Raw genomic sequence first — 187133 nt, 5'->3', positions numbered from 1 at the left:
CCGTCAAGCCGGCCGGGCAGGTCAAGGAGTGGATCGAGCAGGCCATGGCGATCCTGGAGCGGAACGGCGTGCCGCGCTCGAAGATGGATCCCGTCGCCATCGCCACGGTCATCCAGCAGGAGTCGGGCGGCAACCCGCACGCCATCAACACCTGGGACTCGAACGCGGCCCGCGGCACGCCGTCCAAGGGGCTGATGCAGACCATCGACCCCACGTTCAACGCCTACGCGCTGAACGGTCACAAGGACATCTGGAACCCGGTGGACAACATCATCGCCGGGGTGCGGTACGCGGTCTCGCGCTACGGCTCGGTGTCGAACGTGCCCGGCCTGCGCGGAAACGGCTACGTCGGCTACTGACCGGGCCCCGGCACCTGGTGCCGGGGCCCGCGTCCGCCGGGCGGATCAGCCGCAGTTGGCCCAGCCGGCGCTGGTGCTGCCCGAGCCGGCGCTGCCGGAGAACTTCACGCACTTGCCCTTGGCCGACACGTAGACCGGCCCGGCGTAGTACTCGTAGCTGCCGCTGTCGGAGTCGGTGCCGCCGCCCTGCGCCTCCAGCGTGACGCTGACGGGGCTGGACTTGCCCACGTTCGCGGTCTTCATGGTGACCGCGCAGTTCTGGCCGGTGCTGTTGTTCCACAGCTGGTACGTCACGCCGCCGGAGAACGAGCTGGACCGCTGGACGGAGTAGCCGGAGCCGCACACCTGCGTCGGCGTGTACGGGTTCTTGACCGGCGCGGCCGTGGTCTTGCTGGGGGTCGGCCTGGCCGTCGTCTTCGTCGGAGTGGGCTTGGCCGTCGTCTTGGTCGGCGTCGGCGTCGGTGTCGGCTCCGGCTCCTCGGTCGGCGTCGGGTCCGGCTTCTTCGTCGGCGTCTTCGTCGGCGTCTTGCTGGGCTGCACCGTCTTGGTGACGGTCGCCGTCGGCTTGCTCCTCTTCTTGGTGGGGGTCGGCTGCGCGGTGGTCGTCCGCGTCACCGGCGCCTGCGTGGGCACCGGCACCGGCTGCGACGGGAGCGGGGCCGGCGTGGTCGGCGCCGAGGTGAGCTCGGGCACCGAGGGCACGGTGGGCGCGCCCGAACCCCACTCGGTGGGCAGGACCAGCGGGCCGACCCCTTCGTCATCGGGGCTGGCGGTCGTCGCCCACGGGACCGCGGACTCCGGCTGCGACGGGCTGACGCCCACCGGGTAGGAGCCCTGCGGGGCCGGGGTTCCGGTGGCCTCGGCCATCGGGATCTCGTCGGCCTCGGCCTGGGCCGCGGCGGGGTTGACCTGCTGCAGCTTGACGTACCTGTTGGCGCCCCACAGGCCGAGCACGGCGACGAGCGTGACCACGGCCACCCCGGCGACCAGCGCCAGGGGGAAGCCTCTCCGGTGCGTCTGGGCCGGCCGGTTCTGCACGGCCTCCAGCCTGATGTGGTGCGGCGGCGGCACGTCGGCGTCCGGCGGCCCCCACATGGGGGCCTCGGGCTGCGGCGGCACGGGCATGCCGCGCATCGGCGGCGGCCCCTGCACGGGCGCTCCGTGCATCGGGGGCGGGCCCTGCATCGGCGGCGGGCCCGGCACGGGCGGGGGGCCCTGGATCGGCGGCCCCTGCACGGGCGGCGGCCCTTGCGCGGGCGGCGGGCCCTGGACGGGCGTGCCGGGGACGGGGACGCCCTCGATCGGGCCCGCGGCGATCGCGGTGGGCTGCTTGGGCACGCTCACGTCGCCGAGGACCTGCATGAGCGCGCTGTACGTGGTCGGCCGCCTGGTGACCTCCTTGGCCAGGGCCGACAGCAGCACCCGCCGCATCGGCTCGGCCTCCACGCGGACCTCGGGTTCGCCGTTCAGCACGGCGTCCCGGTCGGCGAACGGCGGCGCGCCGCTGCCGGCGAACACGATCGTCGCGGCCCAGGCGAACACGTCCGCGTACGGGCCGTACTGCAGACCTTCGAGCTGCTCCGGGGCCTGGTAGGCGGGCTCGCCCACGGGCTCGCCGACGGCCGCGTCGGTGACCCTGGGGCCCTCGGCGGCGAGGATGACGTTGTGCGGGGTGAGCGATCGGTGGGACAGCCCGGCGAGGTGCACGGCCGACAGCGCGGTCAGCACGCCGACGGCCACGCGTTCGAGCGCGTCGCCGGTCAGCGGCCCGTCGTCGGCGACGGTCTGGGCCAGGCTCTTGCCCTCGACGTACTCGCGGACGATGTACGGCCGGCCCTCGTGCAGCCCGCCGTCCAGGACCCTGGCCACGTACGAGCTGGAGACCCGCTTGGCCGCCAGGTGGTCGGCCGGCCGGTCGGGGCCTGACTCGGGCTGGGCGGGAAGGAGCTTGATCGCGACCATGGGCGCGTCGTCGGATGCGCGCGCGAGGAAGAGCTCCCCTCTCGGCCCCTCTCCCAGCAGCCCGACAACGCTGAAGGCGCCGATCCGCTCTGGATCACCAGGGCGCAAAGGGTGCATGCCTCACCTTTCACCTACCAAAGCATGATCGAGGGATATTCAACCAGATAGGTAACACCAGCATCAGGGGTTTCACGGCATACCCGACAATTCACAGTGCCGTTTCCTTGCAGCCACAGTGAAGCGGGCTACTCGGCACGGCCCGGCCGCCAGCCCCTGCGCCGCCCCATCGGCACCATGATCCGGGCCACCGTCACGAGGAGCGCCAGCCCCAAGGCGGAGCCGGCGATGATCAGAGCCAGCCGCACGGCGTCCCGATCGACGGGCGCGACCTTCGCCACGGTGCCCGGCGGCAGCGCGCTCGGCGGCGGGGGCGCGACCACGGGGGCGTTGTTCGGCTCGAACGGCAGCACCGCGCTCAGCGCCAGCATCGGGTTGATCATCCCGTCGCCCTTGCCCGCACCGCTGGCGCCGTCCGCGGTCGCGATGATGCGCTGCCGCACCTGGGCCTGGTCGAGATCGGGGAAACGGGCCCGCACCAGCGCTGCCAGCCCCGACACGAACGGGGTGCCGTAACTGGTGCCGTCCAGGTCCCGGTTGTAGGAGCGGCCCGGCCACGTGGAGGTGACGTCCTGGCCGGGAGCCAGTACGGAGACGGGCGTCTTGGAGTTCGAGAAGTCCGACAGGGCGCCGTTCGGCCCCGCCGCGCCCACCGCCAGCACGCCCTCGTAACTCGCCGGATAGGCCGGGACGGTGGTGCCGTCGTCCTTCTGCACGTTGCCCGCCGCGGCCACCACCAGGGCGTCCTTGGCCATGGCGTACTCCACGGCCGCCTTGAGCGCGGGCTGGTCGGTCGTCGAGATCGACACGTTGATCACCTTGGCGCCCTGGTCGGCCGCCGCCTTGATGGCGGCCACCAGGAGCTTCGGGTCACCGTCGCGTTCGGAGTTGGTCTGCTTGTACGACAGCAGCCGCGCCCCCGGCGCCATGCCGTAGAACATCACGCCCTGCGTGTACTGGGCGCCGATGATGCCGGCGACGGCCGTGCCGTGCCCGATGCAGTCCTGGTAACCGGTGCCCGTCAGGTCGGCCTTGCCGGCCAGCCGGATCTGGGGATGGTTCAGCTCCACCCCGCTGTCGATGATCGCCACCGGGACGCCCGCGCCCGTCGAGAGCGACCAGAGTCGTCTGGGGTCGAGCCGCTGCTGCGCCCACGACGCGCCGACCTGCATCGTCCCCCGCTCTGGGGAACAGTCAGCCTGAGCGGCGGCGGCGGGCACCAGCGGGACCTGCAGGGCGAGCACGCTCGCCACGAGGACGCGACCAATCACGGCGAGAAAGCGTAGCTTGCCCGATTCGACCCCGCAGGGTCAGCGGCCGGGTCTTCGTGGCCGGCCGGGTACGTGCGCCGGCCCTGGATGCCCGCGCCGGCCAGGTACGTGCGCCGGCCCTGGACGCTCGCCCCGGCCGCCAACGGGAAGAAGCCCCGGCAGCTCTACCCGCCAGGGCCCCCTCCCGTCGCTCACTGCGTGGCGGTGTCGATGTTCTGCCGGTACGTCGTGATGACCCGCGAAGCCTCTCCCAGCTCCTCGGCCATCCGCTGGAACGCCGTGCGATAGTTCTGCCACGACTGCTGGAAGCGCTGCGCCCCCTGCCCCGTCCACGCGGTGCCGACCTTCGCGGCCTCGCGGTCGAGAGCGGTCATCGTGGCGCGCACTGCCTCCGCCTGCTGCGTGAACTGGTTGGACATCTGCTGCATTTCCTGCAGATTTCCGCCGACCATGCTGTGGCTCATGCCTACCTCCTGGCGCCTGTGAAAGCGCCATCACCCTAAGGAAGCACTCCCGGACATCGCCGCCGTTATGCCGAGCGGCTATGGTCTACCCGAGGAATGTTCGGATCGGGTGAGGGGCGCATGCGGGAGATCGTGGTCACCGGTGGCGGCACCGGCATCGGCTACGCGATCGCCGCCGCCTTCGCCTCGCTCGGCGAGCGCGTCACCATCACCGGCCGCCGCGAGCACGTGCTCGCCAAGGCCGCCGAGAGCATCGGGGCGCGGTTCCTGCCGTTCGACGCCTCCAGCCCCACCGAGGTGCGAGCCGCACTCCCCCACCTGCCCGAATGCGTGGACGTGCTGGTCAACAACGCCGGCGGCAACACCAACCTGGGCCGCAGGCAGCCACGCGAGCCGGCCGAGGTCGCCGAATCCTGGTGGGCCAACCTCAACGCCAACCTCATGTCCGCCGTGCTCGTCACCACCGCGCTCGCGCCGCGCATGCGCGAGGGCGGCCGGATCGTCTCGATCGGCTCGATCGCCGCCAGGGGCACCGGCTCCGGCTCGTACGGCGCCGCCAAGGCCGCCCTCGAGTCGTGGACCGCCGACCTGGCCGCCGAGCTCGGCCCCCGAGGCATCACCGCGAACGTCGTCTCCCCCGGCCTCGTGCTCGACACCGAGTTCTTCCAGGGCCGCCTCACCGAGGAGGGCATCAAGGCCCGGGTGGAGAACACACGCAACGGCCGCCCCGGAGCCCCCTCCGACGTGGCCGACACCGTGCTCTTCTTGGCCTCCCCCGGTGCCGGGCACGTCACGGGGCAGGTGCTTCATGTGAACGGCGGCGCGTACCTGGGCCGCTGACTCTAGGAGGAAGGACAACGCAGGTGCGGAAGGTTCTGATCGCCAACCGCGGCGAGATCGCCGTACGTGTGGCCCGGGCTTGTGCGGACTCCGGGATCGGCAGCGTCGCGGTCTACGCCGACCAGGACCTCGACGCCCTGCACGTCAAGGTCGCCGACGAGGCGTACGCGCTGGGCGGGCAGACCCCGGCCGAGACCTACCTCGACATCGGCAAGCTCATCGACGTCGCGCGCCGCTCCGGCGCCGACGCCGTGCACCCCGGCTACGGCTTCCTGTCCGAGAACGCCGACTTCGCCCAGGCCGTCATCGACGCCGGGCTGACCTGGATCGGCCCGCCGCCCGCCGCCATCGCCGCCCTCGGCGACAAGGTGCGGGCCAGGCACATCGCGCAGAAGGTCGGCGCGCCGCTGGTCGCCGGCACCAAGGACCCCGTCGCCGACGTGTCCGAGGTGGTGGCGTTCGCCGAGGAGCACGGGCTGCCGATCGCGATCAAGGCCGCGTACGGCGGCGGCGGGCGCGGCATCAAGGTCGCCCGCCGCATCGAGGAGGTCCCCGAGCTGTACGAGTCGGCCGTCCGCGAGGCGGTCGCCGCCTTCGGGCGCGGCGAGTGCTTCGTCGAGCGCTACCTCGACCGGCCCCGCCACGTCGAGACCCAGTGCCTGGCCGACCGGGCCGGCAACGTCGTCGTCGTCAGCACCCGCGACTGCTCGCTCCAGCGCCGCCACCAGAAGCTGGTGGAGGAGGCGCCCGCGCCGTTCCTCACCGACGAGCAGGTCTCCGTCCTGTACGCCAGCTCCAAGGCCATCCTCAAGGAGGCCGGCTACGTCGGGGCCGGCACCTGCGAGTTCCTCGTCGGCCAGGACGGCACCATCTCCTTCCTCGAAGTCAACACCCGCCTCCAGGTCGAGCACCCCGTCAGCGAGGAGGTCGCCGGCATCGACCTCGTCCGCGAGATGTTCCGCGTCGCCGACGGCGAGCTGCTCGGCTACGACGACCCGGCCCTGCGCGGCCACTCCATCGAGTTCCGGATCAACGCCGAGGACGCCGGACGCAACTTCCTGCCCGCACCCGGCACCCTGACCACCATGCGCACCCCCTCCGGGCCCGGCGTGCGCCTCGACGCCGGCTACGAGGCCGGCATGACGGTTCCCGGGACGTTCGACTCGCTGGTGGCCAAGCTGATCGTCACCGGCCGGACCCGGCGGGAGACGCTGGAGCGGGCGCGGCGGGCGCTGGCCGAGTTCGAGATCACCGGCATGCCGACCGTGCTGCCCTTCCACCGGGCCGTCGTCGCCGACCCCGCCTTCACCTCCGAGCCGTTCACCGTCCACACCCGGTGGATCGAGACCGAGTGGGACAACCCCGTCCCGCCGTACGAAGGGGAGGTGGCCTCGCCCGACGCCACCGCCTCCGCGCGGGAGACCGTGACCGTCGAGGTCGGGGGCAAGCGGCTCGAAGTCGTCCTGCCCGCCGGCCTCGGCTCCACGGCGCCCGCCCCCTCCAAGACGCCCCGGCGTACGGCCGGCAGGACCAGGAAGGCGTCCGCGGCGGGCGGCGACGCGCTCGTCAGCCCCATGCAGGGGACGATCGTCAAGGTCGTGGCGTCGGACGGTGACGTGGTGGACGAGGGCGACACCGTCGTCGTCCTGGAGGCCATGAAGATGGAGCAGCCGCTGGCCGCCCACAAGGCGGGCACGATCACGGGGCTCACGGCGGCGATCGGCCAGACGGTCACGGCGGGCGCCACCATCTGCGAGATCAAGAACACGTAACGCGGGTAGTGCTCAGGTGCAACCGTTGGAGGCTGTTCGGCCACGGTGTGCGCCTGAGCGCTCCCGGACAGGTAGCGTGCCCATGAAGGAACTTCGCCGATCGCCCGTTCGTCCTTAAGGGCGAAGGAGGCTTGCTGCCAATGACCCATTCGCTGCGCCGAGCAGGGGCCGCGATCGCGGCTCTGATCGCCGGTCTTATCGTCGTTCTTGCGCTGTCCCCTGCCGCCCACGCGGCGGCTCCACCGGATGCCAACTCCGTGGTGTCCAACTGGAAGAAGGCTCCGCTGTACGCGGTGTCCGGCTCCTCCTTGTCGTCGGACCAGCAGAGCGAGATCAATGACGCGCTCAAGGGTGCCGACAGCAAGATCTACGCCGTCGCGCTGCCCGACGGCACGTTCGACAACTCCACCGTTGGGCCGTACCTGAAGCAGCTCGGCTCCGCCTTGAGTGCCGCGGGCCGCCCCAGCGCGACGGTCGTCGTGCTCGACGGCCAGACGATGTTCACCGCGTCGAGCGCCCTGCGGCCCGGCATGGCCGCCAAGCTCTCCGACCTGTCGGTCAACGCCAACTCGGGCGACATCGTGGCCGGCATGAAAGACTTCGCCAACCGCGTCGACATGGCCGCCAAGGGTGACCGTTCCGCGCTGAGCAGCGGCAGCCAGTCCAACCCGGGCGCCGGCGGCACCGCCGCCCTGATCGCCCTCGGCGCGCTCGTCGTGGTCGGCGGCGGCGGCTACTTCCTCTACTCCAGCAACAAGAAGAAGAAGCGCGCCCTCCAGGAGGCGAAAGACCTCGCCGCCGTCAAGCAGACCGTCGAGGAGGACGTCACCAAGCTCGGCGAGGAGATCACCGCCCTCGACACCGACGTCACCCTGGCCGGCCAGGGCGGCAAGCACATCGACGAGTGGCAGACGGCGCTCGACTCGTACGAGAAGGCCAAGACCCAGCTCAACGCGGTCCAGCGGCCCGACCAGGTCCGCGAGGTCACCCAGACCCTTGAGGACGGCCGCTACGCGCTGGCCGTCGTCAAGGCCAAGGTCAACAACGAGCCGGTGCCCGAGCGGCGCGCCCCCTGCTTCTTCAACCCGCAGCACGGCCCGTCCGTCCGCGACGTCCGCTGGGCCCCGCCCGGCGGCGCCGTCCGCGACGTCCCCGCCTGCCGCATGGACGCCGAGGCCGTGGAGCGCGGCTTCGACCCGCAGATGCGCGAGGTCATGGTCGACGGCCACCGCCGGCCCTACTACGACGCCGGCCCCGCCTACCAGCCCTACGCCTACGGCTACTACGGCGGCTTCGGCGACGTCATGACCGGCATGTTCATCGGCACCATGATGGGCAGCATGCTCAGCGGCGGCTGGGGCTACGGCGGCTACGGCGCCGGCTACGCGGAAGGCTACGCCGACGGCGGCGGCGGCGACATGGGCGGCGACTTCGGCGGTGGCGGCGACTTCGGTGGCGGCGGCGGCTGGGGCGACTTCGGCGGCGGAGGCGACTTCGGCGGCGGAGACTTCGGCGGCGGCGACTGGTAACCCAGGGCCGAACCCCCGAGTCTTGACCGGCTTCGCCCAGCGGCGATGAAGAGCCTCAGATCCAGCTCGTGATCTGAGGCTCTTTCGCTGTCCGTAGTGGGTGACAGGTTGAGGGCTGTAATGCGAAGCTCACCAGCACGGATGAGTCGCAGCACACGGACCGGTCTGCTGTATGACCCGCGAAGACTGGCGGTATCCCGTAACGAAGGCGGCGGATTCTCCCCATGGTGCGCCAGTCAACGCCTGACTAGCTTCGGCGGGTGTTCGAAGTCGCCCTTGCCGCCATCTGTCTCTCCGCCCTCCCCACCATCTCAGCACCCGCCCCGGCGTCCGTCCCCGCGCTGGTCGACGCCTACGTAGAGGAGTACCGGGCGGCCACGGGCCTGCCGGGCGTGGAGGTGGCGATCACCAAGGGAGGCGCGGTCGTGCACGCCGCCGGATACGGCCGGACCGCCGCGGGTGAGCCCGTCACGGCCGACACGCCCATGGCGATGGCCTCGGTGAGCAAGTCGTTCACCGCCCTGGCCGTCATGCAGCTCGCCGAGCGGGGGAAAGTCGGGCTGGATGAGCCGGTGCGGCGGTATCTGCCCGAGTTCACGATGGCCGACCCGAGGGCCGGGAGGATCACCGTGCGGGAGCTGCTGCACCAGACCTCAGGCATGGGGGATTCGGCGTTCCGGGAGAAGAGCCTGCCTCAGCCGCGGGATCTGCGGGGGGCCGTGGCCCGGCTCAGGACGGCGAGGCTGGCGGCGGAGCCCGGCAGCGCGTACAGCTATCACAACACCAACTACCAGGTCGCCGCGCGGCTGGTCGAGGTGGTGAGCGGGCGGCCGTTCGCGGCCTATCTGGAGGCGAACGTGTTCCGGCCGCTCGGCATGCGCCACAGCAGGACCGTCGACACCGACCGTGACCTGCCCGGCAGCGCCCGGGGCCACCTGTACGTCCTGGGCCGGGCCGTCGCCGTGCCGGAGCCGGCGGGGTTCGGGAACGGGTCGGGTGGGGTGCTCAGCACCGCCCGCGACATGGCCAGGTGGTTGATCGCGCAGAACGGCGACCTTCCGGGGCTGCTGTCGGCGCGGGGTGTGCGGGAGATGCGGACGGCGTCGAGGCAGAATCCCGAGTACGCCCTCGGCTGGGAGCTGGGTGAGACGGCGCTCGGCACCCCCGTGCTGGAGCACGGTGGGGACCTGTTCACCTCCACCGCCCACCAGCTGCTGATACCGGGCTCCGGCTACGGTGTCGCCGTGATGGCCAACACCGGGATGGCCTTCTCCGACGCGCACACCCTCATGGCCGGGATCGTCGCCGTCATCGAGGGCGGCCGCCCGCAGGCGCCGCCCTCCATGGGGTCCCTGATTCTCGTTGACGCGTTCTTCGTGCTGCTGAGCCTGGTGACCGTGGGGCTCGCGGTGCGGGGAGTGGTGCGGGCCCGGCTCTGGGCCCTTCAGGGTGCGGGCCTGCGGCCGGGGCTGTGGCAGATGGGGCGGCTTGTGCCGTACGTGCTGCCCGCGGTGCTGTGCGGGACGGTCACCTCGGTCCACCGCCTTCTGGCGCACGGGCGGGACGCCGCGTGGATCCAGCTCGCCTACCTCTACCCGACGTTCATGGTCTGGCTGGTGGTGGCAGCGGCGGCGGGCCTCGCGGTGGTCGGGGCCCGCCTGTGGGCGGCGGCGCGGCGGCGTCAGGCGACCTTCGGGGCGGCGCGCATGCCGATGTAGACGCACGCCACGCCGTTGGACAGGGTGGAGAAGACGACCGGCATGGAGTCCTCGCTGAAGGAGGGGCCCGCGCCGGAGGCGGCGAACACGGTCGAGGTGACCGGGGTGAGCTCCATGCCCAGGGGCGGCGACATGTCCTTCATCCCGTCCACGAACTCGTAGCGCAGGTGCGCGCCGCCGTCCGCCTTCTCGGTGACCGTGATGACGACGCCTTCGCGGCGGTACGTGCCGAGCAGCGGGGCGAGGTCCACGGCGGGCGGCTGCGCGGGCGGGGCGAAAGGGGCGGGCATCGTGACCCCGGCCAGCTCGGCGAGCAGCTCGCGGAACAGGTCGGCGTACAGGAGGCGGGCGCTGCCGCCGTTGGTCATCAGGGCGAGCGCGAGCCCGGCGTGCGGGACGACGCGCAGGTAGGCGTACTGGCCGACGGCGGCGCCGTCGTGGCCGTAGCCGGGGACGCCGTTCCAGTCGTACAGGGTCCAGCCGAGGCCCCAGCCGTCGGCGGAGACGGTCCACTTGTCGGGCACGTCGGTCTCGCGGCGCTGCATCGCGGCGACCGCCTCGGGCCAGGGCCCCGGTGGCGGCGGTGGCCGGGTGGGTCAGGCCGTGGGCGGGCAGCTCGATGATCGTCCAGACGAGCGCGGTCATGCCGGACGTCGAAAGGATCATGCCCACCGGGTTCGCCCTGCGCCACGGCCCCTTCGACTCGGGCATGAGCGTGAGGGCGGCGGCGAGCGGCGGGATGGCCACCGTCAGCACCATGTTGTCGATGACCAGCACGAGCGTGCTCAGGCATAGGACGATCAGGGTCAGGCGGCGACGCGAGCTGCCGAGATTCATGGAAACACCTTTTCCAGATACGTACATCGTTCGCGTCATGCGAACATTGCACTCCACAGGGCACGCCGTTGCGCAAGCCCGGGATTTCCACGCCCGGATCAGGCGGTCCGGGCGGGAGCGTCCGTCAGATGAGGTGCCCGTCCGCCGCGCGGACTCAGCTGAGGTGTCCGTCCCCCTCGCGGATCAGCGCTTCGAGGAGGGCTTCGAGCGCGGCCTCCGGCGTCCGGCCCGCCGTGTCGACGGTGATGTGGTCGCGTTCCCACGGCTCGTACTCCCGCCCCACCACCTCGCTCCACGCCGGCAGCCGCAGGTCGGGGATGTCGGTGGAGCGCGAGGTGACGCGGTGCCGGTGCTCGTCCCGATCGGAGCACGTCACCTCCACCTCCGCCACCCGCACCCCGGCCCGCACGCCCACCTCCCGCCAGGCGTCGCGGGTGACGGCCAGCGGGTTCACCGACTCGGCGATCACGGTGAACCCCTGGCGGAGGTGGTCCTCGGCGAGGGCGTAGCCGACGGCGTACCCGGCGGGGCCGAGGGGCTGGGAGGCCAGGCCCGAGCGGACGATCGCCTGCTCGATGGTGTCGATGCGCACGTGGACCGCGCCCAGGCGACCGGCCAGCAGGCGGGACAGGGTGGTCTTGCCGGTGGCCGGCAGGCCGCCGATGACGATGAGCATCCCCCCATGCTCGCCCACCCACCAGAACCGCGGGGGCCGGCCCGGCCACCAGAATGGCTGGTGTGATCTATCTTGCCGAAGGGCCGCGCGTGGCCCTGCGCTACATCAGCCTCCAGGACTTCGAGGAGCTCGCGGCCCTGCACGAGGAGAGCGCGGAGCTGCTGGCCCGGTGGATGCCCGGCCCGCCCATCCTCACGTACGAGGACTTCGAGCGGTACCTGGCCAGGTTCGACGGGCCACTCAACGAAGGGTTTCTGATCTGCCTGCGTGACACCGGCGCGATCGTGGGCCGCGTCAACGTCAACCACATCATCCGGGGCACCCACCAGAGCGCGACCATCGGCTACTCCGCCTACGCCACCACCACCGGGCGCGGCTACATGACCGAGGGCCTCGGGCTGCTGGTCGGGCACGCGTTCGAGGAGATGGAGCTGCACCGGCTGGAGGCCAACATCCAGCCCGCCAACACCGCCTCCCTCAGGCTGATCGAACGCGTCGGCTTCCAGCGCGAGGGCTACTCGCCGAACTTCCAGTTCATCGACGGCGCCTGGCGCGACCACGAGCGCTGGGCCATCACGGTCGAGATGACGCTCGGCTCATGAGCGCCGCGACCGCGCGGGCCACGGCCCGGGTGCTGCTCGTCGACCCGGCGAGCCGCATCCTCCTCTACCGGGGCCGGCTGCTCCAGGTCGAGCACCGCCCGTACGCGTGTTTCACGCCCGGCGGCGGCATCGACCCGGGCGAGAGCGCCAGCCTGGCCGCCGCGCGGGAGCTGCGGGAGGAGCTGGGGTACGCCGTCACCCCCGAAGCGCTCGGGCCCGTGGTGGCGATCAGCGAGGGCGGCTGGGCCGTCGGCGGGCGGCGCTTCTTCTCCCGCGACTCCTACTTCCTGCTGCGGGTGGACACGGGGCTGCGGGTGGACACGTCGGGGATGGACGAGGAGGAGCGGGAGGCGACCGACCGGTTCCAGTGGTGGGCGCCGCCCGAGCTGGACACCTGCCCGGAGCCGGTCGTGCCACGGGGGCTCGGGCCGCTGGTGGCGCGCCTGATGAGCGGGGACGTCCCCGCCGCGCCGGTCGTCCTGCCCTGGCACCTCCCGGACGGCGGGAAACCCCTCAGAGGATGACTCCGGGCGCGTGCGCCACGGCCGCACCCCGCGTTCTTGTCGTACCCGGATGGCAGGATCGCCGGTGTGAGCTTCGCATCCCTGCCTGAGACGGCCGCCTGGCGGCACCACACCGCGCGTGCGGGCTTCGAGGTCGCCCGCTTCCGCCCGCAGCGCGTCGAGGGCTGCACGACGGCGGTCGAGGGCGGCCACGCCTGGATCGTCGACTACGCGATCGACCTCGATCCCGGCTGGGTGACGCGGCGCGCGGTGGTCACGAGCCGTTCGGCGGCGGGCGTCCGCTCCACGCTGCTGGAGTGCGACGGGGCGGGCCGCTGGCGGGTGGACGGCAGTCCGGCTCCGCACCTCGACGGGTGCCTCGACGTGGATCTGGAGTCGTCGGCGATGACCAACACGTTTCCCGTGCACCGGTTCCACTTAGGCGCCGGGGGCGGGGCCTCAGCGCCGGCGGCTTTCGTCCGTGCTCTCGACCTGGGTGTCGAGCGGCTCGACCAGCGTTACGCGCGGGCCGGTGAGCGGTCCTACGACTATGCGGCGCCGGTGTTCGGGGTGGAGTGCCGGCTGGAGTTCGACGCGTCCGGGCTGGTGCTCGAATACCCGGGGCTGGCCACCCGGGAGGCTTGACCTCAACTATGGTCGAGGTAGCAGCCTGAGGGTATGTCGAAGAACAGAGTGATCATTTACGAGGAGGCCGGGGCCGACCCTGCGGCCGACATCCTGGACGTGGCGAACCGGCACGGGCGCACGCGCGTGCGGGCCATCGCCGAGCCGGGTCAGCTCGTGGGGCTGCTCACCGAGCTGGTCGACGAGGGGGTCGATCGCGTCGAGCTGTGCGGCGCGTTCGGCGCCGTGTGGCAGGCGGAGGCGCGGCGGGCCGTCGGCGGGCGGGCGCGGGTCGGGGCGATCTACTACGGGTTCGAGTCGCTGGCGGGGGTGGCGGCTTACAAGCAGCGGTTCGAGAGCGGGGAGGTGCTGTCGGAGGCGTTCCTCATCGTGCACGAGGACGCCGATCCCGACGCGGACCGGGTCGTGCGGGTGCGGGACGAAGGCGGCAGCACGACGTTCTTGGCGGTGCCCGACGAGGCGGCGGCGGCCGCCGTGGCCGGCAAGCTGGCCGACGGGCTGCAGCTCATCGAGATGTACGGCGGGCAGGGCCCGGAGTCGGCCGCACCCGTCATCACGGCCGTGAACGCGCGCGTGCCCGTCGGCGTCACCGCCTGGGCGGCTGCTCACGACGCGGGTCCGGGCGCGTGAAGGCCCGACCTCCCTGGCCGGCCGGCACCTGGATAGGCGCGGGTGTCACTGGGTGGGCAGGAGCGTGCCCAGGGGGCCGAGGTCGAGGTTGAGCTGGTCGGGGGTCAGGTCGAAGCGGTCGCAGAGGTCGCCCATCGCCTCCTCCAGCCGCATCAGCGTGACCCCCAGCACCTCGATCTGCTCGTCCGTCAGGTTGCCCTGCTCCATCCGCCGCACGCACTGGCGCTCGACGAGCTGGCGTACCAGCTCGACGAGGGTGAGCACGAGCCGGGTCAGGTCGCGCTCGACGGTGTCGGGGTCGGTGGACAGCCGCCAGCGCGGCGGCGGTGGCACCTCCACTTACGGGCTCCCTTCGAGCTCGTCCACCGACACGAGCAGCGTGCGCAGCGAGATGTGCACGAGGTCGATGTCGGCGATCGACAGCACCAGGTCGCCGGTCACGACGACGCCGCCGGCGAGGAGCCGGTCCAGGAGGTCCACGAGGGCGATGCGCTCGGGCGGCAGCTCCTCGCAGGCGACCACGTCGCGTCGTCTCATGCCGGCTCCATGACGGTGAACGAGTACGGCGCCCACGGGCCGGTCACGCGGATCTCCACGCCGTCGCCGCCGAGCTGCTCCGCGAGCGCGGTGAACTCCTCGGTCCGGGTCTCGTCCACGAGGTAGGCGCCGTTGAGCAGCATCATGTCGTCGCGGCCCGACAGGCGCGGGTCCTGGGCGCGGTGGCGGCGGCCGGCGGCGGCCAGGGCGGACAGCGCGCGGTGGATGTGGTCGGCGCGCTGCAGCGCCTGCCTGCGTGCCTGCTCCCGCCCGCGCAGGGTGGCCCGGCGCCGGTGCAGGTACGCCGTCCCCGGCCGGCCCCCCTGCCCTGCCCCGCCGCCGGAACCGGCACACGCCTGCGTGTCCCGGGTGTCCCGGGTGCCGGGCGGAGTGGCCGCCGAGGGTTCGGGCGGGGTCGTGTACGCCTTGACGCCCCACTCCCGCCGCCCCGTGACCTGCGTGAGCACGTCGGTGAAGGCGGTGGCGCGGCGTTCGAGGAGTTCCGCCACCTGGTCGTCGTCCTCGTACACGGTGACGAGCCGGACCGGCGCGGTGGTGGTGGCGCGGGCGACGGCGTCCACGACGCGGTGGTGCGCGCGGGCCGTCTCCGCCAGCCAGTCCAGGTCCTCCAGGGAGCGCCGCAGCGGCTCCTCGCCGAAGTGGCAGGCGGGCACGGAGCTGACGTACGCGACGAGCCCGGCCCGGGTGACGGTGCGGACGGGTGTGTCGCCCACGCCGGCCGGGCAGGGTAGCGGCTCGCGCGCCACCGCGTACAGGTAGGTGAGGTCGTCAGGCGCCGGCGGCCCCCAGGTGTGGTCGTCAGGCATCGGCGGCCTCCACCTCGTCGGCGCGGCCCTCGGCGGCGGCGAGGCGGCGGCGCAGGCGGCGGTTCTCCTCCACCAGCTCGCGGTCCCGCCCGGACAGGTACGGGTCGTGCTCCCACCAGTCGATGCCCAGTTCCCTGGCCGTGTCGACGGAGGCGATCAGCAGCCGCAGCTTGATCGTGAGCAGCTCGATGTCGAGCAGGTTGACCCGGATGTCGCCGGCGATGACGATGCCGCGGTCGAGCACGCGTTCCAGGATGTCACCGAGGTTGGCGGGCTCGCGGTTGGCGGGCCCCGCGCCGTACGTGGGGCGGATGGCGGGGCCGGACGGCGAGATTCTGTCCATCTCAGAACGCCTCACCCGTGTCGGCGTTCGAGCGCCGGTACCGCCGGATTCTCCGGTATGACAACAACCTGCCCTCCTGGTCGATCTGGGCCTGGTAGACGGCGAGGATGTCGCCGGAGGAGGGTATCCGGCGGTCCTCGATGACTTCGACGTTGACGAGCCAGCCGTCGTCGGCGGGCTCGACCGAGGTGATGCCCTCGGCCTCTTTGGTGGTCAGGTCCACGATGTGCCGCAGACCGACTCCGCCGGCCGTCACGGCGTTGAGCTCCTCCGCGACGGCGCTGTCCTTGGCGGCCATCCTCACCTCCCTGTCGCCAGCCGAAGGACGCGCTCGACGGCTTGCTGTTCTTCCTCTTCCGTTATCTGCCCGGCCGCTCTCGCCGCTTCGATCTCCTCCAGCCGCCTGCGTACCGCGGCGGGGTTGCGCAGCTCCCGGTCGGCCTGGTCCTGGATCATCTCGGCGAGCCGGATGAGCCCTTTGACCGGCAACATCGGCCAGGCGAAAATGCTGCTCACCAGGCCCACGAGCGTCCACCTCCTAGCCTTGGGCGAGGACGAAGTCGTAGGGGGCCATGGGCCCGAGCAGCCGCAGGTCCACGCGGCCCGCCCAGCGCTCCCCGAACTCCTTCATCGCCTTCTCCAGGCCCTTCTGGTCGTCCCGTTCGGACAGCAGGGCCACGTGCACGGCGTCCCACTCGTGGGTGGGGTCCCGCAGGGAGGCCTGCATGTAGTGGCCGGTCAGGCCGTCGAGGAGCATCTGGGTGTCCATGGCGCGCTTGGCCTCGACGGACGCCGTGATGATCTCGCCGAGGCGGATGCGCTCGTTGCGGGTGGCGTCCTCGGGCTTGCCGCGGATGGCCTCGCGCAGGCTCTGGGCCTCGGGGCTCTCGGCGAGGATCTCGGCCAGGACGGTCTGCTCGGCGTAGCGGCCCTTGACGACGAACTCGGCGTACCCCTGGAGCTGGTCCAGGGCGGACTTGAAGTCGTCGTGGTGCGGTGCGAGCAGCTCTTCGACGACGGCTTCGGTGCTGGCGAGCACGCCGCCGAAGCGGAACGGCAGCACGGGCCCCTTGTCGGCCATGGCGTCGAGCAGCCCTTCGTGGGCCAGGAAGTCTCCGGGCCGGCCCAAGGGCTGGTCCACGTTGACGTCGCTGACGAGGGCGGCGATGTCCTCGTGCTCGATGAGCTTGACCTTGCCGGCGGGGTCGCCGAGCCCCTGCACGTCGGCGGGCACCTTGGTGCCGGCGGGCACGATGCCGTAGACGTAGGAGCCGAGGTTCTGGCGTTGACGAGTGGCCTGCTTGGGCACGGAGGCGCCGGATACCTTGGTGGAGCGTCCCATGGTGCTTACTCTTCCTCTCGCTTCGGCCGGATCTTCCTGCGCGGCGGGCCGGACGTCCGTTCGACGGAGACCTCGGGTTCCTCCTCCATGGAGGCCTCGGCGGCGGGGTCGCTCTTCTTGCCGGTGAGCTCCTGCAGCGTGTCGCCCGCTGCTTCCACCACGCCCTGGATGACTTCCTTGGTCTTGTCCTGGCTGGGCACGCCCTTGGCCTCGCTGATGACCTCGGGCAGGCCCTTCTCGCTCTTGGCCATGTCGAGCCGGTTGGCGGCCTCGGCGAAGCGCAGGTAGGTGTCGACGCTGGCGATGACGACGCGCGTGTCGATCGTCAGGATCTCGATCCCGACGAGCGACACCCGGACGTAGGCGTCGATCACCAGGCCCCGGTCGAGGATGGTGTCGATGACGTCGGCCAAGCCCGTGGGGCCGTGCCCGCCCATCTGTCCGGCTGACGCCGGTTGCACAGACGTAGTCATGTGGTTTCCCCCTTGCTCCCCGCGAGCCTGCCCGCGAAAAAGGGACGAGGAACCACATACAGCGTAAAAACCGACACATTTGGTGTACGGTCGGCACACGACCGATTACCGGCCGCGAATTTGGCCTCTTCAGGAGTTTCAGGTGCTGGCCCGGACCGCCGGGAGCGGCGTCAGGAGTTTCAGGTGCTGGCGCGGACCGCCAGGAGCGGCGTCAGGAGGGTCGAGTCAGGGACCGTACGGCCCTCCAGCTTCTCCATCACCAGCCGCACCGCCTCCCTGCCCACCTCCTCGGCCGGGATCAGCACGGACGTCAGCGGCGGCCCGGCCCGCTCGGCCACGTCGTCGGGGCAGATCGCCACCACGGCCACGTCGTGCGGCACCCGGCGGCCGAGCTGGCGCAGCGCCGACAGCACGTGGCTCACCGCGGCCTCGTTGTGCACGACCAGCCCGGACAGGCCCGGATGGTCGAGGAACAGGTCGCGCACGGTTTCGTACACCTCGTCGAACGTCTCCTCGCACGGCAGCGCGACCCCCTTGAGCCCGTGCTCGCCCACCGCCTCCACGAACCCGTCCCGGGTGCGGGTGGCGAAGCCGGTGCCCCGGTCGTACACGACGGAAGGCGCCCCGAGCAGCGCGATCTCCTCGTGCCCGCGTTCGGCCAGGTGCTCCACGCAGCGCGCGCCGGCGGCGGCGAAGTCTAGGTCCACGCAGGTCAGCCCGGCCGGCTCGGCGGGGAAGCCGATGAGCACGCTCGGCTCGGCCAGCTCGCGCAGCAGCGGCACCCGGCGGTCGTCCAGCTCCACGTCCATCAGCACGAGCGCGTCCACCAGCGCGCTGGCGGCCACCCGGCGGATGCCCTCCGTGCCCTCGTCGGCGGTCAGCAGCAGCACGTCGTGGTCGAAGCGGCGGGCGGCCGTGACGACCGCGCTGGCGAAGCGCATCAGCACCGGCACGTGCATGCCGGCGCGCAGCGGCAGCACCAACGCGATCACGTTTGAGCGCTTGCTGGCCAGGGCGCGGGCGCCGGCGTTGGGGTGGTAGCCGAGCGCGCTGATGCTGTCGAGCACGCGCCGCCTGGTGTCGGCCGAGATCGTCCGCTTGCCGCTGAGCACGTACGAGACCGTGCTGACGGCCACGCCCGCGTGCTTGGCGACCTGCGCGATCGTGACCGTGCGCCCGCTCAAGCGCCCGCTCCGAAGTCCACCTCGGTCAGGGTCACGCCCTCGTCCTCGAACACCACGTACAGATCGTGCACCCCGTCCACGCCCTGGAGCGAGGCCGTGACGGCGTGATGGTCGTACCGCCCGGTCCTCGGCACCGGGAACGCGGCCACCGGCCGGCCGTAGAGCGGGTCGCCGAGCCGGATCGTGATCATGCCGCCCTCGGTGCTGCCCGCCCTGGCCACGCAGGTCGCCGCGCCCGTCAGGTTCACCTGGCGGAACAGGATCCAGGCGCCCTCGGCGTCGGAGCGCACCGCGTCGCCGTCCTGCCTGGTCTCGTCCACGAACGCGATCGCGTCGTACTCGTCGTGGTCGGCCGCGCGCAGCAGCCCCGACTGGGGCGGGATGACCTCGCCCTCGACCTCGAAGCGGGCGCTGAGCCGCAGGTCGGTGGCGCTGCGGCCGACCATGAGCCGGTGCGGGGCGCGCTCCACGACGAACCTGCCCCGGGTGACGTCCCAGAACGCCAGGTCCGCGACCGGCAGCCGGAGCTCCACGGTGCGGCTCTCGCCCGGCTCCAGGCGTACCTTCTCGAAGCCGCGCAGGCGGCGCAGCGGCTGCTTGACCCGCGAGCGCTGCTGGTGGGTGTAGAACTGCACGACCTCGACGCCGGGCCGCTCGCCCGTGTTCGTCACCGTGACCTCGGCCTCCAGCACGTCGCCGGCCAGGCGGACGCGCAGGTCGGCGTAGGCGAAGGTGGTGTAGCTGAGGCCGTGGCCGAAGGGGTGCAGGGGGACGCCGCGGAAGTACTGGTAGGTGGCGTCGGAGGCGATGATGTCGTAGTCGAGCAGGTCGGGCAGCTCCTGCTCGGAGCGGTACCACGTCTGCGTGAGGCGGCCCTCCGGGTCGGCGTCGCCGAAGAGCACCTCGGCCAGGGCGTGGCCGTACTCCTGGCCGCCGTGCGCCGACCAGAGCACCGCCGGCAGGTCGCCCTCGGTCCAGGTGAGCGGGTAGCCGCTGGTGATGACCATGACGGTACGCGGGTTCGCCTTGCGCACGGCGCGGACCACGGCGTCCTGGGCGGAGGCCAGCGCCAGCGTCATGCGGTCCTCGGTCTCGCGGCCGTTCACCAGCGGGTGGTCGCCGACCACCACGACCGCCACGTCCGCCTCCGCGGCCAGGCGGGCGGCCTCGTCGGTGCCGCTCCTGACCACGTCCATGGCCAGCCACGCGGCCTGGTCGGCATCGTCCACCAGGCGCAGCACGCCGTCCTCCGCGACGCCGACGTAGCAGCCTGAGGAGATGTGGCGCAGGGCGAGCGTGCCGCGCGGGCGCTCCTCCATGCGGAACGTCTGGCGCACCTCCCACCCGTTCGGCCCCGGCTGGTCGTTGACCAGCGTCGTGCCCTCCACCGACACGAACCGGCCGGTGGCCACGGCCCGCAGCGCGTACGCGCCGCCGCCCCAGTCGAACAGGTCGAACAGGCCCGGCTCCGCGGCTCCCGCGCTCAGCGGCCCGCCCGCCGGGTCGGCCGTGACGGGCCCCGCGTCGGCGGTCAGCGCCACCCGGTCCACGGCCTCGCAGAACGTGGTCGCGCACCGCTCGGCCAGCCCGGCGCGGGCGGTGACCGCGTACGGCAGGGTGCCGCTGTACCAGTCCTCCATGAGGGTGTTGCCGAGCTGCCCGATCACGGCGAGCTTCGTGACGTCCCGGAGCGGCAGCAGGCCGTCGTTGTCCAGCAGCACGAACGAGCGCCGCGCCGCCTCCCTGGCCAGCGCCTGGTGCTCGGGGCAGTTGACCACGTTGTCGTTGATGTCGTCGTACGGCGTCGAGGGGTCGAACTCGCCCAGCCGGAACCGGACGGACAGCGTGTGGCGGACGGCCGCGTCGATGTCCCGCTCGTCCAGCAGGCCGCGCGCGAGGGCGTCGCGGACGTGGCCGAGCGTGGCCTCGGAGCGGTCGTCGTCCTGGGTGAAGCTGTCGAGCCCGGCCTTGATCGCGTGCGCGTACGCCTCGGGCAGCGAGTCGTGGTAGTTCTGCGGGCTGGTGAGGTTGCCCGGCGCGTACGCGTCGCTGACCACGAGCAGGTCGTCCGGCGCCCAGGAGCGCAGCACCCGCCCGATGAGCGGGCTGAGGTGCGCGGGGCGGCCGTTGACCAGGTTGTACGACGGCATCACGGCGACCGCGGCGCCCGACTCGATGGGGCCGCGGAAGGCGGGCAGCTCGTACTCGTGCAGCACCCGGGGCGGCAGGTTGCTGGAGGTGGTGCAGCGGTCGGTCTCGTTGTTGTAGGCGAGGAAGTGCTTCAGGGTGGGGGCGGTCTTCAGCGTTCCGGGAGCGCTCCCACGAAGGCCGGAGGCGTACGCGGTGGCCATGACCGAGGTCAGCCACGGGTCCTCGGAGTACCCCTCCTCGTTGCGTCCCCACCGGGGGTCGCGCAGCGGGTTGACCACGGGCGCCCACACGTTCAGGCCCGCCCCGGCGGGATCCTTGTGGTGGAAGGCCAGCACCTCGTCGCTCGTCGCGGCGCCGACCCGGCGCACGAGGTCGCGGTCCCACGTCGAGGCCAGGCCGATGGCCTGCGGGAAGACGGTGGCGGGGCCGAGCCAGGCCAGCCCGTGCAGCGCCTCGGTGCCCGTGCGGAACGCGCCGAGCCCGAGCCGCTCGACCGGGGTCTGGTACTGGTGCAGCAGGCCCACCTTCTCCTCAAGGGTGAGCCGGCCCATCAGGTCGTCGATCCGGTCGCGAAGCGGGGCCGCTGGGTCACGGAAGGGGGGTTGTTGCATGATCATCCCTCTGAGAGTGTCGAAGCGCTTCGACGACCGGCCTGGGGAAGTTACGCGGACATTTCGGTGGGTTGACTGAAGGGTGCACGTCCCCGTGACCAAGGTCAAGGGATTCGCGACAATCCTCCCGGCAATCTTCCCGAATCGACGGAGTCGAGCACCCTGGCCGCGCCCCCCAGCGCGGCGGCGTCGTACCCGAGCGTCGAGGCCACGACCTGCACGCCTCCGGCCTCCGAGGCGATCACGCGGGCGGCGACCTCCTCGTGGACGGCGGGCAGCAGCCACGGCGCGAGCGGCACGTAGTAGCCGCCGAGGATCACCACCTCGGGGTTGAGCAGGTTCGCCAGGATCGACACGCCCACGCCGAGGCTGCGGCCCACCGCACCCAGGTTGCCGACCGTCTCGGCGTCGCCGGCCCGCGCCAGGCGTACGACCTCCTCCACCTCGACCTGGATCTCCGCCGGCGACGGATCCCGGCGCAGCACGGCGCCGATGCCCGCCATGGCCTCCAGGCAGCCGCGCCGCCCGCAGTAGCAGGCGGGGCCCTCGGGGTCGACCTGCACGTGGCCGATCTCGCCGCTGTAGCCGCGCCCGCCGCGCCGCAGCCGCCCGTCGAGGATGATGCCGGCGCCCACGCCCAGCTCGCCGGTGAGGTAGACCAGGTCGGAGGCGCCCGCGTGCGCGCCGAAGCGCTGCTCGGCCAGGGCCCCGAGGTTGGCGTCGTTGTCGACCTGGATGGGGAAGCCGGGGTCGCGCAGCGCCTTGGCGAGGTCGCCGCCGATGTCGGCGTCGTGCCAGCCGAGGTTGGGCGCGATGCGGACGGTGCCCTGCACGTCGATCAGCCCCGGCACGGCCACGGCCAGGCCGAGCACCTGGCGCTCCTCCTTGGCCATGCGGCTGACCACGCGCCTGATGATCGCGCCGACGCCGGCCACGCCCTGATTGACCGAGTCACCGCCGGAGAACGAGCGCCGCCAGGTCAGCAGCCGCTCCCCCGCCAGGTCGGTGGCCACGGCCGACACGGTGTCGACGTTGATCTCGACGCCGATGGCGGCGTACGGGGAGCCGTCGAGGACGAGCATCGTGGCCGGCCTGCCGACGCGGTTCTCCGTCAGGCCCGTCTCGCGGACCAGCCGGCGGTCGATGAGGTCGGCGACCAGGCTGGAGACCGTCGCCTTGTTCAGCCCGGTGGAGGCCGCGATGTCGGCGCGCGAGCACGGCGCGTGCTCGCGGACGAACCGCAGCACGACCGCGAGGTTGGTGGCCCGTACGTCGGCGAAGTCGGCCGGCTGAGGGCCGGTCGTAGAAGTGATCAATATCAGCCCCGTTCCCGCCAAGAGATGACCCCAGCATGCCGCATCGCCGGCTCCCTTCACCAACCTGTGACCACCGCGCTCACTTGTGGCCACGGTCACAGTCTACTAATTTGTTTGGCCGGAATACCAACTAAATGTATCGGGGCCATCCCCACTCCGAGAAGGGAGCGAGATGCCCACGTCCACGACTCGCCGCGGATTCCTCGGCCTGGTAGGCGCGAGCGTTCTGGTGGCCGGTTGCGCCGAGAAGAGACAGGTGTCGAAGGGCACGGCCGTGGCCGCCGACAAGCTCAAGAGCCTGGTGCCGACCAGGGTGCCGTTCGAGATCCCCGGGCTCAAGCCCGACCTGCCCGGCAGCGAGTTCGTCCAGCCCGGCTTCCTGACCAGGCCCGCCCAGATGGTGCAGGCCGTCACCACCCCGCCGCTCACCAGCGGCAAGGAGGTCACCGCGATGACCCCGCTGTGGGGCACGGTGCCGCCCGGCCTCGGCAGCAACTCCTACTACGACGAGGTCAACAAGCGGCTCGGCGGCGTCGTCCGCTTCAACATCTCCGACGGCAACACCTACGGGCAGAAGCTCAGCACCGTCCTGGCCAGCGGCGACGTGCCCGAGATGGTGATGGTCCCGCAGTGGGAGCTGATCAAGATCGGCCACTTCACCGAGGCCGCCAACAAGCTCTTCGCCGACCTGTCGCCCTACCTGACCGGGGACAAGGCCAGGGAGTTCCCCCTGCTGGCCAACTACGACACCGCAGCCTGGCAGTACGGCGTCTTCGGCGGCCTCCTCCAGGGCATCCCCTGGCAGAACGACCCGTACCCGTTCGCCACGTTCGTCCGCCAGGACATCATGGAAGAGCTCGGCCTGGAGCACCCCAAGAGCGCCGACGACCTCGCCGCCCTCGGCAAGGCGATCACCGACCCCAAGAAGAAGCGCTGGGCGTTCGGCGGCGGCATGGAGCAGGAGCTCCAGCGGGCGTTCGGCGCGCCGCGCGAGTGGCGCAAGAAGAGCGACGGCACGCTGATCTACAAGTACGAGACCGAGGAGTGGATGGCCTCCATCGAAGCCGTCACCAAGCTCTTCGAGGCCGGCTACGTGCACCCCGACATCGTGGCCAACAAGGACGCCGACAACAAGGCCATCTTCGGCAGCGGCGAAATGGTCGTCTACCGTGACGGGCTCGGCGCCTGGCACGAGGCCCTGGGCCGCTTCCAGGCCGACAACCCGAAGTTCGACATGCAGATCGTCGACCCGTACCCGGCGCACGCCGGCGGCACCCCCATCATGTGGCGCAACGAGCCCGCCAGCATGTTCGTCTTCATCAGGAAGGGCCTCGGCGACGCCCGCACCCGCGAGCTGCTCGCCCTGTCGAACTGGGCCTCAGGGCCGTTCGGCACCCAGGAGTACGAGCTGTGCTCCAACGGCATCGAGGGCAAGCACTACACGGTCGAGAAAGGCCAGGTCAAGCAGACCGCGCTCGGCCGCAAGGAGGTCGCGCCCACCTACCTGTTCCTGTCGGGCCGGCCCAACGCCAACGCGATGAGCCAGTACGAGGGCCTCGTCCAGTCGTTGTGGGACTGGCAGACCAAGGCGGCCAAGCTCCTGGAGAACGACCCCTTCGTGGGCATCCGGGTGGAGACGCCCTCCAAGATGGCCGGGCTGACCACCCCCACCGAGGACAAGATGCACGAGATCTTCCGCGGCAAGCGCCCCGTCTCCGAATGGCCCAAGATCGTCAAGGAGTGGCAGGAGCAGGGCGGGAACGAGGCGCGCGAGTTCTACATGAAGGTCGCGCGGGAGAACGGCAGGCTTTGAGGTCTTCTTCATGAACGTCGGAAAGGGCCTCCCATGGGCGCCGTGACCACCCGGCGGCGCTCCCCCGGCCGTACCACGCCCCCGGAAACCCGCACCAAGCCGCACGAGCCGACCTGGCGGGCCAAGCTGCGCAGGGACTGGCCGCTGCTGGTGATGAACCTGCCCATGCTGCTGATCGTCGTCGCCTTCTGGTGGGTGCCGGCGCTCGGCAACGTGATCGCCTTCCAGGACTACAACCCGTACACCGACGGGATCCTCGGCAGCCCCGTCATCGGCTTCACCAACTTCGCGCTGCTCTTCCAGGACCCGCAGTTCATCCGCGCCATCACCAACACCCTGTCCATCACCGCCTTCCAGCTCGTCTTCTACTTCCCCGTGCCGATCCTGCTGGCGCTGCTGCTCAACAGCATCGTCTCGGCCAAGCTGCGGGCGTTCGTGCAGGGCGTCGTCTACATGCCGTTCTTCTTCTCCTGGGTGCTGGTCATCGCCGTCTTCCAGCAGATGTTCGGCGGCGCCGGCCTGCTCGCGCAGACCCTGCGGCAGCACGGCCACGAGGGCGTCGACCTGATGACGAACTCCGACACCTTCATCCTGCTGCTCACCTCGCAGACCATCTGGAAGGACGCCGGCTGGGGCGCGATCATCTTCCTGGCCGCCCTCAGCACCATCGACCCCAACCTGTACGAGGCCGCCGCCGTGGACGGCGCTCGCCGGTGGCGGCGCATGTGGCACATCACGCTGCCCGGCCTGCGGCCCGTGATCGTCCTGCTGCTCATCCTGCGCCTCGGCGACGCCCTGAACGTCGGCTTCGAGCAGTTCATGCTGCAACGCAGCGCCGTCGGCAGCGAGGCGTCCGAGGTCTTCGACACGTTCGTGTACTGGTCGGGCATCCGCACCGGCGACCTCGGGTACGGCGCGGCGGCCGGGCTGTTCAAGGGCGTCGTGGGGCTGCTGCTCATCATCGCGGCCAACCGCGTGGCGCACGCGTTCGGCGAACGAGGGGTGTATTCACGATCATGACCGCTCTCACCCGCAGGAAACCCGCGCGGCTGGCGCCCTGGGAGGAGCGGCCCTCGCCGGCCGGCCAGCTCGGCAAGGGCACCCTGATCACCCTCATCCTCGTCGCCGTGCTCGGCCCCCTCTACACGATCGTCCTGACCAGCCTCAGCTCCTCCGCCACCGTCAACCGGGCGGGCGGTCTCGTGCTGGTGCCCGACGGGATCACGTTCGAGGCGTACCGGCAGATCTTCTCCGACACCGTCGTCAGCCGGGCCGTGCTCGTCAGCACCGGCGTCACCGTCGTCGGCACCCTGATCAGCGCCGGGGTGAGCGTGCTCGGGGCGTACTCGCTGTCGCGCCCCGGCTCCTTCCTGCACCGGCCGCTGCTGTTCACCGTGCTGCTGATGTTCGTGTTCTTCCCCGGCATCATCCCCGTGTACCTGATGGTGAGCGGGCTCGGGCTCAAGGACAGCTACTGGTCGCTGATCCTGCCCACGGCCGTGTCGGCGTTCAACGTGGTCGTGCTGCGCTCGTTCTTCATGAACATCCCCGGCGAGCTGCTGGACAGCGCCCGCATCGACGGGGCCGGCGAGTTCCGCATCCTGTTCCGCATCGTGCTGCCCATGTCGAAGGCGGTCACGGCCGTGGTGGCGATGTTCTACGCGGTCGGGTACTGGAACGCGTGGTTCAACGCGATGCTCTACATGGACGACACCCGCAAGTGGCCGCTGGCGCTGATCCTGCGCCAGTACGTCGTGGACTCCAACCCCTTACCGGCGGCCACGGCCGGCGTCACCGGCGACGCGCCCCCGACCCTGGCCATCAAGATGGCGATCGTGGTGATCGCCGTCATCCCCGCGCTCATCATGTACCCCCTGGTGCAGCGCCACTTCACGAAGGGTGTGATCGTCGGCGCCATCAAGGGGTGACCGACGAAAGTCGGGGGTGCGCGGCTACTTTCGCCGGGGACGGTCCGGCGCGGCCGGGTGGCACGGTGGGCGGCATGAGGAAGACCTTGGCCGCGACCGTGCTCGCGCTCTCCGCTTCGCTGACCGTCCTCGCGGCGCCCCCGGCTCAGGCCGCGCCGCCCGTTCTCCGGCTGCCGGCCCCCACCGGCGATCTCGCCGTCGGCAAGACCGACCTGCACCTCGTCGACACCAGCCGCCCCGACCCGTGGGTTCCCCAGCGGAAGGCGCGGGAGCTGATGGTGTCGATCTGGTACCCGGCGCGCGCCTCCACGGGCGCGCCGGCCCGCTACCTGACGCCGCGCGAGTCCGAGCTGATCATCAGGAGCGAGCCGCGCCTGAAGGACGTGCCCGCCGACACCCTCGCCAAGACCGTGACGCACGCCAGGTCCGGTGCCCCCGCGCTGCCGCGCAAGGGCGGCTGGCCGCTGGTGGTCCTGTCCCCCGGCATGACGCTGCCCCGGGCGACCATGACCTCCCTGGCGGAGGAGTTCGCCAGCCGCGGCTACCTGGTGGCGGGCATCGAGCACACGTACGAGTCGCTGGCCACCACCTTCCCCGACGGCCGCACCGTCACCTTCGAGGCCGGCAAGGCCGGGCAGACGGCCGAGACCGGGGAGAAGGTGGCGCGGGTGCGGGCGGCAGACACCGCGTTCGTCCTCGACCGGCTGGCCAAGAGCAAGCACTGGAAGCGGCTCGTCGACGAGCGCAGGGTCGCCATGGTCGGCCACTCGGTCGGCGGCCAGAGCGCGGCGCACCTGCTGCCCACCTCCAGGCGGGTGCAGGCGGTGGTCAACCTCGACGGCACCTACAACCCCCCGACCCCGGCCAAGCCCCTGGACAAGCCCTTCATGATGATCGGCAACCCCCGGCACCAGCCGCAGTCCGGCGGCAAGGACGGCTCGTGGGACCAGTTCTGGCCGCACGTGACCGGCGACTGGAAGCGCTGGCTGACCGTGACCGGCGCCGAGCACATGAGCTTCATGGACTACGCGGTGCTCCTGCCGCAGCTCGGGCTGGGCGAGTTCCCCCTGGACGGCGAGCGAGCCCTGCGCGTCACCCGCACGTACGTGACCGCCTTCCTCGACCTGCACCTGAAGGGAAAGCCGCAGCCGCTGCTGGACGGTCCGTCCGAGAGCTATCCCGAGGTGCGGTTCTGGTAGCCGGGTCAGCGGCGCTTCAGGTCTGGTAGCCGGGGCAGCGCGCTTCAGCACCCGGGTCCTCGCCGAGGTGGTCGATGCCGGTCAGCACCTCCAGCGCGGCCCGGCGCCCCTGGCCACCAGCTCGTCCGCCCGCGCGGCGGTGCGGTTCCACCCCGTCACCTCGTAGCCCCTGCCGAGGTAGGCGCCGGCCATGGCCCGTCCCATGGGCGTCCTCTCCTTCTCTAGAACGAACGCTCTATTCAGAAAGCGCCACACCACTAGAACGAACGCTCTAACCAGTAGGATGGACGGCATGCGGACCCAGCACGAGCTCGGCACCCGGGAGCGGATCGTCCGGACCACCTCCCGCCTGCTCCAGCAGCAGGGATACGAGGCGACGGGCCTCAAGCAGATCTCCCAGGAGGCCCAGGCCACGCTGGGCTCGGTCTACCACTTCTTCCCCGGCGGCAAGCGGGAGCTGGCCGTCGAGGCCGTCCGCCACGGCGACAAGGAGTTCGCCCAGTTCCTGCGCACGGCGTTCGACCAGGAGGACGACCCGGCCGCCGCCATCATCGCCTGCACCCGCGACCTGGCCACGGGCCTGCGCGAGTCCGGCTGGGTCGACGGCTGCCCCGTCACCACCACGGCACTGGAGAGCGTCGGCCGCGAGCCCGCCATCCGGCAGGCCGCGGAGGATGCCTACGAGAGCTGGCGCGCGCTGGTGCGCGACAAGCTCACCCGCTCCGGCTTCGCCGACGACGTCGCCCACGACCTCGCCCACACCGTGATCAACCTCTTGGAGGGGGCGGAGCTGTCGGCCCAGGTGTCCCAGAGCGAGGCGCCACTGGAGATCGCGGGCCGGCACCTCGCCCGGCTCATCGACTCCTACCGGTGAGGCGACCGGTGCCGGGCTCGTCGGGTCAGCAACGCAGCAGTTCGTAGGCCGCGTACGCGGTGATCCCGTACGCCAGGTGCGGGAGCGCGTCCGAGATCCAGGCGGAGGGCGGCCACTCGCGCGGGTCCGTGGCGCCGAGGGCCGTCAGCGGGACGTTCGAGCCGGCCATGGCCAGCGCCGTCAGCGCCGACACCCCCACCGGCCAGGACGGGCGGCGGCCGGCGGCGAGCAGGGCGTAGCAGAGGGCGGCGCCCGCGCCCGTGGCGTAGCCGAGGAGGGAGCCCAGGGCCTGCTTGCGGTTCTCGGCCTGCTCGCCGTCTCCCAGGCCGACGTCCGTGAGGTCGGACAGCTTCTCCACGGCCTGCTGCGGGGTGCTGCTGGCGGCGCGCGCCCGGATCACCATGTCGAGATATGTAGCGATATTGAGTGCGCTGGTGCCGGCCGCGCCCGCGATCAAGCCCTTGACGAGTGTGTGCATGCGGGCCAGCTACCCGGAGGGCTCACCCGCAGGCCCTACGTCCGCAGAGCCCACGTCCCGCAGAGCCCACGTCCCGCAGACTCCACGTCCGCAGGCCCCCACGTCCGTAGGAACCGCGGCCTCTGCGACCCGTCCACCAGCTCGACGCGCAGGCCGAGGGCGGGCATGCGGTGGTAGGTGAAGGGGCGTCCGTACGGGCGGGCGTCAGCACGTGAACGGCGCGCAACGGTAGAGCGGCCGGCGCTCGGCCTACAGGGCCGCGGGCTGGTGTGCGCATGTCCCTGGCCCGCTGGAGGAGGCGCTGCCCGTGGGGCTCCCAGCCGGGGCAGCGCCTCCCCGAGCCCTACACGGGGGTGCAGGTGAGGGTGGCGGGCGGGGTGTTGGTGCCGGTGTAGCCGCCGTTGAAGCCGAACGACGTCGAGGCGCCGGCGGCCACGTTGCCGGTGTAGCCGACGTTGACGGCGGTCACGTTGGCGCCCGACTGGGTCTGCGTGGCGCCCCAGATCTGGGTGATCTTCTGGTCACCCGGCCAGGTCCATGTCACCTTCCAGCCGGTGATGGCGGCGGTGCCGGTGTTCTTGACGGAGACCTCGGCCTGGAAGCCGCCGGGCCAGGAGTTGCCGGCTTTGTAGGTGGCGGTGCAACCGCTATCAGTGGTGGGGGTGACGGTCGGCGTCACGGTCGGGGTGACCGTGGGCGTCACGGTCGGGGTGACCGTGGGCGTCACGGTCGGGGTGACCGTGGGCGTCACGGTCGGGGTGACGGTGACGGGCGGGCCGGTGCGGTCGCCGTAGATGATGCCGCGCCCGTTGGTCCCCACGTAGACGCGGCCGTACACGCGGGGGTCGCCCGTCAGCGCCTCGCCCATGTTGCCCCACTGGTGCTTGTCGTCGTTGATGCGCATCCAGGACGAGCCGGCGTCGTCGGAGCGGTACAGGCCGGCGGTGCCGTCGACGGTGGCGACGGCGTAGATCGCCTGGTACGTGGCGCCGGGCGCGGCCTTGCCGAAGCCGACGTTCACAGAGCTGGTGACGCCGGAGACCTTGGTGAAGGAGGCGCCGCTGTTGGTGGAGTGCCAGAGGCCGCCCTCGCCGGCCAGCCACAGGTCACCCTCGATGCCGGGCACGGCCTTGAACTTGGTGGCGGTGGCGGGCAGGCCGGTCGCGGCGGTGGCGGTGAAGGTGGCGCCGCCGTTGGTGCTGAGGTAGAGGCGGCCGCCGCTGAGGCCGTAGAACTTCATGGGGTTGACCCGGTCGGACTCGACGGTTGCGCCGGTGGGCAGGCCGGTGGCGGTCTGCCAGGAGTTGCCGTACCCGACGGAGTAGACGGGGGTGACGCCCTTGGGTGCCCAGACGAAGCGGGAGCCGTCGGCGGCCGCCGCGACGGTGCCGCCCTCGTTGACGCCGCCGGGCTCGGTGCCCTGGAACCAGTTGGCGCCGCCGTCGGTGGAGAAGGCGACGTGGCTGTCGTTCGGGCGGTCTGCGTCGGTGAAGTTGCCGGCCCTGACCATGATCGAGGGGGACTTCTCGGCGTAGTCGAGGCTGGTGGTGGAGGTGAAGACCGGCTGGGTGAACATCATGGACGGCACGGCGTCCAGGCTGGTGTGGCGGAAGCCGGCGATGTCGCCGAGGCCGCTGACGAGGGGCGCGCCGCTGGGCGGGCTGATCAGGTCGAGGACGGCCGTCTCCTCCAGGCCCTTGGCCATGGGCTTGATGGTGAACTGCCCGCCGGAGTCCCACAGGCCGAGGTCCTCGGTGCCGTAGATGGTGGCGCCGGTGCCGTACATCATCCGGTTGGAGTCGAACGGGTCGATCTCCAGGGATTCGGTCATCCAGCCGAGCTTGGGCGTAACCTCGGGGGGTTGCGGGTTGGTGCCGAAGGTCAGCCACGGGTTCGCGGAGATGTCCATCTTGTAGCGGAACGAGCGGTTGGGGTAGGAGGTCCAGTCCCACACGCGGGTCCACGTGGCGCCGGAGTCCGTGGAGCGGAAGAAGATGACGTCCGGCCACCAGGAGACCTGGGTGGCGACCATGATCGTGGACGGGTGCTGCCGGTCGATGGTCAGGCCGCTGTAGCCGAAGTAGTCGTCGGAGCTGGACGACGGGATGGGGCTGATCTGCGTCCAGGTGCCGGTGGCGGTGGCGTAGCGCCACACGTCGCCCTTGGCCCCGTCGTACGGGCCGCCGGTGTCGCTGGTGGCGAGGTAGAGGTAGCCGTTGACGGTGTCGAGCACGCCCTTGTGGGCGATGTAGCCGGTGGGCTGCCCGGCGAGGCGGGACCAGGTGGCGCCGCCGTCGGTGGTGCGGTAGACCGTGTTGTCCTTGTCGGCGACGCCCACGTAGATGGTCTTGGTGGCGCTGCCGGCGCTGGAGGAGCGCTTGTCGTAGGTCACCCAGATCACGCCGGGCCGGTGGCTGAGGTAGCCGTTGGGGTCGCTGGGGTCCTGGGCGTAGTTGCCGGCGTTGGGGAAGCTGGTCACCTTCGACCAGGTGGCGCCGTAGTCGGTGCTGCGCCACAGGCCGTTGCCGTTGGGCGCGCCGAAGTAGAGGACGCGGTTGTCGTTGGGGTCCACGGACAGGGCCTCGCCCATGCCCCGGCCGGGCATGTTGCCGCCCAGCTTGAACGGCAGCGCCGTGACCTGCCAGGTGTCGCCCTTGTCGGTGGAGCGCAGGATGGCGCCGTTGTTCGGGTCCCAGGAGTTGGTGTACATGCCGACGGCGGCGTACACGCGGTTGGTCTGGACGGGGTCGGTGGCCATGCTGATCACACCGTTGTAGCCCCATTTGTCCCAGCCGACCCAGTCGAGCAGCGGGGTCCAGGACTTCGTGGACTGGTTCCACCGGTACGCGCCGCCGATGTCGGTGCGGGCGTAGATGAGGTTGCGCTCGGTCGGGTTGAAGATGATGCCCGGCACGAACCCGCCGCCGTCGATCCGCACGTTCTTGTACGCGTACGGGTCGGCGGCGACCGCCGAGACCGGCGACATCCGCACCACGGCCGCCACGAGCAGGACGGCGGCGGTCGTGAGCATGACGAATAATCTTCTTCGCATGCGCGGCTCTTCCTTTCCGGGCACGCCGGAGGGCGCGCCAGAGGCGTCAGAATGACCGCCATGCACGAGCAGAGTGCACCGACCCTGACCGTCGCCGCGCCTTCGCGCATGAGCTTCACCCAGAAGGCTCACACACGCGCGTAACGCAGGTCAATAGTTTGGACAAGCAACCAATTAAGGGGCGTCATGGCAGGCTTTCCCGAGTACCGGGTGGACGGAAGGATCGCGCTGGTCACGGGCGCGGCGAGGGGCCTCGGACGGGCCATCTCGCTGGCCCTGGCCCACGCCGGGGCCGACCTCGCCCTCGGCCTCCGGGACGTCACGGCGGACGAGGGCCTGGCCGCCGAGATCGAGCGCATGGGACGCGCGGCGCTGCCGCTGCAGATGGACATGACCGTCCCCGCCCAGATCTCCGCGGCGGTCCGGCACACGCTGGACCGGTTCGGCAGGATCGACATCCTGGTCAACAACGCGGGCATCGCTCCCGGCAACCCGGCCGAGCACGTGACGGAGGAGGACTTCGACCGTACCTTGCAGGTGAACCTGAAGGGCACCTTCCTGGCCAGCCAGGCGGCCGGCCGGGCGATGATCGAGCAGGGGCACGGCATGATCGTGAACGTGGGCTCGCAGGCCGGCGAGGTGGCGCTGCCCGGCGAGTCCGTCTACTGCATGACCAAGGCCGCCATCGCCCACCTCACCCGCTGCCTCGCCGTCGAGTGGGGCCCGCACGGCGTCAGGGTGAACAACGTCGCCCCGACCTTCATCCGCACCCCTGGCACCGAGCCCGCCCTGTCGGACCCGGCGTTCGAGGCCGACGTGATCGAGCGGATCGCGGCGCTGCACCGCATCGGCGAGCCGATGGACGTCGCCGGCGCGGTGCTCTTCCTGGCCTCACCGGCCGCTGCCCTGATCACTGGGCACACGCTGGTGATCGACGGCGGCTGGACGGTCCGCTGACGGCCGGCGCAGCCCCGCCGCCCAGAGGGCGACCCCGATGTAGAGCACCTGCTCGGGGACGCGCTGCCACAGCGGCGACCCGACGTCCTCCAGGCCGAGCTCGGCCGCGTTGACGTTGGCCGGCAGCAACGCGACGAACAGCAGCGCCAGGCAGATGCCGGCGGCCCTGCGCGTGGGCTCCAGCACCAGCCCGACGGCCCCGGCCAGCTCCAGCACCCCGCTCAGGTACACCATGAAGCCCGGGAACGGCACGAACGACGGCACCATGGCCACCATGTCGTCATAGTTCGGCATGAACGTCACGTCACCGGGGACGAAGTGGGCGCTCGCGGTCATCACGAGCATGACCGCGAGCCCGTGGGCGGCGCTCACCCGCCACGTGGCGAAGCGGCGCACGCCGAGCAATCCGAGCAGCCGGAACGCCACGGTGGCGATCAGCAGGACGGCAACAGTCACCGGAACCTCCATTGGATAGCAGTACTACCTAGCTCTATTAGATAACATCGCTATCCAATAAAGTCAACTACCGGCCCTCAGCCTGCCCCCTCGCTCTTCGGCGGCGCCCTTGACGGGTCTGCCGGCGCCGCCTGGGCGGGAGTGGCGGCCATGAGCGTGGCCATGGCCGCCACGACGGCACCCGCGATCGTCCGCTTCATGAGCTCCCTTTCAACGAACGGAGTGGATCGCAGGATGCTGCCGGACCTGGTTCACGACCTGGTGAACGCGAAGTCCCTGATCCGCAGGTCGCCCTTGAACACGAGGTACACGCTCCCGCTCCCCGCCTTCACGGTCGCGCTCACGTTCCCGTACTGGTAGATCCCGCCGGTGGCGGGCACCTGGACGGTGGCGAGCAGGGCGCCGGTCGGTGAGCCGCGCCGGACCTCGAACGAGCCGCCGCCCGCCGAGGCGACCGAGGCGGTCAGGCGGGAGCCCCAGGTGGCGCCGGTGAAGGAGACCCAGTCACCCGCCGACCCTTCGACGACCTCGCCGCGCACCTTGCTCTCGTCGGCGAAGGCGACGCCGGAGTAGTCGTCGAAGTCCATGGCGCGGGTGGTCCTGGTCAGGTCGCGCACGGGGACGGTCTCGCCAGACACGCGCAGCGTCGTGGACTGGCGGATCCGGTCGGAGGAGGAGCCGACGAGCACGTCGTGGGTGGCGTTCTCGACGGTCCACTTGCCGCGGGTGTGGTCCCAGACGGCGAGGTCGGACTTCTTCAGGGTGAAGGTGACCGTGCGGGTCTCGCCGGGGTTCAGGGTGACCCGCTGGAAGCCGCGCAGCTGCTTGACGGGCTGCTCGAAGCGGGAGGAGCGCTGGTGGGTGTAGAGCTGGACGACCTCGTCTCCCCTGACCTTGCCGGTGTTGGTGACCTTGACGCTGACCCGCTCGCCCTGCACACGCAGGCCCTGGTAGGCGAAGGAGGTGTAGCTGAGGCCGTGCCCGAAGGCGTAGAGCGGCCGGTCGTTCCCGTACAGGTACGTCATGCCGGTCTTGGTCAGGTCGTAGTCCAGGATGCTCGGCAGGTCGTCGGTGGCCGGCCAGGTCTGGGTGAGCCGGCCGCCGGGGTTGACGTCGCCGAAGAGCACGTCGGCGACGGCGTGGCCGGTCTCGGCGCCCGCGTGGGTGGTCCACAGCAGCGTCGGCGCGTCCACGATGACGGGGTAGCTGGTCTCCAGCACCACGACCGTGCGCGGGTTGGCCTTGCGGACGGCCTCGATCAGCCGCCGCTGGCCCTCGCCGAGCTTCAGGGTGTCGCGGTCGTGGAACTCGCGCCCGGCCACGAACGGGTGGCTGCCCACCACCACGACGGCGACCTCGGCCTTGGCGGCCTGCGCGGCGGCCTCGGCCACGCCGTCGGAGACGACCTCCTTGGCGAACTTCGCGGCCTGCGCCTTGGGCACCAGGCCGAGCGTGCCGTCGGCGGTGACGCCCACATAGGCGTCGGGGAGGCCGAACCAGCTCTCGACGGTCTCGAACCCCGCGTAGCGGATCAGGTGGCTGCCGTCGGGCTGCCGCTCCAGCGCGAACTGCTGGGAGACGTACCAGCCGTCGGGCTCGGCGTCGTCGGTGTCGAGCGAGCGCCAGTCGCCGCCGAGCAGCTTGCCGTTGCCGGCGTTGCGCAGCGTGGACACGCCGCCGGTCCAGTCGGTGAGGTCCCACTGCGAGGCGGCGGTGGGGGCGGTGTCGCTGAGCGTGGCGTTGTCGTCGGGGCCGGTGCCGCTGGCGGTGATGTACTTGCCGGAGTCGAGGTGCTTGAGCGCGATGCGCTCCAGCCCCTCGCCGGTGCGCACGTCGGGCACCCGCTCCTTGATCCCGTCGAGCGGCGTCACCTGGTACGGGAGCTGCCCCGCGTACCAGTCGCGGTAGAGCCGGTCCGACAGCGGCCCGACGACGGCCGCGGACTTCGGCTTGGCCAGCGGCAGCACGCCGGAGTTCTTCAGCAGCACCGCCGCCTTGCCGGCGGTCTCGCGGTTGAGCTTGCGGTGCGCCGCGCTGTCGATCACGTCGGCGGTGATCTTCTTGTACGGCCCGCCGTCCGGGTCGAAGTGCCCCAGCCGGGTCCGGATCGACAGCACGCTGCGCACGGACTTGTCGACGTCGGCCTCGGTGATGCGGCCCTGCTGGAGCGCGGCCTTGAGGTTCGTGACGAGCACGCTGACGTCGCTGTTGTCGATCGTGAAGCTGTCGAGCCCGGCCTTCAGCACGGCGGCGAACGCCTCGGGCTTGGTGTCGTAGTACTTCTCCAGGTCGGTGAGGGCGTGCGGCCCCCAGGCGTCGCTGGGGTTGTAGAGCGTCTTGTCCGTCCACGACCGCACCACGTCGTCGAGGTCGGGGTTGACGTGGTTGGGCCGCCCGTTGACCAGGTTGTACGACGCCATCACGCCGGTCGCGGCGTCGGCCGAGATCGCCGCCTTGAACGCCGGCTCGTAGTACTCGTGCTTCAGCTTGGGCGTCAGGTTGGAGGAGGTCAGGCTGCGGTTGTTCTCGTTGTTGTAGGCCAGGTAGTGCTTCAGGACGGGCGCGGTCTTGAGGTAGAAGGGGTCGTCGCCCGACAGGCCCTTGCCGTACGCGGTGGAGATGGCGCCGGTCAGCAGCGGGTCCTCGGAGTAGCCTTCCTCGTTGCGGCCGGCGCGGGGGTCGCGCAGCAGGTCCACCACCGGCGCCCACACCTGCAGCCCCCACAGGACGGGGTCGGTGGCGTTGTAGCCGCGGGCCTCGTCGCCCACGGCGGAGCCGACCTTCTTGATCAGGTCGGTGTCCCAGGTGCTGGCCAGCCCGATGGCCTGCGGGAACACGGTGCCGCTGGCGAACTTCTGGTTCCAGTTGTCGTTGAGGTGGTTGGACCAGGCGACGCCGTGCAGGGCCTCGGTGCCGTTCTTGTGGTAGGCGATGCCGAGGCGCGGGATCGCGGGCTGCGACTGGTGCAGCAGGCTCAGCTTCTCGTCCAGGGTGAGCCGGCCGAGCAGGTCGTTCACCCGCTGCTCCAGTGGCAGGCCGGGGTCCTGGAAGGGGAACGATTCGGCGGCCTGGGCGGGCGCGGTCAACAGCGAGGCAGCGAGGGTTAAAGCCGCAAATAACGGGATTTTTCGCATAGGAGTGGGTTCTCCATCACTTGATGGCGCCGACCGTCACACCTCGGGTCAGCGTGCGCTGGAAGATCAGGAAGAAGGCGATCGCCGGCACGACGCCGAGCAGGGCCGAGGCGCTGGACGTGGTGGCGTCCATGTACTTCTCGCCCTGCAGCACGCCGAGCGCGACGGGCACCGTCTGGGTGTCGTTCGAGATCAGGAAGATCAGCGGGAGGAAGAACTCGTTCCAGGTCCAGATGAAGAAGAAGATCAGCAGCACGTTGATCGTGGGCCGGCTGATCGGCACCACGATCCGCCAGAGTGAGCGCAGCCGCCCCGCCCCGTCGATCGCCGCCGCCTCCAGGATCTCCTTCGGGAACTGGCCCAGCACCGCGCTCAGCAGGTACGTGCCGAACGCCGCCTGGATCGCGGTCATCACGATGATCACCGCGAGCTGGGTGTCGTACAGATCGACGGCCTTGGCCAGGTAGTACAGCGGATAGGCCAGGGCCTCCTGCGGCAGCGTGTTCGCCACCAGGAACAGCACGAGGATCCACAGCCGCCCCTTCACCCTGCCGATGCCCAGCGCGTACGCGTTGAGCACCGACAGCACGACCGCCAGCACCGCGACGGACGCGCTGATGAGGAAGCTGTTCCAGAGCTTCGTCCCGAACTCCACCCGGTTCCAGAAGTCGATGATCCCTTGCAGGTAGAGCCCGTCGGGCAGGCTCAGCGGCCCCTGCGAGCCGTACTCGGCGGGCGACTTGACCGCGTTGACCGCCACGATCAGGAACGGGAAGATCATCACGACGGCCAGCACGACCAGCGCGAACAGCACCGCCCAGCGTCCCGGGCCCCTCATGACTCACGCTCCTGGACGCGCAGGAACAGGAACGTCACCACGATGATGATCAGCGCCAGCACCGTGGCGATCGCGGAGCCGTACCCGACGTTGCTCTTCTGGAAGAAGTTCAGGTACGAGAAGTACGACGGCACCATCGTCGCGTTGCCGGGCCCGCCGCGGGTCAGCACGAAGATCGGCCCGAACACCTTCAGCGCGGCGATCGTGCACGTCAGCAGCACCACGAAGATCTCCGGCCGGATCTGCGGGATCGTGATGTGCCAGAACTTGCGCCACCACGAGGCGCCGTCGATCTCGGCCGCCTCGTAGTAGGACGGGTCCACGCGCTGCAGCCCGGCCATGAAGATCACGACCGGGTAGCCGAGCTGGAACCACACCATGATCGCCATGACCGTGGCCAGCGCCAGGTCGGGGTCGCCGAGCCAGTTGACGTCCAGCCCGAAGATCTGGTTGACGGCGCCGTACGACGGGTGCAGCATCCACCCCCATACCACGCCGGCCACCGCCACCGGCAGCACCTGCGGCAGGTAGTACATCGCGCGCAGCGCCGAGGCGGTGCGCGCCCCGAAGCGCTTGCCGATGTAGTCGAACAGCGCCGCCGCCAGCACGAGGCCGATCATGGTCGGCACGACGGCCATGGCCACGATCAGCCCCACGTTGTGCTGGAACGACTCCCAGAACCGCACGTCCGCCAGCAGCCTGGTGTAGTTGTCGAGCCCGATCCACCGGGGTGTCCCCACACCCGACCAGCGGGTGAAGCTGGCGCCCACGTTCATCAGGAACGGCACGACGATGACGGCCAGGAACAGCAGCAGGCTGGGGATCAGGTAGAGCCAGTATCCCCTCGTTCGAGCTCTCATCTAGTTACCGATGTCGGCGAGGTTGTCCTCGTACGGCTTGGCGAGCTCGTCGAGCACCTGCGCGGAGGTCTTGCTGCCGTTGATCAGCTCCTGGACGCCCGCCACCAGCACGTCGTAGTAGCCGGGCGCCGGCCAGTCGGGGTAGAAGGCCAGGCCATCGGCGGTGGTCAGCTTGTTGAAGGTCTCGATGAGCTCCTTGCTCTTGGCGTCGGTGATCGCGGCCGGGTCGGCGGCCACGGGGACGCCGCCGGAGTTGCCGAGCAGGTTCTGGATGTCCTTGCTCATCGTGATGTCGATGAAGTCGTAGGCCAGGTCCTTGTTCTCCGACTTCTCGGGCACGACCCAGATGTTGCCGCTGGAGCCGGGTGACATCGTGGCGCCGGGGAACAGGAAGTGGCCCCACTCGAAGTCCTTGATCTCGGAGGCGAAGCGGCCGTACCACCAGCTTCCGCTGATCATGATGGGGAACTTGCCGTTCATGAACGCCACGCCCATGTCCTCGGCCTTGAGCCCGGCCGAGTTCTTGGCGAGGTAGCCCTTCTTCACCCAGTCGGCGAACGTGTCGGCGCCGTAGGTGAACTCGGGGCCGTGGAAGTCGACCTTGCCCTTGTAGGACTGGAGGGCCTCCAGCCACGGCTTCTGCGCCTTGGTGAGCGCGAGCTGGTAGAAGATCTGCTGCGCCGGGTACTCGGCGCCGGCGTTGGAGATGGGCGTCACGCCGGCCTTGACGAACGTGTCGAGGGCGGCCGTGAACTCCTCGAACGTGGTGGGCACCTCGACCTTGTGCTTCTTGAACAGGTCCTTGTTGTAGTAGACCATCACGAACTCGCCGTAGTTCGGCACGCCGTACCACTTGCCCGAGCCCATCACGCCCCGGTCGTCGTACTTGGCGGTGGTCTGCAGGCCGCCGGGCAGCAGTTTGTCCCAGCCCCGCTTCGTGACCTCCTCGCTCAGGTCGGTGAGCAGGCCCTGCTTGGACAGCAGCCCGGCCGTGGCGTTGCCCTTGTTGTACTCCATGATGTCGGGCGCCTCGTCCGAGTTCAGCACCATGCTGGCCGTCTTCTGGATCTGTTCGAAGCCCTTCTCCTCGAACTTGACGGTCACGTTCGGGTGCGACGCCTCGAACTTCTTGATCGCCTCGGCCCACGCCTTGCCCATGGCGCTGTCGGCGCTCTCGTAGTGCCACAACTTCAGCACGCGCGGCTCAGTACCGCTCGGGCTGGGGCTGCCCGATCCGCCGCCCGAGCCGCACGCCGACAGGGCGAGCGCGGCGGCGGCCAGCACCGCGGCGCCTCTCAATCTGACCATGATCCCTCCAGGGGGTGTTACGAGATGACGGCCCGCGCGGGAGCTCCGGCCACCGGGGCGATCTCGACCCCGGTGACGCGCTTCGGGCCGGTGACGGCGACACGCAGCTCCGCGCCGTCCCTGGTGGCGACGGCGATCGTCACGCCGTCCGCGTCGTGGATTTCGACGGTGCCGTCGCCGCCCCCGAAGGCGACGAGGGCGATCTCGGCCGGCACGTCCACGGTCTCCCGCTGCTCCTGGACGGGGATGAGCGCGCCATGCCGGACGAACAGCGGGATCTGGTCGAGCGGCTTGCTGACCGTGACGTACCGGGCGCCCTCCAGCACCTCGTGCGTCCAGTAGTCCACCCACAGGCCGCGCGGCAGGTACACGCTGCGGGTGCCCTCCGGCGCGGTCATGGGGGCGACGAGCAGGTCACGGCCGAGCAGGTACTGCAGGTCGGCCTGCCAGGCCACCGGGTCGCCCGGGAAGTCCACGCACAGGGCGCGCATCATCGGCGCGCCGGTGCGCGCGGCCTCGACGGCCGCCGAGTACAGGTAGGGCATCAGCCGGTAACGCAGCTTGAGCGCCGCCACGGCCTCCGCCTCGACCTCGGGGAACTCCCACGGCTCCCTCGTCGTGGTGCCGTGCAGGCGCAGCAGCGGCGACAGGGCGCCGAACTGGGTCCAGCGCACGTACAGGTCGTCGGTGGGCCGGCCGGTGAAGCCGCCCGCGTCGTGGCTCCAGAACGGCACGCCGGACAGGCCGTGCGCGAGCCCGCCCCTGATCGTGCTGCCCATGGCGGCGTAGCTGGTGTAGGTGTCGCCGCCCCACTGGGCGCTGTGGCGCTGCCCGCCCAGGTACGACGAGCGCGCCCAGACCAGCTCGTGCCCGTTGACCTCGCGGGTGACCCCGGCGACCACGTCGTTGAACAGCAGCGTGTACACGTTGTGCAGGTCGGCGCCGCTCATCCCGTTGTACGCCACGGCGTCGCTCGGCACGCCCTCGGCGAAGTCGGTCTTGAAGGCGGCCACGCCCTGGCGCAGCAGCGGGCGCAGCAGGCCCTTGAACCATTCGGTGGCGGCCGGGTTGGTGAAGTCGACGATGCCGCAGGCGGGGAACGAGCCGTGCCAGCAGTCGGCCACGTACACCTGGCCCGCCTGATTTTTCAGGAAATATCCGGCCTCAGCGGCCTCCCGGAACGTCGGGCTGAGATGGGAGATGTACGGGTTCATCCACAGGCACACCTTGAACCCCATCCCGTCCAGCTCGGCCAGCATGCCGTCCGGGTCCGGGAAGTTCGTGGCGTCCCACTTCAGCTCCGACCAGTGCCCGTCGGCCTGCCAGTAGGTGTCCAGGTGCAGCACGTCGCACGGGATGCCGCGCTCCCTGATCGTGCGCGCCCTGGCCAGCACCCTCTCCTGGCTGTCCACGCAGAACCCCGAGGAGATCCACGTCCCGAACGCCCACTTCGGCGGCAGCGACGGCCGGCAGGTCAGCAGGTCGTAACGGTCCAGGACCTCCGCGGGCGTCGGCCCGGCGATCACGTAGTAGTCGAGCACGTCGTCCGGCACCACGATCTGCACCGCGCTGTGCGTCGACTGGCACACGTCGAACTCGGTGGGCGCGCCGCTGTCCACCAGCACGCCGTACCCCCTGCTCGACAGGTACAGCGGCACGTTCTTGTACGCCCGCTGCGACTCCGCCCCGAAGGCGTCGAAGTTCCACATGACCGGGCGCTGGCCGCGCTTGTCCAGCCGGGTGAACGACTCCCCGAACCCGGAGAACGCCTCGTCCGGCGCGGCGGCGAAGCTCTCGTGATAGGCCACAGGCGTACCGGCGGAGCTGGAGCGCCCGAACGGCAGCGTGCGCAACCGGCCGCTGATGTCGATGTGCCCCCGGTCCTGCTCGACCAGCGTCGCGCCGGCCGCGTCGGTGAAGCGCAGGTGCCAGGGGCTCAGGCTGATCTCGGCGCGCAGCGGGCCGGCGTCGATCACGATCGGCGCGCCCGGCGCCACCTCGGCGCGCGCCCCCGCGTACGTGCCGGGCGAGACCAGCCCGACGGCCCGCTCGGAGCGCGGCCGGGCGGTCGCGTCCTCCGACAGCCGGACCCTGATCACCCCTTCGCCCGCCACGCCCACCTGCACGACCAGCGTCTCCTCCGCCGAGGTGACCGCCTTCAGCATCACCTCGGCGCCGTCGGCCGCGACCAGCTCGGCGGAGGTGAGCGCGGACAGGCCGCCCTCGCCCCGCTCACGGACCGGCAACTCGGGCGGGTCGGCGACGAAGTACTCGTGCGCGACCAGCGGCGGGCGATAGGGCATGGAGGCTCCTTCAAGAACGGCTGCGCCAACTCGTGAGTTAGTTTGCTGTCCATACCAACAAACGTCAACGCCCAGCCGCCCCCCACCCGGCTCCCGTTCCCTCTCCTCCCACCTCGGGCCCGCCCCGAACCCGCCCTCGAAGCCGCCCTCGAAGCCGCTCCGTTCCGGCCCCGCCCGCTCGCCGACCCCGCTCCGTTCTCGCGCGGCCCGCCCCGGAACGCGAAAAGGCGCGTGGTGCCATGCACCACGCGCCTCCAGCAGTCGGGGCTACCGGCTCAGATCGACACTCCCGGCTGCATGAGCCGCCGCGCCGCCTCCGTGATCGACCCCGACAACGATGGGTAGACCGCGAACGTGTGCGCCAGCTGATCCACCGTCAGCCGCTGCTGCACCGCCACCGACACGGCCAGGATGAGCTCGGACGCCCGTGGCGCCACGACCACGCCGCCCAGCACGATCCCGGTGTGCGGCCGGCAGAACAGCTTCACGAACCCGTCGTTGAACCCCTGCATCTTGGCCCGCGCGTTGGTGGCCAGCGGCAGCTTGACCACGTTCGCCTCGATCTCGCCCGCCTCGATGGCCCGCTGCGCCACGCCCACCGCCGCGATCTCGGGGTCGGTGAAGATGTTGGAGGCCACCGTGGCCAGCCGCAGCGGCTGCACCGCCTCCCCCAGCGCGTGCCACACCGCGATGCGGCCCTGCATGGCCGCGACCGAGGCCAGCATCAGCACGCCCGTGCAGTCGCCCGCCGCGTACACGCCGGGCGCCGACGTGCGCGAGACCTTGTCGACCTTGACGAACCCGCCCCGGTCGAGCTGCACCCCGGCCTCCTCCAGCCCGATGCCGGAGGTGTTGGGGATCATGCCGACCGTCATCAGCGCGTGCGACCCCTCGGCCGTGCGCCCGTCCTCCAGCGTCACCACGACCCCGTCGGCCGTGCGCTTGACGGAGGCGGCCCGCGAGCGCCCCATGACGTTCATCCCGCGCCGCCGGTAGACCTCTTCCAGCACCTCGGCGCCGTCGGCGTCCTCGTTGGGCATCATCCGGTCGCGGCTGGACACCAGCGTGACCTCCGCCCCCAGCGACCGGTACGCGCCCGCGAACTCCGCCCCGGTCACCCCGGACCCGACCACGATCAGGTGCTCGGGCAGCTCCTCCAGGTCGTAGAGCTGCCGCCAGGTGAGGATGCGCTCCCCGTCGGGCTCGGCCCCCGGCAGCACCCGCGGCGTCGCCCCGGTCGCCACCAGCACCACGTCGGCCCTGATCGTCCGGTCACCGGCCCTGACCACCTGCGGATCGACCAGCCGCCCGCGCGCCTTGATGATCTCCACGCCCTCGGCCTCGACCCGCGTCGCGATGTCGGCCGACTGCGCCTGCGCCAGCTCCTTGACCCGCTTGTTGACCAGCGGCAGATCGACCCCCACCACCCCGGCGTCGCCGTCGGGCCCGCCGGAGAACGACACGCCGAGCGACGGCGCGTCGAGCAGCGCCTGCTTGCGCACGGAGGTCGCGATCAGCGTCTTGGACGGCACGCAGTCGGTCAGCACGCAGGCGCCACCGGGGCCGTCCTGCTCGACCATCGTGACTTGCGCGCCTAGCTGAGCGGCCACCAGCGCCGCCTCGTAGCCGCCTGGTCCGCCACCGATGATCACGATCCTCGTCACGTGTCCCATTCTCCCGCATGCCGCGAGCTGCCGACGAACGGGGCGGGGCCTCAGGCGCTAGTCTTGTCTGCTGTGCCTGTATACGCCGCCTACGGCAGCAACATGGACCCTGAGCAGATGGCCATGCGTGCCCCGCACTCCCCCATCCGGGGTGTGGGATGGCTGCCCGGGTGGCGGCTGACGTTCGGGGGCATGGATCTCGCCTGGGAGGGCGCGGTCGCCACGATCGTCGAAGATCCCGACGAGCACGTGTTCGTGGTGCTCTACGACGTGCCCGACTGGGAGGAGACCTCGCTCGACCAGTGGGAGGGCGCCGTCCGGGGCGCCTACCACAAGGTGCGGCTGCGGGTGCAGACGCTCGACGGCGAGGTCGTGGCCTGGTTCTACGTGCTCGACGGTTACGAGGGCGGCCTGCCCTCGGCCCGCTACCTGGGCAGCCTGGCCGAGGCGGCCGAGCGGGCGGGCGCCCCCGACGACTACGTCAAGGAGTTGCGGGAGCGCCCCTGCACCTCGTTCGGGGGTTAGCGCAGCGGCTGGTCCTTGGTCTCCTTCAGCACGAAGAGGTAGATCAGGGTCGAGATGAGCGCGAGCGCCGACATGTACCACGGGAACAGCCCGGGGTTCTTGGCCTCCTGGAGCGCGGTGCCGATGAGCGGCGCGGTGCCGCCGAACAGGGCCACGGTCAGCGAGTACGGGAACCCGGCCCCCGCCGCCCGCACCCGGGTGGGGAAGAGCTCCGAGTTCACCGCGGCCGAGATCGAGGTGAAGCAGCCGAGGAAGACCATGCCGACGAGCTGCACGACCAGCAGGCTCGCGTACGACTGGGTGAGCAGGCCGAGCAGCGGCACGGGCAGCACGAGGAAGCCGAGGCCGAACGTGATCAGCATCGGCCGGCGCCCGACGCGGTCGGACAGCATGCCGAGCAGCGGCTGCAGGATCATGAAGAAGACCAGCGAGATCGTGCCGATCTGCAGCGAGTCGGCCTTGTCGAACTTGACGGTGATCTGCGCGTAGGTGGGCAGGAAGCTGGTCCACGTGTAGTACGCGACGGTGCCGGCGATCGTGATGCCGACGATGGTGGCGGCGGAGCGCGGGTGGTGCTTGAGGAACTCGAACAGCTTGGGCCGCTCGGCCTCGCCGCGCTGGATCTCCTCGGCCACGGCGGAGGTCTCGTCGGCGCCCTTGCGGATCCACAGGCCGACGAAGCTCAGCAGCGCGCCGACGAAGAACGGGATGCGCCAGCCCCACGAGTTCATGTCGGCCTCGATGAGGCTGGTGGCCAGCAGGGCGGCCAGGCCGGAGGCGAGGAGCTGGCCGATGGTGGTGCTGACGTACTGGAAGCTCGAGTAGAGGCCGCGGCGGCCGGGCGGGGCCGACTCCACGAGGAACGTGGTGGCGGCGGCGAACTCGCCGCCGACCGAGAGGCCCTGGATGAGGCGGGCCAGGGTGAGGATGACGGGTGCGAGCAGCCCGACGGCCGCGTACGTGGGGGTGAGGCCGACGAGCAGCGAGCCGGCGCCCATGAGCACGATGGTGAACGTCATGGCGGCCTTGCGGCCGTACCGGTCGGCGAAGGCGCCGACGAGCAGGCCGCCGAGCGGGCGCATGAAGAAGCCGACGGCGAAGACGGCGAAGGAGCTCAGCAACGGTACGAGGCTGTTGGCCGAGCCCTTCGGGAAGACCTGCTCGGAGAAGTAGACAGCGAGGAAGGTGTAGGCGTACCAGTCGTACCACTCGACGACGTTGCCGATGCTGGCCGCCATGAGCTGGCGGACGCGGCTCTTGGGGATGCCGAGTGGTGATTGCGCCACCGGGGAGGTCGCCACGTGGGCTCCTTTGCTGACAAGTGCGTGATGGCTTACTGTGCATTCGGGCGACCGAAACAGTCAAATGTTCCCCACAATATTTACAATTCCGACATGGAAACGGGTGCAGGTGGACGTTCTCGACCGGCGGCTCGTGGCCGCGCTGCAAGTCGCTCCACGTGCCTCGTGGGGTGAGATCGGCCGGGCGGTGGGCGAGCACGAGCGCACGGTCGCCCGGCGGCTGCAGCGCCTGATCGCCGAGGGCGTCGTGCGGGTCACGGCCATCTACGACGACCTGCGCACGGGGCACGGCCGGCCGGTGCACCTGCACGTCCAGGTGCGGCCGGGCACGGCCACGCAAGTGGCCAAGGCGCTGGCCGACCGGCCCGACACGCGCTCGGTCTACTCGCTGACCGGGGCCGCCGACATCGGCTGCGAGCTGGTGCCGCCCTCCAGGGAGGACCTGCACCGCATCCTGTCCTCGCAGGTCTCCGACATCGACGGCGTGCTGCAGACGCAGACGCAGGTGGTGCTGCACACGTTCCGGACGGTCGCCGAGTGGCACGCCCCCTACCTGACCGAGCGGGAGGTGGCCGAGCTGCGGCCCGGCCCGCCGGCCGAGTGCCTGCCCGACGAGGAGGGGCTGTCGCCGCTGGAGCAGGAGATCGCCGAGTTACTCACCGCCGACGGCCGGATCGCCTTCACCGCCGTCGCCGAGCGCCTCGACATCTCCGTGCCCACCGCCCGCCGGCGGGTCACCTCGCTCATCGAGCGGCGGCTGCTGCTGCCCAGGGCCGAGGTGGAGCCCGCGCTGCTCGGCCTGGAGGTCGAGGCCATGCTGTGGCTGAAGGTCCGCCCGCACGGCCTCGACCTCGTCGGCCAGGAGCTGGCCGCGCACCCCAGCGTCCGTTACTGCGCCGCCACAACGGGCACGCACTCCCTCATCGTGCAGGTCGTCGCGGCGCACGAGGCGGCGCTCTACCGTTTCATGACCGGCGTCGTCGGCCGGTACGACGAGATCACCGACGTCGACCTCACGCTGATCACCCGCGCTCACAAGCGCGGCCACCTCCACAAGTCCGGACTGCTCACACTGGAGAGGACCCCATGACCCCTGCCGAGCCCATGACCCCCGCGGAGAAGGAAGTCGCCGACCTGTGCGTGGAGCTGATCCGCGTCGACAGCAGCAACTACGGTGACGGCAGCGGCCCCGGTGAGCGGGCCGCCGCCGAGGTCGTGATGTCGCGGCTGGCCGAGGTCGGCATCGAGGCCACGTACGTCGAGAGCGAGCCGGGCCGCGGCAACGTGGTCACCCGGATCGAGGGCACCGACCCGTCGCTGCCCGCGCTGCTCGTGCACGGCCACCTCGACGTCGTGCCGGCCAACGCCGACGACTGGTCGGTGGACCCGTTCGCGGGCGAGGTGCGCGACGGCTACATCTGGGGCCGCGGCGCCGTCGACATGAAGGACATGGACGCGATGATGCTGGCCGTGCTGCGCCAGATCAAGCGCGAGGGCCGCCGGCCGCGCCGCGACCTCGTCTTCGCGTGGGTGGCCGACGAGGAGGCCGGCGGCGTGTACGGCGCCAAGTACCTCACCGCCCACCACCCGGAGCTGTTCGAGGGCGTCACCGAGGCCATCAGCGAGGTCGGCGGCTACTCGCTGGAGGTGGACCCGTCGCTGCGGCTCTACCTCATCGAGACGGCCCAGAAGGGCCTGGCCTGGATGAAGCTGATCGCCGACGGCACCGCCGGTCACGGCTCGATGCTGAACGACGACAACGCCGTCACCGAGGTCGCCAAGGCGGTGGCCAGGATCGGCGAGCACGACTGGCCGCTCACCTACACCCCGACGGTCCGCCGCTTCCTCACCGAGGTCGCCGACGCGTTCGGCATCCCGTTCGACGAGGAGAACCCGCAGCCGATCCTCGACAAGATCGGCCCGCTGGTGCGCTTCGTCGGCGCCACCCTGCGCCACACCACCAACCCGACCCAGCTCGGCGCCGGCTACAAGTCGAACGTCATCCCGGGCCAGGCCACGGCCGTGGTCGACGGGCGGTTCCTGCCCGGGTTCGAGGACGACTTCTTCAAGACCGTCGACGGGCTGCTCGGGCCGAAGGTGCGGCGCGAGTTCATCCACCACGACATCGCGCTGGAGACCTCCTTCGACGGGGCGCTGGTCGAGTCGATGATCGCGGCGCTGAAGGAGGAGGACCCGGCCGCGCGGGCGATCCCGTACTGCATGTCGGGCGGCACCGACAACAAGACGTTCTTCGCGGATCTGGGGGTGCGCGGGTTCGGGTTCGTGCCGCTGCGGCTGCCGGCCGACATGGACTTCGCGGCGATGTTCCACGGCGTGGACGAGCGGGTGCCGGTGGACGCGCTGCAGTTCGGGGTGCGAGTCCTGGACAGGCTGCTCCTAAACTACTGAAGGTGACCAAAGACGCGTACACCCTGGCCGGTGAGGCCGCCGCGGCGCTGAGGGGCGCCGCCGGCCTCGACACCTTCGACGTGGCCCTCGTCATGGGGTCGGGCTGGGTGCCCGCCGCCGACGCGATCGGTGAGACGGTGCGGGAGATCCCGTTCACCGATCTGCCCGGTTTCCGCGCGCCCGCCGTCGCGGGCCACGGCGGGAAGATCCGCGTCGTGCGCACCTCGTCCGGGCGGCACGCGCTGATCTTCCTCGGCCGCACCCACCTGTACGAGGGGCTCGGGGTGGACGCGGTGGTGCACGGCGTCCGCACGGCGGCCGCGGCGGGCGTCCGCACGCTGGTGCTGACCAACGCGGCCGGCGGCCTGCGGCCCGAGACGCAGAACGTCGGCGACCCCGTCCTGATCAGCGACCACATCAACCTGACGGGTTCCAACCCGATCACCGGCACCACGTTCATCGACCTCACCGAGGTCTACTCCGGGCGCCTGCGCGCGCTGGTGCGCGAGGTCGATCCGAGCCTGGCCGAGGGCGTCTACGTCGCCTTCCGCGGGCCCACCTACGAGACGCCGGCCGAGATCCGCATGCTGCGCACGCTGGGCGGCGACATGGTCGGCATGTCCACCGTCCTGGAGGCGATCGCGGCCCGCGAGGCGGGCCTGGAGGTGCTCGGCATCTCGCTGGTCACCAACCCGGGGGCGGGCCTGTCGGGCGAGCCGCTGAACCACGAGGAGGTCCTGGAGGTGGGCCGCGCCACGGCCGCCCGCATGGGCGTGCTGCTGGCCAAGGTGGTGGACCGCCTGTGACCGTCCTGGAAGCGGCGCGCGCCTGGCTGGCACAAGACCCCGACCCCGGCACGCGCGCCGAGCTGTCCGCCCTGATCGACGCCGGAGACCTGGCCGCTCTGGAGGAGCGGTTCGGGGCCAAGCTGGAGTTCGGTACGGCGGGCCTGCGCGGCGAGCTGGGCGCGGGCCCCAACCGGATGAACCGGGTCACCGTCATGCGGGCCGCCGCCGGCCTGGCCGCCGTGCTCGGGCCGGGCCGGCACGTGGTGATCGGCTACGACGCCCGGCACAAGTCCGACGTGTTCGCCCGCGACACCGCGGCCGTGCTGACGGGCGCGGGCCTGCACGCCTCGCTGCTGCCGCACCCGCTGCCCACGCCCGTGCTGGCCTTCGCCGTGCGCCACCTCGGCGCCGACGCCGGCGTGACCGTCACCGCCAGCCACAACCCGCCGCGCGACAACGGCTACAAGGTCTACTGGGGCGACGGCTCCCAGATCGTGCCGCCGGTCGACGCCGAGATCTCGGCCGCCATCGACGCCGTCGGCCGGGTGGACGAGCTGCCGCTGCACGGCCCGGGCACGCTGACCGAGCTGGGCGAGGGCATCGTCGACGACTACCTCGACGCCGTGACCGCCCTGCCGCTCGGCGACGCCCGCGACCTGCGCGTGGCCTACACGCCGCTGCACGGGGTCGGCGCGGCCACGCTCACCGACGCCTTCCTGCGCGCCGGCTTCGAGAGCCCGATGGCGGTCGAGGAGCAGCGCAACCCCGACCCCGACTTCCCCACGGTCGCCTTCCCCAACCCGGAGGAGCCGGGCGCGATGGACCTGGCGGTCGCGCTGGCCGCCAAGCTCGGCGCCGACCTGGTGCTCGCCAACGACCCCGACGCCGACCGGTGCGCGGTGGGCGTGCCGCTGGCCGGGGGCGGCGTGCGCATGCTGACCGGCGACGAGGTCGGCGGCCTGCTGGCCGAGCACGTGATCACGCACACGAGCGGCGACCGCATGGTGGCCACCACCATCGTCTCGTCCTCCCTCCTGAGCAAGATCGCCCGCGCGCACGGCGTCCGGTACGGCGAGACGCTGACCGGCTTCAAGTGGATCACCAAGGCCGGGCCCGGCCTGGTCTTCGGCTACGAGGAGGCCCTCGGCTACAGCCTCGGCACCGACGCGGGCCTGCCCGTCAACGACAAGGACGGCATCGGCGCCGCCCTCACCGTGGCGGCCATCGCCGCGGCGGCCAAGCGCGACGGCCGTACCCTTCTCGACCTGCTCGACGACCAGGCCCGCCGCTACGGCCTGCACGCCACCTCGCAGCTCTCGTTCCGTGTCGCCGACCTGTCCCTGATCACCGCCGCCATGACCCGCCTGCGCGCCGGCCGCACCCCTGCCCTCGGGGGCCGCGCGGTGGAGCGGGTGGACGACCTCTCGCGCGGCGACGGCGGCCTGCCGCCCACCGACGGCCTGCGCTACCGCCTGTCGGGCGACGCCCGCGTGGTGGTCCGCCCGTCCGGCACCGAGCCCAAGCTGAAGTGCTACCTGGAGGTCGTCGTCCCGGTGACCGGCACCCCCGCCCAGGCCAGAGCCGTGGCGGACGAGCACCTGGCCGCCCTGAGATCCGACCTGACCGCCCGGCTGGGCCTGTGACCTTCGAGACGTTCCTGGCCCGCGCCCTGGACGACCCGGACGTGCTCGGGGTGGTGCTCAGCGGCTCCCAGGCCCGCGAGGGCGCCGCCACCGCCCACTCCGATCACGACGTCTACGTCATCGTCGCCGACGGCTCGGCGTTCCCGCCCCGCCGGGACGCCGTCCTGGACGTGGCCGTGATGACGCTCGCGCAGTTCCGCGAGCACGCCCTGCCCGGCTCCGACACCGCATGGAACCGGTACTCCTTCGCCTACGCCAGGGTCCTGAAGGACACGGCGCCCCAGGAGCAGGGCGGCATCGCCGACCTGGTCACCGCCAAGGGCACCCTCTCCCCGGAGGAGTCGCGGTCGCTGGCCCCCGAGGCGCTGGGCGCCTTCCTCAACAGCGCCTACCGGTCACTGAAGAACGACCGCGCGGGCGACCTGCTGGCCGCCCGCCTCGACGCCGCCGACGCCGTCGCTTCTTACCTGACGTACGTGTTCGCCCTGCACGGGCGGGTGCGGCCGTACAACAAGTACCTGGCGTGGGAGCTGCGCCACCACCCGCTGAGCCTGCCGATGTGGTCGCACGAGGAGCTGCTGCCCCTGCTGGAGGCCGCGCTGTCACCGGAGACGGCGAGCGCCGTGCGCAGGCTGCTGAACGACCTCGAACCGCGGGCACGGGCGGCCGGGCACGGCGAGGAGCTCGACGGCTGGGGGGATGACCTGGCGTTCATGCGCGGCAGGTGAACGCCTCTGGCGCCGAGCCGTCGCCCAGCGCCAGAGGACGTGCGTCAGGACAGGCGGAACTGCAGGTCGGTGTCCCAGTGGTGCGGGTCGGGCTCCACTCTGGGGTCCGTCTGGAAGAGCTCCAGGCGGCAGCCCCAGTGCTCGGCCCCGTCCTTCTCCGTCATGTCCCACTTCAGGCCCTGCTCGGCGCCCCACTTCAGCAGTGACTCGATGACGCCCCGGAGCTCGTCGGGGTGGCCGTGGTGGGTGACGGTGGCGTAGCGGCCGGCGGGGAGCGTGGCGGCGAACAGGTCGCCCTCCGCCTCCACCGGCTCGGGCACCGGCACCCCCGCCTGCACCACCAGGCGGTCGGCCGCCAGGTCGATGCTCTCGTACCGCAGGAACGGCGCTCCCGCGATGGGCACGCCGCGTTCGGCGAGCCAGCCGATGATCTCCCCGATGCGGTCGGCGACCAGCCCGAAGGTGGTCATGGTGATGGTGCGGCGCACCCCGACGTACGGGCGCTCGGGCAGTTCGATGATCTGTGGCATGATGTCCTCCTTCACCCCTCAGTACGGAGCGCGGCGCCGAAACTCATCGGCAGCCCGAAGAGCGGGAACAGCCCGGGATCGAGGAACGTGGTCTCGCCGATGATCAGGCCGCCCGAGACCTCCAGCACGACCAGCGCGAACGGCTCGCCGTCGCGGTCGTAGTGGCCGAAGGCGGGGCAGCCGTTGGCGCGGGTCGGGAGCAGGCGGGAGCCCGCGCAGGGCGCCCCGGCGGCCAGCAGAACCGCGCGGACGGCCTCCCGCCCGCGCAGCCACCACGTGAACGGCGGCATGGACGAGGTCGCGTCCTCGTGCAGCAGCGAGACCAGGGTGTCCACGTCGTAGCTCTCGAACGCCGTCACGTAGCGGGCCAGCAGGCCCTCGTCCACCTCCTCGTCGAGCGGCGCCACGGCGGGGAGCCGGGTCCTGGCGCGCTGGAGGGCGGAGTTGACCGAGGTGACGGTGGTGGCCAGCAGGTCGGCGGTCTCGGCGGCGCTCCACCTGAGCACGTCACGCAGGATCAGCACGGCCCGCTGGCGGGGCGGCAGGTGTTGCAGGGCCGCCACGAACGCCAGCCGCACGCTCTCGCGCGTCACCGCCACGTCGGCGGGGTCGAGGACGCGGGCGTCGGGCACGGGCTGCACCCAGCGGCTCTCCGGCAGCGGCTCGCCCAGGGCGGCGCCGGGGACGGCGGCCGGGCCGAGGTCCATGGCGCGGGCGCGGCGCTGCGGGCTCCTGAGCAGGTCGAGGCAGACGTTCGTGGCCAGGTGGAACAGCCAGGGGCGCAGCGGGCCCCGCGCGGGGTCGTACGTGCGCCACGCCCGCACGAACGCCTCCTGCACGGCGTCCTCGGCCTCGAAGCCGGAGCCGAGCATGCGGTAGCAGTAGCCGGTCAGCTCGGCGCGGTGCCGCTCCAGATCCTCCTCCAGCTCGCGGGTCAGCACGGGATCACCTCGATCTGCAGCTCCGTCACCCAGGCGTCGGTGTCGCACGGCACGTGCAGGCTGATCTCCCTGGCCAGGGCGCGGGAGCGGTAGCCGTGCTCCTCGATCCAGTGGGCCAGCGCCTGGAGCGTCGACCACGAGGAGTCCATCGACCCCTGGTGGATGATCGTGGCGGCCGTCTCGATGGCCGGCAAATCCACGACGTCGAAGTCGTACGCGCCGGGCCGGACGTTCACGGGCAGGCAGGCGTGCGCCATGACGGAGCCGTCCTCCTCTTGCAGGTAGTGGGCGATGCCGGGCCCGGCGACGCGGACGCACGCGGCCTCCAGCCGCCGGCACAGCTCGTCGAACAGCGGCACGAGGACGGGCCCGATGTCCTCGGGCTCGTAGCTGGCGGCCCTGGCCGCGAGCTGGGCGACGCGCATCCGGGGCACCTTCTTCAGCACGACCTCCGCCGTGCGCATGTGCCCTTCGGTCTCGATGCTGCGCAGCCGCGCCTCCACGCTGCGCAGCCGGGCGAGGTCGGCGCTGATCCTGGCCTCCAGCTCGGCCCGGCGCAGGCGGACCATGCCCCGCAGCTCCTCCGTGCTGACCTGCTCGTCGAGGATCGTCCTGACCTGCTCCAGCGTGAAGCCGAGATCCTTGATCGCGACGATCCGGTGCAGCCGGGCGAGCTGTTCGGCCTGATAGGACCGGTAACCGGAGACCGGGTCCACGTGCGCGGGCCGCAGCAGGCCGATGGCGTCGTAGTGGCGGAGCATGCGTACGGACACCAGCCCCAGCCTGGCGAACTCTCCTATGCTGAACATGGCGGCTCAAGAGGTAGGGCCTGACACGGTGTCAGGGTCAATCTCAGGCCACGATCGCGGCGACCACCAGCGCCACCGCGACGACGAGCAGCCCGATCGCGTCGTACGACCAGCTCGTGCGCGCCTGCGCGGCCTCCTCGCCGCGGCGCCTGGCCGACTCGGCGCGCTCGCGGATCTGCTCGCCCACCCAGTCGGCGTGCGTCTTGCCGGCGAACGCCGCGGCCGCCGCCTGCTCGGCCCTGGGCAGCGTCGGCTCGGTCTTGAACCGGCCGCGCTGCTCGGTGGCGGCCCCGCGCCGCTGCGCCCTGGCCCGCTCGCGCGCGCTGCTCATCGGCGTCCACAGCCGCAGCACCCGGTCGTCGCCGTGCTGGACGGTGATGGCGTGCGACACCGTGACGTCCTCGATGGCGGCCCACGGGAGGAACGTGGTGCGCAGCGGGTTGCGCCCCACCAGCCCCGCCTCCGTGAACACGGTGGCGGGGCGCAGCGCGACGGCGTACACGAGCGCCGTCAGCGCCCCGAGCACGGCCAGCGCGACGAGCGACGCCTTGCCGTTGTAGCGGACGATCAGGTCCCAGACGTTGAAGGCGACGAACACCAGCCACACCCACGCCATCACGAACGCGAACCGGGACCGGTAGGTCTGCTTCACGGCTGCCACTTGATCTGCTGGAACCCCGGCTTGATCACGCCGTTGATCAGCGCCAGCCGCTCGTCGAACGGGATGAACGCCGACTTCATCGCGTTGACCGCGAACCACTGCAGGTCGTCCCAGTCGTAGCCGAACGCCTCGACCAGCTTGTGGAACTCCAGCGACACGCTCGTGGAGCTCATCAGCCGGTTGTCGGTGTTGACCGTGACGCGGAAATGCAGCCGCCGCAGCAGCCCGATCGGATGCTCGGCGATCGAGGCGGCGGCCCCGGTCTGCAGGTTGGACGTGGGGCACATCTCCAGCGGGATGCGCTTGTCGCGGACGTACGCGGCCAGCCGGCCCAGCTTGGCGCTGCCGTCGCCGGCGACGGAGATGTCGTCGATGATGCGCACGCCGTGGCCGAGCCGGTCGGCGCCGCACCACTGGATGGCCTGCCAGATCGACGGCAGCCCGAACGCCTCGCCGGCGTGGATCGTGAAGTGCGCGTTCTCCCGCTGGAGGTACTCGAACGCGTCAAGATGCCGGGTGGGCGGGTAGCCGGCCTCGGCGCCGGCGATGTCGAAGCCGACCACGCCGCCGTCGCGGTAGCGCACGGCCAGCTCGGCGATCTCCCTGGAGCGGGCCTGGTGCCGCATGGCCGTCAGCAGCGTGCCCACCTTGATGTTGCGGCCCCGCGAGCCCTGCTCGAACCCCTCCAGCACCGCCTCCACCACCTGGTCGAGGCTCAGCCCCCTGGTGGTGTGCTGCTCGGGCGCGAACCGCACCTCGGCGTAGACGACGCCGTCGTCGGCCAGGTCGATGGCGCACTCGGCGGCCACGCGGACGAGCGACTCGCGGGTCTGCATGACGGCGACCGTGTGGTCGAACGTCTCCAGGTAGCGTTCGAGCGACCCCGAGTCGGACGCCTCCTCGAACCACTGGCGCAGGTTGTCGGGGTCGGTGGTGGGCAGGCGGTCGTAGCCGCTCTCCCTGGCCAGCTCGACGATCGTCTCGGCGCGGAGCCCGCCGTCGAGATGATCGTGCAGCAAGACCTTGGGAGCCCGGCGGATCTGGTCAAGGGTGGGGCTCATCTGGCCATGATATGAGCACCGCCCGGCTCTCCCGCCGCATCCGGTGCGGGTCCTTCCGGAAGGGTGCGGGTCCTTCCAAAGGGTGCGGTTCCTTCCGGACGAGCAGGGACGGGCGGCGGTCAGTCGTCGCGGCCGGCCGTTTCCGGGCTGAACGCGGGCAGGCACACGGCGATGTACTCGGCGCCCTCGGGCCCGGCGCTGTAGCGGATCTTCTCCCCCGGCGACGTCACCACCGACTGCCCCGCCGCGACCCGGGTGCTGCCCCCGGCGTGCTCGACGATCACCTCTCCGCGCAGGACCACGGTGTACTCGGTGAACGACGGCGTCTGCGCCGGCTCCTCCCACCCCGGGGGCGCGGTCATGTGGGCGATGGAGATCGCCTCGTCGCCGCTGTTGACGCGGCCGATGTGCTCGTCGATGAGCTTGCCGCCGGGTACGGGGATGCGGGCCGGGCCCTCGATCTTTCTCACCACGGACGTCAGTGTGCCACGTCGAGGATGAGCCGGCTCGGCGAGCCCCGCTCGGTGAGCTGGAACCCGGCGCGCCTGCTCAGCACCAGCCCGATGCCGACGCGCCCCTCGAAGTCGCCGGTGCGGACGACGCCGGTGAGGTTGCCGAGCTTGGCGGGATAGACGGGGCCGCCGCTCCAGGTGGCCTTGCCGTCGCCGTCGTGCGCGTTCGCGGGGAAGAGCGTGAGCTGCAGGTACGCGCCGCCGCGCACGTCGATGGGCCGCCCCGACCCGTCCTGGACGAACTCGTCCACCCATTTCACGTTGTACCCGGGAACGTCGCCCTTGAGGTCCACGACCAGCCGGTCGTAGGTGTCGTGGGCGGCGTAGCGCACACCTGTCACGACGGCGGGGTCGATGCCGGGCCGGTCGACGTCCACCTCGGCGGTGCTGGTCGGCGCGCCGGCCGAGCCGGTGGCGGTGGCGGTCTGCCGGGGCAGGGTGGCGCTCTGGTGGGCGGTGCCGCACGCGGCGAGCAGGGCGGCGAGGCAGGCGAGCGAGACGCCCACGCGGACGTGCGACGGCCGGCCGCGGGGCGGGGATGACGTGCGCATGCCCGGTAGATGCCCAGCGTACGGGCCTGCAAGCGGTGTCGCGGCGGATCGGTGCGGGGTTTGGTGGGGCTTCCGGAGAACGGTGGGCGACGTCTACTCTGATCAACCCACAAGGAGTTATATACGTGAGCAAATCCAATGATTTATCGACTTTTCTGGTCGATTACGGGCCTTCGTTCGCCCGCACCGCGTACCTGCTGACCGGCGACCAGGACCGCGCCAGGACCCTGGCGACGGACGCCCTGGTGACGGTGTGCCGCCGCTGGCCCGCCATCCGCTCCACCGGGCCCGCCCTCCTCGTACTGCGCGAGCTCTACCGGCGCTTCCTGGCCGCCGACGTGCCGCCGCCGGCGACGTACCCGCTGGCCGTGCTCCCGCCCAGGACGCGGGCCGCCGTCGTCGCCCGCTACCACGACGCTTTGCACCCGCAGCAGGTGGCGATGCTCACCGGCACGTGGATCGGCGAGCTGGACAAGGAGCTCCAGCAGGCCCTGGCTCACCTGCGTGCCGCCCACCCCGGCCTCGTTCCCGCCGCCCCGCAACCCCGCGCCGAAGGGGAGCAGGGCCCCGACTGGGCGCACCCGTCCGAGACGGCGCAGGCGGCGGCGCCGCACGCCCCCGAGGACCAGGGGCCGCGCGGCGCCCTGGTCGCCCTCGCCGCCGAGCTGCCCGCCACGCACACCGACCTCGCCCAGCCGGTCCTGGCCCTCATCGGCAGGAAGCGCAGGATCCGCGTGGCCACGTGGACGACGGTGTCGGTGGGCGCGGTGGGCGCGTTCGTGGCCCTGATCGTGCTCGGCGTCAACGCCATGGTGGCGAACGTCGAGCGCACGATCGCCCAGTCCTCCCCCACGTCCTCGCAGCAGGCGGAGGAGGACGTCCCCGACCCGCTCCCGGCCAAGCTGGACGACCCCATCCAGTACGCGTACCTGGGCTACTGCCGCGGCCGGACCGACAATGACCCGAGCAACCCCCAGCCGTGCGCCCAGTGGCGGCTGCAGACCACGTCCGGCAACGAGTGGCGGCTCGGCGGCGCGCGGGCCGGCTACGAGGAGGACAGCCGCACCTCCATGCCCCTGGCCATCAGCCAGGACGGCCGCCGCATCGCCTACCGGCAGCTCGACGGCGCGTACGTGGTGCGCGACGTGCCCTCCGGTGCCGTCAAGACCATCGACGTCGAGGCCGGGAAGGAGAGCGCGCACCTCACCTCCTCCCCCAACGGCCGCTACTTCTCCGTCGACTTCGGCTCGGCCGACGGGGCCACGCTCGACTTCGACACGGGCGTCACCCACTACGAGTACGGCGACGAGGTGCGCATCCTGGCGGTGGCCGACGACGGGACGCGCGTGGTCGCCGAGAAGGAGAAGGCGCAAGACGTCCCCGGGCACGCGTCGATCACCAAGCTCTTCATGAACGGCCTGACCACCCTCGAAGGCGACTACCGCGTCGACCCCGGGCTCCTCGACTTCGGCGGCGCCCTGTCCCCCGACGGCCGCACGCTGGCCCTGATCACGGCGGACTCCGAGCTCGTCACCATGGACGGCCGCACCGGGCGCGTCGGCGGGCCGCGTACGGACCTCGCGGACTACGACCTGATCGGCGTCGAGCGGTAGACCGGCCCCGAGGAGGTGCTGGTCCGCTCTTGGGACGACGACTACGTGATGCTGACCAAGGTGAACGTGAAGTCGGGCGCCGTCACGGAGGTCACCGGTGACTGGGTCGAGTGGCTCGACTACGAGTCCCCGATAGGAGCCGTCCGCCCGTGAAAGGGAAGGGCCCCGCCGATGCCGGTCGGCGGGGCCCCGTCGGAGGCGGGCTCAGACCGTCTCGTACACCTTCGTGCTCTCGGCCACGGCGGGCGCGGCCTTGCGGGCCCGCAGCCCCGTCGCCGAGATCGCCAGCCCGACCAGGGCGAGCACCAGCGAGACCACGATGGCCGCGCGCAGCGAGCCGATGGACAGCGTCTCGCCGCCGCCCGAGGTGAGCACGGCGGTCACGACGGCCAGCACGATGGCGCCGCCGACCTGGCCCGAGGTGTTGAGCAGGCCGGAGGCCAGGCCCTGCTCGTCGTCGTCCACGCCGTTGGTGGCCTGGATGTTGAGCGAGGGGAACGACAGCGCGAACGCGATGCCGAGCAGGATCATGCCGGGGATCACCATGCCGCCCAGGCTGGGGGTGCGGTCGATGCCGAGGAAGATCGCGTACCCGCCGGCCAGCGCGGCGGCGCCGATGACGATCAGCTTGCCGGTGCCGAACCGGTCGGCGAAGTCGCCCATCTTCGTCGAGGTGACGGCGACGAGCAGGCCCGCGGGCAGGAACGCCATGGCGGTGCCGAGGGCCGACCAGCCGAGCAGGTTCTGGAAGTACTGCATGGCGACGAACTGGAAGGCCACGTACGAGCCCATGAGGATGAGCAGCCCCAGGTTGGCCCGCACGATGTGCCCGGAGCGCAGGATGCCCAGCCGCACCAGCGGGTGGCGCATCCGCAGCTCGGCGAAGACGAACAGGCCGAGCAGCAGGGCGACGCCCACCAGCGAGCCGATCGTCTGCAGCGAGGCCCAGCCGACCTCGGGCGCCTGCACGACCGTGAACACCAGCAGCAGCATCGACGCGGTGATGGTCACGGCGCCGACCAGGTCGTGGCCGCCCTCGGCGCGCTCCTCGCGGCCCTTCGGCAGCACCATCAACGCGGCCACGAGCGCGATCACCGCGACGGGCACCGGCATGAGCAGCGTCCACCGCCAGCCGATCTCGGTCAGCAAGCCGGACAGCACGAGGCCGAGCGAGTAGCCGCTGGCGCCGCAGGCGGTGAAGATGCTCAACGCCCTGTTGCGCTCCGGCCCCTCGGGAAAGGTCGTCGTGATGATCGACAAAGCGGCGGGCGCGGTGAACGCGGCGGCCACGCCCTTGATGAACCTGGCGGCGATCAGCAGCCCGCCGTCGTCCACCACACCACCGAGCAACGACGCCACGGCGAAGACGCCGAGCGCGGCCAGGAACACCCTGCGCCGCCCCAGCAGGTCGGCGGTCCTGCCCCCGAGCAACAGAAGACCGCCATAGCCGAGCACGTAGCCGCTGACCACCCATTGCAAGGACGACGTGGTCAGGCCCAGGTCGTGCTGGATGGCGGGCAGGGCGACCCCGACCATCGAGACGTCAAGGGCGTCAAGAAAGATCACTGCGCAGAGCACGGCGAGCGCGCCCCAACGGGTTGAGGAAGAGGACATGGGTCAGAACAATACATGCACACACATCTAATGCAAGTGCATTTAATGTCGTTGCATAAGTTTTCTCGAAGTGGTAACCTCCGCGACATGGACGAGCGGTTCGTGGTGGACACCTGGCACTACGTCCTGGCGAAACACGCCCAGGCCATGTGCCAGCTGGAGCGCGAGCTGGGCGACCGGCACGGGCTGGGGCCCAGCGAGTTCGAGGTGCTGGATCGCATCGTGCACCACGACAGGAAGCTCCGCATCCAGGAGCTGTGCGAAGAGGTCCACCTGAGCCAGAGCGCGCTCTCGCGCGTGGTGGCGCGGCTGGAGAAGGCCGCGCTCGTGACGCGCGGCGTCTGCGACTCCGACCGGCGCGGGGTGTTCGTGTGCATCACGGACGAGGGGCGCGCCCGCCACGCCGAAGCCCTGCCGACGCAGCGGGCGGTGCTCACCGAGGTCTTCGCCGACGCCCCGGTCCCGATCTCCTGATCTCCGGCTACGCGGTGATGCGGTCGATGACCAGCGGAAGCTGCTCCTCGGTCGCGTCCCCTACCGCGTAGCCACCCTCCAGAGCCTCCAGCGCCCGCTCGAAGCGGGACGTCTCGTCAGCGTGCAACGTCATCAGCGGCTGCCCCGCCCGCACCAGGTCCCCCGGCTTGGCGTGCAGCTCGATCCCGGCCCCGAACGAGACCGGATCCTCCTTGCGGGCCCGCCCGGCGCCGAGCCGCCACGCGGCCAGCCCCACGGCGTACGCGTCCAGCCGGGTCAGCACCCCGGACGCGGGCACCTCCACCGTCATCGTCTCCGCGGCCCGCGGAAGCAACGCGTCGGGGTCACCGCCCTGGGCGGAGATCATCCGCCGCCACGCGTCCATGGCGGACCCGTCCTCCAGCGCCTTCTCCGGGTCCTTGCCCGCGGCGATCCCGGCCGCCTCCAGCATCTCCCGCGCCAGCCGCACGGTCAGCTCCACCACGTCGGCGGGCCCGCCGCCGGCCAGCACCTCGACCGACTCGGCGACCTCCAGCGCGTTGCCCACGGCCCGCCCCAGCGGCCGGTCCATGGCGGTCAGCAGCGCGACGGTCCGCACCCCGGCGTCGGTGCCGAGCGCGACCATGGTCTCGGCCAGCTCGCGCGCCTCCGTGACGGTCTTCATGAACGCCCCGGAGCCCACCTTCACGTCCAGGACCAGCGACCCGGTCCCCTCGGCGATCTTCTTCGACATGATCGACGAGGCGATCAGCGGGATCGACTCGACCGTGCCGGTGACGTCGCGCAACGCGTACAGCTTCTTGTCGGCGGGCGCGAGGCCCGAGCCGGCCGCGCACACCACGGCCCCGGCCGAGCGCAGCACGTCCAGCATCTCGGCGTTCGACAGGGAGGCCCGCCAGCCGGGCACGGACTCCAGCTTGTCGAGGGTGCCGCCGGTGTGCCCGAGGCCGCGCCCCGACAGCTGCGGCACGTACGCGCCGCACGCCGCCACCAGGGGCGCCAGCGGCAGCGTGATCTTGTCGCCGACGCCGCCCGTCGAGTGCTTGTCCGCCGTCGGCCGGTCGAGGGCCGACCAGTCCATGCGCTCGCCCGAGCGGATCATGGCCTGCGTCCAGTCGGCGATCTCGCGCCGGTTCATGCCGTTCAGCAGGATCGCCATGGCCAGCGCCGACATCTGCTCGTCGGCCACCTCGCCCCGCGTGTACGCGTCGATCACCCAGTCGATCTGGGCCGTGCTCAGCTCGCCCCGGTCCCGCTTGGCGCGGATGACCTCGATGGCGTCCATCACGCGCTCCTGCTGAGGTCCTGCGGGCCGAACGCGTACGGCAGGATCTCGGCCATGCGCTTCGGCCCGTCCTCGGTCTCGACCAGCAGGTCCTCGCCGCCGAACTCGTACAGGAGCTGCCGGCAGCGCCCGCACGGCATCAGCAGCTCGCCGTGGCCGTCCACGCACGTGAAGGCCACCAGGCGGCCGCCGCCGGAGCGCTGCAGCGCCGAGACCAGCCCGCACTCGGCGCACAGGCCGAGGCCGTAGGAGGCGTTCTCGACGTTGCAGCCGGTGACGACGCGCCCGTCATCCACCAGCGCGGCCGCGCCGACGGGGAATTTCGAGTACGGCGCGTACGCGTGCCGCATGGCCTCGGCCGCCTCGTCCCGCAGGCCGTTCCAGTCGATGTTCAATGTTGTTCCCCCCGGCGGTAGACGACGCCGTCGGCCTTGGGCATCCGCAGGCGCTGGGAGGCGACCAGGAGCACGAGCAGCGTGAGCACGTGTGGTGTGATGAAGACGAACTCGTTCGGCAGCTGGTCGACGACCAGCCAGAGCCAGAACAGCACGATCGCGCCGGCGACGGCCGCGGCCATCAGCACGTACTGCTTGACGCCCCGTCCCGCCGGGTCGGCCGTCATGAGACGGCGGGCCTGGAGGATCAGGTAGGCCAGCAGCAGCACGGCCCCGAACAGGAAGAACGAGGTGACCGCGGTGGAGCTGCGCAGTTGCAGCCCGTCGGCGTAGCCGAACAGCGAGGCGCCGATCGCGAGCCCGCCCGGACGCCAGTTGCCGAAGATCATGGCGGCCAGGCCGATGAAGCCGCGCCCGGCCGTCTGGCCCTCGACGTACTTGGTGGAGACGAAGACCAGGAACACGCCGCCGAGCCCGGCGAACGCGCCGGAGATGACGACCGCGACGTACTTGATCAGGTAGACGTTCACGCCCAGCGACTCGGCCGCCCACGGGTTCTCGCCCGCCGAGCGCAGCCGCAGGCCGAAGGCGGTGTGCCAGAGCACGAAGAACGTCAGCGGCAGCAGCAGCACGGCCAGGACCACCAGCACGTTGACGTTGTGCGTGAGCCCGCGCAGGATGCCGGCCAGGTCGGCGAGCAGGAACCAGTGCGTGCTCTCCAGCTTGCCGAGCAGGTCGGGGCCGTCGGAGAGCACCGGCAGGCTGACCTGCCACGTGGAGCCGGAGATGGCGGGCGAGGTGGTGATGCCGGCGCCCGCCTCGGCGGCCTGGGTGCCCTCCTTGAACAGGACCTCGGACAGGAACCGGGTGATGCCGGGCCCGAGCAGGTTGATGGCGACGCCGCTGATGATGTGGTCGACGCCGAAGGTGACGGTCGCGATCGCGTGCAGCAGCCCGCCGAGCGCGCCGCCGAGCAGCCCGGCGACCAGCGCGACGACGGGGCCCCACTGGTAGCCGGCCCAGCCGGCGAACCAGGTGCCGAGCACCATCATGCCTTCGAGGCCGATGTTGACCACGCCCGCCCGCTCGGCCCACAGGCCGCCGAGCCCGGCCAGCCCGATCGGCACCGCGAGCAGCAGCGCGGCGGCGAACGTGCCGGAGGAGGTGATGTCGTTCTGGCCCGACAGGACCCGCACCAGCGACATCAGCAGGATGAGCGCGGCGACGCCGATCAGCGCCACGTGGTACTTGCCGACCCGGGTCATGCTGTCACCTCAACCGGTGTGTTCCTGCCGAGCTGCTGGGCGGCGCGCCGCTCTTCGAGCCTGAGCGCGAACCGGTTGGTCACCTCGTTGGCCACGACCACCAGCAGGACGATCGCGCCCTGGATGATCGTGATGACGGACGGGGGGATGTCGGCGAACTGCAGCGCGCCCTGCGCCCGGTCGAGGAACGCGAACAGCAGCGCGGCGATCGCGATGCCGACGGGCTTGTTGCGGCCGAGCAGCGCCACCGCGATGCCGAGGAAGCCCAGGCCAGCGGTGAAGTTGGAGTTGTAGGCGCCCCGGTCGCCGAGGATCTCGGGCAGGCCGATGAGCCCGGCGATCGCCCCGGACAGCACCATCGCCGAGATCACCATGGTCTTCGGGTTGACGCCCGAGGCGAGGGCCGCCGGGCCGTTGAGCCCGCTGGCCTTGACGTTGAAGCCGAACCGGGTGCGCTCCAGCACCACCCAGATCACCACGCCGAGCAGGATGGCCACGATCAGGAAGCCCCACAGGCCGCCGCCACGGGTGGGCGGCAGCATCCCGAACCCCTCGAACAGGAAGTTCAGGTCGGGGAACATGGCCGAGTCGGGCAGCTGCGGCGTCGTCACGGTCAGCTGGCCCTCCGCCCGCTGCCCGGCGAAGGGGCCGCGCACAAGGAAGGCGGCCAGGTTGATCGCGATGTAGTTCAGCATGATCGTGGCGATGACCTCGTTCACGCCCCTGGTCACCTTCATGACGGCGGGGATGAGCGCGTACAGGCCGCCGACCAGCGCCGCGACCACGATGATCACGGGGATCTGGATCCAGGCCGGCGCGGTGAACGTGGAGCCCACGTAGGCCGCGCAGATGGCGGCGATGCGGTACTGGCCCTCGACGCCGATGTTGAAGAGGTTCATGCGGAAGCCGACGGCCACCGCCAGGCCGGCGATGAACAGCGGCACCGCGCGGTTGAGGAAGGTGGCGATCGAGTTCGCCTGCGCGCGCGGGGTCTCGCCGAAGTCGAACAGGGCGGTCAGCGCCGTGAGCGGATCGCCGCCCGCGACGTTGATCGCCACGCTGCAGATCGCGATCGCCAGGACGATGGCGACGACGGCGCCGGCGACGGTGAGCAGCGCCCGGTTGAGCCCGGCGGGCATCACGTCTCCTCAGTGCCGGCGATGGCGCCGGTCATGTAACCGCCCAGCCGTTCGGGCGTGATGTCGGAAGGGTCGAGCGCGGCCACGAGCCGCCCCCGGTAGATGACCTGGATGGTGTCGGACAGCCCGATCAGCTCGTCGAGGTCGGCCGAGATGAGCAGCACCGCGAGCCCGGCGGCGCGGGCGTTGCGCAGGTGGTCCCAGATGGCGGCCTGGGCGCCGACGTCCACGCCGCGGGTGGGGTGGGCGGCGATGAGGAAGGCGGGCTCGCCGCTCATCTCGCGGCCCACGATGAGCTTCTGCTGGTTGCCGCCGGACAGGGCCAGGGCCAGGGTGTCGACGCTCGGGGTACGCACGTCGTAGTCGCGCACGATGCGCTCGGTGTCGGCCTTGGCGGCCCGCCGGTCGATCCAGATGCCGCTGCGCGCGGGTTTCCTGGTCTGGTGGCCGAGCACGCGATTCTCCCACAGGGACGCCTCCAGGAGCAGGCCCTGGCGGTGGCGGTCCTCGGGGATGTAGCCGATGCCGGATTCGCGGCGTTTCAGGGTGGACCAGGTGGTGATGTCCTGGCCGGTCAGCTCGATGCGGCCCTGCGCGGGCCTGATGCCCATGATGGCCTCGATCAGCTCGGACTGGCCGTTGCCCTCGACGCCGGCGATGCCGAGGATCTCGCCCTGGTGGATCTCGAACGACACGTCGTCGAGGAGCAGGCGCTCGCCCTCGCCGGGCATGGTCAGCTCGGAGACCTTCAGCGTGACGGTGTCGGTCACGGTGGACTCGCGGGTCTCGGGCGTGGGCAGCTCGCTGCCCACCATCAGCTCGGCGAGCTGCCGGGCGGTGACCTCCGACGGGTCCACGCTGGCGACGGTGGTGCCGCGCCGGATCACGGTGATCGCGTCGGCGATGTCGAGCACCTCGTCGAGCTTGTGCGAGATGAAGATGACGGTCAGGCCCTCGGCCTTCAGCTCGCGCAGGTTCTGGAAGAGCTCCTCGACCTCCTGCGGCACCAGCACGGCCGTGGGCTCGTCGAGGATGAGGATGCGGGCGCCCCGGTAGAGGACCTTGAGGATCTCCACGCGCTGGCGGTCGCCGACGCCGAGGTCCTCCACGAGCTTGTCGGGATCGACCCGCAGGCCGTGGGTCTCGGCCAGCTCGACGATGCGCCTGCGGGCCTTGACCGTGTCCAGCATGCCGGCCCGTTTCGGCTCGGCCCCGAGGACGATGTTCTCCAGGACCGTGAAGTTGTCGGCGAGCATGAAGTGCTGGTGCACCATGCCGATCCCGACCGCGATGGCGTCGCTCGGCGTGCGGAAGCTGACCTCCGCGCCGTTGACCCTGATCGTGCCCTCGTCCGGCTTCTGCATGCCGTAGAGGATCTTCATCAGGGTGGATTTGCCCGCGCCGTTCTCCCCGACGATGGCGTGCACCGTGCCGGGCTGGACGGTGATGCGGATGTCGTGGTTCGCGACGACACCGGGGAAACGCTTGGTGATGCCCTCCAGCTCTACGGCGGGTTTCACCGTGGCCAGGGTGTCAGCACTCATTTCGCCTCTCCTACGGGGGGCGGCATAGACAGAAGGCCCGAAGTTCGGACTCCGGGCCCTCAGCTGTCTCTCCTACCCCATTTACGGCTTGGCAGGAACCGTGATTTTGCCGTCGACGATGTCTTGCTTGGCAGCGTCGAGCTTGTCCTTGATGTCGTCGATCTCGCCACCGGTGGTGGACAGGCCCACGCCGTCGACCTTCAGGTCGTACGTGGTGTTCGAGCCGCCCTTGGCGCCGCCCTGGAAGGCCTTGATGAACTCGAACACGCCGACGTCGACGCGCTTGAGCATCGAGGTCATGATCACCGACTGCAGGTCGGTCTCCTTGACCGTCTGGCGCTGGTCGGAGTCGACGCCGATGGCCTTCTTCTTGGCCGCGGCGGCCGCCTGGAACACGCCGAGGCCGGAGTCACCGGAGGCGTGGTAGATGATGTCGGCGCCGTCCTGGTACATCTTCTCGGCCGCGACCTTGCCCTTGTCGGGGGCCTTGAAGCCGGAGAAGTCGCCGTCCGGGGTGAGATACTTGATGTCGATCTTGGCGTCCGCCTTGACCGACTTCACGCCCGCCACGAAGCCGGCCTCGAACTTCTTGATCAGGTCGCTCTCGACGCCGCCGACGAAGCCGACGTGGCCGGTCTTCGACTTGGTGGCCGCGGCGACGCCCGCCAGGTAGGAGCCCTGCTCCTCGGCGAACAGCAGGCCGGTCACGTTCGGCGCGTTGGAGGCGGAGTCCACGATCGCGAACTGGATGTCCGGGTACTCCTCGGCGGCCTTCTTGACGTCCTCGGCGTAAGCGAAACCGACGCCGATGATCGGGTTGTAGCCGGCGTCCGCGAGCTGGCGGAGCAGGTCACCGCGGTTGGAGCCGTCCGCGGACGGGCTCAGCTCCTTGATCTCGGCGCCGAGCTCCGTCTTGGCCTTCTCCAGGCCGGCGTAGGCCGAGTCGTTGAAGGACTTGTCACCGCGACCGCCGACGTCGAACGCGAGCCCCACCTTGAGGTCGCTGCTCTTCGGCGCCTCGCTGCTGGCCGCGCCGGTCGGCTCCTGGCTGGCCGTGGTCCCCCCACCGCCGCCACCACAGGCGGCCGCCGCCATGAGCATGACGCCGGCGACCGAGCCGAGCGCCACCTTGTTGAATCGCTTGCCGAGCAAGGCGACTCCCTTCCATTTCCCCGCCGCCGATTTGGTCGCAGGCGCGACAGAACGTACGGCACCTGCACGGAAGATAGTTGCTTGACCAGGGACAACCAAACTGGGACACAGGGTCGCAACCGCTCCGTTACCGACATCACTCGCGTCCGTGACCTGAATCGCGATTCAGGCACATCGGACGCCTTTGGAAAGATTTGCCCAACTTTGGTGGTCGATCACCCCTTGCCCTAGGGGCCGCTCGTGACGGAGATTCCGACCGACGGTGGAAATCTTCGTATCGGAGCCCCGCATGCACCCGAGGAGAGCCCTCTCCGTACCGCTGGCCGCCTTACTCGTGGCCACCCTGACCGGCACCGTACCCGCCGCGGCCGACACTCCGGCCGTCACGATCGAGAACGGCGCCACCCAGCCCGTCTTCTCCAGGGCGGACGCCATCCTGCAGACCGTGTTCGTCGAGGTCGAGGGGACCGACAGCGACCACGACGGCGCCAACGACCGCGTCGCCGTGGACATCCTGCGCCCCAAGGAGACCGACCAGGGCCTCAAGGTCCCCGTGATCATGGAGGCCAGCCCCTACTACGCCCCCGGCAACGACGTCCCCAACCACCCCGTGGACGTGGACGAGAACGGCGTCCCGCTGCCCGCCCTGACCGCCCTGTCGGCCAAGCTCGACGCCGGCCCCTTCGACGGCTACTACGACAACTACTTCCTGCCCCGCGGCTACGCCATCGCCCTCGTCGAGAACGTCGGCAGCGCCCGCGCCACCGGCTGCCCCACCTCCGGCGGCCGCAACGAGACCGCCGGCCCGAAAGCCGCCATCGACTGGCTCAACGGCCGCGCCAAGGGCTTCGACACCGCCGGCAACCCCGTCGAGGCCACCTGGTCCACCGGCAAGGTCGGCATGATCGGCGTCTCCTACAACGGCACCCTGCCCAACGCCGTCGCCGCCACCGGCGTCGAGGGCCTGGAGACGATCGTCCCGATCGCCTCGATCTCCAGCTGGTACGACTACTACCGCGCCAACGGCGGCGTCGTCGCGCCCGGCGGCTTCCAGGGTGAGGACCTCGACGTGCTCGCCAAATACGTCCTGACCAGGCAGAACGGCCAGGAGGCGTGCGGCGCGGTGATCGACGGGATCACCGCCGCGCAAGACCGGATCACCGGCGACTACAGCCGCTTCTGGGACGAGCGCAACTACCTCAACGACGTGCGCAAGGTGAAGGCCAGCGTCTTCCTCGTGCACGGACTCAACGACTGGAACGTCAAGACCAAGCAGTTCGCCCAATGGTGGTACGCGCTGTCCAAGCGGCACGTCCCGCGCAAGATCTGGCTGCACCAGGGCACCCACATGAGCCCGTTCAACCTGCGCACCGCCGAATGGCTGCGCCAGCTGCACGGCTGGTTCGACCAGTGGCTGTACGGGATCGACTCCGGCATCATGCGCGAACCGCAGGCGGACGTCGAGATCGGGCCCGGCCAGTGGGCCCAGCACGCCTCGTGGCCACTTCCGGGCGCCACCACCGTCCCCCTCTACCCGGGCGCCGGCTCCTCGCTCGGCCTCGTGCCGCGGCCCCGGTCCGCGCCCGAGACGTTCGTGGACCAGAAAGCCCGCACGGCCGAGCAGCTCGTCGAGGCGACCGGGGCCGACCCGAACCGGCTCGCGTACACGACCGGGCCGCTGCCCGCCGACGTGCGCATCTCCGGGACGCCGACGGTGTCCGTGCGGGCCTCGTTCAAGGACGGGTCCTCGCCGTACCTGACGGCGCTGCTGGTGGACTACGGCACGGACGTGCGCGCCAACGGGACGCTCGTCTCGACCGGACAGAGCTACTGCTACGGGCAGGGGGTGCCCGGTGACACCGGGTGCACCACGCTCCGGACGCTCGGCACCGCCACCACCCCGTACAAGATCGTCACGCGGGGGTGGCTCGACGTGCGCAACCGCCACCGCCTCGACCGGTCCGAGCCGGTGCGGGCGGGCAAGGACTACAGCCTCACCTGGGACTTCCAGCCCACCGACTACCTGTTCAAGAAGGGGCACCGGCTGGGGCTGGTGATCATCTCGACCGACTACGACTACACCCTGCGGTACCCGCCGGGCACGAAGATCACCGTCTCACCGGGCAAGTCGTCGCTGCGGCTCCCGGTGGTGCTCGGCCGGCTCCCGTAACTGACGGCCCTCGCCGCAGGCTCACGGCCTTCGTCGTAGCCAGCGGCCCTCGCCATAGCTCACGGCGCTCGCCTCAACCGGCGTCTTCGCCGTAGCTCACGGCGCTCGCCATAACTGGCGACCCTCGCCGTAGCTCACGGCGCTCGCCTTAACGGGCGACCCTCGCCGTAGCCCTTCTCACATCACACTCTCATCACAACCTGAGGCCCCCGCCGCAGTGCGGCGGGGGCCGGAAGGAGGGGGATCAGGCCAGCGCGGAGGTGATCGAGTCGAGCGGGCCGACCTCCCACAGCGCCGTCAGCGCCGTGGCGGCCATCACCCGCACGCCCATCGCGATCGCCTTCTCGTCGACGTCGAACGTGCCCTGGTGGATGTCGTACGTGAGCCCGTCGGGCGAGCGCGTGCCCAGCCGGGCGAAGGCACCCGGGATCGACTCCAGGTACCAGGCGAAGTCCTCCCCGCCGAGCGACTGCTGGGTGGGGACGACGGCCCCGGCGCCGAGGGCCCGCTCGGCCGCCTCGGCCAGCATCTCGACGCTGACCTCGTCGTTGACCACCGGCGGCACCCCGCGCGTGTAGTCCATCGTGGCCTCGATGCCGTAGGCGCTGGCCACCGACTCCAGGAGCGACTTGATCAGGTCGGGGGCGGCGTGCCAGGCGTTCTCGTCGAGGCAGCGCACGGTGCCGGCGGCGATGCCGTCGTCGGGGATGGCGTTGGCGGCGGAGCCGGCCTCGACGCGGCCCCAGACGAGGCTGAGCGACGAGCGCGGGTCGACCCGGCGCGACAGGGCGGCGGGCAGCTCGGTGAGGATCTTGGCCAGCGCGAAGACGAGGTCGGCGGTCAGGTGGGGGCGGGCGGTGTGGCCGCCGGGCCCCGAGACGCGGATGACGATCTTGTCGCAGGCGGAGGTGATCGGGCCGGTGCGCAGGCCGAGCTGGCCGACGTCCACGCGTGGGTCGCAGTGGAGGCCGAAGATGCGGTCGACGCCGCTGATGCCACCCTGGGCCATGACCTCCAGCGCGCCGCCGGGAAGCTCCTCGGCGGGCTGGAAGATCAGGCGCACCCGGCCGGGCAGGAGCCCCGCGGCGGCCTGCTGGGCCAGGAAGATCGAGGTGCCGAGCAGGATCGCGGTGTGCACGTCGTGCCCGCAGGCGTGGCAGGCACCGGCCACGGTCGAGCGGTACGGCACGTCCTTCTCGTCCTGCAGCGGCAGCGCGTCGATGTCGGCCCGCAACGCCACGGTCGGCCCGTCGCCGCTGCCCACGTCGCAGATGATGCCCGTGCCCCTGGGGAGCACCGACGGCGTCAGCCCGGCGGCGGTGAGCCGCTCGGCGATGCGCTGCGTCGTGCGGTATTCGGCGAAGGCCAGCTCGGGGTGCATGTGCAGGTCGCGGCGGAATTCCACCAGCTCCTGCTCGGTCTCCGCCAGGAACGCGTCGAGTTCCCCCCGAAGCTCACGTCCCCGCATATGTCACCGTCCCGTCCCGTGCCGCGCGCCCGTACCTGCTGGCCATCGCGGCTCCTGCGCTCTAAGAAAACTCTCCATCCCGCGGTGGCCACCAGGTTGAGCGGCCGCTCGGCGAATCAAAAGCCACACCCACTGGTTTCGGTGCGCGAGATCGTCAGCACGGGCTTCGCAGTCATCTGTCGCGAGTGCCGCTGCAGCCCGGGAGCACAGCGGTCGGCCGTGAGCCCGATGGCGATGCTTCGACTTTATCGCTCCCGTGCCGCTTCGCGGCGGCAGATATCCCAAAAGTTGCCTGACGGCAGGCCCGTAACCGCAGGTGGGTCACGTTCCGTACGCATACGGCTGATCCGGAAATAGTCACAAGGGATCAGTAGATCGTGACCCGATGCTGTCAGTTCAAACGTGGTCAGCGATTCCGAATCCTGTCACCTTCTGTCATGGTCATCACACTCCAACGCTGGCTGCATTTGAGAAGAATGCGTGTTTCACTCGCTATATGATCACTAATATCCCGTTCGGGGAGAAGAGTGCTGGGTTGAGCATCTTCGAGCCGAGTGAGGGGACCCTGGTGGTCGTACCCTCGCTCTCCCTCCCGCAGGATGAGCTCCGCCGCATCACGGCGGCCAGGTCGTACGAGGAACGCCTGCTGTTCCTCCTGCTCACGCTCCGGGAGCCCGGGGTCAAGGTGGTCTATCTCTCCTCCGCGCCCGTCGATCCCGACATCATCGAGTACTACTTCGCCTTCCTGCCCGACCCGGATGACGCCGCCAAGCGTCTGACGCTGATCAGCCTCGACGACCCCTGGTCCCAGCCGTTGACCAGGACCCTGCTCGACCGGCCCGACGCCGTCGAGCGCGTGCGCGCGGCGATCGACGGGGACGCTTGGCTGGTCCCGTTCGTGCTCAGCGAGCTCGAGGAGGAGCTCGCCTCGCTACTCAACGTTCCCCTCTACGGGCCCGCGACGTCCCTTTCCTATTACGGCTCCAAGAGCGGGGCGCGGGAAGTGGGACATGAGGCGGGCGTCCCGATGGCGCGCGGCTTCGGCGACGTACGTTCGGAGCTCCAGATCGAGGAGGCCCTGGAGGCACTGCCCGGCGAGCGGGTGATCGTCAAGCTGAACGACGCCTACTCCGGGCTCGGCAACGCCATCGTCACGAAGGCCGACAGGTCGCTGACCAACTTCTCCGCCGCCGGCGAGACCTGGGAGAACTACCTGCGCAAGATCCGGGACCGGGGGGCCGTGGTTGAGGAGTTCATCGAACATAGGCCGCTCTACTACCCCAGCGCGCTGGCTCAAATCACGCCCGGCGGGCAGGCCCGGGTGCTCGCCACCCACGACCAGGTGCTCGGCGGCCCCAACGGGCACGTCTACCAGGGCTGCACGTTCCCCGCCGCCCCCGAGTACCGCGCCGAGGTCGGCCAGTCGGCCGCGCGCATCGCCGACATCCTGGCCGAGCGCGGCGTGATCGGGCTGTTCGGCATGGACTTCTTCGCCCTCAAGGCCGACGCCGGGTACGCGGCGCTGCTGTGCGAGATCAACCTCCGGATCGGCGGCACCACCCACCCGTTCGGCGCCGCCCTCCTGACGACCGGCGCCACGTACGACCCGGCCACCGGCCACCTCATGTCCGGCGACCAGCCGAAGTTCTACACGGCGACCGACAACTGCGCCTCCGGCTGCCTGCGCGGGCGCACGCCCGGTGAGGTGATGCGGACCGCCGACCGGCTCGGCATCGGCTTCGACGCCGAACGCCGCACCGGCAACGTCTTCCACCTGCTCGGCGCCATCCCGGAGCACGGCAAGCTGGGCTTCACCTCGATCGGCAACTCCCGGGAGGAGGCCGACGAACTCCACGCCCTCACCCGCCGCCTCCTGTGCGGCCCCTGAGCACGCGGCCCTGAAGCCCGCCCCTGACGCGCACGCCCCTGATCCCCACGACCCTGAGGCCCGCGCCCCTGATCCCCACGACCCTGAGGCCCGCGCCCCTGAGAGCTACGTAAGCCGGCTGCCTTGCCTTAGACCTGGGAGCCGCGCAGTCCGTCACGATCCTTGGCCTGGGAGCCGCGCAGCCCACGCCAGCCGATCACCGCCAGCACCACGCCGAGAACGACGTTCACCGCGATCAACACCCCGTGCACCACGTAGAAGCTGGTGGGATGCCCATCGGCCAAGTTAAACCCCAGATTCACCCACTCGAAGATCATGAACGCGCCGAGGACGATGAGGAAACCGGCGATCTTTCGTGACACATGTACCTCTCTAGCATCGAAGGTGGATCTTCGGGGGATGTGTCGCCACATGCGCATTAACACGGAGCTACGCTGAGACCGCCATGTGGACGAAACTCGTGCCGGTCACGGCACTCATCGCCGCGGTCACGCTCACCGGCGCGACCGCCCACGCCGACCCGGCGGCCCACACCGAGCCGACGGCGCCGATCGGCGGTGAGGCGCTGGGCAGCCGCGGCCTGGTCGCCCCCACGGGCGTCAAGAAGCCGCCCAAGAGCAAGGCTACTTCGTACGTGGTCGCGGACGCCGACACGGGTGAGGTGCTCGCCGCCAAGGACGCCCACGGGCGCTACCTGCCGGCCAGCACGCTCAAGACACTGACCGCCGTCACCCTGATCCCCAAGCTGGACAAGAACCGCCGGATCAGGCCCAGCCACAACGCCTGCAACCAGGAGGGCAGCGCGGTCGGCCTGTCCCCGAAGACCACCTACAAGGTGGACGACCTGTTCAAGGCGCTGATGATGTCGTCCGGCAACGACGCCGCCATGGCGCTCGCCGAGACCAACGGCAGCCTCGCCCAGACCATGAACGACATGAACGCCGAGGCCAGGCGGCTGCAGGCGTACGACACCGTGGCCAAGACGCCCAGCGGCCTGGACAAGCCGGGGCAGAGCAGCTCGGCGTACGACCTGGCGCTGATCGCCCGCGCCGGCCTCGCCAACGCCGACTTCCGCCGCTACATCAGCACCAAGATCGCCAAGTTCCCGGCGCCCAAGGGCTACTACGAGATCAGCAACCACAACAAGCTGCTCTGGCGCTACAACGGGATGATCGGTGTCAAGAACGGCTGGACGTCCAAGGCCCAGGCCAGCTTCGTCGGCGCGGCCACGCGGGGCGGGCACACGATCGTGGTGAGCATCATGCGCCACGAAGGCGGCTTCTGGGACGAGGTCACCCAGCTCCTCGACTGGGGCTTCTCCGTACGCGGCAAGGTCACCCCGGTCGGCCGGCTCGTGGACCCCCTTCCCGCCTCAGCCCTCGCGGCCCCCGGCCAGCAGCAGCCATCCGCCGCACCGGCCACATCGGGCGCACCGGCCGCACCGAACGCGGCGGCGTCGCCGGGCATTTCGGTCACTCCGGCCGCCCAGCCACCGCTGCTGGACACGGCCGCCTCAAAGCAGACCGACTCGACCAAGACGGTCGGTTCACTGGTGATCGGCGGCGGCCTCCTGTTCGGACTCATCTGGGTCGGCTACGGCATCCGCCGCAAACGCAGCCGCTCCGGCTCCTGACACCTCGCCTCCCGGCCAGCCCCCCTGACGGCTCGCCCACCCGCCCGGCCCGCACCGGCATCGGGCGGGCCTACCCGGCGAGCTAGGGACGATCCGCGCCCGGGCCAGTCCCTGACGGCTCGCCCGCCTTGCCCGGCCCGCTCCGGCATCCGGCGGGCTCTCGGCAATCCGCGCCCCGGCCAGGCTCCGACGGCTCACCCACCCGCCCGGCGATCCGGCATCGGGTCAGGGCTGCCTGCGGTCGGCTCCTGACGACCTGCGCCCCCTCCGGCATCGGAGCGGGCCGCCCTGGGGTCCCTCTGAGCATCGGGCGGGGCTGCCCCTGGGCTCCTCAGGCATGGGCGCGCCGCCCGCCCAGGCCGGGCTCCTGGCGATTTGCCCCCTTCAAGCCTCTGACGGTTCGTCTGCCCTGCGTGCTCGTTCCGGCATCGGGGCCGGGCCGTCGCCGGGTGGGCTGGCGACCTCCGTGGAGGGGATCGGTGAAGGGGCGGGGGGTGGGCAGAGGCCGGAGGTGGCGGTCCAGGCGGCGACGAAGAGGATGAGCCGGGCCGAGAAGTTCATCCAGACCAGCAGGCCGGCGATGGCGGTGAACGCGCCGTACACGACGTTGCCCATCGTGCTCGCCAGCAGCAGCGTCGCGATCTGCTTGAGCACCCCGAAGGAGATGGCGCCGAGCAGCGCGCCCTTGGCGATGACGCGGAACGGCTGGGTGGGGCGGGCGACCCAGCCGAGCAGGATCACGAACAGCAGCCAGTCGGCCCCCACGCTGGCCACGACCCCGGCGATCCGCAGCGTCATCCGGCCGAGCGTGGTGTCGCCGCCGAACACGAGCTTCATGACGTGGTCGGTGGCGGTGGTGGCGAACCCGGCGATGAGGACGGAGGAGATGGCGGTGACGCCCAGCAGGAGGAGGGAGGCGAGGTCGCGGAGCTTGCCGAGGAAGAAGTCGAGTGGCGGCGTGGTGGTCATGGACATCTCGCGCAGCGCCCCGCGCAGCGCGTCGAGCGCGCCGAGCCCGGCGTAGAGCAGGCCGAGCAGGCCGATGATGCCGGCGGTCATCTTGGCCTCGGCGATGTGCTCGAGGTTGAAGTCGAGCTTGTCCATGATGCCGGGCAGCCGCTCGGCGATGGCCTGCTGCATCGCCTTCCTGGTGGTCTCGCTGGTGGCGACGACGAAGCCGAGCACGGAGTAGCCCAGCACCAGCAGCGGGAAGAAGGACAGGAACGCGAAGTAGGTGACCGCACCGGCCAGCCGGTCGCCGGACTGGAGCTGGTAGCGCTGCGCCGCCCGGATGAGGTGGTCGAGCGAGAGCCTGCGTACCCGCCAGTAGTCGAGCTTGCGGCGACCCCAGGCCTTCACCGACTCGACGCGTTCGGTCAGACTCGCCATCACACCCCTCTTCTTCCCACAGCGGCGCTCACATCGCGACCACCGCCTCGGCGCTCTCCGCCAGGACCGCGAGGACAGTCTCCAGGTCGTGATGGAGCAACTGCCCACCACTCTTGACGACACGCCCCGCGACCATGACCGTGTCCACGCAGGAGGTGTCGGCGTTGAGCACGATCGCGCCGATGGGGTCGTGCGCGCAGGCCATGCCGAGCCGGTCGGTACGCAGGAGCTGCAGGTCGGCCTGCTTGCCGGGCCGCAGGGAGCCGACGACGTCGCCGAGGCCGACCACCTGGGCGCCTTCGATGGTGGCCATGCGCAGCGCGTCGCGGGTGGTGAAGCCGAGCCCCGCGCCGCCGGGGCGGCCGCGTTCGAGCAGGTGGGCGGTGCGCATGAGGCTGAACATGTCGCCCGGCGAGCACACGACGGTGTCGGCGCTGAGCCCGGTGGGCAGGCCGGCCGCTCTGAGGGCGCCGGTGGTGGGGTAGCCGAGGCCGAGGTTCATCTCGTCGACCGGGGAGACCGACGCGGTGGCGCCGGCGGCGGCCAGGCGCCGCAGCTCCTCGTCGGTGTAGTGGAGGGCGTGCACGAACGTGGTGGGCGTGGCCAGCAGCCCGTGCCCCTCCAGGAACGCCAGCCCCTTGGCGGCGCTCTCCCTGCCGTGGCCACCCAGGTGGGCGGTGACGGGCAGGCCCAGCTCGGCGGCCACGCGCCACTCCTCCAGCGCGTGCTCCTCGCTCATGATCTCGGGCCCGAGGGCGGCGACCGCCATCGTGAGCAGGCCGGGCTCGGTGAAGTGCGTCTCGTGCACGCGGCGGGTCTCCTTGGTCAGCCCGCCGGGCGGGCCGCCGTAGCAGTAGCCGAAGACGGCTCTGATGCCGGACTCGCGCAGGGCCCGCACGGCGGCGTCGGTGTGCTCGGGGGTGAACTGAGCGTGCGACCAGTCGAGCAGCGTGGTGACGCCGCCGTCGAGGCATTCGAGCGCGCCGGCCAGGTTGCCCGCGTGCAGGTCGCGCGGGCGGTGGCGGGGGGCGAGCTCGGTGAGGACGCGGCGCAGGTATGACCCGAAGTCGATGTCGGGCGCGACCGCCCTGATGCCGGCCTGCCAGGTGTGCCGGTGCGTGTCGACGAAGCCGGGCAGGACGAGCCGCCCGGTCGCGTCGATCACCTCGGCGCCGGGCTCGGCGGGCAGGCCGGGGGCGACCGCGGTGATCGTCTCGCCGTCGACACGGACGTCCATCCGGCCCAGCACCACGGGCTCGGGCTCGGTGTCGATGACGATCCCGTTCTTGATCAGGATGGTGGATGCCATGGCGAAAAGCTTAGGAGATAGCTTTTAGAAAAGCAATGTGGCGGTGGGTATCCTCGATCGCGTGAAACCGGACGAGGTCGACGCACTGGTGCCCCGCTGGCAGGAGGCGGGCCTGTCGTCGTCGCTCATCGCCACGCTGGAGCTGGGCAAGCGCATCTCGCGCCTGCACCTGCTGTTCGAGCAGGCGATCAAGGCCGAGCTGGCGGAGCTGGGGCTGACGTACGCCGAGTTCGACGTGCTGGCGGCGCTGGCCCGGGCGCCGTCGGGCCGGATGCGGCCCAGCGAGCTGGCCAAGTCGCTCTTCCTCACCTCGGGCGGCATCAGCAACGTGCTGCAGCGGCTCGGCTCGGCCGGCTACGTGGATCGCGAGGCCGACGAGGGCGACGCGCGCAGCCGCTGGGTGCAGCTCACCGCCGAGGGCCGGTGCATGGCGGACGCGGCGCTGGAGAGCACCGCCGTCGCCTACCAGGACGTGAGCGCCGGCACCCCTGAGGAGAGCATCCGGCAGGCGGCCGACGCCCTGCGGGAGGTCCTGTCCCACATGGGACGCCGCCGCTACCGCTGAGACATCCCCTCGAGACTCACCAGCCCTGCTTGCCCGCCCAGGCCGCGACGGCGGCGGCGATGGCGTCGGGGCTGTCCTCCGGCGCGTGGTGGCCCGCCGGGCCGCAGTGCTCGATGTCGAGGGCGGCGATGTGCCCGGCGCACCAGGCGGCCATCGGCTCCGTGATCAGCAGCGTCGGCGAGGAGTCGAAGGTGAGCAGCAGCTTGGGCACCTCGCCGCTGCCCGCCAGCCACGCGCCGTAGGCCTCGATGCGCTCGACCACGTCGGCGGGCTCGCCGTCGATGGGCTGCGAGCGCGCCCATTCCAGCAGCGGTCGCCGGCTCTCCCTGGTCGGGTAGGGCTCCAGGTACGGCCGCCGCTCCTCCTCGCTCAGCGGGTGCAGCACGCCCCCGGTGAACGCGGTCTCCAGCAGGAGGTTGCGGTCGAGGACCAGCGACTTGCCCTCGGCGCTCCTGATCAGCTCGGCCCTGGCCCGCGGCGCCTCGCCCAGGTCGGCGCCGCTCAGGGGCCGGACGAAGGTCTCCAGGAACGCCACGCCGCGCGTACGCCCTGGATGGCGGGCCGCCCAGTCGAAGGCGAGCGCGCCGCCCCAGTCGTGGCCGACCAGCACCACCTCGTCGAGGCCCAGCGCGTCGAACCAGGCGTCGAGGTAACGGGCGTGGTCGGCGAACCGGTAGGCCAGGTCGGGCTTGCCCGAGCGGCCCATGCCGATCAGGTCGGGGGCGAGCAGCCGGCGGCCGGGCGCGGCGACGCCCGGCAGCACGTGGCGCCAGATGCGGGACGAGGCAGGGTTGCCGTGCAGGAAGACGAAGGGCACGCCCTCCCCGGACTCCTCGTAGTGGATGGCGGAATCGAGCACATCGATCGTCGGCATGATGGATCCCTCATTCGTTCGTACGACTAACGTTGGCGACACCAACGAAACTACATCGTTAGTCTCACTAACGCAACCGCTAGGATCGCGCCGTGACTCACGAGGACGCTCCCGAGCCGCTCCGCGCCCTGCCCAGCCGGATGTTGTCCCTGCTCGCGATGTACGCCGACCGGCTCGTCAGCGAAGGGCTGGCCGCCGAGGACGCCCGCAAGTGGCACTACGCGGCCCTCGTCGCCCTGCGCGAGCACGGCCCCATGAGCCAGGCCGAGCTGAGCAGGCGCACCGGCGTCTACCGCAGCGACATGGTCGCCGTCGTCAACGAGCTCGAAGAGCGCGGCCACGTCGAGCGCGCCCCCGACCCCGCCGACCGCCGCCGCAACGTCATCACCATGACCACCACCGGCCGCCGGCACCTGGAACGGCTCGACGAGCTGATCTCCGGCTTCCAGGACGACCTGCTCGCGCCCCTGACCGGACCGGAACGCGAGCAATTCTCCGCTCTGCTGGCCCGGCTGCTGGCCCACCATTCACCACGGAATACGGCCTGAGCAGGGCGGAAACCATGGCAGCGGGACATCGGGAGCCCTAGCCTGTGTGCAGTCGGGACCGAACCAGGAGAGGCCGAGCCCATGGCCGAAATCAGCACCGGGCAGATGGTCCGGCTCCAGCGCGAGCGCAGGGGCATGAGCACCACCGCACTGGCCACCCAGTCAGGCTGCACCGCCAGGCACATCGAGCTCATCGAGCACGGCAAGCGCACCCCCTCGCTCCCCCTGCTGCGGGAGATCGCCAAGGTGCTCGGCGTACGCACCGCCGTCCTGCTGGGTGAGACCCCGCGCGACTCCCACGAGCCGAGCCGGCCACAGATCAGCGACATCGAGCGGGCCCTGTTCACCAGCCGGTCGCTGGGGCCCGACATCGAGCCGCCCGACGCCGAGCAGCTCGCCGAGCGGGTGGCGGCGGCCCGCAACGCCTGGTTCACCTCGACGCGCCGCTACTCGATCCTCATGGCGGCGCTGCCGTCCCTGGTCACCGACGCCGAACGGCTCGCGCTCGATCACACCCAGCGCTCGTGCAACGTGGCCACCGACGCGTACCTGCTGGCCAGAGGGGTGCTCAAGCACCTGCGCCGGGTGGACCTCGCGCACCTGGCCGCCGACCGGGCCATGCGCTTCGCCGAGGAGTCGGCCGACCCGCTGATGATCGCGTGGGCGTACTGGAACCTGGGGCAGTCGATGTTGTCGGACGACATGCACCAGATCGCGTACGACGTGGCGCGGCGCGGCATCGAGCTGCTCGAACCGCACGTCGGCGACGGCGACGAGCGCCACATCAAGGCGCTCGGCGCGCTGCACCTGCTCGCCGCGATCGGCGAGGCCCGCATGGGCGCCGACGACGACGCGCGGGAACGGGTCCGCGGCCCCGCCGCCCGGCTGGCCGAACGCGTCGACGACTCCTCCGGCGCCTATGACCTGGCCTTCTTCGGCCCCACGAACGTCGCCATCCACATGGCCAGCATCGAGAACGACACCGGCCGCCCCGAGGCGGTGCTGCACCTGGCCGACGACATCGACCTGCGCCGCACGCCGTCCATCGAGCGTCGCACCACGCACCTCGGCCACGTCGCCCGCGCCTGCGAGGACCTGGGAGACGACGCCGCCAGCCTGCTCCACCTGCTGCGCATCGAGCGGGAGTGCCCGGAGGAGCTGGACCACAAGCTGCTGCTGCGCGAGATGGTGCGGTCGCTGGCGCGGCGGGCCAGGCCGTCGTGGGCGCCGGAGGTGCGTTACCTCGCCGAGCGTCACGACATCCCCATCTGAGTCCACGCGATCGCCCCGAACTCTGAGTTCGGTCAAGACGAACAGGAAGATCTTTCGCCTGAGTTCGTCACGCACCGGCGTGCCGGTGCGACTCTGCGTCCATGACCAGAGCGCCGAGTGCCGATTTCGTCATGGAGCGACTGCTCCAGGAGGCTACGCGAGAGTTCCCCGGGTGGTCGTTCGAGCGAGATCACTCCGGGTGGACCGCCGTCCACGACGAGACCCGCCTCACCAGGCACAGACTGGCCGCCCTGCGTGCCCTCCTGCGCGTGCACCGGGCGGCGCGGAGAGGATGACGGCGACGCCGTCCGAGGCTGAGGGGTCGCTGGCGGGGCGGCAGCTCGACGCCTTACGCACCACGTACCCGGCGTGGGACATCCACTTCCGCGTCGACGCGCCCGGCGCGGCCCGATGGACGGCCGTGCTGCTGCGGCCGGTGAGCGCGCGGCTGTCGGCTCAGGGGGTGCGGCAACGCATCGGCTGCTCCGACGCCATCACCCTCGCCTCCGCCCTCGCCCACCAGTCCGCGCTCCTGCACAACAACCGGGCGAACGGCTGACCCGCCCGGCCCCTCGAACGCCGACGAGGGCCGGGCCCCCTCCGTGCGACACCCGGCCGGCCCCCTCCGTGCGACACCCGGCCGGCCCCCTCCATGCGACACCCGGCCGGGCCCCTCCGTGGACTTCCCCGGCCGGGCCCCTCCCCCCGTACGACATCCCCCGCCGGGCTCACCTCCCGTGTGACACCTCGGCGGCGAGAGCCGCGACGACCTCCGCGACCCGGTCCGGGGCCTTGGCGTGGGCCGAGTGCCCCTGGCCGGTCAGCAGCACGCGCCGCGCGCCGGGCAGGACCCGCTCCAGCGCGTCCAGCCGCTCCCCCAGGTGCGCGGGGCTGCGGTCGCCGCCGAGCAGGACCACCGGCACGGAGATCCCCGCGTACGCGTCCAGCCGCACCCCCAGCGCGTCCATGGCCACACCGTCCTCGACCTGCCGCGGGGCCAGCGCCCGTAGGCGGGGCGTGCCGGCCACGAACCACCCCACCAGCAGCGCGGCCCAGCCGGGCAGCCCCACCGTGTCGCGTACGAAGACGCGCATGGCCCGGCCGGGCCGGTCGGCGGCGATGGCCGCGCGGGCCCGGCGGTGGATCTCACCGTCAGGCCCTCCCAGGGGCGGCCCGATGACGACGGGCGGCTCGTACAGGACGGCGCCGGAGAAGGCCGCCGGCGCCGCGACCATGGCCTCCAGCGCGATCACGGCGCCCGAGGAGTGCCCAGCGAGCACGACCGGCCCGCCGCCGAGCGCCCGCACCACCGCGAGCACGTGCTCGACCTCCTGCGCGGCCGTACAGGGGGTGTCCTGGTCGAGGTCGAGCCGGTAGCGGCGGCGGTGCAGGCGGACGACGCGGTGGCGCGCGGTCAGCCGCGCGGCCACCTTCGCCCAGGAGGCGCCGTCGTCCAGGCCGGGGTGCAGGACGAGGATGACGGGCCCCGCGCCGCCGTCGTCGATCGCGCGGGCTTCCGTCCCGTCGGCGGTCTTCGCTGTAATGATCATCGCCCCGCTCCTTAGCGTCGCTAAGTCGAATTTAGCGCCGCTAAGGAGACCCGGCAATGGGTTTGCGCGGTCAGCGGCGTTCATGGTGCATTGGGAAGGTGATCGTCGAGGCCTTACGGGGGCGCCGGCGCCCGCCCGCCTGGGCGGGCGACGCCGAGGCCGCCGCGCTGGTGCTGGCGGCGGAGCTGGGCGTGACGAATTACGGTCTCACCACCAAGACCGTGCTGCTCGCCGTGGCCGGCGCGAGCCTCATGCCGCTGCGCCGCCGCCACCCGGTGCCGATCGCCGTGCTGGCCGGGGCGCTCTACCTGGCCGGCGCCCGGCCGCCCGAGTACGACGCCCCCGTCAGCGCCATGGTGATCGCCCTGTACGCCGTGGGCCGGCACGCCTCCGGCCGCACGGCGGTCGCGGTGGGCGCACTGGCCGTGCTGGTCGGCGCGGTGTCCTCCCGGATGAGCTGGGAGGGCGTGTCGCCGGCCGCGTTCCTGACGGTCGGACTGACCCCCGCCGCCCCGGTGGCGGCCGGGCACATCGTCCGGCTGCGTGCCGAGCTGCTGCACCGCCGCCAGCAGCAGGCGGCCGAGCTCGCCGTACGCGAGGAGCGCCGCCGCATCGCCCGCGAGCTGCACGACGTGATCGCCCACCACGTGAGCGTGATCTCCCTCTACATGGGCGTGGCCAGGCGGACGATCCCGCTCGACCCCGAGCGGGCCCGGCAGACCCTGCTCACCGGCGAGGACACCGCCCGCCAGGCCATGGCGGAGATGCGCCACCTGCTCGACGTGCTGCGCACCGACGGCGAGCCCGTGGACGACCAGGCGGACGTCGGCGTGGCCCGGCTGCCCGCGCTGGTCGAGGAGTCGGGCAACGCCACGCTGGAGGTCGCGGGGCAGGCCGTGGAGCTGCCCACGACCGTGGACCACGCGATCTACCGCATCGTCCAGGAGGCGCTGACCAACACCCGCAAGCACGCCGCCGGCGCCCGGTCGCGGGTGCGGCTGGCGTACCTGCCTAACCTGGTCGAGGTGGAGGTCGGCGACGACGGGCAGGCCAGGCCCGGCCACGTCGGGGTGGGGCTGGGGCTGGCCGGGATGGCCGAGCGGGTGTCGCTGTGCGGGGGCGAGCTGCGCGCCGGGCCGTCGCCGCAAGGAGGGTTCGTGGTGCACGCCCGCATCCCGCTGCCGGAGCAGCCATGATCAACGTGCTGATCGTGGACGACCACGCCATCGTCCGCACCGGGCTGCGGCTGCTGCTGGAGACCACCGCGGAGCTCGCCACGGTGGGCGAGGCGGGCGACGGCGAAGAGGCGCTGCGGCAGTGCCACGCGCTGCGCCCCGACGTGGTGCTGATGGACCTGTACCTGCCGGGGATGGACGGCGTGGCCGCGACCGGGCGGATCACCGCGGAGCTGCCGGAGGTCAAGGTGCTCGCGCTGAGCACGTGATCGCCGCCTACGAGGCCGGCCTGGTGACCCCAGGCCGGCAGTGACCCCGGACCGGCAGGCCGGCAGTGACCCCGGACCGACAGGCCGGCAGTGACCCCCGCTTACAGCTTGGGCAGGAAGCCCACCTTGTCGCGCACCTGCGCCATCGTCTCCCTGGCGACGGCGGTGGCCCGCTCGGCGCCGATGGCCAGCATGCGGTCGAGCTCCTTCTCGTCGGCCAGCAGCTTCTCCGTGCGCTCCCTGATCGGCGTGAACGCCTCGGTCACGGTCTCGGCGACGTCCTTCTTGAACGTGCCGTAGCCCTGCCCCGCGTAGCGGGCGACCAGCTCGGGGATGGGCGTGCCGGTCAGCGCCGACTGGATGCGCAGCAGGTTGGAGATGCCCGGTTTGTTCTCCTCGTCGAAGAGGACCTCGGAGCCCGTGTCGGTCACCGCGCGCATGACCTTCTTGCGCAGCGGCCCCGGCTGCTCCAGCAGGTCGAGGATGCCCGCGGGGCTGGAGGCCGACTTGGACATCTTCGCCGTCGGGTCTTGGAGATCGGTGATCTTCTCGACCTCCTTGGGCGTGAACGGCTGCGGCAGCGTGAACGTGTCGCCGAAGCGGTGGTTGAAGCGCTGCCCGAGGTCGCGGGTGAGCTCGAGGTGCTGCTTCTGGTCGGCGCCCACCGGCACCAGGTCGGCCTGGTAGAGCAGGATGTCGGCCGCCTGGAGGATCGGGTAGGTGAACAGGCCCACGCTGGCCGCACTCTCCCCGAACTTCGCCGACTTGTCCTTGAACTGGGTCATCCGCCCCGCCTCGCCCATGCCGGTGAGGCAGATCAGCACCCAGGCCAGCTCGGTGTGCTCGCGCACGTGCGACTGCACGAAGACGGTGGAGCGCTCGGGGTCGAGCCCCGCGGCGAAGAGCTGGGCCGCGGCCACGCGGCTGCGCCGGCGCAACGCGTCGGGCTCGGTGGGCACGGTGATCGCGTGGAGATCGACCACGCAGTAGAACGCGTCGTGGGTCTCCTGCATGGTGACCCACTGGCGGACCGCACCCAGGTAATTGCCCAGGTGGAAGGAGTCCGCGGTGGGCTGGATGCCGGAGAGTACACGAGGTCTGGCCATAGCAGGCAATTGTGTCAGGAATCCTGCTCCGTCGGCGACTCGGCGGCCGGTCGGCGTTTCACCCGCACCCGGGCGATGCGGCGGCCGTCCAGCTCGGTGACCGCCAGCTCGAACCCGGAGAACTCCACCCGCTCCCCCACGGCGGGCACGTGGCCCAGCATCGCCATGACGAAGCCGGCCAGCGTCTCGTACGGGCCGTCGGGCAGGCGGATGCCGGTCTCGGTGGCGAAGTCGTTGAGGTTCGTCAGGCCGTCGATCTCGATCTCGCCGGCGGGCAGGATGACGACGTCCTCCTCGACGTCGTACTCGTCCCTGATGTCGCCGATCAGCTCCTCCACCAGGTCCTCCATGGTGACGATGCCGGCCGTGCCGCCGTACTCGTCGACGACGATGGCCAGGTGCTGGCCCTCGTCGCGCATCTCGTTCAGGGTGGTGAGCAGGCGCTTGGAGGCGGGCACGAACTTGGCGGCCCTGATCGGCACGACCGCGCTGATCGGCTCGGTGCGCCCGATCAGCTCGGGGTCGAGGAGGTCGCGCACGTGGACGAACCCGATGACCTCGTCGTAGCTGTCGCGGAAGACGGGGAAGCGCGAGTGCGGGAGTGTGGCGGCGAGCCTGGCGGCCTGGTCGAGCGGCGTGTCGGCCTCCATGAACTCGACCTCGGTGCGCGGCAGCATCACCTCCCTGAGCTGCCGCTTCCCGGCGGCGAAGACCTCGGCGATGAGCTTGCGCTCGTCGGCGGTCAGGTCGGTGTGGCCCACCACCATGTCGCGCAGCTCCTCGGTGGTGACCTCCTCCCTGTCGGCCTGCGGGTTGCCGCCGAGCAGCCGCACCACGCCGTCGGTGGACTTCGACAACATCCAGATGATCGGGCGCGACAGGGCGGCGATGCGGTCGAGGAACGGCGCCACGTACAAGGACAGGCCCTCGGCCCGCTGCAACGCCAGCCGCTTGGGGGCCAGCTCGCCGAGCACCAGCGACACGTACGAGATGGCCAGCGTCACCAGCACCAGGGCCAGCACGGGCGCCACGGCCCCCGGCACGCCCCAGCGCTCCAGCACGGGCACGAGCTGCGCCGCGAGCCGGTCGGCGCCGAACGCGGCCGACAACATCGTGGCCACGGTCACGCCGATCTGCACGGCGGACAGGAACCTGTTGGGGTCGCGGGCCAGCTTGGCGACGCGCTCGCCGCGGCGACCCCGCTGCGAGAGTTTGCGGACCTGGCTGTCGCGCAGGGAGACCATGGCGATTTCTGCGGCGGCGAAGAAGCCCCCGATCAGGATGAACAGCAGGACCAGGGCGATGTTGGCCGCGACGGTGTCAAACATGGTGGTTGGCAGCGTACTCGTCGGCCTTCCCGCGTATGCTGAACGGCGACCCTTACAAAATCAAACATATCTGAACAGGAGTACACATGAGACTGCTCGTCACCGGAGGCGCCGGATACGTCGGCAGCGTGGTCGCGGCGCAGCTCATCGAGGCGGGCCACGAGGTGACCGTGCTCGACGACCTGTCGACCGGGCACGAGGACGCCGTGCCGGAGGGCGCGCGGTTCGTCCGTGCCGACATCACCGAGGCCGGCCAGGCGCTCGACGGCGTCGACGCGGTGCTGCACTTCGCGGCCAAGTCGCTGGTGGGCGAGTCGGTGCAGAACCCGGGGCTCTACTGGGCCAACAACCTCGGGGGCACGCTCGGGCTGCTCGACGCCATGCGGGAGCACGGCGTGGGGCGCATCGTGTTCTCCTCGACGGCGGCCACGTACGGGGAGCCGGAGCGCTCGCCCATCGAGGAGGACGACCCGACGCGCCCGACCAACCCGTACGGCGCCTCGAAGCTGGCCGTGGATACGGCGCTGAGCGCGTACGCGCGCCAGCGCGGCCTGGGCGCGGTGAGCCTGCGTTACTTCAACGTGGCCGGCGCCTACGGGCGGTTCCGGGAGCGGCACGACATCGAGACGCATCTCATCCCGAACGTGCTGAAGGTGGCGACCGGCGAGCGCGAGTCGGTCAGCGTGTTCGGCACCGACTACCCCACGGCCGACGGCACCTGCGTGCGCGACTACATCCACGTCGCCGACCTGGCCAGGGCCCACCTGCTGGCCCTTGAGGCGATCACGCCCGGCGAGCACCGCATCTACAACCTGGGCAGCGGCGCCGGCTTCTCCGTCCAGGAGGTGATCTCGGTCTGCCGCGAGGTCACCGGGCACGAGATCCCCGCCGTCGTCGGCGAGCGGCGGCCGGGTGACCCGGCGGTGCTGGTCGCGTCGTCCGCGCGGATCCAGCGCGAGCTGGGCTGGAAGCCCGAGCGGGCGGCGCTGCGCGACATCGTCTCCGACGCCTGGGGAGCGCTTTCTCAAAAATGACCATACAGAGCGGGAATGTGTGCTGTGATACCGAAATGTGAGGAGCTTTTCACCAAGGGTCACGAAGCTGATCTTCGGTGCCCTCATCGTGGTGTGCAGCGCCCTGGCCGCCGCGGGTGTGATCTTCGCCACCCCGCAGCCCGCTCCGGCCACCGGGCCGACCTCCTGCCCGGAAGTGCCCCCGTAGGCCCGTACGGAAAGGCCGCACGTCCGTACGGAAAGGCCGCACGTCCGTACGGAAAAGCCAAACGCGCGCCCCGCGACGGGGGCGCGCGTCACTGACGGGCGGGCTCGGACTCAGATGAGGCCCAGCTCCTTGACCGCCTGGCGCTCCTCCTCCAGCTCGCGCACGCTGGCGTCGATGCGCTCGCGGGAGAACGCGTCGATCTCCAGGCCCTGGATGATCTCGAACGTGCCGCCCTGCGCGCGCACCGGGAACGACGAGATGAGGCCCTCGGGCACGCCGTAGGAGCCGTCGGAGACCACGGCCGCCGAGGTCCAGTCGGTGCCGTTGACCCAGTCGTAGACGTGGTCGATCGCGGCGTTGGCGGCCGAGGCGGCCGAGGAGGCGCCACGGGCCTCGATGATGGCGGCGCCGCGCTTGGCCACCGTCGGGATGAACGTGCCCTGCAGCCACTCGGAGTCGACCTGCTCGGCCGCGATCTTGCCGCCCACCTCGGCGTGGAACAGGTCGGGGTACTGGGTGGCGGAGTGGTTGCCCCAGATCGTCATCTTCTTGATCTCGGTGACCGGGACCTGGAGCTTGGCGGCGAGCTGCGACAGCGCGCGGTTGTGGTCGAGCCTGGTCATCGCGGTGAAGCGGTCGGCCGGCACGTCGGGCGCGTTCTGCTGGGCGATGAGCGCGTTGGTGTTGGCCGGGTTGCCCACGACCAGGACCTTGATGTCGTCGGCGGCGTGGTCGTTGATGGCCTTGCCCTGCGGGCCGAAGATGCCGCCGTTGGCGCCGAGCAGGTCGCCGCGCTCCATGCCGGCCTTGCGCGGCATGGCGCCCACCAGCAGCGCCACGTTGGCGCCGTCGAAGGCGACGTTGGGGTCATCGGTGATCTCGATGCCCGACAGCAGCGGGAACGCGCAGTCGTCCAGCTCCATCGCGGTGCCCTCGGCCGCCTTCACCGCCGCCGGGATCTCCAGCAGGCTGAGCTTGACCGGAACGCCGGCGCCGAGCAGCTGCCCCGACGCGATGCGGAACAGCAATGCGTAGCCGATCTGGCCGGCGGCTCCGGTGACGGTCACCTTGACGGGCACAGTGGCTGACGACGCCATGGCCTTCCCCTAACTCGCAGCGAGAACGTTGACGCCTGGGATGTTACCCGCTCGTCATCAGCAGGTTTCCATCGCGGGCACCTTCAGCTCCGCCTCGAAGTCGACCTTCTCGAAGTACCTGGTCAGGAGCTGCTCGATGTAGCCCTTGGCGTAGAAGTCGGCGATCACGGCCTCCACCGCCTGGCAGGTGCGGACGTCGCCGCGCTTGATGCCCACCCCGTAGCGCTCGTTGGTGAGCTTGGCGCCGAGGATCTTGTACCGCATGTTCTCCCTGGCCGCGAAGCCCGCCAGGATCAGGTCGTCGCCCGGCACGGCGTCGACCTTGCCGCTTCTGAGCAGGTCCATGCAGGCGGCGTAGTCGCTGGCCGTGACCGGCTCGACCTTCACCTTGTCCTGCACGGCGCCGACGGACGGGCTGTTGGGCGCGCAGATGCGCTTGCCCTTCAGGTCGCCGAGCTCATCGATGCCGCCGCCCGCGCGTACCAGGAGGTCCTGGTGCGCCAGATAGTACGGCCCGGCGAACTGCGTCTCGCTCCTGTCGATCGAGTACGTGGCAATGACCAGGTCCACTCGCCCCTCGGCCAGGGCCTTCGAGCGCTCTTCGCGGCCCACCCGGACGAACGTGGTCTCCTTGGCCCCCAGCTCCGCCGCGATGCGCTGGGCGATCTCGATGTCGAAGCCCTGGAAGTCGTCGCCGTTCTGCAGGGCCACACCCGGCAGGTCGCCCTTGACGCCGATCACGATCTTCCCGGTCTGCGCCACCTTGTCGGCGACCGTCGAGAACGTGGCGCCGGTCTTCGGCCCGGGCGTCTCCTCGGGCTCCGTCCCCTGGAGGAACCGCAGAGCGGACAGGCCGCCGTTCATCGCCAGCGCGATCGCCGCGGCGGCGACCAGCACGATCGCGGTGGCCACGGCCAGCCAGACCTTCGCCCGCCCGCGCCGCGCGGGCGCCGCGGGCCCGGGCATCGCGTACGGTGCCCCGCCCCCTTCCGCGGGGCCCGTGGGGGCCGCGTGGCCTGCCGTGCTCGCCGACGGCGCTGTCAAGGCGGGCTGCCTGGCGGGACCGGCAGGCAGCGCACCCTGCCCCGTGACGGGCCGGTGCTCCTGCGCCCCCTCCCCACCCGCCTCGATGGACGGGGCGGTGGAGGGGCCGGTCCGGGACGGCGGCACCACGGACCCCTTGTGCTGGTCGGTGATCGACCGGGACGGCACCCTGATGAACGGCGTGGTGTCGTCGCTGGCCACCTGCACGCCCCGGGTGAGCACCGCCGTGGAGGCCCCCTTCACCGACGACGACTGCCCGAGCAGCCGCAGCAGGATCTGGTCGGCCGACGGCCGCTCGGCCGGCGACTTGGCCAGCGCCTCCTGCACGACGCCGCGCAGCGGCTCGTGCAGCATCGTGACGTCGACCTCGTGGTTGAGGATGCGGTTGAGCACGGTCGCGATCGACTTGCCCTCGAAGGCGACCTGCCCGGTGGCGGCGAAGGCGATGGTCGCCCCCCACGAGAACACGTCGGTGAACGGCCCGATGTCGTCGCCGGCGATCTGCTCGGGCGCCATGTAGGCGGGCGTGCCGATGGCGCGGCTGGTGATCGTGCCGGTGGAGTCGATGATCCGGGCGATGCCGAAGTCGACCACGCGCGGCCCGTCGGCGGCGATGAGCACGTTGTCGGGCTTGAAGTCGCGGTGCACGATCGAGGCGTGGTGGATCGCGGTGAGCGCGGTGGCGGTGCCGATGGCGAGCCGGTCGAGGGCCGTGCCGGTGAGCGGCCCGTCGGTCTCGACGACCTCGCGCAGCGGCCGGCCGTCGATGTACTCGCTGGCGATGTACGGCGTGTCGCCGTCGAGGTCGGCCTCGATCACGCGGGCGGTGCAGAACGACGCCACCCGCTGTGCCGCCTTCAGCTCCCTGGCGAAGCGGGACCTGGCGATGGTGTCGCCGCTGAACTTGACGTGCAGCAGCTTGATCGCGGCACGCTCACCGGCGTCGTTGACGCCCAGGTAGACGATGCCCTGGCCACCTTCGCCGATCCGCCCGGACAGCCGGAAGGACCCCAGCTCGGTGGGATCGCCGGCGACCAGCGGCGAGATTTGCGGCATTCGTCATCCCCACGTGTACAGAACCCCATCGACGCAAACTTTACGACGATCGGCAACTTCGCAGGGATCGGTTAAGGTTTGGCTACGTCACGGCTTCGTGTCTTTCGTTGATCGCGAGCCCCGCCCGCCTTGCTTCTCCCGCCCGTTCGGGGAAGCCTCAGGATCATGGATCGCCCCTTCGACATCGTGTTGTTCGGCGCGAGCGGGTTCACCGGCGCGCTGACGGCCGCCTACCTCGCCAGGGCCGCGGGGCCGGGCACCCGCTGGGCGCTGGCGGGGCGCGACCGGGCCAGGCTGGAGCGGCTGGGGCTGGACGTGCCGGTGCTGGTCGCCGACGCGGCGGACGCGGCCTCACTCGCGGAGCTCGCCCGGCAGACCCGGGTGCTGGCGACCACGGTCGGACCGTACGCGTTGCACGGCGAGCCGCTGGTCGCCGCCTGCGCCGACGCCGGCACCCACTATCTCGACCTCACGGGCGAGCAGGAGTTCGTGGACCGCGTGTACGTGCGCTACCACGACCGCGCGGCCCGCAGCGGCGCCAAGCTGGTGCACGCGTGCGGCTTCGACTCGATCCCGTGGGACCTCGGCGTCCTTTACACGGTCACCCGGCTGCCGGAGGGCGTCCCCTTGCGGGTCAGCGGCTTCCTGCGCGTCCACGGGCGCCCGTCGGGCGGCACGGCGGCCACCGTGCTGACGGTGCTGGGCCGCGCCCGCCAGGCCGCCGAGCAGGCCACACAACGCCGCTCGGCCGAGCCCAGGCCCAAGGGGCGCACCGTCAGCTCCCGGCCCGGCGGGCTGCGCTACGTGGGCGGCTGGGCCCTGCCCATGCCGACCGTCGACCCGCACATCGTCGGCTACTCCGCCCGCCTGCTCGACCGCTACGGCCCCGACTTCACCTACCGCCAGCACTACGCCGTCCGTACGCTGCCGCGCGCGCTGGCCACGGTGGCGGGCGCGGGCGCGTTCGCGGCGCTCGCCCAGCTCCCGCCGGCCCGCCGCTGGATGCGGGGCCGGGTACGCCCCGGCGAGGGGCCGTCACCGGCCCGGCGGGCCAGGAGCTGGTTCAAGGTCACGTTCCTGGGCGAGGGCGGCGGCGAGCGCGTCGTCACGGAGGTCGCCGGCGGCGACCCCGGCTACGACGAGACCGCGAAGATGCTCGCCGAGTCGGCTCTCTGCCTGGCCTTCGACGACGTCCCCGAGCGGGCGGGCCAGCTCACCACGGCCTCGGCCATGGGCCGGCCCCTCATCGAGCGCCTGCACCGCGCGGGGATCACCTTCCGCGTCGTTCAGTAGGGCAGGCTCCAGGTGGTGAAGGACTTGCGCAGGTACGGCGCCTTGTACTTCGGATAGGCCACCGTGCGCACGTCACCGTCCGAGGTGTAGCGCATGTCCGGATTCTTCTTGAGCCAGTCGAGCCAGGCGTGCGAGCAGAACTGCGCGCAGTCGCCCTTCTTGTCCATGGCCTTGATGCGCGGGATGCCCGCCGCGTCGAACGACTTGCTGAAGGGCGCCGGCGCGGGCGTGTACCCGGCCAGGAAGGCCCCCTGGTGCTTGTAGAGCTTGCCGTTCAGCGCCCAGTCCTTCTTGTTCGGCTGGTTGCCGTACGGCAGGGCGATCGTGGTCGGCTTGGTGTACGACAGCGAGTTGATCTGCTGGGCGATCTTGCCGATCTGCTCCTCGACCTCCTTGTGCGAGCGTCCGCGCAGGTTGAGGTGGTCGCTGGTGTGGTTGCCGATCTCGAAGCCGTTGTCCTTGAGCCAGAGCAGCATCTGCGCCTGCTCCTCGCGCGTGGTCTTGCCGAACATGTCGCGCGTGACGTAGAACGTGGCCTTGGGCTTCCAGCCCGGGTGCGCGGCGGCGACCTCCTTGAGTATCGCGACGGCGGTGTCCTTCTGCGGCACGCCCATCTCGTTCAGCGTGAGCTGTGAGGGCGAGGAGTCGTCGAAGGTCAGCACCACGGGGTGCTTGCCGGCCGGGATGTCGATCTTGCCGGCCACCATTTCGGCGGCCGTGATCGGCACGTAGTCCTCCCGCACCAGCCGTTCCAGGTCCGCCCTGAACTGCTGGGGCGATCTGTCGTCGGTCGTCTGCGGCTTCGGCACGATCCGGTGGAACATCAGCACCGGGATCTGCCCGAGCTCGTTGGCCTTCACCTTGGCGGCGTTCTTGACCTTGGCCGCCTTGGTCGCCTTCAGCTTGGCGGCGGCGTCCACCTTGGTCCCGGCCAGCTTCGTGGTGTCCGGCTGAGAGTCGCAGCCGGTCAGGATCACGGCGGCAGTGAGCACCCCCAGCCCACCCAAAATTCTCAGTCGCATCCGAACCCCCCGAAACGCGTACGACTGTTCTTGAGCTGGCTCATACCCACGTGATCAACACCGCCACGCCGCCGTACGCGTCAAGACATGGGAAAGGGGCCGCCCGGCGGACGGCCCCTCACCTGCGACGATCGCTACCGCAGCCGGGCCTCGATGGCCTCGATGATCCGCGGGCGCAGCTCGGCGGCGCTGATGACCGCGTCCACGGAGCCGACCTCGACCGCGCGCCGGATGTTGTGCACGCGGTCGAACTCCGCCGCCACCTCGCCCAGCTTCTCCGCGCGCACCGAGGTGCGCAGCTCGTCGAGCTCGGCCGTCAGCGCCGCCCGGTCGGCCCCGGACGCCGCCGCGACGCGCGCCTCCAGGCCCTGGACGCGCGGGTCCGCCGCGGTACGGGCGTTGACCTCGCCGGAGAAGACCGCCGCGGCGGCCGGGGCCCCGCCCAGCACCGAGGCGTAGGAGCCCTCCAGCGCCAGCACGGTCATGTTCGGGTTGAGCGCCTTGGAGAACACCACGAACGCGCCGCCGTGGTAGCGCGAGATCACGCAGAACACGATGGGCCCGCGGAAGTTCACGATCGCCCGGCCGATCTCGGCGCCGTACTCGAGCTGCAGCTTGCGCATCGACTCCGGCGAGCCGTCGAAGCCGGACAGGTTCGCCAGCACCACCAGCGGCCGGTTGCCGCTGGCCGCGTTGATCGCCCGCGCCGCCTTCTTCGACGACCTCGGGAACAACGTGCCCGCCGTGTAGGTGTCGGGGCCGTCGGTGGGCGGGAAGCCGCGCCGCGGCACCGAGCGCGACTCGATGCCGAGCAGGCACACCGGCATGCCGCCGAGGTGCACGTCCTGGACGACCGCCGTCTCCGCGTCGGCCATGCCCGCCCAGCGCTCCAGCACCGGGTGGTCCTGGTCCGACAGCGCCCGCATCACCGTGCGGATGTCGAACGGCTTCTTGCGGTCGGGGTTGGCCGTACTGGAGAAGATCTCGCCGACCGTGCTGAAGTCGCTGCCCTCCACCACGTGCGGGAAGTCGGAGATGTCGCGGTCGACCGGGTCGGTCGTCTTTGCCCGCCGCGGCCCCTGTTCGCCGGGGGCGACGTAGGTGTGGTCGTAGTGCGACATCAGCACGTCGCGGGCCGCGGACAGGTTCGGCGCCCAGTACTGGGCCTGCCCGTTGGGGCCCATCACGCGGTCGTAGCCGCCGATGCCGAAGTTGTCCTCGGCCGACACGCCGCCCGAGAAGTCGAGCGCCTGCTTGCCCGTCAGCACCATGGCCGAGTCGGGCGTCATGACCAGGATGCCCTTGGTGTGCATGAGCATCGTCGCCTCGGCGTTCCAGTACGGCTGCGCCCCGACGTTGATGCCCGCGACCACGATGTTGATCTCGCCGCCGTCCTGGGTGAACTCCACGATGCGCTTGAGCGCCGCGGCGATCCAGTCCATGTTCTCGGTGCCGGACTCCATGGAGATGCGGGCGCCGGCCGACAGCGCGTACCACTCCAGCGGCACCTTCATCCGCTCGGCCAGGTCGAGGGCGGCGATCACCCGGCGGCACTCCGGCTCCGACAGCGCGCCCAGCGACTTCGTCGGGTCGCCGAGCAGCACGACCCTGGCGATGCCCTCGGGATGGCGCCTGGTGCGGGTGGTGACCACGCCCGCGACGATGGCCGCCTTGTTGCGGCCCTTCGGCCGGTCGACGGGCACCAGCGCGTGGTTCTCGTCGAGGTCGTGCTCGACGAAGTCGCCGAGCATGCCGGTCAGCTCGTACGGGTAGACGGTGTTGCGGCTGCTGGCCCGCAGGACCTTCTGCCGGTAGTCGTCGAGCGGCTCGATCGGCTCGTCGGACGGCTGGCCGATGGTCAGCTTGGGCGCGCCGGTGGCGTCGAGGGAGATGCGCACGGCCACCTTCGTCAGCGCGCCCGTCTCCGGGTCGCGCTGGCGCGCGATGAACAGCGTCTCCTCCAGCCCGGCGCCCGCGGTCGTCGGCAGCACGCGCCGGGCGAGCATCTCGATCTCGGCGCGGGTGAGGTTGCTGGGCGGCCAGACGTAGACCACGATCCGGTTGGTGTTGAGCCGCTTCTTCGACGGCCGCCGCGCCTGGGCCCGGCGGATGGAGTCGACGCAGGCGGCGATGACGTCCTCGGCCGTCGGCAGCGCCACCAGCCGGCCGTCGTGCTCGCGCAGCTCGGTCAGGTCGCGCACCTGGGCGAAGGCGATGAGGCGATCGTCGGACGGGTTCTCCCGCGCCACGCACTGGAAGAGGTAGACCTCCTCGTCGGAGGACGGGAGCCGGGTGAGGTCGAACTTGCTGAGCCGCTGGAGCTGCATGCGCTCGGCGATGTACGGGTGCAGTCCGCGGATCAGCCGCTCCTCCGCCATCCCTTCCGGCGACGGGCGGAAGGTGAAGTGGTGGTGCATGACCGCGCCGCCGCGCCCCGCGACGGTGGCGGTGATGCGGCGGACCTGCTCCGGCAGCGGCTGCGCGGCGACGACCTCGTGCAGCGCGGCGGCCATCGCGTCGGAGTCCTCCGGCTGGCCCTCCCAGGCGAGGTAGATGTCGGCGTCGACGACGTCCTGGCGGTCGCCGGCCAGCTCGGCCAGGCCGCGCAGCGCGCTGCCCAGCGCCTCGAAGCTCACCGCGGAGGAGACCACGCACGAGCCGGCGCGCTCGGCGATCACGAACGCGCAGCCCGCGACCTGGCTGGTGCGCACGGCGATGAGCGGCTTGTTGCCGTAGTAGCGCCGGGTCAGCACCTCCAGCATGACCGCGTTGTCGAGGTCGTCGCGGACGAGGCGCTGGCCGAGCAGCCGCACCAGCGGCTCGGTGCTGCGGACCATCTCGGCGATGCGCTCGGCGCGGTCGGGCGCGTCGGGGTGCGCGTCGAGGTGGCGCAGGTGCCTGCGGACGGCGGCGTAGACGCGGGCGCGGTTGCGGCGCAGCAGCGGCTGGCCGAACCAGGCGAACACCACGCCGCGCGCGAGGTCGGAGATCACCGGGAAGCGGACCTGCGTGGCGGCCAGCAGCCGCTCCAGCACCAGCCCGGCGGGCTCGCGCAGCGCGCCGTCGGGCGGCGGCTCGCGCAGCCAGGTGCGCAGCAGGGTCGCCAGGACGGCGGCGTCGGCGGAGGCGCGCTGCTGGGCCAGGAAGATCCGGAACACGGCGCCTTCGAGCTCGCTCGTGCGCTCCAGGTCGGTGACGCCGTAGTGCCGCAGCGCCTTGGCCAGCTTGGCCTGGAAGCTGGCCGGCAGCCCGGCCCGCTCGACGTCGAGGCTCTGCAGGTAGGTGTGGAAGAACTCGCGCGGGCTGTGCACGTGCTCGTCGCCGTCCTCGCCGGCCGGCCGGTTGCGGCTCAGCTCGGCCAGGTCGGCGAAGACCTCGAACAGCTCCAGTTCCTCCTCCAGCGGCCGGTGCCCCTCCTCGATGGCGGTGCGGCGCGCTTCGAGGTAGTCGTCGATCATGGCGCCCTCGCCGTGCGGGTCGAGGTCGTAGCCCAGCAGCAGGCTGCGCAGGCCCTCCTGGCCGCGCCTGGTGCGCTCGCGCGCCGGGACCTCGCCGGGCGCGGCGGGCAGGTCGAGCTCGACGGTGCCGGCCACCTCGTCGAGCGCGGCGTCGTCGTCGGCCAGCGGCTCCAGCCGCAGCAGCGGCGCGCCGGTCTCGACCTGGCTGCCGACGGAGACGGAGATCTCCTTCAGCCGCGCCTTGAACGGCGCCCGCAGCACCGTCTCCATCTTCATGGACTCCAGCACCAGGACCGGGGCGCCCGCCTCGACCTCGGCGCCGACCTCCAGCGGCGTGGCGACGACCAGCGCGGGCGCCGGCGAGCGGACGACGCCGCCCTCGTCGCGGCTGACGCGGTGCGCCACGCCGTCCACCTCGATCAGGTGGGTGGCGCCGTGCGTGCCGATGAGCAGCCGGTAGCGGCTGCCGTTGACGACGATCTGGCCGGTGTAACGGTCGAAGCGGTCGAGCTCGACGTCGGCGGTGCGCACGTCGCCGCCCGCCTCGACGGCGACGCGGAAGCGGTGGGCGCCGACCCGGGCGACCCGCACGCGGTAGCCGGCGCCGCGCAGCTTGAGATCGAGCGGCCGGCTGCTCTTGTGCTGCACCTGCGGGCGCCCGCCGAACGCGGTCGCGAGCAGCCGCTGCCGCTCGGCGCGCTCCTCCTCCTCGTACGCCTCGATCGCGGCGGCCGCCAGCGCGACGCCGGAGTGGCGGTGCGAGACGAGCCTGCCCTCGCCGCGGACGCGGTCGATCCAGCCGGTGTCGGCGCTGGCGTCGATCACCTCGGGCTGGTCGAGCAGGTCGAGCACGAAGCTCTTGTTGGTGGCGCCGCCCTCGATGATGACGGACGTGCGCGACATGGCCCGGCGCAGCCGCCCGAGCGCCTCGTCGCGGTCGCGGCCGTACGCGATGATCTTCGCGATCATGGAGTCGAAGTCGGCCGGGATCGTGTCGCCCTCGCTGACGCCGGTGTCGACCCGGATGCCGGGCCCGGCGGGCAGGTCGAGCCGGGCGATGCGGCCCGGCGACGGCGCGAAGTCGCGGTCGGGGTCCTCGGCGTTGAGCCTGGCCTCGATGGCGTGGCCGCGCTCGGCCGGCGGCGCGCCTTCGAGCCGGCCGCCGGAGGCCACGTGCAGCTGCGCCTTGACCAGGTCGAACCCGGTGGTGGCCTCGGTGATCGGGTGCTCCACCTGCAGCCGGGTGTTGACCTCCAGGAAGGCGAACATCCGCTCGCCCGGGTGGTAGAGGAACTCGACGGTGGCCGCGCCGCGGTAACCGACCCGGACGGCCAGCCGCTCGGCCGCCGCCTTCAGCTCGGCCACCTGCTCCGGGCCGAGCACCGGCGACGCCGACTCCTCGATGATCTTCTGGTTGCGCCGCTGCACCGAGCAGTCACGCACGCCCAGCGCCCACGCGGTGCCCTGCCCGTCGGCGATCACCTGCACCTCGACGTGCCGGGCCCCGGTGACCAGCCGCTCCAGGAACACCACGCCGCTGCCGAACGCCCGCGCCGCCTCCTGGCTGGTGCGCTCGTAGGCGGCATCCAGCTCCGCCTCGTCGTGGATGACGCGGATGCCGCGCCCGCCGCCGCCCGCGGTGGCCTTCAGCATCAGCGGGTACCCGATCCGCGCCGCCGCCTCGCGGGCGGCGTCGAGCGTCTCGACCGCGCCCCGGCTCCACGGCGCGACCGGCACGCCGACCTCCTCGGCGATCAGCTTCGCGCCGATCTTGTCGCCGAGCTTGCGCATGGCGTCGGGGCTCGGCCCGACGAAGGTGACCCCGATCCGCTCGCACAGCTCCGCGAACGCCGGGTCCTCGGCGACGAAGCCCCACCCGACCCACGCCGCGTCGGCCCCCGTCTCCAGCAGCGCGCGCTCCAGCACCTTCAGGTCGAGGTACGGGCGGGCCGCGGCCGGGCCCAGGTCGTAGGACAGATCCGCCTCGCGGACGAACGTGGCCGTACGGTCGACGTCGGTGAACAGGGCGACGGTCTCCATCCGTGTCCCGGTCTCCGCGGCGAGGTCACGTACGGCGTGGATGAGCCGCATTGCGGCCTCACCACGATTGACGATGGCGACACGACTGAACACCCGACCGAGCCCTCCTGTAGACCAACGATGTGCGCCCCTGCGGCACGACAGCCCCGTGCAGTATCAACTCTTCCGCCTCACGAGCGGCTGCGCCCATGTCGTACACAGCGCACGCTTCGGGGCTGCATTTGTGGGAAACCCCCAAAAAGCCGACCGCGCCCAGAGCGGCGGCAGACAGTGAAACGACCTCTACCACGCGGGGGATCCGCAGGTAGAGGCCGTTTTCCGCGGCACTTAGGCCGACATCTTCTTCTTGAGGTTCTCGTCGAGAGCCGCCAGGAAGTCCTGAGTGGTGAGCCACTCGGCGTCGCCGCCGACGAGCAGCGCGAGGTCCTTGGTCATCTGACCGCCCTCGACGGTCTCGATGCAGACCTGCTCCAGCTTGTTCGCGAAGTCGGTCACCTCGGGGGTGTTGTCGAGCTTGCCGCGGTGGGCCAGGCCACGCGTCCACGCGAAGATCGAGGCGATCGGGTTGGTGGAGGTGGGCTTGCCCTGCTGGTGCTGGCGGTAGTGGCGGGTCACGGTGCCGTGCGCGGCCTCGGCCTCGACGGTCTGGCCGTCGGGGGTCATCAGGACCGAGGTCATCAGGCCGAGCGAGCCGAAGCCCTGGGCGACGGTGTCGGACTGGACGTCGCCGTCGTAGTTCTTCGCGGCCCAGACGTAGCCGCCCTCCCACTTCAGCGCCGCGGCGACCATGTCGTCGATGAGGCGGTGCTCGTAGGTCAGGCCGGCCTTCTCGAAGTCGTCCTTGAACTCGCTCTCGTAGACCTCGGCGAAGATGTCCTTGAAGCGGCCGTCGTACGCCTTGAGGATGGTGTTCTTCGTCGAGAGGTAGACCGGGTAGTTGCGGGCCAGGCCGTAACGCATCGACGCGCGGGCGAAGTCGCGGATCGACTCGTCGAGGTTGTACATCGCCATCGCGACGCCCGAGCCGGGGAAGTCGTACACGTCGAGCTCGATCGGCTCGGAGCCGTCCTTCGGCGTGTACGTCAGGGTGAGCGTGCCCTCGCCGGGGATCTTCAGGTCGGTGGCGCGGTACTGGTCGCCGAAGGCGTGACGGCCGACGACGATCGGCTTGGTCCAGCCGGGCACGAGCCGCGGCACGTTCGACATGATGATCGGCTCACGGAAGATCACGCCGCCGAGGATGTTGCGGATGGTCCCGTTGGGGGACTTCCACATCTTCTTGAGGCCGAACTCCTCGACGCGCGCCTCGTCCGGGGTGATGGTGGCGCACTTCACACCGACGCCGTACTTCTTGATGGCGTTCGCGGCGTCGATGGTGACCTGGTCGTCCGTGGCGTCTCGGTGCTCGATGCCGAGGTCGTAGTACTTCAGGTCGACGTCGAGGTAGGGAAGGATCAGCTGGTCCTTGATGAACTGCCAGATGATCCGGGTCATCTCGTCGCCGTCAAGCTCGACGACGGGGCCCTCCACCTTGATCTTGGGCATGCGAATGGTTCCCCTTCAATGAATGGATGCGTTGAGGCTATCGGACCGCCAGGTCACGGTGCGAAAAGGGACAGGATGAGCGCCTTCAGCTCGTTGTTGTAAAGCAGGAGCGAGGTCAGGACCAGCACGAATCCGAAGACGGACAGCGTGATGGCGTCGATCTTCCTGCTCCTCAGCGCGAGCTGCCCGCCGTAGCCGGCGAAACGCAGCGCGGCGGCGATCATGATGACGGCGCCCAGCACGAACCCGCCCCAGCGCGGATTCACGACGAAGGTCACGAGCACGCCGACGGCCGCACCCGCCAGGATCAGCGGGTACGGCCCCCAAGTCTCCTGTTTCTCGGACTGATGGCTCACCGTTCTTCGATCGGCTTCCACTTCTGGTCGGTCTCCCCGATGTACTCACTGTCGGGGCGGATCAGCCGGTTGTCGGCGTGCTGCTCGATGACGTGAGCGGTCCAGCCGGACATGCGGCTGATGGAGAAGACCGGCGTGAACAGGTCGGTGGGGATGCCGAGGTAGTGGTAGACCGAGGCGGCGTAGAAGTCGACGTTGGGGTAGAGACCCTTGGTCTCGAAGACGACCTCCTCCATCTCCTTCGACATCCGGTAGTAGGTGTCGTCGCCGCTGGACTCGCCCAGCTCGGCCGACATCTTGCGCAGGTGCGTGGCGCGCGGGTCCTCGGTCTTGTAGACGCGGTGACCGAAGCCCATGATCTTCTCGCCAGCGGCGAGCTTGTCGCGGACGGCCTGGGCCACGCCTCCCGGGGTGAGCGACTCCAGGGTCTTCATGACCTGCTCGTTCGCCCCGCCGTGCAGCGGGCCCTTGAGGGTGCCGATGGCGGCGACGATGGCGGAGTGCATGTCCGACAGGGTCGCGGCGCAGACGCGGGCGGCGAAGGTGGAGGCGTTCATGGTGTGGTCGGCGTGCAGCACCAGGCACTCGTCGAAGATCTCGACCTCGCGCGGGTCGGGGGTGCGGCCGGTGACCTGGAGCAGGAAGTTCGCGGCGATGCTCAGTGAGGGGTCCGGCTCGGGGACCTCGGAGCCGGTGCGGGCGGCGTGGTAGCGGGCGACGAGCAGCGGCTGCTGCGCGACCAGGCGGGCCGCCTTGCGCAGGTTGGCGTCGGGGGTGATGGAGTCCTTGTCGGGGTCGTCGGCGCCGGAGAGCGAGACCAGCGAGCGCAGCGCCTCCATGGGTTTCTGTTTCTCGGCGATCTCTTCGATGTTCGCGGACACCAGGGCGCCCAGCTCCCGGCCCCGCGCCAGCTCGGCACCGTACGCGTCGAGCTCGGAGCGGGTGGGCAGCTTGCCACGCTGGAGCAGGTGTGCGGTCTCCTCGAACGTCGCGCGGCCGGCCAGGTCGTGGATGTCATATCCACGGTAGAAGAGGCGACCGGCCTTTCCGTCGATGTCACTCAGCGCCGTGGACGCCGCGACGACATCGGCCAGACCTTTCGTGGGCTTGTCCGCCATGAGTGTTTCCTCCGCTTATCTTCGACCGAAGTCTACCCGTGAGCAGGCAAAACCGACCGCAAAGGTCCAGACCAATTTCACGACTGATTCTCCTTTCGGCAAAGGAGATTCCGCATCCCCTCGGTTGGGTAAGCCGGAGCTGTAGTAATAGTTACGGCGGGCTACCTGGGGAGGAACTGCCGTGGAGGGGCCGTTCATACGCATCGAGGACACTGGCGAGGTGGTCCCGTTGCGCCCCGAGATCACGACGGTCGGAAGGGGCCGGGGTGTCGATATCCGGCTCACCGATCCCAGCGTGTCTCGACTCCATGCCGAGTTCGTCAGACGAGGACCTTACCTGTATGTCGTGGACCTGGGTCTGTCCAGGAACGGCACGCGGGTGAACGGCAGGCCGATCGCCCGGAGGGTCCTTGACGACGGCGACGTCGTCTCCTTCGGCGCGGCGCGGGGTCGCATCGGTGGAGTCCCCCGAGAGGACTTCACCCCCGAGGTCGAGCTGCGCAGGGCGGCCGCGCCCGAGCTGACCAGGCGCGAGGTCGACGTGCTGACCTCGCTCTGCAGGCCGGCGCTGTCGGACGAGGCGTTCGTCGCTCCGGCGACCGCACGCGAGATCGCCGACGACCTGGTCGTGACGGAGGCCGCGGTCAAGCAGCACCTGCTGCGGCTCTACCAGAAATTCAGGATCCCCGAAGGCACCAACCGGCGCACCCGGCTGGCCAACGAGGTCGTGGCGCTCGGTCTGGTGCGCCCGACCCCTGTGGTCCCGCCACAGCGCGCGTCGGGTGCCACGGCCGAGCAGCCATCGGCGGCCGGGCGCAGGGCGTCTTAACAGGGCTTCTGGATTCGCGACCGGGGCTACGGCGAGGGGTTCCGGCAGCATCTTGGAACCTTGAGCCACCCACTACCGTGCCGATCGTGGCGCGGTTCGAGCAGCGGTGACCGTCCGAAGGGGCGGCGCCGGGCTCGTCGCCGGTCAGGAAATGGCCGGCGACGCGCGCAGGCGCAGCACGCCCTCAGATCAACTCACTTCATCATCCGTCCTCTATGCCCGGTCAGCATCCCTCAGATCGCCCGGCATCCGTCCCGGCGGCATCCCTCAGCGCCTGGACTCCGTCCCGGCGGCATCCCCTCAGATCGCCCGGAAACCGTTGCTCGGCTTGCTCGTCCGGTTGGCCCGGTCCACCGCGACCGCGTAGTAGTGGTCGCCGCGCCTGCCGTCGGGGTCGGTCCAGCGGATCTGCCGGTCGCCCGGAACGACCGCGACGAGGTGGCGCGCGTCGGCGAAGTCGCCGGAGCCCGCGTGCCGGTCGAAGCGGAAGATGGCGAACAGGAACGGCTCGTCCCGGCCGGTGGCCACCGCCCGTACCTCCACCCCGTCCGCACGGCGGCGCGCGTAAGCGAGCACCGGCCGCTTGGGCGGCTGCCCGCCGGCCAGCCTGGGCAGCACGGGCGCCAGCGCGGGCCGCTGGTAGTGGTCGTTGACGGCGGTGGAGATGGAGCCGATCCGGTCGACCTTGACGTCGTTGGCGTTGTACCAGATGTCGCCGGAGATCTCGGGGTGCTCGCGGTTGAGCGTCAGATGCCTGGACAGCTCGCCCGGCACCTGCCACTCGGCGGCCTGCGCGGGATCGCCCGCCTTGTACGCGGCCTGCCCGATCCACAGCAGCGTGTTCGTGCCGCTGGCGACGTCCGACCACCAGGGCACGAGCTTGGAGTAGTCGGCCGGGGGCTGCCCGATGTACCAGTAGAGCTGCGGCGCGATGTAGTCGAGCCAGCCCTTCTTGACCCAGCCCCGGGTGTCGGCGTGCAGGTTGTCGTAGGACTGGCCGCCGTTGGTGTCGGAGCCGAGCGGGTCGGTGGCCTTGTTGCGCCAGATGCCGGACGGGCTGATGCCCCAGGCGATCTCCGGCTTGGCCGCGAGGACGCGCTGCTGCATCTCCGAGACCATGAGGTCGACGTTGTTGCGCCGCCAGGAGGCCAGGTCGGGGAAGCCGGCGCCGTACTTGGCGAATTCCTCGGCGTCGTCGAAGGCCGTGGTGTTGGTCGGGTAGAAGTAGTCGTCGAAGTGCAGGCCGTCGATGTCGTAGCGGGTGACCGCGTCCATCATGGCGTCCTGGCAGAACGTGCGGACCTCGGGGATGCCGGGGTTGTAGTAGAGCTTGCCGCCGAACGGCAGGATCCAGTCGGGGTGCCGCCGGCCGGGGTGGTCGGGGTGCAGCTTGGCGGGGTCGGCCTGCATCGAGACCCGGTACGGGTTGAACCAGGCGTGGAAGGCCAGGCCGCGCTTGTGCGTCTCCTCCACGGCGAACCCGAGCGGGTCGTAGCCGGGGTCCTGGCCCTGGGTGCCGGTGAGGTACTGCGACCACGGCTCGTACGGTGACGGCCAGAACGCGTCGGCCGTCGGCCTGATCTGCACGAAGACCGAGTTGAGCTTCCGCTGGACGGCCACGTCCAGCCAGGCGAGGTATTCGGCCTTCTGCTCGTCGGCGCTCAGCCCGGGCTTGGACGGCCAGTTGATGTTGACGACGGACGCGATCCACATGCCCCGCATCTGCCGTAACGGCGGGACATAGCCGGTTTCGGCGAAGGCCGGCAGCGGGACGGCGGAAGCGGCGGCGGCGAGGGCGAGACCCTTCAGGAGAGTCCTTCTGCTCGGCATGGGGGGTGGCCTCCCGGAAGTGGTTGTGTCGAGGCCGACGATGACAGAAAATTACCTTCAGATCAACAACTGTGAAGGAAAATGCCGATGAGCGGTGACCTGTACAGACTGGCGATGACGGTGCTGCATCCGGGGTTCGAGGGAACCTCTGCTCCCGACTGGCTGCGCCGCGCGCTGGGGGAGGGTCTCGGCGGCGTGGTCCTGTTCGCCCGCAACGCCGTGAACGGGCGGCTCGTCCGGCAGCTCCGCGCCGAGCACCCCGGCACCGTGATCGCCATCGACGAGGAGGGCGGCACGGTCACCCGCCTGGAGGTCATGGCCGGCAGCTCCTTCCCCGGCAACCGGGCGCTGGGCGTCGTGGACGACGTGGACCTCACCGAGCAGGTGGGCCGCCAGATCGGCAGGATGCTCGCCGACCTCGACATCACGCTCGACTACGCGCCCTCCGCCGACGTGAACGCCAACCCCGCCAACCCGGTCATCGGCGTGCGCTCCTTCGGCCCCGAACCGGCGCTCGTCGCCCGCCACACCGCCGCCTACGTGCGGGGCGTCCAGGGCGCCGGCGTCGCCGCCTGCGCCAAGCACTTCCCCGGCCACGGCGACACCGTCACCGACTCCCACCTGGCCCTGCCCACCGTGCACGCCTCGCGCGACCTGCTCGCCGAGCGCGACCTGCCGCCGTTCAGAGCCGCGATCGACGCCGGGGTGCGCTCGATCATGTCCGGCCACCTGCTCGTGCCCGCCCTCGACCCGTCGATGCCGGCGACGCTCAGCCGTACCGTCCTGACCGAGCTCCTCAGGGGCGAGCTCGGGTTCGACGGGATGCTCGTCACCGACGCGATCGAGATGCGGGCGGTGGCCGCCATGTTCAGCCCCGGCGAGATCGCGGTGCGCGCGCTCGCCGCCGGCGTGGACGCCGTCTGCGTCGGCCTGACCAGCGAGGACGGCCTGCGCGAGCTGCGCGACACCGTCGTCGCCGCCGTCCGCGACGGGCGGCTGCCCGAGGAACGGCTCGCGGAGGCCGCCGCACGGGTGCGCGCCCTGTCCGGCTGGTACGCCTCTGAGGCCGGCGCCCGCGCGAAGGCCCACGACGACATCGACCAGGGCGTCGGCCTGCGGGCCGCCCGCGCGGCGCTGACCACGTCGGGCACCGCCGGGCTCGACCGCGGCCCGCTGGTCGTCGAGATCAACACCCGGCTCAACCAGGCCGTGGACCCCGCCACGCGGACCGGCGTCACCGCCGCGCTCGCCGCCCTGCTCCCGAACACGGCCAGTGTGCGGCTCGGGCCCGACGGCGAGCTGCCCGCCTTCGACGAGCGGCCGGTCGTGCTCGTGGTGCACGACGCCGCCCGCCACCCCTGGGTGCGCGACACCGTCGCCAAGGCCCTGGCCGTGCGGCCCGACGCGATCATCGTCGACACCGGCGTCCCCGCCCCGCCGCCGGGCGCCACCCACGTCGCCACGCACGGCATCTCCCGCGTCTCCGCGCAGGCCGCCGCCGAATGGATCGTCACGTGAGCGCCGAACCCGCCAACCCCGTCGCCGCCGTACGCGCCGTGCTGCCCTCCCTCACGCCGGCGGCGCAGTCGATCGCGCGGCTCATCCTCGACGACCCCGGCCTGGTCGTGCGCAGCACGATCACCGAGTTCAGCGGCGTGTCCGGGACGAGCGAGGCCACGATCGTGCGCACGGCGCGGGCGCTCGGCTTCTCCGGGTACTCCCAGCTCCGCTTCGCGCTGGCGGCGGCCGTGGCCAAGGAGCCCGAGCGGCTGGTGCCCGGCGACCTCGGCCCCGACGACCCGCTCACCGACGTGATCGCCAAGGTGGCGCGGGCCGAGTCGGAAGCGCTCGCCGACACCGCCGCCCAGCTCGACCCTGACCAGCTCGGCGAGGTCGTCGCGGCCATCTCCGAGGCGCGGCGCGTCGACGTGTACGGGGTCGCGGCCTCCGGGCTGGTCGCGGCGGACATGTCGCAGAAGCTGCTGCGGATCGGGCTGTCCAGCCACCCGTTCAGCGACGCCCACCTCGCGCTGACCAGCGCGGCGCTGCTGAGGAGCGGCGACGTGGCCGTGGCGATCAGCTGCAGCGGGGAGACCCCCGACGTCCTGGTGCCCGCCCGCACCGCCGCCGAGGCCGGCGCCGCCATCGTGGCCATCACGAACAACCCGCGGTCGTCGCTGGCCGAGCTGGCCGACCACACGCTCGTGTCGGCGGGCCGCGAGACCGCCTTCCGTCCCGGCGCCCTGGCCAGCCGGATCAGCCAGCTCCTCATCGTCGACTGCATCTTCGTCGGGCTGGCGCAGCGCCGCTACGACACCGCGGACGCCGCCATCCGCGCCACCCGCCTGGCCACCGACCGGTACCGGAGCCGCTGATCGTCCCCCTTGACAGCCGCCCGTGAAGGCGTAGCTTCCAGGCACATCCAGGCTGGGAGGCATTTTGAGGACCGTCAGGGACGCCGTCTTCGACATCCTGCGGCGCTACGAGCTGACCACCATCTTCGCCAACCCCGGCTCCACCGAGGTGCCGCTGCTGACCGGGCTGCCCGATGACCTGCGTTTCGTGCTCGGCCTGCACGAAGGGTCCGTGGTCGGCATGGCGACCGGCTGGGCGATCGGCCGCGCCGCCCCCGCGCTGGCGCTGCTGCACACGGCCGCCGGGCTGGGCAACGCCGTCAACGCCATCGCCACCGCCCGGGAGAACCGGGTGCCGCTGGTCATCCTCGTCGGCCAGCAGGACCGGCGGCACCTGGCGCTGGAGCCGTTCCTCGCCGGGCGGCTGACCGGGCTCGCCGGCGACTACCCCGTACGCGCCGACCAGCCGGTACGGGCCCAGGATGTGCCCGGCGCGGTCGCCAGGGCCTACCACGAGGCCGCCACGTCGAGGGGGCCCGCGCTGGTCGTCGTGCCCATGGACGACTGGGCGGCGCCCTTCGACGGCGAGACCGTGGCCGCGCCCGTGCGGCTGCTGCGGCCCGCCGCCGTCGCCGACGCCGACCTCGCGCCCCTCGTGGAGCTGCTGGCCGGGGCCCGCAGGCCGGCCATCGTCTCCGGCGCGGGCGTCGGCTCCGGCTGGGCCGCGCTCGTGGCGCTGGCCGAGCGGCTGGGCTGCCCCGTCTACCAGGAGTCGTTCGGCGGGCGCGCCGGGTTCCCGCAGGACCATCCCCAGTACGGCGGGGTGCTGCCCGGCGAGCGCGGCGAGCTGCGGGAGCGGCTGGCGCCGCACGACGTGGTGCTGGCGGTGGGGGCGCCGGTGTTCCGGCAGTACTCGTACGCGCCCGGGCCGCTCGTCCCTGCCGGCACCGTGGTCGCGCTGGTCACCGACGATCCCAACGTGGCGCATCGCAGCCCGGCCGACCTGGCGTATCTCGCCTCACCCGAGGCCGTCTGCGCCCGCCTGGCCGACCTCGTGCCCTCGTCCGGGCGGGGCGGCGCCTGGTCACGGACGCACGGCCACGCGCCGTACGCGGGCGGGCCGCTGCGACCCACGGACGTGCTGCGCGAGCTGGCCGGGCGGCTCCCCCACGACGTCGCGCTCATCGAGGAGGCCCCGTCCGCGCGACCCGACCTGCACGCGCTCGTGCCCGCCCGGACCTCCTTCGGGTTCCTCTCGGCCGCCATGGGCGGGCTCGGGTTCGGCCTGCCCGCGGCGGTCGGGCTGCGGATGGCGCAGCCCGACCGGCCCGTCGTCGCGGTCGTCGGCGACGGCTCCGCCCTGTACGGCGTGCAGGCCCTCTGGAGCGCCGCCCACTACCGGGTGGGCGCGCTGTTCGTCGTGCTCGCCAATGGCCGCTACGCCGTCATGGACGGGCTCGCCGAGAAACACGGCGGCGGCAAGGCGCCGTGGCCGCCGTTCGACGAGGTGGACATGGGGGCGCTGGCCCGCTCGCTCGGGTGTCCCGCGGTGCGGGTGGAGACGTACGACGACCTGACGGGGGCGCTCGACGAGGTCATGCCGTCGCTCGCCACCCGCGAGACACCCCTGCTGCTCGACGTGGCCGTCACCGTGGAACGGTGACGGCCCGCCGGCTGTGTCCTGGAATTGCCTACTGGAGTTGGCGCTCGGCGGCCTCGACCACGTTCGACAGGAGCAGCGCGCGGGTCATCGGCCCGACCCCGCCCGGGTTGGGCGTGAGGTGACCGGCGACCTCTTCCACGTCGGGCGCCACGTCACCGGCGATCTTGCCGTTCACGCGGGAGACCCCGACGTCGAGCACGGCGGCGCCCGGCTTGACCATGTCCTTCGTGATCAGCTCGGGCACCCCGGCCGCCGCCACCACGATGTCGGCCCTGCGCACGTGGGCCGCCAGGTCTTGGGTGCCGGTGTGGCAGAGGGTCACGGTGGCGTTCTCGCTGCGGCGGGTCAGCAGCAGGCCGAGCGAGCGGCCCACCGTGATGCCGCGGCCGACCACGGCGACCTCGGCCCCCTTGATCGGGACGTCGTACTCCTGAAGCAGCAGCACGATGCCGTGCGGGGTGCAGGGCAGCGGGGCGTCGACCATGTGGACGAGCCGCCCGAGGTTGACCGGGTGCAGGCCGTCGGCGTCCTTCGCCGGGTCGATGCGCTCCAGCAGGGCCATCGTGTCGAGCTGCTTGGGCAGCGGGAGCTGGACGATGTAGCCCGTGCACGCCGGGGAGGCGTTGAGCTCGTCGATGGCCGCTTCGACGTCGGCCTGGGTGGCGGTCGCCGGCAGGTCGACGCGGATGGAGGCGATGCCCACCTCGGCGCAGTCGCGGTGCTTGCCCGCGACGTAGATCTGGCTGCCTGGGTCGTCGCCGACCAGGACGGTGCCGAGGCCGGGGGTGATGCCGCGTTCCTTGAGCGCTGCCACCCGGGTCTTGAGGTCTGCCTTGATCTTGGCGGCGGTCGCCTTGCCGTCGAGTTTCACTGCGCTCATGCCCGCAATCCTTCCATGCCGCCCCGCCTTCTCCGCACCGGACCACGCCTACTCCACCCTCCCGCGCCCGGTTATCCACAGAGGCCAGGCAGTCGGCCCGAGTTATCCACAGGGCTCCGGTGACATCGTTGTCATTGATCTTGGGAGGGCTTAGGGTTACGGGCGCCGGCAACACGTGCACGGTGCTGCTTGTATGGAGGTCCCTTGTCGTCCCGCCCACCGTCCCGACCGAGTAGGTAAGACCCATGCCCACACCGGAGCACCCTGGCGCCCCCCGCCGGCCCGACAACCCCCACACACACTGATGACCTGCGTCCTTGCCATTGACATCGGAGGAACCAAGCTCGCCGCCGCACTGGTGGACGAAACCGGTTCGATCCTGCGTTCCGCCACCCGCCCGACACCGCGCGAGGAGGTCATGTCCGCCCTGGCGGCCCTCATCACGGAGGTCCTCGACGGCGGCCCGTCCCCGCAGGCGGCCGGCATCGGCTGCGCGGGCCCCGTCGACCTCGCCTCGGGCACCGTGAGCCCGGTCAACATGCCGAGTTGGCGCGGCTTCCCCCTGCGCGAGGAGGTGCGGAAGCTGACCGGCCTGCCCACCGTGCTGGCGGGCGACGCGCAGTGCTTCGCCCTCGGCGAGCACTGGCTGGGCGCCGGCCGCGGCTGCACGTCGCTGCTGGGCATCGTCGTCTCGACCGGCATCGGCGGCGGCCTGGTGATCGACGGCGTGCCACTCCTCGGCCCGACCGGCAACGCGGGCCACGTGGGCCACATGAGCATCGACCCCTACGGGGAGCGGTGCGAATGCGGGGGGCGGGGCTGCGTCGAACGCTACTCCAGCGGCCCCAACATGGCCCGCTGGGCCCTGCAGAACGGCTGGTCACCGGGCACGGCCTCCTCCTCGGGTGCGCTCTCCGAGGCCACCACCGCCGCCTCCCGTCCCAGCAACGGCGCGGAGCCGTCCGGCCGGGGGGCTCAGGGCGAGGTGCGGGCGGACGCGCGGACGCTGGCCCAGGACGCCGCCGCCGGAGACCCCATCGCGGTGGCGGCCTTCCAGCGCAGCGCCAGAGCCCTGGCCGGCATGATCGCCTCCACGGCGGCGGCGGTCGAGCTCACGGCGGTGGTCATCGGCGGTGGGGTGTCGGCCGCCGGAGAGGTGCTGTTCGAGCCGCTGCGGCACGCGCTCGACGACGTGACGGGCCTGCCCTTCGTCCGGGCGGTCGAGGTCAGGCAGAGCACTCTGGGCGTCCGGGCCAGCCTGGCCGGCGCCGCCCAACTGGCCTGGCGCCCCCGCCCGTCGATCACCCCCTGACCGCCCCGCACGGCACCGCCCTGGTCCCATCGCAGAGCGCCCTCGTGTCGCAGCGCGTCGGCGGTTGGTCTCGTCGTGGGGATGTCGCACCCCAGGGGTAGCGTGGTTGTGGTGTTCGAGGGTTTCGACGAGTTCGATGTTTCGACCACGCAGACGACCATCCACGGCGTCCGGGGTGGGGCGGGGCCGGCGGTTCTGCTGTTGCACGGCATCCCCGAGACGCACCTCATGTGGCATCGCGTCGCGCCGGCCCTGGCCGAGCATTACACGGTGGTCGCGACCGACCTGCGGGGTTACGGCGCGAGCGGTAAGCCGCCCAGTGCGCCCGATCATGGGCCGTACCGGATGCGGGCGATCGCGGCCGAGCAGGTCGAGGTGATGGCGGCGCTGGGGTTCGAGCGGTTCGCCGTGGTGGGTCACGATCGGGGGGCGCGGTGCGCCTACCGGATGGCGCTCGATCATCCGGCCGTGGTCAGCCACCTGGCGGTGCTCGACGTCGTACCGACGGGTGAGGTGTATGCCCGTGCGGACGCCGAGTTCAGCCGGGGTTTCTGGGTGTGGTCGTTCCTGGCGGCGCCCGAGCCGGTGCCGGAGCGGATGATCGCGGCGGCGCCGGAGGTGCTGGTCGATCACATGCTGGACGCCTGGTCGCAGGTGCCGGGCGCGTTTCCCGAGCCGGTGCGTGCCGCTTACGTGGCGGCCTTCCGCGACCCGGGCACCGTGCACGCGATCTGCGAGGAGTATCGCGCCGCCGCCACCCTCGACGTGGCCGACGACGAGGCCGATCGGGGCCGCCGGCCCATCCGGTGCCCGACGCTGGTGTTGTGGAGCGCGGGCGGTGCGGTCGGGCGGTGGTACCGGCCGCTGGAGGTGTGGCGGGCCTGGGCCCCCGACGTGCGCGGCGGCCCGATCCAGGCCGGGCACTTCCTGCCGGAGGAAGCCCCCGAGGAGACCCTGCACCACCTGCTGGACCTGCTGGCCTGAGCCGCCGCCGCGCCCCGCGCCCGTCTGCCGGAGCTGCGGCGCCAGGCGCGAGGGCCCGAGGCGGGGCCCGAAGGTCGGTGCTACTCGCGCTCGGCGGCGGCCTGGGCCTCGCGACGCTCGATGATGCGGCGGGTGTACGGGATGACTTCTACGACGCGGCTGCCGAGGTAGGCGCCGATGAAGGCGAGGACCAGAAGCACGATGGGGCTGGTGGCCAGGCCGTTCAGGGTGACGAACGCCTGCAGGAACGCGTCGAGCGCCATAGGTGTACTCCGGGGGACGAGGAGCGGGGAGGAGTTCAGGGTAGCCGGACTTCAGGGATGCTCGCCGCAAAACCGATGTTCGCCGCAAAAATGGATAAGGGGCGACATTTTGATCATGTCGCCCCTTATCGGGAAATCAGCGGAGATCAGTGGAAGAAGTGGCGGGTGCCGGTAAAGTACAGGCTGGCGCCGGCCTTCTTGGCCGCCTCGATCACCAGCTCGTCCCTGATGGACCCGCCAGGCTCCACGATGGCCCGCACGCCGGCCTCCAGCAGCACCTCCAGCCCGTCAGGGAACGGGAAGAACGCGTCGGAGGCGGCCACCGCGCCGGCCACCCGCTCCCCCGCCCGCGTGACGGCCAGGCGGCAGGAGTCGACCCGGTTCACCTGGCCCATGCCGACGCCCACGGTGGCGCCGCCGCTGGCCAGCAGGATGGCGTTCGACTTGACGGAGCGGCAGGCGCGCCAGGCGAACTCCAGGTCCGCGAGCACCTCGGGCGAGACGGGCTCGCCGGTCTTGAGCTCCCACTGCAGGGCCGAGTCGCCGGGCGCGTCCACGCGGTCGACGGTCTGGACGAGCAGGCCGCCGTCGATCCTGCGGAACTCGGTCGGCGCCGAGGGGCCCTCGGGGCAGAGCAGCAGCCGCAGGTTCTTCTTGGCGCGCAGGACCTCAAGCGCCTCCGCGTCGTAGGCGGGGGCGATGACGACCTCGGTGAACACGTCGGCGATCTGCCGGGCCAGCTCCGCGGTGACGGCCCGGTTCACGGCGATCACGCCGCCGTAGGCCGAGACGGGGTCGCAGGCGTGCGCCTTGCGGTGCGCGTCGGCGACGTCGGCGCCGATGGCGATGCCGCACGGGTTCTGGTGCTTGATGATGGCCACGGCCGGGTCGGGGAAGTCCCAGGCGGCCCGCCAGGCGGCGTCGGCGTCGAGGTAGTTGTTGTACGACATCTCCTTGCCGTGCAGCTGCTCGGCGCCCGCCAGCCCGCCGGTGCCCGCCGTGCCGCCCGCGTAGAGCGCCGCGCGCTGGTGCGGGTTCTCGCCGTAGCGGAGGGTGGCCTTGCGCTCGTACGCCGTGCCGGCGAACTCGGGGAACTCCTCGCCCCCGCCCACGTACGTGCCGGCGAACCAGTTGGCCACGGCCACGTCGTACGACGCGGTGTGCGCGTACGCGATGCCCGCCAGCCGTCGCCGCTCGGTCAGCGTGAAGCCGCCCTCGGCCAGCGCGTTGAGCACGTCGCCGTAGAAGCTCGGGTTGACCACGACGGCGCAGGTGTTGTGGTTCTTCGCGGCGCCGCGGATCATGGCGGGGCCGCCGATGTCGATCTGCTCGACGCACTCCTCGTCGGACGCGCCGGAGGCCACCGTCTCCTGGAACGGGTACAGGTTCACCACGACGAGCTGGAACGGGTCGATCTCCAGCTCGTCGAGCTGCGCCACGTGGTGCGGCTTGGTGACGTCGGCCAGCAGCCCGGCGTGCACGCGCGGGTGCAGCGTCTTGACCCGCCCGTCCAGGCACTCGGGGAACCCGGTGAGCTGCTCCACCTTCGTCACCGGGATCCCGTAGGAGGAGATCGCGGCGGCCGTGCCGCCGGTCGAGACGATCTCCACGCCGGCGCCGTCGAGGGCTCTGGCCAGCTCCTCGAGCCCGGACTTGTCGTATACAGCGATCAGCGCGCGCCGGATGGCGATGCGAGTCACGTGGTTTCCCCTCCTGTGTGGTTGCCGATTCGGACGGTACGTCCGCTGACCGTCCAGCCCTCGCGAGCCATCCGGCCGACGGTCTCGACGAGCAGGCGGCGCTCGACCACCTTGATCCGCTCGTGCAGGACCGCCTCGTCGTCGTCAGGTTGCACGGGCACCGCCGCCTGCGCCACGATCGGCCCGGTGTCGACCCCCTCGTCGGCCAGCATGACCGTGCAGCCGGTCACCTTGACCCCGTGGGCCAGCGCGTCACGCACGCCGTGGGCGCCGGGGAACGACGGCAGTAGCGCCGGATGGGTGTTCAGCACGGGGAACGCGTCGAGCGTCGGCGTACCCAAAATTTTCATGAAGCCCGCGGACACGACCAGGTCGGGCTCGTACGCTGCGATCCTGGCCGCGATCGCGGCATCCCATTCCGCGCGCGTCGGATAATCGCCCACTTTTTCGACAAAAGTCGGGATATTTGCCCTGGTAGCCCTGGCCAGCCCCTCGATCCCCTCCCTGTCGGCGCCCACCGCGACCACGCGAGCCCCGTACGACGGGTCGGCAGAAGCGTCCAGCAGGGCCTGTAGGTTGGTTCCAGAGCCGGAGACGAGGACGACGAGCCGCCCAGCCTTAGACACACACACTCCAATGAGGAAACAGGGTGGGGGTCACAGGGTATCTGTTCATCGCCCGGCGACGCAGAGGAGGTCAGGTGTCGACACCGGTGAAGGCACCGGCAGGTCAGCAGCCCGCGGAGTCAGCGGGCCGCCGAGCGATCTGGTTGTCCATCGCAGCGCTGGCCATGACGTTCATGTTGCCGCTGGCCGGCCTGGTCATGGCGGTGTTCGCGCTGGTGGCCGGGATCCGGGCGCTACCCCTGCTGAAGGGCGCGGGCAGGCCGACGGGCATGGCGGTGGGCGGCATCACCGTCTCCTCGCTGGCGCTGCTCCTGTCGGCCGGGGCCACGGTGATGCAGCTCTACCTCATGGACGAATACTCCGCCTACCAGGAGTGCATGAAGGGCGCCGGCACGGTGGCCTCGCAGGGCGAGTGCTTCACCCAGTTCAGGGACGCCGCGCAGCGCAAGCTCCCGCCCGACGTCCTGGAGCTCCTCGGCGCCATGCAGCCGTGACCGGCTTCTAGCCGCATCCCCGACGTTCGGGCTTCAGTCGCGGTCCCAGGCGTACGGGTCGACGTAGATGACGTGACCGCCGCGGTCATCCGACTCGTCCACGATGTCCTTGCGCGGCGGCCGGGCGGCCGGAGCCGGCTCCACCAGGCGCGGCCGGGCCTGGGCCTGCGTTTCCGCCTCGGCCGACGCGTGCTCGTCCTGCCAGTCGTCCCTGATGACCGGGATCTCCTGCGTGTCGGCCTCGGTGGCGTCCATCCAGTGGCCGGGCAGCGGGCGCGGGTCCGACTCGGCCAGCCCCACCTTGCTGGCCGCCTTGGCCAGCGCGGCACCGGCCTTGCGCACGGGAGCGGCCGCCTTGTCGAGCGGCACCCTGGCCCGCTTGTTGAGCAGCAGCAGGTTGGTGACGCCGGCCGAGATGCCCGCGGCCACGCCGACCTCCAGCGCCACCGACAGCGCGACCTCCCACGGCGAGGGCCCGACCGTGGCCAGCCGCCCGCCGCCCATGGGCCCGCCGGACAGCGCCGCCAGCACCCCCGCCCCCAGCCCCGTGGTGACCCCGGTGAGGAACCCCCACAGCGGCGCCGCCTCGTACGACGGCGACGGCGAGATGCGGGCCACCATCACGCCCGCCACGGCCCCGGCCGCGAACGGGATCGCGACCACCGCCATCATCCACGCCGGCACCGGCCCGCTCTCCGGCAGCGCCCCCAGCAGCGGCAGGCTCGGCACGGTGCCGAGCTGCACGCCCGTGGGCGCCACCAGCGTGTCGGCCCCGATGGCGAACCCCGGCCCGGCGATGTAGGAGAACGCCCACACCACGGCGTTCAGCAGGTAGAGAAGCTGGAGCAACGCCAGCAGCACGCCGCCCACGAACCCGGGCGACAGCACCTCCGACAGCCCCCGCACCTGGTCGAAGTTGAGCACGAAGGCCAGCAGCACCAGCCCGAACCCGGCCACGAGCAGCAACGCCGTGGCCACCGCCGTGCCGACCGTCAGCGCGCGCACCCGCTCGGGCAGCAGCCGCAGCATCACCCGCCACGGCCCGATCATGCGCGCCGTGGCGAGCGAGCCCGCCAGGAACGCCAGCACGAAGTGGCTGAGCAGCGCCTCCCCGATGAAGGGCTGCGTGATCTCGTTGCTCGCCACGAGCGCGATCAGGCCCGCGAGCAGCGCGTACGGGGCCGCCAGCGACACCCCCGCCTGCACCACCAGCACAAGCTGGGCCCGCCGACGGGCACCGGCCTGCTCCTTCGGGCTGTTCTTCGGCAACCGGGCGGGCAGGCGCAACCGCAGGTCGGCGTCGCGGGCCATCCACCGGCCCGCGCGGTAGAGAAGCACGGCGGGCAGGATCATCAGCCCGAGCGGCAGCAGCCCGACCCGCCCGCCGGGAATGGCGAACCCGGCGTGGTGGGCGGCCAGCCACAGCTGCGCCGCCGTACGGAACACGCCCGGCAGCCCCGCGCCCAGCGTGCCGCGCGGCGCGGCGATCCACCCGACGAGGGTGAGCGTGGTGAGCGCGGCCAGACCGACGCCGAGGGTGAAGACGGCAGCGAGCATCCCCGACACCGGCAGGGGGCGCCTGGTGTCGTCGTCATCGCCGGAGAGCTTGCCAAGCATCGACCGGGGGCCTGTACGCAACTGGTCGAGGATCGCCGTCACACGGCGATTTTCTCAATCTTTCCCAACCAAAGCTTGGTTGACGCGCCGGGATCGACCCCTTTCTGATCCCACCGTGCCCGCTTCACGATGCGTCGTCACGGCGGCGCGCCACTGACCGGGTCAGAAAGCGTCTCCCTGGACAGGGGCCGGCCCACGACGGCGGGTGGGGCAAGCCCGCGAAGCCGTAAAGACGCCGGAAAACGCGAAGACCCCGCGCGGCCAGGAGCCGGGCAGGGTCTTCACCAGAGCTGAAGGTCAGCGACCTGCGCGGTCAGGAGCCGAGCGGAGTCTTCACCTGAAGGCCCGACGGGCCCTCACCAAGAGCGGGTCAGCGCGCCTGCATGATCTCGCGCATGAGGCGGGCCGTCTCGGAGGGGGTCTTGCCGACGCGGACGCCGACCTTCTCCAGGGCCTCCTTCTTGGCCTGGGCGGTGCCGGCCGAGCCGGACACGATCGCGCCCGCGTGGCCCATCGTCTTGCCCTCGGGGGCGGTGAAGCCCGCCACGTAGGCGACGACCGGCTTGCTGACGTGCTGCTCGATGTAGGCCGCGGCCCGCTCCTCGGCGTCGCCGCCGATCTCGCCGATCATGACGATCGCGTCGGTGCCCGGATCCTCCTGGAACGCCTGGAGCGCGTCGATGTGCGTGGTGCCGATGACCGGGTCGCCGCCGATGCCCACGGCCGTGGAGAAGCCGAAGTCGCGCAGCTCGTACATGAGCTGGTAGGTGAGCGTGCCGGACTTGGAGACCAGGCCGATGCGGCCGGCGGTGGTGATGTCGGCGGGGATGATGCCGGCGTTGGAGGCGCCGGGCGAGGCGATGCCGGGGCAGTTGGGGCCGATGATGCGGGTCTTGTTGCCCTTCTCGACCGCGTACGCCCAGAACTCGGTGGAGTCGTGGACGGGCACGCCCTCGGTGATCACGACACAGAGCGGGATCTCGGCGTCGATGGCCTCCTTGACCGCGTCCTTGGTGAACTTCGGCGGCACGAACACGACGGACACGTCGGCGCCGGTGGCCTCCATGGCCTCCTTGACCGTGCCGAACACGGGCAGGCCCTCGTGCGTGGTGCCGGCCTTGCGGGCGTTCACGCCGCCGACGACCTTGGCGCCGGAGGCGAGCATGCGGCGGGTGTGCTTGGTGCCCTCACCACCGGTCATGCCCTGAACGATGATCTTGCTGTTCTCAGTCAACCAGATGGCCATGGGTCACGCACCTACCGCAGCGAGCTCGGCGGCACGCTTGGCCGCTTCGTCCATCGTGTCTACCAGCTCGACGCGCGGGAGCGCGGCGTCGGCCAGGATCTGCCGCCCGAGCTGGGCGTTGTTGCCGTCGAGGCGGACCACCAGCGGGTGGGTCACGGCCTCGCCGCGGCTCTCCAGCAGCTTGAACGCCGAGACGATGCCGTTGGCGACGGCGTCGCAGGCGGTGATGCCGCCGAAGACGTTCACGAAGATCGACTTGACGCTCGGGTCGGAGAGGATGATCTCCAGGCCCGCGGCCATGACCTCGGCCGAGGCGCCGCCGCCGATGTCGAGGAAGTTGGCGGGCGACGGCTTGCCGGGGAAGGCCTCGCCGGCGTAGGCGACCACGTCGAGGGTGGACATGACCAGGCCCGCGCCGTTGCCGATGATGCCGACGTTGCCGTCGAGCTTGACGTAGTTGAGGTCCTTCTCCTTGGCCTTGGCCTCGAGCGGGTCTTCGGCCGCCTTGTCGGCCAGCGCCTCGTGGTCGGTCTGGCGGAAGCCGGCGTTGTCGTCGAGCGTGACCTTGCCGTCGAGGGCCTTCACCTGGCCGTCGGCGGACAGGATCATCGGGTTGACCTCGACGAGCGTGGCGTCCTCGTCGACGAAGCAGCACCAGAGCTTCTCGATGAGCTCGGCGGCGCCGTCGAGCGCCTTCTCCGGCAGGCCGCCGGCCACCGCGATCTCGCGGGCCTTGGCGCGGTCGATGCCCGTCAGCGCCGAGACCGGCACCTTGGCGACCTTCTCCGGCGAGGTGTGGGCGACCTCTTCGATGTCCATGCCGCCGGAGGCGGAGCAGATGGCGAGGAACGTGCGGTTGGCGCGGTCGAGCAGGAAGGAGAAGTAGTACTCCTCCGCGATCGCGCTGGCCTCTTCGACGAGGACCTTGTGGACCGTGTGGCCCTTGATGTCCATGCCGAGGATGGCCTCGGCCTTGGCCACGGCGTCGGCGGCGTCGTCGGCCACCTTCACGCCGCCGGCCTTGCCCCGGCCACCGGTCTTGACCTGGGCCTTGACGACAACGCGGCCGGTCAGCTCCTCAGCGGCCGACCGGACCTCCTCCACAGTGTGGGCGACGATGCCGCGCGGCACAGGGATGCCGTAGTCAGCGAAGAGCTCCTTCGCCTGATGTTCGAACAGGTCCACGAGGGTCCGTCCTTGCTTATCCGACTGATGTTCGACGCCCCGGGCAACCCGTGCGTGCCGGGCGTTTCCGCCAGTGAAGCCTAGCCCGAAGCTTGACCTGCCCAGGTCACCGGGTCGTGGTTCTTCCGGTATGTGACGGTGATCTCACTTCCTCGGGGACGACATCTGCACAGAAATTGCATGAATTAGTCGCCGTAAGACCCAGCGCTCGATATAGGGTCGTGATCTTCCAATGGCAGGCTTGCCCCCCGCTCCTCTTGGTAATGCTGAAGGAAACCCGAATGAAGCGAATTCTCGCGGGCTTGACGCTGGCGTCGTCCGCCGCGCTCATGGCCGCCACGCCGGCGCAGGCCTCGCCCGTGAATCCGGTCAAGGCACTGAAGAAGCAGTACGTGGCCGGTCACGGAGTGCGAATCTCGGAGACGTCCCGTGCGGCGACGAACGGGAAGACCGTGCAGGCCATGACGACGACGGGCAGCCTGGAGTTCGGGAAGTCGGGGGTCGTCGCCACCGACCTGCGTACCAAGGAAAAGGGCGGGCTGGCCGGGATCTCACCGACCCGGATGATCACCGTGGGCAAGTACGCCTATGCCCAGGGTGGCATTTACAGCGAAGGATTGCCCGAAGGCAAGACGTGGGTGCGTTACCCGAACGATCCGACCATGCGCACCAGCAACCAACCGCTCGACGTCTTCAATTCCAAGCTGCTCAAGACGCTCGTCGCCAAGGCGAAGAGCGTCAAGGGCGGCACGTACCGGGGCGTGCTCACGTTCGGCGAGCTCGGCAAGGTCTACGGCGAGAAGATCGACAAGCGCATGGGCAAGATCAAGATCAACTACGCCCTCGGCGTGAACTCCAAGGGCTTGATCACCGGGATCCGCAGCGACTACGTCATGGACTTCGGCGTCCTCGGCAAGACCTCCGCCACCGTGAACACCCGATACACGGGTTGGGGCGCCAAGATCACGGTCAAGGCCCCGCCATCCGACACGGTGGTCGACTACAGCGAGCTCGGGACGGACACGGACGTGCCCCAGGAGATCCCGAACGGCTCGCTGAACTCGCTCGGCAGGGTCCAGTAGCTCACGGCGTCCTCTAGCGATCGGCGTCCGAAAGCTCTCGACCTCCGCCGAGCCGTTCGACCGGGACCGGCTCTCCCGGCCCCGGCCGTCATTTCCCCCTCAACACATCAAGGACATCCGCATGAAGCGAATCCTGACGGGCGTGGCGTTAGCCACGACCGCCGCACTGGTGACCGCCACCCCCGCGCTGGCCGCAGCGCCCAAGGACCCCGTGGTCGCCGTCAAGAAGCAGCTCGTCCCCGGCAAGGGCGTGAAGTTCACCGAGCGCACCACCGTGAGCGAGGGCGACACCCGCGAGGTGTTCGTCCGCCGCACCGGCACGCTCCAGTTCGGCAAGTCGGGCATCGCGGCCTCCGACATCACCGGCAAGCTCAACATCACGGCCAGCGACCTCGAAGGTCTCGACGAGAGCGGCGAGAACGCCGAGCTCGCCAGCCTCATCAAGGCCATGGCCCAGCCGGAGCGCACCATCCGCATCGGCACCACGTCGTACATCTCCGGCAACGTCTGGGCGACGATGATGCCGGAGGGCAAGACCTGGTTCAAGGCGGCGAAGGGCCCGACCGGCGGCCTGCTCGGCACGTTCGGCCAGCCCCTCAACCTGGCCGAGCCCGCCACGGTCAAGACCCTGCTCAAGGGCGCCAAGACCACCGGCAGCGGCTACACCGGCAAGACGCTCATCCGCGACCTGTGGAAGGCGTCCCCCTGGCTGCGCGCCACCTGGACCTCCAAGCCCTCCGCCAAGGCGATGAAGACCCCCATCAGCTGGCGCATCACCGTCAACGGGGCCGGCCTGCCCACGCGGCTCGTCACCACGTTCCCGATGGCCGTGCTCGGGACCGGCGGCAAGGGCAGCGTGAGCGTCGACACCAGCTACACCGGCTGGGGCTCCGCCGTGTCGATCAAGGCGCCGCCCGCCGACGAGGTCACCTCCGCGTTCAAGGACGGCGAGGACGACATCTCCGAGGCCCTGGACCTGCCGCTCGGCAGCATCGCGGGCTGACCTGACCACCGAGTCCCCTTCCGCCTCCCAGGCGGAAGGGGACTCCTTCTTCGTCGAGGACGTTTCCATGAAGAAGGCACTGGCGGTGGCGGCGGCCGCCGCGACCCTCCTCAGCACCGCCCCCGCCCAGGCGGCCACCCCCGATCCGGTACGGGCGGTGCGACAGCAGTTCGTGGCCGGGCACGGGGTGAAGTTCTCCGAAGCGCTCATCGTGGAACGCAAGGGCGACAAGCAGAAGCTCGTTTCGATCAGCGGCACGTACGCGTTCGGCCCGTCCGGCGTCGTCGCCTCCGAGGGGACCCTCTCGGAGCGCCTGACCGAGGACAAGACAACCCTGCACTTCCGCACCGTGGGGCGGCGCCTCTACTTCAAAGGCGACGACCTGCCCGAAGGCAAGACGTGGATGCGCGTGGACAGCGACGCGTTCAAGACCCCCCTCGCGGTGCAGCCCGTCGACATCCTGCGGCTCCCCCAGCTCAAGGGCCTGCTCTCGCACACCACGTCCGTACGGAACGGCGCCTACAGGGGCAGCGTGACCGCGAAGCAGGCCCGCAAGCTCGGCGGCGACCGCGCGCCCGCCGGCTACGACTTCCGGCTCAGCACCGGCTCCAGCGGCCTGCCCACGAACCTCCGCACCCAGGAGATAACCGACAGGACGACCGTGAGCGTGTACGACGACACCAGGTACAGCGACTGGGGGCACGAGGTCACGATCACGGATCCGCCCGACCACGAAGTGATCGACATGGCCGACATCGTGGACTCCACGTTCGGCGAGACCCTTGAGGAGATCCTGGAGCTCGCCGACAGCGCGGTGGCCGCCGGCCGCCGGTAGATCCCTCACGACGCCGCGCCCCGGCGATCCTCCCGCGCCGGCGCTCTTCAGGTCCTCTGGCGCGCTTCGGGTCCTCCGGCGCGATTCAGGTCCTCGGCGTGCTTCAGGTCCTTCGCACGCCGATGTCCTCGGCTGGGGCGTCACCTGCTTCGGGACGCCCCGCCATCCACCCCGGCGTCACGAACCACCGTGGGTCGTGCCACGTCAGGAGCCCCCGCCGCTCCATGCCCCGTCAGGGACGCCGACGGGCGCACCACGTCAGACGGCACCGTCAGGTCGTGTCAGGAGGCGCGCCAACCCGGTCGTGTCAGGAGGCGCCGTCGGCCGGGTCGTGTCAGGAGGCGCCGTCGGCCGGCTCCAGTCTGGAGTCGCGGAGGGCCGCCCACTCCAGGGAGTGCCTGATGCCCTCCTCGATCGAGTAGCGGGCCTGCCAGCCCAGCAGGCGGTGGGCCAGGTCGCTGCGGGTGTAGGCGCCCGCCACGTCGCCCGGGCGGGCCGGGGCCTCGACGACCTCGATGGGGCGGTCGACGACGCGGTTGAACGCGTCGACCAGCTCGCGGACCGTCGTGCCCGCGCCCGTGCCGAGGTTGATCACGTCGGTGTCCAGCTCGTCGAAGCGCCGCAGCGCCGCCACGTGGGCGGTCGCCAGGTCCCAGACGTGGATGTAGTCGCGGATGCCGGTGCCGTCGCTCGTGGGCCAGTCGGTGCCGGTGATCCGGAACGGGACGCGCTCCTCGTACGCCTCGATCATCTTGCCCAGGGCGTGGCTGGGGCGGCGGAGCTGCAGGCCCGTGCGCATCTGGGGGTCGGCGCCGATCGGGTTGAAGTAACGCAAGGACAGGATCCGGATCGGCCGGCTCGCGGAGATGTCGGCGAACATGCCCTCGCAGACCGCCTTCGTCCGCGCGTACGGGCTCTGGGGGTCGAGCGGGGACTCCTCGGTCACCGTGTGGTCGGCGCCGGCCTGGTAGATCGACGCCGAGGAGCTGAAGATCATCCGGGTGCGGCCGTTGCGGATCAGGTGGTCGACGAACTCGAGGCTCTTGGTGACGTTCGCGCGGTAGTAGCCGATGGGGTCGGCCACGGAGTCGGGGACCACGATGAGGGCCGCACAGTGAACGACGGCCTCGATATCCGGATTTTCCGCAAATATCTTGTCAATCAGCGGCCCGTCGCTGATATCCCCCTCATAGAACAGCCGTCCCTCGGCGAACTCTCGCCGGCCCGTCACGAGGTTGTCCAGAATGACGGGGTCTATCCCGGCGTCGAGGCACGCCGAGGCGATCGTGCTGCCGATATAACCCGCTCCGCCAGTAATCAAAACGCGCATCTCTGCACCCTAGCCATCCGCGACCACAGGTGTTGACGACCTGTGGATAACTTCGACGGCCGCTCGTCGTACTGCCGCATCGAACCACTCCCCCTACGTGCGCCACCCGTCTGCGCGCGCCACCCGTGTCCGCGCGCCGCCCGTCTGCGCGCACTACCCATCTACGCGCGCCACCCGCCTGCACGCACCACCCGTCCATGCACACCGCCCACCCGAGCGCGCCAACTTCACTCCCCGCCGCACGAACGGGCTCGCCCGCGCAACCGCGCACCGACCGGAACCTACGCCGATCGATCATCCGCGCCGCCTGCCTCACAGGCACCAGGCGAGATCCCGTAGCGCGCGCCCTATGGCTTAGTTGGGCTTTGCGTGCGACATTTCGAGCTATGGGCAGGGACGTGCCGGTAGTCGTGTTCAGCAGAGAAGACCGCCGTAAATATCGTGAAAAAGTGCATCGCTGCCTCGACGTCTTCGCCCAGATGCTGCGCGAATCCCGCTTCGAGTTCGAGCGGCCGCTCGCGGGGCTGGAGATCGAGCTCAACATCGTGGACTCGTACGGCGAGGCGGCCATGCGCAACGCCCAGGTGCTCGCCGCGATCGCGCAGCCGGACTGGGCCACGGAGCTGGGCCAGTTCAACATCGAGATCAACATCGAGCCCCAGGACCTGGCGGGCGACGGCGCGCTGCGCCTGGAGCACGACGTGCGGGCCAGGCTGAACCACGCGGACGAGCGCGCCCGCTCGGAGGGCGGCCACCTGGTGCTGATCGGCATCCTGCCGACGCTGCGCGAGCGGGACATCACCGAGGGTACGCTCTCCGCGAACCCGCGCTACCGGCTCCTCAACGAGCAGATCTTCGCGGCCAGGGGCGAGGACCTGCACCTGGCCATCGAGGGTGTCGAACGCCTCGACACGCATGCCGACAGCGTCGCCCCCGAGGCGGCGTGCACGAGCGTACAGCTGCATCTGCAGGTCAGCCCCGAGACGTTCGCCGCACATTGGAACGCGGCCCAGGCCATCGCGGGCGCGCAGGTGGCGGTGGCGGCCAATTCGCCGTACCTGTTCGGCAAGGAGCTGCACAGGGAGACCAGGATCGCGCTGTTCGAGCAGGCCACGGACACGCGGCCGGCGGAGTTGAAGACGCAGGGCGTGCGGCCTCGGGTGTGGTTCGGGGAGCGGTGGATCACGAGCGTTTTCGACCTGTTCGAGGAGAACGTCAGCTACTACCCGGCACTGCTGCCCCTCTGCGACGACGAGGATCCGCGCGCCGAGCTCGAACGCGGCCGCGTCCCCCATCTGCACGAGCTGACCCTGCACAACGGCACCATCTACCGCTGGAACCGGCCCGTCTACGCGGTCGTGGACGGGGTGCCGCACCTGCGCGTGGAGAACCGGGTGCTGCCCGCCGGCCCCTCGGTCGCCGACATCGCGGCCAACGCCGCGTTCTACTACGGGTTGATGCGCGTGCTGCCGTACGACGAGAGGCCGATCTGGAGCCAGATGTCGTTCAAGGCGGCCGAGGACAACCTGGCGGCGGCGGCCCGGCACGGGCTGGACGCGCGCCTGTACTGGCCGGGGCTGGGCGAGGTGCCGGCGGCCGAGCTGATCCTGCGGCGGCTGCTGCCCATGGCGCGCGACGGGCTGGCCAAGTGGGGCGTGCACGGCCACGTCGCGGACCGGCTGCTGTCGGTCATCGAGGGCCGCTGCCTGACCGGCCGCACGGGCGCGAGCTGGCAGGTGGAGCGGGTACGGGCGCAGGCGGGCTCCGGTGATCGGCACGAGGCGCTCCGGGGCATGACGCTGGAGTACATCGAGCGCATGCACACCAACGAACCCGTCCACACCTGGGACGTCTGAAGCCCGCGAACCTCTGCGGAGGCGTACACCGTGACCCGTGCCCTTCCCCCGATCACCCGGCTGCTCGCCGGCCTGCTCGCCGTCGCCCTGGTGTCCGCCTGCGGAATCGTCCGGGCGCCGTCCATGGACCGGCGCGGAGCCGACTCGTTCGAGGACGACGTCGTCACGGCGCGCACGCTGACCGAGCAGTTCTGGAGCCGGCAGTTCCAGCAGCTCGGCCGCACGTACCGGCCGATCAGCGACTTCATCCCCTACTCCGGGAGCGCCGGCCCGAGCTGCGGCGACGAGCCCGCCGTCCCGAACAACGCCTTCTACTGCCCGCTCGGCCACTTCATCGCGTTCGACCAGGGGTGGATGGAGGGGCTGTGGAGCGACATGGGCGACGGATCCGTCTATGTCATCATCCCGCACGAGCTGGGGCACGCCGTCCAGGCACAGCTCCGCACCGGCTTCACACTGAACGTCCAGATGGAGCTCCAGGCCGACTGCTACGCGGGCGGCACCCTGTCCGCGCTCGTCGACTCGGGCGCGCTGACGACAGAGCCAGGGGACGAGAACGAGCTGATCAGAAGCCTCGCGGCAGCCGGCGACCCCACCGACGACTGGCTCAACCCGGCCGCCCACGGAACGGCCGAGCAACGGCAGGCGTCGTTCGCGCGCGGATACCAGGACGGGGTGGGCGCGTGCTGAGGTCGTACCTGGCCCGCCTCCCTCGAACCCAGGGTCGTATCGACAGGTCAACCCAGAGGATGATGTCTTCGATCATGACCTCGCTCTACCGTTGACCCATGCCACCGGAGGAGATCAGCTGGCTGCGCAGGGGCGCATGCAGATCCAGCGACCCCGACCTCTTCTTCCCCCTCGCCCCCACGCCGTTGCAGGAGGCCCGCGCCAAGGCGGTCTGCGCGACCTGCCAGGTGCTGGAGGAGTGCCGCTCCTACGCCTTACGAGCCGGCGAGTCGGAAGGCATCTGGGGCGGCCTCACCCCCGACGAACGCCGCCGCACCCGCTTCCCCGAGGGCTGGCGCCGCCCCGCCGCCTCCTGACCCCCACCCCACCCCTACACCCGACCTTTCGAAGGGCTCAGCGCGTCGGCTACTTGGCGGGCTCGCGGACTCAACGCACTCGCCGGTGGGCAGCCCTGCCTGCGGTCTCAGAGGCGGGCAGCCTCGCAGGCGGGCAGCCTCGCAGGCGGGCAGCCTCGCAGGCGGGCAGCCTCGCAGGCGGGCAGCCTCGCAAGCGGACGGCCTCGCCGATGGGCTGCCTCGCGTGTGGTCCTCTCAGGACGGGCTTGGCTGCTTGAGGGGTGGGGGCGAGTGAAGGGAGGAAAGCACGCGAGCGCCGCTTCCCGAGGCGGGGGCGGCGCCCATCGTGGTGATCAACGGGATGGGGCCATAGGGGCGAGGCCGAGATCGGTGAGTATGGCTGCGCCTTGCTCGGCGTGGTCCGTGCCCGCTAGCACCAGGGTGCGGGCCGACTGGTAGCGGCAGCCGGCGGTCTCGAAGGCGGCTGCCGTGGCGAGCAGAGACTGCTGGTCGCCGTCGAGGAGGGCGGCGGCTCGGTCCACGATGGCGCCGGCTACCGGGTTGCCGGCGACGATCTTGCGGGTCTCCGTCACGTAGTCCCGAGCGGCGGGGCTGCCGGCGAGGACGGCTGCTTCCGTGCGCAGGGCGACGTACCAGTGGTGCCAGATCCAGGTGACCCACTTCCACACCTGGGCGGGCTCGGGAGCCATCCGTTCCAGGGCCTCCGCCGGGCGGCCGCGGTGCAGCAGGAGGATCGCGTCGAAGATCGGGCCGTAGCCGTAGGTGTGCGCTGGGAGGGGGCCCAGCCGTTCCAGTGCGCCCTGCCATTCGCGCTGGGCGTCATGGTCGTCCCGCAGGCCGTGGACCATCGCCACGGCGGCCATCGCCCGGCCGAGGTACGACTGGGCGGGGCTGCCTGCCCGTTGCCACGCGTCCAGGAACCGGACGCTGTTCGCGAGCACCTCGTCCACGTTGCCCGCCAGCGCGTCGGTGACCAGCAGCCAGTTCGTGGCGCGGTGACCGACCTCGGCGAGCAGCGGGTGCTCGGCGAGCCGGCGTGCCCACCGGCGGGCGGCGGGAAGGTCGCCCGTGCCCAGGCTGGCCTCGGCGGCCTCACCGAGCGCCTCGATCAGCTCGTGGGCGGCGGCCGGCGTCTCAGGGGCGGACGTCAGCAGCGTGATCCGGCGCTGGGTCGTGGCGGCGGCGGCATACGTGTCACCCGCCCAGCTCAGGGCTCCGGTCAGCACGTCGAGTGCGGTCGATTCGGCGAGGGGGTCGCGGGTGCGGTGGGTCAGCTCCACTGCCCGCTCTGCCCGCGCGATCGTCTCCGGCACGGAGCTGTCCGATTCCTCCGGCGCGGACTGAGCGGACTGAGCGGGCTGAGCGGGCTGGGCAGATCCGGCGGGCCGGGCGAACTCAACGGGCTCGGCAGGCTCGCCGGGCTCGGCAGGCCGGGCGAACTCGGCGGGCTCGGCGGGCTCCGTAGGCTCGGCGGGTCGGTCGGGGTCGGCGGACTCGGCTGGTTGCACGGAACCGCCCGGCTGGACGGGCTCGGCGGACTCCGTGGGCGGTGTGGGGGCGTTCGGGTCCGTCGGTGGGGAGGCGGGTGGGTTCTGGGGTGCGGGGGCGTTCAGTTCGGGATTGGTGGTCCTCGCGGCGGCACGTGGCTGCTGTCCGCCCCTTACCGCCGCGTCAAGGGTCCAGCCGGCTTCGGCTGTGGCGACGGCGGCCTGGGCGGCGGGGTCGGTGCCGGCCAGGGTTCGGGCCTCGTCGATCAGAGCGAGGACTTCCGAAGGGGCCGGAAGCTGCACGAATGTGGTTGCGAAGCGGAATGTGGCGGTGGCGGCGATCGCGAGGTCGGTGGCGGCGCCGGCCGGGTCGCCGGCGGTACGGGCGGCGTCGGCGGCGGCGCGGCGCAGGCGGAAGAGGTCGTCGCCGCGCATGCGGCAGCCGGCCACGACGGCGGCGTGCCGGAGTGAGAGAGCGGCCGAGCCGGGGTTCTCGGCGAGGGCGGCCGCTTGTTCGTGGCGGCGCTGGGATTCGCCGATCAGGTTGCGGGTGAAGGTGAGCTCGGCCAGGCTGCGGGCGAGCTCGTACGCTTCCCCGCGGCGTTCCGGCTGGTCGGCGGCCCAGGCGAGGGCGGCGCGGAGGTCGTCGGCGACCTGGTCGAAGCGGGGCCGCCAGTCCTCCCCCACGACGGCGAGCGCCGCGGCCCTACGCAGGCACCAGCGGAGGTGGCGGGAGCGGAGGTCGGCCAGCTCGCCGGCCTCCGTCAGACGTTCGGTTCCGTACTGGCGGATGGTCTCCAGGGCGCGGTACTCCGTGCCGGCGGTGGACGCGGACACGACCAGGAGGCTCTGCTCGGCGAGCCGGGCCAGGCCGTCGATGACGAGGCCCTCGTCGTCCCCGGTGACCTCGGCCGCCGCGGCGGCGGTGAACGGGGCGGCGAACACCGACACCCGGCGAAGCAGCGCCTGGTCGGCGGGGTCCAGCAGGGCGTGGCTCCAGTCCAGCGCGGCCCGCACGGAGCGGTGCCGCTGGTCGGCGCGGGAGCCGCCGGTGAGCATGCGCAGGGGGTGCGACAGGGCGGCGGTGATGCCGTCCAGGCCCAGCGTGGAGTAGCGGGCGGCGGCCAGCTCGATGGCCAGCGCCATGCCGTCGAGGCGTTCGCAGATCGCGGCGATCTGGTCGCGCAGCGCGGGGTCCACCGGCCGGCCGACCGCGGCCGCCCGTTCCATGAACAGCGTGACGGCGTCCGACCCGCCGTCGGCGGGCAGCGACAGCGGCGGCACGGCGTACACCCGCTCGAACGGCACCATCAGCCGGGCCCGGCTGGTGGCCAGCACGGTCACGCGGGGGCAGGCCGCCAGCAGCCGTTCCAGGAACAGCGCCACCCCGTCGGCGACCTGCTCGCAGTTGTCCAGCACCAGCAGGGCGTGCCGGTCGGCCAGGGCGGCGACCACGGAGTCGGTCATGTCGCGGCCGGGCTGCTCGCCGAGGCCGAGCGCCCCCGCGACCGCGGTGGCGGCCATACCCGGGTCGGTGACCGGGACGAGGTCCACGAACCACACCCCGTCGGGGTAGTCGCCGGCCGCCTGCGCGGCCACGGCCAGCGCGAGCCGGGTCTTGCCGACCCCTCCGGGGCCGGCCGCGGTCACCTGGCGGTGCGTGCGCAACATCTCGGCCAGCTCGGCCCGCTCGCTCGCCCTGCCGATGAACGAGGTCAGCAGCGACGGCAGCACCGGCGCCGGATGGGAGGGGGCGGCACCGGCGGCGGGCTCGGGTGCCCGCTGGGCGAGCGCCCGGCGGTCGGGGACGTCCAGCTTGCGCAGGAGGGAGGAGACGTGGCTCTCCACCGTGCGCACCGAGATGCAGAGCCGGGCGCCGATCTCGGCGTTGCTCAGGTGAGCGCCGACCAGTTTCAGTACTTCGGCTTCACGGGGCGAGATGTCCACTGCTGCCAACACTGTCCCAGTTTGCCCTATCGCCTGCGTAGCACCCATCCGGGACGGCCACCGTGCGGGGTCCGTGGTGGCGATCCGTGGAGCGAATCCGTGGCCGCCACGGATGTGCGCCCCCATCGCCGGACGCGAAGCTGTGAGCACCTACCCGGCGGGTTCACGAACCCCACGAACCCCACGACGAACAGGAGCGACCATGACCGGCTCTTCCACGCAGGGCATCAAGACCGTGCTGCACCCCGTGTCCGACCTGGCCAGGTCCAAGGCGGTGTACGCGGCCCTGCTCGGCGTCGCGCCGCAGGTCGACACGGCCTACTACGTCGGCTTCGAGACCGAGGGCCAGCACATCGGGCTGGTGCCGGACGGCGGGCCGCAGGGCATGACCTCCCCGGTGGCGTACTGGCACGTGCACGACATCGAGGCGACGCTCGCCGAGGTGACCGCCGCGGGCGGCACCGTGAAGGAGGCCGTGCACGAGGTCGGCGCCGGCCGCGTGGTGGCCACGGTCGTGGACCCCGACGGCAACGTCCTCGGCCTCCTCCAGGACCGCTGACCACTCAGCCGATGCCACAAGGGCCGCTGAGCCCCCGCTGATCGACCTGCCGGCTTCGTTCGTTCTCTCCCCCTAAGGAATCGTCATGACCGCCTTCGCGTCCGTCACCATCGAAGTCTCCGACCTCACCGCCGCCCAGGCCTTCTACCAGGCCGTCGGTCTGGCCCCCTACGTGAACGTCCGTGTCTCCGACGAGCCGACGACCGGTTTCCGTGGTTTCGCCCTGTCCCTCGTGGCGTCCCAACCGGGCGACGTCGACGCGCTGATGACCGCCGCTCTCGACGCCGGCGCCACCACGCTGAAGCCGGCCACGAAGAGCTTCTGGGGTTACGGCGGCATCTTCCGCGCCCCGGACGGCACGATCTGCAAGGTCGCCAGCTCCAGCAAGAAGGACTCGAGCCCCGCCGCCCGGCGCATCGACCAGGTCGCGCTCCTGCTGGGCGTGGCGGACGTCAAGGCGAGCAAGCGCTTCTACGTCGAGCACGGCCTGGCCGTGGGCAAGAGCTTCGGCGGCAAGTACGTCGAGTTCGACACCCCGTCCTCGGACGTCAAGCTCGCGCTCTACCCGCGCCGGGCCCTGGCCAAGGACACCGGCCTCCCGCAGGAGGGCAGCGGGTCGCACCGGATCGTCCTCGGCGGCGACAGCGGGCCCTTCACGGACCTGGACGGGTTCGTCTGGGAGACCGTGTCCGCCTGAACCAGGCCCTTACATCCACCTTCGACCAAAAGGAGAAGACGACCATGAGCAGCGACACCTACCAGGGATTCACGGCCGAAGAGCGCGCCGCGATGAAGGAGCACGCCAAGGACCAGAAGAAGGCGGCGCGGCACGCCTCCGCCGCGGAGAAGGCGGCGGAGGCGGCCAGGGACGTGCTCGCGAAGATCGCGGAGATGCAGGGGTCCGATCGGGTGGCGGCCGAGCGCGTCCACGCCATCGTCCTCGCGAACGCGCCGTCCCTTGCGCCCAGGCTCTGGTACGGGATGCCCGCCTACGCGCTCGACGGGAAGATCGTCTGCCATTTCCAGCCCTCGACGAAGTTCAAGACGCGTTACGCGACCCTCGGGTTCAGCGACCAGGCACGCCTGGACGACGGGACGATGTGGCCGGCCGCCTTCGCCCTGACCGAGGTCACGCCCGAGGTGGAGGCGCGGATCGGCGAGCTGGTCAGGCGGGCGGTCAACTGAGCCCGCCCGGCGGCGGCGCCACGACCCCGTACCCGCGAGTAGGCGGGGGAAGGCGGCGGTGGGGAAATACCGGCCTTTCGGTGCAGCTCTGTGGAGGTACCGTGCAAAGCATCGCGTGGGCACAGCCCTCCCGCCTAGCGTCGCCAGGTATGCGAAGAGTGGACGTACTGGTCGTGGGTGCGGGCCTGACCGGGCTGCGTACGGCGGGCCTGCTCGCCCGCCGCGGGCTGGACGTGCTGGTGGTCGATCGGCGCAGGTCGCTGTCGGCGGGCATCCGCACCACGGGGATCTTCGTGCGGCGCACCCTCGACGACTTCGACCTGCCGGACCAGCTGCTCGGGCCGGGCATCCGCGACGTGCTGCTGTACCCGCCGTCGAGGCGGGCGCCGGTCCGGCTCACCAGTGACCGTGACGAGTATCGCGTGGCGGACATGGCGGGCGTCTACGAGCACGCGCGCCACGCGGCCGCGGCGGCGGGGGCCCAGGTCCTGCTCGGCGTCCGATACACCGCCACGACGCGATCGGCGGGGGGCGGGGCTGGAAGGCGTGTCGTGTGGTTGGCGGAGGCGGAGCCGGTGATGGCGCGGTTCGTCGTCGGGGCGGACGGGGCGCGATCCCGGGTGGCCTCCGATCTCGGTCTCGACGTCAACAGGCGCTTCCTCATCGGCGCGGAGATCGTCCACCCGATCGCCCCCGGGCGGGGCGTGCCGGCGTTCCACTGCGTGCTGGATCCCCGGATCGCCCCCGGGTACCTCGGGTGGGTGGTGGACGACGGGCGGCACGCGCACGTGGGGGTCGCCGGGTATCCGGAGGCGATGCGGAGCGGCGTCCGTCACCTGCTGGAGGTCTTCGCCGAGGACGCTCCCGGTCACGCCCCTCCGACGGGGCCGGTCGAGCGACGGGGAGGGCCGATCCCGGTGGGTGGGGTGCTGCGGCGGCTGGCGTGCCCGGCCGGGCTGCTGGTGGGGGACGCGGCGGGCGCGGTGTCACCGCTGACGGCCGGGGGGCTGGATCCGTGCCTGCGCATGTCGGAGCTGGCGGCGACGGTCACGGCCGAGTGGCTGCGTACGGGGGATGAGAGTGTTTTGCGGCAGTACGACGGGAATGCGCTGCGGGCGCGGTTCCGTGGCCGGTTGTTGTTGCGCCGCGCGTTCGCCGGGCTCCGCTCCCCCGCCGCCGTGGAGGCGGCGGTGGCCGGGTTGCGCGGGCGGGCCGGTCGGGGGCTGGCGGCCCGGGTGCTGTTCGGTGACGGCTCGTTCCCCGACGTCACGCTGAACCCCGCCCTCACGCCCGGCCGATAGCCCGGCCGATAGCCCGGTCGATAGCCCGGTCGACAACCCGGTCGACAACCCGGCCGATAGCCTGGCCGCCGACAGCCCGGCCGACAGCCCGCCCTCACACGGGGCTGATCGTGGCGGCGAGGGTGGCGCCGAGCTCCCAGCAGGCCGTCAGGTCGTCCTTGCGCACCGTGCCCGTCACCGTCACAGGCAGGTGGGCGCGCTCCCACCCGAGCCCCGTCGCGATCGACTCCACCGCCCGCACGGCCCCGCCCGTGTCGTTGTTGCCGTGCACGTAGAGCCCGTACGGCAGCCGCCGGGTCTCCTCCAGGCACGGGTAGTAGACGGTGTCGAAGAAGTGCTTGAGCGCCCCGCTCATGTACCCGATGTTGGCCGGCGTGCCGAGGATGACGGCGTCGCACTCCAGCACGTCCACGGCGGTGGCGCGCAGCGCGGCACGGGTGACGGTCTCGACGCCCTCGACCTCGTCGGTGGTCGCGCCGGAGCGTACCGCCTCGAAGAGCTCCTGGAGGGCGGGCGAGGTGGTGTGGTGCACGATGAGCAGGCGGCGGACGGCTGGCGGCACGGGGCGATCCTCTCATGTCCGCGCCGGTCGCCGCCGATCCCGTCGCGACGCCGGTCACCGCCCGATCCCGTGGCGACGTAGCCTGCAAGGGTGCTGCTGCGCTCGATCGCCGTCCTCACCGCCGCCAACATCATGAACAACAAGATCGCCCCGCGCCTGGGGCCGCTGACCTCCGCCGTCGCGACGGCGGCGCTGGTCGCGATGGCGCGCCGGGCCGGCGTGTCGTGGGAGGAGCTCGGGTTCGAGCACGGCCGGCGCGGCGCGGTCGCCGGGGGTGTGCTGGCGGCGGCGGTGGCCGCGGTCTACACGGGCGGCGTCGCGCTGCCGCGCACCAGGCCGCTCTTCCACGACGACCGGGCCCTGTCGCTCTCGCGCGCCCGCGTGCTGGAGGAGGCGCTGCTCCAGGTCCCGCTCGGCACGGTGCTGCTGGAGGAGGTGGGCTTTCGCGGGGCTCTGTACGGGATGCTGCGCCGCGAGCACGGCACGACCACGGCCACGGCGGTCTCGTCCGGCCTGTTCGGGTTGTGGCACATCCTGCCGGCCATCGACATGGCGCGGGCCAATCCCGCTCTCGGCGCGCTGACGGCGGGCGAGTCCCCCGGGCGCCTGGACACGGCCCGGGTGGTGGTGGGGAGCGTGGTGTCGACGGCGGCGGCCGGGGTGCTGTTCTGCGAGTTGCGGCGCCGTCGCGGCCTCCTGACCCCCGTCATGCTGCACCTGGCCACCAACTCCTTCGGCTACGCCTTCGCCCGCGTCGCGGCGAAGCTGCCGTCGGGCGCCGCGCGAAAGGGCCACCCTTCACCCGCGCACCCGAAATGAGTGATCCATCCTGCCCGGCCCGGAATCGGTAAGCGGTCGAGGGCCGTTCGGCCGGCGTGCGGTGCAGGATTTTCGCCCCCGGGCAGTGTTTTATCCCCTGACCTTTCGTCATGGCCACAACCTGCGGCTCCGCAGGCCGTAACGTCTCCGAGGCGACTCATTTCAAGGCCGCGCTCCTTGACGTGTGCGCCTCCCCCCAGAAAGCGCAATTCACGTAAGCCGGAGGTACGGAGGTGTTGCCGCGTGCGCACAGTAATCGACATCGACAAGGAGCTCCTGGAAGCGGCCCAGCAGACGCTGGGCACGCCGACCACGAGAGAAACGGTCCACGCCGCACTGCGGGCGGTCGCCGGCAAGGACGCGGACCGGGCGGGTGCGATCAGAGCGTTCGCGTTCTGGCGCACGGAGGGGAGCCCGGACCTGCTGGATCCGGAGACCACGAAGCCTGCGTGGCGACGACAGGACTGATGTACCTCCTCGACAAGAGCGCCCTGGCGCGCATCCGCGTCAGCGACGTCATCGCCCGGGCGCTGCAGCCGCTGTTCGCCGCGCGGGCGGTGGCGACCTGCAGCGTCGTCGACCTGGAGGTGCTCTACAGCGCCCGCGACTACGCGCACTACCAGCGCATCCTGCACGCCCAGCGGCAGTGCGTCCTGCTGCCCCTGGACCAGGAGGTGCAGGCGCGGGCCATGGCCGTGCAGCGGCAGCTCGTCGAGATCTCGCAGCATCGCGGCATCGGGCCGAACGAGCTGCTGATCGCCGCCTGCGCCGAGGTGCACGGGGCGACGATCCTGCACTACGGGCACGCCTTCGACATCATCTCGGAGGTGACCGGGCAGCCCTCCCTGTGGGTCGTGCCGCCCGGCTCGGTGCCATGAAGGCCGTGACGGCCGTGGAGGCCCCACAAGGGCCTCAGGCCGTCGGGACCACCTGGAAGCCCTCCGCGTAGCGGCCCTCGCCGAGCCCGGCCTGCTCGGCCCAGGCGGCGAAGCGGCTGCGTACGAAGTCGGTGAACCCTTCCACGTGGGAGACCTGGCTCACATGCGACTGCAAGGCCGCGAGCTTGCGGTCCATGGACTCGGTGATGTCCACCCAGTGGTTGGGCGTGGAGCCGCCGTTCAGCCACACCTCACGTACGGTCCACGCCTCCAGCCCCTCCTCCTTGATCAGCTCCGGGAACGCGTACGGGTTGCGCGCGTCGGGGTAGACCGCGTCGAGCGTGGCTCCGCCGACGGCGCGGTGGTCGGGATGGCTGGGGGCGATGAACTGGTAGTTGCGGTCGGGGTGGTGCGTGATGACGAGGTCGGGCCTGACCTGGCGGATCACCCGGGCGATGGCCCGCCTGAGCTCCAGCGAGGGCACCACCTGGCCGTCGGGGTAGCCGAGGAAGCGCACGTCGGCGACCCCGACCGCCTTGGCCGCCGCCAGTTGTTCCTTCCTGCGCAGCTCCGCCATGCCGGAATTGTCCAGAGTGCGCTCGTTCCCGCCGGCGTCACCGTCCGTGACGAGCAGGTAGGTGACCTCCACCCCCTTGTCGACGAACAACGCGACGCTCCCCGCTGAGCCGAAGTCGGCGTCGTCGGGATGGGCGGTCACGACGAGTACGCGGTTGATCTCGCTTTCCGGCAGCATGACTCCCCTTTCGAACCTTACTCGGGGGACAACCGGCACCCCGCCGACGGCATTCCGGGCGCCGTTTGTCGGTGGAGCGTCTTAACCTAGGTGGGTGCCGACCCAAGTCTCTGTTGACCACCCCTTGCTCGATGGCCTCAACCCGCAGCAGCGCGAGGCCGTGATCCATCATGGCAGTCCACTGCTCATCGTGGCCGGAGCGGGGTCGGGCAAGACGCGGGTGCTGACGCACCGCATCGCGTACCTGCTGGCCGAGCGCGAGGTGCATCCGGGCGAGATCCTGGCGATCACCTTCACCAACAAGGCCGCCAAGGAGATGAAGGAGCGCATCGACAAGCTCGTCGGCCCGCGCTCCAAGGCCATGTGGGTGATGACCTTCCACAGCGCCTGCATGCGCATCCTGCGGCGGGAGGCCAAGCGGCTGGGGTTCCCGTCCAGCTTCTCGATCTACGACCAGGCCGACTCCCAGCGGCTGATGGCGATGGTCTGCAGGGAGATGGAGCTCGATCCGAAGCGGTATCCGCCGCGCTCGTTCTCGGCGCAGGTGAGCAACTTCAAGAACGAGCTGATCGACTACGAGACGGCGATCGACCGGGCGGGCTCGCACCTGGAGAAGACGCTCGCGCAGGCGTACAAGGCCTACCAGCTCAAGCTGACCGAGGCCGGCGCGATGGACTTCGACGACATCATCATGAACACGGTGACGTTGTTCCAGCTCTTCCCCGACGTGGCCGAGCACTACCGGATGCGGTTCAGGCACGTGCTGGTCGACGAGTACCAGGACACCAACCACGCCCAGTACATCCTGATCAGGGAGCTGGTGGGGCATCCGGAGCTGCGCACCAACGACGGCGAGCTGGTGCGCACCGGCGCCGACATGTCGGAGCTGTGCGTGGTGGGCGACGCCGACCAGTCGATCTACGCCTTCCGCGGCGCGACGATCCGCAACATCCTGGAGTTCGAGCGCGACTACCCCGACGCCCGCACGATCCTGCTGGAGCAGAACTACCGCTCCACCCAGAACATCCTGGCCGCCGCGAACGCGGTGATCGCCCGCAACGAGTCGCGCAAGCCGAAGAACCTGTGGTCCGACCAGGGCGACGGCCCCAAGATCGTGGGTTACGTGGCCGACAACGAGCACGACGAGGCCATGTTCGTGGCGCAGGAGGTCGATCGGCTCAGCGACGAGGAGGGCGTCAAGCCGGGCGACGTCGCGGTCTTCTACCGCACCAACGCCGCCTCCCGCGTGTTCGAGGAGATCTTCATCCGCACCGGCCTGCCGTACAAGGTGGTCGGGGGCGTGCGCTTCTACGAGCGCAAGGAGGTCAAGGACCTGCTGGCCTACCTGCGGGTGCTGGCCAACCCGGCCGACGTGGTCTCGCTGCGGCGCATTCTCAACGTGCCCAAGCGCGGCATCGGCGAGCGGGCCGAGGCGATGATCGAGGCGCTGTCCTCGCGCGAGGGCATCACCTTCTGGGACGCGCTGCGCCGGGCCGACGAGGCGTACGGCATGGCCACGCGCTCGCTCAACGCGGTCAAGGAGTTCGTCGCGCTGATCGAGGAGCTGATCGCCAAGGGTGCGGGCATGCCGCCGTCGGCACTGGCGGAGGAGGTGCTGGTGACCACGGGCTACCGCGCCGAGCTGGAGGCGTCGGAAGACCCCCAAGACGAGTCCCGCCTGGAGAACCTCAACGAGCTCGTCTCCGTGGCCTCCGAGTTCGAGGAGGCCAACCCGGAGGGCACGCTGGTGGAGTTCCTGGAGCAGGTGTCGCTGGTGGCCGACGCCGACCAGATCCCCGACGCCGACGGCGGTCAGGGCGTCGTCACGCTGATGACGCTGCACACGGCCAAGGGGCTGGAGTTCCCGGTCGTCTTCCTGACGGCCATGGAGAACGGCGTCTTCCCGCACGTGCGCTCGCTGGGCGAGCCCAAGGAGCTGGAGGAGGAGCGGCGGCTGGCCTACGTGGGCATCACCCGGGCGCAGCAGCGGCTCTACCTCACGCGGGCAGCCGTGCGCAGCTCGTGGGGGGCGCCGTCGTTCAACCCGGCCTCCCGTTTCGTCAACGAGGTGCCCGGCCAGCTCCTGGAGTGGCGCACCGACCCCGAGAAGTCGGCCTGGAACGCCGCCACGCGGCGCGAGCCGGCCCGTCCCCCCGCTCCCGCCAAGAGCTCCTCGGGCGGGCGCAAGGTGCCGTCGCTGGCGCCGGGCGACCGGGTCTCGCACGACGCGTTCGGGCTGGGCACGGTGGTGTCGGTCGACGGGGTCGCGGAGAAGACCAAGGTGAAGATCGACTTCGGCAGCGGCGGGGAGAAGACGCTGCTGCTGGCGTACGCGCCGCTGGAGAAGCTGTAAGGGCCGCCCCCCTCGGCGGGGAGCGGCCCTGTCGGGTCGGTGGCGTCAGCTCTTCAGGGCGCTGCCCTTCTTCCACTGGGTCCAGTTGAGCTGCCAGTAGCTCCAGCCGTTGTTCCACTGGAGCTTGCGCTTGGTGCCGGTGATCTTCACGACGTCACCGCGCTGGGCGATCGTGTAGAACCACTTCGCGCCGGCCGGGGTGGCGCGCACGCAGCCGTGGCTCTGGTTGGAGACGCCGAGGTACTGGTAGTAGCCGGCGCTCTGGTGCACGTACTCGCCGCTGTCGGAGATGCGCACCGCCCACGGGATCTCCTCCTTGTAGTAGCGCGGGTCCTTCGGATCCGTCACGCCCATCCAGGAGGAGGTCATGGTCTCCATGGCCTTCTTGCCCATGGTCAGGTGCACGCCGCTGGTGGTCAGGTAGACGTCCACGCCGTTCCTGATCAGGCCGCCCCGCCCGGCGCTGATCGGGATCTTCTTGGCCAGCTTGCCGTTGCGGTACACCTTCATCGTGTGCTTGCGGGTGTCGACCACCGAGATGTTCTTGGCGCCGACGGCGAACCTGCGGGAGACGTTCTTGGCGCCGGTGTTGCCGGGCAGCTCCGCCAGCCGCGCGGTGAAGAGCACCTTCTGGTACGGCTTCCAGTACGTCTTCGTCCGGTAGATGACCTTGCGGGCGGACACCCAGCGCCACGCGCCCTCGTGCGGCTCCTCCGACTCGACGTCCAGCACCGCCTCGACCGCCGCCTTGTCCTTCACGTCCCGGTCGAAGGTGACGATGATCGGGAACCCGACGCCGACCTTCTCCGTCTTCTCCCCCATCGGGGTGATGTCGGCGATCCCTACCTTGATCTTCTTCCCGGACGGGGTCTCGGTGGGGGACGGCGACGGGGTGGGGGCCACGGCGGCGGCAGCGGGAACGACGCTGGCCTGGGGCCTCGGGGCGGGGGCGCTCTCCGCCGCGCACGCGGTGGCGGCGACCAGTGCGACCAAAGCCGGAAGCATCCGGGTGACGCGCTTCAAGGGGTTACTCCTGGACTATGTGCTTCGACTACCTCCTTGTGTGACAACTGTGAGAGCTGATTCGTGGGCGAAAAGCCGATAACTATCCTGTAACGGTCCAAAACCAGGTAACCGGGCAATGTGGGCTCGCGTCACGGCGGCCCGCCGGTGACGGGTTCAGCGGCCGTTTCCTGGAAGGTCCTCAGCCGGAGTACGGCGGGTGGCGAGCCACGGCCTGCCGTAAGAAATGATCAGACGAGACGACGGGCGGTCGCCCAGCGCGACAGCTCGTGGCGGTTGGACAGCTGCAGCTTGCGCAGCACCGACGACACGTGCGTCTCCACCGTCTTGACGGAGATGAACAGCTCCTTCGCGATCTCCTTGTACGCGTAGCCGCGCGCGATCAGCCGCAGCACCTCCCGCTCCCGCTGCGTCAGCGAGTCGAGCTCCGGGTCGATGGACGGCGCCTCCGACGAGGCGAACGCGTCGAGCACGAACCCCGCCAGCCGCGGCGAGAACACCGCGTCGCCCTCCGCCACCCGGTTGATGGCGTCGGTGAGCTCCTTGCCGCTGATGTTCTTGGTCACGTAACCGCGGGCCCCGCCCCTGATCACGCCGATGACGTCCTCGGCCGCGTCGGAGACCGACAGCGCCAGGAACCGCACCTGCGAGCCGGAGCCCAGCACCCGGCGCAGGACCTCCTGGCCGCCGCCGCCGGGCATGTGCACGTCGAGCAGGACCACGTCGGGCTGGTGCGCGGCGATCGCCTGGACCGCCGTCTCGACGTCCTCGGCCTCGCCGACGACCTCGATCGAGTCGCCCAGCTCGGCGCGCACGCCCGACCGGAACAACCGATGGTCATCGACGATCAGTACGCGCGTCATGCCTTCTCCACCTTCATCGTCAACATCACTTCCGTGCCCTCTCCGGGCTCGGTGCGGACCCGGGCCGTACCTCCGTGACGTTCCATTCTCCCGATGATGGACTCCCTGATGCCCATCCGGTCGAGCGGCACCGCCTCCAGGTCGAACCCCTTGCCCCGATCCTTCACGAAAATCGTGACCTCTTCACCCTCTACTTCGGCGTAGACGGAGATCGAGGGGCTCTCAGAGTATTTGGCCGCGTTGACCATCGCCTGCCGGGACGCCTTCAGCATCGCGGCGAGCTTGCCCGCCGGGTCGAGGGCGATGTCGCCGACGCAGACGATCTCGATGGGCACGCCGTGCGCGTCCTCCTCCTCCGCCGCGATCCGGCGGACGGCCGCCGCCACCGTCGCGTCGGCGTCCTGGGCCGGCTGGTAGAGCCAGTTGCGCAGCTCGCGCTCCTGCGAGCGGGCCAGGCGGGAGACCTCGCGCGGGTCGTGGGCGACGCGCTGGATCAGCGTCAGCGTGTGCAGCACCGAGTCGTGCACCATGGCCGCCACCTCGGCCCGCTCCTCCTGCCTGATGCGCTCGCGCCGCTCCAGCTGCAGCTCTTTCCACAGGCCCGCCAGCCACGGCGCGGCGATGACGAGCAGCCCGCCCACGACGACGACGGTGAACATCAGGCTCTCCCTGACCTGGGGCAGCTCGCCCTCCGCGGCCAGGAAGCCCGTCGCGCCTATCACGACCAGGCTGATGCCGACCAGCGTGCGCACGCGGTTCTTGCTCATGCTGCGTGACGCGCCGCTCACCCAGCCCTTGCGGCGTTCGGGATCGGCCTGCTGCCACAGGATGAGCGCGCCGATGCCGCCCACGGCGAACGGCAGCAGACCGATGCCGCCCTGGTTCGCCCCGGTCAGCCAGCCGAACGAGAACAGCGCCGCCCCGATCGCGCTGAACGCGGCGAGCTGGCTCCAGTCGCGCTGCGGCGCCTGCCCCTGGTACGGCTGGCGCGGCGTCACCATCCACAGCACCGCGTACGCCACCGCACCGGCCCCCTGGACGACGGTGAGCAGCACGAACATGAGCCTGATCACCACCGGATCAAGCTTGAGCTGCGCCGCCAGCCCCTGGGCGACACCGCCGACGAGGCGGCCCTCCATGGGGCGCATCATGCGGCGGTAGGGCGTGTCGCCGCTCTGCTCGGCGAGTGTCTTCTGGTCAGCCATAACATGGCCATAGTCACATGTCGGGGGGCATGCGGGCATCAGGGAACAACCCCCGGGTCGCGTCAGGGGTGTCCCGGATGCGAGCACCGTGCGCGTAGGTCCACGATGGTAGGCATGACAGAAGCTCCGCCCAGACAGTCTGCCTCCCCTCATCGCGAGCTGCGACGCAGCAGCGAGGGGCGCTTCCTCATGGGAGTGTGCGCGGGCCTCGGGCGGCACACCGGCATCGACCCCGTGGTGTTCCGCGTGGGCGTCGTGGTGCTCCTGCTCGGCTCCGGCATCGGGCTGTTCCTCTACCTGGCGGCGTTCCTGCTGATGAAGGAGCCGAACGGGCGGCCGGGGATCATCGAGCACTGGACCCGGCGCGACTTCGACGCCGAGGCCGTGATGGCGCTGCTGACGGCGGTGCTGGGGTTCGGGCTGGCGATCAACCTGGCGACCGTGTGGCTGGACGCGGGGACGCTCGTCGTGGCCGTGTTCCTGGCCGTGTCGCTGCTGGCCGCGCACGCCAGCGGGGTGGACCTGCGCGCGCTGGCGCGCTCGATGCCCGAGCGGCTCAGCCGGCGGGCCGGCGAGGCGCGGCCGGCGGCCTCCTACGAGAGTGCCGCCCCGCCCGCTCCCGTCCGCGCTCCGGAGCCGCCCCCGGCCCCGCCCGTTCCTGCGCCGGGAGTCGCGGTGCCCGCGCGGGAGCCCAGCGCCGACGCGCCGGAGCCGCCCGCGCGCGAGGCGGAGCCGCCCGCACAGGACGTGGTCCCGGCCCCCCAGGAGACGACGGAGGGCGTGCGCGAAGCGGCGCACGCGGAAGCGCGCCAGGAGGCATGGACCGACGCGAGCGAGGACGCGCGGGCGGGCGCGGGCGAGGACGCGCGGGCGGACGTGCCCGCCGCGGCTTCCCTGGCACACGAAGCACCGCGCGAAGCACCGCGCGAAGCACCGCGCGAAGCACCGCGCGAAGCACCGCGCGAAGCAGCGCGCGAGGAGCGCGAGGTTCCGCGGGACGAGGAGCCCGTCTCCCCGTACGCGATCACCGCCGAGCACGCCGCACCCCCCACCTCCACCTACCGCCCCGCCCCTCAGACGAGGGCGAGGACGAGGACAACGGCGGGCTACGGCAGCGACGGCGAGCCGTTCGCGCCGAACGGCCCCTACCAGCCGCTCGATCCGGCCAGGAGGGCCGGCGGCTACTCGCCGTACGACCCGGGCCTGTACGCCCGCCCCGCCCCGGAGCAGCAGCAGCGGCGGCGGCGGCGCCCGAGGTCGTTCATCGGCCTCATCACCATCCTGCTGGCAGTGATCATCGGAGGGATCGTCGTGGCCGTCCAATCCAGGTCAGCGGCGGGAGTGAGCCCGACCATCGTCGGCGGCGCCATGCTCATCACGATCGGCGCGGGGCTGCTGGTGGCGGCCTGGTGGGGCCGGGGTGCGGGGCTGGTGGCCGCGGGCACGGCGGTGGCGCTGATCGTGGGCGTGGGGCTGATGCTGGGCGGCATGCCGCGGAACATCGGCAGGGCGGAGTGGGCGCCGACCACGGTGGCGGAGGCGAGCCGGCTCTTCGACGTGGGCGTGGGTGACGGGGAGCTGGACCTGTCGGAGCTGAGGTTGCCGCCGGGGTCGGAGGCGACGGTCAACGCGGCGGTCTCGGCGGGCGAGCTGGTGGTGATCGTCCCGCCGACGGCGCGGGTCGAGGTGCACGCCAGCAACAAGATCGGTGACATTCTGATCGGCCAGTCGCTGAGGGGCGGCGTGGACGTGCGGACGAGCAAGGTGCTGGAGCCCGAGGTGAAGCCGAAGGGTGAGGTGGCGACTATCGTGCTGAACCTGAAGGGCGGCTTCGGCGACATGGAGGTGCGGCGTGCCGCGTGAGGTGGAGCGGCCCCGTCGCGTGCACCGGACGGACTGGATGGCCCTGCTGAGCGGCCTGCTCTTCATCGTGCTGGGCATCCTGGTGGTGACCCGCACGATCGGGGATCCGCTGGTCCTGGTCGGGGTGCTGGTGCTGGGGCTGGCCGGCGCGGGGCTGGTGGCGATCGTGGCGAGAGTGGTGCGCGGCAAGTAACCCTTGACCGGGATAAACACCGGCGTAGGTTCGGGAGTGTCCGCCTTTCCCCCTGCTCCTGAGGGAGGACGTATGCCCCGAATCACCGTCACTGTCGACGGTATCCAGTACGAGGAGGACGTCGAGCCGCGGCTCCTGCTCGTCCACCTGCTACGAGAACGCCTGGGCAAGACCGGTACCCCCGTGGGCTGCGACACGAGCAACTGCGGCGCCTGCACGGTCCTGCTCGACGGCAAGAGCGCCAAGAGCTGCTCGGTGCTCGCCGTCCAGGCCGACGGCTGCGACGTCGTCACCATCGAGGGCCTGGGCGCCAACGGCTCCCTGCACCCGATGCAGCAGGCCTTCCACGAAGAGCACGCGTTGCAGTGCGGCTACTGCACGCCCGGCATGGTCATGGCGGCGATCGACCTGCTGAGGCAGGATCCCGACCCGTCGGAGGAGACGATCAGGCAGGGGCTGGAGGGCAATCTCTGCCGCTGCACCGGATACTGCAACATCGTGCGGGCCGTCCGCAGGGGCGCGCAGGAGATGGGTCAGGCGGTGAGCCGGCCATGACCGTGGACCAGGAGGTGGGCCGGCCGCGCCGGCGCAAGGAGGACGCGAGGCTGCTGACGGGGCGCACCCAGTGGACGGACAACCTCTCGCGCCCTGGCACCCTGCACGTGATGTTCCTGCGCAGCCCGATGGCGCACGCGAGGATCGCCAGGATCGACGTGTCGGGGGCGCGCGGTCTGCCGGGGGTCGTGGCGGCGTTCAGCGGCCAGGACTTCCGGGAAGAGCAGGGCAGCCTGCCGTGCGCGTGGCCGCGCAGCGGCGACACGGTCATCCCGGAGCATCCGCCGATGGCGGTCTCGGAGGTCCGCTACGTCGGCGAGGCGGTGGCCTGTGTGGTGGCGACCGACCGGTACCGGGCGGCGGACGCCCTGGAGGCGATCGAGGTCGACTACGAGCAGCTGCCCGCGGTGCTCGACATGAACGAGGCGCTGTCGGAGTCGGCCGCCAAGGTGCACGAGACGGGCAACCGGGCCTTCACGTACCGGACGACGTCGGGTGACCTGGAGGCGGCGTTCAGGGACGCGCCGGTGGTCATCGACCGCACGTTCGTGCAGCAGCGGCTGATCCCGAGCGCGATGGAGCCGCGGGCGGTGCTGTGCGAGACCGACGGCGACACGTTCACGATGTGGACGTCCACCCAGATCCCGCACATCCTGCGCACCATGCTGGCGCTGGTGACCGGCGTGGCCGAGCACAAGCTGCGGGTGGTCGCCCCCGACGTGGGCGGCGGGTTCGGCTCGAAGCTGCAGGTGACCGCGGAGGAGGTGCTGTGCCTGCTGCTGGCCCGCCGGCTGGGCAGGCCGGTGAAGTGGACGGAGTCGCGCTCGGAGGGCAACCTGACGGTGCACCACGGCCGTGACCAGATCCAGCACCTGCGGCTGGCGGCCGACTCCGACGGGCGCATCCGCGGGCTCCAGGTGGAGCTGCTGGCCGACATGGGCGCGTACCTGGTGCTGCTGACGCCGGCGGTGCCGCTGCTCGGGGCGCAGATGTTCAACGCCATCTACAAGATGGACGCCTACGAGTTCGCCTGCACGGGCGTGTTCACCACGAAGATGCCGACGGACGCCTACCGGGGCGCCGGGCGGCCGGAGGCCACGTTCGGCATCGAGCGGATGATGGACGAGCTGGCCGCCGAGCTGGGCCTGGACCCGCTGGAGGTGCGGCGGCGCAACTGGATCAGGCACGACGAGTTCCCGTTCACCACGATCTCGGGCCTGACCTACGACTCGGGCAACTACGAGGCGGCGACGGACCGGGCGATGGCCCTGTTCGGCTACGACAAGCTGCGTGCCGAGCAGAACGACCGGCGTGACCGGGGCGACCCGGTCCAGCTCGGGATCGGGGTCAGCACGTACACGGAGATGTGCGGGCTGGGCCCGTCGCGCTGGTTCGGCAGCGAGAACGCCGGGGCGGGCGGCTGGGAGCACGGCTCGGTGCGGGTGCTGCCGACGGGCAAGGTGGAGGTCGTCACCGGCAGCTCGCCGCACGGGCAGGGGCACGTGACGGCGTGGAGCCAGATCGTGGCCGACGCGCTCGGGGTGCCGTTCGAGGACGTCACGGTGCTGCACGGCGACACGGCGATCTCGCCGAAGGGTCTGGACACCTACGGCTCGCGCTCGCTGACCATCGGCGGCATCGCGGTGCTGAAGGCGTGCGACAAGGTCAAGGACAAGGCCCGCCGGCTGGCCGCGCACGTGCTCGAATGCTCGCCGGACGACCTGGAGTTCGCGGCGGGCGCGTTCAAGGTGCGGGGCACCGAGTCGCAGACCACGATCCAGGAGCTGGCGCTGGCCGCGTTCGCGGCGCACGACCTGCCGGACGGGGTGGAGGCGCGGCTCGACTCCGACGCCACGTTCGACCCGGACAACTTCTCCTTCCCGCACGGCACCCACCTGTGCGCGGTGGAGGTCGACACCGAGACGGGCATGGTGAAGATCCGCTCGTACGTGGCGGTGGACGACGTCGGCAAGGTCGTCAACCCGCTGATCGTGGACGGCCAGCTGCACGGCGGCATCGCGCAGGGCGTCGCGCAGGCCCTGTTCGAGGAGGCCGTGTACGACGCCGACGGCAACCTGCTGACCACGACGATGGCCGACTACCTGCTGCCGTCGGCCGCGGACCTGCCGGACTTCGCCCTCGACCGGACGGAGTCGCCGGCGACGAGCAACCCGCTGGGTGTGAAGGGCGTGGGCGAGGCGGGCACGATCGCCGCGACCCCGGCCGTGGTGAACGCGATCGTGGACGCGCTGCGCCCGTTCGGTGTCGACGACGTCCGCATGCCCTGTACGCCGGAGCGGGTCTGGCGCGCCCTACAGGATCGCACGCTGGAAGGAGCACGGCGATGATTCCCGCGCAGTTCGACTACGTGCGGCCGGCGTCGCTGGCCGAGGCGTGCCAGGAGCTCGGCTCGGACGAGGACGCGAAGGTCCTGGCGGGCGGGCAGTCGCTGCTGCCGTTCCTGCGGCTGCGGCTGGCGTACCCGTCGAAGCTGGTGGACATCGGCCGGCTGGCCGACCTGCGGGGCGTGCACGACCGCGGCGACCACGTCCACATCGGCGCGATGACCACGCACGACGAGGTCATGCGCTCCCCTGTCGTACGTGAGGGCTGCCCGCTGCTGGCGCTGACGGCGGCGCAGGTGGCCGATCCGGCGATCAGGCACCGGGGCACGTTCGGCGGCTCGCTGGCGCACGCGGACCCGGCCGGTGACCTGCCGGCCGCGGTGCTGGCGCTGGACGGCGTGTTCGTGGCCGCGTCGGCGTCGGGCGAGCGGGAGATCCCGGCGGCCGAGTTCTTCGTGGACTACCTGGAGTCGTCGCTGCGGCAGGGCGAGATCCTGGCCGGGGTGCGGATCCCGAAGCTGGGCGCGGGCTGGGGCTTCCACTACGAGAAGTTCCACCGCACCGCCCAGGCGTGGGCCATCGTCGGCGTGGCGGCGGCGGTCAGGCGCTCGAACGGCTCGATCGCCGAGGCGCGGATCGCGCTGACGAACATGGGCCCGACACCGGTGCGGGCGCGGGCCGTCGAGACCGCGCTGCAGGGCGTGGAGCTGGGCGACCAGGTGCGGCAGGCGTGCGTGGAGGCGGCGGCCGACACCTCGCCGCCGGCGGACCTGCACGCCCAGCCGGACTACCGCCGGCACCTGGCCAAGGTGCTGACCGACCGGGCGGTGCGGGCGGCGGCCGGGGCGCCCTGATCTGTGGCGGGGGCGCCTCTTCCGGGGCGCCCCCGACCCGTCGTAGGGTCACTGGCATCGGACAAGGAGCGAATCGATGGCGATGCGGTTCGAGCACGAGTTCACTGTTCCCGTACCGATCGAGCAGGCGTGGGCCGTGTTGCTCGACGTCGAGCGGGTCGCGCCGTGCCTGCCCGGGGCGACTCTGGACATCTTCGAGGGTGATGAGTTCACCGGCAGGATGAAGGTCAAGGTCGGCCCGATCACGGTCACCTACCGTGGCACGGCCAGGTTCGAGGACGTGGACAAAGACTCCTACTCACTCACCATCCAGGCGTCGGGCAAGGAGGCCAGGGGTTCGGGCACGGCCGCCGCCACGGTCAAGGCGCGCATGGAGCCGCGCGAGGAGGCCACGCTGGTGACGGTCGAGACGTCGTTCAACGTGACCGGCCGGCCTGCGCAGTTCGGGCGGGGCGTGATGGCCGAGGTGGGCGGCAAGCTCATCGAGAAGTTCGCCGCGAACCTGTCGGAGCTGCTGTCGGAGCCGGTGATCGAGCCGGTGGCGCCCGTCCAGGAGCCCCAGGAAGGGACCCAGCAAGAGGCCCAGCAGGAGACGCAGCAGGAGGAGCGGCATCTGAGCGCGGTGCCGGATCAGGACATCCGGCCGATCGGCACGCTGCGGACGTCGCGCTCGCCCGACGAGGAGGCGCTCGACCTGCTGGAGATCGCCGGGCAGCCGCTGCTGAAGCGGCTGGCGCCCGTCGTGGGTGGCCTCGCCGTACTACTTGTCGCTATTTGGGTGATACGTCGGCTTATGCGCTGATTTTCAGCAAATACTCCCTAAAGTCCGGACGCTTCCCTCGTCCTGGGGGAAGTGTCACTCCCGCTGGGGAACTAGGGGGAGGACTCGCGGGATGCCGGACTGCACCGTCGTCGTCATCACCTACAACGACGCCGAGCGCCTGCCCAGAGCGGTGCGCTCCGTCCTGCGGCAGTCGCTGCGCGACCTGGAGGTGATCATCTCCGACGACGCCAGCACCGACGGCACGCCGGAGGTGGCGCGGCGGCTCGCCGAGACCGATCCGCGCGTGCGTTACCTGCGCAGGCCGCACAACAGCGGTGGTTGCGGGGCGCCGCGCAACGACGGGATCGACGCGGCCGCCGCGCCGTACGTGATGTTCCTCGACAGCGACGACGAGCTGCCCCGGCACGCCTGCAAGAGCCTGCTCACCGAGATCGAGCGGACGGGGGCCGACTTCGTGTCGGGGCAGATATCCCGGCTGTTCGAGCCGAGCGGGCGGCTGCGGCCGTACTACCCGTCGCTGTTCGCGCGGCGGCGCGTGGTCGAGGGCATCAGGCAGGAGCCCGAGCTGTTCCTCGACTCCTTCAGCACCAACAAGCTCTACGACGTGGAGTTCCTGCGCGAGCACGTGCTGCGCTTCCCCGAGGACATCCACTACGAGGACCACGTCTTCGCCGCCGAGCTGTACGCGCTGGCCCGCCGGTTCGCGGTCGTGCCGTGGACGGTCTACCACTGGCACCGGGCCCCCACCAACGACTCGATCTCGCTGAGCATCGACGACCTCGCGAACGTGCGCCAGCGGGTGATCGCCGCCCGCCTCAGCGACGACCTGCTGCGCGAGCACGGGGCCGCGGACCTGGTGCCGCACCGGCAGTACCGGTTCCTGCGCCAGGACCTGCGGGTCTACCTCAACCCGCTGCCGCTGCGGGATGCGGTATGGGTCAAGGAGTTCGCCGCGATCGTCCGGCCGTACCTGGAGGAGCTGCCCGCCGAGGTGTTCGAGCGGGTCGGCCCGCTGGACCGGGTCTGCTGTCAGCTCATCCTGGACGACCGCGTCGAGGACCTGCGGATCGCGGCGGGCTCGCTGACCGGGCCGCACGCCGCGCCCCGGGCGGCGGTGCAGCTCGGCGGGCGCACCTACTGGGGCACCACGGTCGCGCCCGGCCTGGACATCACCGCGCTGCGGCTGGCCGAGCTGCCCTTCAGCGCCTCCAGGCTGCGCCACGAGGTCGCGGCCCTGGTCTCGGACGGCGAGCGGGTGCGGATGACCGTGCGCACGTACGACCCGTTCGGCGCGCTGCCTTCGGAGTGGTCGGCGTTCCTGCAGCTCGGCAAGGTACGTATTCCGATCTCGCCCGAGCCTTCCGGCGAGGGCGGATATGTCAGCACCGTCACGTTCACCCCCAAGGGCCGGTGCGAGCCGCGCATCGGCTTCACCCGGACCTCCGACGGGCACACCACGACCGACCGGATCATCGCCGACCCGCACACCGAGCCGATCGAGCTGCCCGGCGGCACGGTCACGACCGAGGGGTACGCCGCCTACCTGTGCGTGCGGCCCGCCCCCGCCGCCCGGTCGCTGTGGCGGCGGGTCAGGCGGCGGCTGATCAAGCGGGTCAGCACGCCGGCGAACAAGCTCCGGGCGTACAAGGTGCTGATCAGGGTGCTGCCGCGGCGGCGGAACCTGGCGTTGTTCGAGTCGGACGTCGGCAAGGGCTACAACGGCAGCCCGCGCGCCATCTACGAGGAGATCAGGCGGCGCGGCCTGCCCATCGAGGCCGTCTGGTCGGTGGCGAAGGGGCGCGCGAGCTTCCCCTCCGACGCGCGGCTCGTGCGGCGCGGGAGCTGGCGTTACGTCTACACGCTGGCCAGGGCCGGGATCTGGGTCGACAGCCACGGCTTCCCGCTCGACTACCCCAAGCCGAAGGGCACCCGTTACCTGCAGACCTGGCACGGGCAGGGGATCAAGTCGATCGGGTTCGACGCGCCGGACCTGCGCGGCGACTTCGACGGGCCGCGCGCGCAGTGGCGGGCCGCGGTGGCGCGGTGGGACGCGCTGGTGTCGCCGAGCGCGGAGTTCTCCCGGGTGTTCCTGCCGTCGAACGGGTACGCGGGCAAGGTGTACCGGTGCGGGACGCCGCGCTGCGACGCGCTCGTGCGGGCCCGGCGGACGGACGACGTGCGGGAGCGGCTGGAGGTGCCACCCGGGCGACAAATCCTGCTTTATGCGCCTACCTACCGGGATCGAGCGAAGAACAGCGGCAAGTCCATCCGGGTGGATCTGGAGCTGCTGGCCGCGGAGCTGGCCGAGGACTGGGTGGTCGTGCTGCGTACGCACCCGGTCGAGCGCTACAGCCCGCCCGAGCACCTGCGGCACTTCGTCCGCGACGCCTCGTCCTATCCCGAGATCAACGAGCTGATCCTGGCCTCCGACGCGTTGCTGACGGACTACTCCTCCGTCATGTGCGACTACGCCGTGACGGGCAAGCCGATGATCTTCTTCATCGACGACTGGGACGACTACCGGCTCTCCGAGCGCGGCGTCTACCACGACCTGCCGTCCATCGCGCCGGGCCCGTGCCTGACCACGACCGAGGACCTGGTGACGGTGCTGCGCGCGCTGCCCGCCGTGCACGAGACGTACGCCGAGCGCTACGCCGCCTTCCGCGACCTGTGGTGCGCCGACGAGCACGGGGACGCCGCGGCCAGGATCGTGACCGACTTCTTCGGGCAGGCGGCGCGATGACCGTCGTGTTCACCTGCCTCGACGCCGACACCCTCGGCGGCATCCAGCAGGTCACCCACACCCTGGCCCAGGGGCTGGCCGAGCGTGGCCACGAGGTGCACGTCATCGGCCTGCAGCGGGCCGCGACGCCCTTCCGCTACGTGGAGCGGCCGCTCTACCACCACCACGTGATCAGCAACCGGCCGGTGACCGGGGGCCTGGCCCGCCGGCGGGCCGACCGGCGGCTGAAGGCGCTGCTCGGCGAGGTGGGGCCCGATTACGCGGTGCTGACCTCGCCGTCCGTGGTGGCGCGGACCGCGCGGCTGCTGCCCGGCTCGCTGCGGCCGATCGGCCAGTACCACGGCTCCTACGACCACGCCCGCGACTGCTGGCACCTGGCCTCGATCCGGCGCCACTACCCGGAGCTGGACCAGGCGGTCTTCCTGAGCGAGGACGACGCCCGCCTCTTCTCGGAGCACGCGCTGCTGCCCAACGCCTGCGCGCTGCCGAACCCGCTGGCCGCCTGGCCGGGGGCGATGTCCGTGCTGGAGTCGCCCCGGGTGCTGGGGGTGGGGCGGCTGGAGGGCGTCAAGCGCTTCGACCGGCTGATCACCGCGTTCGCCCGGTCGGGCGTGCCCGAGCCGTGGGAGTTGCACCTCGTCGGCTCCGGCGGCGAGCTGTCCCGGCTGCGCGCGCACGCGCGGCGCGAAGGCGTGGACGGGCGGGTGGTGTTCAGGGGCGCGGTGCCCGCCGCCGCGATGTCCGCCGAGTACCTGGCCGCCTCCGTCGTGGGGCTGACCAGCGAGTACGAGGGGTTGCCCGTGGTGCTGCTGGAGGCGGCGGCACACGGCGTGCCGGCCGTGGCCTTCGACGTGTCGGGCGGCGTGCGCTCCACCGGGGCGGTGCTGGTGCCGCCGGGCGACGTGGACGCGTTCGCCGTGGAGCTGGGGCGGCTGGTGGACGACGAGGAGGAGCGGCGGCGGGTCGGCGCCGACGCGCGGGCCCGGGCGGAGTCGTTCGTGCTCGACCACGTGCTGGACAAGTGGGAGGCCCTGTTCGCCCACGTGGAGCGCTGACCCGCGCCGCCGCGCTCCCCGGGGGGAGCACGGCGGCGGGAGCCGGGTCAGACCGGCTCGGTCAGCTCCTTGCGCTGCTGCGGCACCCCCGCCAGCGACCGCTGCCGGGTGGTGAGGAGGGCGGCGACGGGGCTGGGCTCCCTGAGCCGGTTGAAGCGGTCACGCATGCTCTTGCGCATCCGGGACGCCTTGCGCTTCTGCATCGTCTTCTGGCAGGCCACCACGTGTTCCTTGGCCGGCTTCGGCGCCCCGCTCAGCTCGTACCCCATGGACTCCAGCCGGTCCCCCAGCATGTGCTCGCACAGGGCGATCTCCCAGTCGTCGAGCCGGTTCGACCAGCTCCCGACGCGGCTGCGGGTGACCTCGCGATGGGTGTTGCTGTGCCAGACCTTGTGCTGCGGCACCGCGACGCTGGCGGCCTCGCGGGGCGAGATCATCGACGGCGAGAAGTCCTCGTCGAGGAAGTGGCAGAGCTTCTTCAGCTCGGTCATCGGGTCGTCGGTGAGGTCCTCGTAGCGCAGCTCGTAGTAGGTGTCGGAGGCGAGCGTGCGCTTGAGCCGGCCGCCCGCGTCGATGGCCTCGGCCCAGGTGGAGACGGCGTGGAAGGAGTCGAGGGTGTACCAGGGCATCTCCTTCAGGGAGGCGACGCAGTCGCGGCCGTCCCTGATGAGGTGGATGAACTGGGCGTCGGGGAAGAGCCGCAGCAGCAGGTCCACCTGCTTGACGTAGCTGGGCCGCTTGTCGCCCCAGCGGGCCTTGTCGAAGCGGTCGGCGTACATGCGGAAGGCCGTGCCGATCACCGAGCCGAGCGAGCCGGGGCCCTCGACCGCCTGCCGGACGAACTCGTTCTTGTCGATCTTGAGCTCGCGGAACTTGGTGCTGCGGTCGGTCGCGATCCACTCCGCGAGGGCGCGGCGCCGCTGGGCGACCCGCAGGTCGCCCCACGTGCGGCGGCGGTAATAAGCGGGAACGAGGAAGCGCGTCTCCGGTGGCACCGCCATGCGGGGGTGCGAGTGGAGCATGAGCTGGAGCATCGTGGTGCCGGACCGCGGACATCCGATGACGAAGACTGGCCGGTCGGACATGTCGTACTAACCCCCGAAAAACTAGACGAGAACGTGCTCTCGGCTCTCCTGAGGCGAGCCCGCGCCGTGCCTGCGCGCGAAGAGCCACATCCGGTAGACAAGGAAGACCTCGTTGGCGAGCAGCAGGAGCCCCGACAGCGCGGCGAGCGGGATCAGCGCCCATGCCCCCGCAAGGGGCGCGATCACGAACACCGCCGCGTGAAACTCGATGCCGCTCACCAGGTGCGATCGGACGCGATGGCGGGCCAGGAACCGGTTGAGCCGCCGGAAGAGCCGCAGGAAGCCGCGCGGCCGGCCCGCCCGCCCCAGCGGCGCGCGCTCGGGCTCCTGCGCGGGCAGCGGGTCCGGATCCGGGTCCGGGTCCGTGAGGGCGTCCGCGTCCGTGAGGGTGTCCGGCTCCGACAGGGGATCGCGTTCCTGGCGCTCCTCCCTGATGGCGTCGCGCACGCGCTTCATCTGCGGCGCGTTGACGTACCGGAACAGGTCCAGGACCGCCACCGCCGCGCCGAGCACCACGTAGCGCACGTCGCCGGTCAGCGCGTACTGCCCGTACGCCAGCCCCCCGGCGCACAGGACCACCCTGATCCGGTCGCCCACGTAGTCCAGCCAGAGGCCGAAGGGCGTCCCCGTGCCCTTGAGGCGGGCGATTTTGCCGTCCACGCAGTCGATCATGAAGCTCAGATAGAAGAAGGCCGCGCCCGCTATGAGCTGGTTCGATGCGAAACAGGCGGCCGACACCATGCCGAGGACCAGCGAGAGCACCGTGAGTCCGTTGGGTGTCATCCGGGTGCGATTGGCGACGGGCAGTGCGACCCGGCAGGCGACCGGGTCCACGAAATACACGGTCCACCAAGAGTCTCTCCGCTTGCGTGTCTCGTAGACGTCATCCAGCGAATAGGTCCTCATGCCTCCCAGCATGACCACGCGGCGCGCCGGGACGATTACTGTCTGGAACTACTGGGGGATGTCCATGCCGCTTCTTGACCAACCCGGCACGGACAACCGCCACACGCCGCCGCTCGCGTCGTCCCGGCACCAGCCCTTGAGCACCAGGCCGCGCATCTCGGCCCGCACCTGGAGCCGCCACGGGCCGCCGCCTTCGAGCCGGTCCGGGTCCACGGCGGCCACCACGCCGTACCGGCCGCGCCGCCGGACCTCCAGCGGGATGCGGCGCTGGCCGTCGCTGAGCCACAGGGCGACCTTGGGCACCTTGCGCTCGACGCGGTGGATCCCCACGTACGCGCGCAGCCGGTAGCCGGCTCCGGTCCACTCGCACGACTCGAGCCTGGCGACCAGCTTGAGCTCCTCGCGGGCGTCGAACACCTCGTCCGGGATGCGCAGGCGGCGGTCGCGGAAGAAGGGGTAGTCGCCGTACCAGTTGGTGGTGCGCAGCCCGCGCGGGCGCACGCGGGTGACGTCCTCGCGCCCGCGCCGGAACTCGCGCACCGTACGCAGCTCCGCGACCAGCCCGCGCCGCAGCAGGTGCAGCTCCAGGCGGCGCAGCGACGGCGCGCTGTCGAGCACGTGCGGGCCCAGCGCGGCCAGCCAGGCGTGCCCAAGCTCCAGCAGCGGCCCCGGATCCCCCTCGCAGTGCTCCAGCGCCTGGAACAGGAACACCGTGTCCTTCTCCAGCACGAGCGCGTCGAAGCCGTCCAGCAGCTCCGGCGCCCGCTCGTCGAGGAAGGCGCGCACCGAGCGGATCGCGGCCAACCGCTCGCTCAGGTTCGGCAGCTCGGAGCGGCGCTGCGTGATCGAGGTCTCCCCCTCCTCGTCACGCTTGCGCCAGTGGTAGACGACGTCGCCCACCATGTCCACGCTGGTCGCCAGCACGTGCGCCTGCATGGCGACCGGCACGTCCTCGTAGATGCCCGACGGGAACGCCAACCCCGCCCGCTCCCAGAACTCCCGCCGGTAGACCTTGTTCCACACCGTGCGGTCCCTGACCAGCACCTGCTTGTCGGTGATGTGCGTGCACAGCTGCGGGCGCCTGAACACCTTCTCGTGCAGGACGGACTCCTCCAGCCCGCCGTCCACGAGCCGCCGCACCGCGCCGCACGCCAGGTCCGAGCCGGTCTCCGAGAGGCTGCCCACCAGCACCTCGTACGCCTCGGGCGGCACCACGTCGTCCCCGTCCGCGAAGGCCAGGTACGTGCCCCGCGCCCGCCGCAGCCCCTGGTTACGAGCCGGCCCCGGCCCCAGGTTGCGCTGGCCGACCAGCACGAAGCGGTCGTCCGCCGCCGCGAAGTCCTCGGCGACCCGCCGGCTGCCGTCCACGGAGCCGTCGTCCACGAGGATCACCTCGATGTCCTCCAGGGTCTGCGCGGCCAGGGATTTGAGGCACTCGGCCAGGTACGGCTCCACGTTGTAGATCGGGACGATGACGCTGAGCAGGGGGATCATGCCGGAATCGCTCCTTGGTTCGGTACCGGGTCGAGGGCAGCATGCCGTGAGCGCCGATCGGATTCCCGCTCCGATGGCCGTCCCTGATGAGCTCTTTACCGGACGCGTAATCCGCTACCTTGTGCAAGAGATCGAGCACGAAGAGTCAGGGGGACGCGGTGCTCAGAGACGTCCGGGGCGATGATCTGGCCGCCATGCGCCGCTGGCGCAACCACCCGCGCGTGCGCGCCGCCAGCTTCACCACCCACGAGATCACCGAGGACGAGCACCTGCGCTGGTGGGCGACCGTCCGCACCGACCCGAGCAGGCGCGTGCTGATCTACGACCACCACGGCGTCGCGACGGGGGTGGTGACCTACTCCGACCTGACACCGGAGAGCGCCACCTGGGGCTACTACCTCGACCTCGACACGCTGGAGCGGCAGGGGGCCCTGCTGCCGGCCTGGATCGGGCTGGAGCGGGCGGCCGTCGGGCACGCCTTCGGCCCGCTCGGGCTGAGCAGGCTGCGCGGCGAGGTGCTCGACGGCAACGAGCCGGTGATGCGGCTGCACAGGCGCTTCGGGTTCGCCGAGGTGGGCAGGCGCCGGCAGGTCGTCGACGGCGTGCCGCGCGAGGCCGTGACCTTCGAGATCAGGAAGGAAGGCCGATGATCTCCATCGGAGCACGGGCGATCGGGCCGGGGCAGCCGCCGTACGTCGTGGCCGAGCTGTCCGGCAACCACAACGGCAGCCTGCGGCGGGCGCTCGACATCGTCGACGCGGTGGCCGTCGCCGGGGCGCACGCGCTGAAGCTGCAGACGTACACGCCCGACACGCTGACCATCGACTGCGACGCGCCGCCGTTCCGGGTGGGCGACGGGCACGAGCTGTGGGGCGGGGAGAGCCTTTACCGGCTGTTCGAGCGGGCCCACACGCCGTGGGAGTGGCACGAGCCGATCTTCGAGCGGGCGCGGGAGCTGGGGCTGGCGGCGTTCTCGGCGCCGTTCGACCCCACGGCGGTCGAGCTGCTGGAGAAGCTGGGCGCGCCGGCGTACAAGATCGCCTCTTCGGAGATCGTGGACCTGCCGCTGATCCGGCTGGCCGCCGGCACGGGCAAGCCGCTGATCATCTCCACCGGCATGGCCACCATCGCCGAGATCGAGGCCGCGGTGTCGGCGGCCCGCGAGGCCGGGTGCACGCAGCTCGCCGTGCTGTCGTGCACGGCGTCCTATCCCGCCGCGCCCTCCGAGAGCAACCTGCGCGCGCTGCCGCTGCTGGCCGCCGTCACGGGCGAGGTGGTGGGGCTGTCCGACCACACGCCGGGGATCGGCGCCGCGCTGGCGGCGGTCGCGCTGGGCGCCTGCCTGATCGAGAAGCACGTCACGCTGTCGCGCGACGACGGCGGCGTGGACGCGGCCTTCTCGCTGGAGCCGGCCGAGCTGGCGGCGCTGGTGGTGGAGAGCGAGCGGGCCTGGGAGTCGCTGGGCGACGTGGCGATCGGGCCGCGCCCCTCCGAGCGGGAGGGGCTGCGGTTCCGCCGGTCCCTGTACGTGGTGCGCGACGTCAGGGCGGGCGAGCCCGTCACCCCCGAGAACGTGCGCTCGATCCGGCCCGCAGGCGGCCTGCCGCCCGACGCGGCCGGGCAGGTGATGGGCCGCCGCTTCACCCGGGACGTGCCCTTCGGCACCCCACTGAGCTGGGACCTGATCTGATCTAACAGAGTGCGAGGAGGGCGTCGGCGACGCGCTCGCGGCCCCGGCCGTCCACCAGGCCGCTCCCCCGCCGCCCCAGCTCCTCGCGGGCGGCGGGGTCGGCGAGCAGGCGGGCCAGCGTGCCGGTCGCCGCCGGCTCCGACGGCGCCCGCCCGAGCCCGGCCGCCGCGCCCCGTCCCACCAGCTCGTCGTAGCCGATGCGCTGGTTGTCGGCCACCCACGTCAGCGCCGTGGGCACGCCGAGGTGCAGCAGCTCCCAGATGGCCGACCCGGCCGCCGTCACCACCAGGTCGGCCGCCGCCATCAGCTCGGGCAGCCGGTCCGTCGGCGGGATCACCGTGATCGGCCCGCCCGCCTCGAACGGCGACGGGCTGACGACCGTGCCGCGGAAGGGCCGCCCGGTCGCGTTGAGCGCCCGCACCCACGCCGGGGCGACGCCGCCGCTGTCCGTGCCGCCGAAGAAGCACAGCACCTTCGGGGGCGCCCCGTTTCCGGGTGCCGCCCGGGTGCGGCCGCGCACGCTGTCGCGCAGCAACGCGTACCGGGCCCCGGCCAGCCGGCGGGCGGGCAGCGGGAAGGGCCGCCGCTCGGCGCCGAGGTTCTGGTCGAGGTAGAGGTCGGCCTCCTGGCCCAGCGGGTCACCGTCCATGAGGGCCAGCACGGCGAAGCGGGCGTCCCGCAGCACCGCGCCGGTCTCGGCGGGCAGGTCGTAGGAGTCGAGCACCACGGCGTCGAGGCGCAGCTCGCAGGCCAGCGCGGCCAGCCGGGCGGGCTCGCGCGGCGCGGGCACCAGCGGCAGCCCCCGCTCGGTGAGCTGGGCCCGCGCCCAGGCGGACCCGCAGACCTCGCCGAGGAAGACCACCCCGACGCCCCGCGCGCACAGCTCCTCGGCCAGCGCCACGCAGCGCACGAGATGGCCGACCCCGCTCTTCACCCCGGCGTCGCAGCGGAAGCCCACCCGCGCGGGGTGCGCCGGGCCGCTCACGCGTCCTGCAGGGCCTTCTGCCGTACGTGGGCGTTGAGCCCGCGTACCTCGGGCCGCTCGCGCAGCCAGCTCACCAGCTTCCTGACCGGCACGCACCGGTCGCCCAGCTCGGCCACCACGGCGGTGAGCAGCCGCCAGTCGTCCTCGGTGTCGAGGGTGACGCGCAGGTCGTCGGCGGCGGGCCGGTAGGCGAGGCCGAGCAGCCGGGCGTCGCCGGGATGCTCGTAGAGGTAGGAGGTGACGTGCGTGCGGTGGAAGCCGGTGGCCTCGGCGTCGGCGCGGGCGAACGCGGCCCGGCTCGCGAGCTCCACGTCCACCCCGCGCGGCAGCGTGCGCGCCAGGCTGGTGCTCAGGTAGTCGAGCCCCGGCACGGCGCGGAAGACCAGCGCCGCCTCCCTGATGACCTCCGGGTCGAGCAGCGGGCAGTCGGCGGTGAACCTCATCATGGCGTCCCACCGCCGCCCCTCCAGCACCTGCGCGAACCGGGTGAGCACGTCGTCGACGGGCCCCCGGTGGCAGGCCACGCCCAGCCGGTGGCACTCGGCGACGACGGCGTCGTCGGCCGGCTCGGTCGTGGTGGCGACGACGAGGTCGTCGAGGGCGCCGGCTTCGCGCGCGGCGCGGACCACCCAGCCGAGCACGGAACGGCCGCCCAGCTCTCTCAGCACCTTTCCGGGTAGGCGTGTTGATCCCATACGGGCCTGAACAATTCCGACAATACGCACCGAAGCCCCATTCCCCCGTGTGACAGCGCGTGATTGGTCGATCGCGCTATGCTACCGCGAGCCACGACGACGACAGCGCGTTAGCGCGATTTCAGGGGGCCACGTGAGCATTCTCAGTGGATCGTCGATTCTGATCACCGGAGGAACGGGGTCCTTCGGCAAGGCGTTCATCCGTCACGCGCTCGACTCGCTCGCGGTCCGGCGCCTGGTGGTCTTCTCCCGCGACGAGCTCAAGCAGTACGAGACCAGGCAGCTCTTCGGCGACGACGAGCGGCTGCGCTGGTTCATCGGCGACATCCGCGACCGCGACCGGCTCACCCGCGCCATGCACGGCATCGACTACGTCGTCCACGCCGCCGCGCTCAAGCAGGTCGACACCGCCGAGTACAACCCGTTCGAGTACGTCCGCACCAACGTGGCCGGCTCCCAGAACGTCGTGGAGGCCGCCATCGACTGCGGCGTCCGCAAGGTCGTCGCCCTGTCCACCGACAAGGCCTCCAGCCCGATCAACCTCTACGGCGCCACCAAGCTGGTCGCCGACAAGCTCTTCGTCTCGGCCAACCACTACGCCGCCGCCCACGAGACCCGCTTCTCCGTCGTCCGCTACGGCAACGTCGTCGGCAGCAGGGGCTCGGTCATCCCGCTGTTCCAGCGGCTGGCGCAGCAGGGCAGCAGCCTGCCGATCACCGACAAGCGCATGACCAGGTTCTGGATCACGCTGGAGCAGGCGGTCCGGTTCGTGGTCGACTCCTTCGACCTCATGCAGGGCGGCGAGCTGTACGTGCCGCGCATCCCCAGCATGCGCATCACCGACCTGGCCGAGGCGCTGGCCCCCAGCAGCTCGATCTACGAGATCGGCGTGCGGCCCGGCGAGAAGCTGCACGAGGAGATGATCGGCCCCGACGACGGCCGCAGGACCCTCCGCCTCGAAGACCGGTTCGTCGTCCAGCCCACGATCGCCACCTGGGGTTACAAGCCGCCGCAGTCCGGCGAGCTGCTGCCCGAGGGCTTCTCCTACCGCTCCGACACCAACGAGCAGTGGCTGTCGGTCGACGACCTGCGCGACATGGTGGCCGGCTGATGCTGCCTTACGGCCGCCAGTCGATCACCGAGTCCGACATCGAGGCGGTCGCCGAGGTGCTGCGCGGCGACTGGCTGACCACGGGGCCCGCGGTCGGCGCCTTCGAGGCGGAGCTGGCCCGCTGGACGGGCGGCGTGCCGTGCGTGGCGGTCACGTCGGGCACCGCCGCGCTGCACGTCGCCTACGTGGCCGCCGGGGTCGGGGCGGGCGACGAGGTGGTCACCTCGCCGCTGACGTTCGTGGCCACGGCCGCCACGGCCGCGCTCCTGGGCGCCCGCGTGCGCTTCGCCGACGTGCAGCCCGACACCGGCAACCTCGACCCCGAGGCCGCCGCCGCGCTGGTCACCCCCAGCACGAAGGCGATCACGGCGGTCGACTACGCCGGCCACCCCGCCGACTACGACGAGCTGCGGCAGGTCGCCGACGAGGCCGGGGCGGTGCTCGTGGCCGACGCCGCGCACTCCATCGGGTCGGCGTACAAGGACCGGCCGGTGGGCGCGCTGGCAGACCTGACCACGTTCTCCTTCTTCCCCACCAAGACCGTGACGACGGCCGAGGGCGGCGCGGTGGCCGCGGCCGACCCCGCGCTGCTGCGGCGGGCCGCCCTGTTCAGGAACCACGGCCTGGTCAGAGAGCCGGCCGAGCAGCGCGACCCCGGCGAGGGCGGCTGGCACCAGGAGGTGCACGCGTTCGGCCTCAACTACCGGCTGCCCGACGTGCTGTGCGCGCTCGGCGTCAGCCAGCTGCGCCGGCTGGCGCGCTTCCGCGCGCGCCGGGCCGAGCTGGTCGCCCGCTACCACCGCCTGCTGGGCGACGTGCCCGGGCTGACGCTGCCGGCCCAGCGCGCGTACGTGCGGCCGAGCTGGCACCTCTACCCGGTCCGGGTCGGCGACGGGCGGCGGCGCGAGGTGTACGAGCGCATGCGGGCCGCCGGGATCGGCGTGCAGGTCAACTACGTGCCCGCGTACTGGCACCCCGCCTTCACCGACCTCGGCTACCGGCGCGGCCTGTGCCCGCGCGCGGAGGCGTACTACGCCGAGGAGCTGTCGCTGCCGCTGTTCCCCGGCCTGACCGACGACCAGCAGGACCAGGTCGTGGAGACGCTCGCCAAGATCCTCGGATAGCCCGCCGGTTCAGCGCTCGGCGAGCAGCAGGCAGCCGTCCTCGCCGCGGTCGATGAGGAAGCGCCGCTCGTCCACCGTCGCGACCGCCCGCTGCCGCGTGCGCACCAGCGGACGCAGCGCGGTGCCCTGGTCGATCACCACCTCCCACCACGACTCGTGCCCCACCCGCTCGTCGATGTCGGCCAGCGGCACCCGCGCCTGGAAGTCCTGCCCGGCCAGCGCCACGGGGAAGTACATCTCCTCGCCGTCGCTCCTGCGTTGCAGCCGCACCACCGGCTCGCCGTCGCCGACGTCGGCCATCTCGCCGGAGAAGACCAGGTCGCCGCCGTCCACGCGGTACTCGCCGATGACCGCCTCCGCCGTGCGCAGCCGTACGCCCCAGGCGCCCTTCGCGTTGCGCGCCGGCACCAGCCACACGCCCGACTTCCTGCGCGGCACCGGCATCAGCGGCGGCAACCAGCGCGGCCCGGCCACCCGGCCGTCCAGCCGCAGGCCCTGCCCCTTGAGCTGCACCTTCAGGTCCCAGTGCCCGTGCCGGGCGAGCTGCGCCCGCGTCAGCGTGCCCGGGTCGAAGGCGAACCGGAACGGGAACGCGTGCTCCGGCAGCCGCCCCCCGTCCTCCTGCTCGACGCTCTCCCAGACGGGCACGCTCTCCTCGTCCGACAGCGGCACGACGTCGCCGGTACCCCGCTCCTGCATCCACGTACGCACCCGCATCCGGCGCAGCTCGCCCACGTCGAAGCGGCCCACGGCCACCCGCCCCGAGCCGTGCAGCACGCCGTCGCGCCAGTCGAGGCTGACGAGCCTGGTCAGCAGCGCCAGCTCGCCGGAGACCTCCGACAGGTGGCCCGGCATCGACGGGTGCCGGCCGTACCAGCGCTTGCGCAGCAGCCCGGCCGAGCCGATCCTGGGCCGCAGCCGCCCGTCGCCGGCCTGGGCGAAGACCGCGGCCAGCTCGTCGAGGCGGCGCTCGTGCAGCAGGTGGACCAGCAGCCGCTGCTCGAACGGCAGGCTCTGCCACGCCTCGCGCGACACGCCGTCGAGGTAGCGCACGGCCAGGTCCACGAGCTCCGGGTCGGCGCAGCCGCCCATCGTGGCCAGCGCCTCCACGGCCACGGCCATGTCGATGTCGAGCGTGTCGCGGTCGAAGTCGGGCTTGAGCTTCGGCGCGCCGGCGGCCAGCAGCCCGGCCGTCTGGAGCACGGACAGCAGGCGGTCGCGCAGGTTGCCCGGCTCCAGGCGGCGCTGGGTGATCGAGGCGTCCGGCTCGTCGCGGTGCCGCCAGTGGTAGACGACCCTGGCCAGCACGTCCACGGCGCGGGCGCCGATGTGCGCGGCCATGGCCACGGGCTGGTCCTCGTACATGCGCTCGGGGAAGCTCAGGCCCTGGGCGTCCCAGAAGGAGCGGCGGTAGACCTTGTTCCACAACATGCGGTCGCGGATCAGCAGCGGGTGGCGGGTGATGTGGGTGCGCCGGGCGGGCCTGGCGAACGCCTCGCGGTGCGCCCACGACGGCACGAGCAGGTTGCGGTAGAGGCGCATGACGTTCCCGCAGGCCAGGTCGGAGCCCGTGTCCTCCAGGGAGGACACCAGGCGCTTGAACGCGTCGCGCGGGACGGTGTCGTCACCGTCGACGAAGGCCAGGTACTCGCCGCTCGCGTGCCGCACCCCGACGTTGCGGGCGTGGCCCACCCCATGGTTGTCCTGCCTGATGAGGGTGATCCGCGGGTCGTCGCCCAGCTTCGACTCGACGACGGCCGCGCCCTGGTCGGCGCTGCCGTCGTCCACGCAGATCACCTCCAGCTCCGCCAGCGTCTGCTCGGCGATGGAGTCAAGGCACGGACCGATGTACTTCTCGACGTTGTGGAACGGGACGATCACCGAAAGAACCGGCACAAGCACTCCTCATCGTTTCCTCAGCTCATTTCCTCACCCGGACAGCATGCGGAAGACGCGGCGGGCGACCTTGCGGGGGCGGGCCAGGCGGCGGGAGAGCCGGTAGCCGAGCGTCCGGCGGTAGGCGGTGGCCTTGCGCTGGGTCCTGCGCAGCTTGGCCTTCGCGCGCACCAGCTCGCGCTCGCGGTAGGAGAGCTTGGTCTCCAGACGGGAGATCCTGGCCAGGGCGGCGGTCAGCTGGTCGGCCAGCCGGTCGCGGGCGGCCAGCAGGTCACGGTACGTCGGGGCGTGCTCGGTCAGCTCGGCGGGCTGGCCCAGCTCGGCGTCGAGCTTGCGGGCCCGGTCGAGGTCGCCCGGCTCGCACGGCCGCCCCGCCATGCCGCACAGGGTGAGCGTGAGCTGGTCGGCCTCCAGCGGCCACGGCCACGGGTGGTGGTGCCCCGCCGCCAGCAGCCGCACCGCGAACCGCCACAGGATCCGGCACAGCACCACCTTCGGCCCCGGCAGGACGGCCAGGCCCACCGGCGGGTTGACCGCGGCGAACCGCTCGCCGTCGTAGACCAGGCTGTCGGTCGCCGCCGACACGTCGCCGCCCGCCTCGATCCACTCCGCCAGCTCGGCCAGCAGCTCGCGCACGGTTCTGACGTCCTCGCGGGCGCACGCCTCGACCAGGATCTCCTCGACCACCCGGCCCGCCGGGATCGGGCGCTCCTCGCCGCCGGGCAGGCGCCTCATGCCGCCGGGGGTGAGCTCGTACAGGGCCGGGCCCTCCTCGATGAGCCCCAGCGGCAGCTCCACCGCTCGCGGCCGATCACCAGTCGGTGGTGTTCTCGTGGCCACGGCCAGCCAGAGCGGGGCCAGTTCCTCACCGAGCCGGTGGCGGAACACCAGGCGGGTCAGCCGCAGCGGGTCGGCCACCAGCATCCGGTCGCCGTCCCTGGCGCTCAGCGGGAACGTCAGCGCCTCCGGCAGGTCGAACGCCAGCGCCTCCCTCGACAGCAGCGACCGCGGCGCCCGCCGGTCGGGATAGGCCGCGTAGCAGCGCCGAAGGCTCAGCCCCGCCGACTCCAGCCCCAGGTCCAGGGCCTCGGGGCCGCTGGGGTAGCTCGGGTCGAAGCCGTGCGGCGCCCACTGGTCGTCGGCGCACTCCCGGTCGGCGGGCCTGGCCTCGATGAAGCGGTCCACGCCCAGGTCGTTGCGGACGCCGAGGACCAGCGTGCCGCCGGGCGCGACGAGCGCGGCCAGCGCGCCCAGCGACTCGTTCCACGCCGCGGCCGGCGCCTCGGCCGAGTGGGTGCGCAGCAGGCCGTCCATGGCCAGCACCAGGTCGTACGGCTCGTCGGCGTCCAGCACCTCCAGCCGCCCGCAGAACACCTCCAGCTCCGGATGCCGCGCCCCCAGCGCGCAGGCGTCAGGGTAGGAGCGCAGCAGCACGGCGGCCGAGGGGGCGCGCGCGACCACGTCGTCCACCAGGGCCCGGGGGTGCGGCCCGACCAGGAGCACCCGCCCGCGGCCGGGGATCGTGCGCCTGATCAGCTCCAGCGCGGCGCCGCGCCACTCGGTGACGCCGCCGATGGTGCTCAGGTCCGACCACAGCAGCATCTCCCCGCCGATCAGCCGGACGTTGCCGGGTGCCTCGTCGCTCGTGGGGCCCTTCATGCGGTGCGCACCCGCTTCCATCCGAACATTCGCCGTAGCTCCTCCGGTGTCGCCTGATACTCGAACCCCAGCTCGCGCCGCGCCACCTCGGCCGCCAGCTCGCGATCGACGTGCGTGCCGTGCAGCTCGGGCCAGAGCCGCATGCGGCGGGCGGTGCCGCCGTACTCGGGGCGTTCGTCCTCGAACTGCATCGGGTCGCCGTAGACGGCCACCTCGCAGCCGACGGAGGCGCCGTAGAACAGCGCGCTGCCGAGCCGGTTGGAGGCCACCCTGCGGTGGCGCCGCAGCTCGATGAGCTGCTTGCGCAGGAAGTCGCGGCCCTTTCCCTCCCAGCGGGATCCGCGCTCGCCATGGCAAATAACCCGGAAACCCCGTGATTCGTACGAACGCCGAATGTCCGGATTTGCATATTCAAGCCAATAAAGGCAGATCGTAACCGGACCAATCTCGACATCACGGATCTCGTCGGCAAGCCGGGCATGGTCCCCGCTGACGGAATGCTTTTCCCAGCCGTGGAAGGGATACCAGATCGTACCCTCGCGATCGGGCTGCACGCCCAACTCCGGCTCCAGGTAAAGGAGGTAGATCCAGGGGGCGCCGATCAGGTAGTGGCCCCTGCGCCCCATCGACCAGCCCCTGCGCCGCAGCACGTCCGACCAGACGAAACGGGGGTATCCGGGGCTGCACCAGTGGTCGTTGGGGGGGAATCCGTGGAGATAGTTCCATCCGTGCTGGAGGAAACCTTGGATTCGTTTTGGCGCCTCGTCCGACAGGCCACAGTACGTGCCGAGTATGCGGGAGTGCCCGTACCAGTGATTGGATTCGTCCATCATTCCCCCCGTACGGTTGCCGTGGTCCCATGCGACATTCCCAGCCCTCCTCGGGGGTCACGCCTCGTTATACGGTTCCATTACTCAGGCCGGGGGCTTGGTTTTTCCTGGCGGGCGATTGCCGCTACACTTCGTCATGGCTTGAGGACAGAGAGTGAGTGGTCATGAGTCATCTCGATCGCCTGCGGGCCGTCTTCCGCATGGCGCTCAACCTTCCGCCCGACACCGACGTCGACGGCCTCGAATACCGCGCCATCCCGCAGTGGGACTCCCTTGCGCACATGGCGCTGATCGCGGCGATGGAGGACGAGTTCTCCGTCATGATCGACACCGACGAGATGATCGACATGAGCTCGTTCGCCAAGGCGGCCGGGCTGCTGGAGAAGCATGGCATCGGCGCGGCCGCCCTCTGACCCGCCGACGGCCCGCGTGGCGCTGGTCACCGGCTCGACCAGGGGCATCGGCCGGGCCGTCGCGGCCACGCTGGCGAGCCGCGGCCACATGGTCATGGTGCACGGGCGCGACGACGAGCGGGCCTCGAAGGTGGCCGCCGAGCTCGCCGCCGAGACCGGCGGCACGGTCGACCCGGTCGCCGGCGACGTGGGCGACCCGGCGCAGGTGAGCGCCGTGATGCGGCGCGTCCACCAGCGGCACGGGCGGCTCGACGCGCTGGTCGTCAACGCGGGGGTGCACGAGGCCGCCCTGCTCGGCATGACGGGCTCGGCCACCATCGACCGCCTCTTCCAGGTCAACGCCGTCGGCGCCGCCCACACGCTGCAGGCCGCGCTCGGGCTGCTGCGCCGGGGCCGGTCCCCGGCCGTGGTGCTGACGGCCTCCGTCATGGGCCGCTCCGGCGGGCCCGGGCAGGCGGTCTACTCCGCGACCAAGGCCGCAGTCATCGGGCTCACCCTGGCCGCGGCCAAGGAGCTCGGGCCGGCCGGGGTCAGGGTCAATGCCGTGGCGCCCGGCTACATCCGTACCGACCTGCTCGGCACCCTCGACGACGACGCCCGCGCGGCCGTCGTCGCCGCGACCCCGCTCGGCCGGCTCGGCGAGCCCGCCGACGTCGCCGAGGCCGTGGCGTTCCTGCTGTCGCCGCAGGCCCGGTTCGTGACCGGGCAGGTGCTCGGCGTGGACGGCGGGCTGGTGTGGTGATGTTCCCCCACCCGCGGGCCCGGCTCATCCCCTCCGGCGCGGAGGAGGGCATCGGCGGCGACCAGCTCGCCCACTACATCAAGCGCGCCGCGGAAAACCTCGACGGGCTGCGGCCCGGGCCGCTGTTCTGCGCCATGCGCAACACCCTGGCCTCCGTGTTCTGCTACCTCGGCGCCTGGCACGCCGGGCGGCCGATCGCGCTGCTCGACCCCGACCTGCCGGCCGCCACGCTGGCCGAGCTGTCCGAGCGGTTCAGGCCGGCCGCGCTGCTCGGGTTCACCAACCCGCTCGACGACCCGCCGCCGTCGCGTGCCGACGTGCCCGACCCGCACCCCGACCTCGGGCTGCTGCTGGCCACCTCGGGCTCGACCGGCGACCCCAAGCTCGTCCGCCTGTCGCGCCAGGCCGTGCTGTCCAACGCCCAGGCCATCGCCACCGCCCTGTCGATCGGGCCCGGCGAGATCGCGCCCACCAGCCTGCCGCTGCACTACAGCTACGGCCTGTCGGTGCTCAACAGCCACCTCATCTCCGGCGGCACCGTGGTGCTCACCGAGGCCGGGCTGCTGGAGCGATCCTTCTGGGCCGACCTGCACACCTACGACTGCACGTCGCTGGCCGCCGTCCCCTACCAGTACTCGATGATGCGCCGCATCCGCTTCGACCGCTCGAAGTACCCCAGGCTGACCACGCTCACCCAGGCGGGCGGGCGGCTCGCGCCCGAGCTCGTCCAGGAGTTCGCCGGCCAGGTGGAGCGGTTCTACGTGATGTACGGGCAGACCGAGGCCACGGCCCGCATGGCCGTGCTGCCGCCCGACCGGCTGGCCGACAAGCTCGGCACGGTCGGGGTGGCCGTGCCCGGAGGGTCGTTCGAGATCGACGACGGCGAGGTGGTCTACCGCGGGCCCAACGTCATGATGGGCTACGCGGAGAGCGCCGAAGACCTCGCCAGGGGCGACGACCTCGGCGGCGTGCTGCGCACCGGCGACCTCGGCACACTCGACCCCGACGGGTTCCTGCAGATCACCGGGCGGCTCAAGCGCATCGCGAAGGTCTTCGGCACCCGGGTCAACCTCGACGACGTCGAACGCATGCTGCGCGGCCTCGGCCCCGTGGCCGTCACCAGCGGCGACGACCGCGTGACCGTCTGGACAGAAGCGCTCGACCCCGCCGCCCAGGTGCGCATGGCCCGGCGGCTGGGGGCCGAGCTGCGGCTGCACTGGAGCGGGTTCGACGTCCGGCACATCGACCACCTGCCGCTGCTGGCCACGGGCAAGATCGACTACCGCACGCTGGAGTCCCTGACATGACCGACCGGCACCGGCCGCTGTGCGCGGAGAGGCGTTCCAGTGGGAGGGGGCGCCGGTGTTCACGTTGAGCGCGCCGGAGCGGGAGGCCGCGCTGGTGCCGGAGCTGGCCGCGCTGACCGAGCGGCACCGCGCCGCGTGCCCGCCGTACCGGAGCATCCTCGACGCCATCGGCGCGGCGCCGCCCTACGAGCGGCTGGCCGACCTGCCGTGGCTGCCCGTGCGGCTGTTCAAGACGCACGAGCTGCGCAGCGTACCGGCGGAGGAGGTGTTCAGGGTGCTCACCTCCAGCGGCACCACCGGGCAGCGGCCGAGCCGCATCCACCTCGACCGCGAGGCCGCGGCGGCACAGACCCGCATGCTGGCCGCCACGATCAGGGCCGTGCTGGGCGAGCGGCGGCTGCCGATGCTGATCGTCGACACCCGCTCGGTGGTCCGCGACCCCACGCTCAGCGCGCGCGGCGCGGGCGTGCTCGGCATGATGACCTTCGGCCGAGACCACACGTTCGTCCTCGACGAGCAGGGGCGCGTGGACGCCGAGGCGGTCAAGGCGTTCCTGGCGCGCCACGGCGGCGAGCCGTTCCTGGTCTTCGGGTTCACGTTCATGGTCTGGCTGCACCTGCGCGGCCTCGGCGCCGACCTGTCACAGGCGGTGCTGATCCACTCCGGCGGCTGGAAACGGCTGGCCGAGCAGGCGGTCGGCAACGCCGAGTTCCGGCGGCGGCTGGCCGAGGAGTGCGGGCTGCGCAGGGTGCACAACTTCTACGGCATGGTCGAGCAGATCGGCACCGTGTTCCTCGAAGGCCCCGACGGCGACGGGCTCTACTGCCCCGACTTCGCCGACGTCGTCATCCGCGACCCCGAGACCTGGCAGGAGGCGCCGACCGGGGTGCCGGGGCTCATCGAGGTGGTCAGCACGCTGCCCACGTCCTACCCCGGCCACGTGCTGCTGACCGAAGACCTCGGCGTGGTGCGCGGGATCGACGACGGGAGCTGGCCGGGCAAGCGGTTCGAGGTCCTCGGCCGGCTGCCCCGGGCCGAGGCGCGCGGCTGCAGCGACACGATGGGGCAGAGCTGATGCCGGGCGACCACGCCGACGCGCAGGACACGTCGTCCACCGTCGAGGCCAGGCTCCCCGCCCACGTGCACGAAGCGCCCACCATCCAGGCCGAGCTGCCCGCCGGTGGGCGCGAGGCGTCCGCCCTGGAGGCGAGGCGCACTGACGGCGCGCCCGAGGCGGCGGTCGTGCAGGTGCGGTTTCCCGCCTGGGGGACGATGCCGGTCGAAAGGGTGCTCGGGGAGCTGGGCAGCGCCCTTCCCGGTGGCCTTCAGGTGGGCGACGAGCGGGTCAGAGACTTCCTTGCCGCGTTCGGGCGGCGGCTGTTGCGGCCTGTGCTCGCGCGCCGGCATCCCGAGCTGGGCTCGCTCGGCTTCTTCCTGCGGCCGAGCGAGCTGGCCCGCACGGTCGAGGCGCTTGATGGCGAGCACGTACGCGTGCCGCGCGGCCTGATCTTCCACGTTCCGCCCGCGAACGTGGACACCGTCTTCGTCTACTCCTGGGCCCTGTCGGCGCTCATGGGCAACCGCAACGTCGTGCGCCTGTCGCAGCGCTCGGGCCCGGTCGCCGAGACCATCCTGGAGACGCTGCACGAGGCGCTGGCCGACGCCGATCCCGCGATCGCCGCCACGCAACGCATCGTCACCTACGGCCGGTCCGACGCCGTCACCGCCGCGCTGTCGGCCGCCTGCGACCTGCGGGTGGTGTGGGGCGGCGACGACACCGTACGCGGGATCAGGCGGCACCCGCTGGCCCCGCACGCCCGCGACCTGACCTTTCCCGACCGGTCCTCGTTCGCGGTGATCCGGGCGGCGGCGTGGTTGTGCGCGCCCCGGGCGGCGCGGGTGACGGTCGCCGAGGGGTTCGTCAACGACACCTACTGGTTCGACCAGGCCGCCTGCTCCTCGCCTCGCACCGTGTTCTGGGTGGGGGCCGAGGGAGACTGCGAGGCGGCGCGGGCCGACTTCACCGGTCACGTCTCGCGGGTCGTGACGGTGCGCGGGTGGGGCGTGGACACGGCGATGGCCGTGGAGAAGCGGGTCTCCACGTACGGGCTGGCCGCCGACGGGCTGGCGGAGAGCGTGGAGTTCCACGGGAACGCGCTGGCGTGCGTGCGCCTGTCGGCCGCGGCGGCGCCGCGGCGGTGGCTGGGGGCCGGGACGTTCGCGCACGCCAGGCTGGGGGCGCTGGGCGAGCTGGTGCCGCTGGTGGAGCGGCGGGATCAGACGATGACGCACTTCGGGTTCGGGCAGGCCGAGCTGGAGGAGCTGGCCAGGGGGCTGGCGGGGCGCGGGGTCGATCGCATGGTGCCGGTCGGCAGCGCGTTGAGCTTTCACCGGGTGTGGGACGGAGTGGATCTGCCGGCCGAGTTCACCCGCCTGGTGACCGTGATCAGATGACGCCGGCGGTACCCCGGGGGCCGCTCGTCCGCTGGCGGGTGTCGCCGGGGCGGGGGGCCTGGGTGCCGGTGGCGCTCGTGTGCGCCGGGGCCGTGGCCGCCTTCCTGTGGTGCGGGGTCTCCGCCCGCGACCTGTGCGCCTTCGCCGCCTACGTGCTGGGCGGGGTGGCGCTGCCTGGCACGTTGTTGTGGCGCGCGCTGGCCTGGCGGGAGCGGACTGCGGTGCGGGAGGACGGGGCCGGGCGGGAGCGGACTGCGGCGCGGGAGGACGGGGCCGGGGCCGGGCGGGAGCGGACTGCGGCGCGGGAGGGCGGGGCCGGGCGGGGGTGGGCGGCGGCCGAGGAGGTGGCGGGTGGGCTGGCGCTCGGGTACGCGGTCGAAGTGCTCGCCTACATCCCGGCGCGGGCCGCGGGGATGCCGTTGCTGGTGGTGCTGCCGCCGGTCGTGGTCGTCGGGGCGTTCGCGTGCGTGCCCGGGCTGCGGCGGCACTGGCGGCGAGAAGCGGGCGGCGAGCGGGTGCCGGTGTGGTGTGCCTGGGTGCTGGCCGGGATCGTGGCGTTCCTGATCGGGTGGAGCGCGCTGTTCCAGTTCCGGGTGCCGGTCGAGGCCGGGTACGTGGACCTGCCGTACCACCTGGCCCTGGTCGGTGAGGTCAAGCGGCACGCGCCGCCGACCATGCCGGCGGTGCTGGGTGAGCCGCTGGCCTACCACTGGTTCGTCTACGCCGATCTGGCCGCGACGAGCTGGGTGACCGGGGTCGAGCCGGTGACGCTGGTCTACCGGCTGGCCATGCTGCCGATGGCGGCGGCCATGGTGGTGCTGGTGGCGGCGGTCGGCAGGCGGCTGGGCGGGAGCTGGGGGGCGGGGGCCGCCGCCGCCGGGGTGACGTACTTCCTGTTCAGCCCCGAGCTGGTGGCGGAGGTGGTGTTCAGCTCGCGTTCCATGTTCACGGTCTGGACGAGCCCGACGCAGACGTTCGGGGCGCTGCTGTTCGCCGCCCTGGTGCTGCTGCTGACGGGCGACGGGCGGACGCGGTGGGTGGTGCCGGGCGTGTTGCTGGTGGCGCTCACCGGGGCGAAGGCCACCTACCTGCCGTTGTTGCTGGCCGGGCTGCTCGTGGTGATCGCCGTGCGGTGGGTGGTGGCGCGGCGGGTGCCGGGCCGGTGGCTGGGGGTGGCGGGGCTGACGCTGGCGTGTCTGCTGTTCGCCCAGCTCGTGCTGTTCGGGCGGGGGGCGCAGGGCATGAGCGTCTCGCCTCTCGCGACCGCGCGGACGGTGTGGGGGGCCGTGGCGGACGTGGGGATGCCGGAGCCGGCGTCGGTGTCGCCGGTGCCGCTGGTGGTGCTGACCGGGGTGCACCTGTTCTGCCTGGCCTGCGTGTGGGGCGGCGTGGCGGGGCTGGGGCGGCGGGCGCTGGAGCCCGCCGTGCTGCTGTTGCTGGGGATCGGGGCGGCGGGCATCGGGGCGACTCTGGTGTTCGGGCATCCGGCCGAGTCGCAGCTCTACTTCCTGGAGGCGGCCCGGCCCTACCTGTCGGTGGCCGCCGTGTGCGGGGTTCTGGCGGCGGCGCGGACGTCGTGGGTGCGGGTGGCGAAACTGGCCGGGACGGGGGCGGTGGCCGCGCTGGTGGTGGCGCATGTGGGCTTCCTCGGCGGGGCGCTGGAGCGGGTGGTGGCGCCGTACCTGGTGCTCGGAGCGGGCGCTCTGGCGGTGCTCGTGGGGGCGCGCCGGCGGGGGGCCGTGCCGGTGGTGGCGGTCCTGGCCGGGTTCGCGCTGCCCACGTCCGTACGGGACGTGGCCGGGCACGTCCTGCCGTCGGCGCAGTGGCGGGAGCGGCTGATACCCGAGGGGGCGCTGGAGGCGGGGCGGTGGCTGCGCGCGCATTCCTCGCCCGATGACGTGGTGGCCACGGATCTGCACTGCCGCCACGACTGGTGGCAGGTGTGCGACAGCCGGCACTTCTGGGTGTCGGGGTTCAGCGAGCGGCGGGTGCTGGTGGAGGGGTGGGCGTACGCGGAGAGCACGCTGTCGCGGGCGCGGCCGTTCGTCCGGTCGTACCTGGCGGTGCCGTTCGCGGATCCGGGCCGGCTGGCGGCGAACGACGCGGTGTTCCGGGCGCCGACGGCGGCGAACGTCCGCACACTCGCCCAAAAATATGGCGTTAAATGGCTTTTTACCGGCATAAATCCGGAGTTGGGGAAATATGCTCGATTGAGGTTTCAGAACGGCACCTCCTCCGTCTACGAGCTCCCGGAAAGGTAAAGATCTTTCCGCTTCCCGGAATGGAGCGTAAAAAGCCGCACGCGCCCCGCTGGACTCCCCCACCACCATGTCCGTGGACCCACGGCCACGAGCAGATCAGGGGAGCCTATGGACACGCGCGCCGCCATGGAGCCGAGCCCCGGCGTGCTCGCCCCCACCGCTCTGGCCAGCGTGGACATTGTCATCCCCGTGCTGAACGAGGAGCGCGCGCTGCCGGGCTGCGTCCGCACGCTGGCCCGCTTCCTGGAGGCCGGGTTCCCGCTGCCGTGGCGGATCACGATCGTGGACAACGGCAGCACCGACGCCACCTGGCCGCTCGCCACCGCCCTGGCCGGGGAGCTCCCCCACGTGTACGCCCGGCGGCTGGAGATCCGCGGCCGGGGCGCGGCGCTGCGCGCGGCCTGGCAGGACAGCCCGGCCGACGTCGTGGCGTACATGGACGTGGACCTGTCCACCGACCTCGGCGCGCTGTTCCCGCTGGTGGCGGCGGTGGCCGGCGGCCACTCCGAGATCGCGGTCGGCACCCGCCTGGCGCCCGGCGCGCGCACGCGCAGGTCACTGCGCCGCGAGGTGGTGTCGCGCGGCTACAACGCGCTGCTGCGGCACGGGTTCGGGGTGCGCTTCAGCGACGCGCAGTGCGGGTTCAAGGCGGCCAGGGCCGACGCGGTGAGGCCGCTGCTGCGCAAGGTCGGCGACGACTCCTGGTTCTTCGACACCGAGCTGCTGCTGCTCGCCGAGCACAACGGCCTGCGCGTGCACGAGGTGCCGGTCGACTGGATCGAGGACGGCGACTCGCGGGTGCGGGTGGTCAGGACCGCCGTGGACGACCTGAAGGGCCTGGCCAGGGTCGCCTGGACGATGGGCACGGGACGGGCACGGGTGCGGGTGCGCAGGGCCGAGCCGGCGCCCGCGCATCCGGACGCGGTGCTCACCCACCCCATTTCCGATATCTCCGCGCTTATCGGGCTGATTCCCGGAATCACGCACGCGCTGGCCTATCTCACGTTACGAGAAATGTGGTCGCCGGTGACGACGAACCTCGGCGCGCTCTTTCTGGCCGCGTTCGTCAGCGTCACGACCCGTCGCCGATCGGCCTTCCACCACACCGCGGCCCGGTTCGCGCTCCTGTACGCCCTCACCACCGCGGCCGTGCTCGGCGTGCCCGCCGGCGGCGCCGTGCCCGAGTCGGGCGCCGTCGCGGCCACGTACTGCCTGCTCGCCCTGCTCCGCTGGGTCTTCACCCGGACAAGGAACTGAACGATGGAAACCACTGAGCTCCGCCGCCTGATCGCGCTCGAGGACACCCACTGGTGGTACCGGGAGCGCCGCGCCATCCTGCGCAGGGAGGTGCGCGCGCTGGGCCGGCCCGGGCGGGCGCTCGACGTCGGCGCCGCCGGCGGCGGCAACACCCAGGTGCTGGTCGAGGCGGGCTGGGACGCCACCGCGACCGACCACTGCGAGACCGCGGTGGAGACGGCCAGGCGGCGGGGGCTCAAGGCGGTCCGGGCCGACGCGCGGGCGCTGCCGTTCGAGACGTCGAGCGTGAGCCTGGTGACCGCGTTCGACGTGCTGGAGCACATCCGCGAGGACCACCTCGTCACCGAGGAGATCGCCCGCGTGCTCGCCCCGGGCGGGCACGCGCTGATCGCGGTGCCGTGCGACATGTCGCTGTGGTCGGCGCACGACGACGCCGTCGGCCACGTACGCCGCTACGGCCGCGACTCGCTCACCGTCGTCGTCGAGAAGGCCGGCCTGACCGTCGACCGCCTGTGGAGCTGGAACGTGCTCCTGCGCCCCCTCGTGGCCCGCCACCGGCGCCGCTCCACCGGCGGCAGCGACCTGCGCAGGACCCCGCTGCTGCTGAACGCGGGCCTGTCGGCGGTCGTCTGCGCCGAGCGGTATCTGCCGGTCAAGTCGCTCAAGGGCGTGACGCTGTTCCTGCGGGCCAGGCTCAACCGGTAACGGTACCCAGAACGAGACGTACGGGCACGCATGGGCGGGCGGGGTTGCCTCTAGGCTTTGCTTTGTGGTGATTCAAGCCCTCCTCGCGGCCTCGCTGGCCTTGACCTCCATGCCCGCCATGCCCGCCCAGGCGGCCCAGAGCGCCGCCGTCGACTGCGCCCGCGTCAAGTGCCTGGCGCTGACGTTCGACGACGGGCCGGGCAAGTACACCCCCGCCCTGCTCAAGACGCTCGCGAAGGCCGGCGCCAAGGCCACGTTCTTCCTCGTGGGCAAGCGGGTGGAGGAGCGGCCCGAGGTGGCCAGGCAGATCGCCGCGCGGGGGCACGCGATCGGCAACCACACCTACTCGCACGCCTCGCTGCCCGCCCACTCCGACAACGACGTCCTCGACGAGCTCAAGGTCACCCAAGACGTGATCGGCGAGGTCACGGGGCGGCGGCCGGTGATGTTCCGCCCGCCGTACGGGCAGACGGACGAGCGGGTGCTCGGGCTGGCGGGCCAGACCGAGCTGGCACAGATCCTGTGGACGGACACCACTCTCGACTGGAGCCTGCGCGACACCAAGAAGATCAAGGCGACCGTCCTCAAGCAGGCCAAGCGTGACGGCGTGATCCTCATGCACGACGTGGTGCCGCAGACGGTGCAGGTCATGCCGGAGATCCTCGAAGAGCTCAAGAAGCGCGGCTACCACCTCGTCACGGTGCCCACGCTGCTGCGCGGCAACGGACCGACACCTGGGCAGAGCTACTTCTGACCGGTTCCCCCTCTGCTCGGGAATGGGACCATGGGGAGAGACACCAGGCGCAGGCCCTGGGTCGCGCTGGCGACCTTCCTGATCGTCCAGGCCGTGCTCGGCTGCTGGTGGGCGGCGCTCTATCCCGGTCTGTTCAGCCGCGACTCGGTGCTCTACCTCAGCCACACGATGGTCGGGCCCTGGGTGAGCGACCATTCGGTGCTCTACGACGCGCTGGTGTGGCTGAGCTTCACCAAGACCGGTGACCTGGGCGCCGTCACGTTCGCGCAGACCACGGCCATGGCCGGGGCGCTGACCTACCTGGCGCAGTCGCTCAAGGCGCTGGGCGCGCCGAAGCTGCTGACGACCGTCGTGGCCGTGCTGATGCCGCTGGCGCCGCCGGTGGGCGCGTTCACGGTGACGCTGTGGAAGGACGTGCCGTTCACGATCTGCGCCGTCGCCATCGCCGGCGTGTGCGCGCGCATCGCCGCCCGGCGCGCCGTCGGCGTGCCCGCGCTGGCCGGGCTCGCGCTGCTGTTCGTGGCGCTCGGGCTGTTCCGCGCGAACGGCTTCCTCGTCGCGGGTGTGGCCGTGCTGGCGCTGGTGGGGCTCATCCCTCGCGCGCGGATCCGGCTGCTGCTGGCCGGCACGCTCGCCGCCGCCCTGCCGCTCGTGCTCTCGAACGCGGTCTTCCCGCAGTTCGGCATCGTGGCACCGTCGAAGACGTACGTTTACCACACCGCGTACGGGGACATCGCGGTCGTCTACCGGCAGCGGCCCGACCTGTTCACCCCGCGCGACATCAGCCTCATGGCGGCCGTGGCGCCGGTCAAGCGGTGGTGGGAGGGCGGCACCTGCTACACGATCAACCCGCTGATCTGGCGCAAGGACTTCAGCTGGCAGCAGGCCGACCTGCACGCGAGCGAGCTGCTGGAGCTGTGGCAGCGGCTGCTCGTCACCGAGCCGCGGCTGGTCGTGGACGCCCGCCTGTGCCGCGGGTCGATCGCGTGGCGGCCGGCCCAGGACACGTCCGCGACCGGGGGGATGACCTACCGGCTGTCGCGGCGGCCCAACGCCGACACGTACGTGGGGCCGTACAAGGTGGCCGACTTCCCCGGCCGGTGGGTGTTCTCGCTGCGGCCGCTGTCCATGGAGCTGAACCGGGTCGCCGACCCGTGGCTGACCGGGGCGCTGACGCCCGAGTGGGATTGGGTGCTGTGGCGGGGGGCCGCGTGGGCGTACCTGTCGTACCTGGCGGTGGCGCTGGCCGCGTGGGCGCTGCGCAACCGGTACGTGCTGGGCGTGGCCGCCGTGGTGGCGGGGCAGCAGCTCGCCGTGCTGGCCAACATCTCGGCGCAGGACTTCCGTTACATGGCCTCGCCGATCTTCGTGGGGGCGCTGCTGCTGCCGCTGTTCCTGGGGAGCCTGGCGCGGCTGTCGGCCGAGGCGGGCCAGGTGCTGCGGCGGCGCTTGCGGCGCCGCCCGGCCATCCCCGCCCCCGCCCCCGCCCCCGCGCCCGAGCCCGAGCCTGAGCCGGAGAAAAAAGACGAATCGCTTGTGGCGTCCAAGTCCGAGCCCCTCGACCCCGAGGATCCGGGCTAGAGGCCGTCGTCCCCGCCGTACGCCCGCGCCCGCCCCGGCAGCCGCACCACCGTGACGAAGAACTCGTCGATCTGCCGGATGACGGCCATGAAGCGGTCGAGATCGACGGGTTTGCTGACGTACGCGTTCGCGAACAGCTCGTAGCTGCGCAGGATGTCCTCCTCTGCCGAGGAGGTGGTGAGCACGACGACGGGGATCGAGCGCAGCTCCGGGTCGCCCTTGATCTGCTCCAGCACCTGCCGGCCGTCGTATTTGGGCAGGTTGAGGTCGAGCAGGATCAGGTCGGGGCGGGGCGCGCCGGCGTAGGCGTTGCGCCGGTAGACGAAGTCCAGCGCCTCCAGGCCGTCCCTGACGACGTGCAGGTTGTTGCGGATCTTGTTGTCCTCGAACGCCTCGCGCGTGATGAGCTCGTCACCGGGGTCGTCCTCGACGAGGAGGACTTCGATGGGTTGCCCCGTCGTCATGAGCTGGTTCCTTCGTGGTCGGTCCCGGGATCGGGTGGCGGGTCGGCGGCGGGCTGGGGGGCCGGCTGGGTGGCCGGCAGGGTGAAGCAGAGCCGGGCGCCGCCGGTGTAGCCGGTGTCCAGCCAGATCCTGCCGCCGTGGTTCTCGACGATCTTCTTGCACATCGCCAGGCCGATGCCGGTGCCGCTGTACTGCTCGCGGCTGTGCAGGCGCTGGAAGATGACGAAGATCTTATCGGCGAACTCGGGCTCCACGCCGATCCCGTTGTCCGACACGGAGAATTCCCACCCGTCCGGCCCCTGCTCGCAGCCGACGCGGATCAGCGGCTCACGACTCGGGTCGCGGAACTTGATGGCGTTGCTGATGAGGTTCTGCCAGAGCAGGCGCAGCATCGTGGGGTCCCCGACGACGGTGGGCAGCTTGTCGGGGCGCTCGAAGCGGGCGCCGGACTCCTCGATCGGAGTCGAGAGGTCGTCGAGCACCTTGTCGAGCGTCTCCTCCAGCTCGACGGGCTCGCGGTCGTCGTACACCCGGCCCACGCGCGAGAAGCGCAGCAGGTCGTTGATGAGGACCTGCATGCGGGTGGCGCCGTCCACGGCGAAGCGGATGTACTGCTTGCCGCGCTCGTCCAGCACCTCCCCGTACCGCTTCTCCAGGAGCTGGCAGAAGGTGGCGACCTTGCGCAGCGGCTCCTGGAGGTCGTGCGAGGCCACGTACGCGAACTGCTCCAGCTCGGCGTTCGAGCGGCGCAACTCCACGGCCTGCGCGTCGAGGTCGGCGGCCTGGTCGCGCAGCAGCACCTGCTGGCGGTGCGAGTCGCCGAGCGCCTGCACGATCCGTACGCGCATCAGGTCGACGTCCTGGGCGACCTCGCGGATGTCCGCCGGGCCCGCGGCCGGGATGACGTGGTCGAACTCGCCGGCCGCGATCTCGCGGGAGGCGTTGCGCAGCTGGTCGAGCGGCCGCACGACCGCGCGCCGCAGCAGGATCACCATGCCCGCCATGGCCAGCGGGAACAGCACGAGCATGGCCAGGAAGGCCCAGTTGCGCAGCCGCTCCGCCCGTGACAGCTCGGTCCGCGAGGTCTCGCGCAGTTGATCGAGGAGGCTGTTCTGCCGTTCGAGCAGCACCCTGATCTCGTCGAACGCCCGCTTGCCCGCCTCCACCGTGCCGCCGGGGACGGTGCCGTCGTCGCGCCGCTCCGCCGTCATGGGCTCGGCGTAGTCCCTGCGCCAGGCGGCGGCCTTGGTGCTGATGGCGTCGAGCCCGCGCAGCAGGTCGGACCGTCCCGCGAGGTGCGCGGCGACCCGCGCGCGGCTGCGCCGCTCGGCGGCCACGCCCTCGGCGTACGGCTGCAGGAACTCCTGCCGGCCGGTCAGCAGGAAGCCCCTGACTCCGGTCTCCTGGTCGATCAGCGCCTTCTGCATCTGGGACGCCTCGATGGCGGCCGGCGTGATGCGCATGGTCAGCTCGTCCGACAGGTTGCTCGTACGGTCGATCATGACGGTGCCCAGCACCGCGAAGACCGCGACCAGCACGGTGAAGGTCGCGACCATCAGCAGGAACCAGCCGTGCACCGTCAACCGGCGCAGGCGTGAGCCGTCGGTCATGCGCGCTCTCTCCACCGCAGGTGCACCACGGCCAGGTCGTCGGCGGGCGCGTCGGGCGCGGTGACCTCCTCGACGTCGGCGAGCAGCGCGTCGAGGAAGCCCTCGCCGTCGAGGTGCGCGTGCCGCTGGGCCAGCTCCAGCAGCCCCTCCTCGCCCAGCCAGCGCGGCGGCGCGCCGGGCAGGCGGCGCTCGAACAGGCCGTCGGTGTAGAGCGTCAGGCCGCCGCCCTTGGGCAGCTCCAGCACGTCCTGGTGCCAGTCGGCCTCCACCGGCAGGCCCAGCGCGAGGCTGGGCTCCGGCTCGGCCAGGCTCACCGTGTCGCCGTCGTGCAGGAGCATGCCCGGGTGGCCGGCCCGCCAGATGCGGACCGTGCGCTGGTCCGGCTCGAGGACGAGGGTGGACAGCGTGACGAAGATGTCGGCCCCCGGCCGCTCCGCCTCCAGGATACGTTCGAGCCGGCGCAGCAGGGCCGCGCCGGTCACGCCGCTCAGCACCAGCGCCCGCCAGGCGATGCGCAGGCACACCCCCAGCGCCGCCTCGTCGGGGCCGTGCCCGCACACGTCGCCGATGAGCGCGTGCACGGCCTTGTCGTCGGACTCGACGACGTCGAAGAAGTCGCCGCCCAGCGTGGCCGAGCCCCTGCTCGGCCGGTACCGCGAGGCCACCTCGATCGGCATGCTCTGCAGCAGCGGCGTGGGCAGCAGGCCGCGCTCCAGACGCTCGTTCTCCTTGGCGCGCACGCGCTCGGCGTGCAATGCCACGGCGGCCTGCTCGGCCTGCTTGCGCTGCATCGCGTACCGCAGCGTGCGGCCCAGCCACTCCGCCTCGACCCGGCCCTTGACCAGGTAGTCCTGAGCGCCGGCCGTCACCGCCGCGAGGCCCGCCTGCTCCTCGGCCAGGCCCGTGAGCACCACCACGGCCGCATCGCCCGCCTCCTCGATCACGGCCGACAAGGCCGAGAACTCGTACGCGTCGGGCAGGCCGAGGTCGAGCAGCACGCACTGGGGCCGCAACCGGACCAGGGCCCGCCGGGCCTCGTCCACGGAGCGCGCCCACTCCAGGCGTACGGACAGACCGCTGTCCTCCAGCAGCTCCTCGACGATCAACGCGTCCTGCGGATCGTCCTCGACGAGCAACACCAGCGGCTGCCTGCCGTACTCGCTCGCATGGGACATGCAGGCTTCGCCACTCCTTCCGAACCGCGGGTCACGGGCACCCCCTTGCCAACCGCGGTCCGCGTTGGCCCAGGAGATGCCTCCCTTCCCTCAATTATCGAATGTATTCGCACTGATTTCGGAAAGGCGACACGGAGGCGACAGGGAGGCGGCACGGAGGCGGCACGAGCTGGTCAGCGGGGCTGGTAGCAGCAGCGGGCGCCCGTGCGGACGGTGGCGCGCAACTCCTCGCCGATCGCCGCGTCGACCGCCGCGACGCGGTCGACCGCCCGCCAGATGGCCTTGCCGACGGCGATCCTGGCCCGCTCCTCGCTGCCCGCGAACGGCCGGGCCCGCCCGCCGATGCCGGTGGCCGCGGTCAGCTCGGTCAGCAGCCAGTCGCGCTCGATGCGCAGCGCGGCGGCCCGCTCCAGGTCGTGCATCGACTCCAGCTCGTCGATCTCGCCCTCCAGCCGCGCCAGCCGCTCCTTGTACGTCCGCCTGGCCACGTCGTCCAGCACCGGCTGCTCCGAGTTCGCCGTGCTCCTGGCGGCCTCGGCCCCGGCGGCCAGGTCGATGGCGGGGATCTCCTGGCCGGGGTTGGCCGTCAGCGCCGCCAGGTACCCCATGCCGACGCTGTGGCTGACCAGCGCGCTGCGCCCGTCCAGCTCCAGCAGCCAGTGCAGGCCGCGCCGGCGGCAGCGGCACAGGCCCCTGGGCGCGCCGGGCCGCACGCTCGCCTTCGGCAGCACCATGCCGAGCTCGGCCGCCTCCCGCGCCGCGCCGGGCCCCTCGTCGCCGGGGTCGCCCTTGAGTGCGAGCGCCTGCCCGAGCCGGTGCCGGGACAGCACGGTGGCGGGCCAGTGCCCGAGCGCCAGGTTCTGGCGGACGGCGGTGCGCAGGTGCTCCACCGCCCGGCCGGCGTCGCCCAGCGTGAGCGCGGCCACGCCCAGGGGGTGGTGCGCGGAGCCGAGACAGGTGACGCCGTGGCCGGCGATCACCGGCAGGTCGGCGAACGGAGTGAGCGCGGCGGACACGTACGCGGCGGTCTCGGTGTCGCGCAGCAGGTGCGCGGCCTCCCCCATGAAGTACATGGACGTCATCCACGTGCTGGAGCGCGGCAGCTCCGTCCCCCGCAGCCGGGCCAGCAGCCCTTCGGCCGTGCGGCGGTCGCCCACGTCGGCGGCGGCCGCGGCCAGGCTGGCCAGGTAGGAGTTGTCGAGGGCGCTGAGGGTGGGCGAGTGCACCATTTCCGACAGGGCGGGCACCAGCTCGGCGCCGCGCCCCTGGAGCCAGCGGATGGCGACGAGCTGCCAGCCGTACCAGCCGGTGGCGTCCACGTCGCCGGTGGCGTCGCCGAACTCGGCGCAGGCCGCCGCCAGCGTCTCGGCCTCCTCGAAGCGGCCGGCGCGGATGCTCAGCATCACCCTCATCGCGCTGACCACGAACCCGATCGCCCGGTGCTCCTTGGCGGCCAGCATGCCCTGCAGCTCTTCGAGGCTGCGCTCGGCCGTCGGCGACGCCTCAAGGAACAGGTCGACGGTCCGCAGCAGCAGCCCCATCAGCGCGTCGCCGCGGCGGCCGGTGCGGACGGCCTGCCCGATCAGCTCCTGGGCCAGCATCAGGCGCCGCTCCCCGTGCTCGGGACCGAGCAGGCAGTTGTGGGCCAGGCTCAGCGTCTCCGCCAGCGCCACGGGGTCGCCGGCGGCGCGGGCCCGGTCGAGGAGCCCGAGGATGGCGTCGTGGGTGCCGGCGCGGTAGTCCTCCTCGGCGGCCTGCCGGGCGCGCAGCCGCAGGGCCAGCGTCGAGCGGGGGTCCAGCCGCCGCAGGGCGTGCCGCTGGCGGGTGCGTACGCGCTCCCAGTCGGCGCAGGTGCGGTGCTCGTGCACCCACACGCCGCTCAGCCCGAGCGCGGCGCGGCCCATCTGCTCGGGGTCGCCGCGCAGCTCGGCGTCCTGGTAGGCGGTGTCGAACCAGTAGCGGGCGGCCCGCAGGTCGCCGTCCACGGACAGGGCGCGCTCGCCCGCCAGGATGGCGAAGGTGATGTTGCCGCGCGGGACTTGGTGCATGTCTCGTGTGACGCCCACGTTGTGCGTCCCCCCTGGATCGGCCGGACTCGCCCCGACTGTCAGGAGCCGGCTCACCGGGTTTTGATACAGATCACGGCCGGGGAATTTCGGAGGGCGCGGGCTCAGGGGGTGGCGAGGGCCCGGAGGAGGGTGGTGTGCAGGGCCCGCTTGGACTCCTCCGGTGACATCCGGCCGGCGGCGGCCTGCTCGCTCGCCGCGTGCGCGAGCCTGATCGTGACCGCGACCAGCCATTCCGCCGGTACGTCGGGGTCGAACTCGCCGGCCTCCTGGCCGCGCCGGATCACCCGCTCCAGCCGTTCGGCGACCGGCGCGTGGCGGTCGTGGTCGGACTCGGGGGTGACGGGCAGCGAGCCCAGGCGCTGGAGGAGGGCGGGGTGGCGCCCGGCCACCCGCTCGCCGGCGTCGAGCAGCCGCAGCAGCGCCTCGGCCGCCGGGCCCTGCCCGGGGTCGGCGGCGTCCATGGCGGCGACCGTCTGCTCGGTGAGGTGCGCAAGGACGGCCTCCAGCAGCCGGTCCCGCGACGGGAAGTGCGCGTAGACGGTCTGCCTGCTCACGCCGGCGGCCGCGGCGATGGCGTCGACGCTGGTGTCGGGGTCGGCGTCGAGCAGCCCGGTGGCCGCCTCCAGGATGGCGGCCCGGCTGCGGCGGGCGTCGGCACGAAGGTTGCGCGCACTCATCTCTTACACCTTGTCCAAGTTAGTGGGACGTGTATATCTTACAGCGCGTAAGAGTTAAGCGAGTTCCGGGAGCAGCATGAAGACCGACCCGAAGACGTTCATCAGCGACTTCATCACCTCGCTGACCGCGGACCTGGTGAACACCGACGAGGACCCGGCCGCGATCATCGACCGCTACCACACCCCCGACATCGTGCAGGTCGCCGACGGCCACCGCATGGACCGGGACAAGCTCATCGCCCACACCCGCCCCATCCGCAAGAACCGCCCCGAAGGTTGCATGGAGGTGCACGACGCGGTCATGGACGGCGACCGGCTCGCCGCCCGCTACACCCTGCACGTCCGGCAACGCGGCAAGGACCTGGCCATGGACGTGTACTTCTTCGGCCGCTTCGCCCCCGACGGCCGGATGCGCGAGGCCCACATGCTGACCAGGGCGCTGCCGGCATGACGACGACGAGCACGTACACGGTGACCGGCATGGCGTGCGGCCACTGCGCCGGATTCGTCACCGAGGAGATCGAGCGCATCCCCGGCGTGAGCGCCGTGACGGTGGACGTCGCCACCGGCACGGTGAAGGTGACCAGCGACAGCCCGCTCGACCCCGGCGACGTGCGGGCCGCCGTGGAGGAAGCGGGCTACGAGCCGGCGTAAGGGCGGGTCACTCCCACTCGATGGTGCCCGGCGGCTTGCTCGTCACGTCGAGCACCACCCGGTTGATCTCGCGCACCTCGTTGGTGATGCGGGTGGAGATGCGCGACAGCACGTCGTAAGGCACCCGCGCCCAGTCGGCCGTCATCGCGTCTTCGGAGGTGACGGGCCGCAGCACCACCGGGTGCCCGTACGTGCGGCCGTCGCCCTGCACGCCCACCGAGCGGACGTCGGCCAGCAGCACCACCGGGCACTGCCAGATCTGCCGGTCGAGCCCGGCGCGCGACAGCTCCTCGCGGGCGATGGCGTCGGCCTCGCGCAGGATGGCCAGCCGGTCGCGGGTGACCTCGCCGACGATGCGGATGCCGAGGCCGGGGCCGGGGAACGGCTGGCGCCACACCATGGCGGCGGGCAGGCCGAGCTCTTCGCCGGCGCGGCGCACTTCGTCCTTGAACAGCGCCCGCAGCGGCTCGACCAGCTTGAACTGCAGGTCTTCGGGCAGGCCGCCGACGTTGTGGTGGGACTTGATGTTGGCGGTGCCGGTGCCGCCGCCGGACTCGACCACGTCGGGGTAGAGCGTGCCCTGGACCAGGAACTCCACGGGGCCGTCGGCCATGATGGCGCGCTGCTCGTCCTCGAAGACGCGGATGAACTCGCGGCCGATGATCTTGCGCTTCTCCTCCGGGTCGGTGACGCCTTCGAGGGCCTTGATGAAGCGCTCGGAGGCGTCGACCACGCGCAGCTTGACGCCCGTGGCGGCGACGAAGTCGCGCTCGACCTGCTCGGCCTCGCCCTTGCGCAGCAGGCCGTGGTCGACGAACACGCAGGTCAGCCGCTCGCCGATGGCACGCTGCACGATCGCGGCGGCCACGGCGGAGTCGACGCCGCCCGACAGCGCGCAGATGGCGCGGCCGTCGCCGACCTGGCGGCGCACGGCCTCGACGGAGTCTTCGACGATGTTGAGCATCGTCCACGACGGGCGGCAGCCGGCCGCGTCGAGGAAGTGCTTGAGCACGGCCTGGCCGTGCTCGCTGTGCAGCACCTCCGGGTGGAACTGCACGCCGTAGAGGCCCCGCTCGACGTGCTCGAACGCGGCGACCGGCGTCTCGCGGGTGGAGGCCGTCACCGCGAAGCCCTCGGGCGCCGCCGCCACGCTGTCGCCGTGGGACATCCACACGGTCTGGCTGGCGGGCAGGCCCGCGAAGATGACGCCCTCGTCGAGCACCTCCAGGGCGGTGCCGCCGTACTCGGCGACGCCGGTGCGGGCGACCTCGCCGCCCAGCGCCTGCGCCATGGCCTGGAAGCCGTAGCAGATGCCGAACGTGGGCACGCCCGTGGAGAACAACCCGTGGGGCACCGGCGGGGCGCCCTCGGCGTAGACCGAGGAGGGGCCGCCGGACAGGATGATCGCCTTCGGGTTCTTCGCCATCATCTCCTCGACCGGCATGGTCGAGGGCACGATCTCGGAGTAGACGTGGCACTCGCGCACCCGCCTGGCGATGAGCTGCGCGTACTGTGCGCCGAAGTCGACCACCAGCACTGTGTCGAATTCAGACACCGTGAGAACCCCCCAAAGGCGAATGCGGTGCACCCAGTGTATCGGCCTTGGCCCTTACACCTGGCCTGGCACCGGCCGACGTGCTAACACAGAACAATGGATCTTGTCTGGCCGGCGGCGGCGTGGGCCCTGTGGGTCGCCACGCTCGCGGCCGCCTTCAAGGTGTCCAGCAGGCACCCCCCCGGGCCGGCCCCCGAGGGGCCCGCGCCCGCGCCCGTGGCCGACCTCTTACGCGGCACGCGGGCCCAGGAAGTGTTCCACTCCGCGCTGTTCGAGCTGGCCGAACGCGGGTGGGTGGCGATCGAGGGCGACCACCTGTCCCTGCGGCCCCCGCCGCGGGAGCCGCTGCCGGCCTACGAGCGGTGGGCCATGGAGCAGGTACGCGCCCGCCTCGGCGACGCCCCCGAGGTCGCGGTGATCGACCTCATGCCGCCGGCGCCCGAGCTCGACCGCGCGTTCGTCCCCCTCGTCCGCCGGCACGCCATCGACCTGGGCCTGGCGCGGCGGCGCTGGCCGAGCCTGCTCGTGCCGGTGCTGCTGGCGGCCGGGCTCGCCGTCCCCTGGTGGGTCACCGTCGCGGCGTCCGGCGTGTCGTGGCCGGGGATCATCGCCACGGCCGTGTCGTTCGTGGCGGGCGTCGGGCTGCTCATGGGCGGGCGCGGGTTCGTCCTGACGGCGCGCGGGCGCGAGGTCGCCGAGGCCGGCCCGGCCGGCTCCGAGCAGGAGTGGATCTTCACGGGCAGCGGCTGGAGCAGCGGCGAGATCGTGCCCGCCCGGCCGCTCCCCCGCCGCCAGGAGATCACCGGGCACGTCGTCAAGCGGTGGGCCGACACCGGCCGCTACTACATCGCCCTGCACGACGGCAGCTCGGCCAAGGCCACCGCGTTCGAGGTCGAGGAGGGGCTCTACCAGGACGTGCTGCCGGGCGACTCCGTACGGGTGCTGGTCAGGCCGGGCAGCGGCACGGTCGTGCGGATGCTCGCCCACGACCGTCACTGGTAGGCGGGCACGGGCAGGCGGTCACCGGTAGTCGGGCAGGCTCCCGGTGAGCAGGGTCTCCGTCTGCTCGCGCAGCCGGTCGGCGTACTTGGGGTCGGTCAGCAGCAGGAACCGCTCCTCGCGGATGCCCGCCACCACCAGGTCGGCCACCTCCGACGGCTCGATGCCCCGCTCGGCCGCCCTGCTGACCGACTCCCGCGACTCCACCTCGTCGGGGGTCGGGGTGACGGCCAGGCCGGGCGGGCGGGTGCGGTCGGAGTCGCCGATGCGGGTCCTGACCGCCCCCGGGCACAGCGCGCTCACGCGCAGCTTGGACCCGGTGGCGGCCAGGTCCTGGGCCAGCGCCAGCGAGGCGGCGAGCGCCGCGTACTTGGTCACCGCGTACCCGCCCGCCCCCGGCGGGGCGAACAGGCCCGCGACGGAGACGGTGTTGACGACGTGGCCCTCGGTGTCCTGCTCGATCATGCGCGGTACGAACTCGTGGACGCCGTGCAGCACGCCCCACAGGTTCACGCCGAGCAGCCAGGAGAAGTCCTGCTCGTCGCGGGTCCACAGGTGACCGCCCTGGAAGACGCCCGCGTTGTTGCACAGCACGTGGACGGCCCCGAGCTCCCCGAAACAGCGGTTGGCCAGGTGACGTACCGCCCAGGCGTCGGAGACGTCGGTGATCTGCGTGAGCACCTCGACGTCTCCCGCCATCGCGGCCGTGCGCGCGAGCCCGTCGTAGTCGACGTCGGCGAGCATCAACGTCATCCCCTCGGCCGCGAACCGGAGGGCCAGCGCCCGTCCGATGCCGCTTGCCGCACCCGTCACCACCGCGACCTTGCCGGAGAGCTCGCGCACGGACAGCCTCCCTAGCGACTCGACGCTACAGACGTTCCCCCGATCACCGCGGAAGACGCCACCCGGAGCGGGCGCGCGTCTCCCCGGCGGACGCCGACCGGGACCGGCGGGTCAGAGGGCGGCGTCGATCAGGCCGAGCGGCGGCGAGCCCAGGTGCAGCAGCTCCTTGTGGAAGCGCTGCACGGTGAAGCCGGCGCCCCACTCGGCGCGGGCCCGCTCGCGCAGGTCCATGATGAGCAGCTTGCCCCAGGTGTAACGGCCGTACGTCGGGTCGAACGAGGCCCGGCGCGCCTCCGACAGCGCCGCCGGGCCCGCCAGGTGCGTGTCCGACTCGAACCGCCGGGCGCCCTCCTCCACCGTCATCTGCCCGGTGTGCACGCCGATCGCGCAGGCCAGCCGGGTGACGCGGATCAGCGCCTCCACCCACACGCCGATCTCGAAGCGCGGGTCACCGGCCTCGAAGCCCTCTTCGACGCACAGCTCCTCGGCGTAGTGCGCCCAGCCCTCGATGAACGCCAGCGACTGCAACACCCTGCGCACCTCGGACGGCGCCCGCCGCAACGCCCTGGCGTGCGAGAAGTGCCCCGGCGCGACCTCGTGCACGTTGATCGCGGGCAGGGTCGTGGCGCTGAAGACCTCCAGCCAGTCCTCCTGCGCCTGCTTCGTCCAGGACGTGTCAGGCGGCGTGATGTGGTACCACGACGGGCCCTCGGGCTCGCCCGGCGAGTTCCACGCCATCATGGCCATCGCCCAGCGGCGCGACTCGGGCGCCAGGCCCACCAGGCACTCGCCGTCGTGGTAGGGCACGAGGTCCTTCTCGCGGGTGAACGCGATCGCCTTCTCCGTGCCGATCCGGGCGGCCTCGATGACGCCTTCGGGGTCGGGGTGGTCCTTGACCAGCTCCCGTACGACGTCGAGCGGCGCCTTGTCCTTCTCGCCCAGTTTGGCGCACGACTCGGCGAGCAGCGCCATGAGCCGGTCGCGCTCGGCGTCGGCCCGCTCGGCCAGCTTCCCGAGGTCGACGGGCAGGCCCTCGGCGGTGCCCATCAGCTTCGCCAGCGCCTCGCCGCCGAGCGACGCGTCGGGATCGCCCTCGGCCGCGGCCCGCTCGACGTGGGCGACGAGCCGTTCGTGCGCCCGCAGCGCGGCCTCGTCCGTGACCCCGGCCGCCAGCCCCTTCACCGCTCCGAGCAGGGACTTCGCGACGGGCGCCGGCACCTGGTCGAGCGCTTCGACGGCCTGGTCCACGGCCTCGGGCCAGAGCGCGAGGTGGGCCGCCCTGGCGGCATCGCGCTCCTCCTGCGGGCCGTAGTCGCGGTCGTAGCAGGCCAGGTCGAGGTTGGAGAGGTGGAACAGCGGGTTCTTGCGGTGCAGCTCCAGCTCGCCGAGCTGGGTACGCAGGCTCTCCTCGAACACCTGTAGGTGCCTGGCGTCGTGCGCGTCGTCGGGCGCGGGCCCCTCACCGAGCCGGGCCAGCCCCGCCCGTACGCCGTCGGGCGACAGGTCCTGGATCTGACCGTCGTACTCGTGCCTGCCGCCGCCCTCGCGCGCCTCGGCCACCATCAGGTCGGTGATGGCTCGTAGCCTGGCGTCAAGTTCTGTCATGGCGCCGACGCTAGCGCACCTCGTCTTGGGATCTTAAGTACCGGTAACTCCGGGAAAATGGGACGCGGGCCCGCCTGCCCGGACGGCAGGATGTCCGGCATGGCCATCCGCATCACCACGCTCGCCGAGCGCCCCGAGTTCGCCGCGACGCTCTGGGACATGGACCACACCTGGCACCGGTTCATGCTGGAGGACCCGGTCGCGGACCTGTACTACGCGGTGGTCAAGACCGCGTACCCGGACCACGTGCTGGTGGCCGACGACGACGCCGAGCCGGGGCGGCTGGTGGCGCGGGGCTACATGACGCCGTTCGTGTCGGACGGGGGCGAGCTGCCCGACAGCGGATGGGACGGCGTGATCCGCTCCGGCTGGCTGGCCCGCGAGCGCGGCCTGCCCACCGACGCCGTCTCCGCCCTGGAGATCACCGTCCGCCGCGACCTGCTCGGCAAGGGCCTGTCGGCGGTGATGCTGGGCGCGCTGCGCGACCAGGCCGCCCGGCTCGGCCACCACGAGCTGGTCGCCCCCGTACGCCCGAACCTCAAACACCTCGAACCGCACACCCCGATGAGCGAGTACGCCTACCGGACCCGCCCCGACGGCCTGCCCCACGACGCCTGGCTGCGGGTGCACGTGCGGGCGGGCGGGAAGATCGTCAAGGTGGCGCCGCGCTCGATGGTGGTGGCGGGCACGCTGGCGGAGTGGCGCGACTGGACCGGCCTGCCGTTCGACCGCTCGGGGCCGGTGGAGGTGCCGGGCGCGCTCG

General features: G+C 71.5%; 169 protein-coding genes and 1 pseudogene. 82 read left to right on the top strand and 88 right to left on the bottom strand.

The window, feature by feature from the left end; genetic code table 11:
• On the top strand, positions 1-359 hold a 359-nt coding region (locus HCN51_RS29255; RefSeq protein ID WP_168013595.1), incomplete at its 5' end, for a transglycosylase SLT domain-containing protein.
• A gap of 45 nt (positions 360-404) precedes the next feature.
• Here HCN51_RS29255 and HCN51_RS29250 read toward each other — a convergent pair.
• From HCN51_RS29250 to HCN51_RS29240, 3 genes are all read right to left on the bottom strand, one after another.
• Positions 405-2438, bottom strand: a complete 2034-nt coding sequence (locus HCN51_RS29250; RefSeq protein ID WP_168013593.1) for a serine/threonine protein kinase — start codon at positions 2436-2438, stop codon at positions 405-407.
• 128 nt (positions 2439-2566) lie between these two features.
• On the bottom strand, positions 2567-3709 hold the full coding sequence (locus HCN51_RS29245) for a S8 family serine peptidase (protein ID WP_168013591.1): 1143 nt from the start codon (positions 3707-3709) through the stop codon (positions 2567-2569).
• A gap of 191 nt (positions 3710-3900) precedes the next feature.
• Positions 3901-4173 (bottom strand): WXG100 family type VII secretion target, encoded by a 273-nt coding sequence (locus HCN51_RS29240; protein WP_168013589.1) that lies wholly within the window; start codon positions 4171-4173, stop codon positions 3901-3903.
• Positions 4174-4293: 120 nt separating this feature from the next.
• On the opposite strand from HCN51_RS29240, the gene HCN51_RS29235 reads away from it, so the two are divergent.
• The 4 genes from HCN51_RS29235 (at position 4294) to HCN51_RS29220 (ending at position 10032) form a co-directional block, all read left to right on the top strand.
• Positions 4294-5013 carry an SDR family NAD(P)-dependent oxidoreductase gene (locus HCN51_RS29235; RefSeq protein ID WP_168013586.1) on the top strand — a complete coding sequence of 240 codons (720 nt, stop codon included), beginning with the start codon at positions 4294-4296 and terminating at the stop codon, positions 5011-5013.
• 23 nt (positions 5014-5036) lie between these two features.
• Positions 5037-6785 (top strand): ATP-binding protein, encoded by a 1749-nt coding sequence (locus tag HCN51_RS29230; protein ID WP_168013584.1) that lies wholly within the window; start codon positions 5037-5039, stop codon positions 6783-6785.
• A gap of 140 nt (positions 6786-6925) precedes the next feature.
• A complete protein-coding gene (locus HCN51_RS29225) occupies positions 6926-8314 on the top strand; it encodes a hypothetical protein (RefSeq protein WP_168013582.1) in 1389 nt (462 codons plus the stop codon).
• A gap of 260 nt (positions 8315-8574) precedes the next feature.
• Positions 8575-10032 (top strand): serine hydrolase, encoded by a 1458-nt coding sequence (locus HCN51_RS29220; RefSeq protein ID WP_168013580.1) that lies wholly within the window; start codon positions 8575-8577, stop codon positions 10030-10032.
• Here the strand turns inward: HCN51_RS29220 and HCN51_RS29215 are convergent.
• Positions 9996-10580, bottom strand: a pseudogene (locus tag HCN51_RS29215) (serine hydrolase); the annotation flags it as partial. The gene HCN51_RS29220 and the pseudogene HCN51_RS29215 overlap by 37 nt on opposite strands.
• Before the next feature lie 443 nt (positions 10581-11023).
• The gene (locus HCN51_RS29210; protein WP_168013576.1) at positions 11024-11545 is read right to left on the bottom strand and encodes a P-loop nucleotide/nucleoside kinase family protein; all 522 of its coding nucleotides are present in this window, start codon (positions 11543-11545) and stop codon (positions 11024-11026) included.
• A 62-nt stretch (positions 11546-11607) separates the two neighbouring features.
• On the opposite strand from HCN51_RS29210, the gene HCN51_RS29205 reads away from it, so the two are divergent.
• The 4 genes from HCN51_RS29205 (at position 11608) to HCN51_RS29190 (ending at position 13925) form a co-directional block, all read left to right on the top strand.
• Entirely contained in the window at positions 11608-12147 is a 540-nt protein-coding gene (locus tag HCN51_RS29205; protein ID WP_346433841.1) for a GNAT family N-acetyltransferase, read from the top strand.
• Positions 12144-12671 carry an NUDIX hydrolase gene (locus HCN51_RS29200; RefSeq protein WP_168013572.1) on the top strand — a complete coding sequence of 176 codons (528 nt, stop codon included), beginning with the start codon at positions 12144-12146 and terminating at the stop codon, positions 12669-12671. The genes HCN51_RS29205 and HCN51_RS29200 overlap by 4 nt, the downstream gene beginning before the upstream one ends.
• 66 nt (positions 12672-12737) lie before the next feature.
• On the top strand, positions 12738-13295 hold the full coding sequence (locus tag HCN51_RS29195; RefSeq protein ID WP_168013570.1) for a putative glycolipid-binding domain-containing protein: 558 nt from the start codon (positions 12738-12740) through the stop codon (positions 13293-13295).
• 33 nt (positions 13296-13328) lie between these two features.
• The gene (locus tag HCN51_RS29190; protein WP_168013568.1) at positions 13329-13925 is read left to right on the top strand and encodes a DUF6506 family protein; all 597 of its coding nucleotides are present in this window, start codon (positions 13329-13331) and stop codon (positions 13923-13925) included.
• A 45-nt stretch (positions 13926-13970) separates the two neighbouring features.
• Here HCN51_RS29190 and HCN51_RS29185 read toward each other — a convergent pair whose 3' ends face one another.
• The 11 genes from HCN51_RS29185 to HCN51_RS29135 form a co-directional block, all read right to left on the bottom strand.
• Positions 13971-14264, bottom strand: coding sequence for a gas vesicle protein K (locus HCN51_RS29185; RefSeq protein ID WP_080042992.1), 294 nt, complete (start codon positions 14262-14264; stop codon positions 13971-13973).
• Positions 14265-14462, bottom strand: a complete 198-nt coding sequence (locus HCN51_RS29180) for a gas vesicle protein (RefSeq protein WP_080042993.1) — start codon at positions 14460-14462, stop codon at positions 14265-14267. It lies immediately after the preceding gene.
• Positions 14459-15289 carry a GvpL/GvpF family gas vesicle protein gene (locus tag HCN51_RS29175; RefSeq protein ID WP_168013566.1) on the bottom strand — a complete coding sequence of 277 codons (831 nt, stop codon included), beginning with the start codon at positions 15287-15289 and terminating at the stop codon, positions 14459-14461. Before HCN51_RS29175 ends, HCN51_RS29180 begins: the two co-directional genes overlap by 4 nt.
• Positions 15282-15632, bottom strand: coding sequence for a gas vesicle protein (locus HCN51_RS29170; RefSeq protein WP_080042995.1), 351 nt, complete (start codon positions 15630-15632; stop codon positions 15282-15284). The genes HCN51_RS29175 and HCN51_RS29170 overlap by 8 nt, the downstream gene beginning before the upstream one ends.
• A gap of 1 nt (position 15633) precedes the next feature.
• Complete coding sequence (gvpO, locus tag HCN51_RS29165) at positions 15634-15930, bottom strand: gas vesicle protein GvpO (protein ID WP_080042996.1); 297 nt, start codon at positions 15928-15930, stop codon at positions 15634-15636.
• Positions 15931-15932: 2 nt separating this feature from the next.
• A complete protein-coding gene (locus HCN51_RS29160) occupies positions 15933-16157 on the bottom strand; it encodes a gas vesicle protein GvpG (protein WP_080042997.1) in 225 nt (74 codons plus the stop codon).
• A gap of 13 nt (positions 16158-16170) precedes the next feature.
• Positions 16171-16974, bottom strand: coding sequence for a GvpL/GvpF family gas vesicle protein (locus HCN51_RS29155; RefSeq protein WP_168013564.1), 804 nt, complete (start codon positions 16972-16974; stop codon positions 16171-16173).
• 5 nt (positions 16975-16979) lie between these two features.
• Positions 16980-17447 carry a gas vesicle protein GvpJ gene (gene gvpJ / locus HCN51_RS29150; protein WP_080042999.1) on the bottom strand — a complete coding sequence of 156 codons (468 nt, stop codon included), beginning with the start codon at positions 17445-17447 and terminating at the stop codon, positions 16980-16982.
• A gap of 179 nt (positions 17448-17626) precedes the next feature.
• Positions 17627-18631, bottom strand: a complete 1005-nt coding sequence (locus tag HCN51_RS29145) for a LacI family DNA-binding transcriptional regulator (protein WP_168013562.1) — start codon at positions 18629-18631, stop codon at positions 17627-17629.
• Positions 18628-21399 (bottom strand): glycoside hydrolase family 3 protein, encoded by a 2772-nt coding sequence (locus tag HCN51_RS29140; RefSeq protein WP_168013560.1) that lies wholly within the window; start codon positions 21397-21399, stop codon positions 18628-18630. The genes HCN51_RS29145 and HCN51_RS29140 overlap by 4 nt, the downstream gene beginning before the upstream one ends.
• 98 nt (positions 21400-21497) lie before the next feature.
• Positions 21498-22709, bottom strand: a complete 1212-nt coding sequence (locus tag HCN51_RS29135) for an ROK family transcriptional regulator (protein WP_168013558.1) — start codon at positions 22707-22709, stop codon at positions 21498-21500.
• A 256-nt stretch (positions 22710-22965) separates the two neighbouring features.
• Between HCN51_RS29135 and HCN51_RS29130 the strand changes: the two genes are divergently transcribed.
• The 4 genes from HCN51_RS29130 (at position 22966) to HCN51_RS29115 (ending at position 27649) form a co-directional block, all read left to right on the top strand.
• Complete coding sequence (locus HCN51_RS29130) at positions 22966-24522, top strand: extracellular solute-binding protein (protein WP_346433840.1); 1557 nt, start codon at positions 22966-22968, stop codon at positions 24520-24522.
• A 33-nt stretch (positions 24523-24555) separates the two neighbouring features.
• Positions 24556-25542 carry an ABC transporter permease gene (locus HCN51_RS29125; protein ID WP_168013554.1) on the top strand — a complete coding sequence of 329 codons (987 nt, stop codon included), beginning with the start codon at positions 24556-24558 and terminating at the stop codon, positions 25540-25542.
• A complete protein-coding gene (locus tag HCN51_RS29120; protein WP_168013552.1) occupies positions 25539-26450 on the top strand; it encodes a carbohydrate ABC transporter permease in 912 nt (303 codons plus the stop codon). The genes HCN51_RS29125 and HCN51_RS29120 overlap by 4 nt, the downstream gene beginning before the upstream one ends.
• A 74-nt stretch (positions 26451-26524) precedes the next feature.
• The gene (locus HCN51_RS29115; protein ID WP_168013550.1) at positions 26525-27649 is read left to right on the top strand and encodes an alpha/beta hydrolase family protein; all 1125 of its coding nucleotides are present in this window, start codon (positions 26525-26527) and stop codon (positions 27647-27649) included.
• An 81-nt stretch (positions 27650-27730) separates the two neighbouring features.
• Here the strand turns inward: HCN51_RS29115 and HCN51_RS59850 are convergent, their stop codons facing one another.
• Positions 27731-27853 (bottom strand): NAD(P)-binding domain-containing protein, encoded by a 123-nt coding sequence (locus HCN51_RS59850; protein WP_428981554.1) that lies wholly within the window; start codon positions 27851-27853, stop codon positions 27731-27733.
• Positions 27854-27941: 88 nt separating this feature from the next.
• On the opposite strand from HCN51_RS59850, the gene HCN51_RS29105 reads away from it, so the two are divergent.
• Positions 27942-28523 carry a TetR/AcrR family transcriptional regulator gene (locus HCN51_RS29105; RefSeq protein WP_168013548.1) on the top strand — a complete coding sequence of 194 codons (582 nt, stop codon included), beginning with the start codon at positions 27942-27944 and terminating at the stop codon, positions 28521-28523.
• A gap of 25 nt (positions 28524-28548) precedes the next feature.
• Here HCN51_RS29105 and HCN51_RS29100 read toward each other — a convergent pair whose 3' ends face one another.
• Positions 28549-29001: a hypothetical protein gene (locus HCN51_RS29100; RefSeq protein WP_168013546.1), complete on the bottom strand. Its 453-nt coding sequence runs from the start codon at positions 28999-29001 to the stop codon at positions 28549-28551.
• Between the two features lie 343 nt (positions 29002-29344).
• On the bottom strand, positions 29345-32053 hold the full coding sequence (locus HCN51_RS29095; protein ID WP_168013544.1) for a cellulose binding domain-containing protein: 2709 nt from the start codon (positions 32051-32053) through the stop codon (positions 29345-29347).
• Positions 32054-32239: 186 nt separating this feature from the next.
• On the opposite strand from HCN51_RS29095, the gene HCN51_RS29090 reads away from it, so the two are divergent.
• Positions 32240-33010, top strand: a complete 771-nt coding sequence (locus HCN51_RS29090; RefSeq protein ID WP_168013542.1) for an SDR family NAD(P)-dependent oxidoreductase — start codon at positions 32240-32242, stop codon at positions 33008-33010.
• On the opposite strand, the gene HCN51_RS29085 is transcribed toward HCN51_RS29090, so the two are convergent.
• The 8 genes from HCN51_RS29085 to HCN51_RS29055 all read right to left on the bottom strand — a co-directional run bounded on the left by HCN51_RS29085 (position 32945) and on the right by HCN51_RS29055 (position 43573).
• Positions 32945-33466 (bottom strand): DoxX family protein, encoded by a 522-nt coding sequence (locus HCN51_RS29085; RefSeq protein ID WP_346433839.1) that lies wholly within the window; start codon positions 33464-33466, stop codon positions 32945-32947. The two genes, HCN51_RS29090 and HCN51_RS29085, sit on opposite strands and share 66 nt — an antisense overlap.
• 77 nt (positions 33467-33543) lie before the next feature.
• On the bottom strand, positions 33544-33666 hold the full coding sequence (locus HCN51_RS61530; RefSeq protein WP_277350116.1) for a hypothetical protein: 123 nt from the start codon (positions 33664-33666) through the stop codon (positions 33544-33546).
• 51 nt (positions 33667-33717) lie between these two features.
• On the bottom strand, positions 33718-36552 hold the full coding sequence (locus HCN51_RS29080) for a glycoside hydrolase family 3 protein (RefSeq protein WP_240973345.1): 2835 nt from the start codon (positions 36550-36552) through the stop codon (positions 33718-33720).
• A 64-nt stretch (positions 36553-36616) separates the two neighbouring features.
• Entirely contained in the window at positions 36617-37438 is an 822-nt protein-coding gene (locus tag HCN51_RS29075; RefSeq protein WP_168013538.1) for a carbohydrate ABC transporter permease, read from the bottom strand.
• The gene (locus HCN51_RS29070) at positions 37435-38298 is read right to left on the bottom strand and encodes a carbohydrate ABC transporter permease (RefSeq protein WP_080043015.1); all 864 of its coding nucleotides are present in this window, start codon (positions 38296-38298) and stop codon (positions 37435-37437) included. The genes HCN51_RS29075 and HCN51_RS29070 overlap by 4 nt, the downstream gene beginning before the upstream one ends.
• Complete coding sequence (locus HCN51_RS29065) at positions 38299-39606, bottom strand: ABC transporter substrate-binding protein (RefSeq protein ID WP_168013536.1); 1308 nt, start codon at positions 39604-39606, stop codon at positions 38299-38301.
• A 17-nt stretch (positions 39607-39623) separates the two neighbouring features.
• Complete coding sequence (locus tag HCN51_RS29060; RefSeq protein ID WP_168013534.1) at positions 39624-41909, bottom strand: TIM-barrel domain-containing protein; 2286 nt, start codon at positions 41907-41909, stop codon at positions 39624-39626.
• Between the two features lie 275 nt (positions 41910-42184).
• On the bottom strand, positions 42185-43573 hold the full coding sequence (locus HCN51_RS29055; RefSeq protein ID WP_168013531.1) for an NAD(P)H-quinone dehydrogenase: 1389 nt from the start codon (positions 43571-43573) through the stop codon (positions 42185-42187).
• 72 nt (positions 43574-43645) lie between these two features.
• Here HCN51_RS29055 and HCN51_RS29050 point away from each other — a divergent pair, with 72 nt between their 5' ends.
• Complete coding sequence (locus HCN51_RS29050) at positions 43646-44098, top strand: gamma-glutamylcyclotransferase (RefSeq protein ID WP_168013529.1); 453 nt, start codon at positions 43646-43648, stop codon at positions 44096-44098.
• Here HCN51_RS29050 and HCN51_RS29045 read toward each other — a convergent pair.
• On the bottom strand, positions 44095-45399 hold the full coding sequence (locus tag HCN51_RS29045) for an MFS transporter (RefSeq protein ID WP_346433838.1): 1305 nt from the start codon (positions 45397-45399) through the stop codon (positions 44095-44097). The genes HCN51_RS29050 and HCN51_RS29045 overlap by 4 nt on opposite strands.
• 103 nt (positions 45400-45502) lie before the next feature.
• Between HCN51_RS29045 and HCN51_RS29040 the strand changes: the two genes are divergently transcribed.
• From HCN51_RS29040 to HCN51_RS29020, 5 genes are read left to right on the top strand one after another with little or no spacing between them, the layout of a single operon-like run.
• On the top strand, positions 45503-46489 hold the full coding sequence (locus HCN51_RS29040; RefSeq protein ID WP_346433837.1) for an Lrp/AsnC family transcriptional regulator: 987 nt from the start codon (positions 45503-45505) through the stop codon (positions 46487-46489).
• Positions 46486-47808 (top strand): M20/M25/M40 family metallo-hydrolase, encoded by a 1323-nt coding sequence (locus tag HCN51_RS29035; RefSeq protein ID WP_168013527.1) that lies wholly within the window; start codon positions 46486-46488, stop codon positions 47806-47808. The genes HCN51_RS29040 and HCN51_RS29035 overlap by 4 nt, the downstream gene beginning before the upstream one ends.
• A 2-nt stretch (positions 47809-47810) precedes the next feature.
• A complete protein-coding gene (locus HCN51_RS29030; RefSeq protein WP_168013525.1) occupies positions 47811-48614 on the top strand; it encodes a purine-nucleoside phosphorylase in 804 nt (267 codons plus the stop codon).
• Positions 48611-50239, top strand: a complete 1629-nt coding sequence (locus HCN51_RS29025) for a phosphohexomutase domain-containing protein (protein ID WP_168013523.1) — start codon at positions 48611-48613, stop codon at positions 50237-50239. The genes HCN51_RS29030 and HCN51_RS29025 overlap by 4 nt, the downstream gene beginning before the upstream one ends.
• Positions 50236-50967: a hypothetical protein gene (locus tag HCN51_RS29020; protein ID WP_168013521.1), complete on the top strand. Its 732-nt coding sequence runs from the start codon at positions 50236-50238 to the stop codon at positions 50965-50967. Before HCN51_RS29025 ends, HCN51_RS29020 begins: the two co-directional genes overlap by 4 nt.
• 44 nt (positions 50968-51011) lie before the next feature.
• On the opposite strand, the gene HCN51_RS29015 is transcribed toward HCN51_RS29020, so the two are convergent.
• The 7 genes from HCN51_RS29015 to HCN51_RS28985 form a co-directional block, all read right to left on the bottom strand.
• Positions 51012-51497, bottom strand: a complete 486-nt coding sequence (locus tag HCN51_RS29015; protein ID WP_168013519.1) for a GyrI-like domain-containing protein — start codon at positions 51495-51497, stop codon at positions 51012-51014.
• 11 nt (positions 51498-51508) lie between these two features.
• Positions 51509-52438 (bottom strand): RNA polymerase subunit sigma-70, encoded by a 930-nt coding sequence (locus HCN51_RS29010; RefSeq protein WP_168013517.1) that lies wholly within the window; start codon positions 52436-52438, stop codon positions 51509-51511.
• Positions 52432-53247 (bottom strand): MerR family transcriptional regulator, encoded by an 816-nt coding sequence (locus HCN51_RS29005; protein ID WP_168013514.1) that lies wholly within the window; start codon positions 53245-53247, stop codon positions 52432-52434. The genes HCN51_RS29010 and HCN51_RS29005 overlap by 7 nt, the downstream gene beginning before the upstream one ends.
• 43 nt (positions 53248-53290) lie before the next feature.
• The gene (locus HCN51_RS29000; RefSeq protein ID WP_168013512.1) at positions 53291-53899 is read right to left on the bottom strand and encodes a PH domain-containing protein; all 609 of its coding nucleotides are present in this window, start codon (positions 53897-53899) and stop codon (positions 53291-53293) included.
• On the bottom strand, positions 53896-54969 hold the full coding sequence (locus HCN51_RS28995; RefSeq protein WP_168013510.1) for an adenosine deaminase: 1074 nt from the start codon (positions 54967-54969) through the stop codon (positions 53896-53898). The genes HCN51_RS29000 and HCN51_RS28995 overlap by 4 nt, the downstream gene beginning before the upstream one ends.
• Before the next feature lie 119 nt (positions 54970-55088).
• Entirely contained in the window at positions 55089-55442 is a 354-nt protein-coding gene (locus HCN51_RS28990; protein ID WP_168013508.1) for a cupin domain-containing protein, read from the bottom strand.
• 5 nt (positions 55443-55447) lie between these two features.
• Positions 55448-56032: an AMIN-like domain-containing (lipo)protein gene (locus tag HCN51_RS28985; protein ID WP_168013506.1), complete on the bottom strand. Its 585-nt coding sequence runs from the start codon at positions 56030-56032 to the stop codon at positions 55448-55450.
• A 125-nt stretch (positions 56033-56157) separates the two neighbouring features.
• Here HCN51_RS28985 and HCN51_RS28980 point away from each other — a divergent pair, with 125 nt between their 5' ends.
• The gene (locus tag HCN51_RS28980; protein ID WP_168013504.1) at positions 56158-57645 is read left to right on the top strand and encodes a SigE family RNA polymerase sigma factor; all 1488 of its coding nucleotides are present in this window, start codon (positions 56158-56160) and stop codon (positions 57643-57645) included.
• Between the two features lie 15 nt (positions 57646-57660).
• Positions 57661-57798 carry a hypothetical protein gene (locus HCN51_RS28975; protein ID WP_168013502.1) on the top strand — a complete coding sequence of 46 codons (138 nt, stop codon included), beginning with the start codon at positions 57661-57663 and terminating at the stop codon, positions 57796-57798.
• 51 nt (positions 57799-57849) lie between these two features.
• On the opposite strand, the gene HCN51_RS28970 is transcribed toward HCN51_RS28975, so the two are convergent.
• Positions 57850-59211 carry an MFS transporter gene (locus tag HCN51_RS28970; protein WP_346433836.1) on the bottom strand — a complete coding sequence of 454 codons (1362 nt, stop codon included), beginning with the start codon at positions 59209-59211 and terminating at the stop codon, positions 57850-57852.
• A 135-nt stretch (positions 59212-59346) separates the two neighbouring features.
• Here HCN51_RS28970 and HCN51_RS28965 point away from each other — a divergent pair, with 135 nt between their 5' ends.
• Positions 59347-59733, top strand: coding sequence for a MarR family winged helix-turn-helix transcriptional regulator (locus tag HCN51_RS28965; protein WP_168013498.1), 387 nt, complete (start codon positions 59347-59349; stop codon positions 59731-59733).
• Positions 59734-59740: 7 nt separating this feature from the next.
• Here the strand turns inward: HCN51_RS28965 and HCN51_RS28960 are convergent, their stop codons facing one another.
• The 6 genes from HCN51_RS28960 to HCN51_RS28935 all read right to left on the bottom strand — a co-directional run bounded on the left by HCN51_RS28960 (position 59741) and on the right by HCN51_RS28935 (position 66513).
• Positions 59741-61018: a thymidine phosphorylase gene (locus tag HCN51_RS28960; RefSeq protein ID WP_168013496.1), complete on the bottom strand. Its 1278-nt coding sequence runs from the start codon at positions 61016-61018 to the stop codon at positions 59741-59743.
• Positions 61018-61413, bottom strand: coding sequence for a cytidine deaminase (locus HCN51_RS28955; protein ID WP_168013494.1), 396 nt, complete (start codon positions 61411-61413; stop codon positions 61018-61020). Before HCN51_RS28955 ends, HCN51_RS28960 begins: the two co-directional genes overlap by 1 nt.
• Positions 61410-62678, bottom strand: coding sequence for an ABC transporter permease (locus tag HCN51_RS28950; RefSeq protein ID WP_080043035.1), 1269 nt, complete (start codon positions 62676-62678; stop codon positions 61410-61412). Before HCN51_RS28950 ends, HCN51_RS28955 begins: the two co-directional genes overlap by 4 nt.
• Positions 62675-63817, bottom strand: coding sequence for an ABC transporter permease (locus HCN51_RS28945; RefSeq protein ID WP_168013492.1), 1143 nt, complete (start codon positions 63815-63817; stop codon positions 62675-62677). Before HCN51_RS28945 ends, HCN51_RS28950 begins: the two co-directional genes overlap by 4 nt.
• The gene (locus HCN51_RS28940; protein WP_168013490.1) at positions 63817-65361 is read right to left on the bottom strand and encodes an ABC transporter ATP-binding protein; all 1545 of its coding nucleotides are present in this window, start codon (positions 65359-65361) and stop codon (positions 63817-63819) included. Before HCN51_RS28940 ends, HCN51_RS28945 begins: the two co-directional genes overlap by 1 nt.
• An 81-nt stretch (positions 65362-65442) precedes the next feature.
• Positions 65443-66513, bottom strand: a complete 1071-nt coding sequence (locus HCN51_RS28935) for a BMP family lipoprotein (RefSeq protein ID WP_080043038.1) — start codon at positions 66511-66513, stop codon at positions 65443-65445.
• Positions 66514-66802: 289 nt separating this feature from the next.
• Here HCN51_RS28935 and HCN51_RS28930 point away from each other — a divergent pair, with 289 nt between their 5' ends.
• Positions 66803-68683, top strand: a complete 1881-nt coding sequence (locus HCN51_RS28930; protein WP_168013488.1) for a Xaa-Pro dipeptidyl-peptidase — start codon at positions 66803-66805, stop codon at positions 68681-68683.
• Positions 68684-68927: 244 nt separating this feature from the next.
• Here the strand turns inward: HCN51_RS28930 and HCN51_RS28925 are convergent, their stop codons facing one another.
• Positions 68928-70151 (bottom strand): M20 family metallopeptidase, encoded by a 1224-nt coding sequence (locus HCN51_RS28925; RefSeq protein WP_168013486.1) that lies wholly within the window; start codon positions 70149-70151, stop codon positions 68928-68930.
• A 535-nt stretch (positions 70152-70686) separates the two neighbouring features.
• Between HCN51_RS28925 and HCN51_RS28920 the strand changes: the two genes are divergently transcribed.
• Complete coding sequence (locus tag HCN51_RS28920) at positions 70687-72039, top strand: peptide ligase PGM1-related protein (RefSeq protein ID WP_168013483.1); 1353 nt, start codon at positions 70687-70689, stop codon at positions 72037-72039.
• A 128-nt stretch (positions 72040-72167) separates the two neighbouring features.
• Here the strand turns inward: HCN51_RS28920 and HCN51_RS28915 are convergent, their stop codons facing one another.
• On the bottom strand, positions 72168-72401 hold the full coding sequence (locus tag HCN51_RS28915) for an SCO4848 family membrane protein (protein WP_346433835.1): 234 nt from the start codon (positions 72399-72401) through the stop codon (positions 72168-72170).
• An 83-nt stretch (positions 72402-72484) separates the two neighbouring features.
• Here HCN51_RS28915 and HCN51_RS28910 point away from each other — a divergent pair, with 83 nt between their 5' ends.
• Positions 72485-73672 (top strand): D-alanyl-D-alanine carboxypeptidase family protein, encoded by a 1188-nt coding sequence (locus HCN51_RS28910; protein WP_168013481.1) that lies wholly within the window; start codon positions 72485-72487, stop codon positions 73670-73672.
• Between the two features lie 384 nt (positions 73673-74056).
• Here the strand turns inward: HCN51_RS28910 and HCN51_RS28905 are convergent, their stop codons facing one another.
• The gene (locus tag HCN51_RS28905; RefSeq protein ID WP_168013479.1) at positions 74057-75061 is read right to left on the bottom strand and encodes a YihY/virulence factor BrkB family protein; all 1005 of its coding nucleotides are present in this window, start codon (positions 75059-75061) and stop codon (positions 74057-74059) included.
• 28 nt (positions 75062-75089) lie between these two features.
• Positions 75090-76370 (bottom strand): amidohydrolase family protein, encoded by a 1281-nt coding sequence (locus tag HCN51_RS28900; protein WP_168013477.1) that lies wholly within the window; start codon positions 76368-76370, stop codon positions 75090-75092.
• A 61-nt stretch (positions 76371-76431) separates the two neighbouring features.
• Between HCN51_RS28900 and HCN51_RS59845 the strand changes: the two genes are divergently transcribed.
• Entirely contained in the window at positions 76432-76935 is a 504-nt protein-coding gene (locus HCN51_RS59845; protein WP_168013467.1) for a MarR family transcriptional regulator, read from the top strand.
• Positions 76936-76951: 16 nt separating this feature from the next.
• Here HCN51_RS59845 and HCN51_RS28890 read toward each other — a convergent pair whose 3' ends face one another.
• A complete protein-coding gene (locus HCN51_RS28890; RefSeq protein WP_168013465.1) occupies positions 76952-77809 on the bottom strand; it encodes a haloalkane dehalogenase in 858 nt (285 codons plus the stop codon).
• 92 nt (positions 77810-77901) lie between these two features.
• On the opposite strand from HCN51_RS28890, the gene HCN51_RS28885 reads away from it, so the two are divergent.
• The 3 genes from HCN51_RS28885 (at position 77902) to HCN51_RS28875 (ending at position 80188) form a co-directional block, all read left to right on the top strand.
• A complete protein-coding gene (locus HCN51_RS28885) occupies positions 77902-78357 on the top strand; it encodes a MarR family winged helix-turn-helix transcriptional regulator (protein ID WP_346433834.1) in 456 nt (151 codons plus the stop codon).
• Between the two features lie 81 nt (positions 78358-78438).
• Positions 78439-79629 (top strand): helix-turn-helix domain-containing protein, encoded by a 1191-nt coding sequence (locus HCN51_RS28880; RefSeq protein WP_080043047.1) that lies wholly within the window; start codon positions 78439-78441, stop codon positions 79627-79629.
• A gap of 292 nt (positions 79630-79921) precedes the next feature.
• Positions 79922-80188 (top strand): hypothetical protein, encoded by a 267-nt coding sequence (locus HCN51_RS28875; RefSeq protein WP_168013463.1) that lies wholly within the window; start codon positions 79922-79924, stop codon positions 80186-80188.
• 169 nt (positions 80189-80357) lie between these two features.
• Here the strand turns inward: HCN51_RS28875 and HCN51_RS28870 are convergent, their stop codons facing one another.
• The gene (locus HCN51_RS28870) at positions 80358-81179 is read right to left on the bottom strand and encodes an alpha/beta fold hydrolase (RefSeq protein WP_206068001.1); all 822 of its coding nucleotides are present in this window, start codon (positions 81177-81179) and stop codon (positions 80358-80360) included.
• Positions 81180-81277: 98 nt separating this feature from the next.
• On the opposite strand from HCN51_RS28870, the gene HCN51_RS28865 reads away from it, so the two are divergent.
• A complete protein-coding gene (locus HCN51_RS28865) occupies positions 81278-82375 on the top strand; it encodes a histidine kinase (protein WP_168013459.1) in 1098 nt (365 codons plus the stop codon).
• Positions 82372-82623 (top strand): response regulator, encoded by a 252-nt coding sequence (locus tag HCN51_RS28860; protein WP_168013457.1) that lies wholly within the window; start codon positions 82372-82374, stop codon positions 82621-82623. The genes HCN51_RS28865 and HCN51_RS28860 overlap by 4 nt, the downstream gene beginning before the upstream one ends.
• 101 nt (positions 82624-82724) lie before the next feature.
• On the opposite strand, the gene trpS is transcribed toward HCN51_RS28860, so the two are convergent.
• Both trpS and HCN51_RS28850 read right to left on the bottom strand, forming a co-directional pair.
• Positions 82725-83729, bottom strand: coding sequence for a tryptophan--tRNA ligase (gene trpS, locus HCN51_RS28855; RefSeq protein WP_206068000.1), 1005 nt, complete (start codon positions 83727-83729; stop codon positions 82725-82727).
• A gap of 14 nt (positions 83730-83743) precedes the next feature.
• Positions 83744-85057 carry a hemolysin family protein gene (locus HCN51_RS28850; RefSeq protein WP_080043052.1) on the bottom strand — a complete coding sequence of 438 codons (1314 nt, stop codon included), beginning with the start codon at positions 85055-85057 and terminating at the stop codon, positions 83744-83746.
• A gap of 86 nt (positions 85058-85143) precedes the next feature.
• Here HCN51_RS28850 and galE (HCN51_RS28845) point away from each other — a divergent pair, with 86 nt between their 5' ends.
• Positions 85144-86091: a UDP-glucose 4-epimerase GalE gene (gene galE / locus HCN51_RS28845; RefSeq protein ID WP_168013455.1), complete on the top strand. Its 948-nt coding sequence runs from the start codon at positions 85144-85146 to the stop codon at positions 86089-86091.
• A gap of 297 nt (positions 86092-86388) precedes the next feature.
• Here the strand turns inward: galE (HCN51_RS28845) and HCN51_RS28840 are convergent, their stop codons facing one another.
• Positions 86389-87375 carry a malate dehydrogenase gene (locus HCN51_RS28840; protein WP_168013453.1) on the bottom strand — a complete coding sequence of 329 codons (987 nt, stop codon included), beginning with the start codon at positions 87373-87375 and terminating at the stop codon, positions 86389-86391.
• A gap of 57 nt (positions 87376-87432) precedes the next feature.
• On the bottom strand, positions 87433-89475 hold the full coding sequence (locus tag HCN51_RS28835; protein WP_168013451.1) for a serine/threonine-protein kinase: 2043 nt from the start codon (positions 89473-89475) through the stop codon (positions 87433-87435).
• Between the two features lie 165 nt (positions 89476-89640).
• Between HCN51_RS28835 and HCN51_RS28830 the strand changes: the two genes are divergently transcribed.
• The gene (locus HCN51_RS28830) at positions 89641-90768 is read left to right on the top strand and encodes a saccharopine dehydrogenase family protein (RefSeq protein WP_168013448.1); all 1128 of its coding nucleotides are present in this window, start codon (positions 89641-89643) and stop codon (positions 90766-90768) included.
• On the opposite strand, the gene HCN51_RS28825 is transcribed toward HCN51_RS28830, so the two are convergent.
• The 5 genes from HCN51_RS28825 to HCN51_RS28805 form a co-directional block, all read right to left on the bottom strand.
• Positions 90762-91760, bottom strand: coding sequence for a polysaccharide deacetylase family protein (locus tag HCN51_RS28825; protein ID WP_080043057.1), 999 nt, complete (start codon positions 91758-91760; stop codon positions 90762-90764). The genes HCN51_RS28830 and HCN51_RS28825 overlap by 7 nt on opposite strands.
• A 164-nt stretch (positions 91761-91924) precedes the next feature.
• On the bottom strand, positions 91925-97381 hold the full coding sequence (locus tag HCN51_RS28820) for an ATP-binding protein (RefSeq protein ID WP_168013446.1): 5457 nt from the start codon (positions 97379-97381) through the stop codon (positions 91925-91927).
• Positions 97382-97615: 234 nt separating this feature from the next.
• The gene (locus tag HCN51_RS28815) at positions 97616-98833 is read right to left on the bottom strand and encodes an NADP-dependent isocitrate dehydrogenase (protein WP_168013444.1); all 1218 of its coding nucleotides are present in this window, start codon (positions 98831-98833) and stop codon (positions 97616-97618) included.
• Positions 98834-98886: 53 nt separating this feature from the next.
• Positions 98887-99189 (bottom strand): DUF3017 domain-containing protein, encoded by a 303-nt coding sequence (locus tag HCN51_RS28810; RefSeq protein WP_168013442.1) that lies wholly within the window; start codon positions 99187-99189, stop codon positions 98887-98889.
• Positions 99186-100307, bottom strand: coding sequence for a citrate/2-methylcitrate synthase (locus HCN51_RS28805; RefSeq protein WP_168013440.1), 1122 nt, complete (start codon positions 100305-100307; stop codon positions 99186-99188). Before HCN51_RS28805 ends, HCN51_RS28810 begins: the two co-directional genes overlap by 4 nt.
• Positions 100308-100488: 181 nt before the next feature.
• Between HCN51_RS28805 and HCN51_RS28800 the strand changes: the two genes are divergently transcribed.
• Positions 100489-101136 (top strand): FHA domain-containing protein, encoded by a 648-nt coding sequence (locus tag HCN51_RS28800; RefSeq protein WP_080043062.1) that lies wholly within the window; start codon positions 100489-100491, stop codon positions 101134-101136.
• 300 nt (positions 101137-101436) lie between these two features.
• On the opposite strand, the gene HCN51_RS28795 is transcribed toward HCN51_RS28800, so the two are convergent.
• Positions 101437-102966, bottom strand: coding sequence for a glycoside hydrolase family 10-like protein (locus HCN51_RS28795; RefSeq protein ID WP_168013438.1), 1530 nt, complete (start codon positions 102964-102966; stop codon positions 101437-101439).
• Positions 102967-103053: 87 nt separating this feature from the next.
• Here HCN51_RS28795 and HCN51_RS28790 point away from each other — a divergent pair, with 87 nt between their 5' ends.
• From HCN51_RS28790 to HCN51_RS28780, 3 genes are all read left to right on the top strand, one after another.
• The gene (locus tag HCN51_RS28790; RefSeq protein ID WP_168013436.1) at positions 103054-104484 is read left to right on the top strand and encodes a glycoside hydrolase family 3 protein; all 1431 of its coding nucleotides are present in this window, start codon (positions 103054-103056) and stop codon (positions 104482-104484) included.
• Positions 104481-105341 carry a MurR/RpiR family transcriptional regulator gene (locus HCN51_RS28785; RefSeq protein WP_346433833.1) on the top strand — a complete coding sequence of 287 codons (861 nt, stop codon included), beginning with the start codon at positions 104481-104483 and terminating at the stop codon, positions 105339-105341. The genes HCN51_RS28790 and HCN51_RS28785 overlap by 4 nt, the downstream gene beginning before the upstream one ends.
• A 64-nt stretch (positions 105342-105405) precedes the next feature.
• Positions 105406-106983 (top strand): thiamine pyrophosphate-dependent enzyme, encoded by a 1578-nt coding sequence (locus tag HCN51_RS28780; RefSeq protein ID WP_168013432.1) that lies wholly within the window; start codon positions 105406-105408, stop codon positions 106981-106983.
• A gap of 28 nt (positions 106984-107011) precedes the next feature.
• Here the strand turns inward: HCN51_RS28780 and HCN51_RS28775 are convergent, their stop codons facing one another.
• Positions 107012-107863, bottom strand: coding sequence for a bifunctional methylenetetrahydrofolate dehydrogenase/methenyltetrahydrofolate cyclohydrolase (locus tag HCN51_RS28775; RefSeq protein WP_168013430.1), 852 nt, complete (start codon positions 107861-107863; stop codon positions 107012-107014).
• Between the two features lie 304 nt (positions 107864-108167).
• On the opposite strand from HCN51_RS28775, the gene HCN51_RS28770 reads away from it, so the two are divergent.
• On the top strand, positions 108168-109175 hold the full coding sequence (locus HCN51_RS28770; RefSeq protein WP_168013428.1) for an ROK family protein: 1008 nt from the start codon (positions 108168-108170) through the stop codon (positions 109173-109175).
• A 111-nt stretch (positions 109176-109286) separates the two neighbouring features.
• A complete protein-coding gene (locus HCN51_RS28765; RefSeq protein WP_346433832.1) occupies positions 109287-110159 on the top strand; it encodes an alpha/beta fold hydrolase in 873 nt (290 codons plus the stop codon).
• A gap of 80 nt (positions 110160-110239) precedes the next feature.
• Here HCN51_RS28765 and HCN51_RS28760 read toward each other — a convergent pair whose 3' ends face one another.
• The 3 genes from HCN51_RS28760 to purN form a co-directional block, all read right to left on the bottom strand.
• Positions 110240-110422, bottom strand: a complete 183-nt coding sequence (locus tag HCN51_RS28760; RefSeq protein WP_168013426.1) for a hypothetical protein — start codon at positions 110420-110422, stop codon at positions 110240-110242.
• Positions 110423-110568: 146 nt separating this feature from the next.
• Complete coding sequence (purH, locus tag HCN51_RS28755) at positions 110569-112122, bottom strand: bifunctional phosphoribosylaminoimidazolecarboxamide formyltransferase/IMP cyclohydrolase (RefSeq protein ID WP_168013424.1); 1554 nt, start codon at positions 112120-112122, stop codon at positions 110569-110571.
• Complete coding sequence (purN, locus tag HCN51_RS28750) at positions 112119-112748, bottom strand: phosphoribosylglycinamide formyltransferase (protein ID WP_080043072.1); 630 nt, start codon at positions 112746-112748, stop codon at positions 112119-112121. The genes purH and purN overlap by 4 nt, the downstream gene beginning before the upstream one ends.
• Positions 112749-112822: 74 nt before the next feature.
• Between purN and HCN51_RS28745 the strand changes: the two genes are divergently transcribed.
• A complete protein-coding gene (locus tag HCN51_RS28745; RefSeq protein WP_346433831.1) occupies positions 112823-113242 on the top strand; it encodes a hypothetical protein in 420 nt (139 codons plus the stop codon).
• 33 nt (positions 113243-113275) lie between these two features.
• Here the strand turns inward: HCN51_RS28745 and HCN51_RS28740 are convergent, their stop codons facing one another.
• From HCN51_RS28740 to sucC, 3 genes are all read right to left on the bottom strand, one after another.
• Positions 113276-114901 carry a cell division protein PerM gene (locus HCN51_RS28740; protein WP_168013422.1) on the bottom strand — a complete coding sequence of 542 codons (1626 nt, stop codon included), beginning with the start codon at positions 114899-114901 and terminating at the stop codon, positions 113276-113278.
• A gap of 328 nt (positions 114902-115229) precedes the next feature.
• Positions 115230-116105 (bottom strand): succinate--CoA ligase subunit alpha, encoded by an 876-nt coding sequence (gene sucD, locus HCN51_RS28735; protein ID WP_168013420.1) that lies wholly within the window; start codon positions 116103-116105, stop codon positions 115230-115232.
• A 3-nt stretch (positions 116106-116108) separates the two neighbouring features.
• A complete protein-coding gene (gene sucC / locus HCN51_RS28730; protein WP_080043076.1) occupies positions 116109-117290 on the bottom strand; it encodes an ADP-forming succinate--CoA ligase subunit beta in 1182 nt (393 codons plus the stop codon).
• Between the two features lie 281 nt (positions 117291-117571).
• Here sucC and HCN51_RS28725 point away from each other — a divergent pair, with 281 nt between their 5' ends.
• The 3 genes from HCN51_RS28725 to HCN51_RS28715 all read left to right on the top strand — a co-directional run bounded on the left by HCN51_RS28725 (position 117572) and on the right by HCN51_RS28715 (position 120210).
• The gene (locus HCN51_RS28725) at positions 117572-118372 is read left to right on the top strand and encodes a hypothetical protein (RefSeq protein ID WP_168013418.1); all 801 of its coding nucleotides are present in this window, start codon (positions 117572-117574) and stop codon (positions 118370-118372) included.
• Positions 118373-118493: 121 nt separating this feature from the next.
• Positions 118494-119375, top strand: coding sequence for a hypothetical protein (locus HCN51_RS28720; protein ID WP_168013416.1), 882 nt, complete (start codon positions 118494-118496; stop codon positions 119373-119375).
• Positions 119376-119442: 67 nt separating this feature from the next.
• Positions 119443-120210: a hypothetical protein gene (locus tag HCN51_RS28715; protein ID WP_168013414.1), complete on the top strand. Its 768-nt coding sequence runs from the start codon at positions 119443-119445 to the stop codon at positions 120208-120210.
• Between the two features lie 334 nt (positions 120211-120544).
• On the opposite strand, the gene galE (HCN51_RS28710) is transcribed toward HCN51_RS28715, so the two are convergent.
• On the bottom strand, positions 120545-121540 hold the full coding sequence (gene galE, locus HCN51_RS28710) for a UDP-glucose 4-epimerase GalE (protein ID WP_168013412.1): 996 nt from the start codon (positions 121538-121540) through the stop codon (positions 120545-120547).
• A gap of 449 nt (positions 121541-121989) precedes the next feature.
• Between galE (HCN51_RS28710) and HCN51_RS28705 the strand changes: the two genes are divergently transcribed.
• The 3 genes from HCN51_RS28705 (at position 121990) to HCN51_RS28695 (ending at position 124442) form a co-directional block, all read left to right on the top strand.
• Positions 121990-123396, top strand: coding sequence for a glutamate-cysteine ligase family protein (locus HCN51_RS28705; RefSeq protein WP_346433830.1), 1407 nt, complete (start codon positions 121990-121992; stop codon positions 123394-123396).
• A gap of 30 nt (positions 123397-123426) precedes the next feature.
• The gene (locus HCN51_RS28700; RefSeq protein ID WP_168013407.1) at positions 123427-124086 is read left to right on the top strand and encodes a neutral zinc metallopeptidase; all 660 of its coding nucleotides are present in this window, start codon (positions 123427-123429) and stop codon (positions 124084-124086) included.
• Between the two features lie 98 nt (positions 124087-124184).
• The gene (locus tag HCN51_RS28695; RefSeq protein ID WP_080043083.1) at positions 124185-124442 is read left to right on the top strand and encodes a WhiB family transcriptional regulator; all 258 of its coding nucleotides are present in this window, start codon (positions 124185-124187) and stop codon (positions 124440-124442) included.
• A gap of 332 nt (positions 124443-124774) precedes the next feature.
• On the opposite strand, the gene HCN51_RS59840 is transcribed toward HCN51_RS28695, so the two are convergent.
• Positions 124775-127888, bottom strand: a complete 3114-nt coding sequence (locus HCN51_RS59840) for an ATP-binding protein (RefSeq protein ID WP_346433829.1) — start codon at positions 127886-127888, stop codon at positions 124775-124777.
• A 190-nt stretch (positions 127889-128078) separates the two neighbouring features.
• Between HCN51_RS59840 and HCN51_RS28680 the strand changes: the two genes are divergently transcribed.
• From HCN51_RS28680 to HCN51_RS28665, 4 genes are all read left to right on the top strand, one after another.
• Positions 128079-128435 (top strand): VOC family protein, encoded by a 357-nt coding sequence (locus tag HCN51_RS28680; RefSeq protein ID WP_168013405.1) that lies wholly within the window; start codon positions 128079-128081, stop codon positions 128433-128435.
• Positions 128436-128520: 85 nt separating this feature from the next.
• Positions 128521-129132, top strand: a complete 612-nt coding sequence (locus tag HCN51_RS28675; RefSeq protein WP_168013403.1) for a VOC family protein — start codon at positions 128521-128523, stop codon at positions 129130-129132.
• 44 nt (positions 129133-129176) lie between these two features.
• Positions 129177-129620, top strand: a complete 444-nt coding sequence (locus HCN51_RS28670; protein WP_168013401.1) for an iron chaperone — start codon at positions 129177-129179, stop codon at positions 129618-129620.
• A gap of 149 nt (positions 129621-129769) precedes the next feature.
• Positions 129770-130921 (top strand): NAD(P)/FAD-dependent oxidoreductase, encoded by a 1152-nt coding sequence (locus HCN51_RS28665; RefSeq protein ID WP_168013399.1) that lies wholly within the window; start codon positions 129770-129772, stop codon positions 130919-130921.
• A 94-nt stretch (positions 130922-131015) separates the two neighbouring features.
• Here HCN51_RS28665 and HCN51_RS28660 read toward each other — a convergent pair whose 3' ends face one another.
• Positions 131016-131483 carry a flavodoxin family protein gene (locus HCN51_RS28660; RefSeq protein ID WP_168013397.1) on the bottom strand — a complete coding sequence of 156 codons (468 nt, stop codon included), beginning with the start codon at positions 131481-131483 and terminating at the stop codon, positions 131016-131018.
• Positions 131484-131573: 90 nt separating this feature from the next.
• On the opposite strand from HCN51_RS28660, the gene HCN51_RS28655 reads away from it, so the two are divergent.
• The 3 genes from HCN51_RS28655 (at position 131574) to HCN51_RS28645 (ending at position 133180) form a co-directional block, all read left to right on the top strand.
• Positions 131574-132302 carry a CPBP family glutamic-type intramembrane protease gene (locus HCN51_RS28655; RefSeq protein ID WP_168013395.1) on the top strand — a complete coding sequence of 243 codons (729 nt, stop codon included), beginning with the start codon at positions 131574-131576 and terminating at the stop codon, positions 132300-132302.
• Positions 132303-132545: 243 nt separating this feature from the next.
• Positions 132546-132770, top strand: coding sequence for a type II toxin-antitoxin system VapB family antitoxin (locus HCN51_RS28650; RefSeq protein WP_168013393.1), 225 nt, complete (start codon positions 132546-132548; stop codon positions 132768-132770).
• On the top strand, positions 132752-133180 hold the full coding sequence (locus HCN51_RS28645; RefSeq protein WP_168013391.1) for a PIN domain-containing protein: 429 nt from the start codon (positions 132752-132754) through the stop codon (positions 133178-133180). The genes HCN51_RS28650 and HCN51_RS28645 overlap by 19 nt, the downstream gene beginning before the upstream one ends.
• A gap of 34 nt (positions 133181-133214) precedes the next feature.
• On the opposite strand, the gene HCN51_RS28640 is transcribed toward HCN51_RS28645, so the two are convergent.
• Positions 133215-133934 (bottom strand): PIG-L deacetylase family protein, encoded by a 720-nt coding sequence (locus tag HCN51_RS28640; RefSeq protein ID WP_168013389.1) that lies wholly within the window; start codon positions 133932-133934, stop codon positions 133215-133217.
• A 124-nt stretch (positions 133935-134058) separates the two neighbouring features.
• Here HCN51_RS28640 and pcrA point away from each other — a divergent pair, with 124 nt between their 5' ends.
• Entirely contained in the window at positions 134059-136287 is a 2229-nt protein-coding gene (pcrA, locus tag HCN51_RS28635) for a DNA helicase PcrA (protein ID WP_168013605.1), read from the top strand.
• A 45-nt stretch (positions 136288-136332) separates the two neighbouring features.
• Here the strand turns inward: pcrA and HCN51_RS28630 are convergent, their stop codons facing one another.
• From HCN51_RS28630 to HCN51_RS28620, 3 genes are all read right to left on the bottom strand, one after another.
• Positions 136333-137310 carry a L,D-transpeptidase gene (locus HCN51_RS28630; RefSeq protein ID WP_168013387.1) on the bottom strand — a complete coding sequence of 326 codons (978 nt, stop codon included), beginning with the start codon at positions 137308-137310 and terminating at the stop codon, positions 136333-136335.
• A 230-nt stretch (positions 137311-137540) separates the two neighbouring features.
• Positions 137541-138173, bottom strand: coding sequence for a response regulator (locus HCN51_RS28625; protein WP_080043096.1), 633 nt, complete (start codon positions 138171-138173; stop codon positions 137541-137543).
• Positions 138170-139378 (bottom strand): ATP-binding protein, encoded by a 1209-nt coding sequence (locus tag HCN51_RS28620; protein ID WP_168013385.1) that lies wholly within the window; start codon positions 139376-139378, stop codon positions 138170-138172. Before HCN51_RS28620 ends, HCN51_RS28625 begins: the two co-directional genes overlap by 4 nt.
• 114 nt (positions 139379-139492) lie before the next feature.
• On the opposite strand from HCN51_RS28620, the gene HCN51_RS28615 reads away from it, so the two are divergent.
• The 8 genes from HCN51_RS28615 to HCN51_RS28580 all read left to right on the top strand — a co-directional run bounded on the left by HCN51_RS28615 (position 139493) and on the right by HCN51_RS28580 (position 149770).
• Complete coding sequence (locus HCN51_RS28615) at positions 139493-141241, top strand: PspC domain-containing protein (RefSeq protein WP_168013383.1); 1749 nt, start codon at positions 139493-139495, stop codon at positions 141239-141241.
• Positions 141231-141434 (top strand): hypothetical protein, encoded by a 204-nt coding sequence (locus tag HCN51_RS28610; RefSeq protein WP_168013381.1) that lies wholly within the window; start codon positions 141231-141233, stop codon positions 141432-141434. Before HCN51_RS28615 ends, HCN51_RS28610 begins: the two co-directional genes overlap by 11 nt.
• 72 nt (positions 141435-141506) lie before the next feature.
• Entirely contained in the window at positions 141507-141989 is a 483-nt protein-coding gene (locus HCN51_RS28605; RefSeq protein WP_168013379.1) for a (2Fe-2S)-binding protein, read from the top strand.
• On the top strand, positions 141986-144337 hold the full coding sequence (locus HCN51_RS28600) for a xanthine dehydrogenase family protein molybdopterin-binding subunit (protein WP_168013377.1): 2352 nt from the start codon (positions 141986-141988) through the stop codon (positions 144335-144337). Before HCN51_RS28605 ends, HCN51_RS28600 begins: the two co-directional genes overlap by 4 nt.
• Positions 144334-145188, top strand: coding sequence for an FAD binding domain-containing protein (locus tag HCN51_RS28595; RefSeq protein WP_080043105.1), 855 nt, complete (start codon positions 144334-144336; stop codon positions 145186-145188). The genes HCN51_RS28600 and HCN51_RS28595 overlap by 4 nt, the downstream gene beginning before the upstream one ends.
• A gap of 76 nt (positions 145189-145264) precedes the next feature.
• Complete coding sequence (locus tag HCN51_RS28590) at positions 145265-145990, top strand: SRPBCC family protein (RefSeq protein ID WP_168013375.1); 726 nt, start codon at positions 145265-145267, stop codon at positions 145988-145990.
• A 91-nt stretch (positions 145991-146081) separates the two neighbouring features.
• Entirely contained in the window at positions 146082-148715 is a 2634-nt protein-coding gene (locus HCN51_RS28585; RefSeq protein WP_168013373.1) for a bifunctional glycosyltransferase/CDP-glycerol:glycerophosphate glycerophosphotransferase, read from the top strand.
• Positions 148712-149770, top strand: a complete 1059-nt coding sequence (locus tag HCN51_RS28580; RefSeq protein ID WP_168013371.1) for a glycosyltransferase — start codon at positions 148712-148714, stop codon at positions 149768-149770. The genes HCN51_RS28585 and HCN51_RS28580 overlap by 4 nt, the downstream gene beginning before the upstream one ends.
• 47 nt (positions 149771-149817) lie before the next feature.
• Here HCN51_RS28580 and HCN51_RS28575 read toward each other — a convergent pair whose 3' ends face one another.
• The 3 genes from HCN51_RS28575 to HCN51_RS28565 are packed head-to-tail and all read right to left on the bottom strand — an operon-like array spanning position 149818 to position 153255.
• A complete protein-coding gene (locus HCN51_RS28575; protein WP_080043112.1) occupies positions 149818-150855 on the bottom strand; it encodes a sulfotransferase family protein in 1038 nt (345 codons plus the stop codon).
• Between the two features lie 21 nt (positions 150856-150876).
• Positions 150877-151761: a CDP-alcohol phosphatidyltransferase family protein gene (locus HCN51_RS28570; protein ID WP_240973342.1), complete on the bottom strand. Its 885-nt coding sequence runs from the start codon at positions 151759-151761 to the stop codon at positions 150877-150879.
• A 48-nt stretch (positions 151762-151809) separates the two neighbouring features.
• Positions 151810-153255: a glycosyltransferase family 2 protein gene (locus HCN51_RS28565; RefSeq protein WP_168013369.1), complete on the bottom strand. Its 1446-nt coding sequence runs from the start codon at positions 153253-153255 to the stop codon at positions 151810-151812.
• Between the two features lie 158 nt (positions 153256-153413).
• On the opposite strand from HCN51_RS28565, the gene HCN51_RS28560 reads away from it, so the two are divergent.
• Both HCN51_RS28560 and pseI read left to right on the top strand, forming a co-directional pair.
• On the top strand, positions 153414-153905 hold the full coding sequence (locus tag HCN51_RS28560) for a GNAT family N-acetyltransferase (RefSeq protein ID WP_168013367.1): 492 nt from the start codon (positions 153414-153416) through the stop codon (positions 153903-153905).
• On the top strand, positions 153902-154945 hold the full coding sequence (gene pseI, locus HCN51_RS28555; protein WP_168013365.1) for a pseudaminic acid synthase: 1044 nt from the start codon (positions 153902-153904) through the stop codon (positions 154943-154945). Before HCN51_RS28560 ends, pseI begins: the two co-directional genes overlap by 4 nt.
• Before the next feature lies 1 nt (position 154946).
• Here pseI and HCN51_RS28550 read toward each other — a convergent pair whose 3' ends face one another.
• Together HCN51_RS28550 and HCN51_RS28545 are read right to left on the bottom strand one after the other, a co-directional pair.
• Positions 154947-155930 (bottom strand): PseG/SpsG family protein, encoded by a 984-nt coding sequence (locus HCN51_RS28550; protein ID WP_168013363.1) that lies wholly within the window; start codon positions 155928-155930, stop codon positions 154947-154949.
• Positions 155927-156655 carry a cytidylyltransferase domain-containing protein gene (locus tag HCN51_RS28545; RefSeq protein WP_168013361.1) on the bottom strand — a complete coding sequence of 243 codons (729 nt, stop codon included), beginning with the start codon at positions 156653-156655 and terminating at the stop codon, positions 155927-155929. The genes HCN51_RS28550 and HCN51_RS28545 overlap by 4 nt, the downstream gene beginning before the upstream one ends.
• A gap of 103 nt (positions 156656-156758) precedes the next feature.
• Between HCN51_RS28545 and pseB the strand changes: the two genes are divergently transcribed.
• Positions 156759-157736, top strand: coding sequence for a UDP-N-acetylglucosamine 4,6-dehydratase (inverting) (gene pseB, locus HCN51_RS28540; RefSeq protein ID WP_080043122.1), 978 nt, complete (start codon positions 156759-156761; stop codon positions 157734-157736).
• Positions 157736-158860 carry a DegT/DnrJ/EryC1/StrS family aminotransferase gene (locus tag HCN51_RS28535; RefSeq protein WP_168013359.1) on the top strand — a complete coding sequence of 375 codons (1125 nt, stop codon included), beginning with the start codon at positions 157736-157738 and terminating at the stop codon, positions 158858-158860. The genes pseB and HCN51_RS28535 overlap by 1 nt, the downstream gene beginning before the upstream one ends.
• Positions 158861-158869: 9 nt before the next feature.
• On the opposite strand, the gene HCN51_RS28530 is transcribed toward HCN51_RS28535, so the two are convergent.
• The 3 genes from HCN51_RS28530 to HCN51_RS28520 are packed head-to-tail and all read right to left on the bottom strand — an operon-like array spanning position 158870 to position 163248.
• The gene (locus HCN51_RS28530) at positions 158870-160756 is read right to left on the bottom strand and encodes a glycosyltransferase (RefSeq protein ID WP_168013357.1); all 1887 of its coding nucleotides are present in this window, start codon (positions 160754-160756) and stop codon (positions 158870-158872) included.
• Positions 160757-160789: 33 nt separating this feature from the next.
• The gene (locus HCN51_RS28525; RefSeq protein WP_168013355.1) at positions 160790-162415 is read right to left on the bottom strand and encodes a class I SAM-dependent methyltransferase; all 1626 of its coding nucleotides are present in this window, start codon (positions 162413-162415) and stop codon (positions 160790-160792) included.
• Positions 162412-163248 carry a hypothetical protein gene (locus HCN51_RS28520; protein WP_240973341.1) on the bottom strand — a complete coding sequence of 279 codons (837 nt, stop codon included), beginning with the start codon at positions 163246-163248 and terminating at the stop codon, positions 162412-162414. The genes HCN51_RS28525 and HCN51_RS28520 overlap by 4 nt, the downstream gene beginning before the upstream one ends.
• A 161-nt stretch (positions 163249-163409) precedes the next feature.
• Between HCN51_RS28520 and HCN51_RS28515 the strand changes: the two genes are divergently transcribed.
• From HCN51_RS28515 to HCN51_RS28470, 10 genes are all read left to right on the top strand, one after another.
• Positions 163410-163658: an acyl carrier protein gene (locus HCN51_RS28515; protein WP_168013353.1), complete on the top strand. Its 249-nt coding sequence runs from the start codon at positions 163410-163412 to the stop codon at positions 163656-163658.
• The gene (locus HCN51_RS28510) at positions 163633-164400 is read left to right on the top strand and encodes an SDR family NAD(P)-dependent oxidoreductase (RefSeq protein WP_168013351.1); all 768 of its coding nucleotides are present in this window, start codon (positions 163633-163635) and stop codon (positions 164398-164400) included. The genes HCN51_RS28515 and HCN51_RS28510 overlap by 26 nt, the downstream gene beginning before the upstream one ends.
• Positions 164400-165707 (top strand): AMP-binding protein, encoded by a 1308-nt coding sequence (locus HCN51_RS28505; RefSeq protein WP_080047272.1) that lies wholly within the window; start codon positions 164400-164402, stop codon positions 165705-165707. Before HCN51_RS28510 ends, HCN51_RS28505 begins: the two co-directional genes overlap by 1 nt.
• Before the next feature lie 55 nt (positions 165708-165762).
• Complete coding sequence (locus HCN51_RS28500; protein WP_168013349.1) at positions 165763-166782, top strand: LuxE/PaaK family acyltransferase; 1020 nt, start codon at positions 165763-165765, stop codon at positions 166780-166782.
• Positions 166782-168161 (top strand): acyl-CoA reductase, encoded by a 1380-nt coding sequence (locus tag HCN51_RS28495; protein WP_206067995.1) that lies wholly within the window; start codon positions 166782-166784, stop codon positions 168159-168161. Before HCN51_RS28500 ends, HCN51_RS28495 begins: the two co-directional genes overlap by 1 nt.
• On the top strand, positions 168158-170422 hold the full coding sequence (locus HCN51_RS28490) for a hypothetical protein (protein ID WP_168013347.1): 2265 nt from the start codon (positions 168158-168160) through the stop codon (positions 170420-170422). The genes HCN51_RS28495 and HCN51_RS28490 overlap by 4 nt, the downstream gene beginning before the upstream one ends.
• A gap of 108 nt (positions 170423-170530) precedes the next feature.
• Positions 170531-171679, top strand: a complete 1149-nt coding sequence (locus tag HCN51_RS28485; RefSeq protein ID WP_168013345.1) for a glycosyltransferase — start codon at positions 170531-170533, stop codon at positions 171677-171679.
• 3 nt (positions 171680-171682) lie between these two features.
• On the top strand, positions 171683-172384 hold the full coding sequence (locus HCN51_RS28480) for a class I SAM-dependent methyltransferase (RefSeq protein ID WP_168013343.1): 702 nt from the start codon (positions 171683-171685) through the stop codon (positions 172382-172384).
• Positions 172385-172448: 64 nt separating this feature from the next.
• The gene (locus HCN51_RS28475; RefSeq protein ID WP_168013341.1) at positions 172449-173138 is read left to right on the top strand and encodes a polysaccharide deacetylase family protein; all 690 of its coding nucleotides are present in this window, start codon (positions 172449-172451) and stop codon (positions 173136-173138) included.
• Positions 173139-173168: 30 nt separating this feature from the next.
• A complete protein-coding gene (locus HCN51_RS28470; RefSeq protein WP_168013339.1) occupies positions 173169-174719 on the top strand; it encodes a hypothetical protein in 1551 nt (516 codons plus the stop codon).
• Here the strand turns inward: HCN51_RS28470 and HCN51_RS28465 are convergent.
• From HCN51_RS28465 to HCN51_RS28445, 5 genes are all read right to left on the bottom strand, one after another.
• A complete protein-coding gene (locus HCN51_RS28465) occupies positions 174716-175183 on the bottom strand; it encodes a response regulator (RefSeq protein ID WP_080043142.1) in 468 nt (155 codons plus the stop codon). The genes HCN51_RS28470 and HCN51_RS28465 overlap by 4 nt on opposite strands.
• Positions 175180-176793, bottom strand: a complete 1614-nt coding sequence (locus HCN51_RS28460) for a sensor histidine kinase (RefSeq protein WP_168013337.1) — start codon at positions 176791-176793, stop codon at positions 175180-175182. The genes HCN51_RS28465 and HCN51_RS28460 overlap by 4 nt, the downstream gene beginning before the upstream one ends.
• Positions 176790-177968, bottom strand: a complete 1179-nt coding sequence (locus HCN51_RS28455; RefSeq protein WP_168013335.1) for a PP2C family protein-serine/threonine phosphatase — start codon at positions 177966-177968, stop codon at positions 176790-176792. The genes HCN51_RS28460 and HCN51_RS28455 overlap by 4 nt, the downstream gene beginning before the upstream one ends.
• Positions 177969-178141: 173 nt before the next feature.
• A complete protein-coding gene (locus tag HCN51_RS28450) occupies positions 178142-180016 on the bottom strand; it encodes a hypothetical protein (RefSeq protein WP_168013333.1) in 1875 nt (624 codons plus the stop codon).
• 122 nt (positions 180017-180138) lie between these two features.
• On the bottom strand, positions 180139-180714 hold the full coding sequence (locus tag HCN51_RS28445; RefSeq protein WP_168013331.1) for a TetR/AcrR family transcriptional regulator: 576 nt from the start codon (positions 180712-180714) through the stop codon (positions 180139-180141).
• Positions 180715-180790: 76 nt separating this feature from the next.
• Between HCN51_RS28445 and HCN51_RS28440 the strand changes: the two genes are divergently transcribed.
• Both HCN51_RS28440 and HCN51_RS28435 read left to right on the top strand, forming a co-directional pair.
• On the top strand, positions 180791-181165 hold the full coding sequence (locus HCN51_RS28440) for a nuclear transport factor 2 family protein (protein ID WP_168013329.1): 375 nt from the start codon (positions 180791-180793) through the stop codon (positions 181163-181165).
• Positions 181162-181368 (top strand): heavy-metal-associated domain-containing protein, encoded by a 207-nt coding sequence (locus HCN51_RS28435; protein ID WP_168013327.1) that lies wholly within the window; start codon positions 181162-181164, stop codon positions 181366-181368. Before HCN51_RS28440 ends, HCN51_RS28435 begins: the two co-directional genes overlap by 4 nt.
• 7 nt (positions 181369-181375) lie before the next feature.
• Here HCN51_RS28435 and guaA read toward each other — a convergent pair whose 3' ends face one another.
• Positions 181376-182923 (bottom strand): glutamine-hydrolyzing GMP synthase, encoded by a 1548-nt coding sequence (gene guaA, locus HCN51_RS28430; RefSeq protein ID WP_080043155.1) that lies wholly within the window; start codon positions 182921-182923, stop codon positions 181376-181378.
• 96 nt (positions 182924-183019) lie between these two features.
• On the opposite strand from guaA, the gene HCN51_RS28425 reads away from it, so the two are divergent.
• Positions 183020-183925: a hypothetical protein gene (locus HCN51_RS28425; protein ID WP_168013325.1), complete on the top strand. Its 906-nt coding sequence runs from the start codon at positions 183020-183022 to the stop codon at positions 183923-183925.
• A gap of 18 nt (positions 183926-183943) precedes the next feature.
• Here the strand turns inward: HCN51_RS28425 and HCN51_RS28420 are convergent, their stop codons facing one another.
• Together HCN51_RS28420 and HCN51_RS28415 are read right to left on the bottom strand one after the other, a co-directional pair.
• Entirely contained in the window at positions 183944-184765 is an 822-nt protein-coding gene (locus HCN51_RS28420; protein ID WP_168013323.1) for an SDR family NAD(P)-dependent oxidoreductase, read from the bottom strand.
• 111 nt (positions 184766-184876) lie between these two features.
• A complete protein-coding gene (locus HCN51_RS28415; RefSeq protein ID WP_168013321.1) occupies positions 184877-186370 on the bottom strand; it encodes a DUF885 family protein in 1494 nt (497 codons plus the stop codon).
• A gap of 99 nt (positions 186371-186469) precedes the next feature.
• On the opposite strand from HCN51_RS28415, the gene HCN51_RS28410 reads away from it, so the two are divergent.
• Positions 186470-187133 (top strand): N-acetyltransferase (locus HCN51_RS28410; protein ID WP_206067994.1); only part of this gene is annotated, 664 nt, incomplete at its 3' end.

The organism is Nonomuraea composti, from assembly GCF_012034275.1.
Taxonomy (GTDB): Bacteria; Actinomycetota; Actinomycetes; order Streptosporangiales; family Streptosporangiaceae; genus Nonomuraea; species Nonomuraea composti.
This window is presented reverse-complemented; position numbering and strand designations above follow the sequence as displayed.

Bases quoted from the DNA above. Each gene is read 5' to 3' on its own strand.
- HCN51_RS29250 (WP_168013593.1), bottom strand. From the start codon at position 2,438: ATGCACCCTTTGCGCCCTGGTGATCCAGAGCGGATCGGCGCCTTCAGC.
- HCN51_RS29240 (WP_168013589.1), bottom strand. From the start codon at position 4,173: ATGAGCCACAGCATGGTCGGCGGAAATCTGCAGGAAATGCAGCAGATG.
- HCN51_RS29235 (WP_168013586.1), top strand. From the start codon at position 4,294: ATGCGGGAGATCGTGGTCACCGGTGGCGGCACCGGCATCGGCTACGCG.
- HCN51_RS29225 (WP_168013582.1), top strand. From the start codon at position 6,926: ATGACCCATTCGCTGCGCCGAGCAGGGGCCGCGATCGCGGCTCTGATC.
- HCN51_RS29210 (WP_168013576.1), bottom strand. From the start codon at position 11,545: ATGCTCATCGTCATCGGCGGCCTGCCGGCCACCGGCAAGACCACCCTG.
- HCN51_RS29200 (WP_168013572.1), top strand. From the start codon at position 12,144: ATGAGCGCCGCGACCGCGCGGGCCACGGCCCGGGTGCTGCTCGTCGAC.
- HCN51_RS29190 (WP_168013568.1), top strand. From the start codon at position 13,329: ATGTCGAAGAACAGAGTGATCATTTACGAGGAGGCCGGGGCCGACCCT.
- HCN51_RS29180 (WP_080042993.1), bottom strand. From the start codon at position 14,462: ATGAGACGACGCGACGTGGTCGCCTGCGAGGAGCTGCCGCCCGAGCGC.
- HCN51_RS29175 (WP_168013566.1), bottom strand. From the start codon at position 15,289: ATGCCTGACGACCACACCTGGGGGCCGCCGGCGCCTGACGACCTCACC.
- HCN51_RS29170 (WP_080042995.1), bottom strand. From the start codon at position 15,632: ATGGACAGAATCTCGCCGTCCGGCCCCGCCATCCGCCCCACGTACGGC.
- gvpO (WP_080042996.1), bottom strand. From the start codon at position 15,930: ATGGCCGCCAAGGACAGCGCCGTCGCGGAGGAGCTCAACGCCGTGACG.
- HCN51_RS29155 (WP_168013564.1), bottom strand. From the start codon at position 16,974: ATGGGACGCTCCACCAAGGTATCCGGCGCCTCCGTGCCCAAGCAGGCC.
- gvpJ (WP_080042999.1), bottom strand. From the start codon at position 17,447: ATGACTACGTCTGTGCAACCGGCGTCAGCCGGACAGATGGGCGGGCAC.
- HCN51_RS29140 (WP_168013560.1), bottom strand. From the start codon at position 21,399: ATGATCATGCAACAACCCCCCTTCCGTGACCCAGCGGCCCCGCTTCGC.
- HCN51_RS29125 (WP_168013554.1), top strand. From the start codon at position 24,556: ATGGGCGCCGTGACCACCCGGCGGCGCTCCCCCGGCCGTACCACGCCC.
- HCN51_RS29120 (WP_168013552.1), top strand. From the start codon at position 25,539: ATGACCGCTCTCACCCGCAGGAAACCCGCGCGGCTGGCGCCCTGGGAG.
- HCN51_RS29115 (WP_168013550.1), top strand. From the start codon at position 26,525: ATGAGGAAGACCTTGGCCGCGACCGTGCTCGCGCTCTCCGCTTCGCTG.
- HCN51_RS59850 (WP_428981554.1), bottom strand. From the start codon at position 27,853: ATGGGACGGGCCATGGCCGGCGCCTACCTCGGCAGGGGCTACGAGGTG.
- HCN51_RS29105 (WP_168013548.1), top strand. From the start codon at position 27,942: ATGCGGACCCAGCACGAGCTCGGCACCCGGGAGCGGATCGTCCGGACC.
- HCN51_RS29100 (WP_168013546.1), bottom strand. From the start codon at position 29,001: ATGCACACACTCGTCAAGGGCTTGATCGCGGGCGCGGCCGGCACCAGC.
- HCN51_RS29095 (WP_168013544.1), bottom strand. From the start codon at position 32,053: ATGCGAAGAAGATTATTCGTCATGCTCACGACCGCCGCCGTCCTGCTC.
- HCN51_RS29090 (WP_168013542.1), top strand. From the start codon at position 32,240: ATGGCAGGCTTTCCCGAGTACCGGGTGGACGGAAGGATCGCGCTGGTC.
- HCN51_RS61530 (WP_277350116.1), bottom strand. From the start codon at position 33,666: ATGAAGCGGACGATCGCGGGTGCCGTCGTGGCGGCCATGGCCACGCTC.
- HCN51_RS29075 (WP_168013538.1), bottom strand. From the start codon at position 37,438: ATGAGGGGCCCGGGACGCTGGGCGGTGCTGTTCGCGCTGGTCGTGCTG.
- HCN51_RS29070 (WP_080043015.1), bottom strand. From the start codon at position 38,298: ATGAGAGCTCGAACGAGGGGATACTGGCTCTACCTGATCCCCAGCCTG.
- HCN51_RS29065 (WP_168013536.1), bottom strand. From the start codon at position 39,606: ATGGTCAGATTGAGAGGCGCCGCGGTGCTGGCCGCCGCCGCGCTCGCC.
- HCN51_RS29060 (WP_168013534.1), bottom strand. From the start codon at position 41,909: ATGCCCTATCGCCCGCCGCTGGTCGCGCACGAGTACTTCGTCGCCGAC.
- HCN51_RS29035 (WP_168013527.1), top strand. From the start codon at position 46,486: ATGACCCCTGCCGAGCCCATGACCCCCGCGGAGAAGGAAGTCGCCGAC.
- HCN51_RS29015 (WP_168013519.1), bottom strand. From the start codon at position 51,497: ATGCCACAGATCATCGAACTGCCCGAGCGCCCGTACGTCGGGGTGCGC.
- HCN51_RS29005 (WP_168013514.1), bottom strand. From the start codon at position 53,247: ATGTTCAGCATAGGAGAGTTCGCCAGGCTGGGGCTGGTGTCCGTACGC.
- HCN51_RS28995 (WP_168013510.1), bottom strand. From the start codon at position 54,969: ATGAGCCCCACCCTTGACCAGATCCGCCGGGCTCCCAAGGTCTTGCTG.
- HCN51_RS28985 (WP_168013506.1), bottom strand. From the start codon at position 56,032: ATGCGCACGTCATCCCCGCCCCGCGGCCGGCCGTCGCACGTCCGCGTG.
- HCN51_RS28965 (WP_168013498.1), top strand. From the start codon at position 59,347: ATGGACGAGCGGTTCGTGGTGGACACCTGGCACTACGTCCTGGCGAAA.
- HCN51_RS28960 (WP_168013496.1), bottom strand. From the start codon at position 61,018: ATGGACGCCATCGAGGTCATCCGCGCCAAGCGGGACCGGGGCGAGCTG.
- HCN51_RS28950 (WP_080043035.1), bottom strand. From the start codon at position 62,678: ATGACCCGGGTCGGCAAGTACCACGTGGCGCTGATCGGCGTCGCCGCG.
- HCN51_RS28945 (WP_168013492.1), bottom strand. From the start codon at position 63,817: ATGCCCGCCGGGCTCAACCGGGCGCTGCTCACCGTCGCCGGCGCCGTC.
- HCN51_RS28940 (WP_168013490.1), bottom strand. From the start codon at position 65,361: ATGAGTGCTGACACCCTGGCCACGGTGAAACCCGCCGTAGAGCTGGAG.
- HCN51_RS28930 (WP_168013488.1), top strand. From the start codon at position 66,803: ATGCACCCGAGGAGAGCCCTCTCCGTACCGCTGGCCGCCTTACTCGTG.
- HCN51_RS28925 (WP_168013486.1), bottom strand. From the start codon at position 70,151: ATGCGGGGACGTGAGCTTCGGGGGGAACTCGACGCGTTCCTGGCGGAG.
- HCN51_RS28910 (WP_168013481.1), top strand. From the start codon at position 72,485: ATGTGGACGAAACTCGTGCCGGTCACGGCACTCATCGCCGCGGTCACG.
- HCN51_RS28905 (WP_168013479.1), bottom strand. From the start codon at position 75,061: ATGGCGAGTCTGACCGAACGCGTCGAGTCGGTGAAGGCCTGGGGTCGC.
- HCN51_RS28900 (WP_168013477.1), bottom strand. From the start codon at position 76,370: ATGGCATCCACCATCCTGATCAAGAACGGGATCGTCATCGACACCGAG.
- HCN51_RS28890 (WP_168013465.1), bottom strand. From the start codon at position 77,809: ATGCCGACGATCGATGTGCTCGATTCCGCCATCCACTACGAGGAGTCC.
- HCN51_RS28880 (WP_080043047.1), top strand. From the start codon at position 78,439: ATGGCCGAAATCAGCACCGGGCAGATGGTCCGGCTCCAGCGCGAGCGC.
- HCN51_RS28875 (WP_168013463.1), top strand. From the start codon at position 79,922: ATGACGGCGACGCCGTCCGAGGCTGAGGGGTCGCTGGCGGGGCGGCAG.
- HCN51_RS28870 (WP_206068001.1), bottom strand. From the start codon at position 81,179: ATGATCATTACAGCGAAGACCGCCGACGGGACGGAAGCCCGCGCGATC.
- HCN51_RS28860 (WP_168013457.1), top strand. From the start codon at position 82,372: ATGATCAACGTGCTGATCGTGGACGACCACGCCATCGTCCGCACCGGG.
- trpS (WP_206068000.1), bottom strand. From the start codon at position 83,729: ATGGCCAGACCTCGTGTACTCTCCGGCATCCAGCCCACCGCGGACTCC.
- HCN51_RS28850 (WP_080043052.1), bottom strand. From the start codon at position 85,057: ATGTTTGACACCGTCGCGGCCAACATCGCCCTGGTCCTGCTGTTCATC.
- galE (WP_168013455.1), top strand. From the start codon at position 85,144: ATGAGACTGCTCGTCACCGGAGGCGCCGGATACGTCGGCAGCGTGGTC.
- HCN51_RS28840 (WP_168013453.1), bottom strand. From the start codon at position 87,375: ATGGCGTCGTCAGCCACTGTGCCCGTCAAGGTGACCGTCACCGGAGCC.
- HCN51_RS28835 (WP_168013451.1), bottom strand. From the start codon at position 89,475: ATGCCGCAAATCTCGCCGCTGGTCGCCGGCGATCCCACCGAGCTGGGG.
- HCN51_RS28830 (WP_168013448.1), top strand. From the start codon at position 89,641: ATGGATCGCCCCTTCGACATCGTGTTGTTCGGCGCGAGCGGGTTCACC.
- HCN51_RS28815 (WP_168013444.1), bottom strand. From the start codon at position 98,833: ATGCCCAAGATCAAGGTGGAGGGCCCCGTCGTCGAGCTTGACGGCGAC.
- HCN51_RS28805 (WP_168013440.1), bottom strand. From the start codon at position 100,307: ATGGCGGACAAGCCCACGAAAGGTCTGGCCGATGTCGTCGCGGCGTCC.
- HCN51_RS28795 (WP_168013438.1), bottom strand. From the start codon at position 102,966: ATGCCGAGCAGAAGGACTCTCCTGAAGGGTCTCGCCCTCGCCGCCGCC.
- HCN51_RS28790 (WP_168013436.1), top strand. From the start codon at position 103,054: ATGAGCGGTGACCTGTACAGACTGGCGATGACGGTGCTGCATCCGGGG.
- HCN51_RS28775 (WP_168013430.1), bottom strand. From the start codon at position 107,863: ATGAGCGCAGTGAAACTCGACGGCAAGGCGACCGCCGCCAAGATCAAG.
- HCN51_RS28770 (WP_168013428.1), top strand. From the start codon at position 108,168: ATGACCTGCGTCCTTGCCATTGACATCGGAGGAACCAAGCTCGCCGCC.
- HCN51_RS28760 (WP_168013426.1), bottom strand. From the start codon at position 110,422: ATGGCGCTCGACGCGTTCCTGCAGGCGTTCGTCACCCTGAACGGCCTG.
- sucD (WP_168013420.1), bottom strand. From the start codon at position 116,105: ATGGCCATCTGGTTGACTGAGAACAGCAAGATCATCGTTCAGGGCATG.
- HCN51_RS28725 (WP_168013418.1), top strand. From the start codon at position 117,572: ATGAAGCGAATTCTCGCGGGCTTGACGCTGGCGTCGTCCGCCGCGCTC.
- HCN51_RS28720 (WP_168013416.1), top strand. From the start codon at position 118,494: ATGAAGCGAATCCTGACGGGCGTGGCGTTAGCCACGACCGCCGCACTG.
- HCN51_RS28715 (WP_168013414.1), top strand. From the start codon at position 119,443: ATGAAGAAGGCACTGGCGGTGGCGGCGGCCGCCGCGACCCTCCTCAGC.
- galE (WP_168013412.1), bottom strand. From the start codon at position 121,540: ATGCGCGTTTTGATTACTGGCGGAGCGGGTTATATCGGCAGCACGATC.
- HCN51_RS28695 (WP_080043083.1), top strand. From the start codon at position 124,185: ATGCCACCGGAGGAGATCAGCTGGCTGCGCAGGGGCGCATGCAGATCC.
- HCN51_RS28680 (WP_168013405.1), top strand. From the start codon at position 128,079: ATGACCGGCTCTTCCACGCAGGGCATCAAGACCGTGCTGCACCCCGTG.
- HCN51_RS28675 (WP_168013403.1), top strand. From the start codon at position 128,521: ATGACCGCCTTCGCGTCCGTCACCATCGAAGTCTCCGACCTCACCGCC.
- HCN51_RS28670 (WP_168013401.1), top strand. From the start codon at position 129,177: ATGAGCAGCGACACCTACCAGGGATTCACGGCCGAAGAGCGCGCCGCG.
- HCN51_RS28665 (WP_168013399.1), top strand. From the start codon at position 129,770: ATGCGAAGAGTGGACGTACTGGTCGTGGGTGCGGGCCTGACCGGGCTG.
- HCN51_RS28640 (WP_168013389.1), bottom strand. From the start codon at position 133,934: ATGCTGCCGGAAAGCGAGATCAACCGCGTACTCGTCGTGACCGCCCAT.
- HCN51_RS28625 (WP_080043096.1), bottom strand. From the start codon at position 138,173: ATGACGCGCGTACTGATCGTCGATGACCATCGGTTGTTCCGGTCGGGC.
- HCN51_RS28620 (WP_168013385.1), bottom strand. From the start codon at position 139,378: ATGGCTGACCAGAAGACACTCGCCGAGCAGAGCGGCGACACGCCCTAC.
- HCN51_RS28615 (WP_168013383.1), top strand. From the start codon at position 139,493: ATGACAGAAGCTCCGCCCAGACAGTCTGCCTCCCCTCATCGCGAGCTG.
- HCN51_RS28605 (WP_168013379.1), top strand. From the start codon at position 141,507: ATGCCCCGAATCACCGTCACTGTCGACGGTATCCAGTACGAGGAGGAC.
- HCN51_RS28600 (WP_168013377.1), top strand. From the start codon at position 141,986: ATGACCGTGGACCAGGAGGTGGGCCGGCCGCGCCGGCGCAAGGAGGAC.
- HCN51_RS28595 (WP_080043105.1), top strand. From the start codon at position 144,334: ATGATTCCCGCGCAGTTCGACTACGTGCGGCCGGCGTCGCTGGCCGAG.
- HCN51_RS28590 (WP_168013375.1), top strand. From the start codon at position 145,265: ATGGCGATGCGGTTCGAGCACGAGTTCACTGTTCCCGTACCGATCGAG.
- HCN51_RS28585 (WP_168013373.1), top strand. From the start codon at position 146,082: ATGCCGGACTGCACCGTCGTCGTCATCACCTACAACGACGCCGAGCGC.
- HCN51_RS28580 (WP_168013371.1), top strand. From the start codon at position 148,712: ATGACCGTCGTGTTCACCTGCCTCGACGCCGACACCCTCGGCGGCATC.
- HCN51_RS28575 (WP_080043112.1), bottom strand. From the start codon at position 150,855: ATGTCCGACCGGCCAGTCTTCGTCATCGGATGTCCGCGGTCCGGCACC.
- HCN51_RS28570 (WP_240973342.1), bottom strand. From the start codon at position 151,761: ATGAGGACCTATTCGCTGGATGACGTCTACGAGACACGCAAGCGGAGA.
- HCN51_RS28565 (WP_168013369.1), bottom strand. From the start codon at position 153,255: ATGATCCCCCTGCTCAGCGTCATCGTCCCGATCTACAACGTGGAGCCG.
- pseI (WP_168013365.1), top strand. From the start codon at position 153,902: ATGATCTCCATCGGAGCACGGGCGATCGGGCCGGGGCAGCCGCCGTAC.
- HCN51_RS28535 (WP_168013359.1), top strand. From the start codon at position 157,736: ATGCTGCCTTACGGCCGCCAGTCGATCACCGAGTCCGACATCGAGGCG.
- HCN51_RS28525 (WP_168013355.1), bottom strand. From the start codon at position 162,415: ATGAAGGGCCCCACGAGCGACGAGGCACCCGGCAACGTCCGGCTGATC.
- HCN51_RS28520 (WP_240973341.1), bottom strand. From the start codon at position 163,248: ATGATGGACGAATCCAATCACTGGTACGGGCACTCCCGCATACTCGGC.
- HCN51_RS28515 (WP_168013353.1), top strand. From the start codon at position 163,410: ATGAGTCATCTCGATCGCCTGCGGGCCGTCTTCCGCATGGCGCTCAAC.
- HCN51_RS28510 (WP_168013351.1), top strand. From the start codon at position 163,633: ATGGCATCGGCGCGGCCGCCCTCTGACCCGCCGACGGCCCGCGTGGCG.
- HCN51_RS28505 (WP_080047272.1), top strand. From the start codon at position 164,400: ATGTTCCCCCACCCGCGGGCCCGGCTCATCCCCTCCGGCGCGGAGGAG.
- HCN51_RS28495 (WP_206067995.1), top strand. From the start codon at position 166,782: ATGCCGGGCGACCACGCCGACGCGCAGGACACGTCGTCCACCGTCGAG.
- HCN51_RS28490 (WP_168013347.1), top strand. From the start codon at position 168,158: ATGACGCCGGCGGTACCCCGGGGGCCGCTCGTCCGCTGGCGGGTGTCG.
- HCN51_RS28485 (WP_168013345.1), top strand. From the start codon at position 170,531: ATGGACACGCGCGCCGCCATGGAGCCGAGCCCCGGCGTGCTCGCCCCC.
- HCN51_RS28480 (WP_168013343.1), top strand. From the start codon at position 171,683: ATGGAAACCACTGAGCTCCGCCGCCTGATCGCGCTCGAGGACACCCAC.
- HCN51_RS28470 (WP_168013339.1), top strand. From the start codon at position 173,169: ATGGGGAGAGACACCAGGCGCAGGCCCTGGGTCGCGCTGGCGACCTTC.
- HCN51_RS28465 (WP_080043142.1), bottom strand. From the start codon at position 175,183: ATGACGACGGGGCAACCCATCGAAGTCCTCCTCGTCGAGGACGACCCC.
- HCN51_RS28460 (WP_168013337.1), bottom strand. From the start codon at position 176,793: ATGACCGACGGCTCACGCCTGCGCCGGTTGACGGTGCACGGCTGGTTC.
- HCN51_RS28455 (WP_168013335.1), bottom strand. From the start codon at position 177,968: ATGTCCCATGCGAGCGAGTACGGCAGGCAGCCGCTGGTGTTGCTCGTC.
- HCN51_RS28450 (WP_168013333.1), bottom strand. From the start codon at position 180,016: ATGCACCAAGTCCCGCGCGGCAACATCACCTTCGCCATCCTGGCGGGC.
- HCN51_RS28445 (WP_168013331.1), bottom strand. From the start codon at position 180,714: ATGAGTGCGCGCAACCTTCGTGCCGACGCCCGCCGCAGCCGGGCCGCC.
- HCN51_RS28440 (WP_168013329.1), top strand. From the start codon at position 180,791: ATGAAGACCGACCCGAAGACGTTCATCAGCGACTTCATCACCTCGCTG.
- HCN51_RS28435 (WP_168013327.1), top strand. From the start codon at position 181,162: ATGACGACGACGAGCACGTACACGGTGACCGGCATGGCGTGCGGCCAC.
- HCN51_RS28425 (WP_168013325.1), top strand. From the start codon at position 183,020: ATGGATCTTGTCTGGCCGGCGGCGGCGTGGGCCCTGTGGGTCGCCACG.
- HCN51_RS28415 (WP_168013321.1), bottom strand. From the start codon at position 186,370: ATGACAGAACTTGACGCCAGGCTACGAGCCATCACCGACCTGATGGTG.